This is a genomic window from Rhodococcus sp. WAY2, assembly GCF_009859915.1.
Classification (GTDB): Bacteria; Actinomycetota; Actinomycetes; order Mycobacteriales; family Mycobacteriaceae; genus Rhodococcus_F; species Rhodococcus_F oxybenzonivorans.
The window spans coordinates 458,018-686,583 of record NZ_CP046572.1; the positions used below are offsets into that span (position 1 = coordinate 458,018).

Genomic DNA, 228,566 nt, shown 5'->3' on the forward strand with positions numbered 1-228,566 from the left:
CAACGCGGTTCTCGGCCTGTCGATGGGTGGCAGTGCCGCTCTGACGCTCGCCGCGTACCACCGCGACCAATTCAAGTTCGCCGGTTCGCTCTCCGGGTACCTGAACATCTCCGCTCCCGGCATGCGTGAAGCCATCCGGGTCGCGATGCTCGACGCCGGCCGGTTCAACGTCGACGCGATGTGGGGCCCGCCGTGGAACCCGGCGTGGCTGCGCAACGACCCGTTCGTGTTCGCTCCGCGTCTGCAGGGTCTGTCGATGTACATCTCGGCCGCCAGCGGTCTGCCCGGTGAGTTCGACCACCCGCGTGCACCGATCGACTACTACAACACCGCCAACGGCATGGGACTCGAGGCGCTCGCGCTGGCCAACACCCGCGCCTTCCAGGTTCGCCTGGCCACCCTCGGTGTTCCCGCCCACTTCAGCTTCCCCGCCAACGGCACACACTCGTGGCCGTACTGGAGCTCGGAGCTGTGGAAGGCCCGCGGACAGATCCTGGACACGCTCGGCGCCTGGTGATCTGAGCTCGACATCGATGCCGTCCCACCTTCCGGGTGGGACGGCACTCGTCGTTCGGACCGGGTCTGTCAGAAGTAGTCCCGAACCGGGGGAACGGTCGGAATTCGCGTACCCGGGAGTGCGCAACGACATGTTTTGTCAGTAAGGTGATCCCGTCGAGACGCCACCCGCGCAGCGATCGCTGCGCGGGTGGCGTCTGTACGTGAGATTTTCACGAGAGTTCGAGTGGTTGCCGCGTCCGCGGCGCGCGAGGGATCAACCGAAGGGAAGACGATTTCATGCGAGTTGGGGGTTCGACGAGAACGAGCGGGTGGGCCAGACGCACCGCCGCCGCGATTGCTCTGGCAGTAGCACTGCCGCTGGGCGTGACCATGGTGGGCGGCGGCGCGACCGCATCCGCGGCCTTCGACCCTGCAGCCCAGGACTTCTGGGTCGACTCGAGCATGGGCCCGGTCAAGAGCCGCATCTGGCGTGCAGCTGACGGCAACACCAGCCGCGTGGTGTACCTGCTCGACGGCCTCCGCGCCCAGGACGACCTCAGCGGCTGGGAAATCAACACCGACGCCGGGCCGTTCCTCGCCGCGCAGAACATCAACGTCGTGCAGCCGGTCGGCGGCCAGTCCAGCTTCTACTCCGACTGGTTGTCGAACTCGACCTTCAACGGTCAGAAGACCACCTACAAGTGGGAGACCTTCCTCACGCAGGAACTCCGCAACGCGCTCGCGGACCGCCTCGGGTTCCAGTCCACCCGCAACGGTGTCATCGGCTTGTCGATGGGTGGCAGCGCCGCTCTGACCCTCGCCGCGTACCACCCGGACCAGTTCAACTACGCCGGTTCGCTATCCGGGTACCTGAACATCTCCGCTCCCGGCATGCGTGAAGCCATCCGGGTCGCGATGCTCGACGCCGGCCGGTTCAACGTCGACGCGATGTGGGGCCCGCCGTGGAACCCGGCGTGGCTGCGTAACGACCCGTTCGTCTTCGCCAACAAGCTCCGCGACAACGGCACCCGCGTCTGGGTTTCCGCCGCGAACGGCATCCCCGCCCCCGGCGGCGCCGCCCCCACCGGGGTCATGGACGTGTTCAACGCCACTACCGGCGCGAGCCTCGAGGCGTTGTCGCTGGCCAACACCCGTGCCTTCCAGGTGCGGATGGCGACCATCGGCGCCAAGAACGTCACCTACAGCTTCCCGCCCCGCGGCATCCACAGCTGGCGGTACTGGCAGCAGCAGATCCATGATCTGGCACCGGATCTCAGCAACACCATCGGCTAGCCGGAAATAGCTCGGAAGTAACAATTGCACCAGCGGTAACAGCGCGGCGCCCCCACTCGTCAGTTGATTGCGTGTAGAAAGAACCGGAACGTGAGGCAGTGTTCCGTGTTGTGGCCTCGACGCGCAGAGAGAGAGTGAACGCCATGCGAGTAGGCCTGCTCAGGGCAGAACGTCAGCGTGTGTCGGCCGGAGTGGTCCGCAGAAGGGTCCTCACCTCGCTCGCCGCTGTGCTCGTGGTGCCGGTGGCGGTCGGGTTCACCTCGACCGCCACCGCGTCCGCTGCGCCGGTTGCCGTGCATGCGGCTCCGGTGGCTACGCAGGCGCCGAGTGGCGCAACCATTCATCACGTCGACTGGCTGTCCGACCGCCGGGTCGCGCTGTGGGTCAACTCTCCGTCCATGGGTGTGCCGATTCAGGTCCAGTTGCTGCTCGCCCGCGATTGGAATTCCAAGCCGACCGAGAAGTTCCCGTCGGTCTGGATGCTCGACGGCCTGCGGGCGCAGGACAACGAGAACGGCTGGACACTCGAAACGGACGCCGAATCGTTCTTCGCGGACAAGAACATCAACGTCGTCCTTCCCGTGGGCGGTCAGTCCAGCTTCTACTCCGACTGGGTGGCGCAGGACAACGGCCAGAATTACCAGTGGGAGACGTTCCTCACCAAGGAACTGCCGCCGATCCTCCAGAGCGACTGGCGCACCACCCAGACGCGTGGAGTGGTCGGGTTGTCCATGGGCGGGACGTCGGCAATGTTCCTCGCCGCTCGAAACCAGGGATTCTTCGACTTCGCCGCGTCGCTGTCGGGCATGCTGACCACCACGGCGCTCGGAATGCCGCAGGCCGTCGCGTACGCCATGAGTGATGCCGGCGGGTTCGACGCGAACGCCATGTGGGGACCTCCGACCAGCTCGGCGTGGGAAGAGCACGACCCGTACCTCCTGGCCGACAAGCTCAAGGGTGTCAGCCTGTACATCTCCAGCGGCAGCGGAACCACCGGCCCGTACGACCAGCCGTCGGGCATTCCGGGCGTGAGTACTAATTACGCGGGCATGGGTCTGGAAATTCTTTCGCGTCTCACCTCGCAGACGTTCGCCACCAAGCTCAACAAGCTGGGCATTCCCGCGCAGGTCAATTACCGCCCGTCCGGGACGCACTCGTGGCCGTACTGGCAGTTCGAGCTGCACCAGCTGTGGCCGCAGCTCGCCGCCGCCGTGGGCATCGAGGCAGACAAGCCGGTGTGTGGCACGGGTGGCTCCATTGCCGGGGTCGCGGCGGCCAGCCCGTGGATCGGGGACTGCCTCACACCGGAGTACAGCCTCGCGGGCGGCACGGTGCAGGACTTCCGCTTCGGCAGGATCTTCGCCAAGTCCGACACGGGCACGCATCCGGTTGCCGGGGTCATCGGCGGCGCCTACCAGGCGGCGGGCGGTCCGGCAGGGCCACTCGGCTACCCGACCACACCCGAGCTGGGCACACCGGACGGTCGCGGTCGTTTCAATCACTTCGAGCACGGGTCCATCTACTGGACACCGCAAACCGGTGCGCATGCCATCCGCGGGGCCATTCTCGCGGAGTGGGCACGCCAGGGCTGGGAGGGCGGGCCGCTCGGTTACCCGGTGGCCGACGAGGTGCCCACCCCCGGCAAGGACGGTGTCGTGCAGGGCTTCGAGATCGGCGCCATGTACTACAGCCCCGTCCACGGCACGCACCGCGTGCAGGGGATGATCATGGGCAAGTACGCCGAGCTCGGGTATGAAGGCGGATGGCTCGGGTTCCCGAAGACGAGCGAGATCGCCGTCAAGGACGGCGGCCGGTTCAACGAGTTCGAGGGCGGCAACATCTACTGGAGCCCGTTGTCCGGCGCCTGGGCTATCGAGAACGGCCCGATCTTCGACGCCTGGAAGAGCGTCGGCTACGAAGCCGGCCGGATCGGCTTCCCGATCAGTGACAAATTCGTCATCCCCGGCGGTGTGCAGCAGAACTTCCAGACCGGCTACATCACCCTGATCGACGGTAAGGCCGAAGTGCACTGATGTGCGTAGTGCAGCGGGCGGGACCGGTCCAGCGGACCGGGTTCCCGCCCGATCTGCGTCTGTACCCTGTCGAGAGACAACAACTTGGAAAACTAGGACGGAAATAGATGCCGCAGCATTCACGTATCAGCACCACCTTCGCACGAGCACTGGCGACCGGCGCGATTGCAGTTGCAGCAAGCGGATTGCTCGTCGGATGCGGCAGCGACGACTCCACGGCGACGTCCACTCCGTCCGCGACCACCACCACGGCAGCGGCCACGTCCAGTGCTACCGAGAGTTCGGCGCCTGCTCCCAGTGGAAGTGCCACCTCGTCGGCGCCGGTGACGAGCCCCGGCCAGGCGGCGACCGCGCCGCCGGAGCAGCCCGAAGAAGTTCCCGGTGACTTCCCCGGGCCCAGTGAGGTTCCTGTCAGCGCGGACGGTCAGCGGTTCCTCGCCGCGCTGAAGGACAAGGGCATCGAGCCGGCGGCCGACGGCACCATGGCCGTGAGCACCGCCGACTTCATCTGCCAGTCGAAGGCAGAAGGCCAGAGCGACGCCGACACGATGGTGTTCGTCACGGCGATGGTGGGCTCCGAGGCTGCTGCGGCGGGCAAGGAGCTCAGCCAGGAGCAGGCGATAGCCGACGCGCAGACCTACGTGGACGTCGCGCACGCCACCTACTGCAAGTAAACGCCGATGACGGGGACCGGGCGCGGAACGCGGAAGAAGAAGAGCAGCCTCCTGCGCAAGCTCGTACTGCTGGCGGCCTTCCTGCTGGTGGTTCTGCTGGCATTGATCGCACTCTGGTATCTCCTTGCGGGGCGGCTCCCCGAACCCATCCCGAGCCCGCCCGGTCCCGATCGGCCCGATTCGCAATCCGCGAGCTGCCCTGACGTCCAGGTCGTCGTCGTCCCGGGAACGTGGGAGTCCAGCCCCACCGATGATCCGTACAACCCGTCCGCGAACCCGGCGTCGCTGATGCTCAACGTGTCCCGGCCGTTGCAGCAACAGTTTCCGCCGTCGCGGGCCGACGTCTACACGGTTCCGTACGTCGCCCAGTTCTCCAATCCGGTCGCGTTCCCGCCGGACGGCCAGCAGTCGTACAACAACAGCCGGGCCGCAGGGATGGCAGCCGCCAACGACATTCTCATCCGTCGCCACGCCGAATGCCCGCTGACGAGCTTCCTGCTGACCGGTTTCTCGCAGGGTGCGGTGATCGCAGGCGACATCGCGTCGAGCATCGGCGCCGGTGACGGTCCGGTCCCGGAAGACCTCGTTCTCGGTGTCGGCCTCATCGCCGACGGCCGCCGCGACCCCTCGGCCGCCACGAATATCGGTGCTCCGGTCGTCGGTGTCGGCGCCGAGTTGTCGCTCGCCGGGTTGCAGATTCCGGGCATCACGATGACCGGTCCGCGTCCCGGTGGGTTCGGGGAACTTGCCGACCGCACGGTCGAGATCTGCGCACCGTCGGACGGCATCTGCGACGCGCCCGCCCGGGCTTTGGCGCCGGGCAATTGGATCGGCAGCGCGCTGCGCCTGCTCGAGTACAACAACAACCCCGTCCACGCGCTGTACAACTCGTACGTCGTGGACGGAAACGGCACCACGGCCACCCAGTGGATGGCGCGATGGGCAGCGGAGAAGATCGCCGCGGCGCCGACACCGCCGCACAGTTGAGTTTGTGACTGGTGGGTATGCCGGGGTCCCTGATCCGGAAATCGTCCCAAACAGAGACGCACGCCTCGTACTCGCCGGTAGTGTGCGTTTCTCGGCACCGGTAGAGTGCTGCACTGTTGCGGCACCACCCGTGCCCATCCCACCGATGTTCACGTCCTGTTGCGCGGGCGTTTCACCACAGGAGAAGCGATACATGAGTTCCGAGGCCAGCCCGCCCCGTAAGTTCCGATTCGCGGCCGGCGGCGAGGGCAACGCAGACGAGGGCGGCGCGCGCCGGTTCGTCAAACTGGCCCAGAAAGCCGAAGAACTCGGGTTCGACAGCTTCATGATCCCTGATCACCTCGGCAATCAGGTGGGGCCGATCGCCGCGCTCGGTGCGCTGGCCATTGCTACCGACAAGATCCGTTTGGGCACCGCGGTGCTCGCCAACGGCTTCCGGCACCCGGCGATCCTCGCCAAGGATGCGGCCACCATCGACGTGTTGTCGGGTGGACGCCTCGAACTCGGTATCGGCGCCGGGTGGATGAAAGAAGAGTTCGACAAGGGTGGCATCGACTACGAGCGACCCGGCGTGCGCATCGCGAAGCTCGAGGAGTCGCTGCAGATTCTCGACACGCTGCTGCGCGGCCAGGAATGCAACTTCGACGGCAAGTACTACCAGATCAAGGGCCTGACCGGCAGTCCACGGCCCCGCCAGGGCCCGCGCCCGCCGATCGCCGTCGGCGGTGGCGGCCCCAAGATGCTGGCTCTTGCCGCCAAGTACGCGGACATCATCTCCGTCGCCACCCCCACCAGCAAGGAAGGCAAGTTGCTGCTGTCGGGGGTCACGCTCGAGAAGACGATGGAACGGGTCGAGCGGATCCGCGAAGCGGCCGGAGAGCGATTCGACGACATCGAGCTGAACTGGACGATCACGACCATCGTCATCACCGACGACCGGGAGCAGACGGCCGAGATGGCACTCTCGGCGCTCGATCAGGGCTTCCCACCCAACATCGAGGTGGACGCCAAGCTCTCGGTCGAGGACATCCTCAACTCGCCCTACCTGGCAATCGGCAGTTTCGACGAGATCGCCGATCAGATCCGGATGGTGCGCGAGAAGACGACAATGTCCTACGTCGGCGTGTTCCCCACACAGATGGATGCGTTCGCGCCGATCATCTCGCAACTGAAGGGCGAGTAGACGCAGCGTAGCGAGGGCGGCGATGCCAATCTGTAACATATCGATGGTTTGGAATCGATGCACTTATTCGGGTGAGTCGCGTTTCGCGTGATTCCCCACGAGTTGTACAAGATCCGATTCGGCGAAGGAAGTCTGGGGCGCAGGCATGCCGGTGGCGTGCCTGTGTGATCGCTTCGGAGGAGATGGAATGAACGCGAAGTTCGATGATTTTATCGACGAGAAGGGCCATATCCGGCTCGACTCGGACAGTACGTTGGTCGACTATGTCCAGCGTCACACGCGAGAGAACTCGGACGAGTTGGCGTACCGCTACATCGACTATTCGCGGGACCGTGACGGCGAAGCCCACGAGCTGACCTGGGAACAGTTCGGTCATCGCCTGCGTGCTGTCGCCGCCCGCCTCCAGCAGGTCACCAAGCCGGGCGACCGTGTCGCCGTCCTCGCGCCGCAGGGTCTCGACTACGTCATCTCGTTCTTCGCCGCAATCCACGCCGGCACCATTGCGGTGCCGCTGTTCGATCCCGACGAGCCCGGTCACACCGACCGCCTCCACGCCGTCCTCGGTGACTGCAAGCCCTCCGCGATCCTCACGGCCACCTCCTCCGCCGCGGGTGTTCGCCAGTTCTTCCGGTCACTTCCCGCAGCCGAACGCCCTCGCATCATCGCGGTCGACGCCATTCCCGACAGCGTCGGCGACAGCTGGGTTCGCCCCGAGATCGACCTCGACGACATCGCCTACCTGCAGTACACGTCCGGGTCCACGCGTGTTCCCGCCGGTGTCGAGATCACCCACCGTGCGGTGGGCACCAATGCCCTGCAGATGGTCGACTCCATCGAGCTCAACGAGAACTCGCGCGGCGTCACGTGGCTGCCCCTGTTCCACGACATGGGCCTGCTGACGGTCATCCTGCCTGCGCTGGGCGGCAAGTACATCACCATCATGAGTCCGCGTGCCTTCGTGCAGCGTCCGTACCGCTGGATCAAGGAGCTTGCCGCGGTTTCGGACGGCGCGGGCACCTTCGCCGCTGCCCCCAACTTCGCCTTCGAGCACGCGGCCGCCCGCGGTCTGCCGAAGAACGGCGAGAGCCTCGACCTGAGCAACGTGATCGGCCTCATCAACGGCAGCGAGCCGGTGACGACGTCGTCGATGCGCAAGTTCAACGAGGCGTTCGCGCCCTACGGTCTGCCCAAGACGGCGATCAAGCCGTCGTACGGCATGGCCGAGGCCACCTTGTTCGTGTCGGCGACCCGGCATTCGGACGAGGCCCGGGTCATCTACGTCGACCGCAACGAACTCAATGCGGGACGCGTCGTCAAGGTCGATCAGGACGCCGAGAACGCGATCCCGCAGGTGTCGTGCGGATACGTGGCGCGCAGCCAGTGGGCGGCGATCGTCGATCCGGAGACGGGCATCGAGCAGCCCGACGACCGGGTCGGGGAGATCTGGCTGCACGGTGAGAACATCGGCACCGGCTACTGGGGTCGCACCGACGAGACCGCCGAAACATTCCACAACAAGCTGATCAACCGGCTCGTCGAGGGCAGCCACGCCGAGGGCACATCCGAGGATGCCAATTGGATGCGGACCGGGGACTTCGGCGTCTACATCGACGGTGAGCTGTTCATCACGGGCCGCGTGAAGGACCTCGTGATCGTCGACGGCCGCAACCACTACCCGCAGGATCTCGAGTTCTCCGCGCAGGAGGCGAGTAACGCCCTGCGGCCGGGTTTCGTGGCCGCGTTCGCCGTCCCGGCGAACCAGTTGCCGTCGGTCGTGTTCGAAAACACACAGTCGGGCCTGTCGTTCGATCCCGACGATTCCTCGGAGCAGCTCGTCATCGTCGCCGAGCGCGCTCCCGGCGCCGGCAAGGCCGATCCGCAGCCCATCTCCGACACGGTGCGGGCAGCCATCTCGAGCAGGCACGGTGTGACCGCGCGGGACATTCTGTTGGTGCCGGCGGGATCGATTCCGCGCACGTCGAGCGGCAAGATCGCCCGCCGCGCGTGCAAGGCGAGCTACATCGAAGGGACCCTGCGTGGCGGATACACGCAGACGGCGTTCCCCGATAGCGTTTCCGACTAGTCCACTTTCTGACGGGTAGCTTGGTGAGTTGATGGCTGAATTGAATGAAGACCGGGGTAGCAGCGCGAGTGCGACCACGAGCGATGCGGACCGGGCGGCGGGGTCTGCCGGCGACATGACGGTTGCGCAGCTGCGTGAGTGGCTCCGTAACTGGGTCGCCGACGCCACCGGCCAGCCGGTCGCCCAGATCACCGACGACCGCCCGATGGAAGAGTTCGGCCTCTCGTCCCGCGATGCCGTCGCCTTGAGCGGCGAGATCGAGGAACTGGTCGGCGTGACGCTCACCGCGACGGTCGCCTATCAGCATCCGACCATTGCCTCGCTCGCCACGCGCATCATCGAGGGTGAGCCCGAGCAGATCGACGATTCGGCCGATGCTGCGTACTACGCGTCCGCGCCGACGTCGGACTCGCACGACATCGCGATCGTGGGGCTCTCGACCCGGTTCCCGGGAGCGGGGGAGACCCCCGTCGAGATGTGGGAGATGCTCGCGCAGGGCCGCGACGGCATCTCCGACCTCCCCGAGGGCCGGTGGGAGGAATTCACCGCCGACCCGCAGATCAAGGCGGCGGTCGAGAAGGCCAACACACTGGGTGGCTACCTCGATGACGTGAAGGGTTTCGACGCGGAATTCTTCGCCATGTCTCCGCTCGAGGTCGTCAACGTCGATCCGCAGCAGCGCCTCGCGATGGAGTTGACCTGGGAGGCTCTCGAGCACGCCCGCATTCCCGCGAGCGATCTCAAGGGCGAGCAGGTCGGTGTGTTCATTGGCAGCTCGGCCAACGATTATCAGATGCTGGCGGTCAGTGCCGAGGGCGGCGCCCACCCGTATGCGCTGACCGGCACGTCGACGGCGATCGTCGCGAACCGTGTCTCCTACTTCTACGACTTCCGCGGGCCTTCCGTCGCGCTCGACACGGCGTGCTCCTCCTCGCTGGTCGCCGTGCACCAGGCGGTGCGTTCGCTGCGGACCGGCGAATCCGACGTCGCGCTTGCCGGTGGCGTCAACATGCTCATCGCGCCCCCCGGGACCCTCGGGTTCGACCAGCTCGGTGTGATGGCCGCCAACGGGCGCATCAAGGCTTTCTCCGCTGACGCCGACGGCATGATCCGGGCAGAAGGCGGCGGACTCGTCGTTCTGAAGCGCCTCGAAGATGCCGAACGCGACGGTGACCGGGTTCTGGCCGTGATCGCCGGTAGCGCGGTCAACCAGGACGGCCGCTCCAATGGTCTCGCGGCACCGAACCCGGATGCTCAGGCCGATGTGCTGCGACACGCGTACCGGGACGCCGGCATCAATCCTTCGGCCGTCGACTACATCGAAGCTCACGGCACCGGCACCATCCTCGGTGATCCGATCGAGGCCGACGCGCTCGGCCGCATCGTCGGGCGTGGGCGTGCGGACGACAAGCCTGCGCTCCTCGGGTCCGCCAAGACCAACTTCGGCCATCTCGAGGCAGCGGCCGGTGCCGCCGGGCTCATCAAGGTCGTGCTGGCAATGCAGGAAGACACCCTGCCGCCCACCCTGAACTATGCGGGACCCAACCCGTACATCGCGTTCGACAAGGCACACCTGCAGGTCATCCCGGAAGGTGCGGCTTGGCCGCGCTACTCGGGCGCCGCGGTGGCCGGTGTCTCCGGATTCGGATTCGGTGGCACCAATGCTCACGTCGTCGTGCGGGAATACACCGGGCCGGTTGCGGACGAGGAAACCACCGGCGCCGACAGCGCCGACGCGACAGACGTCTCCGCGCAGGTCGATGAGACCTCGGCTGTCGATGAGACCGCGGCGGTGGAAGAGACTGCGGCTGTGGAGCAGACCGCGGCTGTGGAAGAGACTGCGGCTGTGGAGCAGACCGTCGTCCTTCCGGTGTCGGGCGCGCTGCCTTCCCGACGTCGCCGTGCCGCCGCCGATCTCGCCGACTGGTTCGAGACGGAAGCGGGCAGCACCACGCCCCTCGCCGATGTCGCTCGTGCCCTCGCGCGCCGCAATCACGGTCGTTCTCGGGCCGTGGTGCTGGCGAAGACGCGTTCCGAGGCGATCACCGGATTGCGTGCGGTCGCCGCGGGTAAGCCGGGACATGGTGTGTTCTCGGCTGATTCACCGTCGTCGAAGGGCCCGGTGTGGGTGTTGTCGGGCTTCGGTTCACAGCACCGCAAGATGGCCAAGCAGCTGTATCTCGAGAATGCTGTGTTCGCTGCGGCCATCGACGAAGTGGACGCGCTGATCGAGGACGAGGCCGGCTACTCCATGAAGGAGAAGTTCCTCGACGACAGCGTCGACTACGACGTCGAGACGTCGCAGGTGGGCATCTTCACGATCCAGATCGGCCTGGCGGCGTTGCTCCGCCATCACGGCGCCGAGCCGGAGGCCGTGGTCGGTCACTCCATGGGCGAGGCCGCGGCGGCATTCATCTCCGGTGGTTTGCCGCTGGAGGATGCAGTCCGGGTGATCTGCGCCCGATCGCGTCTGATGGGTGAGGCCGAGGCCACGCTCGAGGGCGACGACATCCGCCTGATGGCGCTGGTCGAGTACAGCGCGGCCGAGATCGAGACCGTTCTCCCGGACTTCCCGCACCTCGAGGTCTGCGTGTACGCGGCCCCGACCCACACGGTGATCGGCGGACCCGAGTCCGAGGTCAACGCAATCGTCGCGCGGGCCGAGGGTGAAGAGAAGATGGCCAGGGTCCTTCAGACGAAGGGCGCGAGCCACACCTCACAGGTGGACCCGCTGCTGGGCGAGCTGGCCGCCGAACTGGCCGGAATCGAACCCACCAAGCTGAAGTGCGGCGTGTACTCGTCGGTCGATCAAGACACCTTCTACCGCGCCGGCCATGAGCCGATCCACCGCGAGGAGTACTGGACCAAGGGTCTGCGGCACAGCGTGTACTTCACCAACGCCGTGCGCCTCGCCGTCGGAAGCGGGCACACCACGTTCGTGGAGCTCGCCCCGAACCCGGTGGCCTTGATGTCGGTGGCTGCCACGGCCTTCGACGCCGGTCTGCACGACATGCAGCTCATCCAGACGCTCAAACGCAAAGAAGACGAGTCGCTCGGTGTGCTCGCCGCACTGGCGCAGCTGTACGTCCACGGACACGCGGTCGACCTGTCGTCGTTGCTGCCCGCCGGCGATTACGCATCCGTGCCGCGCACGGCGTGGCTCCGGAAGCCGTACTGGGTGCACAGCCGCATCACGTCGAGCGGCAACAACCGAGTTCCCGGTGCGCACGTGTCGTTGCCCGACGGCCGCCACGTGTGGGAAGTCCAGGCCGATGCCGTCACCGACCTGCCCGCGTTGGTCACCGCCGCCGCTGCCCAGGTGCTGTCGGATGTTGCTCTTACTGCGTCGATTTCCCATGCCGAGGTTCCGGCGGACGGAACCCTCACCACCACGCTCACCACCCATCCCGGTGGTGCGTCCGTTCAGGTGCATGCCCGGACCGCGACCGGTTTCACGCTGCTGTTCGATGCTGCGGTCTCCTCGGGAGAGGTGCTTCCGGAGCCTGTCGCAACCGCGGCGCCGGCGGCCGAGCCTGTGGAGGAACTGCCCGAGGTCGTCGAAGACATCGGGGACAAATGGGACCCGAACGGTTCGCAGTCGCTGGACGATCGCCTGGCGCTGATCGTTGCGGAGTCGATGGGTTACTCACCCGAGGATCTGCCTGCCGAGATCCCGCTCATCGAACTGGGCCTCGACTCGCTGATGGCGGTGCGCATCAAGAACCGCGTCGAGTACGAGTTCGACATCCCGCAGCTTCAGTTGCAAGCCGTCAAGGACGCCAACCTCATGGAGGTGGGCAAGTACCTGCGATACGCGGTGGAGAACCGTGAAGAGGTGCAGGCGCTCGCCGACAAGCAGAAGGCCGAGAGGGAGGCCGCCGAGGCCGCCGAGGCCGCGGAGGCCGCCAATGATGCCGAGGCCGCCAACGTGTCCGAGGCTGTGGAGGCCGCAGAGGCCGCCAACGTTTCGGAGGCTGTGACCGAACCCGCCGCGCCGGTGTCCGAGGCGGTGACCGACCCCGCCTCGCAGGAAAGCGTTGTCGCGAACGGCAATTCGATGGACAGCAAGGAAGCGTTCGCCGATGCGACGGGTTCGGACGTCCCACCGCGTGATGCGGCCGAGCGACTGACCTTCGCGACGTGGGCCGTTGTCACCGGTGAGTCCGCGAAAGGCATCTTCAACACGTTGCCGATCGTCGGTGACGAGGTGGCGGAGAAGCTGGCCGCACGCCTGTCCGAGCGTGCGAACGGGGACATCACGTTCGACGACGTCCTCGATGCCACCACCATCGAGGAGCTGGCCAATGTGGTCCGCGGATTCCTCGAGGACTCCGGCAAGATCGACGGGTTGGTGCGCACACTGCGCGCGCGTCCCGAAGGGTCCACTGCCGTACCGGTATTCGTGTTCCATCCGGCCGGTGGTTCGACCGTCGTGTACGAGCCGCTGCTCAAGCGACTGCCCGAGGGCACGCCGATGTACGGGTTCGAGCGCACGGAAGGTCCGATCGAGAAGCGGGCCGCCGAGTACCTTCCCTTGATCCGTGAGATCCAGGGCAACGGGCCGTACGTGCTGTACGGCTGGTCGCTCGGTGGTGTGCTGGCGTACGCGGTGGCGAAGCTGCTGCGGGCCGAGGGTGCCGACGTCCGGATCGTCGGCCTGATCGACACCGTCATGGCGGGTGAAGAGGTGCCGGAGACTCCGGACGAAATCCGGAAGCGCTGGCAGCGTTACGCGGCGTTCGCGAAGAAGACCTACAACGTCGACTACCCCCTGCCGTACGACAAGCTTGCGGCGGCGGGCAGCGACGAGGAACAGGTCAAGATCCTTACCGAGCTGCTGAAGCTGAGCGGCACCAAGATTCCGGGCGGCATCATCGAGCACCAGCGCACGTCGTGGCTCGACAATCGGGCCATCCAAACTGCCGAGCTGGAGCAGTACGACGGCGAGGTGGTCCTGTACATGGCCGACCGCTATCACGACGATGTCATGCAGCTCGAGCCCGCTTTCAAGACGCGTAAGCCCGACGGCGGCTGGGGCGACGCGGTGGAGAACCTGGAGATCATCCACGTCGGTGGCGACCACCTGCAGATCGTCGACGAGCCGTACATCGCGAAGGTCGGGGCCGATCTCACCAAGAAGCTGGCGGCCATCCACGCCGTCGGAATCGGAGCACAGTAGTGACCACGACCACCGCAGAGAAGCTGGCGGAGCTGCGCGAAAAGCTTGACGTCGCCAAGGAACCGGCGGGAGAGCAGGCGATCGCCAAACGTGCGAAGAAGGGGATTCCCAGCGCACGGGACCGCATCGACATGCTCCTCGACCCCGGGAGCTTCATCGAGGTGGGCGCGCTGATGCGCCAGCCCGGTGACCCCAACGCCTTGTACAGCGACGGTGTGGTTACCGGCCACGGCACCGTCGACGGACGCCCGGTCGCAGTGTTCTCGCACGACCAGACCGTGTTCGGTGGTTCCGTCGGTGAGATGTTCGGCCGGAAGGTCGCGGCCATCATGGAATTCGCGGCCAAGATCGGCTGCCCCTGCGTGGGCATCAACGACTCCGGCGGCGCCCGAGTCCAGGACGCGGTCACCTCGCTGGCGTGGTACGCCGAGCTCGGCCGCCGGCAGGAGCCGCTGTCCGGGATGTGCCCGCAGATCTCGATGATCCTCGGTAAGTGTGCCGGTGGGGCCGTGTACGCGCCCATCAACACCGACATCCTCGTGGCCACCGAGGAGTCGTACATGTTCGTGACCGGACCCGACGTGGTGCGGAAGATCACGGGCGAGGACGTCAGCCTCGAAGAACTCGGTGGCGCCCGGAACCAGGCGCAGTACGGCAACCTGCACCATGTCGCGGCCGACGAGAAGGCCGCGTTCGAGTGGGTTCGCAAGTACCTCAGCTTCCTGCCGTCGAGCTGCATGGAGCAGCCGCCGGTGGTCAACCCGGGTCTCGAACCGGAGATCACGGACTCGGACCGCGATCTGGACACGTTCATTCCCGACGCCGACAACGCCGGCTACGACATGCACGACATCCTGCTGCGGATTTTCGACGACGGCGAGTTCCACGAGATCGGCGGGCAGGTCGCGCTCAACATCATTACCGGCTTCGCCCGCGTGGACGGACGCACGGTCGGCGTGATCGCGAACCAGCCGCTGGTCGCGGCGGGCGCCCTGGATGCCCAGGCCTCGGACAAGGCCGCGCATTTCATCCGCATCTGCGACGCCTTCGACATCCCGCTGGTGTTCGCCGTCGACACCCCGGGATTCCTTCCAGGTCTCGAGCAGGAGCGGATCGGCGTCATCAAGCGGGGCGGCCGGTTCATCTTCGCGTTCGTGACGGCGACGGTGCCGAAGGTGACCGTCGTGATCCGCAAGGCGTACGGCGGCGCGTACGCGGTCATGGGGTCCAAGCAGCTCGGTGCCGACATCAACTTTGCGTGGCCCACCGCCCGCATCGCCGTCATGGGCGCCGAGGGTGCCGTCGATCTCATCGGCCGCCGTCAGATCGAGGCCGCCGGCGAGAACGCACCCGCGGTCCGGCGTCAGCTGATCAACTTCTACAACGAGAACATCGCAACGCCGTACATCGCCGCCGAGCGCGGCTACATCGACGCGGTGATCGAGCCCTCCACGACCAGGCTCGAGATCCGTAAGGCGCTGACGATGCTGCGCGACAAGACGGTGCAGCGCAATCCGCGCAAGCACGATCTGATGCCTCTCTAGCTGATCCGCGGCGATCAAGGCCGATGTCACACAGTCCGATTCGATTGCTGTGACATCGGTTCGGCGCCGTCGCCACCGCCGAACCCTGCGGGAAGTCCCGGCGACCGCTGAGTGTGCCCGGTGACGGCGAACACCGAGGGACGCGGACGAGAAGCTGCGAGCGACCGGGCGGCGCGAAGGTCTGCCAGCACCGTCGCCGGTGCCGCCGAAATCTGCTCGGGCGAGTGACTGACCACGACGATGCCCTCCCGCTGCATGCGCGCCCGCCGAATGATGGTGGCCTCGTGCAGTTCCGGGGAGAAGTGATACCTCGGCGAGTCGAGCTCCCATGCCAGGGCCACGTCGTCGAGCCACCCCTCCGGGCGGGCGAGCCACTGCCCCGTCGCAGAGAGCACGTCGACGCCCTGCTGCAGTGGCGGAAGATCACTCGAGCCGTACAACATTCGGGCGTGAACCTCGGCGACGGAGTGCGCGTCTTCGCTGAGCTCCCGCAGTACCGCGCGCGGCACATGGCTTCCGCGGTGGCTGCCCGACGCCAGTTCGCGCGCCAGGTCGTCGACGGTGACGTCGCCGCGCTGGATTCCGTCGGCGAGCAGCGCACGACACCTGTCGGGTAGCAGGGTCCGCCGCGCCGCATCCAGGAGGCTGCGTTCGGGAGGTGCGAGCCGGAGCAGTCCACGCCGGACCGGGGTGGGCATCCGCCACGTCCGCTCGACCTTCACATACGCCCAGTCACGTCGATGGCAGACAGGCGGAACGAGCAGCAGCACATCGTTTCTCGACGCCGACCGGCTGTACCCGAGAGCGGTGAGCGCCGCGTGCCCGGACAGCATCGAGTCGGGCCCGCCGTACTCGAGCGCCGCCAGGTTCCGTTGCAGCGTCGTCGGCGGTCCGTCGTGCAGCAGGACCACGCCGGGCAGGATGCGCTGCCACGGGCCACGCTCACCGCAGCGGGCGGAGATGGTTCCCTTCGCGATGCCCAGCCGTTCCAGCTCGGCCGTCCGCACCACCGCGTCCCGGCTGATCGCGGTGATGGCAGAAAGGTCGTCGGCCCACATTCCACGTCGCATGGATCAGAGCATGCCGGACCCTGCCGGGGTCACCTCCGGGAAAGCACAGGTGGCACTTTTGCCCTGTGGATGAACCGGAAGTTGTGGATAACTCGCTACGGGCTGTCGTAGACACGCAGGGTGCCGGGCGACCACAGTCCGGACCTGGTGCTGGTGGCGGTGTCGACGGTGGCCGCGGTGGCGTCCGGGTAGTACCGGTCGAAACGCTCGAGCGAGCCCCAGTCCCGACCCCAGTCGTCCCGCATGTAGGTGGGGATGGCGGTGGCGCCTGCCAGCAGTCCGGTGAACCCGAGCGGGCCACCGTTCTCGGCGGACTGCCAGGTGTCGGTGGAGCTGACGGCGAGTGGCCGGTCGGGGAGGATGCGATAGTTCGGCATCTCCGCGACCCCGTTCTGGTGGTCGAACGGTCGCTGGCACGGGAATTGAAGCCCCACGGCCCAGTCGAGGAGAACCGGCTGCGTGCTGCCGATCGTCGAGTTGAGCGTGTCGAGCGTCGGAACCCGCGGCGGGGTGAACGCGAGCCACTGGTCGCCGGTGAGGTTGGGATCGTTCGCGATGATCCGGACCGCGTCGGTGTCGGGGGCGAGCTCGTCGATGGGGACCCGCAGGTTCCGCCACGACGGCGCGGGCCCGATGTCCTTGGGCAGGTAGGTGCCCTGGATCTGCACGGTGCCGTCGGGCTGACGCTTGCCGTACTCGACGAGGAGGGACTGCCCGTAGGTGGTGGCGCCGGTCGGGTCGACCGACCAGATACGTCCGGCGGCCGACATGACGACGAGCGGGGAGTTCTCGCTGCGCTCGGGAAGCGCGTACCAGCTGGACGACAATGTGGCCGGTTCCTGGACGCCTTCCTGGTAGCTGCCCATGACCGGGGTGGTGCTGGGGTCGAGTCCGAACGGCAGCTTGGCGGTGCTGCCGTTGACACCGGTGCGGCCGGTGCCGCCGCTGGTGCCGGCGCTGCCGCCGGTCTCGAAGCTGGGGCCGACGCTCTGGTTGTCGGTGTTGCCCATGCCCTGTTTGACCTCGACGTAATCGGCGGTGAGGTCGGCGGGCACACCGTTGGGGGAGAAGCCGGTGGGCGCGGCGCCGCCGAGTGGATCGGCGGGGTCGGCCAGCGGCGTCGTGGGGTCGGGGATGGGTGCGAGATTGCCGCCGTTGGTGTCGCCTTCGACGAGGACGTCCTCGGCGAGGCCGCACGTCTGACCGGCAACGGAGTCGAAGTTGGATCGTGCCAGCGAATACGCCGGGTATTGGGACACCGCGCCCTTGAGCAGGGAGACCACCTCGAACAGCACCATGACCCCGGCAATGACGGTGAGCGGTGCGGCGGCGAACTTCCTGATGCGCCTGCCCTTCTCGGTGTTGGGCCGGACGGGCGGCGCGGCGAAACCTTCGCGCAGGTACTGCCAGGCGGCGAGGGCCACCGCGAGTCCGAAGAGGACGAGGAAGAGGGTGTTCGACTCGCGGCCACCCAGCGACACCGTCTTGTCGAACCACGGCACCCCGAAGCTCGACACGTACCAGTACCCGTTGATGCCGGCGAAGGTCAGCGCGAGCATCAACAGCAGTCCGGCGAGGAAGATGGTGCGGTTGCGGCGCGATCGCAGCGCGGACGCCGACACCGCCACGGCGGTGAGAGCCGCGAGTGAACCGGCGATGCCCGCGTACGCCCCGAAGTGGTGGGTCCACTTGGTGGGGTTGAACATCATGAAGAAGATCGTTCCGAACACCACTCCGAGCAGGCGCCACGACGGTCCGGTGGCGGCACCGGGAATTCGCCTGCGCCGCAACAGAATGAACAGTGTGGTGAGCAGACACAGGATCATGGTGAGGAACGCGAACCGGCGAGCGACGGATCCGTCGACGGTCGGCACGAACAGGTAGTAGTAGCGCAGGAAGTCCTTGTACCACTCGAGGTTGGGGCCGATGAGAGTGCGGACCCGGGTGGCTTCGAGGACGGCGGCCAGGGTCTGATCGGCGAACACCACGACCAGGACGATGGTGCCGGCGGCGGCGATCGGCGCCAGCAACGGCAGCGTTCCCACCTGTCGGTGACGTTTGACGATGATGCGGACCAGCGGCCGGGTGCCGGCGAGGAGGGCGGCCACACACATCAGGCCGGTCGGGGCGGCCGCGAGTGTGAAGGCACCGATGAGCACGGCAACGGCTGCGGGCAGGAGCCGTCCGGTCGCGATCGCGCGCTCGATGGAGCACCAGGTGAGCAGCGCACCGAGGGCGACGATGGGCTCGGGACGCAGGCCGTTGTTGTAGGGCAGCCAGAACGCGAGGAAGACGAGGCCGCCGGTCCACAGTGCCACCTTGTTGCGGCGCACGGAGCGGCCGAGGCGGGGAGCCACCTCGCGGCTGATGACCAGCCAGCAGAGAATCCCGGCGATCAGGGCGGGCAGGCGAATGAAGGGGCTGGCCGTCGAGATCTTCGCCATCGCGGCCAGGACGTCGTAGTACCAGCCGAACGGCGCCTCGGGGACACCGAACCAGCGGAAATAGTTGGCCATGTATCCGGCGTGGTCGGACACCCGCGCCATCGTAAGTAGATATCCGTCGTCCGACGTGTTGGCACCGATGAAGTGCCAGACGACGAGGGTGCCGACGACGAGGGTGTCGAGGCCGGTGAACTTCCACCAATGCGACGGGAAGAAGTTGCGGTGCCCCCGTCCGTCCGTGCCGTCGAGTCTGCCGAGGGCGACCATGGCGATGGCCGTGGTGAGGAGGGCCACGATCATGGCGACAAGCTTGATCAGCGTGGGGCTCGACGAGAACCGTGAATCGACGTCCATCGTGAACGAGAGGCCGGCCGGGGCCGTGCCGTTCGGGAGATCACTGAAGACCCCGACCACCTGCGGCCGCAGGTCGCCGGTCAGCTGACCGGCGATGGGAACCCCGGTGGGGGTGCGGAGGCCGACGAACTCCGCCGAGGTGGTGTCGATGTCGGACGTGATGCGGATCTCCGAGCAGGCGCCCGACTGCACCTGTTCGCGCGGTGCCGTCGCGATGGTGACGTTGCGGTCGAGGACGTCGACGGACTTGTCCGACACGCGCACGAACATCGCGTTCAACGCGGCGCCGTCACCCTGCGCGGGTGCGGTCGAGAGCAGGATGCCGCCCCGCTCGGGCAGCTCCGCGACGGCGGAGCACGGGATCGTGGCCGACAGGGCGACCGGTACCTGCGACATCAGCGGTGCCTCGAGGTCGCTGACCTGGCCGTTCTCCGGCCAGTTGACCGTTGCGGTGCTCTGCTCCACGGGCATGAACGGGGTGGCCAACGCCAGCACCAACCCGATGAGGCCGGTGACGACGGCGACCAGACGAGCGGTCCGGTACTCGCCCCGTCGGTCCTGCCGGGCAGGCGGCGGGGCAGCTGCGGGTTCGGACACAGGGATTGTCACGGCGTCGGGCACGGTTGTCGATGGTATGTCAGGAACCTGAGGAGTCATATCGGCGGTTCCCTACGCCAAGCAAGAACTTACCCGTCGGTAACGAGTGTGCAAACTAGTAGCGAACGGGTCCTGCCGACCAGGTGCCGGACCTGGTGACCTCTTCCGTGTCCACCTCCGCCGGGGTCGTGGCAGCATCGCGCGGCGTGAACCGCTCGAGGGAGCCCCAGTCGCGGTCCCAGTCGTTCGACAGGTAGGTCGCGAGGGTGCTCGCCGACAGGAGCTGGTCGGTCCACCCCAGCGGGCCACCGCCGATTCTGTCCTGCCAGGCGTTCGTGGACTCGGCGCCGATGCGGTCGGGCAGAACCCGCCACTGCGGCACCTCCGCGACGCCGTACCGGTGGTCGAAGGGGCGCTGGCAGGGGAATGCGAGCCCGACCGCCCAGTCCAGCAGCACCGGATCGGTGGATCCGACCACCGTCTGCAGTGTCTGCATCTTCGGCACCCGCGGTGGAGTGACGGCGAGCCACTGGCCGGGGTCGGTATCCGGGTCCTCGGCGACGAGCCGCACAGCATTCGCGTCGGCGGGCAGCAACTCGAGCGGCACACGCAGGTTTCGCCAGGACGGCGACGGCCCGATGTCGATCGGATCGATGCTGCCCAGCGTGGCGACGGACCCGTCGGGGCCGGTGGAGCCGTACTCCACCTTCAGGATCTGCCCGGGCGTGACGACACCGTCGGCGTCGACCGACCGGATGCGTCCGGCAGCGGACAGGGTCACGATCGGTGCGTCGTCGGTGCGCTCGGGAAGGCCGTACCACCCCGTCGTCAGGGCGGCGGGCTGCTGTTCACCCGTCTGGAAGCTACCGAGGACGGGCGTGCGGGCGGGGTCGAGACCGAACGGCAGCGTGACGGTGCTCCCGTTGACGCCGGCGGTGGCCTCGGTGCCGCCGCCGGTACCGGAACTCGTGCCGGTGGTCGTCTCATCGGTGTCGGAATCGACGGTGTTGGCCCCGCCCTTGCTGATCTTCTCGGAGTCGGCGGTGAGGTCGCGGGCGATGCCGTTGGCCGTGAAGCCGTCGGCGGCGGTGGCAGCGAAGGCGCCGGCTCCGTCCGGGTCGGTGATCGGGGCCAGGGGACGCAGCAGTGCCGCGTTGGGGTCGGTCTCCACGAGTACCTCGTCGGCGAGGGCGCAGGTGCCGCCCGTCATCGACTCGATGTTCGCCTTCCCGATGGAGTAGCCGGGGTACTGGGCGACCACACCCTTCAGCAGCGACAACACCTCGAACAGGACAACGGCACCGGCGGCGATGGTCAGCGGTGACGGAGCCAGTACGCGGGCACGTTTCCCATCGGGCTCGGTGTCTTTCCTGTAGGGCTCTCGGACGTGATACCAGGCGGCGAGGAGCAACGCGAGCACGGTGAGACCGAGGAACAGGGTGGAGAAACCCTTCCCGGCCAGCATCGGCGGCTTGTCCCACCACGGAACTCCGTAGCTCGAGACGTACCACCAGCCGTTGGATCCGGTGAAGGCGACGGCGAGGATGAAGAGGATGCCCGCGGCGAACAGTGTGCGGTTGCGTTTGGAGCGGATGCTTCGGGCCCCGACGCCGACCGCGGCGAGCACGGCCACCGATCCGGCCAGCCCCGCGTACACGCCGAAGTGGTGGGTCCACTTGGTCGGCGTGAACATCATGAGCAGGAGCGATGCGAAGACGATGCCGAGAATGCGGCGTGACGGGCCGATCGCCGTGCCCGGCACCTTGCCCTTGCGCAGGATGAGCATCACGCAGAGGACGACGCAGAGCAGCATGACGAACACACCGAACCGGCGTGCGAGCGAGCCGTCGGGGGAGATGCCGAGCAACGCGTCCCAGCGCACCCGTTCGTCGAACCAGGCAACGTTGGGGCCCACGGCTGTCCGCACGCGGGTGGACTCGAGCACGGTCGCCAGTGTCTGATCGGCGAAGACGGCTACGAGCACAACGGTGCCCGCAGCGAGGACGGGCAAGATCTGCGACGCGAACCCCACGCGGTGACCCCGCGCGATGACGATGCGCAGGATGGGCCTCGCACCCGCGATCAGCGCGGCGATGCAGATCAGACCCGACGGACCCGCGGCGAGGGAGAAGGCCGCGATCAGCACGGCGACCGCGCCGGGAAGCAGTCGTCCGGTCGCGATGGCGCGTTCGATGGAACACCAGGTGAGCAGGGCGCCGAGCGCGATCACCGGTTCGGGGCGCAGGCCGTTGTCGTAGGGCAGCCAGAACGCGAGGAAGACCAGCCCGCCCGTCCAGAGGGCAGTCCTGTTGCGCCGCACCGCGACACCGAGGCGGGGAATGACTTCACGGCTGATCACCATCCAGCACAGCAGCGCCGCGAGGAGAGTGGGGAGCCGCATCCACATGCTCGCCGTGCTCACCTTGACGAGGGCCGCGAGAAGCTCGTACGACCAGCCGAACGGTGCTTCCGGCACCCCGAACCAGCGGAAGTAGTTGGCCATGTAACCCGACTGCTCGGACACCCGGGCCATCCCCAGCAGGTAACCGTCGTCGGACGTGTTGGCTCCGATCACGTGCCACAGCAGCAACGTCCCGATCACCACGGCATCGACGCCGGTGAATTTCCACCAGTGGGCAGGCAGGAAGCGGCGGGCGCGCCTGCCATCGATGCCGTCCACCCGGTGCAGCGCGTACAGCGACGACAGGGTCGCGAGGACGCACACGATCATCGCGAGAAGTTTCAGCAGAGTCGGGCTCGACGAGAACCGGGAGTCGAGGTCGACGTGCACGTTCAACCCGTCCGGGACGCTGCCGCGCAGGTCGGTGAAGATACCGACCATCTGCGGGCGGGCGTCTCCCTCGACCGACCCTGCAACGGGATCCGCGGTACCCGTCACCTCGGCGGACGTGCGCTGGTGGTCGGAGGTGACTTCGATCATGTCGCAGCCCTGCACCTCGGCGCCGGTCGCGGAGATCAGCGTGTTGCCCCGGGTGATGACCTCCACCGTGCCGTCGGCGGCCGCCCGCACCACCAGGCCGGCCGACTCGAAGTCGGGTGCGCCGTTCGGCAGCGTCGAGACCAGGGTGCCGTCGCCCTCGCCGAGCTGCGCCACAGCCGAACAGGGCACGGAGATTTGCATGTTCAGCGGCGCGTAGGACACCAGTGGGGCGTCGACGCTGCCGAGAACACCGTTCTGCGGCCAGTCGATCGAGGCGGCGTCCTGCTCGACCGGCAGCAACGGGATGGCGAGTGCCAGCACGAAACCGAGCAGGCCGGTGACGATCGCGATGAGCCGGGAAGTGCGGATGCTTCGAATGTCGGGCAGCGGCCGCCGCTCCGACGGCGAACGTGTGGGCTTCTCTGCTACTTCGGACGGCACACGACGATGGTAGGCGGTGACTCCCGGCGGGTGCTCCGTCCCCACGGCGTACCGGCCTCACGTCGTGCGGTGCACCGGAGGCCCGAGTCCGAGGCGGCCGACCGGCGTCAGGACGCGGCCATGCCTCCGGTCACCGAAGGGGTGAGGGAATCGGCCACCTCGTCGAGCGACAGGCCGAGGACCCGGGCCACTGCTGCGATGGTGAAGAATGCGGGAGTGGCGATACGTCCGGTCTCGATCTTGCGCAGCGTTTCGACCGAGATGCCCGCGTCGAGCGCGACGGTGACCATGCTTCTGTCTCCCCGGGTGGCGCGCAGCAGCTCGCCCAGTCTCTGCCCGCGTTCGAGTTCTTCGGCTGTCAACGGCACACGCACCATGTGCCATATAGTAATACCGGTATAAAAATTGCACACAGGTAAGGGTGGGTCGTGGTCGAGCTGAAGACGTCAGCCGAGGTGCAGGCGATGCGCGCGGCGGGGCAGGTGGTTGCTGCGGCACTGGCCGCGGTACGGAAGTCGGCCGCGGTCGGGGTGAGCCTGCTCGACCTCGACGCCCTTGCCACCGACCTGATCGTCGGGGCGGGAGCGGTGCCGCTGTTTCGCGACTACCACCCGAGCTGGGCGCCCTCTCCCTTCCCTGGATCTCTGTGCACGAGTGTGAATGATGCTGTCGTGCACGGCGTCCCGGGTCCATATAGACTCCGCGACGGTGATCTGATCAGCGTGGACTGCGGGGCGCGGCTGGACGGATGGTGTGGTGACGCCGCGATCAGTTTCGTCGTGGGCACGGCGGACCTGGCGGACATCGCACTGGTCGCGGCCACCGAAGCGGCACTGGCTCATGGGATTGCGGCTGCGCGTCCCGGAAACCGGTTGGGTGACATCGGTGCGGCCATCGGACTGTATGCGCGCGGCGCCGGTTACGGAATGCTCGCCGATCACGGTGGGCACGGCATCGGCAGGCGTATGCACGAGGATCCACACGTGCCCAACGAGGGTCGCGCGGGCAAGGGTCTGCTGCTGCGCCCCGGAATGGTTCTCGCGATCGAACCGATGCTCATCGCGGACGGCAGTGACGACTACCGCTGCGACGCCGACGGATGGACGCTGCGCACCGTGACGGGAGCCCGCGCCGCTCACAGCGAGCACACGGTGGCGATCGGCGAAGACGGACCGGAAGTGCTGACCCGCTAACCGCTTTCCCGTGTCAGTGCGCGGACGTCCCACACCCAGACGCCGTCCACAGGCGTCGCCGGCTCGCCGATGAGCAGGCGGACCGTCTCACGCAGAACGCGATCGTTGCGGGTATGTGGGAGCACCAGGACGTCGGCGTTCCAGAAGCGCAGATCCGCCAGCGCCTGGGTCCGCGTCTGCTCGTCGATGTCGGGCACCTTGCCGGACTTCTGCGCCGACGCCAGCAGCAGTGCGGTCGGGCGGTCGTCCGGCCCGTACTTACCCTTCGCATCACTGCCGGCGGGGCCGACGAAGTACCCCCCGGCGATGGGGAAGGCGAGGTCCTGCTCGGTCTGCCAGCGCAGCATTCGCGCATTCTCCGGTGACGGGAGTGGCACGGTCACCACCGATCCGTCGGTGACGTACTGCTTCCACGTTCCTTCGGCGAAGAAGTCGGGTGCGGTGTCCCGTTGCACGACGGCAAGGGGTGTGGGCGCCAACGGAAGCAGGGCGACGGCGAGCCAGCCGATCCACAGCAGAGTTATGGTTCGCTCCCCGGCCCGAGCGGACGCGAGGGCGCGGTCGGTGCCGAGTGCGAGGAGGAGCGCCGCAGCCGGGAGGCAGCCCATGGCGAAGCGTGACTCCAGAACGGATTCGAGGAGGGGAAGATGCGATACGTACTTCCACGGGAGTGGAATTCCCGTATCGGTTCCGCCGATGGTGAGGGTGGACCCGAGAGACAGGACGGCCATCGCCGCAACGGTCACGGTGGCTGCGCGCGCGAGCGGCATCCGCCACAACCACAATCCCGACAGCGTGAGAAGAATCAGGAGCGGCCAGCCGAAGTAGGCGTTCTCTTCGGTGGAGTTCATGCTGAACTCGGCTGTTCCCGGGGCTCCCGCCAGTGAGGAAGTGGGGAAACCGGTGAACGCCTCCGTGTCGTTGCCCACCGGACCGTGCTCGAGCGCGCGGTAACTGTCCGGCCCGAAGAACTGCCACCACAGGGGCAGGGCGGCGATGGACAGGGCGACGCCGCCTGCGATGGCGAAACCCTTGCTGCCCTTGCGTACCGACGTCACAGCGGCGCGGGGACGGGTCGCTGCGAACGCGAGTCCGAACACCGTGAAGGCCAGTGCATAGATCAGAAGTGGTTCTTCGCCCAGAAAGATCTGGTACGCGATCAGCAGGCCGAGGACGACACCGTCCCGCACCGGACGTCGTCCACTGCCGAGCCGGATCACGCCGAGTGCGATGAAAGGAAGGAGGAACAGGGCGACGAAGTTGGGGTGTCCGTTGCTGTGCGAGATGAGGGCGGGTGCGAATCCGCAGACGACGCCGCCGACGGCCGCAGCGAACCGCGAGGCGACGACGTGGCGGGAGAACAGCCAGTACCAGGCGATGGCCGTGCCGGACAGCCCCAGCGTGAGCGCGAGGGTGAACGTGACACCGGGGCCGAACAACAGGGTGACGGGCGCCAGGGGGATGCTGATGCCGAACATCGCCGTGTTGCCCATGAGGTTCACGCCGAGGGGATAGTTCTGGAGGTCGCTCGACAGTGGATTCTCCAGGTGCACCACCGAGTGCGCCGCGACGGCGAAGAACCATTCCCACATGGTCTGGTCCTGGCCACTGCGGACGAGGTAGCCGGTCCCGAGATGTTTCCACTGTCGAACCAGTACGAACACCGCCAGGCCGACGAAGAATGCCACCGCAGCGACATCGGCGGGGTGGGGGCGAATTCGAGAGCGTACGGGGCCGGGGGTCTCGGTGGGAGTGCTCAGGGACCGCTGCGGCGTTCCGACGTCGGTGAGTATCTCAGTCACGCAGGCGCGCCTCCGAATATCCGGGTCGATGTCGATCGACCGAGGGTACCGGAGGGTCTGATGGGGTATTCGGGGCGTGACGGCAGAAGTGTTGCCCATGTCACAGGAAGTTCATTTGTGAACTTCTGATCAATACGGGGATATTGTTCGCTTCCTGTGGTTACGCTCAGCTTGCTTTTTCGTATCGGTTGCAGTGCACTCTGAATGGGGTCGGCATGACGGACATCACCACATCTCGGTATGGATACAAACGGTTCACGCGCGCAGTGGCTGTTGCAGGAATTGCAGTGCTCGGCATGGTCATGGGCAATGGGACTGCCTCGGCAGGGGTCGACAATTCCAGCTCCGTCGTCGACGCCGGTGGCAATCGCATCGAAGTCCTCCAGGGAGATACCTCCTATCACACGGTTCCCCCGCTCGACGGCGTTCCGACGTCGGTCGAGTTCTTCCACGACGGCTACGCCGCGGTGAACATCACCGGGCCGAACGCCGCGGAGTTCGAAGACACGCAGCTCACTCTCGGCTATCAGATCGGCTACCCGGTGGCGCTCGCCGGTGCGACGATCGTCCTCAACACGCCCAACCTCGACTGGTTCATCGAGTCGAACAACGGAATCGATCTCTCGATACCGCTCGACGGGACATTGCCCGACGAACTCGGACTGAATGCCGGTACGGCCGCCGGTATCGGTGGCTCCATCATCCCGTCGCAGGAACTCGATATCGACCTCGAGCCGGGCGGCATCACCACCGTCCCATTCCTCGAAGGCCAGGAGTTCGACGGACCTTCCGCTCTGGTGCGGATGCAGGGTATGCACGGGTTCATCTCCGGTGCGATCGGTCCGGTCACCATCCGGCCGTACGCGATGGCCGTCACCGCGAACGGTGACTCGGTCATGACCTACGGTGTGCCGCAGAAGCTCAACTAGGCAGCACGCTCGATCGAGTGACTGTGGGAGGCCGCCGGACCGACGTCCGGCGGCCTCTGCCGTGTGGTCTGGACGACGACACCACTGGTGATCCACAACGACACCCCGATCAGTGCGAGGACGAACAGCGCCCAGTGCCCCACGTAGACACCCAGGATCGCCCCGATCGTCAATGCGAGTCCGGCGTGCACCGCAACCTCGCCACCCCCGGTGCCGAGCACATGATCTTCGGGACCGGAGAGGTCGCGCGGCGGCCTTCCTGCATCGGGCATGTCCGCTCCTCGCCGCAACCTGCATTCCCCTCGAAGGGCGGATGCTTCCGCTCCTGGACTGGGTGCGGAGTTCCCTCGCTCGAGCCGGGATAAACGCGGACCGACCGATCAGTTTCGTGTGACCACCACGAAGGGTCCGGCTTCGGACACCGTGAATCGGGGGTCGTCGAACAGTTCCTTCGGGAACGTCACCGTGTAGCGGCGAACGTTCGGATCGTTGGGGTAGACGTCCTCCGCGAGGCGCAAGGTGTACCCGTCGGGGCCCTGGCGGAAGACGAAGGCGTCGGGCGCGCGCCACGGCGATGCGTCGAGGGCCGATACCAATTGGTCGGGCGTGTCGAGTTCACTCCAGTCGGCGATGGTCTGTGCCCGACCGGCGAAGTCGGCCAACGGGTTCGAATAGTGGGACGTCAGTGCCTGGAACCCGAGATACGGGTAGAAGCTGAGGAAGGTGGTGTCGGCGGTCAGGACCACCGTGTCGTCACGTTCGCGCGGGATCTGTTCCTGCAGGAGTTGGTCCACCGCGGCGAAATGCGCGGCCGCACCGGGCGGACGTTTGTCGGCGCGCTCACCGTTGCCGTCGGTGTCGGTGTAGGCGACGGCGATGTCGGAATCGAGGTGCCGGGGAATGTTCTGGACGAAGGAGAGCCCGCCCAGCACGCCGATCACCAGAATCGCTCCACGAACTCGAGGATTGTCGCTCGTGGCCAGCAGGAGCCAGCCGGCGAACTCGACGAATCCGAACACACCTGCCGCACCGAGCAGGACGATCAACACCGGCTCGAGCCGGAAGGACAGGAGGGTGTTGCCGAGAGCGGCGAGAGCCATCGACATCATCGACCACACGTAGATGGCCACCACCCCGACCCCGAGCGCCTGCGCGCGACGCGACGTGGTTGCCCGGCCGACCAGCCAGATGGTCCCGAGTAGGCACAGGGCGCCCGTCAGCGAGAAGTGGATCATCGGCAGGGGGAGACGCGCACCCGCTTCGGGCAGGTAGTGCAGCGCAGTTCCCGACGCGGCAGGCGAGCCGTGGATCACTTCGAGGAGATACGGACCCCAGACCAGGAGGGCAATAAGCCCGGACACCACCGCCACCACGGCCAACCGGAGAAGCGGGTCGATCGCCCCCCGCCACGTCTTCTGCGATCGCACCCGGAGTGCGGCGGCGAGCACCGCGAGCAGGGTCACCGCGAAGGCGGCCAGGCCGAGGTAGAGCGTGTAGAAGGTTGCGGCGAGACCGAGGAAGAGTCCGGTGCCGATCACCGCGCCCCAGCCGCCGCGCCCGGACTCCCGGTGCAGCCCACCCCAAGCCAGAACGAGGGCGGGCCCGATCAGGAGTGCGATGATCGCCCCGTAGGGCTCGGGAGAACCGTATGCCACGACCAGCGCTGCGGTCGCGAGTGAGACGACGATCGCCAGGTCGTGCCGGATCAGGTTGCTCCACAACACGAGTGCCACCACGGCAGCCACGGCCAGCGACCCGATGGCGTAGGGCTTGAACGCTTCCCAGCCGTCCATACCGAGGAGGCCCGCGACCCGTCCACCGACCCAGAACCACCCCGCCGGGTAGTACGGCGGCAGGTCCGCGTACGTCATGTCGCGCAACGCGGGGGAGTCGGTGAGCCGTGTCAGGTACTCGGTGCGGAATTCCTGATCGACGGAGACGCCGTGGAGATACAGCCGGGTTGCGGCGAGCGGGAGGCCGAGCGTCACCGTCACGAACCCGGACAGGCTCGCCCACGACAGCAGCCTCGCGAACCGCACTGCCCGGTGGCGCCGCACGAGCAGCACCGACACGGCGATACCGGCGACGGCCAGTACCTGGCCGACGGTGGTGACAGCCTGCGTCACATTGGACGAACTGAAGGCCGGCCACTGCACTCGCGCGAACGCGACGAGTCCGACCGCCGCGACCACTGCGGCGACGACCGCCGCCGAAAACATCTCGGCGGCGGTCGACAGTGCCCGACGGGCGGGGGCTACGCGTGCTTCCGTCACGAGGGCGAAGCTTAGATGGGCAGCTTCTTGAAGATCGGTCGCGGGATGTGCCGCAGGATCATCATCACGTACCGGAAGGCGCCCGGCGCCCAGACCAGCTCCTTGCCCTTCTCCGCCGACGCGACGGCCAGCTTGGCCACGTCTTCCTTGTTCACCGTGAGCGGGGCTTCCTTCACATCCGCGGACATCCGGGTGCGGACCTGACCGGGACGGATCACGAGGACGCGGGGCCCGAACTCGCGCAGTGCCTCACCGAGGCCCAGGTAGAAGCCGTCGAGTCCGGCCTTGGTGGAGCCGTACACGAAGTTCGACCGGCGTACACGCTCGCCTGCGGCGGACGACATGGCGATGATCTGGCCGTAGCCCTGTGCTTTCATCTTCTCGCCGACCAGCACGCCCACCGACACCGCTGCCGTGTAGTTGACCTCGGCGATCTGGACGGCCTTGCGCTGGTTCTGCCACAGTTCCTCGGCGTCACCGAGCAGGCCGAACGCGACGATGGCGACGTCGACGTCCCCCTTCGCCCAGGCTTCGTCGATGACTTTCGGGTGGCTCTCGGTGTCGACGGCGTCGAAGTCGATGACGTCGACGGCGTTCGCTCCGGCAGCCGTCAATTGCGCCACTGCGGCGTCCCGGCCGGGGTCGCCGGGCAGAGCGGCGAGGATCACCCGCATCGGAGCCTTCTTCAGGTACTCCTCACAGATGGCGAGACCGATCTCGGAGGTGCCACCGAGGAGCAGGAGGGTTTGCGGGTTCCCGACGGCGTTGATCACAGTTCCAACCTTCTGGACATATCGGAGGCGAAGACATTGGTGGGGTCGTACTTGCGGCGGGTGGCGATCCACTCGTCGATCCGCGGGTACATGGAGTGGAAGGTCTCGGCGGTGGTCCGCGAATCCTTGGCGGTGTAGAGGCGTCCACCGAACTTCAGCACGCGCTTGTCGAGCTCGGTGACGAACTCGTTCAAGCCCGGTTTGATCCGGAAGTCGACGCAGATGTTCCAACCGGGGATCGGGAAACTCAGCGGCGCCTGGTTGCCCTCACCGAAGAGCTTGAACACGTTGAGGAAGGAGTGATGCCCCGACTTCTGGATGTCGCGGATAATCGCCTTGAACTCGTCGACTGCCTCCGGCGGCACCACGAACTGGTACTGCAGGAAGCCGTTGGAACCGTACGCACGGTTCCACTCCCCGAACATGTCGAGCGGGTGATAGAACTGCGTCAAGTTCTGCACCTTGCCGCGGTAGGTCCCGGACTTACGGAACCACAGCTCGCCGATCAGCGAGAAGTTGAACTTGTTGGCCAGCCCGTTCGGGAAGATATCCGGGAACGTCATCAACTGCGGTGCGTCGAACGCCAGCGGATTCTTCTGCAGCTTCTCCGGCAGCTGGTCGAGCTTGGCCAGGGAACCGCGGGAGATTGCAGCGCGGCCGAGCTTCGGCGGCGCCGCGATGGCGTCGAACCACGCGCTCGAGTACTCGTAGTTCGCCTCGCTGCCGTCGCTGTGCAGGGCGATCGTCTCGTCGAGGCTGCCCGTGACGTCGCCGTCGGCGATGAAGTACGCCGTCTCAGTGGGCGTCATCTTGATGGTCGCCCGGAGGATGATGCCCGTCAGGCCCATGCCGCCGATCGTCGCCCAGAACAGCGCGCCCTTGGGGTCGTTGCGGCCGCCCTTCGGTGTGAGCTTGCGCACCTGACCGTCGGCGGTGAGCAGATCCAGCGACACGACGTGGTTGCCGAAGCTACCCGCGCTGTGATGGTTCTTCCCGTGGATATCGGAGCCGATGGCGCCGCCGATGGTGACCTGGCGGGTGCCGGGCAGTACCGGGACCCACAGGCCGAACGGCAGGGCGGCCTTCATCAGCTGGTCCAGATTGACGCCGGCATCGACGTCCACGAGATGGGTCTCACGGTCGATGCGGTGAATGCGGTTCAGCGCATTCATGTCGATGACCAGGCCGCCGGCATTCTGCGCGGGGTCGCCGTACGAGCGGCCGAGGCCGCGGGCGATCACCCCGCGCTGCAGGTGAGAGGGCTTCGACTCGTTCTTCTCCGCGACCTGGGCGACCGCTCGAGCGATCACGTCGACATCGGGAGTGGACAGCACCTGCGCCGTGGTGGGCGCGGTGCGTCCCCAGCCGGTGAGGGTGCGGGTCTGTGTGGGGAGCGCCTGGGTGGGCGTCTCTTCTGCTGTCGTGGACATCGAGATAGAGGCTACCTGGCGGTAGGACCCACCGGCCCTGTGCGTACTTATCAACAGTGGGGGGTTAACAAGTACGCACGGGTGGTTACTCTCGTCGTCGTGTCAGAAACCCAGCCGAGTCACGAGCACGAACATCACGTTCCCCTCCCGGTCGAGATTCCCGTCACCGAGAACATCGCGGACGACGCACTGGACCTGAAGACGCAGATCGTGCGGTTCGTCCTGACCGGCGGGTTGTCGGCGATCGTCGACTTCGGCCTGTACTGGCTGCTCCTCGAAGTGGTGGGACTGCCCGTCAACGTGGCCAAGTCGATCAGCTTCATCGCCGGCACCACCACGGCGTATCTCATCAACCGCCGGTGGACGTTCAAAGCGGAACCCAGCCGGGCCCGTTTCGTCGCGGTCGTGATCCTCTATGCGGTGACCTTCGCGGTGCAGGTCGGTCTCAACTGGGTCATGTACCAGGCATTCCCCGACGAGTGGTGGCGCTTGCCGTTGGCGTTCGTCATAGCGCAGGGAACGGCAACGGTCATCAACTTCGTCGTCCAGCGCGCGGTGATCTTCAAGATCCGCTGACCGCCCGGACTCGAGACGGTGCCTGCGGTGTTTTCGTCGTGATCGAGATTGCATAACGACCCGGCGACAGCGGCTGCGCGGGTGGGATTCTCCTGCACAATCGGGCAATGCTCATCGTTCTCGATACATCGGCGGTCACGCGAGATTCGCGTTTCGAGACTTTCGTGCGCACGGCCGTGGACGGGGGTGTCCGGGTCGCGGTTCCCCGGCTCGTTCTCGTCGAGATCGCCGACCGGTACCAGCGAGAGTCGGCGGCGATGATCGAAGCGCTCACCGTCCAGGCCAGGATGTACGACCGGCTCGGACTGCGGGACGACCTGTCCCTGTTCGTCGATGTGGCACGTGCGAAGGCCGGTGGGTACGTGGTCGCCCTCGCCCGCGAATTGGAGAAGATCGGCGTCGAGGTGGTCGAGCCGGTGGGGTGCTCGCATGTGGAGATTGCCCAGCGCGCCGTCCAGCGCCGGCGCCCCTACCGGGAGAAGAAGAGGTACGACGGCTACGCGGCGACGGTGAACTGGCTGACCGTCCTCGATCTGGCCGATCGTCACCCGGACGGTGTCGTGTGGGTCAGTGCCAACGCCCGATCTTTCGGGGGCGGTGAGCCCTCGGTATGGCACGACGAGATCGCAGCCGAACTGCGGGAACGCCGACTGGACGGGCGTGTGTGGTGGGCCACCAGCCTGGCCGACGTGGACCTCCACACCGAGGACCTACCCAGCACGGAGCCCGAACCGGTCATCCTCGACAGTTCGGTGCAACCTCTGGTGCTGCCGGCGGAACAGTGGGTGCCGGCGGAACAGGAGCGCCCGGTTGTACCGAGCCCGCCGCCGGTCACCGTGCCGCGCCCACGCGCCGCACCTCAGCGCATTCCGCCGTCCGGGAAGGCAGACAACGGTGGGCGTCGCGGCCTCGGGAAGATGATCGGGGGGCGCACCCGGCGCGTGAGCATCGTCGAGGAACTCGACGACGTCGATTTCGGCTGACCCGGCTCGCTACCCGGCTGGTCACGACTCGATGCCGATGCGCCGATGTGGGACAAACGCGGCGCCCGATACTTCTACCGTGGAGAGACGCCCGTCAATGAAGACGGGCGTCGGCGACGAGGGAGCGGGCATGGATTCTGTGCCGAACGACCGCCACACACCTGCGGAACAGCGGATCGGGAAACCGACGGTGCAGTACCGGCCCGGTGCCCGACTCGCCGGGCCGAGTATGGAATCCCAGCTCCTCTACCAGGCCTGTCGCTGGTTTCTCCGCCCTGTCGTCCGAATGGCCCCGATCAACGAGTCCGCCATCCGCCGTGCGGCACTGCTCGACCTCGCCGCGGGAATGCGGCCCGCGTCCGGCATTCGCCGCCAGAAGGTTCGACTGCCCGGCTTCGACGCCGAGGTCGTGCGGGCTCCCGGAGTCTCGCCGGACCTGAGCGAGGGAGTCGTTCTCTACCTTCACGGGGGTGGATTCCTGTGTTGTGGCCTGAACACGCACCGGCCGGTGGTGGCGACCATCGCGAAACTCACCGGACTGCCGGTGATGCACGTGGGTTACCGGCAGTTGCCCGACACGAACATCAGCGGATCGGTCGACGACTGCCTGACGGCGTACAAGTGGCTGCTCGAGAACGGTGCCCGGGCGGGCGGGACGGTCTTTGCCGGTGATTCCGCTGGCGGGTTCCTGGTGTTCGCGACGGCGCTGAAAGCCCGTGAGGAGGGCGTCGATCTGCCTGCCGGACTCATCGGGTTGTCCCCGTTGCTCGATCTGGACTGCGCGGAGAAGTCGGTGCATGTGAACGCGGCCAAGGACGTGTTCGCGCCGATCGAGGCGCTCGTCACCATCGGGAAGCTCGGAGCCGAGGTCGACGGCGTGCTCGACCCCGCGTTGTCGCCGGTGAACGGCAATCTGGTGGGAATGCCGCCGTCGTTGCTGATCGCCGCGGAAGGTGAAGTGCTGCGTTCGGATTCGGAGTTGATGGCGCACCGGCTCAGCGCCGCGGGGGTGGCGACCACGTTGCAGATCTGGGACGGGCAGGTGCATGCTTTTCCGGCGCTGTGGCCGGGGCTGCCGGAAAGTCGTGCGGTGCTGCGGCGGATCGCCAGATTCGTGGCTGTCCGTGTCCGGCGTGACGACGGGATGGTGCAGGGCGCCACGGCGTGACGGTCAGCGCGGCGGGCCCTCGTCGAGGACGATGGTGGCTGCCTGCGACTGCCCGCGGTCGTCGAGCCAGAGCACCGACACCGTGTCGCCGGGGTGTTTCGCGTTCATGCGTTCGCTCAGTTCTGTCGACGAGCGGACGGGTGCTCCATCGAAATCGGTAATGATGCTGCCGATCTCGAGTCCCGCGTGGTCTGCCGGGGTCCCGGTGCCGACCCACAGTACTTCGGCGCCCCGCTCGTTGTTCGTGACGTTGATGCCGAGAAGTGCTGTGTCACCGACGTGTACGGTGGATGACGTCCTACCGGCACGGACCTGATCGACGACGGCCATCGCGGTGGTGATGGGGACGGCATACGAACGTGGCTGCGCGGGTGGAGGGGTCGACGGATCGGAGTCCGCGTTGCCCGCGGTGTTGACCCCGATCACGGTGGCGGTGGCGTCGACGAGGGGACCGCCCGAGTCGCCCGGGCGCACTGCGGCGTCCACTTCGATCAGGCCGCTCAACCGGTTCCGGGAACCGTCCGTCGCGCTTCTCGCGGTGATCGACTGGCCCACGTCGGTGACGAAGCCCCTTGCCGGCACCGGATATCCGTTGCCCTCGGCGTTGCCCACGGCTGTCACGGGGTCACCGATCCGGATGGCGGGTGACGTCGCCAGCGTTGCCGTGGGCAGCGAATCCGCGCCTTGGAGTTGGAGCACCGCGATGTCGCGCGAGCTGTCGTAGCCCAGGACGTCCACCACATATTCCGCACCGTCGGCGAGGGTGACCGCGCTGATGTCGAGTGCGCCGTCGATCACATGATGATTGGTGAGAACGACGCCGTCGGGTGTCACCACGATGCCCGTACCTGCGGTGTCGACGAGTCCCGAATCCGCGACGAGCGTGACGATGACCGGTGCGACGCGGGCCTCGATCTCCTCGGGGGTGAGGACGACCGGCAGAGGTGGGGCGGGGGCGGCGGGCTGAGCCACGCTCACCGTGGGCACGCCCGCCTCCCGAACCGGCAGCGGGTTCAGGAGGACACCGCCGGCCACCGCCACCGCCACGGCGACGACCGATGCGGTGCGGGAGCTCGGCATGCCCGGCTACCTCCGTCGAGGGGTGCGGCTCACGACTGTTTCAGAGATCCCCAACCGTGCCAGGTGTCGATGTCGATCCACGCGCTTACCCGTGCCCGGTCCCGGACCGGATACGGGTTGCCGGTGTAGTGCCGGGCGATGCGGTCGATGTCGTCGAGATTCTCGTCGTCGACCAGCTTGACTACCCGGCCCTGGACGCTGACGTGGGTGATCCAGTCCTGTGGGTCCATCGCAGTGAGGCTCACCCGCGGATCGTGGCGCAGATAGTCGAGCCGCTTGCGCCCCGAATCCATGTTGACCAGTACTTTCCCGTCCTCGTAGAGGTACCAGGTGGCCACCGACACGGGCTGCCCGTCCGGTCGGACGGCGGTGATGGTGGCGTAATTGGGCCGCGTGAACATCTCCGCGGCTTCCTGCGGGAGGGGAGGCTTCGGCATGGTGACCTCTCGTCGGGTGGTGCGCTCACGTTCCAGTGCGAAAGATACCCCGACTACCCCGCGCTCACCCGCGGACCGGGAACCGAAGTCCACCCCCCACCAGCGCCGCGCATGTGCCGCGCCTAGCGGGTGTCGCGGAACCGGGGAGTGCGGTCCTCCTTGCGGGCGGCGGTGGCTTCCTCGAAGTTGTCGGTGAGCAGCCGCACGAGGAGTTGCCCGAGACCTTCCTGGTGGATGTGGGACTCCAGCGACGCCGCGTCGAGTCCCGACCACAGGGTGCGCTTGGTCAGCTCCAGGCCCGGCCGGGAGAACGTCGCCATCCGCTCGGCCAGGTCGAAGCACGCGCCCAGTAGGTCGTCGGCAGGCACACACCGCGACACCAAGCCGATACGCTCGGCTTCCTCGGCGTGGACGTCTCGGCCCGACAGCATGATCTCGAAGGCGCGGGACGAACCGATCGCGCGAGGAAGTAGGTAGCTGAGTCCCAACTCGCTCGCGGTGAGCCCGTTGTTGATCCCGGCGGCCCGGAAATAGGCGGCGTCCGAGGCGATCCGGACGTCCGATGCGAGCGCCAGGCACAGCCCACCACCGATGGCGGCACCGTTGACTGCGCTGATCACCGGCTGGTGCATGCGGCGAAGCGCAAGTACGACGTTGTCCAGCATCTCCATCGCGCGCAGGGCGACGGTCGGCCGGGTCAGGCCGTCGATGTGCGGCGGACTGCCCGCGGACGTCTGGTCGGCGCCGGAAGAGAACCCCTTTCCGGCGCCGGTGACCACGACCGCTCGTATCGCGTTGTCGTGGCTGATCCGTTCCAGCGTTTCGCGAAACGGCACCATGACGTCGAACGCCATAGCATTCATGCGTTCCGGGCGATTGAGCGTCACCAGGGCGACGCCCGGCCGTGGATGGTCGACGAGAACGAAGCTCACAGCGTCTCCGTGGCGGGCGATACCGGTGTCCAGTCACCTTCCATACTAGAACGCGTTTCAGTTATTGGGGCTCCGCTGCGACTTTTCCCGATACGCGTTCATGGTGACGGTGAGTGGTCGACCTCCGATGTCGCTGACAGCGCCGCCACCGAGCGCATCACCGGCCGCCACACTTCCTCGAGAACGGCGGGGTCGACGATCAAGCTCAGGTGCCCACCGTTCACGAGACGCCGCGTGATGTGCTCCGGTGGGGTGGAGATGTGGCGTTCCAGCGCCCACACCTGCTCGGGTGGTGTGAACTCGTCATCGGAGCCCGCTATCAAGAAGACGGGACACGAAATAGACTCGAGCGTAACGTTTCCCGTTTTCACGCGGAGCTCGTTCGAGATCAGCCGATTCGTCAGGAACAGCTCCTCGATCATCCAGTCGCGGAATCGGTCCGGTAACTGCTGCGACCATGCGAACCACCGTCTACGCTCGAGATAGCGTTCCACGGACTCCGGTTCATCAATGTGCGCAAGCAGCGTCATGGCGTGTTCGAACTCCGCAGTAGGTCTCCCCAGAGGGACGCCGGCCGCTTCACCGAGTCGATACTGCAATCCGGCGATTGCCACGGCGCACGCCCGTAACCATGCGGCGCTCGGATCACGCAACCAGCTGCCCATCACCTCGACGACGTGCGGTCGTCCGGCGTGGAAATCGATCGGCGCACCTGCGATGACGAGTGAGTGGGCCGCGGCGGGATGAAGTGCCGCGAAAATCGTGGCAAGCCATCCACCCTGGCTGAAGCCGACCAGGTTGATCCTGCCGCCCAGGAAGTCGGTTGTCTCGGTGAGCAAGTCGAGGTAATCGTCGATCGACGCGTTGATGTTGTCGGGAGTGCGGCCGTGCCAGTCGAGGCAGTAGAGGTTGTCGATTCCGGCCTCGCGGAGCGTGTGCATCAGACTCCGTCCGTCCGCATAGTCCACGATCGAGGAGGCGCGACCCGAGTGGGGTGGGATCACCAAGGTCGGGATCTGGTCGGTGGGTCCGTCGGTGGAGTAGTTCCGGCAATCGGCCAGTCGACCCCGACGAGCAACGTCACTGTGATGCGCCCACTTCGGGCATTCGCGCGAGCTCACCGCAATCCAGAACGAAAGAACGTCGTCGGCGATGTCGAACGGATTCGCCCTTCGTCGACAGAGTCCTGCCAAGTACCCCGACCATCCCTCGACTGCCGCCGCCCCCACCTCGAGCGGGAGAAGAGCGAGGTCTCTCCAGGGCCTATTCCCTGCTCTCGTCATGCAGCTGGCTCCTGTCGGGTGCATGTGCGCGCTCTCACTGGCAGACGACGATGGCCGGGATGTGTCATCCCGGCCATCGCTGCTTTCACGTTATTTCAGCACTGAACGTGCGGCGTCGGTGAACGCCGTGCTGATCCCGTTGACGAGGGACACCTGTGCCTTCGTGAGGCTACTGATCCACTCGACGTTGCTGCTGGTGCCGATCTTCTCCTGGAATTCGAGGACACTGCCGAGGGCCTTCTCGTAGGTGTCGAGAGAGAGGTTTCCGCTCTGCTTCGCGGCGTCGACCACTTTCTCGTTGAGGGATGAGATCCGCTCGGTCGATTCGTCGAGTGCCTTGCTGAGGCCGGCAGCCGCTGCGGTGGTGGCGTCGGTGACTGTCTTCGCTGTGGTCACGTTCTTACTCCTTGGGTGGGGGTAACGTCAGTAAGCACATTAGCAGGTTAGCAAGCTGATTGCTAACACGCCTGTCGCCTGATTACTGAGAGACGTACGTCCCCGGGGCCTCGGCAAGGACGGGATGCTTGGCATTGCCCATTGCCGGCGGTGCCACCATGTCGCCCGCGCGAGAAGCTGACCACTGTGTCCAGTCCTCCCACCACGAGCCGGAATGCTTCTCGGACAAAATCTGCCAGTCCGCCGGATTTGCGGGCATGGTCCGGCGTTCGCTCGAGTCGGGTGCGCCGACGGTATGGAAGAAGCACCGGTTGTTCGGTGGATTGACCGCACCGGCGATGTGGCCCCCGTTGGTGAGGACGAAACGCACGTCTCCACCGAGTAGATGCACACTCTTATACGACGAGGTCCACGGCACGATGTGGTCGTTGACGGCACCGACGATGTAGGAATCGCACGTTACCTTCGTCAGATCCAGCCGCTGACCGTCCAATACGTATTCCCCAGAGGATAATTCGTTTCGGCCGTAGAGGGATCGCAGGTACTGGGAGTGCATCGTGGCGGGCATCCTGGTCTTGTCCTCGTTCCACGCGAGGATGTCGAACGCGGCCGGCTTTTCGCCCTTCATCCAGCGCGAGACCCAGTAGCTGAAGATCAACTCTTTGGCCTTGATCAGGTCGAAGGTGCCACTCATCTCTTCGCCGGACAGAAAGCCCTGCCGCCGCATACGCATCTCGACACGATCGAGGGTGTCTGGATCGACCAGAAGCTTCAGCTCGCCGACCTCGCTGTAATCGAGCAGCGTGTTCAACATCGTCAGTGAGTTGATGCGGTCGCCCCCGGTTGCAGCGAGACGGGCCGCTCCCATCGCGGCCATAGCGCCACCGAGGCAGATGGAGAGGATGTCGATCTTCCCCGAACCGGTGACCTCTTCGACGACGTCCATGGCGGCAGCGAACCCGCGAAGGTAGTAGTCGTCCATCGTGATGTCCATCATGGACCGGTCGGGATTGCGGTAGGAAATCGCAAAGACTGTGCGCCCGTGCGCGACCGCCCACTCGATGAGGCTGCGTTTCGGCGCGAGATCGAGTATGTAGTACTTGTTGATCCACGGTGGGGAGACAAGGATCGGGACCGCATGCACGGAGGGGGTCTGCGGTTGGTACTGGATCACTTCGATCAAGTCGTTGCGAAAAACGACTTTGCCCGGCGTGGCTGCAAGGTTGTCACCGAGAGTGAAGGCGGCCCGATCGACTTTCACCGGCTGCCCCTTCCGCTTGATGACGTCCTCGGCAGCGAAAAGGGCACCGCGAACGAGGCTCGCCCCGCCGGTGTCGAACGCGCGCGTCAGTACACCCGGATTGGTGAGCGGGAAATTGGTGGGCGACAGGGCGTCGAGCATCAAGTTCACGATTTGCCGTGCCTTGGCGTCCTGTAGTTCGTCTCCCGCGCCCGCCTCTGTGAGGTCTTCCGCGAGTTCACGAGTCGCGAGATAGCTTTGGTGCAGAGAGAAGAACGCGGGATTCTCGCGCCACGCCGCGTCTGCGAACCTCTTGTCGCTCGGGTCGACCGGGACGGGAGGTTGGGCGTCGACGTCGTTGAACACTCGAACAGCAGCCGCCGGAATGTGGGCGAGGTGAGTGGCGTAGTTCGTCGACGCGGCGACGACGGCCTGAGGATTCTTTGCTGCACGGCCGGCGACGGACGCCACCGCGGGGCCCCAGCCGATGGGGTCGATCCGCGAGGCGATCTTCTTGTGCATGTTGTCGATCACACGTTGCTCCCCAAAAATCGAATCGTCATATCCGCCACGCACGCCGGACGTTCGGAGCCGTCGACGGACATGGTCAGGGCCGACGTCACCTGATAGCCGCCCCTACAGGCTTTCACGGTGGTGACCTCAGCGGTCAAACGCAGGTGAGAACCGACGGGAACGGGCGCCGTGAACCGTGCATTGCCTATACCGCAATTGATCACCTGCTCGCTGTCGACGACATCGATCAGTTGCCAGAATAAACTGGGTGCCAACGACAATGTGAGAAATCCGTGCGCAATTGTCGTCCCGAGCGGACCTTCCTTCGCGCGCTCGGGATCGGTGTGGATCCATTGGTGATCATTCGTCGCATCGGCGAACATGTTGATCTGTTGCTGAGTGATCTGTACGGCACTCGACGTGCCGAGTTCAATACCGACGAGGGTGGGGAGGTCTTCGAGTGCGACGGCGCGCGCGGTGGTGTGTTCTGTCTGCACGGTATTCCTGTGAGGTGATCTTGCTGCGGATCCCGCAGAGGCGAAGAGTGGGACGGCGCCGGTGGCGCCTGATCACACGTTGACACAGGAACGTTTGAACTGCATATTACCGAGGGGTATACTGCACGGTCAGTTGCGTCGGCGTACTTTCATGGCTGCACGAGCCGGTCCATATGGCGTCTCTATCTGCGGGGACTCGTCGTCACACCTATGTTTACCAGTCCATGTGACATGCGGCACAGTCGTGGGTGGTCGGTGATGTGCGTGACGCACTCAGTCTTGTGGTCCGGTGCTCGGACGCTTCCGTTTGGCGATGGTGAGCTGCCGGAAGGCCTCGTACATTTCCTCGATCGCCTTACGCTGCGCATTGGTGAGGTCCGGGTCCTCCCGGATCGCCGTTATCACTGCGGAGGCGGAGTCCTTCTGGGCTCGCGACGCCTCCGACACGAGCATGTCAGCGGACAGATGAAGCTGATCGGCGATGGCCTGCAGGACACGGTCGCTCGGCTCCCGGAGGTTCCGCTCGATCTGTGACAGGTACGGATTCGAAATTCCCACCATCGCAGCCAACTGACGCATCGGGAGTTCGGCCATCTCCCGCTGGCGCCTGATCAACTCACCAAGCGTCAGTCCGCGCGGAGCCTCTCGATCCATGAGTGCATTCTAGGCCTTCGGCCCGTGCGCCTTTCTGGTAGCTGGGACTACCAGAAAGGCGCACGGGCGCGGAGCGCCTAGAGCGTGCGAGAGATGAGCTCCTTCATGACCTCGTTGGATCCGGCGTAGATGCGCTGGATCCGGGCGTCGGCGTACATCTGGGCGATGGGGTATTCGAGGATGTAGCCGTATCCCCCGAAAAGCTGTACGCAGCGGTCGATCACGGAGCACTGCTGGTCGGTGAGCCAGTATTTGGCCATTGCGGCGGTGGCGACGTCGAGCTCACCGCGGAGATGCTTGACGATGCAGTCGTCGAGGAAGGTGCGCGACACCCGGGCGATTGTGGCGCATTCGGCCAGTTCGAAGCGGGTGTTCTGCAGGTCGAACAGGGTCTTGCCGAACATCGTCCGGGACTTCGCGTACTCCACGGTGAGGGCGACCGCTCGTTCGATCGCAGCGACTGCGGCAACACCGCAGATCAATCGTTCCTGGGGAAGCTGCTGCATCAGTTGGACGAAGCCGGCACCCTCGGTCGGACCGAGGAGATTCTCGGCGGGCACTCGGACGCCGTCGAAGAACAGTTCGGTGGTGTCCTGCCCTTTCTGTCCCACCTTGTCGAAGATTCGTCCCCGCGTAAAACCCGGAGTGTTGTCGTCGACTTCGGCGACGATCAGCGACACTCCTTTCGCGCCGAGTGCGGTGTCGGTCTTGGCGGCGACGATCACCAGATCACAGTTGTAGCCGTTCGAGATGAAGGTTTTGGTACCGGTGAGGAGGTAGTCGTCGCCGTCCCGCACCGCTTTGGTCGTGATGCTCTGGAGGTCAGATCCGGTTCCGGGTTCGGTCATGGCGATCGCACCCACCCATTCGCCACTCGTGAGGCGGGGCAACCACCGCAGTTTCTGGTCTTCGGTCCCGTAGGCGTTCAGGTAGTGCGGGACAATTCCCGAATGCACGCCCAGCTGAAGCGAATGGTCACCGGCCAGAACCTGTTCATGGAACAGAACAGCGTCGTGCGCGAAAGTGCCGCCGCCACCCCCGTATTCGGCGGGAATCGACATGCCCGCCAGCCCCAGGTCACCAAGAGTGCGGTAGACCTCCCGGTCGGGAAAGCCTTGCTGTGCGAAGCGGGATTGGTGCGGAGTCACCTCCCTGGCGAAGAAGTTGCGTGCGAGTTCGGCTACGGCGCCGAGGTCCTCGTCGATCCAGGCGGAGTTCGTCAGTGTGGAAGCAGGAGAGATGGTCATCGTCTTCTTTCGAGATCGGTGGAGAGTTGCCCTCAGCCTGCGACTGCGGGCACAGAGTCCGCCCGGTGCAGCGTGGCTACCTGGACGCCCTCAGGCACGGGCTGGGCGTAAAGGTTTTCGATCTCGGGCGCGTATTTTGCGGCGATCGGCGTGCGTCGCAGCTTCATGGTGAGGGTCAATTCGTCACTGCCGGGCTCCCAGAAAGAGGGCAGAACAATGAACTTCTTGATCTGCTCTACCCGTGAGAGGCGGCTGTTTCCTGCCGCGACCGCGTCGGCAACCACGGCAATGACGGCGGGGTGTGCTGCCAGAGTCGCGGCATCCGCCTCCACGTGAAGCTGTGCCGCGTAGCCGGCTGCGCCGTCGGGGTCCAACGTGATCAGCGCGGTGTTGTACGGCCGCGCGTCACCGATGGTGGACACGTTCCCGATGAGCGAGGATTGGGCCTTGATCGCATTCTCGATCCCGGCCGGCGACATGTTCTTGCCCGATGAGTTGATGATCAACTCCTTCTTCCGGTCGATGATGGTGAGATATCCGTCGTCGTCGACGGTCACCACATCTCCCGTGGACAGCCAGCCGTCCGCGTCGACTGCCTCCGCTGTTTTCCCCGGCTCACCCCGGTAGCCCTTCATGACCAGCGGGCCTCGGACGAGGAGTTCGCCGTCGTCGGCGATCCGCATCTCCATGCCGGGGATGATTCTGCCGACCGTTCCCAGTCTGGTGGGGTCCGCCGCTGCGGCGCTCGCGATGCACGTCAGTTCCGACATGCCCCAGATTTCCGAGATGTTCAGACCGAGCGAGCCGAAGAATGCCAGGGTGTCAGCGGGGATGGGGGCCGCGCCCGATACGGCCCACCGGAGGGCGTCGAATCCGAGTTGCGCCCGCAGAGGTGCCAGCACTCGCGATTCTGCAGAAACGAATTCGGCCTCGAGTTCCTCGGGTACGGGTTGGCCGGCCCGCAGCATCGCAAACCGGCGGGCGCCCACCGCGAGGCCCCATTGCAATCCCTGGCGCCGGGTTTCCTCCGGCTCGTCGGCTACCGCCCGCTCCACTGCGACCTGGAGCTTTTCCCAGACGCGTGGGACTGCACCCCAGATGGTCGGCCGGCAATCGGGGAGGGCGGCGGCGATCTGCGAGATGTCCTCGACAACGGTGATTTCGGTGCCGAAGACCATCTGGAAGTAGAGGCAGGTCATCCGGTCGGCGATGTGCGCGGATGGCATGAACGAGGTGATCCGGTCGCCGAATTCGATCGGCAGGATGTCGCGCACTGCGCCGGCCTCGAACAGTAATGCGGCGTGGGTCGATTCGACGCCCTTGGGATTTCCGGTGGTCCCCGAGGTGTAGATGAGCGTGGCAACGTCGTCCGGTTGCACGGCTCGCCAGGCCGAGTCGAAGTCGAAGTCTGCGGGACGCAGAGTTTTCATCTGGTCCAGCGAGAGGGTTCCGGTGGGTGCGCTCCCCGAGTCGACATCGACGACGACGATCCGCGAGGGCTGCACGCCGGATTCTCTGATCCGTTCGACGTACTGCGCCTCGCACACGACCACTTTCGCTCCCGCATTACGGAGGACATGGGCGATGGCGTCCGGAGGTGAGGTGTTGTAGATCGAGAACGAGGTGGCACCGACGTGTTGGGCACCCACGTCCACCGGGTAGAAGTCGAGGCGGTTTCCCATCATGAGTGCCACGGTGTCCCCGCGTCCGACGCCGAGCCCGGCGAACCCGGCCGCCACGTCCCGTACCTGTTCCGCGTAGTCCCGCCAGGTGTGTACTTCGTTGCCGCCCACGGTCCGGAGTGCGACCGAGTCGGGGGCGATGGCTGCGACGCGTTGGAAGGCCTCGCACAGGGTGATCGGAGCTCGAGTCGGGGTCATGGCATCTTCCTGCTGGCGGTGGGTGATCCTGGAGTGGTGGAGGTGGCGGGTCGGGCGTCGAGTTCACGGATGAGTTCGTGGCAGTCGCGGTCGGCGACGAGGTAACCGTCGGCGAGGACGTTCACCAGTCCGCGTCCGAGCGCCCACGGTTGCCAGGCCGCGGGTGCCAGGGTGCGGCCGGCACGTCGGGCGATGGCGTCGGCGATGACGGTCGCGGCGTCCTCGGCGCTGATACGGCGGCGCAACGGCCGCGGCAGGCGGGCGTCGAGTTTTCGGCCGAGCTCGTCGTCGTCCAGGGTTGCGCGTGCCAGTTGGGTATCGACCATGCCGAAGTAGGCGACACCGGCGGAGGCGCCGTAACCTGCGAGTTCGAGGCGCAGGGCGCGGCCGAGTTGCTCGACGGCAGCTTTGCTGATCATGTACGACGCCCCGCCGAGGCCGGGCGCGAACGCGGCCGCGGACGACACCACGACGATGTGACCACGTCGTTCGATCACTTCGTCGACGGCCGGACGAATGGTGTTGAACACTCCGGTGAGGTTGATGTCGATGACCCGGTCGAAAGCGGCGGGGTCGATTCGGCGGAGAGTGCCCGGTGGCGGTGTCACACCGGCGTTCGCGACGACGACGTCGAGCCGCCCAGTCTGTTCGATCACGTCCTGCACGGCTGCGTTCATGCCGGCCCGGTCGCGGACGTCGGCCATGAGAGTCAGGACCCGTTCCTGTCCCAGTGCGCAGTCGGCGTCGGTGAGGGCCGCTGGATTGTTATCGATCAGTGCGACGGTTGCGCCGCGGGCGTGCAGCGCGCGCGCCGAGGCCAGTCCGATGCCGTCGCCCCCGCCGGTGATCAGGACGACCTTGCCGGCGACATCGTACTCAGCCCCCTTCCCGGGTAACGGCAGGCCCAGGTCGCGCAACGTGCGAGCGTATGCAGTTCGTTTCTCGAAGATCGCCATCGTCAGTTCCTTCCGTGAAGCACGGTGATGAGGACGCGGACGAGAGAGTCCACCAGGCGTGTACGCCGAAATGTCGTGAGCGGCAGCACGGACGGGAATCGCTGTCTGGTCATCGCCCGTGGGAAAGTGAATTCCCTCAGGCCGTCCGCGCCGTGGACCCGACCGAATCCGGAATCATCGACACCGCCCAGGGGCAGACCGGGAACGGCCGCGTAGAGAACGTAGGAATTGACGGAGACGGCGCCGGTGCGAATTCGCCGTGCGATGTCCTCGCCGTGCTTCCGGGAGAAAACGCTGACACCCAGGCCGTATCGGCTCGCGTTGGCCCGTTCCACAGCCTCGTCCATGTTTCGGACCCTCGACACGACAAAGGTGGGGCCGAAGGTTTCCTCGGTGACCGCGATGCTGTCCTCCGGCACGTCCACGAGAACGGTGGGTTGCACGAACCGGCCCTCCACGGCGTCGGGCCCGCCGAGAACCGCCCGCCCGCCCTTGTCGAGCGCATCGTCGATGTGGCGACGGATCACGTCGACCTGCGAGGGCATCGTCATCGGGCCGATGTGCGCATCCGTGTCGGAACCGGCGCGAATGCGGGAGGCGAGGGTAACGACCTGATCGACGAACTCGTCGAATACCTTGTCGTGCACGTATACCCGCTCGACCCCGAGGCAGGTTTGCCCGGCATTGGACAGCCCGCCCCACACAGCGGCGTCAGCGGCAGAATCGAGGTCTGCGTCGGCGTTGACGATCAGGGCGTCCTTGCCGCCGCATTCCATCAGGACGGGGGTGAGCGATTCGGCGCACGCGGCCATTACTTTCTTGCCGGTCGCAGTGGATCCGGTGAATCCGATCTTGTTCACCTTTGACCGGCACAGCGCGGCGCCGGTCGAACCATCTCCGGTAACGACCTGCAGCACTGGAAATTCCGGTACCGCTTCGGTGAAAGCCTCGATCAGCCACACGCCTACGCCCGGGGTGTACTCGCTGGGCTTGTAGACCACCGTGTTTCCGGCTGCGAGGGCGAACGACAGCGATCCGAGTGGAGTGAAGACGGGGTAGTTCCACGGCCCGATCACACCGACCACCCCGAGGGGAAGGTATTCGACGCTGGCCGATTGGTTGACGGTGAGCGCGCTCGAGCGTACCGAGCGACGCCCCAGTACCTTGCCGGAATTCTTCGCCGCCCACGCGAGGTGTTCCAACGCCATCGCGATCTCGAGCATCGCGTCTGCGGGTGGCTTCCCCATCTCCCGGTGGACGAGGTCTGCGAGTTCCGTTGCCCGCCGGGCGATGATGCCACGCCAGGCATCGAGCCTGCGGGCCCGTTCAGCGAATCCCAGTGATGCCCACCAGTCGGCGGCGCCACGCGCACGGGCTACGGCGTCCTCGACGTCGCGGGTCGAGCCGAGGGGGTGAACGCCTACCACCTGTCCCGTGGCCGGACTGGTCACCTCGAATGTGGCAGGTGCCGGCGTGGTAGTGGTCATCGGGTCGCGCCCTTCGGGTGGTCGAGTGCCTTGTGGGCGAGGCCGCGCGCCCATCCGCGCGTCACCCGGCGCAGCAGTGGCAGGGACAGCGCGAGGAAGGGCGTGAGCCCGGGTGCGGCCTCCATCGCGAAGGTCCAGGTGAGCCGGGTGCCGTCGGGGTGCGCGTCGAGGCTGATGTCTTCGGCGAACCGCCGGAATCCGGGCCTGGACGCGCTTTCGGCGGTGAACGTGATGCGTCTGCCCTCCTCCCAGCGGTAGAAGCGTTCTCTCAGGGCGGCGGCCCCGTGTCCGAGCGTCACGGTTCTGGTGGTGCCGATACCGAAGGGCCGATGCGAGGTCCAGTCGCTCGCCGTGATCAGCCGCGACCAGGACACCAGTGCGTCGTGGGCGGTGAGGACACTCCACACGTGCGCAGGGTCCGTCGACAGGTAGGCGACGTGCACGATGCGGAATCTGGCGGTCTGCAGGAACTCGTCGTCGGCGGCGGCGAGTGGGTACCAGCGCGTCACAGGTCGATCACCAGAGATCCACCGGCCGAGCGTGACAGGCAGATCAGCATCGAGTCCTGTCGCTCGGCGTCCGTCAGCGTGCGGTCGCGGTGCTCGACATCTCCGGCCAGAACCCGCACTCGACAGGTACCGCAGAAGCCCTGCTGGCACGAGTAGGCGACACCCGGTACTTCCCGGCGGATCGCGGCCAGCGCGGTTTCGTCGGCGCCCACCGACACAGTCGTTCCCCGCTGGGCGAGGTGTACGTCGAACTCCTGCCCGCCGACCACCGGCAGAGCCGAAAACCGTTCGGTGTGAAGGGAACCGGTGGGATTGAGCTGACCCATCACACGACGCGCGGTGCTCGTCAGCGGCGGTGGTCCACACAGGTAGACGGCTGCGCCAGGGGCTGCGGTGGTGAGGATCTCGGTGATATCGGGTTGACCGTTCTCGTCGTCGGGCCGGACCTCCACACAACCGGCATACCGCGCGAGTTCGTCGAGAAACGGCATGGTGTCGCGCGAGCGGCCCAGATAAACAAGCCGCCAGGGTCGTCCGCGCGCGTGGCACTTTTTCACCATCGGCAGGATCGGCGTGATGCCGATTCCGCCCGCGACGAACAGGTACGAGTCCGCAGCAACCAACGGAAAGGCGTTGCGCGGACCGCGTACGGTGACGACATCCCCGGCCTCGAGCGAATCGTGGACCTCCGCCGAACCGCCCAGTCCGCCGTCGATGCGGCGGACGGCGATGCGGTACGACGACAGATCGTCGGGGTCACCGCACAAGGAGTACTGACGCTGCCGGCCGGACGGTAGGAAGAGGTCGAGGTGCGCGCCCGGAATCCAGGACGGCAACGCATGTCCTTCCGGCGACGCCAAGGTCACGCCGATGACGCCCTCCGCCTCGGCTCTCACCTGCTCGATCACGAGACTCATGTCGAAACCTGTGTTGCGCACCGGCTTCGGACGCGACAGCCACGAGGCGGCGCGACTGGCCGCGAAGACGGTCCGGTAGGCGACGGTTGCCCGAGCCGCCAACCGGAGTGCGCGGGTGGGCTCGAACTCGCGGGCGGGGGAGTCCGGCCCCGATGCCCGTTCCGAGGTGGTCATCATGATGAGTGGTCTTTCTCGCTAGGAGCGGTTGGCGGCAGGGGACTGCGCGAGGTAGCGCATCGCGACGTCCATGTCGCCGATCTGCGACGGGTGGAAGCTGGGGCGCAGGTACGGCGGAATCTCCGTCACCAGGAAGGTGATGTTGGGTACCAATCCGCGTCTGATCGCGCTGATCAGCTGCAACGGCCAGAAACGGCCCTTGTCCGTCGACGGGTCGGCGCGGAACAGGTAGTTCATCGAGGTCAGGAAGAGCAGGATCAAGGTAAAACTGGCAATCAGGGCGGTGCGCACCCGCCGGGCGTAGCTGCCGTCCACGTACATGAAGGCGTCGAAGGCGACATTGCGATGCTCGACCTCTTCTGCTCCGTGCCACCGGACCATGTCCAGCATCACCGGGTGCATCCCTGCCCTCTCGAGCGCGGGGTCGGTCAGCAACCACTCACCGACGACGGCGGTGTAGTGCTCCATCGCAGCGAACAGGCCCAGGCGCTCGCACAACCATGCCCGCTTCGCCCGGCCGGACAACCCACGGTCACCCAGAATTCGATCGACGAGCCAGTCCATTTTGCGCGCCATCGGCCCGATGTCCATGCCGAGTTCCGCGAGATGCTCGCGCGCGCCCTTGTGCGAGGTGGCGTGGGTTGCCTCCTGGCCGATGAAACCCACCACTTCCTCGTGGAGTCGTTCGTCCTCGATCAGGGGCAGTGCCTCGGCAAGGGTCGCGGACATCGCCCGCTCACCTTCTGGAAGGACCAGGTGCATGAAGTTGATGACGTGCGTGGTCATCGGCTCGCCGGGAACGTAGTGCAAAGGCACTCCCTCCCAGGTGAATTCGACGTCGCGGGCGGTGATCGCGTGAGACTCGTCGGTGTACCGGCGCGCGCCCGCGGGGTCGACCACCGGTTTCCGGCCGATTCGGGGAAAAGTCATCATCCTGCTGTCCTCACGGTCGGGTGTGACGGGGTTCCTGCTCTTCGGGTGACGTATTGGGCGAGGTCCGCCCGCCGGGTGCGCGCCCGGAAGCTGTGGTTGAACCCCGGATAGAAGGTGAAGTTGCGGCCCGCACCGCTCAGGTAGTAGCTGGTACAGCCGCCGACATTCCACACCGACTTCTGCAAACGCCTGTCCACGTCGTCGACGAACGCCTGCTGCACCTCGGGGCGGATGTCGATGCTCGTCATGCCCTGCGCGTCCATCTGCCGGAGAGCGCTGAGGATGTACTCCACCTGGGCCTCGATTGTCACCACTTGCGAGGTGTATGTGACGGAATTGGGGCCGAGAAGCATGAAGAAGTTGGGGAAGCCGCTGATCGTCGTGCCGAGATATGCGCGGGCATTGCCGTTCCAGGCCTCGGCCAACGTGCGGCCGTCCCGCCCGCGGACCACGTCGAAGGCCGGGTTGTCGGTCAGCTTGAAGCCGGTGCCCATCACGATCGTGTCGAGTTCGTGCAGTGTGCCGTCGGCGGTCACGATTCCGCCCGGTCGCACTTCCCGTATTCCCGCGGTGACCACGTCGACGTTCGGTTGTGCCAGAGCGGGGTAGTAGGCGTTGGAGAATGTCGGACGTTTACACCCGAAGGCATACGTGGGAGTGAGTGCGCGTCGCAGTTCCGGGTCTCGGACCTGGCGATTCAAGTGCGCGCGACCGAGCGCAGCCAGACCTTTCAGCAGTGCGGGCCGGTAGACGAACCCCGGAACCATCGCCTCCTGCACCAGATCGAGTCCAGTCCGTGCCAGTCGCTGCGAGAGCGGTACACGTTCGAAAAGTCTTCGCGGCCAACCGGTCATCGGCTGGTCGGGATGCGGGAGTATCCAGGTCGGAGTCCGCTGGAACACCGTCATCGACCGGGCGATCGGCTGAATCCGGGGGACGATCTGCACTGCCGACGCGCCCGTTCCGACGACGGCAACTCTCTCGCCGGCCAGATCGTGCCCGTGATCCCAGGCTGCCGAGTGGAACACCGCGCCGTCGAAGCTGTCGAGTCCGGGTAGGTCCGGGACCGCCGGTTCACTGAAGGGTCCCATGGCCCCCACCAGAATGCGGGCCTCCCAGCGGCCTTGATTCGTCGCCACGTGCCAGACCTGGGCAGCATCGTCCCAGGTCGCCTCCCGTACCTCGTGGTTCAGGCGCAGGTGCGGCACTATTCCGAAGTCCTCGGCGCAGGCACGCAGGTAGTCGTGGATCTCGGGCTGCAATGGGTAGAGCCTCGTCCAGTTCGGATTCGGCGCGAACGAGAACGAGTACAGGATCGACGGGATGTCACACTGTGCGCCCGGGTAGGTGTTGACCTGCCAGGTTCCACCGATCTCGCTCGCTCGCTCGAGCACGACGAAATCGTCGATACCGGCTTGTTTCAGCTTCATCGCCGTTCCCAGGCCACCGAAGCCTGCGCCGATGACGAGTACGTGGACCTTCTCGCGAGCGTCGTCGTCGACCGGGCTGGAAATCGATTGTGCAGAGCTGACCATGTGCCGCGTCCTCCTCGTCGATGCCGCCGTGTGACCTGACAGTAGAAGTGACATCAACCAATGTCAACAGCAGCTGATGTCAACATTGTGTTCGAGCGATCCCGTCGAAAGGTTCCCGGGTGCGCGGTAATGAGACGATGGAGGCATGACCGAGACCGAGACCGCTCGCGGCGCGCCCCGGAAATGGCGGGGCCGCGAGCCCGAGGATCGCCGGGCCGCACGTCATGAGCAGCTGATCGAGGCCGGTCTGGACATCATGGGCACGGAGGGTGCTGCCGCGACGACGATGCGCGCCACCTGCCGTCGAGCCGGTCTCACCGAGAGATACTTCTACGAGAGCTTCAAGAACAGAGACGAACTGCTGGTCGCCGTCCTGGATCGGGTCGTCCTCGGGGCCCGGGACACCTTGATCGCCGCACTACGCACGTCCCCGTCGGAACCCCGGGATCTCATCAGACACGTCGTGCGGTCCTTCACCGACTACGTGGCCACCGACCGACGTCGGGGACGGATCATGTTCGTCGAGTCCCAGAGCGTTCCGGAGCTTGCGCAGCGCGGCGAGCAGCTGGTGAAGGAGTTCACCGCGCCGATCGCGGCGTCGCTGGAAACGTTGGCCGGCGGCGCCGAACACGACTCCACCACGATCGCGCTCAACTCGATCGCCATCTTCGGTGCTCTCGCGTTCCTGTATCAGCACTGGCTCACCGGAAGTTCACGAATCTCCAAGCGGCGCATAGTCGAGCACGTCTCGCGGGTGATCGAGGCGCAGATCGGCGTCGACAGCACGCCGGCAGGGCGCCCGTAATTCAGGACTCGGTGTAGGTTGCTATCGCGTCCGCGCCGGAAACGTCGTGAAAGCGCCTGAACGGTATGGCATCCTCACGGGGTGCGGCGGTGCAGAGGTGAGAGTGGGGTAGCCGGTACGCCGGCTGCGACCACGTCAGGGGTAACCCCTGGCTCGGCATTGTTCACCGGAGGCACCGTCCGACGCACGACCGCACGCTCCGCGTGCTTCGGCGCGCCGCAGACGACAGGTATCGGTCGCCTCTCACCGTCGCACGCATGACAGGGCGTCGCGCCCTGTCCCGGGCTGTGGCGCGTCGCCTGGCCGCGGTGGCGACGTCGGGTTCCTGGACGCGAGCCGGGATTGCCCAGCGGTTCGAGGAGATCGGCACCCCGGACGCCGACCGGATCGCAACACGATTGTTCGACCTTCTGCCCACTTCTCCGGTGGAGGGGGTCGACAGCGTGTACCGGTTGCTGTCGGAACTGCCGCACATCGACGAGCCGGCTCCGGTGGTAGAGCAACCTGACCACGAATGGAGGTTCGACGTTCCGAAGTGGACCCACACGGTCGCGGTAGCGCAGGCGGTCGGTCTCACCCCGGCGGAATTGGACTGGTTCGCCGATCCGGGTGAGTGGCTGCGGAACAAGGCGCCTACCCTGCAGCACTACCGCTACCGAATACGGTCGGATCACCGACTGCTCGAAGCACCCAAGGAACGGCTCCGCGAGGTGCAGCGCCGAATCCTGCGGGGTCTCCTCGATCGAGTACCTCCGCATGCCGCCGCGCACGGCTTCGTGCCCGGGCGCAGCGTTCACACGTTCGCGGCCCCGCATACGGGTCGAGATGTGGTGGTGCGGATCGATCTGCGCGCGTTCTTTCCGTCGATTTCCCAGGCTCGGGTGCGGGCGGTTTTCGACTCCCTCGGATATCCGCCACGGGTGTCGCGTGTGCTGACGGGACTCTGCACCACCTCCACTCCACCGGACGTTCTCGCGCGGCTGCCGTTCGACACGGCGAGCCGATTACGGGGGTCACACCTGCCGCAGGGGGCGCCGACGTCGCCGGCCCTCGCGAATCTCGTCGCGTATCGGCTCGATCGACGGCTGACCGGGCTGGCGCGATCGTCCCGAGCTGAATACACGCGGTACGCCGACGATCTCGCGTTTTCCGGCGTCGACCTCTCGGCGGACCGCCTGATCTCCGCCGTCGGCCGGATAGCAGCGGACGAAGGGTTCTCGGTACATCCGCGTAAGACGCGCATCATGCGAGCGCACCGACGGCAGCACCTGGCAGGACTCGTGGTCAACTCGCACGCGCAGGCCGCCCGCACGGAGTACGACCAACTGCGTGCGCTGCTCTTCAACTCCCTGCGCACCGGCCCCGATCTGCAGAACCGGGACGGGCGCTCACACTTTCGTGAATACGTCTACGGGCGCATCGCCTGGATCGGGGAATCGAACCCGAACCGCAAGCGTGTGCTGCTCGCCCTCGCCGACCGGATCGAGTGGACGGGGTGAACCGACCCTTGCGGTGACAACGCGGCAGTTGTTCGATGGAGGGAGGCGCACCATGTGTTCGGGCGTGCCGGCGAGGAGAACGCTGATGCTGTACGTCGCGCTGTTCGGATTCATCCTCTGGGTCCTCTGTTTCGCCGATGCGATCACCACCGACGAAAACGAGGTCCGGAATCTGTCGAAAGACGGCTGGCTGGTGGTGGTGTTGCTCCTGCCGATCGTCGGCTCGATCCTCTGGCTGGTGGCGGGGCGGCCCGAGAAGTACCCCGGTGAGCGCCTGCCCGAAGACCCGGAAGAGGCCGAGTTCGTCCGCCGATGCCGTGAACGTGCCGAGGAGCAACGCCGAGAGAACCGGCGGCCTCCGCAGGAGTAACCTCGCCGCCCACCGGAACTCCGGCTACAGCGGCCGGGGCAACCCGGGTGCGACGGTGCGGGCGAGGATCCCCAGAGTGGCGCGCAGAGCAGTCTCCGAAATCACCGGGAAGATTCCGGCGTCCCGCCAGACGGGGTCGATGGACGACCAGTCGTAGAACGAGGTGACCATCGTGCCCTCCTCGATCGGCTCGAGGCGGTAGCCGTACACGTGGCCGATCTGCGGGCGAATCCGGCCGAGGACCTTCCACGAGATCTCGCGGTCGGGAACGAAGGTCTCGATCGTCACGGTCACGTCGTACAGACCGAGATCCACGTCGTTCAGCGCATCACGGTCCATGTGGACGACGAAGCTGTCACCTGCCGCGGTGACGGGTTCACCCTCGGCGGACATCAACATGCCGGAACTGTCGATGGCCACGTGCCCGTTCGGGTCGCACAGCACGCTGAAGATGTCCGCCGGCTTCGCCGCGATCGCCCGCTGAACTTCCAGTCGTTCGCGTACCGGGGCGGTCTCGTTCGTGTCGCTGGTCATCCAGGCATCTTCCCACCCCTGGTCGGTGCCGCGCTGCGCCCGGCGCAGGGCCCGGTTACCCCACGTGCGCTTTGAGAGTCTCCAACACCTTCCGGGCCGCGGTCGGGCCGGTGTTGAGGTAGAAGACGTCGTCGTCCACCGGTATCGCCCGGCCCGACCGCACGGCCTCGAGCTGCGACCACAATGGTGCGTTCGTCAGGGTGGCGGCGTCGCCCTGCACCCCGTAGAACAGCCAGTCGGCGTCCGCGACGGTCAGTTCCTCCTCGCTGATGTCACGGGAGGTGTCGTCGAACTGTTGCGACTGCGGGCGGCCGAGACCGGCGTCCTCGCCGATGCTGCCGGTGAACGACGGAATGCCGAAGATCCGCAACCGGTTGCCGTTCTGGCGTGTGAAGGACACTGTCGGGGCAGTTCCGAGTGAGCGGCCGAATTCAGCTGTCTCAGCGTGATATCCGTCGAGCAGGGTCTGTGCCTGTTCTGTACGTCCGAGAGCATCGGCGGCGAGAAGGAAGTCCTGTTTCCAGTACACCCCGGTGCCCTGGGTGGCGACCGTCGGGGCGACGGCCGACAACTGGCCGTACAGCGTTTCGGCGTCCTTGCCTGCGGTGTTCATCAGGATCAGGTCGGGTTCGAGACGTGCGATGGCCTCGAAGTCGGGGGTGAACCGGGCACCGACGTCGACGACGGAGTCGAGCGCGACCCGGTGCTGTGGATAAGCCTCCTTCAGGTATTCCGGGACGAGTTCGGCGCCGTCCGCTCGCGTGGATGCCGCGGGCACGACACCCAGGGAGAGCAGGGCATCGGCCTGACCGGTGGAAATCACGACGACCCGCCGCGGTTCCGAGTCGACGGTGGTCTCCCCGGCGAAGTGGGTCACCGTCCGCGGGAATTCGCCGTCCGATGCGCCGCTGCCCATACCGTCCGGAAGGGTCCGGGGTGCGGCCACCTCACCGGCCACCTCACCGGCCTCCGCATGGCCGGTTGTGGGCGACGTCGACGGTGCTGCCGTGTCACCGCCGCCCGAACACCCCACCAGGGTGAGCGACACCGCGCCGATGATCAGTGCGCTCGCGTAGTGCTTTCCTCGACCGGCGAACATGGCAACTCCTGGAGGTAGTTAGGGAACCCTATCCTCGGGAGGGTAAACCAGTGCCGATCCGGCTGCGGACCCGACCTCAGGAGCTCACATAGACCGGCAGGACCCCGGCCTCGGCTGCCTGCGTCAGCGTCGGCGCGGCCGAGTCCTTGCCGGACAGCTGGAAGTTCAGCGGCGAGCCGTCACGTCCGACGGCGGGCCAGTCGATGGCGAGTTCGGGGTCGAACGGATGGACGTCGTGGTCGAGTTCGGGGGTGTATTCGAGGGAGCACAAGTACATCACCGTGGATGCGTCCTCGAGCGACAGAATTGCGTGGCCCAGACCTGCGGGGAGATACACGGCGCGACGGTCCACATCGTCGATCACCACGGAATCCCACTGCCCGAAGGTGGGGGAGCCCACGCGCACGTCGACGATGACGTCGAGGAACGCACCTTTGACGCAGGTGACGTATTTCGCCTGACCGGGTGGGGTGTCGGTGAAGTGGATGCCGCGCAGCACGCCGGCGGCGGACACCGAGCAGTTGGCCTGCGCGAGTTCGAGTCGGTGCCCGACAGCCGCCTCGAACTCGGAGCCCTTGAACCACTCCAGGAACACGCCGCGGTCGTCACCGAACTGTCGTGGCGTGATCTCCCACGCCCCGGGGATCGTCAGCTCCCGATATTCCACGTCACCAGTCCTTGCCGCGTTCGAGGATTTCGAGGAGGTAGTCGCCGTAGCCCGACTTGCCGAGAGTGGCTGCACGTTCGGCCAATTCGGTGTCGGTGATGAACCCGCGCCGCCAGGCGACCTCCTCGGGAACACCGATTTTCAGTCCTTGCCGGTGCTCGAGCGTGCGGACGAAGTTCGATGCCTCGAGGAGGGAGTCGACGGTGCCGGTGTCGAGCCAGGCGGTTCCGCGGGGCAGTACCTCCACCTGTAACCGCCCGGCCTGCAGGTACGCCTGGTTGACGTCGGTGATCTCGTACTCGCCGCGATCCGACGGGGTGAGGCCCCGCGCGATGGCTACGACGTCGTTGTCGTAGAAGTACAGCCCGGGAATCGAGTAGTTCGACTTCGGGGTGGCCGGTTTCTCCTCGATAGAGGTGGCACTGCCGCGCTCGTCGAACTCCACCACACCGTACGAACTGGGGTCGGAGACCCAATAGGCGAACACTGCCCCGCCGTCGATGTTCTCGAACCGGTTCAAACGGGAACCGAGACCGGGTCCGTAAAAGATATTGTCCCCGAGAATCAGGGAGACCGGCTGGTCACCGATGTGATCGGCGCCGAGGACGAAGGCTTGGGCGAGGCCGTTCGGCTCCTTCTGAACAAGGTACGAGAGGTTGACGCCGAACTGGGAGCCGTCGCCCAGAAGCCTGCGGAACTGCTCTTCGTCGTGAGGGGTGGTGATGATCAGGATGTCGCGGATGTTGGCCAGCATCAGCGTGGAGAGCGGGTAGTAGATCATCGGCTTGTCGTAGACAGGTACCAGCTGCTTACTCACCCCGAGAGTGATGGGATGCAGCCGCGACCCCGTGCCACCGGCCAGAATGATTCCGCGCATGTGCGCAGTGTTCCAGTGTTCGCCGCGGATGAAAACTCGGCGTCGCCGCTACCCTTGGTGCCCATGAGGCTTCTCGTGACCGGCGGGGCGGGGTTCATCGGCGCCAATTTCGTACATCTGACGGTGGCCGAGCGGCCCGACGTGCAGGTGACCGTGCTCGACGCCCTGACGTACGCCGGCAACCGACGCTCACTCGACCCGGTCGCCGATCGGATCGAATTCGTCCACGGTGACATCGCCGACGGTGCGCTGGTGAACAGCCTGGTCGCGGCGTCGGACGCGGTGGTCCATTTCGCGGCCGAATCACACAACGACAACTCGCTGGCCGACCCCACGCCGTTCCTGCACACCAACGTGATGGGGACGTTCAGCCTGCTCGAGGCGGTGCGTGCCCACGACGTCCGCTATCACCACATATCCACGGACGAGGTATACGGCGACCTCGAGCTCGACGACCCACAGCGGTTCACCGAATCGACGGCCTACAACCCGTCCAGCCCGTACTCCGCCACGAAGGCGTCGAGCGACATGCTGGTGCGGGCCTGGACACGATCGTTCGGCGTGCGGGCCACGCTCTCGAACTGCTCGAACAATTACGGCCCGTACCAGCACGTCGAGAAGTTCATTCCGCGGCAGATCACCAACCTCATCGACGGGGTCCGCCCGCGTCTGTACGGCAGCGGCCGCAACGTGCGCGACTGGATTCACGTCGACGACCACAACTCGGCTGTGTGGACGATCCTCGAGAAGGGCAGCATCGGCCAGACGTACCTGATCGGTGCGGACGGTGAAGTAGACAACCGGACCGTCGTCGAAACGCTGCTCGAGCTGTTCGGCCGCGATATCGACGACCTGGACTTCGTCACCGACCGCCCCGGGCACGACCTCCGCTACGCCATCGACTCGACGCGGCTCCGCACCGAGCTGGGGTGGACACCTCAATACGCCGATTTCCGCGGCGGACTCGAAGCCACCGTGCGCTGGTACCGCGACAACGAACCGTGGTGGCGGGCGCAGAAGGTATTCGCCGAGAAGGCGTACGCGGCTACGGAGTCTGTGATCGGCTGATCCTTCGTTGCGACCTCCGCACGGGCGGATCCCGGGGAACACCGCCGAAGATTCCCACCTCTGGTGATTGAGCGTCCAGCAAGTGGGGTAGACCCGAAGGGCGCACCCCTAACGCGCACGGCCCTCCGACACACAATTGCCGAAGCTGGCGTCGAGGTGCGTGTGGCTACGTGGACTAAGGGGTCGACGATGAAGGCAAAAGGTCAGGTTGCATTGGCCGTCGGCGCGGGCTACATGCTCGGCCGCACACACAAGATGAAGATGGCATTGATGCTCGCAGCCGCGGGCGCGACCGGACGCTTTCCGGGAGGGCCGCGAGTTCTGCTCGAACGCGGCACCAAGATGCTCGCCAGCTCCCCGGAAGTCGCCAAAATCGGGGAATCGGTGCGAGGGGAACTGCTCAACGCCGCGAGGGCTGCGGCGGTCACGGCGGCCAGTCAGCGGATCGATTCGCTGAACAGCCGCCTGCAATCGAGCGGTCAGGGTGTCACCGACACCGTGGGCGGCGTCGCGGACGTTGCCGGTGTGGGGGATGTCGTTCGCAAGAGGGGGCGGCGTTCCCGGAAGAACGACGTCGATGCAGCGACCGTCGACGCGGAGCTCGAGGACGAGTACGCCGACGAGGAAGCTGAGATCGAGGACGAGCAGGACGAGCAGGACGAGCCGGAGCCCGAGCCCGAGCCCGCCGTCCGCCGTCCGACAGCACGTCGCCGGGCGACAAGTGGAGCCGGCTCTCGAAACGGCGAGTCTCGTTCCGAGTCGGCCGCCGATGAGGGCGACGAGCCTGCGCCGCGCAGTCGTAAGACGAGGGCCCAGGCCCCCACAAATGCAGCGCCGGTTCGCCGTGGGCGGAGGTAAATCGATGACTACGAATCTGACTGACAAGGTGAAGGACACGGCGTCGTCCGGCGGGAAGAAAGGCGCCTCTGCGTCGTCCCCACTGCAGGATGCGGTACAGAAGCTGGTCGGCACCGTGGCGGAACGGGCGCTGACGTCCGTGTCGAGCAAGGTTCTGTCCACCTCTGGGCGGCTCAATGAGTACGCCGAAGGCGGCGGTGGCGGGCTCCTCGCGGCAGTCACAGGCTCCGAGAAACTGGCCGCAGGCGAATCCCCGGTCAAGTCTGCTGCTGCGGGCGCCACGCAGTTCGTCAAGGACAAGGCGTCCGACCTGAAGGAAGCAGTCACCGGCGGCGGAGGTGGCGGCGGCAAAGGCAAGAAGCTCAAACTCACCAACATCATAGAAGAAATCGATGTCGGTGTTCCGGTGCAGCTCGCCTACGACCAGTGGACTCGGTTCACCGACTTCCCGCAGTTCATGAAGAAGCTCGAACAAGTGGAGCAGGTATCGGACGAGAAGCTCGAGTGGAAGGCGAAAGTCTTCTGGTCGCGGCGGACGTGGGAATCGACCATCATCGAACAGGTCCCCGCTGAGCGCATCATCTGGCGCTCGAAGGGCGCCAAGGGTTACATCGACGGTGCCGTGACCTTCCACGAGCTGACGCCGGACCTCACCCGCATCCTCGTCGTTCTCGAATACCATCCCAAGGGTCTGTTCGAGAAGACCGGGAACATCTGGCGTGCACAGGGTCGGCGAGTGCGATTGGAACTCAAACACTTCCGGCGTCACGTCATGACCCAGACGGTGCTGCACCCGGATGAAGTCGAGGGCTGGCCCGGAGAGATCCGCGACAGCCAGGTGGTCGAGCCGGAGGAATCCGAGGAAGAGGAACCGGACGACACAGGGCGAGACGAGGCGGAAGCCGACGAGTTCGACTTCGACGAGGACGAGCTCGAGGCGGAAGAATCTGAACCGGACGAGCCGGAACCGGAAGAGGCGGACGCGGGCGACACCGAGCAGGACGAAGTCGAAGAAGAACCCGAACCGGAGCCCGAGGAAGAGGAGGCGCCGCCGCCGAAACGGCGAGCCCGCAGGCGCTCGACAGCCCCGGTCGGTAAGAAGCAAGGAGCGACCCGATGACCACGGCGATCCAACCGGCCGGTGGCGGCGGCGGTGGAGTGGGCGGTGGACCCAGTTCGAGCAGCCTCGCCGACGTCGTCGACACCATCCTCGACAAGGGCCTCGTGATCGATGCCTACGTCCGTGTGTCATTGGTCGGCATCGAGTTGCTGACCATCGACGCACGTGTCGTGGTCGCGAGCGTCGACACCTATTTGCGGTTCGCCGAGGCGGTCAATCGGCTCGAGATCGGTGACAACGAGCCGAAAGGCCTGCCGGACCTCGTCCAGGACGTCACGGAGGGAGGCGCCAAGTCGAAGACCCGCGGCGCTCTCGAGGCCGCCGGCGAGAAACTCGGTGATCTCCTCGGAGGTGAACAGGAACAACCGGAGCGAGTGACGCGAAAATCGAGTCGGGGAGACCGGTGATGACTACTTCGGATCAGACTACTGACGCGCCGGAACGGGAAGGCACGAAAGGTGTCTACGTGTATGGCATCGTCCCGGCAGACGTGGAGCCGGAAGCAGATGCCGTCGGTATGTGCGATGCGAAGGTCGATGTCGTGAAGCAGGGGGATATCGCGGCGCTCGTCAGCGAGGTGTCGGTGGATCGGCCGCTCGGCAAACCGGAAGATCTGCGAGTGCACGCACATATCCTCGACGGCACTTCTCGTGTGGCGCCGGTACTTCCGCTGAGGTTCGGCGCGGTCCTGACGGACGCCGACGCAGTGAAGGAGGAACTGCTCGGCGAGCACGCGGACGAGTTCGCGGCGGCGCTGCAGGAGCTCGAGGGCAAGGCGCAGTACGTCGTGAAGGGACGGTATGTCGAGAAGGCGATCCTTCGTGAGGTGATCAGCGAGAACCAGCAGGCCAGCGACCTCCGCGACACCATCCGTAATCAGCCGGAGGACGCCACCCGTGACGCCCGGATGGCTCTGGGTGAAATCGTCAACAACTCCATCGCGGCCAAACGGGAGCAGGACACCCGCACCGTGGTGGACGCACTCACGCCGCTGGCCGATTCGGTCAACGTCCGGGAACCGACGCACGAGGAAGATGCCGCGCAAGTGGCGGTGCTCGTCGAAGTCGAGAGGCAGGGTGAATTGGAAGAGGCCGTCGGAGAACTCGCCAAACAGTGGGAAGGCCGGGTCGAGATGCGCGTGCTCGGCCCGCTCGCACCGTACGACTTCGTGGTGACGCAGACACCGGAAGGCTGAGCGATGGGCCTGCTGTCGTTCGTATTCACTCTGCCACTGGCGCCGGTGCGGGGCGTGATCTCGCTGGCCGAGGTGATTCAACGTCAGGTCGAACAGGAGATGCACAACCCGGCGACGGCCCGCCGCGAACTCGAAGAGCTGGAGGAAGCCCGGGAACGTGGCGACATCACAGCCGAGGAAGAAGAACAGGCACAGCAGGCGATCCTCGATCGAATGACCTCCGGAGCCGCAACCCGCCCGGAGAACCCGCAGGAGGAGTGACCGATCATGACCGAGGATCAGCCGCCACCGTTGCCGGCGCCCGAGATCGCCCAGGTCGCTCTGCGGGATATCACGAAGCTGACCGGGAAACAGCCTCTCGGTGCCACCTCCGTCATGCCCAGCGACGACGGGTGGACCGTCGAGGTCGAGGTGGTCGAAGACCGGCGCATTCCGTCGTCCGCGGACATGCTCGCGCTGTACGAGGTGGTGTTGGATCTTGACGGACAACTGTTGTCCTACCGCCGGACTCGGCGCTACATGCGGGGCAGCACCGATAACGGGGGCGCAGCCTCATGACCGTCGCGGGGGGTGGGTCGGGGCCCATGTCGCAGGGCGGCGGCCTCGGCGGCGGCCATCAATCGACGAACCTGGGCGACATCCTCGAGCGGGTCCTCGACAAGGGTTTGGTGATCGCCGGCGACATTCAGGTGAATCTCCTCGATATCGAACTGCTGACCATCAAGGTGCGGTTGGTCATCGCGTCGCTGGAAACGGCGAAGGAGGTGGGCATCGACTGGTGGGAACACGATCCCTGGCTGACGGGCTCGAAGAGCAGCATCGAGATCGAGAACGCCCGGCTGCGTGAACGGATCGCCGAACTCGAGTCCGACCGTTCGGTGTCGCCCGCATTGGGAGGTGCCGAGTCGATCGAGGTGGAGGGGCAACGTCAGGACACCGACGATGACGCGCAGTGACGGGGTTTGGCTCTACGGCATCACTTTCGACGGCGTCGGTGATGCCCAACTGGCGGGCGTCACGGGCGTGGCCGGTGAACCGGTGCGGGCGGTCGCCTCGGAGGGGCTGGTCGCGGTGGTGGGGTCGGTCAGTCTCAGCGAGTTCGGGGAGGACTCCCTGCAACGGAATCTCGAGGACCTCGATTGGCTGGCGGCCACGGCAAGGGCACACGACCGCGTGGTGGCCGCGGTGTTGCGTTGCGGTCCCACCGTTCCGCTGCGACTGGCAACCCTGTATCTCGACGACGACCGGGTTCGTGGCCTGCTCGCTGATCGGCGGGAGGAATTCGCTGCCGCACTCGAGCGAGTGACCGGTCGCAGCGAGTGGGGCGTCAAGGCGTACGGGGACGCCGACGTGCTGGCTCAGGCGGCGACGGAGGAGCGCGTTGCGCAGGGCGCCGCCGGCAAGGGAACGGCGTATCTGCTGCGCCGGCGTGCGGAACTGGCCGCGCGGCAGAACGTCGAACGGCAGGCTGCCGAGCATGCCGCGAAAATCCATGCCGCGCTCGTCGAGAAGGCTGTCGACGGCCGGCGACAGCGGGTCACCGATCCGGCGCTGACCGGGAAGCGTGCGTGGATGATCTTCAACGGCACCTACCTCGTCGACGACGAGCGGGCGCAGGACTTCGGTGCCCTCGTCACCCGACTCGACGCCGAACATCCCGGTATCACCCTGGAGCTCACCGGCCCGTGGCCGCCGTACTCCTTCGCCACCATCGAGCAGGTGAACCCATGAGCGAAATGGTTCCTGCCGACGACACGCGGCAGATCGCCCTCGTCGACCTCCTCGATCGAGTGCTCGGCGGTGGGGTGGTGATCACCGGCGAGATCACGCTGTCGCTCGCCGACGTCGACATGGTCCGCATCTCGCTGCGCACGCTGATCGCCTCGGTGAGTGCCCTGGTACCGGAAGTTCAGGAAGCCGGCGATGAGTGACAGCCCACCCGGAAGCGACGCCCCGCAGCCTGCCGAGCTCGACGCGCTGACAGGCGAGGGGCGTCGTGTCCTGCCCCAGCGTATCGACGCCGACCCGGAGTCGGTCGAACGCGGCCTCGTCACCCTCGTGCTCACTCTCGTGGAACTGCTCCGTCAGCTGATGGAACGCCAGGCACTGCGCCGGGTGGACAACGGCGACCTGAGCGACGAGCAGATCGAGCGGATCGGCACGACGCTGATGCTCCTCGAGGAGCGGATGGCCGAACTGCGCGAGCACTTCGGCTTGACGCCCGAAGACCTCAACATCGATCTCGGGCCGCTGGGACCTCTGCTGTCCCACGAGTGACGGGACGCCCGGGCTACCGCCCGGTTCTCGCTGCGACCGCCAGGCGGGTGTCCTCTGCGATCAGATCGGCATTGAGGGCCGCCGCAGCGTTGAGTCCCGCTGCGGCGGAGGCGATTACCTGTCCCTTGAGGTCCGCCACGTTTCCGGCGACCCACACGCCCGGAATGGCCGTGGCGCCCATGGCATCCGAGGCAATGTAGGTGCCCACCACGTGTCCGCCCATCTGCTGCTCCACGGGCTCCAGCCCGAGTGTGGTCAGCACGTCGGCGCGCGCGGTGAAGACAGGCGCGACCACCACTGCGGCGCAGGCGAATTCCTCACCGGAGTGCAACCGGACACCGGTGAGGCGGTCCTCGGCCACCGTGAGGCCCGACAGCTTTCCGTCGACCACGGAGATGTCCCGGGCGGCGAGTTGCTCGTACTCCTCACCGGTCGGCTCGATCGCGTCGTTGAGGAACAGCGTCACCTTGTCGGTCCATTGCCGCCACATCAGTGCCTGGTGAATCGAGAAGGGGCTGCTCGCCAGAATGCCGATCGGCTGGTCCCGCACCTCCCACCCGTGGCAGTACGGGCAGTGGAGCACATCGCGGCCCCAACGTTCGGACACGCCGGGAATGTCGGGCAGCTCGTCCACCAACCCCGTGGTCACCAGCAGTCGCCGGGCCGAGACCGAACGTCCGTCGGCAAGGGTGACCCGGAAGCCGTCGTCCTCGGCGGTCTCGGCGGAGGTGACGGTGCCGGTCACCACCTCGCCTCCGTAGGAAACGACCTCGCCGCGGCCGATGTCGAGCAATTCGGCCGGGGGAGTGCTCTCGCGGCCCAGGTAATTGTGGATGTGCCCCGCCGGGGCGTTGCGCGGGGCGCCTGCATCGATCACCAGCACCGACCGCCGCGCCCGGGACAGGGCCAGCGCACCACTCAGTCCTGCTGCGCCACCACCGACGATCACTACGTCGTATTTGTCCTTCACTGCGTCCTCCTTCGTTCGGGCTTCGTAATCGAACTGTCCAGCACTCCGTGCAGCATTGACAAACTCTTTTGCCGGGATGGCAAGATGAGGGTATGAGCGACGACATTCCCGACCTCGGCGGTGTCCTCGACGCCGTCGGTCCACGACTGAAGGCACTCCGTCAGCAGCGCGGCGCAACGTTGGCGCAGCTGTCGGACGCCACCGGCATCTCGGTGAGCACCCTGTCCCGTCTCGAGTCCGGTCAGCGCAAACCCACGCTCGAGCTGATGCTGCTCCTCGCCCGAGCGCACCAGCTTCCACTCGACGAACTCGTCGACGCGCCCGCCACCGGTGACCCGCGGGTCCACCTGCGGCCGATCGAGCGTTTCGGCACGAAGATCATTCCCCTCACCCGCAGACCGGGCGGAATCCAGGCGTTCAAGCATGTCATCCCGGCGCGGGAGCCGTCGCCGAGCGAACCGCAGTTGCAAGTCCACGAGGGATACGAATGGCTCTACGTCCTCTCCGGGCGGCTTCGCCTACTGCTCGGAGAACACGACGTGATCCTCACCGCGGGCGAGGTGGCCGAGTTCGACACGCATGTACCGCACTGGTTCGGCAACCCTGGCCCCGAGCCGGTCGAAATCCTGAGCCTTTTCGGGCCGCAGGGGGAGCGGGCCCACGTCCGGGCCCGGCCCGCAGGTGATGCGGCGCTCTGACCGGCACGACCGCGCGCACCACCCCAGCAGGAAAGGCGGGCTGAGCCGCGGCGAAGGTCTCGATCGCGATACCCTGCCCGGGTGGATACAGCGAACGCCTCCGTTTCCGACGTCGAGCTGACCGAGCACCGGGCGGTGTCCGATCGACTCGTCGCGCAGCGAGGACCGTTCACGGGCACCTCACCGATCGTCAACGACGACCTGTACGCAGTGGTCAAGCGCGGCGGGTCCACCCGCACCCGATTCGCACTGCATCTGCACGCCGGCGCCACCGTCCACACCAACACCTTCTTCGGCCGGTTCCCGGCCAGCTACTGGCAGCGATGGACCACCGCGGCCGAGGTCACGGCCACAGCGCGGATCGACGCCGCAGACCACTGCCGGGCGCAGCTCCTGGCCTCCGACATCGGCGGGCACCGACGCATCATCGCCGCCGAGGTGATCACCGGCTCCGGCACCGTCACCCTCACCGCGAAACTCGACAAGTTCGCCGACGGCGGCGCCTTGTGGCTGCAGTTCGATGCGCTCGAGGGCGGCGTCACCGTTGCCGACATCGAATGGACGGTGGCCTCGCCCGAGACCGTCCGGCCGGTGGCCATTGCGATCTGTACCTTCAACCGGGCCGACGACTGCGCCAACACCGTGGCCGCTCTCGCGTCCGACGAGCGGGTGCTCTCTTCCCTCGACGCGGTGTACGTCGTCGACCAGGGCACCGATCCGGTGGAGACCCGCGAACTGTTCCAGCAGGTCGCCCCGAAGTTCGGCGACCGGTTGCACTACCTCCGCCAGGCCAACCTCGGTGGCGCGGGCGGGTTCAGTCGGGGACTCTACGAGGCGTCCGCCGCGGGTCCGCATGCCGATGTCCTTCTGATGGACGACGACGTTCTGTGTGAGCCGGAGAGCGTGCTGCGACTGAGCGCCTTCGCGAACATGACCACCGACCCGGCGCTGATCGGCGCCCAGATGCTGTTCCTGTACAACCCCAACTACCTCTTGGCGTCCGGGGAACGCGCCGATCTGACGACGCTGCGGCGCGGGCTACCGACCGACAAATACGGAGTCCGGAACAGCAACGTTCTGAAGAAGCTGCCCGAGCGCCGCATCGATGCCGAGTACAACGGCTGGTGGTCGTGTCTCATCCCGGCCGAAGTGGTCCGGCAGATCGGGATGCCACTGCCCGTCTTCTTCCAGTGGGACGACGTCGAATACAGCTTGCGGGCCGGCCGGGCGGGCATCCCGACGATCACCCTGCCGTCGACCGGAGTCTGGCACGCCGATTTCTATTGGAAAGATGTCGACGGCTTCGCGCATTACTTCAGTACCCGCAACGGGCTGATCACCGCTGCCCTCGACCCCGGCTTCGCGCCGACATCCCTGGCCAAGCAGCTCAGCCGGGAAATCAGTCATTCGATCGTGAGCTTGCAATACGGCCTTGCGCACACGCAGCTGCGGGCGATCGAGGGCTTCCTCGAAGGCCCGAATGCCCTCGCGGATGGTGGGCAGGCAGCTCTCGCCATGATCAACAAGGAGCGCACCCGGTTCCCGGAGACCATCACCAGACCGGTGTCCGAGTTGCCGGCGGACGTCCGGTTCCGTCGAGCCGATCCGCCTCCGAAGGAGGGCTGGGACGATCTGGTGCTCGCGAAACGGGCGGCCGCCCACCTTCGTGGACGCCTCGAGCGTGGGCCCGTCGCGATCTCCTACGAGGACGCGCGGTGGTGGCATGTCGGACGGTTCGACCACGTGTATGTCACGGACGCGTCGCAAGCCGGTGTGCGCGAACGCAAATACGACAGGGAGCTCGCTGCCGAGATGGGTGGCCGCCTCGCCGGAGTGATGAAACGATTCCGCGCGGAGGCGCCGACCGTCGCGGAGGCGTTCCGTGCCGAGATGCCCACCCTCACCAGCCGTGAAAACTGGACCCGGCTCTACGAGCAGATGAACCAGGCGTCATCGTGATATCGGTTCGGTGATGCGCACGACCACCTGCTCGTGGTTGGCCGTGTAACCGAGGTACTCGAAACCGATTCCCGTGCGGTCGACGAATTCCTTCCACGCCCGGTATTCGTGTTCCTGCCAACCCGGATAGTTGAAGAATTCGTCGAAAACGATCACCGTTCCGGCGACAAGCCGGAGGCCGATCCGGTCCAGCACCGTCTTGGTCGACGAATACAGGTCGGCGTCGAGGTGCACGAAAGCCACCGGATCCGGATGTGTGTCGAGGAAATCGGCGAGCGTGTCCTCGAAGAGTCCCGGGACCAGCTGGGCGCCGCGTACCTGGGGCATCTTCTCCTGGGCGAACTCGCCCGCCGGGAAACCGGTACGCCAGGTCTGCGGCAGTCCCGAGAACACGTCGAAACCGAAAACCTCGTGCTGGGCATCCTTGAGCTGTTCGACGATGATCCGCAGGGTGGTTCCCGACGCGACACCGAACTCGAGCGCCATTCCGGGAATCTGCACCTGGGACAGTCCGTACCGCAGCGTGTCGTGGGGATTCCAGAACACGGGAGCTTTCGGCATGTGCTCGAGCACGAACGCCGCCGACTGGTTGGTGGCTCCGACATCGAGGGCCTGCGTGATGTCGCGACGAGCCTGCTGTTCGAGTTCGCCGAGTCTTTGCTGAACGTCGGATACCTCCATCCGGGCATCCGACAGTTCCGACAGGACGCGCGAGAGTTCCTTATTGGTGGCGGACAGCTCGGCCAGCGTCTGATCGTGCTGGTTCTCGTGCAACTCGCGAGAACGCCGATCCGATTCGGCCACCACCTCATACACGGCGCGCTGAAGCTTGAGCCTGGCCTTTCGCCGAAATCCCTCGAACATGTATCCATGCTGCCAGGTCGCATCCCGGCTCAGGGCCGAACCGGGATGCGAGTTGGGCAGGTGTCAGTGACCGCGGGTTCGATACATCCGGCGATGCCCGCGGGCGATGATCTTCCACTCCCGTTCCCGCTCGGCGCGTAGCCGGGCATCGGCCCGTGACGCGATCCGACCGTTCTCGCGAATCAACTTGCGGTAGCTCACAAGTCGTCGTTCGGGAAGATCGCCGCGCTCGACCGCGGCCAGCACCGCACAACCCGGCTCCGCCTCGTGTGAACAATCCCGGAACCGGCACTGCGCGGCCCAGTCGTCGATCTCGGGGAACGCCTTGTCGATGCCGTCCGCCGCGTCCCACATGCCGACACCGCGCAGGCCCGGCGTATCGATCAGGGCGCCACCCTGCGGAAGCGGCAGCAGTTCCCGGTGCGAGGTGGTGTGCCTACCCTTGTGATCGCCCTCGCGAACACGGCCCGTGGCGAGCAGATCCGCGCCGAGCAACGCGTTGGCGAGCGTCGACTTGCCCGCACCGGACGGTCCGATCAGAGCGATGGTGCCGTCGATCATTGCGGTCAGAGCAGCGACGCCGTCGCCGGTCTCGGCGCTCACCGCCAGCACCGCCGAACCGGGCGAGACCGCAGTCACGGCGGTGACTGCGGTGGAAAGATCCTCGGCAGCATCGGCTTTGGTGAGAGCGACCACCGGCGTCGCGCCGCTCTCCCAGGCCAGTGCCAGCAGTCGTTCGATGCGGCCGAGATCGAGGTCGGTGTCGAGAGCGGAGGCGATCACCACCGTGTCGACGTTCGCGGCGAGCACGTGGCCGTCGGATCTGCCAGAGGCGGCGGACCGGACTATGGCGCTGCGCCGCGGGAGCAGGTCGGCGACAACGACGGTGTCACCGCTCGTACGGACAGTGACCCAGTCGCCGGTGCAGAGCGCATGCTCACCGTTCTCGGCACGAATGATGTCCGAAGACGTTGCGACGTCGCAACGTCCGCGGTCGACGCGGATCACGCGCCCGGGCTCGGAACCCTCGGTCGTGTAGTCGTCGAAAGCAAGGGTGTTGTTCCAGCCGTAAGCCAGGAGTTGTCCAGGGTTGAACATGATGAGTGGAATCCTCGGGTCGGTGAAGTGCCGACCGGACCACGATCAGGGTTCGGTCAGGCGAAGGAAGGGGGAGTGTGGACGCACGCGGCGTCGACCGACGAGACAATCATCGGACACTCACTCCTTCGCGACACTTTCCGGACCGTTCGGGAATCAGGATCCCACCCGACAGAACGTCGGGCAACCGATTTTACGGCCGCTCGAAACGCTCCCGGCGTCCCAGCTTCCGCAGTCGCATCCATTCGCGCAGTCCCTGCACGTCACGCCGTGTGACGAGGAAGTACCACCCGAACCGCACCCATTCCTGGGGAAGCAGCTTCCGCATTCCCGGCTGGGACAGCAGGTATCCCCGGTTGCGGTAGGTGAAGTAGCGCTTGACCTCGTTGTCCGGGTACTGCGTATGCATCCGGCCGCCGAGGATCGGTTTGAACTCCTCAGCGCCGTTCGGATGCACGTACGCCGTCTGCAGGCACGTTCCGAAGGGCAGCCCGGACCGCACCAGCCGGCGATGCACCTCCACCTCGTCGCCGCGTACGAACAGGCGCAAATCGGGAACCCCGACCGCGTCGATCGTGGACGCACGGAACAGCGCGCCGTTGAACAGGGAGGCGATGCCCGGCAGCAGATCGGCGGAGTCGTCACCGTCCTTGTGTAGTTCCGACCGAAGCCGCCGCCATTCCACCCCGCGTCTCAGCGGAAACGCCAGACGGTCGGGGTCGTCGATGTCACACACGACGGGCGACACTTCGGCCAGCCCGTGCCGGGTCGCGCAGTCGAGCAGGGTCTCGAGCACCTTGTCGCCCTCGGGACGGCCGTCGTCGTCGGCCAGCCATACCCAGTCGGCGCCCTGCGACAACGCATAGAGGATGCCGAGTGCGAAGCCTCCCGCACCACCGAGGTTGTGCCGCGACCCCAGGTAGCTGGTCGGAATACCCGCAGACTCGACGAGGGTTCGCACCTCGTCCTCGGCGGCATTGTCGACGACCACCAGATGGTCGAGCGGCCGCGTCTGCGACGCCAGCACCTTCAGCGACTGCGCGAGCAGTTCCCGGCGCTTGTGCGTGACGACGACGCCGATGATCCGCTCGGCGGGAGCGCTCACGCGGACTCCGCCTCCGTGCCGGTGCTCGTGCCCGCACTTGTCCCCGTAGGAACGGAACGTTCGCTCGGTCCAGCGCTACCAGCGTCCCGTTTGTACGAACGCGAGGGAGCAGTCAAGCCGGCCTTCTCCCGCTCGAGCTCGTAGATCACGTGCCGGACGTGGTCGGCCGCGTCGTCCCCCTCGTACGCCCGGACGACGTCCTCGATGCCACCCTGCTGGCGAATCCGGCCGTGATCGATCCACATCGCGGTGTCGCAGAGCTGGGCGAGGAACTCGTTGGAATGGCTGGCGAACACCAGAATCCCGGACCGTTCGACGAGCGCCTGCAACCGGACGCGGGCCTTCTTCATGAACTCCGCGTCGACGGCGCCGATACCCTCGTCGAGGAGAAGGATTTCGGGGTCGATGCTGGTCACCACGCCCATCGCGACACGCACGCGCATCCCGGTGGAGTAGGTGCGCAGCGGCATCGACAGGTATTCGCCCAGCTCCGTGAACTCGGCGATCTCATCCATCTTCGCGAGCATCTGCTTACGGGTCTGACCGAGGAACAGTCCGCGGATGATGATGTTCTCGTAGCCGGAGATCTCGGGGTCCATGCCGACACCGAGGTCGAAGACCGGCGCCACGCGGCCGCGGATGCTCGCGCTGCCCCTGGTGGGCTCGTAAATGCCCGACAGCAGTCGCAGCAGCGTCGACTTTCCGGCGCCGTTGTGGCCGACCAGCCCGATCCGGTCACCCTCCTTCAGCGACAACGTGATGTCGCGCAGGGCCTCGACCACCACCACGTCGGAACTGTTCCGGCCGATGGAGCCGCCGGCCTTGCCGAGGAAGGCTTTCTTCAGCGACCGCGACTTGGCGTCGAAAATGGGGAAGTCGACACAGGCATCCCGCGTCTCGATACTCACATGTTCTGTCATAGCGGAACCCCTAAACCCAGTAGGGCACGCGGGCCCGGTACTTGCGAAGCGCGAGGATGGCGGCGGCCCACCCGACAACGGTGATGGCCAGCACGATGTACCAGTGGTATGCCTGCTGGTCCTGTCCGATCATCGGTGCCCGGACGATGTCGAGATAGTGGAACAACGGGTTCAGCTCGGCGAGCTTGACCCGCTCGGCGGCCTGACCGCCCTGCGCCTCGAGGCTCTGGGTGGTCCACATGATCGGGGTCAGCACGAACAGCAGCAGCGTCAGGCTGGAGAGGATCGGCGCGATGTCCCGGTAACGGGTGGAGAAGATGCCGAACATGATCGACACCCACGCCGCGTTGAGAACGATCAGCGCCAGGGCCGGGATCGCGGCCAGCGACGTCCACGTCAAGTCGCGCCACACGCCGAATGCCACGAGCATGATCACGTAGATCAACAGGTTGTGGGCGAACAGCAGCAACTGTCGCCACACCAGCCGATACACGTGCACGCTCAACGCCGACGGCAACTGCTTGATCAGGCCCTCGTTGGCGATGAAGACCTCGGAGCCCTCGAGGATGCTGGCACTGATCAGGTTCCAGACGATCAGTCCCACCGTCACGTACGGAAGGAACTCCGGCAGCGGGATGTCCAGGAGCGCGGCGTACAGAATTCCGATGGCCGCAGCCTGCACGCCGGTGGCGATCGTGATCCAGAACGGGCCGATCACCGACCGGCGGTACCGCTGCTTGATGTCCTGCCAGCCGAGGCTCAGCCACAGCTCTCGCTGAGCGAAGCCGTCCCGGAGGTCCTTGAACGCACGACGGAAGGTCTGCGAGTCGGACACCGGGTGCGGAACGCCTGCGGCCTCGGATTCGATAGCGGATGCTGACACGGGCACCGAGCCTACCGGGAGTCGACTTCCACGCTGCGCCGCCCGTTGCTACAGGTACTGGCCGGTACCGCTCGATTGGTGTCCCTCGCCGTGGTTCTGCGGCGGGTGCGGGTTGCCGATGCTGATGCCCGGTGGGAGGGCGCCTTGACGCATCATCTCCAGCTGCGAGCGTGCGGCCATCTGCTGGGCGAAGAGCGCGGTCTGGATTCCGTGGAACAAGCCCTCCAGCCAGCCGACCAGCTGGGCCTGCGCAATGCGGAGCTCCGCGTCGGACGGGACGGTGTCGTCGGTGAAGGGCAACGTGAGGCGCTCGAGCTCGTCGCGCAACTCGGGGGCGAGCCCCTGCTCGAGCTCGCTGATCGACGACTTGTGGATGTCTTTGAGCCGGGTGCGGCTGGCGTCGTCGAGAGGTGCCGCCCGCACCTCCTCGAGGAGCTGCTTGATCATCGTCCCGATCCGCATGACCTTGGCGGGCTGCTCGACCATGTCGGCCACCGACTCCGGTTTCGCGTTGTCTTCGGCGCCGGCGTCGGCGTCGGCGGATCGCTTCGCGGCCTCTTCGACGGGTACGGCCACAGGCTGACCGTCGGGGCCGATCACGAGGACGTGTTCATTCTCCGAGTTCGTCATGACTCCATCTTGTCTGTTCACGCTCGGGCATGCGCGGGTGCGTCCGATTTCTCCACATTCAGGGTTTGTTGCACACCACAACAAGAGGCGGCTGGCTTCGACCGTATTGACTCAGGGTCTTAGAGTGTCGGGCATGGCTTACGACGTTGCCCGCGTACGGGGACTGATCCCGTCACTCGGCGACGGTTGGATCCATCTCGATCCTCAGGCCGGCATGCAGATCCCCGACGCGGTGTCGCGCACCGTTTCGACGGCGTTCCGGGCGTCCGCCTCCTCGTCGACCGGCCGTCACGTGTCCAGCCGGCGGAGCGCTGCAGTGCTCGATGCCGCCCGCGCCGCCGTCGCCGACCTGGTCGGTGGTGATCCTGCCGGGGTGGTCCTCGGGCCCGACCGCGCCGTCCTGCTCGCCTGGCTGGCCGAGTCGTTGAGCACACGACTCGGACTCGGAACCGGGCTGGTTCTCTCCCGTCTCGACGAAGAAGCGAACGTGGCGCCCTGGCTCCGCGTGGCCGGCCGCTACGGCGCCCAGGTGCGCTGGGCCGAGGTCGAGATCGAGACCTGCGAACTCCCCAGCTGGCAGTTCCAAGACCTCATCACCACCACAACGCGGCTCGTCGCCCTCACCGCGGCATCCCCGATCGTCGGCTCCGCGCCCGACGTCCGAGTCGCCGCAGATCGCGTCCACGAGGTGGGCGGCCTGATGGTCGTCGATGCCATCGGCGCCGCTCCCTACGCCCACGTCGACATCAACGAACTCGGAGCCGACGTCGTCGCTGTCGGAGCCACCTCCTGGGGTGGGCCGCAGGTCGGCGCCCTCGTCTTCCGCGACCCCACCCTCCTCGACCGCATCCCCGCCGTCTCGCTCAACCCCTATGCGCGCGGCGTCGAACGACTCGAGGTCGGGGGACACCAGTTCGCCCTGCTCGCCGGGCTCACCACCTCGATCGACTTCCTCGCCGGACTCGACGAATCCGCCACGGGATCACGCCGGGAAAAGCTCGAGACGTCCATCAGCTCGTTGCAGAACTACCAGGACACCCTCTTCGACCACCTCATGTCGTCGCTCAAGAGACTCCCGCAGATCATGGTCATCGGCCGGTCACCCAGCCGGGTACCCACCCTCAGCTTCACCGTCGCCGGAGTCTCCGCCGACAAGGTGGCGTCCCACCTCGCCGACAAACGCATCGCCACAGTCAGCGGCGTCCACGGTGGATCCCGACTCCTCGACGCCCTCGGCGTCAACGACGAAGGCGGCGCGGTCACCATCGGCCTCGCCCCGTACACCACGCGGTACGAGATCGATCAGCTCGTCGGCGAACTCGCTTCGCTGGGCTGACGTACGCCCTGCCCTTGCACCGCCCCGCCGCTGACCCGATGGGGTACTCGGTCAGCGGGAGGCGGCGCGAGGGCGTCAGTGCCGCGGAATGGTGAGAATCACTTTGCCGACGGTCTCCGGCGAGTCGAGCAGCTCGTGGCCGCGCGGCGCCTCGGTGATCGGCAGTTCGGCCGACACCACGGGTTGTATCGCGCCCTCGGTGATCAGTGGCCACAGGCGGTTTCGGACGTCGGCGACGATTTCCGCCTTGCTCTCGCGGCCGTTCTCCGGACGGCCGCGTAGTCCGGTGGCAGTGATGTTGCCGCGCTTCGCGAACAGTCGGGTGAGATCGAGCTCGCCTTTGCGTCCGCCCTGGAAGCCGATGAGGACGAGCCGTCCGTCCGACGCCAGCGCGTCGATGTTGCGGCCGAGATACGAGCCGCCCATGTTGTCGAGAATCACATCGGCGCCGTGTCCGTCCGTCGCCTTCTTCACCTCTTCGGCGAAGTCGGCTTCGCGGTAGTTGACGAGGATGTCGGCACCCAGCTCGCGGCAGCGTTCCAGTTTTGCCTCGGATCCCGCCGTGACGGCCACCCGCGCGCCCAACGCGACACCCACCTGGATGGCATGGGTGCCGATGCCGCCGCCACCGCCGTGCACCAGCAGGACGTCACCGCGCGACAACCCGGCCCGCATCACCACGTTCGACCACACCGTGCAGGCAACCTCGGGTAGGGAAGCGGCGACGAGGAGATCGACGCCCTTCGGCACCGGTAGTAGCTGGGTCGCGGGGACGGCCACCCGTTCGGCGTAACCACCGCCCGCGAGCAGGGCGCACACGTGGTCGCCGACGGACCACTCCGAGACGCCGTCGCCGACCTCAGCGACGATGCCGGAACATTCGAGGCCGAGAATGTCGCTGGCACCGGGCGGCGGCGGGTAGAACCCCTGGCGCTGGGTGAGATCTGCGCGGTTGACGGCGGTAGCCGCCACATCGATGAGAACGTGGCCGGGTAGCAGTTCGGGATCGGGCTGCTCCGCCCATCGCATGACTTCCGGACCACCCGGCTGATCGATCGTGATCGCATACATGAAGGACGACGTTAGCGAATCGAGGCGACGCACGGTCCCTGCGAGCGATCCCGCTTGTCACATCGAGGGATTGGGACCCGACGCTACTGGAAAGTAACGTCACGCTACTAGAATATGAACCTGTGACAGCAGAAACCTCCGACGCCGAAGTCGAGACCAATTGGTTGACCCCGGCCGAGATGCGCGCATGGCGCGGCTATATGGACGGCAACCAGCGGCTCATGGACGTCCTCAACAGGGATCTGCAGGAAAAGCACGATCTGTCGCTCGCCGACTACCGAATTCTCGTGCTGCTGTCCGAATCGCCCGACGGATCGCTACGGATGTCCGATCTCGCCGACGGGGTGCTGTCCTCGCGCAGTCGGCTCACGCATCAGATCCGGCGCATGGAGGCGCAAGGCATGGTCACCCGGGACACCTGCCTGGAGGACGGCCGGGGTGTTCTCGCCGTCATCACAGACGAGGGTCGGGCGCGACTGGCCGAGGCGGCACCCACCCACGTAGCCGGGGTCCGGCGCAACCTCGTCGACCAGCTCACCAAATCGCAGCTCAAAGTACTCGCCGAGGTGTTCGAGCGGGTAGACAAAGCCATCGGCGACCGCTGACCGGTTGCAACCGCCGACATCGTTACCGATAGGATCGCGCACGGAAGCGTGGCAGAGCGGCCGAATGCACTCGCCTTGAAAGCGAGCGTGGCGTTAAACCCACCGGGGGTTCAAATCCCTCCGCTTCCGCAGATGAAGCGGCCCCGGCCCGGCACCACACGTGCCGGCTCGGGGCCGCCTCTCATTCCTCTACCCGCGGGGGCGTGCAGTCTTCCGCGCTTTGGGCGCCTTCGGCGGCAGTTCCGCTACCTCCGCGAGCGCGCGTTCGAGCCACCGCCTGGCCTGATCGGGGGTGTCGCGCCAGTGGTCCGGCAGGGCGAGGTATTCGCGCATCGGCTTTTCTCCGGGTCCGAACGGGCCGACGCCGTCCGCAGACGACAGCTCGTCGTTCGCCTGCTCGCTGAGGAGCCGGACCCCGACGCTCGGTCCGAGAAGTCCCGCGAACATGTTGCCGTTGACGAAGGCGCCGAGGTTGCCGAACATCGGCTTCACTTGGACACCGGGTCGGTCGGGAATCAGTGACCGGAAGAATTCCTTGTCCGCTTCGGTTGGCTTCGGCATCTCCATGGACAGTCCTTTCGCAGCGCCCGGATCTACTGTTCCGGGCGCTCTTCGGGGGTCATGATGCTGAAGACGGCGCCCTGGGGGTCGGCGACTCCGGCCATCCGTCCGACCGTCGGAATGTCCATGGCCTCTTCGACGATCGCGCCGCCGAGTTCGACCACTTTTGCAGCGCTGGCGTCGACGTCCTTCACTGCGAAATACACGCGCCAATGGTTCGGCGTATTCGGATGGAGCGGTGCACCGGCGCCGCCGACCTGCTCGTCACCGACCTGGAACAGGGTGTAGGTGTAGTCGGGTCCCATGGACATCTGGGTGGTGGTGGTCCCGAGGATGCTGTTGTAGAAGCGGACCGCCGTGTCGACGTCGGTGGTGTTCAGTTCGTTCCAGAGGCAGGCCCCCGGGTCTCCGACGAGGCCGGCACCGATGTGCTGCTTTGCTTGCCACAGCCCGACGCTCGCCCCGGTCGGGTCGGTGACGAAGGTCATGCGGCCGGCTTCCCCCACGTCGAACGCCGGCATCGCGACCTGGCCGCCGGCGCCGGGGACCTTCGCGACCGTCTCGTCGACGTCGTCGACTGCGATGTAGGTGTTCCAATTCGCCGGCGCCCCGGCCTGGGCCGCGTCGGGTTGTAGTGGCGCAATGGCGGCGACGTTCTCACCGCGCACGGTCGCCATCGAGTAGACAGGGCCGTCGGGCATCGGCCGGTCGTCGTATTTCCAGCCGAGCAGTTCCGCGTAGAACTTCTTGGCCGCGTCCTGATCGCTGGTCTGGAGATCTACCCAGCTCGGTGTTCCCTGAGGGTATTTCGTTTTGATCGGCATGGCGGTTCCTTTCGGTGAGGAGATCAGGCCGTCGGGAGTGGGCGACCGGTGAAGGCGATCAAACGCTCGAAGGGGTCGGCGGTGTGTTCGGCAGGTACCGGGTCGGCGAATCCGACGGCACCCCGGGCTTCCGGCCGGATGATGGTGTGTGCCAGTCCGAGTACGTACTCGGACAGTGCAGGGTCGACATTGACATTCCGGTCGACGGCTGCTGCGAAATCCCAGGCGTGCACCAAGAATTCGATGGACAATATTCCTACGGCGATAGGTGCCGGGACGGTGTTTCCCCCGATGATCACGGTCCCGTCCAGTCCGCGGCGCCGCCACGCTTCCAATGCCTGTTGGGCTTCGTCGGCGATCCTGGTTTCTACCGGTTTTCCCGGTTCGTCGTCGATCTTCGGACCGGCGGCCGAGCCGATGGTCGTGATCGATCCGGCGAGGTGGTCGGCGAGCTGCGCGACGGTGAACTCGGTGCACACCGTCTGGGCGGACATGTCGTCGGCAGTGAGATCGCGTAGCGCCCGCTGCACGACCGCCAGAGTTGCCTCTGCGCTCGACAATTCGTCGAGAGGCTGCGGGAGCGCCGCCCATTCGTCGGGTCCGGCGTCGCCCACGACGGCGGCTGCGGCGAGGCGATCGAGGTAGTGGGTCCAGCCCTCGGCGTGGCGGGCTGCCTGTTCGTCGCTCAACCCTTCGTGAACCAGTCGCACCTCGGTTCCGCCTGCGGTAGGAGTGAGGGTCACGGTGACGGTCGAGGTGCCGGGCGGAAGGTCTTCGCTCTCTTCCCAACCCCACGTGAAGACAATTCGCCGACCGGGGTCAACCTCCTTGAATGTTCCCGCGGCCGAGTGTCCGGGCACGACGGTCCAGCGGTATCCGCCGCCCGTTCGGAGATCGATCCGCGCTGCGACCGTCTGCCACCTGCGTAACCGTTCGGGCTCGGTGACGAGTGCGAAGGTGGCGTCCGGGTCGAGCGGAACGACAACGGTTTTGTCGAATGGCATCAGCGGTCTCCTTTGGAAGCTGCTTCCTCGGTGGCGTCCGCGACGAGCCGGTCGAGTTCGTCGATCCAGAACGAATCGAACAGCGTGCGGAGTTGGGCAAGGCCCTGTGGATCGAGCCGGTAGTACCTGAAACGTCCGTCTTTACGTGCGGTCACCAGCCCCGCGTCCATGAGCACCCGAAGATGTTGAGAAATGGCCGACCGGCTCGCGGAAAAGTGCGCCGCAAGCGTGTTGACGGTCTGTTCCCCAGATGTCAGCAGATGCATCAAGCGTCTCCGGGTTGGCTCGGCTGCAACTTCCAACTGGTCGAGCACGTCCAATACGTTAGTCGCGGCTAACGCGTTGTGCAATGGGTCACACGGTGCAGATGTCGCCGCGAGTCGACCGGATCACCGATCGGACGCGGGCTCGTGCGCCTCGATTCCGAACTCGCCGAACAGTGCGCTGGTGGCGCCGTCGGTGGCTCCCCTGATCAGTGAGTTCGTGAGCATGCCGACGTCGAATCCGTTGCGGCCACCGGTCACGATCTGCAGTGCCTGGATTCCGCCGTCGAGCGCGACGCTCTGTGCTGCAGCGACTGCGGCTTGTTCGAGAACCGCAATGATCAGATCCCGAATGATCATGCGGATGGTGACCTGCGTTGCTGCTTCCGCCGCCATTGCACCTGCAGCGCTCACGCCGAGTGTCGGAACCGCTGCGGCGGCCATCGCCACGAGCTCCGCGAGCAATATGGCCAGTGCCGCGATGATCGACAATTTCGCGTATTCGACCTCGGTCGCCGTCGACTCGCACATCGCGGACAGGTTCTCGCACAGTGCCGCGAGGTCGTGGAGGGCGCCGGCGTCTCCGCCGTACTTCTGCCAGTGCAGCGACATGGCAGTGGCGACGTCGCCTTCGACGGCGGACAACGCGTCGCGCAGTGCGGCGTCACCGTCCGCCGTGAGGTTCTTCAGCCCCGTGGAGACTGTGCCCCAGGCGTCGGCGAGTCGGCGCAGTGACGTCTCGTCGGCCGCGGGCCAACTGGAACCGGACGCCAGCCAGGCCACCGGCTTCACGACCTCGGGAAGTTCGATGCCCATCAGAAAGCCTCGCCCAGTCGCCGGGAGAACCGCGTATCCGTTGCTTCGAAGGATTCGGCCGTCGCTCGCATCCCGTCACCGATCGCGGAGAATAGCGCGACGAGAGACAAGGCGGCGTGGACCGCTGACTCCGCCCCGGGAACGTAGTGCCGGGCGAATGCCGTCCCACCCTCGTCGGAGCCCCACGCAGTTCTTTCGGCGTCGAGCGTGCTCGTCAGCTCGGTCAGCAGGGCGTCGGCTGTGTCCGCGAGCGCATCGAATTGTGGCGCCACGGTCCGGAGATGGTGAGGGTCGACCCACAGTGCTCGACTCATCGGTCCGCTCCGCGCAGGATCGAGGCATTCCATCCGGGTTCGTCGGCGGAAGGCGGCGGGTCACCCGGGCCCGGAGCATCCGGAATCAGCTCTGAGAGGGCAGGCAGGTCGGCGCGGGCGTCGAATACGGGTGCCAGGACCTGGGCGGTTCGCTCGCGCACGTCCGCCAAGGCCAGACGTGCCGCTTCTGCCGTCGCGGACGCCAGCGCCTCGGGGCTGGTGCGCTTGAACGCGTCCGGCGACAGTTCGACCGCCGTCACGTTTCCGCCGGCATCGACGCAGACCCGGACCAGTCCGTTGCCCGAGGTACCCGAGCCCCTCATGCGCTCGACCTCGGACTTGGCACGGGCCAGGCTGTCTGCCTGCCGTCGCACGGCGTCCAGCATCGAATCGATCTGGTGACGCAATTCTTCGTTGCGGGCACGCAGTTCGTGGCGTGCGGCCTGGTCGACCATCAAGTTCCTCCCCCATGCGGTCAGCTCGGCGTCAGTGCCTGCTCACGAGGTTGGACGCAGCGATCCCGCAATCGGTTCCCCTCGCTCTCATATCGGTCTGGCCACAAGCGCACGCACCCGAATCACACAGCAATCACAAAACCTTTAAGCTCTGCTTGACCGGCCGCACTTTGTACTGTGCAATCGGGATTCACACGGTCCGGGAAGAGGGATTTCTTTATGCGTCGCCTAGCATTCGCTGCTGTCGGAGTGGCAGTGTCACTGACCCTGTCTGGGCCGGCGTTCACTGCTACGGCCGATCCGACGCCTTCTCCGGCGGCCCCCCGGGCGAGCAGTGCTGCCAGTGTCGACAAAATTGTGAAGATCACCCCTACCCGCAGTGCGATCTTCGTGAACTCGCCCGCCATGAACCGGGTGGTTCAGGTGCAGGTGCTGCATCCGGCCGGTGGCGCTGCGCGCCCGTCGCTGTATCTGCTCGACGGGGTGAGCGCAGGCGCCGAGTCCGACTTCCGGGAAAGTACCTGGACGCAGAAGACGGACGTGGTCCAGTTCTTCGCCGACAAGAAGGTGAACGTGGTCCTGCCCGTGGGCGGCACCGCGAGCTACTACACCGACTGGCATTTGCCGGACCCCACCCTCGGCGTCAACAAGTGGGAAACCTTCCTCGCCGACGAACTGCCACCGATCATCGATGCCCAGTTCAGCGGAAACGGAACCAACGCAGTTGCCGGCGTGTCCATGGGTGCCATGGGTGCGGCCAACCTCATGACCCGCCACCCGCACCTCTACCGTGGCCTCGCCGCCTACAGCGGCTGCCTCGACAACACTCAGCCCACTTCACGTGATTCGGTCCGCGGCACGGTCGCTTTCAAGGGCGGTAACCCGGCCAACATGTGGGGACCGGACTTCGACCCGGCCTGGGCGGCCCACGACCCGACGGTCAATGCCGAAGCCCTGCGCGGCAAGCAGGTCTACATCTCGACGGGTAACGGCCTTCCCGGACCGTACGAGATGGCGACGGGGGGAGACCTGGCCTCGACCATCGCGGTCGGCGGGCCCCTCGAGGCGGCGGCGAACCTCTGCACGCGGACGTTCCAGCAGCGGCTGAACGCCCTCGCCATTCCCGCCACCTTCGTCTACCGCAACTCGGGCACGCATTCGTGGCCGTACTGGCAGGACGAGCTCCGCACGTCGTGGCCGGTGCTCAGGGGCGCGCTCGGCATCTGATCAGGGCCGGCCGACCACCGCGATCCGATCGGTTCTCGGAGGTGACACGGGCGAGCCCGCGCCGAGGTAGGTGATCAAGGCGTCGAGATCGCAACCCGCGTGGACAGCCTCCGTGTGGGTGCGGAAGGCATCGAACCCGTCCCCGCCGTCGGCGAGGAACTTGTTGACCGCGACACGGTAGACACCCTCCGGCGACACCGGTTCTCCGTTCACGCGGATATCCGAGATGCGGTTGCCGACAGTCGCCGACCGATCCATCGTGTACGTCAGCGAACTCGACGGCGACAGGATTCGCTCGGTGACGCTGCCATCCCCGCGGGGCTGGAACTGTTGCTCGAGCACGCTGCGGAGGGTGGCGCCCGGAAGCGTCAGAACCTCGAGCGAGTTCCCGAAGGGCTGGACGGCATACACCTGACCATAGGTGACGGCGTCTCCGACCAGGTCTGCGCGGAGACCGCCGGGATTGGTAAGTGCAACCTGAGCGCCGAACACTGTTCCGGCGGCCAGCTGGGCATCGGCCACAGCGTTGCCCAGCGCAGACTCGCCGCTGTCCGTCGTCTCCCGGGTGAGGTCGTGCTGCAGTGACGCCACCCACGTTCGGCTGACCTCGCCCGCCCGTTCTCCCGCTCGGTCGACAAGCAACCGAGTGTCGGGGTCGGGAGGTATGTCGTGCGTGACGACCTGATTGAACGAGGACGTGCGTTCCCGCAGGAGGTCGCGGGTGGTGCGATCGATCGCCACATCGACCACCGAGACGATCCGGCCGTGCGAGGCGCCCTGCATCAGCACCCGCGGGTTTCCGGCCGGGTCGGGAAAGGTGCAGTTGTACTGCTGGTGCCCGTCGGCCGTGAAGATGACGTCCACCTTCGGGGAGGCGCGCAAGGCCACGTCGTGGGTGCGGCGGGATTCCACGTCGCACTCGTCCGGCCGATTGTCCTGGTCGACTTCGGTCTCTCGGTGCATGAGGAGGGCGACGGCCCGCACCCCGAAGAAGTCGAGTAGATCTGCCGTCCGGTTCACGGCCGCGAGCTCGTCCGTGAACCGCAGCCCGTCCGCACCGCCCGACGTCACCATGTGTGCGGTATCGGCGGGCATCGTCGCGATCACCCCTACCGGGATGCCCTCGACGTAGTTCACCGCGAAGGGCAACGTCGCGGGTGCGCCGTCCTCGAACTGCAGGTTCGCAGCCAACAGCGGGAAATCGGAGCCCTCGAACGTGTCGTCGAAACGGCAACCGTCCACGGGGTGACAGCCGCCGCGCTGGAGTCGCAGGAACTCGGCGTACCCCTCGTCGAGTTCGTGATTGCCGATGGCGGAGGCGTCGACGCCCATCCGGTTGAGCAGTTGCACCGTCGGCTCGTCGTGAAAAGCAGCTGATTCGAGAGCTGACGATCCCCAGTTGTCGCCCACCGAGTACAGCAACGAGTGCGGGGATTGACCACGGAGTTGATCGACGTATGCCGCGAGATACGCGGCACCGCCCGCGGGCACCCGTGATCCGTCCGCCTGCTTCACCTCGCTACGAACGCCGAGGGGAGGTGTGAGACTGCCGTGCAAGTCGTTGAAGGCGAGGAACCGCAACGACACCGGCGGCTCCTGCGCCTGCACGTCGGGAAGGCCGACGGTCACGGAGGTGGCGAGTGCCAACGACACCGCGGCGGCCACAACAGCACTCCGGGCCGCGACGCGATGGCGCATTGTGGGTGGCTCCCTTCGGCAAACCGCACTGAGTCTGCCAAGGGAGCATCACGGGAGCTATACCTGCACGTAACGTTTACATCTCAGGACTTACGCGCGAACACCGACCTTTGCGATCGAGCGGGCCTCTGCGCTCGTCGCAAAGGTAAGGAATGCGTCGTTCTCGTGCGGGTCGCCGATAGTGATCCGCACCCCGTCGTCGCCGTAAGGCCGAAGCAGAACACCCGCTTCTGCGCTGGCAGCGCCGAACGGTCGGGATTCGGTTCCCAGCGGAAGATAGACGAAGTTGGCCGCAGACTCCGGCACGTCGTATCCGGCGTCGAGGAGGGCGTCGCGGACGCGGTTTCGTTCGGCGACGACGCTGTCGGTGCGGGCGAGCAATTCGTCGGCGGCGGCCAACGATGCGATGGCGGCGGCCTGCGCGACGGTGTTGACGGCGAAAGCGATGTGCACCTTGCCGAGCGCGGTGACGATCGTCGGATCGGCCACGGCGTAACCCACGCGGAGACCCGCCAGCCCGTAGGCCTTCGAGAAGGTGCGCAGCACGACGACGTTGGGGCGTCCACGAAACAGCTCGATGCCGTCTGCGTCGGATCTGTTGTACTCGAAGTAGGCCTCGTCGAGTGCCACGACGACACGATCGGGTACGGCGTCGAGGAACCGTTCGAGCTCGGCCTTCGTCAGGGCGTTACCCGTCGGGTTGTTCGGGTTGCAGACGAAGATCAGGCGCGTGCGGTCTGTCACGGCGGCCGCCATGGCGTCGAGGTCGTGGCCGAAGTCGGCGGTCAGTGGAACCGTCACGGGAACGGCGCCGGCTACCTGGGTCACCACGGGGTACGCCTCGAAGGAGCGCCACGCGAAGATCACCTCGTCACCATCCTGGCAGGTGACCTGAACGAGTTCCTGGCACAGGCTGACCGAACCATTGCCTGCGGCGATGTTGTCGGTGGGGACGCCGAGGTGGCCTGCCAGCGCCTCGATCAAGGCCACGTGACCGTTGTCCGGATACCTGTTGGCGTTGCCCGCTGCTGCCGCGATGGCGTCCCGGACACTCGGCAGCGGACCGAGAGTGGTCTCGTTGCTCGCCAGCTTGATCGCACCCGGAAAGTTCTTGCCGGGTACGTAGGCCGGAATCGTGTCGAGGTCTGCCCTTGTTCGCGGAGTCACCAGGCGATTATGCGCCTCCGATCCGGTGCGTCGACGGCCAGTCCGTGCCAAGGTGGGGACATGTCGGGAATCTTCAGGGACACCGCGGTCCTGCAGGCGGTCGGCGGCGCACCGGCCGATCCGCAGGCGCGGGTTCCACTCACCGTGGCAGAGCCGGACGGCCCCGCACGTGGCGCGATTGTGGTGCTGCACGAGTCGCGTGTGTTCAGCGAGCCGCTCCTCGAGTTGATGCGCTCACTGGCCGAGGAAGGGTGGGTGGCGGCGGCCCCGCACCTCTTCCACGGTCGTCCCGCGCACAACGCAACCGAGGTCTTCGGCGAGTCGCTGTTCGCGGACTTCGACGCCACCGTGCACTGGCTGACGAGCCGCGGCGTCCTCTCCGATTGTGTCGGGGTTCTCGGTTTCGACGACGCCGGAACCGCCGCGCTGCTCGTCGCCACCAACCGGCCGATCGGAGCCGCTGTCAGCGTCTCCGCTCGCGGAATCGTCGAGCCGTTGTCCGACGATGCCCCCGCCCTGATCGACGCGGCGCCGTTGCTGCAGGCTCCGTGGCTCGGTCTGTACGGCGAGGACGATCCGTCCACCCCGCCGGAGCACGTCGAGCAGCTGCGGGATGCGACGGGAAAGGCATCGGTCGCGGCCCTCGTCGTCAGCTACGCCGGACTGGCGCACCGGGCGGACGAACCACTCCAGGTGCCTGACGAGCCGGACGACGCCCCCGGCGTCGAGAACATCGTCGACGCTCAGCGCAGAATCTTCGACTGGTTCGACAGCAACCTGAGATAGCCCGCCCGCCGCTCTGACCAGCCGTTTTGTCTTGTCGTGGAAAGGTGTGTAATCTTTCGCTCCGGCGGTCCGAAGGGATCGGAACCACCCCAGGGAGGCGTGCCAGAGCGGCCGAATGGGACTCACTGCTAATGAGTTGTCCCTTTTACGAGGGACCGGAGGTTCAAATCCTCTCGCCTCCGCCACGCCGGTGCTAGTTGGCCGGTGCAGATATAACTGAAGACTTGCGCCCGTAGCTCAACGGATAGAGCACTTGACTACGGATCAAGAGGTTAGGGGTTCGAATCCCTTCGGGCGCACAACAGAAACCCCCTCACCACAGTGGTGAGGGGGTTTCTCGTGTCTGCGGTCGGACTGGAGGCGGCGTCAGGTGGTCGGCGGCACGAACTCCGGCTGGTCGAGCAGGCGAAGCCACGACCCGTCGGGCTGGCGACGCACCACCTGGGCGCGCGCCCCCGAACCGTCCTTCGGCGGGGTGGCGGTGAGAGCGATGTCCTCGCTGACGAGCGTGGGGAGGGGAGTTTCCGGCTCGAAGTGCGGCGCATGGGCGAGGACGGATTCCCACAACTGCCGGATCGCCTCGCGGCCGACGGTCCGACTTCCGGGCGGGTAGGCCATAACAGCGTTCTCTTCGTACAGTGCCGCGACTCCGGCTGCGTCGCCGGCATTGCTCCGCTCGACGAAGAGGCGGGTCAGGTCCTCGGGTTTCATGGCCTTCTCGTACACAGCAGTCCTCTCGTTCGAATCGTTCGAGTAAACCCAGCGTCGTACCCGAAGGAGCGGAAGTCCAACAGATAGTTCTGCTCACTTCTAGAATCAGAGCTTATGGAACTGCGTCAGCTCGAGTACTTCGTCGCCGTGGCAGAAGAGGCCAACTTCACCCGGGCCGCGTTGCGTGTGCACATCAGCCAGTCGGGAATCAGCGCGCAGATTCGCCAACTCGAGCACGACCTCGGGGCCACGCTCATCGACCGCTCGACTCGGACGGCCACGTTGACGGCGGCGGGAGAGGCCGCGCTCGTTCATGCCAGGGAGGCACTGGCCGCCGCCGCCGCGGTGCGCGACGCCGTCGACGCCGTGAACCAGCTGGTCCGTGGACGCCTGGTGGTCGGCATGGTCACCGCGTGTACCGTCACCGGTCTGTTCGATGCGTTGGCGACGTTCCACGACGCGCATCCCGGCGTCGAGATCACCCTTCTCGAAGAGAGCTCCGATCAGCTCGTCGACCGAGTCCGTGGCGGCGACATCGACCTGGCACTCGTCGGCACGGCCACCGCACCGCCCGACGGGCTCGAGGCGTTTCCGATCATTCGCGAACGGTTGGTGGCGGCCGTACCGCCGAATCACCCACTCGCGGGTCGAACCAGCGTGGCACTGGCCGAACTCTGCGACCATGCGATCGTATGTATGCCCGCCGGAACAGGAATCCGGACCGTGTTCGACCAGGCGTGTGCCGCGTCGGATATCCGGCCCGGTATCGCCTTGCAGGCCAGTGCCCCGGACACGGTCGCGGATCTCGCGCTCCGCGGACTCGGGGTCGCGATCCTCAGCGAATCGATGACCGCCGCCTTCGATGGGCTGACGGCGCTCGTCCTCGACGACGTCGACATCCCGGCGGTGCTGGCACTGGTGTGGAAAAGCGCTGCGAGTCCTGCAGTTCGCGAACTGGTCAGGCACACCCGACGTGCGTTCGCTGAGGCGGAAGCGCCGCAGATTCCCGTGCCGCGGTAGCGACTGGGCTCACGAGCCCAGAAGCTTCGCCTTCGCTGCGGCGAACTCTTCGTCGGTGAGAACGCCGGCGTCCTTCAAGCGCGCGAGTTCCTGAATACGCGACACGAGGTCGTCGCCGCCCGCGGAGGTGGGGGCCGGTGGCGGTGCCTGCGCCGCCTGCTGTTCGGCGTACGCCTGCTGGGCAGCTTGGTCGGCGCGAGCCTGTTGCTCCGCATCCTTGTTGGCTGCGCGGCGGTTCATCGCGTTGGACGTCGCCCGTGCAGTGCCGGTGATCACCGCGGTCCTGGCCACCACACCGAGCAGGCCGGGCCGTCCCACACGACGTGGACCTCGAAACACCATGTGCGTACTCCGTTCTCTGGGATGTCAGGTCGCCGCGGCGATCGCGGTCTCGACCACTTCGCGGGGAATGTGCAGATGGAGCGCCACCTCGCCGCCGGCTTCACGGGAAGCGGCGGCCAGCTTGCGCGCCCACGTCTGCTCGTACACCAGGGCGACCGCCGACGTGCCCGGTTCGAGTGATTCGCGGACCACATCGAGGTCTTCGTCGCTGATGAGCTCCTTGGCTTCGATGGACAATGCGGCGAGACCGACATTGTCGAGCTCTTCGTCCACCTCCACCTGTCGCAGCGTCCCGTCGTCCGACTTGGCGAGGAAGACGAGGTCGAGGATGGTGACGGTGCCCTGCTCGACGAGCTCTCGGAACGACTCGATCACCGCGGGGTCGGCGCGGTCACCAGGGAATGTCAGGAACAGGAACGCGACCGGTCCGACGTCCGCAGCTGTATTCGTCATGTCTCTCCCTGTGCCGGGGATGTTCTGATGTCGATGTTCGCGACAGGCGGCAGGGTGCGCATCATCCACGACGGGTGATGTCGGCAGGCCCGGCCTCTGCGAAGCTCGTCGACAGCGCTGTTGGATGAAATGCCGGAAGAGACGGGGTGGTGTATGCCTTCACTCGATGCCTCAGGCACCGGACTGCCCGTGATCGTGGCCGTCACCTGGGTAGCCGTCGAATCGGGTGACATGACCGCGGCGAATGCGTCGGTGCTCGTCGCTGCGGGTGCGACCGACAGTGCAGCGACGAGCGACGACAAACGGAGGAGCTGACCGGTGACCAGAACCGCATCGACACAGGCGCCGGCCCGGGCAACGCTTATCCTGGCGACGCTGATACTCGTTGCCGCCGTAGCGAACTTGAATCTTTCGGTGGCCAATGTCGCGTTGCCCGACATCGGTCGCGCCTTCGATGCGAGTCAAACCCAGCTGAACCTGGTCGCGGTGGCGTACTCCTTGGGTCTGGCGGCCTCGGTGCTCTATCTCGGTGCGCTCGGCGATCGGTACGGGCGCAAGCAGATGCTGGTGCTGGGAATGGCGCTGTCATTGCCGGCGTCGGCGATTGCCGGGTTCGCGGGCAGTGTCGAAATACTGTTCCTCGCACGTGTTCTCGGAGGGATCTCCGCGGGCCTCGCCTTCCCCACCACGCTGGCCATCATCACTGCCCTGTGGTCGGGTCCACCGCGCACCAAGGCCATCGCGTTGTGGTCGGCTCTCGGCGGGGCGATCTCGTCGCTCGGCCCGATCGTGTCGGGTGCGCTCCTCGAGCACTTCCACTGGGGCTCGGTATTTTTCGTGACGCTGCCCCTCGCCGGTCTCGCTCTCGTCTGCGCCGCCGTCTGGGTGCCCGCCCACGTCAACGAGACCACCGACCCGGTCGACAACCTCGGCGGTGTCATTTCGGTGGTCTTCATTGCAGCACTCATCCTCGCGATCAACTTCGCGCCGGTCGACGGCGCCGGGGCGACGGCCATCGGGCTGGGCGTGATCGCCTTGGCGGCCGGTGCGGCGTTCTTCCTGCAGCAGCGCCGCGCGGCGCACCCGTTGTTCGACCTCCACGTGGCGGCGAGGCCCACATTCTGGGTCGCCGCCGTGGGCGGGGTGATCGTGTTCGGTGCGCTGATGGGGGCCATGTTCATCGGACAGCAGTTCCTGCAGAATGTGCTCGGCTACTCCACGCTGGCTGCGGGATCTGCGATCATTCCGGCGGCGGTCGCGATGGTGATCGTCGCGCCCCGTTCGGCGAAACTCGTCGAATCGCGTGGTGCGCGCTTCACTCTCCTGCTCGGATACCTGTTCGTGGTCCTCGGGTTACTCGTCGCGTTGCTGTTGTGGAACGAGAACGCTCATTACCTCGAGGTGGGGGTGGCGTACGCGTTCGTCGGAATCGGAGTCGGGTTCGCGGGCACACCGGCGTCGCGTTCGCTCACCGGATCGGTGCCGGTGTCGCGGGCGGGGATGGCGTCCGGCACCTCCGACCTTCAGCGTGACCTCGGCGGTGCGATCATGCAGTCGATCCTCGGCGCGGTACTCACCGCCGGGTACGCCAAGTCGCTGTCGTCGGCGATCGCGGAATCGCCTGAGGCGAGTCAGGTGACGCCCGAAACGCAAGCGGCGCTGACGAAGTCGTATTCCAGTGCAGAAGTGCTGGCCGAACGGTATCCCCAATACGCGGACCAGATCATCGCTGCCGCGCGCAATGCCTTTCTCGACGGGGACACCAAGGCGTACCTCGCCGCAATCCTGGTGGTGGGCGCGGGCGCTGTGGTGGTGTTCTTCTTCTATCCGCACCGGGAGGAGGAGAAGCGATTGATGGCGGAGTACGCGGAACAGCGCGGCACATAGGACGCATGTACCTTTCGGCGCGGTGGAAGCGTCGAAAGGTACATTCGCCCGGTGGCGGCGGGGTAAATTCCCGACAATCGGCACATCGACGAGGGGACCAGCACGATGACAGCTCGGGTCGTGACCAAGGTGAATCGTAAGCGAGGGCTGGTCGCGGCCGCAGCGGCTGTGCTGCTGGTCGCCACGGCAGCGTGTTCGGACGACTCCTCCACCGGATCGACCACGTCGGTGACACAGACGACGCAGGCGGGCACGTCGGCGGCCGGAGATGGCACGCAGATCGATTCCGCTGTCGCGCAGCGTCTCGACGAGGCCATCGTGAATACGATGGCGAGGGCCTCGATTCCCGGGGTGATGGTGGGAGTATGGGGCGCGGACGGCAACTACGTGAAAGCGTTCGGTGTTGCCGACAAGTCATCGGGCGCCCCGATGGAAACCGACTTCTACAGCAGGATCGGCAGCGTGACAAAGACTTTCACCGTCACCGGCGTGCTGCAGTTGGTCGACGAGGGAAAGGTCGGCCTCGACGACCCCATCGGGAAGTATATCGACGGTGTTCCCCTGGGTGATCAAATAACGATCCGCCAGCTGGCGCGGATGCAGAGCGGATTGGCCAACTACTCGGCCAACGAGGACTTCCAGAAGGCCCTGATCGCCGACCCGAAAGCGAACTTCACTCCCCAGCAGCTGCTCGGCTACGCATACGCACAGCCCGCGACCTTCCGGCCGGGGCAGGGATTCGAGTACTCCAACACCAACACGACGTTGCTGGGACTGGTCGTCGAAAAGGTCAGTGGAGTGTCGCTTGCCGACTATGTGACGCAGAAGATCATCGACCCGCTCGAGATGGCCGACACGAGCTTCCCGAACTCGAACGCCATCCCCGAACCGCATCCGCAGGGTTACACCGAGCAAACGGCGGACGGCAAGGAAACAACGGCCACCGACTGGAACCCGTCCTGGGGGTGGGCCGCGGGTGCCATGATCTCCACGCTCGAGGACCTGCACATCTGGGCCCCCGCGTTGGCCACGGGAACGCTGCTGCAACCGGCAACCCAGGAGCAGCGACTGCAGACGGTAACGGCGCCGGGTCTGTCGACCGATGTCGGATACGGCCTGGGCATCTTCGACATCGCCGGCTGGATCGGGCACAACGGCAGCATCCCCGGCTACCAGACGGTCAGCGTGTATCTGCCGGAGAAGGAAATGACGCTCGCGATCATGATCAACACCGACGTTCCCTACGAGGGCAGCGAGCCGAGTACAGCGCTGGCTACTGCCATTACGGAGATCATCTCACCCGATCACGTCTACCGGTTGCGCGCCGACGTGCAGGATCCCAGTGCCACGTCTGCGCCCTCGACTACGCCGGGGGCGCCGCAGCCGTCGACGTCCGCCCCGGCTCCCACCAGCTGATCGCAACCACGACACCGAGATCTCCGGAACCCACGTTCGCCGGCGCGTACGGTGGTGCCGTGACGATTCTGGTGACCGGGGCTACCGGGAATATCGGCAGGATGCTCGTCGATCATCTTCTCGCGCGGGGTGCGACCGATGTCCGGGCACTCACCAACCATCCAGAGAAGGCGCACCTGCCCGCGGGAGTCGAGGTCGTGCACGGCTATCTCCGTAGGCTCGACACCCTTCCGGCCGCATTCGATGGCGTCGAGTCCATGTATCTGGCACCGACGCCCGACACGGTCGAGGATGTGCTCGCCGTGGCAACGCGTGCAGGAGTCCGTCACCTCGTCGACCTGTCCGGTCCGCACGACGGACACTGGGGTGACGTGGCGCGGGCGGTCGAGGCGTCCGGCATACCGTGGACCCATCTGTGGCCCGGCGAATTCATGGAAAACGCAGGAATACTCGCGCCGCAGATCAAGGACGCCGGGGTGGTTCGCGAGCCGTTCCCGACGGCAGGCAATGCCCCCATCGCCATGGACGACATTGCCGAGGTGGCGGCGGTGACGCTGCTCGAGGACGGACACATCGGCAAGTCGTACGAGCTGACGGGGCCGGAGACGTTGCTTCGTGCGGAGCTGGTTCGCCGGCTGGGTGCGGCCCTCGGCCGCAACATCGAGTACCGGCAGGTCTCGTTCGAGGAGGGGGTCGAAGTCCTCACCCCCGCGATGGGTGAGTACGCGCGGTGGTATCTCGAAGGCATGGCGACCCTCGTCGATCATCCCCAGCAGGCCAATTCTGTATTCGAGGACATCGTCGGCCGACCGGCCACCACCTTCACCCGGTGGGCAGCGGAGCACGTCCACGAGTTCGGCGGATAAATATCTGGGATCCGAATTGGTTGTCCCATAACCTGATCAGCGCGAGGGAGTCAGAGCCACAACGGGTACGGGCGCTTCATCTTCTTTTGGCAGTCGCTGTAGCGGCGTTCATGGTGGCCCACATACGATCGTAGTCGGGATCGCCGGGCAGATAGTGCGACCTACGGTGTGCAACAACAGAGTCGGCACACCGAACAGCAGACGATGGCCGAGCCATCCGCCCCATTGACGAACAGATCGGCCATCGTTCCTCGTTCCGGGCAAGGGAGCTACGTATTGCCCCACCGTAGAGGCACGGTGGTCAGTGACGCCGGACCGCGTGCAGGACCGCGTCCTTGATGGTGACGAGGTTTCCGTCCGGGTCGATGATCTCGCGCGTCGGGGCCGCGCACACGAGAATCTCCCAGTTCTCGGGGTCGAGTACGGCGGCCACCTGTTCGGCGGTGAACATGATGTCCGGCACATCGGGCCTGCCCACCGAGGCGTGCATATCGGTGGGGTGATGACCCACGATCAGCAGGTGCCCGCCCGGCCGCACGGCCGCGGCCAGGCGACGGTGCAGCTCGCCGCGCGCCGGCTCCGGCAGTTGCATGAACTGCGCGGATACCAGATCGAACTGTTCGGTGGGCGGCTCCCACGATCGAATGTCGACCTGCTGCCAAGTGGTGTTGTCTGCGATCGCAGCGCCGGCCGCTGCTGCCCGTGCGGCGGCGCGCTCGAGCGCCACCGTCGACACGTCGACTCCGGTGGCGTCCCAGCCGTTCGAGGCCAGCCAGATGACGTCCGCCCCCTCGCCGCAGCCGACGTCCAGAGCGCGGCCCGGGGTCAGCGTCGCTGTCTGTTCCACCAGGCGCTGGTTGGGGTTCCCGCTCCACACCGCGCCGGTCGAGCTGTACCGCTCGTCCCAGAACTCTTGGCTGTAGAAGTCGCTGGGGTCGTGCTCATGTACGTGCGTCATGGCTCCACTGTGCGGGCACCCGGCGCAAGAGGAAAGTTCTGTTGCCGAACCGGCAACGTGCGGCGACTACGAGGCCTGGAATGTGAAGATGCGGCAACCGCTCATGTTCGCCGAAGAGGCGACCCCGTCGGCGCGCGCGTAGTCGCCCTTGGCCGACAGGTTGTTGGCGAGTGCTGCCTGATCGTCACAGAACGCCTGATCCGCCGGGTCGGTCACGGGATTGCTGATGTAGGTGTCGCCCGGTGCGGCCGCCGCGAACGGACCGACACCGAGCAAAGGTACGGCAGCCGCTGCGAGCGCAATGGAGGCCGCCGCGAAGAACTGGCGGATCATGATGCTCCTCCGGGAGTAAGGCGTGGGATTTTTCCGATGACCCCATCCTGCACCGAACTTTCCCGGGCAGCCATACCCCCGAGGGTGCAAAATTTCGCATCGAGCGGTTCAGGGCAGTTCGACGGTGCCCAAAGCCTCTTGCACACGGTCGGCGGCCTCGATGGGGTTCTCGTGCTCCCAGATGCGCACCACCGTCCAGCCGGACTCGATGAGGCGAGCGTCGGTATCTCGGTCGCGGGTGACATTCCCCGCGAGTTTGTCGGCCCACCACTGGGCGTTGTTCTTCGGGAAGGTGGCGTGCTTCGGGCAGCTGTGCCAGAAACAGCCGTCCACGTACACCGCCACCTTGCGGCGTGGAAACACCAGATCGGCGCGTCGCCTGATGCCCTTCATCGGGGCCCGGTCCACGAAGTATCGGACCCCGCGGCGGTGCAGCTCCCGCCGCAACCCCAATTCGGGAGCGGTATCTCGCCGCCGCTGCGCCCGCATCCGGGCGCTGGTGGCGGGATCGGTGGACGGCATGGCGAACGCCTGGTGTCCGTCAGGCCGCAGCCTGCGGAAACCCGCCCATACGGTCGAGATGACTTTCGACGTCGTCGATGAAGCCCGGAATGAAACGCAGGTTGCCCATCCGCGCCCGTTTGAGGAAACCTGCAGTCGCGCGGGCGGACAACAGCCGGGTGTCCTCGAGGAACCCGCTGAGATCCTCGTAGGGTTCTTGGACCGGCCACGTCGACATGTGCACCCGAAATGCCTGCCGGTTCATCCCCCACGCCGCAGCGGGCCACGCGTCGCCGGGATTCAGGGGAGTCTCGACGCTGCGCTCGTAGGCGTCCGGCGCCACCAGACGTCCACCCACCCACGACGCCATCCGCACGCTCACGGCGTTGCCGACGAGTTTCCACCGATGGCTGTTGCGCAGGCCGGGGACGAGCGCAGCCGGAGCGGTCCAGTCGGGATCGAATCCCTGGAGCCGTTCGGCGTCGATCAGCCCCGGAGTGACGATTTCGCCCGACGGCAACCGCACGGCCGGCGGACTGGCGATCCCGACGGAAGAGCCACCTTTGAGCGTCGGGACCGCATTGACCGCCCAGCCGAGCCCACGGGTGCCCTCGGTCCAGTAGAAGCCGCAGGGATAGTCGGCCGGATCACCCACCGGGCGTTCCCCGGCATTCTCACCGAACAGCACCGGACGAGGGTCGTCGGTCCGCGAAGCGAGCATCAGGACCCGCTGACGTCGCTGCGGAAGTCCGAAGGCCCGGGCATCGACCACCCGGTACGCCCACATGTACCCGAGGTCCTCTAGGGCGTCGGTGATATGCCTCATAGCGGCGCCCCGACCGAGCTGCAACATGAACGGCACGTTCTCGATGAGCAGCCAGCGGGGACCCTTGCGGCGTTTGACCAGTCGGAACACCTCGTCCACCAGACTCGAACGCGAGCCGGTGATCCCGGCCGTCCGCCCCGCCTGGGACAGGTCCTGGCAGGGGAAACCGGCGGCGACCAATTCGATGTCCTGGGGGAGGGACCGCAGCTTCGTGACGTCGGAATGCACCGGCACGTCCTGGAATCGGGTACGCAGAACCGCCTGGGCGCCCGGATCGATCTCACAGAGCAGTTCGGTGTTCCAGCCGTGCTCTCGGAGACCCAACTCGAGCCCGCCGATACCGGCGAACAGGCCCACCATGCTCCCGGTTGACGTCACGGCACCCTTCCTCACGAACCAGTCACCCGAGAACGTTACTCGAGATCTGCACCGACTTTGACCAACGACCCGTGAGTACTTGTTAACAGCGGGGCGTTAACAAGTACTCACGGGTGGCGGAGCCACCTAGACTTCGGGTGGGTGGGTACGCAGGGAGGCGCGATGATTCCCGGGTTTCGCGAGAGGTCGCTGTTTGTGCGCGACGCCCAGGGCAGCGGTCTCGTCGAGGCGTTCGTCATCATCGGCATCCTCACGATCCTGCTCACCCGCGCCTACCTGCACCTGACGGGCTATCCCCAGGTCGGCGGGTCTTCTCTGCACATCGCGCATGTGCTCTGGGGCGGGCTCGGCATGATCGTGGCTCTGGTGACGGTGTTCTCGTTCCTCGGCCGGAAACCGCGCGTGGTGGCCGTCGTCGTCGGCGGCATCGGTTTCGGCTTGTTCCTCGACGAGATCGGCAAGTTCGTCACCAAGACCAACGACTACTTCTACCGCCCGTCCGTCGCCATCATGTACGTGGTGATCGTGGTGTTACTGCTGCTCAATCGGTGGCTGCACGACGTGCGCCCGCCCACCGTCACAGAGGACGTCGCCAACGCTGCCGCCATCGCCCTGGGCGGCCTCGACCGCGGGCTGGACCGGGTGCGGCGAGAGCAGGCCATCGCTCAACTCCGCCGCGCGGGGGAGGCGGGAGCGGATGCGTCGACAGTCGCGTGCGTTGCCGATCTGCTCGACCGCTGTCCCGATCGGCAAGGCCGGGTGGTGCCGTCGGTGCGCGAACTCGCGCGGCGTGCCACACCCGAGTTCGCGAGGGGCCCGGGAATGCTGTGGACGGCTGCCGTCGGGCTGACCGTCTTCTCCACGCTCGGTCTGATCAGCGCCGTCACCACCCTCGACGACGACCTGCGCGGCGCAGGAGCGGACATCACCACCGTCGGTCAGCTCGTCGGTTCGGCCATCGCATTCGTGCTGTGCTGGAGCGCGACGGTGCGGCTGCGCAACGGCAAGATGTGGCCGTTGCAGTTCCTGCGGTCCGCGGCGCTGGTCACCGTGCTGCTCACGGAGGTGTTCGATTTCGTGGCCCAGGAATTCGGCGCGCTGCTCAACGTGGCCGTCGGACTGGGCGCCCTGATCGTGTTCTCCGCGCGCATCGCGGCGATGGATCGGGCCCGTGCAGCCGATCTCGGCAACTCTGCTGCAACGAAACTCGGCCCATTGCCACCCCGCGAGCCGTCGTCGATTACCGTAGACAGGTGAGCATCCAAGACTCCGGTGCCCCGTCCTGGCCTGCAGTACTGACGTGGCGGGCGGAAAACGCACCCCGTATGGAATCTGTGCGTGTCCAGCTCAGCGGTGACCGCATCAAGGCTGCCGGCCGCATCATCGGCGGCACATGTCCCGAGCACCCCGCGTTCAGCGCCTCCTACGACCTCGTCACCGACGAAAGCGGCGTCACCCGCCGGTTGTCGCTGCGCACCTCGGTCGCCGCAGGTGAGCGGCAGATGTCGATCAGCCGCGACGAGGAAGGCACGTGGATGGTGCAGCACGGTGCCCACCATCAGCGCTCCACATTCGACGGTGCCCTCGACGTGGACATGGTGCTCAGCCCCTTCTTCAACACTCTGCCGATCCGGCGGTACGGGATGCACCTCGGCTCCGAGGACATTCAGGTGCCCGTCGTCTACGTCAACCTCCTCGACCTCCGGGTCGAGGGCGCCATCCTCACCTACAGCAGCGGTCCGGACGGGATTCACGTCCTGTCTCCGGTGTCCAGCTCGTCGGTCACCGTCGACGCCGAAGGGTTCATCCTCAACTACCCGGGGCTGGCGGAACGGATTTAGGCGCTTCGCGCCCGTGCGCCTTTCTGGTAGCTCTGGCAACCAGAAAGGCTCACAGGCGGCGGAGCCGCCCCCCGCGACGGCCCGCGTCACGCATCGCCTCGATCCAGCCGTCGTCGCCGGGCACGATGCCGGTGATGTCCCAGGTCTCCTGATTGTCGTATCGGGTGCGGGCGGCATGTCCGGCGTCGACGAGCGTCGCCGTGGACGACTCCTCGGCCAGTTCGGTCCGCGCGCTCTGCAGCAGTTCCAGCGCCTCGTCGAGGGCGATGAGCAGCGCACTCCGGTTTCCCTCGCACATGGCCCGGACCAGGCCGGGTGCGCTTCCGGCGACGCGAGTGCCGTCCCGGAACGACCCCGCAGCCAGCCCCAGTGCCAGCGGCCCACCTGCCGCACCGGTCACGGCCAGGGTTTCGGCGAGCAGATGCGGGAGGTGCGAGATCCGGGCCACCGCCCGATCGTGTTCGGCGGATTCGGCGGGTACGACGACGGAACCGCAGTCCAAGGCGAGCTGCGCCACCTGCATCCAGATTCCGGGGTCGACGCCGTCGTCGGTGCCGACCACCCACACCGTCTCCCGGAACAGGTCGGCGCTGCCGACGCTCCACCCCGACGCCGACGTTCCGGCCATCGGGTGCCCGCCCACGTACCGGTCGGCGAGTCCTTGACGGGCCGCCGCGGCCGCGACTTCAGCTTTGACACTGACCACATCGGTGATCGGGCAGTTCGGGGCGTAGAGGGCGATTACGGTCAGGGTGGCTGCCACGGCGGGGACGGGTACGGCGATCACGATGAGCGCCGATTCCGCCGACGCCCTCTGGAGCACCGCGACCAGATCGGTGTCGGCGTCGAATCCGTCTGCCCGCGCAGCCTCGACGGACTGCGCGGAGCGATTGTGGCCCCACGCGTCGCGTCCCGCCCGTACTGCGGCACGGAGGAGGGATCCGCCGATCAAACCGAGGCCCAGGACACACACCGGAGGTGCGGAAGCGGTATCTGACACCTGCTCAGGTTGGCACATTCGAGTACGGACTTCATTTACCGGCACCCCGCGGGCTACCGTTGCGCTCATGGGTGCACAGCGCGCGGGAAACAACAGCGCCTCGTCGGATCGGGCTGAGGATCTGGAGGGCTTCGGTGTCGCGGTAGTACACGAGGACGGCCGATGGAAGGTCAAGGCCCTCAGCTCGGCTGCTCTGACCAGTTTGAGCGCCGCGGAGGAGGAACTACGGTCCCTCCGCAGCGCGGGCGCGTTCTTCGGTTTACTCGACGTGGACGACGAATTCTTCATCATTCTGCGGCCGGCGCCGTCGGGCACGCGACTGCTGCTGTCCGACGCGACCGCGGCCATCGATTACGACATCGCAGCGGATGTCCTGGATGCGCTGAACATCGAGGTGCCGGACATCGACCCGGACGACCTCGATGACGTCGAGCCGTGGGAGGAGGGTGATCTCTCGCTCCTCGCCGACCTCGGGCTCCCCGAACCGGTGCTGGCCGTGATCACCGCCGAAACCGACCTGTACCCGGACGAGCAGCTGGGCATGATCGCTCAGCGGCTCGGCTTCACCACGGAGCTGTCGGGGGTTCTCGACAAACTTCCGCGATAGTTCTCGTCCGGTGACACTCCAGGACGACGAGCGGATGATCCGCGTGGCGATCGAGGCTGCGCGCGCCGCCACCGACGCCGATGTACCAGTGGGCGCCGTGGTGTTCGACGCCGACGGGGTCGAGGTGTCGCGTGCGGTGAACTCACGCGAGGCGATGTCGGACCCGACAGCACACGCGGAGATCATGGCGCTCCGGGAGGCTGCCAGGGTCTACGGCGACGGGTGGCGCCTCGAGGGCACGACGCTGGCCGTAACCCTCGAACCGTGCACGATGTGCGCCGGAGCGCTGGTGCTCGCGCGGGTGTCGCGTGTCGTCTTCGGCGCGTGGGAACCGAAAACGGGAGCAGTCGGCTCCCTCTGGGACGTCGTCCGCGACCGCCGGCTCACCCATCGGCCGCAGGTCCGTGGGGGTGTTCTCGAAGACGAGTGTGCTGGAATTCTCGAGGATTTCTTCCGAGAACGGCGCTGACCGGTTTCAAACGTTTTCGTGGGGTACTCGACAGTGTGTAGCCGGGTCGGCACGATCCGTGCTTCTCTGGAGACAGGCGCCGAACGAGGCGCCGCCGGGCCCGGCACCGGGTCCGAAACGGATTCACGGAGGTATCTCATGGGAATCGCAGACAAAGCATCGAACAAGGCCGAAGACCTCAAGGGTCAGGCGAAGGAAACCACCGGCAAGGCCACTAACGACAAGGACCTGCGCGACGAGGGCAAGGCCGATCAGGCGTCGTCCGCGGTCAAGGACGCCGGCGAGAAGGTCAAGGACGCCGCGTCGAACCTCAAGGACAAGCTCACGTAAAGCGGCTCCACCTGGCGATTTCAGGCTCGGGCGTCACATCCGGTAAAGTCACCGGCGGTGGCGTGTCCGAGCGGCCTAAGGAGCACGCCTCGAAAGCGTGTGACGGGTAACCCCCGTCCGAGGGTTCAAATCCCTCCGCCACCGCCAAGGGCAAAGCCCCTGATCCGGTCCTCGAGACCGGGTCAGGGGCTTTCTCGCGTTTACGGGCCTGTTGCGGCGGGTGCGCCGGCGGAAGCAGTGTCGCTCCCTGCGGTATTTCTGCGCGGCACGGTGAAGGTGGCGACGAGGCACAGGACCGCGACGGTGAAGCAGGCGAGTGTGTACCAGAGGTTGCCCACCGGGTCGCCGTTGTCCGTGACGCCGTCGACCGCCCCGAAGTAGTCGGGCAACGCCGTGGCCCAGAGCAGCGCCATCACGCTCAGGTACACCACGCTGTAGCGCTGGACGAAGTGGTTGGTGTATGCGGGACCATCCGTGTTCTCCCCACGCAGCCGCATCCATTGACGGACGAGAATCCAGATCGCGACGACGGTGACGACGAGAAGTTCCGCTGCGTAGAGAACGGCGCGGGCGGTGGTGCTGCCCATTCCGAAGACCGTCGCCGGGAGCGGCAGGATGAACGTGCCCAGCGACGCCAGGACACCGATGACGACTGTGCGCCACACCAGTTCGGGACCGGAGAAGCGCCGGCCCTTGTCGACGTGACGGCCGACGAAGAATTGCACGCAGAACGCAAGCGACATCGGCCACAACGCAGCGAACACGACGACACTCGGCAGTGGCACGGAATCGAACAGCGGTTGATTGATCGGATTCTCGGTCGACCACTCCCACCACCGCAGTTGCGGGCCGAGATGGTCGAAGATCTCGTAGAAGGCGTGGTGGACGAAGCCCACGCAGACCGCGCCGGCGAGCACTCCGTACCGGCGGAAGACACCGAGCATTCTGACGATCTCGAAGGCCATCGTGGCCATCAGCGGGTAGATCGCGATGATGTACAGCGGGAGTCGGCCCCAGAGGAACTCCACGGTGAACACGTTGTGCGCGAACATCGTGTCCACGTGGTCCTCGATGCCGAAGGCGGCGGGGAAGTACAGCGGCGGCTCGATGATGAACAGGTAAGCGGTTGCCCCGAACCAGAGCACCAGGTTGGTGGGATCGCCCATCCGTCGCAAGCGCACGATCGCGACGACGAGCGCGAGCACAGAGCCGAGAACGATGGTGAGCTCGAGGACAGGCAGTGTCCAGTTTTCCAACGCCAGTGGGTTACGGACCTCGACGAGCCCACCGGCTTCCTCGCACGAGAAGCCGAGCGCCGATGCGAGTTGGTCGAATGTGGGTGAGCAATGATCGGCCATCAGCGCGCCTCCGAAGACGCGGCCGTGTCGGCGGAATACCAGTGCGTGACATCGTAGCCGGCCTCGTAGCGCTCGAACCACACGTCGGCGAGTGCGGGCAGCTTCTCGTGATCCGGGTTGTGCCGCGGCAGCTGGCTGCGGATGATGCCCACCAACGCGGTGAGTTGCTTGCCGAGCGGGAGATCGTCGAACGCGCGCATCATCGGGCCGTTGTCCTCGACGCGCAGCAGGGGCAACCGCTTGCGCAGGTTCTGCTGACGCCGGTACGAGGCGAACATCGACAGCGCATCGACCTTGCGATCCTCGAGCGGGACGTGCCGATTGAAGCCTTCGCAGGCGATCCGGATCACTTTCAGCACGTGCCGGAAGATCGACGGGGCCATCCGCATCCGGTACATGTCACTCCCGACGACGGAATCGAAGATGATGAGCGCAGAACTTCGGTGTTCCACTTCCTCGACGAAGTGCCAGATGAACAGGGACGCGACCCGGTCGTCTCCGGGCCGGAACAGAGTGGAATCGTTGTCGAGCATCAGCTTGAACACCGGAGTGAAGGTCGCTTCCAAGTCGGCGGTGTACGCCAGTCGATAGTTGAGCGAGGTCTGGGCGGTGAGCCGGTCGAATTCTCCGATCACCTCGTCCAGGGTCTCCTGAAGTCCCGGGTATCGATCGATCAGTGCCTTGACGTGCTGGCGGTGAGCCGTCGAGTGCTGCCCTTCCTGCCGCATGAAGGCGTCCGCCTCCTCGGCAACTGCAGAATCGGTGATGAGCGGCTTGGTTTGGAGAATCATTTTCACGATCATCTTCTCGAAGCCGATCGCCAGGAACGAGACCGCGTTGGCCATGCTCGAGAAGGCCGGATTCTCCTCGTTCCACACGAACGGCACGTCGTAATCCGCGAACGCGAAGCGCATCTTTCGGACTTGTAGATCGGTCACGGTGCGATACCTCGTCTTTCGAAACGGGCTGGATGGAAGCCTCAGTGGCGACGATCATACATACGGCGACGTATCTGTATGATTACTTTCGAAGCTCGAGTTCGAAATGGCGACGGGGGCTCTGTGGTAGCGTCGCCGTTCATCTGGATGGGCGCGCTCCCGCCGTGGGTTCTGCGCGCCCGACGGACAGAACTCGATCCGAGGAAGCGGCAGTGGCACGAAGGCGCGGCTGGGGCGGTAGTCCACCCGGTGACGATGACGAAGCGTCCCGCCGAATCGTTGCCGCCGCAGTCGAATTGATCGGACAAACGGGTTCGGCGATCAGCATCGCGGATGTGGCGGAGTCGCTCGGCGTCATCCGCCAGACGGTCTACCGATACTTTCCCAGCGCCGACGCACTGATGAGGGCGGCCGCCATCGCGTCCGTCGACGGATTTCTCGATCGCCTGACCCGGCAGGTGAAAGGCATCGAGGATCCGGTCGACGCGATGATCGAGGCAGTGGTGTACACACTGACTGAGGTGCGTCGCACACCCCACCTCGGCATACTGCTGTCGAGCTCGTACTCGAACGTCGATCCCGAGGGCATCACCTCGCACGAGGCGCGCACCTTCGGGATGACGATGATCAAGCGCTTCGACGTCGACTGGGAGGGTTGCGGGTACGACGACCCCGCTCTCGCGGATCTCGTCGAGTACGTCCTACGAACCATGCAGTCGTTCTTCGTTTCCCCGGGGAATCCGCCGAGGAGCGACGATGAGATGCGGCGATATCTCAGACGCTGGATGGGGCCTGCGATCGCCCCGCAGCAGCCCGTCGCACCGACTCGACGTGCTGCCGACAGCACTGCCCGCGGCGGCTCTCAGTTCCTGCAGTAGCAAGCGTGGCTACTTCGTGCGCGTTGCCGAGTTCGACGCCGCATGATCTCACCTTTCGCCGGTGAATTCTCAGAACGACATATTTCCCGAGATCCTGGATCAATGTGCCACTGCCTGTTTCGGGTCGATGGCGTGGGGTAACTGCAACAACACGGCCGCTTCGGACGGACCGACGCGTACATACGTTCACGCAGGAGGCAGGGCCAACACATGACTATTCCCGGTGGTAACCCCACACAAGACCAAGCGGGTGCGTGGGCCGGTCCCACGACGCACACGCCCACAACGCGCACACAGGACGAGTCGACGACGGACGTCGCGAAGCAGCAGGCGAGTGAGGTCGCGAGTGATGCGGCCGGGGCGGGTAAGCACGTCGCCGGTGTCGCAGGTGAACAAGCGCAGAATGTCGCCGGCGAGGCGACGCAGCAGGCTAAAGACCTTCTGCAGCAAACACGGAGCGAATTGACTGATCAGGCGGCTACGCAGCAGAAGCGAGTGGCGTCGGGTCTTCGGGCCCTCGGTGACGAGTTCGGATCGATGGCGAGGAACTCGGACCAGTCCGGGATGGCGACCGATCTCACGAAGCAGGTCGCCGAAAAAACACACGCCATCGCCTCGTGGCTGGACGACCGCGAACCCGGGCACGTTCTCGATGAAGTGACACGTTTCGCGCGGCGCAAACCGGGCACCTTCCTCGCTCTCGCCGCCGGCGCCGGGTTGCTCGCCGGTCGACTGGGCCGCTCGTTGATGGCGGCGAACGACGACAGCGGTGACGCCGCGCCGAACCGTGCCCGCGCAGGTCAGGGTGAACAGTGGCCGCCGGAGGTTCCGGATGCCGGAGCACTCCCTCCGGAGCCGCAGCGTCTGTACGACGCGCCGCCGCAGTACCCGCCCTCCCAATATCCACCTTCGCCACAGCCCGGCTACACCCAGCAGCCGGGGTACTCGCAGCAGCCCGGATACACGGAACCGGGGTACGCCCAACCCGGATACACCGGGCAGCCCGGCTACACCCAGCAGCCGGGGTACTCGCAGCAGCCCGGATACACGCAGGAATCCGGCTACCCCGAGACCGGGTACCCGCCGGCCGGCCCGGACGTGACGCGATGAGCGCACCCTACGGATCCCACACCGAAGGAAACGGCACAGAGCCGCCCTCCATCGGCGAGTTGCTGTCGAACGTCAGCGAAGATCTCACCGTCCTGATGCGTCAAGAAGTGGCGCTCGCGAAAGCCGAAGCGACGCAGACCGCCAATCGCGTCGGTAAGGGCGCGGGCATGCTGGCCGGCGCCGCGGTAGCCGCGCACTTTGCGGTGCTCTTCCTGTCCATTGCCGCATGGTGGAGCCTCGGCAATGCGATCGGACGCGGCTGGTCCGCGCTGGTTGTCATGCTCGTGTGGGCGATCATCGCCGCCGTTCTGGCCGTACTCGGCCGCGCGGCACTGAAGAAGGCGCGTGGCCTCCCGCAGACCACCGACACCGCCAAGAAGATTCCCGACGCGCTCACCCCTCACCCCCAGGAGTCGCCATGACCACCAGCCAGGACCCCGACCGTATCCGCGCCGACATCGAACGCACGCGCCGTAATCTCAGCGCCGACGTGGACACCCTCGCTCGGGAAGCGAACCCCACCACCATTGCGAAGAGAAAGGTGGGCAGGATGACCAGCGCGGTCGGCGGGGTGCGCGACCGCGTGATGGGGTCCGCGCAGGACGCCGGCTCCAGCCTCGCCGACGCGCAGAGTTCCGCCGCCGACGCCGCTCAGTCAGCTCCGCGCGCGGTGCGCCAGCACACGCAGGGCAACCCGTTGGCGGCCGGACTGATCGCCTTCGGTGCCGGGTTGCTGGTGGCATCGATGCTTCCCGCGAGTGAGCGCGAACAGGAGGCCGCTCTCGCGGTGAAAGAGAAGGCCGAGCCCCTTACGCAGGAACTGACCGACGTCGCGAAGGACGCGGCCCAGAACCTGAAGGAACCCGCCCAGAACGCCACCCAGGCGGTCAAAGAGACGGTGACCGAGGCCGCGGACACCGTGAAAGCGGAGGGAACGTCCGCCGCCCAGGACGTGCAGGGCCGTGCGGCCGATGCGAAGGACACGGTCCGAGAACAGCAACGCTGACCCGGAATACCGTCGCCCCGTTCGGGTTCCCACCCGAGCGGGGCACGCGTATGTCCCGGTGGGTTCGGCGATGCACCAGCGACTCCGACGCGCGAACCGAGTGACAGCCATTGAAGCTGCAACTACCCTGTCTGCATGAAGAAGCTGTGGTGGGCCATCGGCGGAGTCGTTGCCGTTCTCGTGCTCGCGGTCCTGGTCGGCCCGTGGGCATACGGTCAGTTCATCGCCGAGGACGACGCGCCGGCGGCATCGGTGTCGACCGAGGGCGCCGAGGCGGCTTCCGGGTCGGTCGACGGGCAGTGGACGGTCGCACCGGGTGAGGCACCGAACCAGACCGCCGCGGGATACACCGTCCACGAAATCCTCAACGGCGCGAGCGTGACGGTGGTCGGCTCCACAGGTGAAGTCGCCGGTTCGGCCACCGTCGAGGGCGAGAAGCTGACCGCCGGAGAGGTGAACGTGCAGGTCGCCGGCATCACCACCGATCAGTCGCGTCGGGACGATCAGTTCCGCGGCAACGTGATGGACACCGACACCCATCCGACAGCCACATTCACCGTCGACGAGCCGGTCGACCTGTCCGGGCTTCCCGAAGACGGTTCGGTGGGGACGGTGACCGCCCCGGGCACCCTGACGCTCAAGGGACAATCGCGGCCGGTCACGGTGGACATCGAGGTGCTGCGTTCCGGCGACGACCTCATCGCCTCAGGCAGCATCCCGGTCACCTGGACCGACTTCGGAGTGCAGCCACCGTCACTGGGCTTCGTGACCGTGGACGGCCGCGGCACGGTGGACTTCCTGATCAGCCTGGCGCGATCCTGACGGCGCCCATCCGGGAGGCCCGAACACGTAGCCGAGTTTGTCTCGCCACGACCGCGCGTTGCGCCAGTCCCGCCCGATCGCGGCGTACTCATTGGTCTGCAGCTTCCAGATGTTGTACGTCCCGACCGGCTTGGTGAGCTCATAAGTGGGGCAGTGGGTTTCGGCCCGGAAGGTGCCGAACATCCTGTCCCACACGACGAGGATTCCGGCGTAGTTGCGGTCGAGATACTCGGGTCGCAGCCGTGGCACGTTTGCTCCTTTTCATACTCAGGTGATAGGAATTCGGTGTGCACATCACCGCCAAGGTGGACTACGCCGTGCGGACCCTCATCGAATTGGCCGCGGCCGGGCCGTCACCGTCCAAAGCCGAGTTCCTCGCGCATGCGCAGACCATTCCGCACAAATTCCTCGAAGCCGTGCTCGCCGACCTCCGGCGCGGGGGGCTCGTGAACAGCAGGCGCGGACCCGACGGCGGCTACTGGCTGGCCCGTCCGGCGTCGGACATCTCCATCGCCGACGTGATTCGTACCGTCGAGGGGCCTCTGGCCTCGGTGCGCGGCGAGAGGCCCGAGGACGTGGAATACGGCGGGCCGGCGGCCAAGCTGCAAGACGTGTGGATCGCCGTGCGAGTGAACCTGCGTGCGGTACTCGAGAACGTGAGTGTCGCCGACATCGCGGAGCAGCGGCTCCCGGACTTCCTCACCGCACTCACCGCGGATCCCGGCGCGTGGGAGCGCCGCCCCCGTGTGGCTGCACCGGCGGCCGAGGACGCACAGCGCGGCTGATCGTGTGGGCTCAGGGCTTGCGTGCGAGGTACCCGAACATCGTCACGGACATGTGAAAGTCGCCGGTGTGGGCGCCGGACTCCAGCTGCTCGAGAAGGGCTCTCCGTTCGGCGGGGGAGATCGCACCTTCGGCCACCGCCGCATCCATCATCATCGTGACCAGTGGACCCGTGGCGTCGCCGGGTTCCTGCATCAGTGCCTGCGAACCTGTGTCCTCGACGACGAGTCCGGCCCGCGTCAACTGACCCGGCAGAAGCCGGCCCGAATACGGATTCGCGGTGTTCGTCAGCATCACGTCGGTGATGCGTGCGAGAACGTCGGGATCACCCGGGTGCAGTATCGCCGTTCCCCAGTCGCTGTCGAGGATCACGGCTCTTCCGCCCGGTTTCACGACGCGCGCCACTTCCGCTGCCGCTCGCTCCGGCTCGGTCAAATGCTGGAAGACCCGCTCGCAGCGCACGGCGTCCAGACTGCCCGTTGCAAAGGGTAGGGAATAGGCGGTGCCGACGACGAACTGCGCCGTCGACCGCGCGGCCTCCGTCCGTTCGCGCGCGAGGAGCACCATTCCGGGATTCGGGTCCAGCCCGATCGCTCGCCCCGCCGCACCGACGGCATAAGCCATTGCCCGCGTCTCCGATCCGGTTCCGGAGCCGATGTCGAGCGTGTGTTCACCCGGTTCGAGATGGAGGGCGTCGTGGGACCAGGCGCGCAGACGTCGGATTCCCGGCCGCTCGGCCTGGATGTCGAGGACGGAGGCGAGTTGTTCGAGGGCGTTTCGGTCAATTTCGTCGGACCGGAACGACAGCGGCACGGCCGAATCTGCCATGAATCCACGGTAGTTCAGCGGTGACGGCGAGCACAGCCGAACGGTCGAGTGGTCAACGTCATAGAAATTGCACTCCTCTGCAAAATTGCAGAGCTCTGCAAGTTCTGTACGGTGGATGGGGTGATTTCGGAAATGGGACTGCGAGACCGTAAGAAAGCCGCTACTCGCGCGGCTCTCAGCGGTGCCGCCGCGCGCCTGGCCCGGGCGCTGGGCATCGAATGCGTCACCGCCGACGCCATCGCGTCCGAGGCGGGTGTGTCGACTCGGACGTTTCACAACTACTTCTCCAGCAAGGAAGAGGCGGTACTGGCGCATTTCGAGGAGTCCGTTCACGACTGGGTGAACCTGCTCCGCGCTCGTCCGGAAGACGAGCCGATCTGGGATTCCCTCGAACACGTGGTGGTCCAGATCGTCACCGATCCCGCGAAACCCCTCGAAGAGACCGTCGTGATGATGGAGCTCGTCGAGACCAGCCCCGCGCTGCTCGCGAAGAAGCTCGAGGTGCATCTTCGGGTGACCCGCCTGGTCGGTGAGGTGATCGCCGAACGGACGGGCACCAATATCGACACCGACCTCTATCCCAACCTGCTGCACATGGCAGTCGGCTCGGCATGCAAGGTGTCGCTCGATCTGTGGATGAGCGGCAAATCGGGTGCGAGCGGACCCGAAGAGCTGGTCCGCGACGCCATGCGTCAACTCCGTCAGGGAATCCCGCAGCCGTAACCGGTTGCGCCCGATCCCCTCGTTCCACCGACTCAGAAGGAGCCTCCAGTGGCCACCTATCTCTATCGGATCGGCAGATTCGCCTACCGGCGAAAAGGTGCGGTCATCAGCGTCTGGTTGGTGATCCTCGTCCTCATGGGTGTCGGGGCGGCAACCCTGTCGGGTCCCACCAAGGACTCATTCTCCATTCCCGGCACCCCCGCGCAGCAGGCGCAGGACTTGATGGCCGAGCGCTTCCCCGAAGCGGCCGGCAACAACCCCATGGAAGCGGTGAGCGCCAGGTTCGTCTTCGCCGCACCCGAGGGGCAGACCCTGGAGAGTGAACAGAGCCGGCAGGCGATGGACGCCGTGCTCGCCAAGGTGCGGGGAATCGAACAGGTCCAGGATGCAGCCAAGGTCGATCCCGCAGTCGCTTCGGGAGCCGACGCCGCGCAGGCACTGGTCAACCCGGTCGAGGCGAACACGCAGCTCCTCGACATGGCGAAGTCCTCCGCCGCGGACAAGGGGATCAGCGAGGAGACGGCCGTCGCGAACGCACAGGCGCTGTCACCGCTGAACGCGGACAGGACCGTCGGCTACGTCGAGGTGCCCTTCAAGGGCGACATGGGCGACGTGGACAAGGCTCTGCGCGAACAGATCTCGTCGGCAGCCGACGCCGGCCGCAACGCCGGCCTGACCGTCGAGATCAGTGGATCGGCCGCCAACGATGCCGAACCGCCGGGCGGCGCCACCGAGCTCGTCGGAATCGGTGTGGCGGCCGTGGTTCTGGCCTTGACGTTCGGCTCGCTCGTCGCAGCCGGTCTCCCCTTGATCACCGCGATCATCGGAATCATGATCGGCAGCCTGGGAATCACCGTGGCCACCGGGTTCACCGACCTGAGTTCGATGACGCCCACCCTGGCCATCATGATCGGCCTCGCGGTCGCCATCGACTACTCACTGTTCATCGTGTCCCGTTTCCGACACGAACTCTCCCTCACCTCGGATCGCTCGGAAGCGGCAGGACGTGCGGTCGGCACCGCCGGTTCCGCCGTGGTGTTCGCCGGTCTCACGGTCATCATCGCGCTGATCGCGCTGCGCGTCGTCGGTATCCCGTTCCTCACGGACATGGGTGCGGCTGCCGCGTTCACGGTGCTCATCGCCGTCATGATCGCGCTCACACTGCTGCCTGCCATCCTCGGGTTGTTCGGGCGCAAGGCATTTGCCGGAAAGATTCCCTTTCTGCAGAGTCGTGACCTCGAAGACGACGAGGGTAAGCCGAGCTTCGCGCTGCGGTACATCAGCGCAGTGGTGCGCAGACCCGCCATTCCGTTGATCGCCGGTGTCGTGCTGCTGGGCGCACTCGCCATTCCCGCGACGGGACTCAGCCTCGCTCTTCCGAGTGAGGGCACAGGCGACCCCGCCACCAGCTCACGGCAGGCCTACGACCTGGTCGGCGAAGGATTCGGTCCCGGCAAGAACGGTCCCCTGCTTGTCGTCGTCGACGCCAAGGACCTCACCTCCGGCACACCGGCTGCCGCGTTCGACGAAGTGGTGAGCACCATCTCGGCGCAGGACGACGTGTCGAACGCTCAGATCGTGGGCGTGAACCGGGCGGGTGACACCGCGCAAATCCTGGTGACACCGACCAGTGCACCCAGTGACCCGGCAACGATGGACCTGGTCAACAACATTCGCGGTGCGGAAACCGCACTGCACGATTCGATCGGCGTCAACTACGGCGTCACCGGGCAGACCGCCCTCGAAGGTGACGTGTCCGAGACGCTGCAGGATGCGCTGATTCCGTACCTCGCCGTGGTCGTGGGTCTCGCCTTCCTCCTGCTGCTGCTGGTGTTCCGCTCGATACTGGTGCCGCTGACGGCAACGCTCGGCTTCCTGCTCAGCGTCGCCGCCACCTTCGGTGCCACGGTCGCCGTATTCCAGGAAGGCTGGGGAGGCCTCATCGCCAACCCGCAACCGATCGTGAGCTTCATGCCGATCTTCCTGATCGGAGTGGTGTTCGGGCTCGCGATGGACTACCAGGTGTTCCTGGTGACCCGGATGCGCGAGGAGTACGTCCACGGTGCGACCGCGAAGCAGGCCGTCACCGTCGGCTTCAACCACGGCGCCCGCGTCGTCAGCGCAGCGGCCGTCATCATGATGTCGGTGTTCGCCGCCTTCATCGCCGAACCCAACTCGTTCATCAAGTCGATCGGCTTCGCCCTGGCGGTGGCCGTGTTCTTCGACGCCTTCGTGGTCAGGATGGTGATCATCCCGTCGGTCATGGCGCTGCTCGGCGACAAGGCCTGGTGGCTGCCCAAGTGGCTCGACAAGATCCTGCCCAACGTCGACATCGAGGGCGAGAAGCTGCGCCAGGCGCTCCCCGAGTCGGACGACGCGCTCCAGCCCACGCGGTAGGCGCTCCGCGCCCGTGCGCCTTTCTGGTAGCCCCAACTACCAGAAAGGCGCACGAGGCCGTAGGCCCGGTAACCTTCGAAGATCATGATGACGCGTCAGGATCGCAGCCCATGCTGAACCGCTTGCTCTCCACCTACCTTCGCCCGTACAAGCGGGAACTGATGCTGGTGGTCCTGTTCCAACTGGTCGCGACGGCGGCCGCGCTCTACCTCCCCAGCCTCAATGCCGACCTCATCGACAACGGGGTCACCAAGGGCGACACCGGTTACATCCTGTGGACGGGTGGGGTGATGTTGCTCGTCACCGTCGTCCAAATTGTGTGTTCCATCGGTTCCGTGTACTTCGGTGCGCGCGCGGCCATGGGCTTCGGGCGTGACGTGCGCCGGGCGGTGATGCATCAGGTCGGTAGCTTCTCGTCCCGCGAATTCGGCCGCTTCGGTGCACCGTCGCTGATCACCCGGAACACCAACGACGTGCAGCAGGTGCAGATGCTCGTCGTGATGAGCTGCACCATTCTGGTGATGGCCCCGATCATGTGTATCGGTGGTATCGCGATGTCGATACGCGAGGACGTCGGGCTCGCCTGGATTCTCGCCGTCACCGTGCCGGTCCTCGGATTGTCCATGGGGTTCGTGATCTCGCGGATGGTGCCCGCCTTCCGTGAGATGCAGACCCGGATCGACGGTGTCAACCGAGTTCTGCGCGAGCAGATCACCGGCATCCGCGTGGTCCGGGCGTTCGTCCGTGAACGCTCCGAGATCGAACGTTTCGAGACGGCTAACGAACAACTCACCCAGACCGCCCTGCGCGTCGGCCGCCTCACCGCGATCATGTTTCCCCTGGTCATGGTGATCGCCAATATCACCAGCGTGGCCGTCATCTGGTTCGGCGGGCACGAAATCGACAGCGGCAGTATGCAGATCGGTTCGCTGACGGCGATGCTCAGCTACATCATGCAGATCCTGATGTCGGTGATGATGGCCTCGTTCATCGCGATGATGGCACCGCGGGCGACGGTGTGTGCAGAACGCATCGGTGAGGTTCTGGCCACCGAGTCGACCGTGGTCCCGCCGGCCGAACCTGTCACCCGGATCGAGCATCCGGGGGTGGTGGAGCTGCGCGACGCGCAATTCAAGTTCCCCGGCGCCGACGAACCGGTGCTCCGCGACATCAGCTTCCGGGCAGAACCGGGCAAAACCACCGCGATCATCGGCGGCACCGGATCGGGTAAGACCACGCTGCTCTCGCTGATCCCCCGCCTCATCGACGCCACGGCCGGCACCGTCACCGTCTCCGATATCGACGTCCGGCGCCTCGACCTCGACGTTCTGCGGACGGGGATCGGTTTGGTTCCGCAACGGCCGTATCTGTTCTCGGGCACCGTCGCCACCAATCTGCGGTACGGCAAACCTGACGCGAGCGACGAGGAGTTGTGGCACGCGCTGGAGATCGCGCAGGCCGCCGACTTCGTCCGGGCGATGCCGGAGGGCCTGGACACCCCCATCGCGCAGGGGGGCACCACCGTGTCGGGTGGGCAGCGACAGCGACTGGCCATCGCGCGGGCTCTGGTACGCCGCCCGTCGATCTATCTCTTCGACGATTCGTTCTCCGCTCTCGACCTCACCACCGACGCTCGCCTGCGCGCCGCACTCGAACCGGAAACGGCGGACGCCTGCGTGATCCTTGTGGCGCAACGGGTGTCGACCATCGTGGAGGCCGACCAGATCGTGGTGCTCGAGGACGGCGCCATCGTCGGAATCGGTACCCACGACCACCTGCTCGACACCTGCCCCTGTTACGTCGAAATCGTCGAATCCCAACGATCGATTCAGGAAGCCCTATGAGCGATCGCACGAGCACCGCCACCGCCGAGAAGCCGGCGGGCCCCCGGATCCCGGGGCCGGTCGCGCCGGGAGCGCCCGGCTCCAAGCCGCACGCTCTGTGGCCGTCCACCAAGAGGTTGCTGGGGCGGATGCGGCCGCATCGCATCGCCGTGAGCACCGTCATTCTGGTCGCCGGGGTGGCGGTGGTGCTCACCTCCATCGCGCCGCGCCTGCTCGGTCAGGGCACCAACATCATCTTCGACGGCATCGTCGGCAAGCAGTTGCCGGCGGGAATGTCGAAGGACCAGGCCGTCGCCGCACTGCGGGCCGACGGGCAGGGCACGTTCGCGGACATGGTGTCCGGCATGGCCGTGATACCCGGAGTCGGTATCGACTTCGGTGCACTCGGTCGTGTTCTCGCGATCGTCCTCGCGTTGTACGTCGGGTCGACCGTGTTCATGTGGCTGTCCGGGTACCTCCTCAACATCGTCGTGCAGGGAGTGGTGAAGAACCTGCGCGCCGAGGTGGAACGCAAGATCCACCGGCTTCCGCTGCGCTACTTCGATTCCCATTCCCGCGGTGACCTACTCAGTCGCGTCACCAACGACATCGACAACGTGTCGCAGTCGTTGCAGCAGACGATGAGCCAGCTGATCGTGTCGGCCATGACCGTGATCGGCATCCTGGTGATGATGATCGTGATCTCGCCGTTGCTCGCACTCATCGCCGTACTCACCGTCCCGCTGTCGGTGCTGGTGACAGCGCAGATCGCGAAACGGTCCAAGACGCATTTCGTCGCGCAGTGGAAATCGACCGGTGCGCTCAACGCCGAGGTCGAAGAGGCGTTCACCGGCCATGAACTGGTCACCGTGTTCGGCCGCAGCCGGGAGGTGGAGGCCCGGTTCGAGGAACAGAACGAAAACCTGTACCAAGCGAGTTACCGGGCGCAGTTCATCTCGGGCCTCATCATGCCCGCGATCATGTTCCTCGGAAACCTCAACTTCGTGGCCATCGCAGTCCTCGGCGGCATGCGGGTGGCGTCCGGCACGATGAGTCTGGGTGACGTGCAGGCGTTCATCCAGTACTCCCGCCAGTTCACGCAACCGCTCACCCAGATCGGCGCCATGGTCAACCTCATGCAGTCGGGTGTGGCCTCCGCCGAGCGGGTGTTCGCGATCCTCGACGAGGACGAGGAAGAGCCGGATCTGCTCGACGCCCGGACCCCCGAGCTGGCGAAGGGACACGTCGAGTTCTCGAACGTCTCCTTCAGTTACTCACCGGAGAAGCCGCTGATCGAAAACCTGTCACTGGTGGCCGAGCCGGGACAGATGGTCGCGATCGTGGGGCCGACCGGCGCGGGAAAGACCACGCTGGTCAACCTTATTCTGCGGTTCTACGACCTCGACGGCGGCAGGATCCTCCTCGACGGTGTCGACATCGCCGAGATGTCTCGGGACGACCTGCGGTGCCGGATCGGCATGGTGTTGCAGGACGCCTGGTTGTTCGGGGGCACCATCCGCGACAACATCGCCTACGGCCGACCCGACGCCACGGAGGAAGAGATTCTTGCGGCGGCACGGATCACCTACGTCGACCGGTTCGTCCACTCGCTGCCCGACGGCTACGACACCGTCATCGACGAGGAAGGTAGCAACATCAGCGCGGGTGAGAAGCAGCTGATCACGATTGCGCGCGCCTTCATCTCGCAGCCGTCGATCCTGATCCTCGACGAGGCGACGAGTTCGGTGGACACCCGTACCGAACTGCTGGTGCAGCATGCCACGGCGGTCCTGCGCAGCGACCGCACCAGCTTCGTGATCGCACACCGGCTGTCGACGATTCGCGACGCCGATCTGATCGTCGTCATGGAGGACGGACGCATCGTCGAGCAAGGCAGCCACGAAGATCTGCTGATCGCCCGCGGCGCGTACTACCGGCTGTACAACAGCCAGTTCGTGGGTGCCGACGTCTGACCGGTCTCCCTATTTGACGAGGGTGAACTGCATGACGTCGATGTGTCCGGACCGGAAATGGGCGGCGCAGCCGAGAAGATACTTCATGAACCGTTCATACATTTCCGATGAGGACAGCTCGATCGCCTCGGCGCGGCGTGCCGTCAGAGCGTCGGCCCAGTGCTCGAGCGTCCGCACGTAGTGCTTCTGCAAGGACTGAATCCGCTCGATCCGGAAGTTCGCCTTGTCGACGGCTTCTTCGATCCACTGTGGTTGGGGCAGTTGGCCACCGGGGAAGATCTGCCGCTTGATGAAGATGTGGAAGAGGGCGTTCTCGCGGGTCACCGGGATACCCATCTCCCTCAGGGCCGACAGGGGATGGCCGATGATCGTGTGCAGGAGCATCCGGCCGTCGTCCGGCAGCATGTCGTGGCAGTTGGAGAAGAAGGTGTCGTACCGTTCGCGCCGGAAGTGTTCGAAGGCGCCGATGCTGACGATGCGGTCCACCTTTTCGTGGTATTCCTCCCATCCCCGGAGATGGACTCGGCCCGTCCGGGGACCAGGATGGTCCGCCAGCAGCCTGCTCACGTGGTCGTACTGATTACGGCTGAGCGTGAGGCCTTCGACGTTGACGTCGTACTTCTCCATCGCCCGCAACATCGCCGCGCCCCAGCCGCACCCGATGTCGAGAAGGGTCATTCCGGGGTGCAGATCGCACTTGCCCAGTGACAGATCGATCTTCGCGCGCTGAGCCTCCTCCAGAGTCATGTCCTCGCGTTCGAAGTACGCGCAGCTGTACGTCATGGTCGGGTCGAGGAACAGTGCGAAAAAGTCGTCCGAAAGGTCGTAGTGCGACTGCACCTGCCGATAGAAGGGTTTCAACGCTGTGTGCGACATACCTGACCCCTTGTCTCCTCGGGCCGGCCGCCTCCCGGGCGATCCGGAGGACTCCTCGCGCCGACTCTGCCGAGGGGATACCCAAACTTTCCCGGCTGACTCACCCGCGCATACCGGAGGTGAGGAAGTACGCACGGCCGGCCGTGATTGGATACACCAGTGAATGCTGTAGTCCCCACCCCGCCCGATCCGTTCTTTACCGTCGGCACGCGACTCGAGGGCCGGCTGGGCCGGACCGGGACCATTCACACGCCGCACGGGGACATCGCGACACCCTCGTTCGTGGCCGTCGGCACCAAGGCCACGGTAAAGGCGGTGCTGCCCGAAAGCATGAAGGACCTCGGCGCGCAGTCCGTGCTCGCCAATGCCTATCACCTGTACCTGCAGCCGGGACCGGACATCGTCGACGAGGCCGGGGGGCTGGGCAAGTTCATGAACTGGGACGGCCCCACCTTCACCGACAGCGGTGGCTTCCAGGTGATGTCGCTGGGGGTGGGTTTCAAGAAAGTCCTCGCCATGGAGGCCGTCGGCGTGCGCTCCGACGACGTGATCGCGAAGGGCAAGGAACGTCTGGCCACCGTCGACGACGACGGCGTCACCTTCAAATCGCACCTGGACGGGTCGCGGCATCGGTTCACGCCCGAGGTGTCGATGCAGATCCAGCATCAGCTCGGCGCCGACATCATGTTCGCGTTCGACGAGCTCACCACCCTGCTGAACACCCGCGGATACCAGGAGAGGTCGGTGGAGCGCACCCAGGCGTGGGCGGTGCGGTGCATCGCCGAACACGAGAAGCTCACGGCCGAGCGGGCGCACCGTCCCTATCAGGCCCTCTTCGGTGTGGTTCAGGGCGCTCAGTACGAGGATCTGCGCAGGCAGGCTTGCCGCGGACTCGAGTCGATTCGCGGGGAAAGCGGACGCGGATTCGACGGGTACGGCATCGGCGGCGCTTTGGAGAAGCAGAACCTCGGCACCATCGTCCGCTGGTGCAACGAGGAACTGCCCGAGCACAAGCCCCGGCACATGCTCGGCATCAGCGAACCCGACGATTTCTTCGTGGCCATCGAGAACGGCGCCGATACCTTCGACTGCGTCAACCCGTCACGCGTGGCACGCAATGCGGCGATCTATCACCCGGACGGCCGCTTCAATATCAACACCAGCAAGAACCGTCGCGACTTCACGCCGATCGACGAGAACTGCGACTGCTACACCTGCGCCAACTACACGCGGGCGTACCTCCATCACCTGTTCAAGGCCAAGGAGATGCTGGCGTCGACCCTCTGCACCATCCACAACGAACGGTTCACCGTGCGGCTGGTCGACCAGATCCGGGGAAGCATCGAGGGCGGCTACTTCGACGAGTTCAAGGCCGACACCCTGGGCCGCTTCTACGCCGCGAGGACGTAGGTCGGTTCACGCTTCTTCACGTAGGCGATGACCCGATAGGTGATGGGCATGACCAGCACCTCCACCAAGGTCTTCCACAGGAAACCGACGATCACGTAGTTGACGAAGTCGGTCCACGTCGTGATGCCGATGGCGCCGGCTGCGATGGAGCAGAAGATCAGCGTGTCGGCGAATTCCCCGACGACGGTGGAGCCGATCAGCCGCGCCCACAGGTGCTTTTCCTTGGTGCGCTCCTTGATGAGGACCAGCGTCGCCGAGTTCAGCATCTGGCCCACCAGGTAACCGGCCAGTCCGGCGAGCAACAGTCGGGGATAGACACCGACGACGGCGCTGAGGGCGTCCTGGTTTTCGTAGAAATCGGCGGCGGGGAGCTCGATGAGGAGCCAGAAGCAGAACGCGGCGAGAATCAGGGCGCCGAATCCCAGATAGATGGCCCGACGCGTCGACTTGAACCCGTATACCTCGCTGAGGACGTCGCCGACGATGTAGGCGAGCGGGAAGAGGAAGAAGCCGCCGTCGGTGATGACGGGCAGGATCTGCAGCGGCCCGAGGGTCAGCGACGAATCACTGAAGAATGCGACCCCCTTGGTCGCGCAGATATTCGAGATCAGCAGCGTCGCGGTGAACAATGCGACGAACGTGGGGTAGTATCCGCGACTGACGTGCGCGAACGTCGCATGGTCGGCTTGCTCTACGTGCTGATCTGAGGCTGTCACGCCGCAATCCAAGCACTTGCGGGTGGAGTGGCGCGAATCAGGATCGGATGAACGTACCTTTTGTCCGATCTGAAGCGACGAAAGGTACGTTCACCCGCAGGCGCGACACCAGTGGCAGCGCTCAGCCCTGAACGACGCGAGTACCGCCGGCGAGCTCATCGTGCTTGCCCTGTTTCGTGGGGCTGCTGTTGATCGTCACACCGATGACGATGGCCGCGACCGTGCCGAGGAGTCCGAACACGAGCCCGATCAGGGGCAGACCGCCGAGCGCCGAAAGGACGTAGAAGCTGTTCCGGATCAGCGACTGCTGCTGTGTGGGCAGTCCACCGTTCGGTCCTACCACCCGAAGGCCGAAGAGCTGCTTTCCCGGGGTCTGCCCGCGCGTGGTCTCCAGCAGCACGAAGTACCCGATCACTGCGGCAGCGGTGAGAAGGGCACCGACGACGCTACCGAGAACCGAACCGAGTGCCAGCGAGATGATCGTCGTGACGATGGCGGTGGGAATCCCCACGATCAGGCCGTCGATTACGCGCGCACCCAGGCGTGGAAGCAGCTCGCCCGGGCGGGACGTGTCGAACCCGAAATCGGGCTGGGCGAACGGTGCAGTACCGAAAGCCTGCCCCGAATCGAACTGCTGCTCACTGGATTGCTGCCCGTACCGGTGCTCCCCCTGCGGCTGGGCACCGAACGGTTGGTGCCCCTGGTTCGGATCGAATCCGCCAGTAGTCATATTTCCCCCTCGAATCTCGAGTCTGTGTGTCTCGGATGACGCCGAGCACATTACGCATGGGGAGAGTGGGGTTCCTGTGACGGATAGTGAAACGGGTGAGCGCGCTTGCCGTCCGTGTGGACGGGAAGCACGCTCACCCGCGGTGAGTTCAGGCCGTCAGGCCGAGACGTAACGACCGGTGAGCACGCGGTATGCGTACGTCGAGGCGATGATCGTGAGGGGAATCGTGACGAGCAGTCCGAGTCCGCACGGAATCGCGCCGAGAATGTTGATACCGACCAAGGCGAGAGCCAGCAGGAGAAGCGGTCCCACGTTCTGGGAAATGATTCCGAAGCTGGACTTGATACCAGTGACGGCGTCCTGATTCTGGTCGATCACGAACTGCAGCGTCCACCACGTGAGGAAGACGACGATCAGACCCGGTATGACGAGCAGGATGAAACCGATGGTGGACAGCACACCGACGATCAGGCTCGCGATGATGATCGCACCGATATTCGTGAACTGAAAGAACGATCCGAAGGCAGGCTTGTTGCCGTCCACCTCGTGAAGCGCTCCCCGCACGAGGGCGGCATTGATCAGGTAACCGACCACCGTGGTGACGAGCGTTCCGATGATTCGCCACACCGTGAAGGTGTCGGAGAGGTCGGAGGACGTGCTGAAACCGCCGAAAATCAGGTTCAAGACGACCTGGATGACCGCCGCGACCAGCATGATCCCGATCCAGATGAGCGCGTTGTCCTTGAACTTGTTCCAGCCGTAGCTGATCGCGTTGCCCACCGACAGCTGTCCCGGTGTCTGGCCGGGGGCGCCGTAACCCGTTACGGGCGGAGGCGGCGGATATCCACCCGGCGGCGGACCCTGCGGAGGCGGTGGGTAATTACCCTGCGGCGGTGGGTAATTTCCGCCCTGTTGGGGTGGATAATTTCCCCCCTGCTGCGGAGGTGGGTAATTCCCGCCCTGCTGCGGAGGTGGGTAATTCCCGGGAGGCGGCGGGTAGTTTCCGCCGGGGGGCGGCGGATATCCGCCGGGAGGTGGTCCCTGCGGCGGCGGTGGGTAATTCCCGGGGGGCGGCGGATATCCGCCGGGAGGTGGTGGGGGATTGCCCTGCGGAGGGTATCCGCCCTGATCACCGCCCTCTGGTTTGTCGTTCGGGTCGTATCCACCAGTCGTCATGTGTTCCCCTCAGCAAGAATTGAGTGCTTGCGTATGACAGTGCGAATAGACACTACGTGGACGAACCTTTACTTGCCCACCTTTGGACCGCTTCTTCTCGAGGCGATTTCATGCCTTACGCTGGTAAACGTGACTAATTCTGGGGGATCGGACAACTCGAATCCGGACGGCGGCCAATACCCGCCCGGCTACGGCGAGGTACCGGGTTTGCCGCGGGACGGATACGGGGTCGACGCCTCCGGCAACCCCACGTATTCGGCGCCCACCGAGAAGTATCCCGACTATCAGCGGCCGGGCGCCTACGGAACGTCGCCGGCGCCGGAGAGCCAGGGGCAGTACGGAAGCCCCAATCCCCCTGCCACGCCGAACCAGTACGGTGGCACCGATCAGTACGGCGGTTCGCCTCAGCCGTACGGGACACCAAACCCGTACGCGGCACCTAACCAGTACGGCGGCCAGGCACAGTACGGCGGGCAGAATCAGTATGCCGCCCCGAACCAGTACGGTGCCCCGACTCCGGGGTACGGGCCCCCGAATGCGTATGGCGCGCCGTATGCGCAGCAGCCTGGAACCAACGGGCTGGCGATCGCCGCACTGGTCGTCTCGATCGTCGGCGGCTGCGTCTACGGTCTCGGCGCCATCGTCGGCATCATTCTCGGGGTCGTTGCACTCGGTCAGATCAAGCGGTCCGGGGAACAGGGTCGGGGACTCGCGATCGCCGGTATCGCCCTCGGCGCGGCGTACATCCTCGGGTGGATTCTGTTCTTCCTCGTCATGGTGATTGCGGCGGCGTCGTCGGGAGTGTGATCACCCACGGCTCGCGCGGCAGCCGAGCCGGTTCGAAGCGGTCGAGCAGCCCGGCCAGGTCCACTTCCTCGTCGGGCGCGGTGAGTCGCAACGAGGTGGCCAGCATGGCGAGTACCTGACGAGGTGTGCGCCCCAAAGCCTTTTGGTCGCCGAGCGTGACGGCACCGGCGCGCTTGGCTAGTCTCCGGCCTTCCTGGTCGAGGGCCAGGGGGACGTGGGCGTACTGGGGCGCCGTCAGTCCGAGTAGTCCGGCCAGGTAGGCCTGACGGGGCGCCGACGACAGCAGATCGTCGCCGCGCACCACCTGGTCGACGCCCTGGGCCGCGTCGTCGACCACCACCGCGAGGTTGTACGCGGGCGTGCCGTCACCGCGCCGCAGCACGAGGTCGTCGACCATCCCGGAATAGCTGCCGTGCAGCAGATCGTCGATCGTGAACGACCCGACCTCGGCGCGCAGGCGCAGGGCGGGGGGACGGCCACCGGCCCGCCGGGCGTCGCGTTCTTCTCGCGTCAGGTTTCGGCAGATGCCGGGATACGCACCGTGCGGTGCGTGGGGTGCGGACGGGGCCTTCAGTATTTCCCTTCTCGTGCAGAAGCACTCGTAGGTGAGGCCGGCCGACTCGAGTCGGGTGACCGCGTCCCGGTAGTGCTCGAGCCGGTCCGACTGCACCATGAGGTCCTCGTCCCAGTCGAGGCCGAGTTCGCGGAGATCTGCCAGTTGCTGCTCGCGGGCGCCCGGGCGGACGCGGTCGAGGTCTTCGACGCGCATCAGGAAACGACGGCCGGTCGACCGCGCGAACAGCCACGCCAACAGGGCAGTGCGGAGGTTCCCGAGGTGCAGGTCTCCTGACGGGCTGGGCGCGAATCGGCCCGCACCGACGGTGGCGTTGTTCGGCTCCGCCTGGGAGGGCGGCGTTATCGGGTGCGGCGACTGGGACATCGGCGAGGCGGTGGGGTCAGCTGGCCAGTTCGATCGACGACGTCGTCGGCACGACCTCGGCGCCTTGCAGAACCATGGCAATCTGGATGTCGAGGGCGTGCTCGAGGTACTCCGGCGGGTACAGGGCGGGGCTGCCGAGCGCGTGGAGCGCGAGGCCGTCGACGGCGGCGAGCAGCAACGCCGCGCGTGTTTCGGCCTCGTGGACGCCCATGCCGATCAACACCGCGGACAGCTTGGTACGGATGGTGAACAGGGTCGTGCGGCGAATCTCGGCGAGCGAGGCCGAGGTGGCCGCACGGACGGCGAACCCGGCCATGACGTGGGCCTCGCGGGACCTGGCCTCGTCGAGCGGAAGTAGCTGCGACAAGGCCGAGAACAGGCCGCGGGCGGGGTCGCCGCCCTGATCCACGTCCGCCAGACGGGTGAGCAATTTGTCGACGAGAGTCCTCAGGGCGAAGGCGAACATCTCGTCCTTGGTGGAGAAGTGATGCTGCACGGCGCCGATGGACACGCCGGCCCGCTTGGCCACCTCGCGAACGCTGGCACCCTCGAGGCCTGCCTGGGCCGCGACATCGAACAGGGCTGCCGCGAGGTGCTCTGGACTGGTCGAGGAGTATCGGCGTTCGCGCATGGATAGAACATTACTTGCGTATTGAATCAATACACGTGTCAGGTGCCCCTGTGTCGCAAAGTGTCGCGTGTGGCCAGTGGGTTCAGCGTTATTCGCAGGCCGGAAACGTGGGCCGCACGGTCACGCGGCAGCACATTTTCCGGTTCGCCGGCAACGATGACAAGGGTTAGTTTCTTCACGAGACTCATGCTACGGTCGCCGAGTTGCGTGAAACAACTCACATTGATGTGGAGCAGACCCTGATGGATACGACGACAACACCGCTTCTGGTCCGGCGAGGACAGCACCGGATACACGCGGAAATCACGGACGGACCGGGAGCGCCACTGGTGCTCATGCACGGCTTTCCCGACAGCATGCACCTCTACGACCGCCTCATGCCGCACCTTGCCGGTCGCCGGAGCGTGGTGCGATTCGACTTCCTCGGGTGGGGCGAATCGGACAAACCGTCCGGCTACCCGTATACCGCGACCAACCAGGTCGGCGACATCGACGCGGTGGTCAACAGCTTGCCGGACGAGCGAGTCGTGCTGGTCGCGCACGACGCGTCCGGTCCGCCGGCCATCGACTGGGCGCTGCGGAACCCCGAGCGGGTCGAGGAGCTCGTCCTGCTCAACACCTACTACGAGTGGACGATCGGCCTTCGCCGTCCACATGCCATCGTGCTGTACTCGACGCCCGGGCTCAACGCGATCGCCCGTCGGCTGTCGGCGATGCGACCCGACCTCGAGCGGCGCCTCTTCCACTACCAGGTGGGCTCATTCATCCGCGACGGCGACGCACGCGCCGAACTCGTTCCGCAGCTGTTCGAGCAGTTTCGCGCGTCACGTCCGGCGTTCTGGCGGCACACCTCCGGCATGCTCGGCCAGGTGGTTTCCCGGCGGTTCAAGGCCCGCCAGCTGCAGCATTTCCACCGTCCCGTGCGGATCATCTTCGGCGTCAGCGACCCGTTCCTCAATCCGCGGTTGGCGAAGCGATTCGCCGGGCAGTTCCCCGACAACAACCTGCATCTGATCGAAAACTCCGGGCATTACGTACAGGTCGACGAGCCCGAGCTGGTCGCCGACCTCATGACGGGCGAGTATCGTCACGCAACCTTGTCGGCGTAGAATCGGCGGATGCTCAACCGCACGTACGACGGCCAGGTGTGCTCCATCGCTCGCACGCTCGAAGTTCTCGGCGAGCGATGGACACTGCTGATAGTTCGCGACGCGATGCTCGGCCTGCGCCGCTTCGACGAGTTCCAGCACAGCCTGGGCGTCGCCCGCAACGTGCTCACCGACCGGCTCAAGCGGTTGGTGGAGGCGGGTGTGCTGGAGCGCGTCGAGTATCAGCAGCGTCCGCCTCGCTTCGAGTACCGGCTCACCGCGGTCGGCCTCGAACTCTGCACGCCGGTGGTCGGACTCATGCATTGGGGCGACCGGCACCGGTCGGGGCCGGACGGCCTACCGCGGCTGACCCGGCACCGTGAGTGCGGTGGTCAGCTGCACGCCGAGCTGGTGTGCGAGCAGTGCGGCGAGACTGTTTCCGGCACCGAGCTGGAACTGCCGCCGGGGCCCGGACTACGAACAGACCCCCTCCCTGCCGGTTAGCTCGCGCGCAAGGGGGTCGGAGAGGGACCCGGATGAGCGACGTGCGCCTCGAGTCAGACGTGCACGTCAGGTGGCTGGAATGACGGCGCGCGGCATGTCCGCCCGCAACTCCACATCGGTGACGAAATCACCGTCACCGGGCTCGTAGCGTCTTTGCGGGTCGAAATCTTCCACGCGGAAACTGTTCAACGCGGGGGAGTGCGTGGTCACCGCGAGGGTGCCGCCGTCGAGGTCGAATTGGAGCAGTCGCTGGAAGCCGGTCTCCCGACGGTTGTCGACCCGGAAGTTCTGGTAGTCGGCGAGCAATTCCACCACGGTGCGGTCGGTGTCCCCGACCTTTCTGTCGGTGACCGTCGTCTGCCCGTCGACATGTCCGGCGAGGACGAGGAACACCGTGTCGAACGGCACGACGAGCCGGTTCCAGATCTGCTGTCCGGCGCTTCCGCCGATGTCGCCGAAGCCGCTCATCCGCAGGGAGCCGTCCTCGTCGAGGTAGTAGTGGCTGCCGATCATCACATTGCGATCCGGATGCGCGGCGAGAACGTCCTCGGCCCACTGCAGTACCCGCTCGGGCGGGTTGTAGCCGATGTACAGCATCAAGAACTTCGCACCTGCGAGGTCGAGCAGGTCGTAATGAGCCGAGTTGTCGGTGTCCGTCACCGACCCACCCCAATACGGCCTGTCCCGGTATCGCCACGGGCCGAAGAACTCGTTGTAGAGGGCGTGGTTCTTCTCATGCTCGCCCGGGATCAGGCGGCCGCCGACATTCCACAGATTGTCGTGATTGCCGGGCAGGACGCCGTGCGGGATGCCGGCGTCTTCCAAAGTCGACATCGCCTTGTCCGCCACTTCGAATTCGGGGCGGGCGCGAGTGTCAGGCGCCCCCGGCCGAATCCAGCTCTGGACCAGGTCACCGGTGTGCATCGAGTACGCGATTTTCCGGTCCGCGGCATTGTCGACCGTCCAGCGGGTCATGCTGTCGAACACCGCGGGATTGTCCCGGGACACGTACTGGGTGTCGGTGATGTGCTGAATTGCGAAGTCGTAGGACGCCGGATCTGCGAATTGCTGGTCGGCCTCGGAGTTGGCATCGCGGAAGGAACGGTCGCGGCGCGGACTGTCGATGACGAGGATCTGGGCCGAATCGGCACCCTCGATGCGGGTGCTCAGCCTTACCGGACCGCCCGGAATGTCGGGTCGCGCGGTGGCCACCGGCTCACCCCAGCTGTCCGCCTGCTCATCCCAGACATGCAGTGCCACGTCGTCGAGGTTGACCGAACGGCCTTCCCAGACCACCTCGTTGGCAAGAGTGCCCGGCACGAACGTGACCTCGTATCGCATGTATGGGTACTCGTCGAAGCGGTGGGTGGTGGCCGATGTGCGGTCCGATTCGTCGCCGGGCACACGACCGGACGGCGTGAGATCGTCGGTGATGCCGGCGAACATGACCGCGGAGTGCAGTGGAGTCGAACTCAGCAGCCCGCGCGACGCCAGGCCCTGGGCGCCGCGCGGCTCCGGTTCTGCGCCGGCAACCCCGTCGCTGCTGAGCACACCGGCAACCAGCGACACGGCCATCAACGTGGCTAACCTGCCCGGCACACCCATGACCTGAGGTTACAAGTGTGGCCGGGACGGCGCCGATCGTCAGGCCTTGCGACCGAGGAAGCCCAGAAGTCGAGTCTGCTCGTCCGCGTCCGCAGGCACTTCGACGGCCGGCCCGCATACACCTGCCATGCGAATGTTGTCGCCGAGTTGCTCGGCGACGGTGCGTACCCACGCGAGGTCATCGGCGGGGATCGTCTCGTCGAGGCCGGTGGCCCGCGCGAGGTCCCATCCGTGGACCACCAGGTCGAAGCAGTAGAAGCTGCCGACCGTGTCGGCGAGGGTGGTGCGGCCGAAGTGTCCTTCGTATTCGCGGCTTCCGCGCTCGGGGTCGTCGAGGATTTCCTGCATGCCGTCGCGGGTGGCCGCCCACGCGGCGGCCGGATCCTCGTCGACGGAAGGGCCGGCGGGCAGCTCGAGGTCGACCACGGTGACGATGTACCGCTGGGTGTCGATTACGTGGCGCAGGAGGTCGCGGGCGGTCCAGCCCTCGCACGGCGACACATTGTTCCAGCGGTCGGCGGGCACGGATTCGACGCGAGCGGTGAACTTCTCGGCCAGATCTCGGTAATGGGCGGCGGGGGTGTCCGTTGTCGAAGTCATGCTGCCGATTCTTCCCCTCCGAAGCGGTCGAGGGCTTGAACATTTCCGACATCGACGACGGAGGCGCTGCCGTGCCAGCCGGGTGCCTCGCTCGCAAGCAGGTCGGAGGGGGTCAGTGAGGAGATCCGGCGGCACTCGCGGGACAGATGCGCCTGATCGCTGTACCCCGAGGTGGCGGCGAGTTCGGCCAGGCTCCTTCGCTTTCCGGACTGGGCCAGCGCCATGAACCGCTGAAGCCGCAGGATTCCGCGCAGGGTCGCTGGGCCGTATCCGAACGAGTCGTTGCACCGCCGCTGTAGTTGCCGTTCGGTGACTGACGTGGCGTCGGCGAGCGCGCCCACGTTCCAGGAGTGACGAGCCAGCGCCCGGCGCACGTGGCCGATCAGCGGATCCGCTTCGCGTCGGCTGCCGCGCAAGGATCGCACGGCGTTCTCGAACAACGTGATTCGCTCGTCGCTTCCCGCCGCGTTGTCCAGCCGGTCGGTGAGTGTTCGTTCCCAGCTCGAGCCGAGGACGTCGCCCAGCCCGACGCGGATGTTGCGTACCTCGGACGCCGGGGTTCGAAACAGTGGCGAAGCAGCGCCCGGCCGGAAACGCACGCCCACCGATTCGGTGCCCGGCGGCAGGGTGAACGACCAGGCCGATGTTTCGGGACCGCAGAGCCGGATGCCGATCCCGCGAATCCACAGAATGTCCATGCAACCGTCCGGCACCAGCAGGTGCTCGCCCTCGGTGCGCGCCGACCAACCGCACACCAGGGTGTCGGTGAGATCGGACGACGGTGAGGTCGGCGTGTACCAGCCCATGACAGGGAGCGTAGTCACGCGCACCGACATCTGCCGCTGTCGCGGCATCACGCGAAACTGCCCGCACCGGCGGACAACTCGAGGTGAACTGTAGGCACGGGTCCGTCGAGGTTCCCCGGAGGCCCGCCATACCGCCGTCACAGAGAACGAGGACTCCATGAGACGAACATGGGCGCTGGCCGCAATCGCCGCCGTCAGCCTGGCTTTCTCGAGTTGCGCGTACGACAGCACCGACTCCGGCGATACGGGCGGAAACGCACCCGTGTCACCGACTCCGACGTCGCCACCTGCGTCCCCCGGTGAACCCGTTCTGAAGATGGGCCCGACGACCATCGGTGAAGTGGTCGTCGATACCGGTGGTATGACGGTGTATGTGTACGACAACGACGAGGTCGGGTCCGGTGCGAGTTCCTGCCGTGGCCCCTGCCTCGAATCGTGGCCGCCGGTCACCAGCGTCACCGAGAATCCTGTCGTCCAGGGTTTGCAGGAGGTCGTCGTCGACACCATCCCGGCGGCGGACGGTACCCACCAGCTGACCGTCAACGGCCGGCCGGTGTACCGCTACAAGGACGACAACGAGCCCGGGGACGCGTTCGGACAAGCCGTTGGCAGTGTCTGGTGGACCCTCGACTCCTCGGGTAACCCCGTCACGACTACTGCCGGCGGCGAGTAGCGCGGTCCACCGTCCGGTGGACGAGGACGGTCAGCGCAGTGGCCGGCACCGCCGCGAACCACAGGGCGTCCAATCCGACCCAGCGGTGGGCGAGGGTGCCCGTCACCGCGCCCACCACCAGCCCGACCCACAACGCGAAGTGACGTAGCCACGCCCAGCGGGAGCCGCCGAACATGACGGCCGCGAGTCGGTGGCCCATCTTCACGAGGGCACCGGTCATGTACGTGAGTCCGACGCTCACCTCGCCGTCGCGCTGGAAGAAGGAGTTCTCGGCCCCCATCGCGAGCAGCATGGCGCCGACCGCCACCGTGCTCGCATCGAGGCTCGCGGCGACAGACCCTGCGAGGAGCAGGCCCGACACCGCCGCGAGCACGGTGCTCTTCACCGGCAGGTTCCGCCGGTCGGCGAGGTGGACGATTGTTGCACCCAGCACGGTCCCCAGGACGAACACGCCGATGACGGCTGCGGCCGTCAGCGCATGCGCCCAGGTTCCTTCGGCGAATCCGACGCTGAAGCGGGTGAGATTGCCGCTCATGAACGCGACGAAGAACCCACCGAGGGTGATGAACCCGAGAGCGTCGACGTATCCGGCCAGGACGGACAGAACGACGGCGAGGGTGAGCATCCGCCTGCTGTCGTCGATGGGCACAGCACTATCCAACACCGTGCAGAAACACCGTGGCCTGAAATCACAGTGGCCCCCGATCCGAGATCGGGGGCCACTGTGGTGGAAGGTCAGGCGAGGGGAACGCTCGGCTCAGGAGGTGCCGAGGGCGGGCGCGATCGTGCCGGCCCAGGACTCGTGCAGCCGTTCCTGCCAGTAGTTCCAGGTGTGGAGGCCTTCATCGGTGATGCGCGTCTGCACCTTGGCGCCGGCGCGCTGCGCGGCGGGGACGAAGGTCCGGCTGCTCAGGCCGGCGGCGGTCTCCAGGGGAACGGTCTGCGAGAACTTCACCGGGTCGAAGTGATCGCTGTCCGGGTCGACGGTGGGATCGCTCGCCGCGCCTGCACCGGAGGAGATGTAGACGGACTTGCCGCGCAGGGCGCCGACGTTGAGCAGCGGGTCGTTGCGAATCCACGCCGGTGACGGCCAGAAGCCCCACATGTTCGATGCGTTGCCGCCCATCTGGGCGACGGAAACCTGAATACCCTGGGCGAAGCCGGGGGAGCTAGCCGTCGGGTATCCGCTGTAGGAGGCGACCGCTTTGTAGAAGTCGGGACGATGGATGGCGAGGTTCAGCGCGGAGGTGCCGCTCATCGACAGACCGGCCACGGCGTTGTTCACCCCGTCGCTGCCGAACTGCGACGCCATCACCGGGGGCAGCTCGTTGGTGAGGAAGGTCTCCCACTTGACGCGGCCGAGCTTGGGATCGTCGCGCTGCCAATCCGAGTAGAAGGTGCCGCCGCCGCCGAACGGAATGACCACGTTGACGTGCTTGCCGGCGAAGAAGCTCTCCACGTCGGTCTCGATCAGCCAGCCGTTGTTGTTGTCCGGCGCCCGCAACCCGTCGAGCAGGTACAGGGTAGGGGCAGGACCACCGCCCGCGGCCTTCAGCACCTTCACGGGAATGTGCTTGTCCATAGAGGGTGAATACACCGAGATCAGGGCGGAGTCGGCATGGGCGATGCCGGCTCCGGTCAAAGCGGATGCGAGGCCCGACGCCAACACTGCGACGAGGCCCACGATCAACGCGCGGGTGCGACGAATCGCCATGGAATTGTCCCTTTATCTCGTACCGACACACACTGCGCCACGAACGATAACAGGAAGATAACTACTCTGCGTATTCAAGAAGGCCTGGATGTGAAGCGAAAGAACCCCTGTGAACCGCTTTTCGGCAGTTCACAGGGGTTCCTGTGGCGGAGGATAGGGGATTTGAACCCCTGAGGGCGTTAACCCAACCCGCGTTCCAGGCGAGCGCCATAGGCCACTAGGCGAATCCTCCGTGGAGGAGCATACCCAACGACCCCGCCTCGGTGTTAAACGGCCAGGTGAAAGCGCGGTTCTACGCCCAATGCAGCAGGGTCAGCGAGTGTTCGGCCAGCGGCACCGACCGGTTGCACGAGGTGTCCGGGTCCGCGACGGCGTCCAGGCCGAAAGTCGTGTCGATCAGGAGGGTGCCCGAGTCGGTAGTGAACTCGAGGATGCACTGGTACTTGCTCTCGGCGAGGGCGCGACCTTCTTTTCCGAGCACCTCGATGGTGCGCAGGGGCTTGTCGGGGGCGGCGGAATCTGTCGTGGTGACGGTCACGGTGTTCAGCGTCTCGGGCCGGCCCCACGTGCAGCTGCGACGCTCGTCGGCCTCGACCGGCGTGCCGTTGCCGACGTCGGCCGTCAGCAACGTGTCCAGCGTTGCCTCGTCGGCCAACGTGCACGGGTCCACCGCATCCCAACGCGCTGCGTCGTCCGAGGTCGGCTCGTCGTCGCCCCCTCCGCACGCCGACAGCGCCGCCACGACGCTGCCGAGTGCCACCGCCCGCGCGGCCCTTCTCCGATACATCCCTCAATCCCATCGGTCTTTCGGCCCGAGGTGGCCGAATGCGGTGGCGACCGTAGCACCGGACCCCGGTTCCGGGGTGGATCCCTGCGGCAGTTCGGGGCCGTCTACACTCTGTGGTGGATCCCGCGCGGCGCGCATCCTGTGAACTCCCCCAGGGCCGGAAGGCAGCAAGGGTCAACGGGCTCTGCCGGGTGCGCGGGGTCCCCTATCTTTCGCATACCCGACTCATCACGTCGGTGAAAGGCCGCTCCTGATGCCCAACCAGACCCAGATCGGGTTGATGAGCCATGAGGAACTACTTTCCGAGCACGAGCGTCAAACTGCGAATTATGCGCAGTTGAAGACCGAGAAGCTCACGCTCGATCTCACCCGTGGCAAACCCTCTCCCGAACAGCTGGACCTGTCGGCGGAGCTTCTGACGCTGCCGGGTGACGGCGACTTCCGGGACGGCAACGGCACCGACTGCCGCAACTACGGCGGCCTCGCCGGCCTGCCCGAACTGCGGGCCATCTTTGGCGAGTTACTCGGCATTCCCGTCGAAAATCTCCTCGCCGGAAACAACGCGAGCCTCGAGATCATGCACGACGCGGTGGTGTTCTCGCTGCTGCACGGAAATCCCGATTCCCCGCGACCGTGGTCGCAGGAGCCCAAGGTCCGGTTCCTCTGCCCGGCGCCCGGATACGATCGCCACTTCGCGATCACCGAGTCCTACGGCATCGAGATGATTCCGGTGCCGATGCGACCGGACGGCCCGGATGCGGACCTCGTCGCCAAGCTTGTGGCAGGAGACCCGCAGATCAAGGGCTTGTGGGCGGTCCCCAACTATTCCAACCCCACCGGTGTCGTGTACTCGGAGGAAGTGGCGCGGACGTTGGCCACGATGCCCACCGCGGCCCCAGATTTCCGGTTGTTCTGGGACAACGCCTATGCGGTGCATCCGTTGTTCGGGGAGACGGCGCCGTCGCTGGACATCCTGGGCATGGCCGCCGAGGCCGGCCACCCGAACCGTCCGCTGGTGTTCGCGTCGACGTCGAAGATCACGTTCGCGGGCGCCGGTGTCAGCTTCTTCGGTGCCTCTACCGAGAACCTGGCGTGGTATCAGAAGTACTTCGGCAAGAAGAGTATCGGTCCCGACAAGCTCAACCAGCTTCGTCACCTGCGATTCTTCGGCAACGCGGACGGTGTCCGGGCGCACATGGAGAAGCACCGTGAGCTGCTGGCACCTAAGTTCGCGTTGGTGCTGAAGATCCTCGAGGACCGTCTGGGGGCGTCGAAGGTGGCGTCGTGGACGGAGCCGAAGGGTGGTTACTTCGTGAGCCTCGACGTCGTGGAGGGCACGGCCAAGCGGGTGATCGCCCTGGCGAAGGAAGCGGGTATCGCGCTCACCGCCGCCGGATCCGCGTTTCCGTACGGCATCGACCCCGAGGACAAGAACATTCGGCTCGCGCCGAGCTTCCCGTCCACCGAGGAGTTGGGCAAGGCGATGAACGGCGTCGCAACCTGCGTTCTCCTCGCGGCCACCGAGGCGCGCCTCGACGGAACGCACCCCTAGTCATTGCTGTACTAGGGGTGCGCCCGGCTACATCCGGGCATTGCGCGCCATCACGAAGCTGTACACACCGTAGGCGGCGATGCCCAGTGCGGCGAGGACGAGAAGCACCTGACCGTACGGCGCCGAGCCGAGTGTTTTGACCGCGCCGTCGAGGCCGGTGGCCTTGGAAGGGTCGGACTTCAGCACGGCCACGATCACGAGGACGCCCGCACCGGCGATCACCAGCCCCTTCGCGACGTATCCGATGACGCCGAGCGGCTCCACGAGCTTCGAGGGCTGACCTTTCAGATCGTCGCAGAAATTCTTCGACGCGCCCTTGTAGATGTGATACCCGCCGATCGCGATGGCCACCAGCGCGACCACGATGAGAAGTGCCTTGCCTGCCCCGGACTCCATGAGCCGAGCGCTGAGTCCCGCATTCTGCTGACCGCTCGACTTCCCGGCGCCGCGGGCGAACTGGACCGCAGAGAAGGCGAAAGCGAAGTAGACCAAGGCCAAGCCGAACGCCTTCGCGCGGTCCATCAACGACGGACCTTCCGGATCACCCTGCGATCCCTCGGTGACATGCGGTCCGAGCACGGTCTCGGCCAGCCGCCACAGAGCCATTGCGACGAACGCCACCGCGGCTACCCACAGGACGAACCGGCCACCCGGTTTGGAAGCGAGAGTGCCCAGCGCCCCGGACTGGTCGGCGTCGCCACCGCTTCCGAACGCCAGCTGAATGATGATGTACGCAACGAGGAGATGGACGAATCCGCTCATCACGTGGCCGGCGCGGGCAACCCGTTCGAACGTGGTGCTGTCTGTCGCCCGATCGACTGCTCCACTGAATCCGCTGGCTCGGTTGGCTTCGTTCTGGGCCATCGGGTGTCCTTCGGGTCGCGCGAATGGACCGTAGTCCCTGGAACCTAGAGGTACCCGGCAACGGCCGCGCCGACACGCGGTGTGGTCAGCGGCGTGGAGGCTGCGTCCCGGATTGGGGTGCGCCGGGATCGATGGTGAGGTCGTCGGTGTCGGCGAAAACCAGGCGTCCGTCGTCGAGGGCGATGGCCCATCGATGCACAGGCGCCCATTCGTGCCCACGTTCGACGTCGGTCAACGCGGCGTAGTCCTCGATGACATGACCGGTCTGTGCCTCCTCGGACTGCCGGCGTACCAGCACCCGCACACCCACAGCGACGTTTGCGGGCGCCGGTTTCTTCTCGCTCGTGTTTTCGGGCATTGTCCTCACCCTCTCGCTCGGCGGATACCTCGGATCATATGCACATTTCCGCATGAGCGACGCTGTCTGTCGAGACGCGGGACGGTCCGGTTCACGGAAATACCCCCGCAGTCTCGAGGGTCTGCGGGGGTATCCCCATAAAGTCATACCGGGTCAGGCCATTCAGCGACCGCGCCCGGCGAGCGTTTACTCGGCGAGTTTCGCGACTGCCTGCGCCCAGAGAAAGTACTTGTTGGTACCCAGGTCGGCGACGGTCTTGATGTTGAACGCCGCCGCGAGATGTTCGGCGTCGGACTCGCTCACCCCCTCGAGCGCGGCGACCGGGGCCTGTGCGAGTTCCTCGATCGGAAGGGTTTCGTAGGCCTTGTCGAACTTCGACGCTATACCTGCCATGTGCTGACCTCCACTACTCGTTTTGGTTCCATGGTTGAGGCCGCGCACCCTTGCGTTGCGCCGACCCGTAGGCCAGTTAATCGTGCTCCCACACACGAGCGCACGGTTTTGGGCACGGCGAGTCGTCCACCGGCCCCAGTCGACGGTTGCGCGTCGGCCACCTTTCCGGCGCAGTCACGGCTCGATCAGCCCGGCGCGGATCGCGTAACGAGTCAACGCGAGTCGGTCCCGCAGTCCGAGCTTCTGCAGAATGTTCGCGCGGTGCCGGTCGACTGTCTTGGCACTGATGCTCAAGGTGTTCGCGATCTCCCGGGTGGTGTCGCCCTCCGCGATCAGTTTCAGAATTTCCTCCTCACGGGGCGTCAAAATGGTGGCCGGCAGTGATTCTCCGGTCCGGTCCCGGTGGAGGTAGTCGCGGATGAGGGCGGTCACCGCACCGGGGTAGAGGAATGGCTCCCCTCGCAGGGTGGCCCTGCAGGCCTCGAGGAGGTCGCGGTCGGCCACAGATTTGAGCACGTAACCGGACGCGCCGGCCTTGAGTGCTTCGAAGAAGTACTGCTCGTTGTCGTACATCGACAAAATGAGGATCCGAACCTGCGGGTGGGACCGGTTGATCTCTCGCGCTGCTTGCAGCCCCGTCATCCGGGGCATCGCGATGTCCAGAATCGCAAGGTCGACCAGGGTGTCGTCGAGCGCACCGATTGCCTCATAACCATTTGCGGCCTCGACCACCACCTGGAGGTCCGGCTCGGCATCGAGGATCATCCGCAGACCGCTCCGCACCATCGCATGATCGTCGGCGAGCAGTATGCGAGCACCTCGACAATTCATCGCACGCTCGATTCCACGCGCAAGGGGAGGACCAGCCGAACCTTCGTGCCCTCACCGGACGGCGAGTCGATGCCGAGCGTGGCGCCGACCAGCAGGGCACGTTCGCGCATCCCCTTGATCCCTGCCCCGTCGGCGACGACGCCGCCCTTGCCGTCGTCCACGATGCACAACGTCAGGTGATCGTCGGCGACGTGCAGGTCCAGGTGCACTTCCTGGGCCCCGGCGTGGCGGGCGATATTGGTCAAGGCCTCCTGCGCGACGCGGTAGCAGACCAGCTCGATGTTCGGATTCAGGCGGGCGAGCCTGGGGTAGATGTGTCTGACGACATCAATCCGCGTCGCCTGCGTGAACTCACTGCACAGGGCGTTGAGTGCGCTGTGCAGTCCGAGGTCCTCGAGCACGTCGGGGCGCAACCGGCTGGCGATGCCCCGGACCTCGTCGAGGCTGGCGCGCACCGCCTCCTGGGCGTGGTGAAGGTCGCCGCGCAGCTCGATCGGCGCCTTGTCGACCGCGCGTTTGAGGGCGAGTAGAGCCACGGTGAGGCTTTGGCCGATCTCATCGTGCAGCTCCCGCGCAATCCGCGCTCGCTCACCTTCCTGCGCTGCGAGTGCCGACCCGGTCGCCGAACTCCGTTCGGTTTCGAGCCGGTCCAGCATGGCGTTGAACGAGGCGATGAGATCGTGCAGATCGCCGTTCCCGCGATCGTCGAGGCGGTCGCTACGGTGTGGCGGATCCACCCGGCTCATCGAGCGGGCGAGGTTGTCCAACGGGGCGAGGCTCGAGCGCAACAGAAACGCGTTGGCAGCGAGGATCACAGCCAGCCCCACCACGAGCACCGGTATCTCGGTCAACCTGATGCGGGCCGACACCGTCGCCGGTGACAGCGCGAGCGCGAGGGTTCCGAGGGTGAAGACCAGTCCGTTGATCACGAAGAGTCGCCGGAACAGCGCCCCGGCGGGTGTCCGTGTCCGCCCCCGAAACCTGCTCACGACCGATACGCGAGGGTTCACCCCACCAGAGTGACCGCACAACGACGGCATTGTCCATACATGTCATTCACCCACAGAAATGGGTGTCGCGGCCGATTGTGGCGGGATCGGTAGTCGGAGAACACTCGAGACCATCTCCAGCAGGGAGGCGTTATGCACATCAATCGGACGACGATCGCGCATCGACTCGCCGCGGTGGAACGACAGGTCCGCGAACTGATTCGAGAACGAGGACGATGATGATGACGACCACTCCAGCCTGCACGCAACGGAACGAAGCCATGCAAGCACACGAGATCGCGGTGAGCCCACCCACCGTTCGGACGAATGATCCGGTGTCGAATGCGGTCCGGCTCATGGTCGTCAACCGGCTGCCGGGGCTGATCGTCGTCGACGACGCGGACCGTCCGATCGCCGTTCTACCGGGTACACAGGTGCTGCGGCTCGCCATTCCCGAGTCGTATCAGGACGACCCCGCGCTGGTCCGCACCATCGACGAAATGCACGCCGACCTGTTCTGGCGGGAGGCCGGCCGGCTGACCGTCGGTGACTGCCTGCCCAATCCCATTGCCAAGCCGACCAGTGTGCCTCCGGAGGCGACGCTGCTCGAGATCGCCACCGTCATGGCGAAGAAGCACAGCCCCCTGATTGCCGTGGTGGACCAGACCGGCAAGCTGGTCGGCGCGGTAACGCTGGAGCGGCTTTTGACCAGCCTGGCGGTCGCCGGGCCCGGTGACTGATCCCGAACCAGCAGACCCGGTCGCGACAACAGGTTGAGCGATGGCCCCCGTACTCGCATTGTTGATCTTCGTCGGGTCTCTCTGGTTCATCGCGACCGAGCGTGCACACAAGGTCAAAACGGTCCTCGTCGCCGCGGCGCTGATGGCCGTGCTCGGGCTGATTCCCGGCGAGCAGGTGTTCTACTCCGAGCACGAAGGGATCGCCTGGAACGTCATCTTCCTTCTACTCGGGATGATGATCATCGTCGGCGTCATCAAACAAACCGGCGTGTTCGACTACCTCGGGATCTGGGCGGCGAAACGTTCCCGCGGCAAACCCTTCCGGCTCATGGTCATGCTGATGTTGATCACGGCCATCGCATCGCCGGTCCTCGACAACGTCACCATCATCATGCTCATTGCACCGGTGACCATCGTCGTGTGCGCGCGCCTGCGCATCGCCCCGCAGCCCTATCTGATCGCCGAAGTGCTCGCCTCGAACATCGGCGGCGCCGCCACCTTGATCGGAGACCCGCCGAACATCATCATCGGAAGCCGGGCAGGCCTCACGTTCAACGACTTTCTCATTCACATGGCTCCTGCCGTGATCGTGATCTTTGCCCTGTTCGTGGTTTCCACCAGGGTGCTGTTCCGCTCCGCGCTACACACCGACGAGGTGCAGGTGGGTCAGGTGATGGCGCTGAAGGAACGACGCGCGATCAAAGACACTCGGCTGCTGATGCGGTCGCTGGCGGTGCTCGGTCTCGTCATCATCGGATTCGGGCTGCACTCGGTGCTGCATGTCGAGCCGTCGATCGTTGCTCTCGTCGGGGCCGGCGCAATGCTGGTGGTGACCGATATCGACGTGGCCGAAGTACTGCCCGAAGTGGACTGGGCGACCCTGGTCTTCTTCATCGGATTGTTCGTGATGGTCGCCGGCCTGGTGCACACCGGCATTGTCGAAGCCGTCGGCACTGCCGCCGTCTCAGCGTTCGGCGACAACTATTTTTCGGCTGCCACCTCGCTGATCTTCGGATCCGCGATCCTCGGCGCGTTCATCGACAACATCCCCTACACCGCGACAATGGCCCCCGTCGTCGAGGGCATGGCCGGTCAGGCGCCGGACGCCGAAACCGGCCGTGCGCTGTGGTGGGCCTTCGCTCTCGGCGCATGCTTCGGCGGCAACGGCACGGCAGTCGCCGCCAGTGCCAACGTCGTCGCTATCGGTATTGCGCACCGCGCAGGGCATCCCATCACCTTCTGGCATTTCACCAAGTACGGAATAATCGTCACCCTGCTGAGTACCACCCTGGCATGGGGGTACGTGTGGCTCCGCTACTTCTGACCACGGGGGCGCACGCCAGCCTGGAGTAGGGGCAACCTCAAACCCTACGCGCGAGTAATGCAGTGCTGTGGACAACTCTGTGGACAACTCTTGTATCGAACCTGTTGACTCCCGGCCGAATGGGCGTGGTGGCAGGATCGACCTCATGGCACGCACGTTGAATCTCGTCGGTGATCCGGAGGCGGACGCTCTTCTGGCGAGTGACCCCCTTGCCCTGCTGATCGGAATGCTGCTCGATCAGCAGGTTCCGATGGAGACGGCGTTCGCGGGCCCGAAGAAGCTTGCGGATCGTCTCGGCGGGCTCGAGGTGCATCGCATCGCGGAGATGGATCCGGAAGAATTCGCCGCTGTCTGTGCACAGACTCCCGCGGTGCATCGGTTCCCCGGTTCCATGGCCACGCGCATCCAGTCGCTGTGCGCATTTCTCGTCGAGAACTACGACGGCAGCGTCGAAGCGCTGTGGACCGACGGCGATCCGGACGGCAAAGAGGTTCTGAAACGGTTGAAGGCGCTGCCCGGCTACGGCGACCAGAAGGCGCGGATCTTCCTGGCACTGCTCGGCAAGCAGATCGGGGTGGAACCCCAGGGCTGGCGGGAAGCCGCCGGTGACTACGGTACGGACGGTTCCCGCCGGTCGATCGCAGACGTCGTCGACGAGAAGAGCCTGCACGAGGTCCGGGAGTTCAAGAAGGCCGCCAAGGCCGAGGCGAAGAAGGAAGCCGCCGCGAAGAAGAAGTAGCCGCTACTCGGAATCCTTCCGTTCCTCGTCCAGGTGGCGACGGCGTTCGCTCTCGTGCATCCACGGGAACACACTGTTGCCCTGACCGCCGCCGACAGCTCCGTGGCCGAGGACGCCGTGCTCGTACGCCGATTCGGCGTGCAGGGCCAGGTCGATTCCCGAGGATTCGTCCTCCGCACTCACCCGGAACCCGAAGGCGCGGTCGATGAGCTTGCCCAGCGCGTAGGTGACACCGAAGGCGTAGAGGGTGACGACGACCACGGCTACTACCTGCTTGCCGAGTTGCGCGAACCCGCCGCCGTACAAGAGGCCCTCCGCACCGCCCGTCATCACTTCGGTGGCGAGCAGGCCGATCAGGATCGTGCCGACGATGCCGCCGACCAAGTGGACGCCCACCACGTCGAGGGAGTCGTCGTAGCCGAGGCGGAACTTCCAGCCGACGGCGAACGAACAGACCACACCGGCGACCGCCCCGACGACGGACGCGCCGAGCATGCTCACCGTTCCGCACGAGGGCGTGATCGCGACCAGGCCGGCGACGACACCGGACGCGGCGCCGAATGTGGTGGGGTGTCCGTCTCGCTTCTGTTCCACGACGAGCCAGCCGAGCAGGCCGGTGCAGCCGGCGACGAGGGTGTTGAGGAAGATTGCGGCCGCGGTGCCGTCGGCGGCGAGGGCGGAGCCTGCGTTGAAGCCGAACCAGCCGAACCACAGCAGCCCAACACCCAGCAGCACCAGGGGCAGGTTGTGCGGGCGCATCGATTCCGAGCGGAAGCCGAGGCGCGGGCCCAGAACCAGGGCCAACGCGAGGCCGGACGCGCCGGAGACGATCTCGACGACCAGCCCGCCCGCGTAGTCGAGGGCGCCGAACTGCGCGATCCAGCCCTCCGGGTTCCACACCCAGTGGGCGACGGGCGCATACACGAGAAGGGCCCAGATCGGGACGAAAACCATCCATGCCGAGAACTTGGCGCGGTCGGCGATCGCTCCGCTGATCAGCGCGGCGGTGATGATGGCGAACGTCAGCTGGAACGTCGCGAACAGGATCTCGGGAACCTGCCCGTGAACCGTGGTGGGGTCGATGCCCACCATCCCCAGATGCTCGAAGCCGCCGATCAGGCCGCCGCCGATGTCGTCACCGAAGATCAGGGAGTACCCCGCCACCAGCCATGCCACGGTGACCAGGGCGATCGACACGAAACTCATCATGATCATGTTCAGGACACCGGTGGATCTCACCATCCCGCCGTAGAACAGGGCGAGACCCGGGGTCATCAACAGGACCAGCGCGGTACTGATCAGCAGCCAGGCGGTTGCTCCGGCGTCGATTGCAGGCACGACATTCTCCTCACACGCTCGGACGGAACCGTGCGCGGAAAGTCACGATGACCGTGACCCGTTTCGGGTGTGCTGCCGATGCGTTGCGAACGTGTTACGCAATTCACTCATTCGACGAGTCTCGGGTGTGAAGTGACGGGTGTGACGACGACCGATCGGGCATGGCTGTGGACCCGACCACCCGCACCTGACCTGTCGGGGTCCGCCGGTAGTCTTTCCGCGTGGCCCTGTACCGGAAGTACCGACCCGCATCCTTCGCCGAGGTGGTGGGGCAGGAGCATGTCACCGAACCGCTGAGCACCGCCCTCGATGCCGGACGGATCAACCACGCCTATCTGTTCTCCGGTCCTCGTGGCTGCGGCAAGACGTCCTCTGCCCGCATCCTCGCGCGCTCGCTCAACTGCGTCGAAGGCCCGACGTCCACCCCGTGTGGTCAGTGCCCCTCCTGTGTGGCTCTGGGACCGGGCGGTTCCGGCAACCTCGACGTCACCGAACTCGACGCCGCCAGCCACGGTGGTGTCGACGACACGCGTGAGCTGCGCGACCGCGCGTTCTACGCACCCGCGGAGTCGCGGTACCGGGTGTTCATCGTGGACGAGGCCCACATGGTCACGACGGCCGGATTCAATGCCCTCCTCAAGATCGTCGAGGAACCGCCGGAGCACCTCATCTTCATCTTCGCCACCACCGAGCCGGACAAGGTGCTGCCGACCATTCGTTCGCGTACTCACCACTATCCGTTCCGGCTACTGGCGCCGTCGACCATGCGTGGACTGCTCGAGAAGATTTGCCGGCAGGAAAACGTTCCGGTGGCGGATCCCGTATATCCGCTGGTCATCCGTGCGGGCGGCGGTTCCCCGCGAGACTCGCTGAGCATCCTCGACCAGTTGCTGGCCGGTGCGGGCGACGACGGGGTGACCTACCCGCGTGCGCTTGCGCTCCTCGGTGTCACCGACGTGGCACTCATCGACGACGCAGTCGACGCACTGGCCACCGGTGACGGCGCTGCACTGTTCGGAACCGTGGATCGTGTCATCGACGCCGGCCACGATCCGCGGCGGTTCGCCGTCGACCTGCTCGAGCGTCTGCGTGACCTGATCCTCATGCAGGCGGTGCCGGACGCCGCCGAGCGCGGCCTGGTCGACGCACCCGGCGATGTGCTCGAGCACATGCGCGCACAGGTGAAGCGGATCGGACCGGCAACGCTCACCCGATACGCGGAGGTGATCCACGCCGGACTCGGCGAAATGCGCGGCGCCACTGCACCGCGTCTGTTGCTCGAAGTGATGTGCGCCCGCATGCTTCTGCCGTCGGCGTCCGACGCGGAGTCCGCGGTATTGCAGCGGCTCGAGCGAGTCGAACGGGGACTGCCCCCGGCCGGTGCGGCACCGGCGACTGCGGCGGCCGGACATCCGGCCCAGGCGCCCGCGGCGCCGAACACTTCCACGGCAGATCCTGCGGCGCAAGCCAATTCGTCCCCGCAGCCCGAACTCAAGTTCCAGCGGCCCTCGATGATGACGGCCGAGACAGTGCCTGCGCCATCCGAACCCGAACCGGCGCCACACCCGGTTCCGAAGCCCGAGCCGGCGCCCGAGCCTGCCCCCGTGCCGGAGCCGACACCTGAGCCCGCCCCGGTTCCGGCGCCCGAGCCTGCTCCCGTGCCGGAGCCGACGCCGGAGCCCGCCCCGGTTCCGGCGCCCGAGCCTGCTCCCGTGCCGGAGCCGACACCCGAGCCCGCCCCGGTTCCGGCGCCCGAACCGGCTCCCGTCCCCGAGCCGGAACCGACGCCGCAACCGGTAACCGAACCTGATGCGGCCCCGGCTCGCGAGGTCGCGGCGCAACCGGACGCGTCCGGCGGCCCCGACGTCGCTGCGTTGCGAGAGGCATGGAACAGCCTGCGCGAGAAGGTGAGCCAGCGGAACAAGATTCTTCCGGCGATGCTGTCGGCGGCGACGGTGCACGACGTGCAGGGCAATCGCTTGATCCTCGCGCATCCCGTTCCCAATCTGGGCGCACGCATCGCCTCACCCCACAACGCGCAGGTCATCGCGGAGGTGCTCGCCGAGATATTCGGCGGCGACTGGGAAGTGGAGTATCAGGCGGGCGCCCCGGCACCCCCGCCGCCGCCGGTCACGAAGGTCACCTCGGCACCTACCCGGCCGGCCGGCACACCGCGATTCTCGCGGCCCAGCCAGGACAAGACCGCGCAGCGTGCAACTTCACCATCGTCGGAGCCGCGAGCTGCAGGCGCAGAAACCGCCCGGCCGCAGCCTCGTTCGTCGTCCGTACCGGACGACGACATTCCGCCGCCGGAGGCACCCGACTATCCCGACGATCCTGCACCCCCGATCGACTACGAATCCGCGACCCCTCCTGTCACCACCCCGGAAGACGAAGAGGAGATGTTCGCCGAGGCGGCGGAACCCGCTGATCCGTCCACACGTCGTGACCCGGAAGTCGTGGCGTTCGAATTGCTCAAGGACATGCTCGGGGCGAAGAAACTCGAGGGCTGATCGTCCCGCCGGTTCGGGACTCCGGCCCCTGGTGCCCGGGACGCAGGGTAACCGATTCTCTTTCCATGAGCACAGTGAATGTTCCTGAAGGCGTGCAGAACGAGGTCCCGGCGGCTGCACGACGTGGCCGGTGGTGGGCGTATGTCGGAATTCTCGCGGGGGCGGCCGGCATTCTCGGCATCCAGGCGAGCATGTCGATCGACGCGGTCTATGCGGAGTCGTCGGCAGGCGACGCGGTAGCGATCATGAACCACCTCGCCGGACAGCGAACCAGCATCCTCGTGATGCACGTGTCCATCATGACCACGGCGCTGCTCCTGCTCGTCTTCGCAGCCGGGTTGGCTCAACGGCTGCGGGCGGCGCTACCCACGGACAGCATTCTCCCGTCGGTTGCGGCGTTCGGGCTGGTCCTGACGTCGGCGGCGTGCCTGCTGGGGACCGGCCTGACGACGGAGCTGGTGTTCGGCCTCGGTGAGACGGATCAGCTGGTGCCGGAGTTCGCGGTGATCGGAGCCCACTGGATGGGCACGATCCCGTGGTTGTGGGCGGGCGCGGGCGTCAGCGCGCTGGCGGTGGCTGCCGCGCTGCTACGCGGACACGCCGGGCCCCGGTGGATCGGCTGGGTCAGTCTGGTCCTCGGTCTGGTGACTGCCCTCATCGGCGTGTCACCCCTGCAGTACATGGCCGGGTTCACCGGACCGCTGTGGGTGTTGGTCAGTGCGGTGGGATTCGCGTTCGCACCCTCCCCGCGTGAGTGATACTCGTTCGCACGATGAGCGAGACGAGGGCATGTCGAATGATCGAGGGGTCGGCGGGTACCGGCGGTGCGCCGGTACCCGCCGCAGTCATGGCGGTGTCGTCGTGGGTGCTGGTCGTTCTGTCCGTTGTGGCGTTCGTCGGCGCAGACCCGGGCATCGATTCGAACCAGCTGTTCTTCTTGGTAGATGTCGTCGGCGCTGCGGTGTACGGGACCGTGGGCGGGGTCGTCCTCGCTCGGCGTGTGCACCCGGTACCGATCCTCCTCGGCCTCACCGCGATCGGAGTGGGCGTCGCCGCGCTGAGCTACAGCTACTCGCAGCTCGCGCTGGTCCGTCCCGGGCTTCCGGGAGTCGTTGTGCTGGAACCGCTGCAGAACACGGCGTGGATTCCGGGCACACTCAGCCTCTTCCTTATCGTCCCGTGGCTGATCCGCGACCATCCGCTGGGGCCGAGCGCGAAGGCAGGAGTCGTGGCGGGTGTCGGCGCGACCGCGTGGTACTTCTGGTCGCGGACCTTCACCGACATTGCACCGATCTGGGTGCTTCTTCCCGTCCTCGTCGTCGGGGCGCTTGCGTCGGCGGATTGTGGTTGGCGGTGGCGACACGGTCCGCAGGCCGAGCGGGTAGGTCTCGGATGGATGTGTCTGGGCACCGGTCTGATGACGGCCGCGTACATTCCTCTCGCGCTGCCGGCGTCGCTACCCGGGCTGTGGGTGCTCAATCCATTGGTGCACCTCGCCGTGCAGGCGTTCTACCCGGTCGCGATTCTGGTGTGCGTTCTGCGGCAGCACATGTGGGGGATGAACCTGGCGGTCAGCCGTGCGACGGTGGCCGGGACGCTCACCGTCCTACTGCTGGTGTTGTACGTCGTGGTGGCGACGCTCGTGTCGGCGCTGCTCCCCGCGGGTGAATCGGTGGGTGCGCAGGTGGTGGCGGCGGGAGTCGTCGCTGTCGCTGTGCAGCCCGCGCGGTTGTGGCTCCAGCGGCGCGTGCACCACCTGGTGTACGGCGAGGGCGCAGATCCGGCCCGAGCGGTCCGCGCACTGGGGCGGCGATTCGGCAGTGCCGAGTCACCAGAGGAACTACTCGCGGAACTCGCCGCCGGTGTGGGTGTCGCGTTGCGACTCGAATCGGTATCCATTCGCCGTGGCAGCGGTGTTGCCGCAGTGTGGGGTCACGCGACGGGACCCGCAGAGTCGGTGGAGCTGGTACATCGTGGAGCGGTGTTCGGCACGATGATCGTCACCGCCCCTCCCGGGGAGACGCTCGGTTCACGGACGCGCAGATCGCTCACCGAGTTGTCTGCAGTGGTCACGGCGGGCCTCGTGGTCATGCAGTCGGCCGACGACCTGCGGGAGGCCCGGCGGCAGCTGGCGTCGGTTCGCCTCGAGGAGCGCCAGATGATCCGCCGTGAATTGCACGACGGCCTGGGGCCGTCGCTGGCAGGCATCCGACTCGGCCTGCAAGGGGCCCGGAATCTGCTCACCAGCGATCCCGATTCGGCAGCGGTCCTGATCGATTCGCTGCAGGCGGAACTCGACCACCAGGTCGAGGGTGTCCGGCAGCTGTCCCGCAGCATGTTTCCGCCGGTGCTCGACGAACTCGGCCTTCTCCCTGCCCTGCAAGAATTGGCGGAAACACACTCCCGTAGTGGTTTCACGCTGCACATTCGAGCTGACCCGCCGGCCGGCATCGGTACGCAGATCAGCTCCGCTGCGTACGGAATCATCGTCGAGGCCGTGACCAACGCACGACGGCACAGTGGCGCCGAGGGTTGCCGTGTCGACGCCACACTCGGTCAGGATCCGGAAGCCGGCGACGTCCTCGAAGTGATGATCCGGGACGACGGCTGTGGGTTCGATCCCACGGGAGGTGCCGGGGTGGGGACCCGGTCGATGCGTGAGCGCGCCCGCGAACTCGGCGGCACCCTCGACATCGAATCGGGGAGTCCGACAGGCACAGTGGTCACCGCCCGGCTACCGTTGTCACCACTATGAGCGCGAGTATTGCCAGTCCTTCACCCTCGCCCATCCGGGTCGTCGTCGTCGACGATCACCCGGTGTTCCGGCTCGGAATGGTGGCGCTGCTCTCGACACTCGACGGCATGGAGGTGGCTGCTCAGGCCAGCTCCGTCGCCGAAGCGCTCGACGTCGTCGACGCCGAAGTCGATGTGGTGCTCATGGACCTCGAACTCGGTGACGGGTCGGGCGTGGACGCCACCCGCCGGTTGGTCCAGGCGTATCCGGCGCTGCGGGTGCTCGTGGTCACGATGCACGAGGACGACGAGTCGCTCGTCGCTTCGGTGCGTGCCGGGGCGAGGGGTTATCTCGTCAAGGGCGCCGACCCCGCCGAAGTGGAACGTGCCGTGCGAGCCGTCGCGAACGGCGAAATGATCCTGGGCGCCGCAGTCGCCGCCCGGGCGATGACCTTCATGGCGGCCTCACACCGGGTGCGCCCGACGGTGTTTCCCGAGTTGACCGACCGGGAACGTGAGGTTTTGGACCTCGTGGCTCGCGGGCACGACAACGCGAGCATCTCCCGGCGACTGGTGCTGAGTCCGAAGACCGTGCGCAACCATGTGTCCAACGTGCTTGCCAAGCTCGGTGTGCCGGACCGTTCCGCCGCCATCGTGCGCGCGCGGGACGCCGGGCTCGGACTCGATGCGTGAGTGTGGCAGCTAGACGGCCGCGGTGGACGTCGTCGGCACGAATCTGAACCCGGGGCCGGAGTCGTCCGTGTTCGTGGGACTCGGGCCGGGCCCGGGGCGGGAGGCGCGGACGTCGGGAATCCGGCGGGGAGACGAGACGAGTGGCGGGGTGTCGCGCCACACCGGGTCCGCTTCCTGCAGTTCGAGTGCCGTCGAGATCAGCGACTCCTCGGCCCACGGGAGACTCCCGAGTTGCACGCCGAACGGAATGCCGGTGGCGGTGGACCTGCCGGCGGGAACGCAGATCACGGGTGCCCCGGTGTAATTGGCCCAGAAATAGTTTTCCCTGGCGCCGGCGAACACGCTCGTATCAGCCAGTGTGTCGCGCCGGATTCCGTCCGTCAGTGCCCCGGGTCGCAGAACCACGTCCAAGGCGTGCTCGGCAAACATGCGGTTGTACTCGTGCTGGTAACGCCGTCGCTCGCGTTCGAGCGAAAAGTAGTCTGCCACCGGCACGCCGAGACTCGCAACAGCCGCAGCCGCGGCAACAGCCGATTCCGGCCTGTACGACGGGAGCCGATCGACGAACTGCTGGTGGTACAAACCGAATTCGGCCAGGTCACCGGTGAGAAGTCCGGTGGGAACCGTCGGCATCCGGACGTCGACGATCACCCCGCCGAGACGACGGATCAGGTCGAGAAATGCCGAGAACAACACTCCCACAGACTCGGGCAGCTCCTCGGTTGCCGTGCTCGGCAGGCCGAAGCGTATGCCGGACAACGGCTGTGGGCCGCCCACGGCGGAGAGTGGGTACCCGTTCGCGGGTACGTCGGGTCCCACCGACGTGCTGGGGTCGTCGACGTCGACGCCCGCCATGTAACTGAGCAGAAGGGACGCGTCGGCGACACTGCGCCCCATCGGTCCGGTGTGATCACGCGTCCACGTCAGCGGGATCACCCCGCTGGTGCTGCACCGGCCGAACGTCGGCTTGATGGCGGTGATCCCGCACGCGCTCGCGGGGATGCGCAATGATCCGCCGGTGTCCGTCCCGACAGCGCACGGAGTGAACCGGGCGGCGAGTGCGGCGGCACTGCCGCCCGAGGAACCGCCCGGTGAGTACTCGGTGCCCCAGGGGTTGCCGACCTGGGGTGTGGCGGTCCCGATAGCGAACTCATGCGTGTGCAGGTGTCCCATGAGGACCATTCCCGCATCGCGGAGCCGCCGCCATACGCCCGAATCGCCGGCGGCGATGTTGCCGGCGAGGGCGCCGCTCGACGCCGTCAGGGGTAACCCGGCCACGGCGAAGACATCTTTCATGCCGATCGGCAATCCGCAGACGAGTGGTGCCGATCCGGTAGCCAGTCGCTGCGCTGCCAGGTCAGCCGCGGCGTATGCCTGCTCCGAGTAGATCCGGATCCACGCCTCGACCGAGCCGTCGTGTTCCGCGCTGCGAGCGAGGCACGCGTCGAGCAGATCCCGCGGGTGCAGGGCACGCGACTGCAGAAGAGTCGCCGCCTCGATCGCACTCAGCAGAGCGGGGTCGGTCTCCGTGACGGACGTCGGCGGCGGAAGACGCCGACGGGCCGAGGCGGATCGGCCGCCGAACCCGGCTGCAGTCACGGCGCCCACCGCCGCGGCCCCGAAGAGACGTCGCCGGGACAGCGGGGTCGGCACGAGGGGTCTCTTCTCTTGTCGCGGGACTGTGGGCGCGCGTCATTACAGCACGAAATTGTTGCCTCGGCGCGATGAGAGAAGGGAGCCGTGATCGCCTGGGTCACGATCCTGGATCGCTTCGGTCCTTCCTCCGGTTTTGCAACAGGTTCTAAGGTGAAGTTGACGGGGTATGCCCCGCGCAGAGCGCCGTGTGCACTGTCGGCGTCGACGCAGATAAGGAAGGAACACCCGAAGTGACCACAGAGGCATTCATTTATGAAGCCATCCGCACCCCGCGTGGCCGCGGAAAGAAGACCGGTTCGCTCCATTCGGTCAAGCCGATCTCGCTGGTCACCGGCCTGATCGACGAGCTCCGCGTCCGCTTCCCCGACCTCGACGAGGACCGCATCTCGGATCTGATCCTCGGTGTCGTCACCCCGGTGGGCGACCAGGGCATGGACATTGCACGCATCGCCGTCAACGACGCCGGGCTGCCCGACACCGTTGGTGGTGTCCAGCTCAACCGGTTCTGCGCGTCGGGCCTCGAGGCCGTCAACACCGCCGCCCAGAAGGTGCGGTCGGGCTGGGACGAACTGGTGATCGCCGGTGGCGTCGAATCGATGTCCCGCGTGCCGATGGGCTCCGACGGCGGACCGTGGGCACTCGACCCGGCCACCAACTACGACAACTACTTCGTGCCGCAGGGTGTGGGCGCCGACCTGATCGCCACCATCGAGGGCTTCTCCCGCGAAGACGTCGACGCGTACGCCGTCCGCTCGCAGGATCTCGCCGCGAAGGCGTGGGCGGGCGGGTACTTCACCAAGTCCGTCGTCCCGGTGAAGGACATCAACGGCATCACCGTCCTCGACCACGACGAGCACATGCGTCCCGGCACCACCGTGGAGAATCTCGCCGGCCTCAACCCGTCGTTCGCCGGTGTCGGTGAGATGGGCGGCTTCGACGCGGTGTCGCTGCAGAAGTACCACTGGGTCGAGAAGATCAACCACGTCCACCACGGGGGTAACAGCTCCGGCATCGTCGACGGCGCCGCGCTGGTGCTCGTCGGGTCGGAGCAGGCCGGCAAGGACATGGGTCTGCGGCCGCGTGCCCGCGTCGTCGCCACCGCCACCTCCGGCGCCGACTCCACGATCATGCTCACCGGTCCGACCCCGGCGTCCAAGAAGGTCCTCGCCGCAGCCGGACTGACCGTCGACGACATCGACCTGTTCGAGATCAACGAGGCGTTCGCATCGGTGGTGCTGAAGTTCCAGAAGGACCTGAAGATTCCCGACGAGAAGCTCAACGTCAACGGTGGTGCCATCGCGATGGGTCACCCGCTGGGTGCTACGGGGGCCATGATCACCGGCACCATGCTCGACGAACTCGAGCGGCGGAACGCCCGGTACGCCCTCATCACCTTGTGCATCGGCGGCGGTATGGGTGTCGCCACCATCATCGAGCGCGTCTGACGCCCGGATCAACAGGAGACTTGAAGCAGTGAGCGAGCAGAACATCATCAACTGGGAGCAGGACGCCGACGGCATCGTCGTGCTCACCATCGACGACCCCAACCAGGGTGCTAACACCATGAACGACGCCTACATCTCCTCGATGAAGGCGACCGTCGACCGCCTCGTCGACGAGAAGGACTCCATCACGGGTGTCATCATCACGTCCGGCAAGAAGACCTTCTTCGCCGGCGGCGACCTGAAGAACATGATCAAGGTCGGGCCCGAGAACGCCCAGGAAATCTACGACCACAGCGTCGCGATCAAGTCGGACCTGCGTCGCCTCGAAACCCTCGGCAAGCCCGTCGTCGCCGCAATCAACGGTGCCGCACTCGGCGGCGGACTCGAGATCGCCCTCGCCACCCACCACCGCATCGCCGCGGACGTGAAGGGCGTCAAGATCGGCCTCCCCGAGGTGACCCTCGGCCTGCTGCCCGGTGGTGGCGGAGTCGTGCGCACGGTCCGGATGCTCGGTCTGCAGAACGCGCTCATGCAGGTACTGCTGCAGGGTCAGCAGCGTGGGCCGGTCCAGGCCAAGGAGGTCGGACTGATCGACGAGGTCGTGTCGTCCGTCGAGGAACTGGTACCCGCTGCGAAGGCGTGGATCAAGGCCAACCCAGAGGGCGGCGTGCAGCCGTGGGACAAGAAGGGCTACCGGATTCCGGGCGGAACCCCGTCCACCCCCGCGTTCGCCGCCAACCTGCCCGCCTTCCCCGCGAACCTGCGCAAGCAGCTCAAGGGCGCCCCCATGCCCGCGCCCCGCGCGATCATGGCAGCCGCTGTCGAGGGCTCGCAGGTCGACATCGACAACGCGCTGCTCATCGAGGCGCGGTACTTCACGTCGCTGGTCACCGGCCAGGTCGCGAAGAACATGATCCAGGCCTTCTTCTTCGACCTGCAGGCCATCAACTCCGGGGCCTCCCGCCCCGAAGGCATCGAGAAGACCCCGATCACCAAGGTCGGTGTGCTCGGCGCCGGAATGATGGGCGCTGGCATCGCCTACGTGTCCGCGAAGGCCGGCTTCGACGTCGTCCTGAAGGACGTCAGCATCGAGGCCGCGAACAAGGGCAAGGCGTACTCCGAGGGCATCGAGGCCAAGGCGCTGTCGCGTGGCAAGACCACCGAGGAGAAGTCGAAGGCGTTGCTCGACCGGATCAAGCCGACCGCCGACCCGGCCGACTTCGCCGGTGTCGACTTCGTCGTCGAGGCCGTGTTCGAGAGCCAGGAACTCAAGCACAAGGTGTTCCAGGAGATCGAAGACATCGTCGACCCGAATGCGCTGCTCGGCTCCAACACTTCGACCCTGCCGATTACCGGCTTGGCCACGGGTGTGAAGCGGCAGGAAGACTTCATCGGCATCCACTTCTTCTCACCCGTCGACAAGATGCCGCTCGTGGAGATCATCCGCGGCGAGAAGACGTCCGACGAGGCCCTCGCCCGAGTCTTCGACTACGTGCAGGCCATCCGCAAGACACCGATCGTCGTCAACGACTCGCGCGGCTTCTTCACCTCACGCGTCATCGGCACGTTCATCAACGAGGCCATCGCCATGCTCGCCGAGGGCATCGAACCGGCCACCATCGAGCAGGCAGGTCTGCAGGCCGGCTACCCCGCCGCGCCGCTCCAGCTGTCGGACGAGCTGAACCTCACGCTGATGCAGAAGATCCGCAAGGAAACCGCGGAAGCTGCAAAGGCCGAAGGCAAGGAACTGCCCGCCGACCCGGCAGGCGACGTCATCAACACGATGGTCGACAAATTCGACCGCAAGGGCAAGCTCGGCGGCGCCGGCTTCTACGACTACACCGACGGCAAGCGCACCGGCCTGTGGCCCGGCCTGCGGGAGAACTTCGGTTCCAAGGAGCTCGACGTCCCGTTCCAGGATCTCATCGAACGCATGCTGTTCATCGAGGCCATCGAAACCCAGAAGTGCTTCGACGAGGGTGTTCTCACGACCACCGCCGACGCCAACATCGGCTCCATCATGGGTATCGGTTTTCCCGCCTGGACCGGCGGTGTGTCGCAGTACATCCAGGGCTACACAGGTGGCCAGGCCGGCTTCGTCAAGCGCGCTGAAGAACTCGCCGCCAAGTACGGTGAGCGGTTCACCCCGCCGGCGTCGCTGAAGTAGGCGGCTCCGCCGCCCGTGCGCCTTTTTGGTAGCTGGGACTACCAAAAAGGGGCTCTACTGACTCATTCGTGGGTGGATTCGGCCGGGTAATTGTGGGCGGGCGCCCCCGAGGCTGAGCATCGCGAGTGCGATGACGGCCTCGGGGGTGTGGAACCCGAATCCGCGGCGGGTGATGAGGCGAATCTTGGTATTGACCGATTCGATCCGACCGTTCGAGAGCCCGTGCTCGATGGCGGCGAGGATCGCGGGTCTGTGGACGAGGATGCTTTTCTGCAACGCGACGAACGCCGGGATCCGGCACCGCCGGGCCCAGTCGATCCAGCGGTCGAGTTCGGCAGCGGCCTGCTCGACCGGGAGCTGGAAGATCAACCGCAAACTCTCCTTGAGCCGGTAGCCGCGGTGCAGGACCGGATCGTGGAGTTCGATCCACCGCAGCACCGCCTGCTGCTGCGCGGTGAGGGCGTCCGGGTTCTTCAGCAACGCCCACCGGCTGCGTTTGACCGACCGAGCCGGGCCGGCCTTCGGGCGACGCCGCGGTTTCCACCCACCGCCGCGGGAGGCGTTCTCGGTGGACCGTGCCCGGTTCCACGCCGCCCGCCGCACCGTGTCGAGGGCCTCGGTGGCCCAGGCGACCACATGGAACGGATCCGCGCAGCGCACCGCATCCGGGCAGAACCGGGTCACCACCGACCCGATCCATCCGGCCGCGTCCGAGGTGACGTGGGTGATCTTCGCGCACCGTTCGGGCCCGAGCAGGTCGAAGAACCCGGACAGGGTCGCCGCGTCACGGCCCGGGGCCGCCCACACCAGCCGGCCGGAGTCGTGGTCGACGACGACCGTCAGATACTTGTGGCCCTTCTTGTACGAGATCTCGTCGATCCCGATCCGCCGCAGCCCCGCCAGCGGGTCCCGGGCGGGTGTGGTGTCGGCCCACACCCGGTCCACGATCGTCCCGACCGTGCGCCACGCGGTGCGCATCAACTCACACGTCGCGGCCTTCGAGGTATGGGTGGCGAGCCACGCCACCGTCTGGTCGAACGCGTAGGTGTGCCCGGCCCGGTGCCGGGCCCAGGGCACCGCGGCCACCGTGACTCCGTGTTCGCGGCAGCACACCCGCGGTGCGTCGGCCTCGACGAAGGTGCGGACCAGGCCGCAGTCCGGGCCGCGCCACCGCCGCCGACCGGTGCCACCGTCGTAACCGGGGCTCCGACGACCACACACCCCGCACCGGGACCGGGCCCGGGCCTGCGGCCGGACCGCGACGATCACCGCCCCGGCCGTGTCGTCGAAATCGACGCCCTCGATCACCGTCTTTTCGACACCCAACACCTGACGCCATATCCTGGCTTCGCGCACGCCGTTCCCCACATATGTAGCCGACTGACCCTAGACAAGCCAGAACGCTACTGGGACAACGGCGTGCGCCCTCACCCGCACCGAACTCCACCCACGATCACAGCAGTAGAGCCCAAAAAGGCGCACGGGGCGGGTTATCCACAACCGGGCGGTTATCCACAGGCGACGTGGATAACCGCGTTTTTGTCGGGTCGGCGTCGTATACCCGGCACACGATGTGCCGCATGACCGACATCGATCTCACCGATTTTCAGCGACTTGTCGACACCCAGTTCGGGATTGTCACGCGACCCCAGCTCGAGCCGTTCGGCTTCTCTCGCGGCCGTGTTCGCCATCTTCTCGACTCCGGGCAGTGGCGCCGTGTTCTGCAAGGCGTCTACGCCATCACTAACGGCCCACTCACCCGAGACATGCTCCTGTCCGCCGCAGTGCTCTACGGAGGTGGCCACTCGATGCTCAGTCATGCGACGGCAGCCGAGGAGTGGGGGATGGCTCTTCCCTGCGACGGCGAGCCGATCCACATCACGGTGCCGTACGGCAAATCGTCGCGGTGCCAAAGCCACACGGGCATGCGGCCCTCGAGGAAGCCCGGCAATCCGATCGCTCTGTCCTCAACGCTGCATCCGGGCGTCGTCGTCCATAGGTCCCGCGCGCACGATTACATCGCGGTCGACACCGACCCGCCTCGGACAAGTCGCGCCGACACTGCGCTGGACCTTGCGATCGCCGAACCCACGGCACGGGACGCCTACACCCGGCTCATCGCTCTCGTGACCAATGGCCGGATCCCTCTGCGCGACATCCGACGACGTATGGAGGAGCGACGGCCACGCCGATACCGCAAGGCACTCGCGGACGCGGTGCGACTCCTGGCCGACGGCGTCCAGTCGATCCTCGAGTACCGCTACGCCACCGACGTCGAGGATGCGCACGGTTTGCCGCGCGCCCGACGGCAGTCGCCGGTGGTTGTGGACGGACGCACCCTGTTCGAGGACTGTGATTACTCCGATCACGGTGTGCCGCTCATCGTGCGACTCGACGGTCGCCGTGCACACGCCATGGCGGAGGTCGCCTTCCGGGATCGTCGACGCGACAACGCAGCAGAACTGCAGGGAAGGCCGCGGCTTGTCTACGGGTTCGACGAGGTGACGAAGAGTGCGTGCGTGGTGGCCCGCGAAGTGGAGACCGTCCTGGTGCGTGAGGGGTGGGTGAGGTCCGGCGAGAGGCCCTGCCGGGCTTGTGCGCCTTTCTGGTTGCTCTAGCTACCAAAAAGGCGCACGGGCGGCGGAGCCGCCTAGGACCACCACGGGCGGAGCGGGACATGCGCTTCACCCTTCGGCCCGAGCTTGACGGCGAGGACCTGGTGCAGCTGCACGACGTTGCGTTCGAACCCGAGACGCGACCCGGCCATGTAGAGGCCCCATACGCGTGCGGTTCCTTCACCCACGTCGGCGACGCAGGCGTCCCAGTTGTCGACGAGGTTCTGACACCACCCGGCGAGGGTGAGTGCGTAGTGTTCGCGCAGGTTCTCCTCGTGCCGGACTTCGAGGCCCACGTTCTGGATCTCGGAGATGATGCGTCCGGAGCCGGTGAGTTCGCCGTCGGGGAAGACGTACCGGTCGATGAAGCCACCGGCGCGCGCCTGACTGCGATTGTCGGGACGGGTGATGCAGTGGTTGAGAAGCCGCCCGCCCTCACGCAGTTTGTCTTTCAGCAGGGTGAAGTAGGCAGGATAGTTGCCGACGCCGATGTGCTCGGTGAGGCCGATCGACGAGATGGCGTCGAAGCCGGTTTCGGGCACGTCGCGGTAGTCGGAGAACCGGACTTCGGCAAGGTCGGACAGGCCCTCTTCGGCGATGGCTTTCTGCGCCCACTCGGCTTGCTCGCGCGACAGGGTGGCGCCGATGACTTTGACGCCGCGCCGGGCCGCATATCGAACCATCGAACCCCAGCCGCACCCGATGTCGAGCAGCCGGTCACCGGGCTGGAGGCCGAGCTTCTCGAACACCAGCCGGTACTTGTTGTCCTGCGCTTCTTCCAGGGTCTGCTCGGTGTTCTCGTAGCACGCGCACGTGTACGTCATGGAGGGACCGAGGACGTACTCGTAGAAGGTGTTCGAGACGTCGTAATGGTGGTGGATCACTTCAGCGTCGCGCGCCTTGGAGTGCCGCAGGCCTTCGGCGACGCGACGCCACCGCGGGAGATGCTCCTGCGGGGGAGGGGCGATGGGCCGTAGGAGGTCCCAACCGAGCGAACGGGTGATGGCCGCGAGCGTCAGCGCCGACGGACGACGGAAATGCAGTTCGTCACCCATGACCCGGAGAATTTCGTAGGGGTCGCCGGGGTGGACGCCGCGTGCTTCGAGGTCGCCGGACACGTAGGCCCGGGCCATCCCGAGATCACCGGGTGCGGTTGCAAGGTAGGTGGTTCCGCGGGTGGACTTGAGGTGCAGGCCGTAGGGCGCATCCTCGGGTCCGGCGGCACTGCCGTCGTATGCGGTGAACCGCAACGGGAGCATGCCGTCGGAGAGAGTCTCGAGAATCTCCGCGATGGTCAGCTTCCGGTCTTGTGTGCGGGGAGCTTTCAGAGTTGTCATCGACGTTGCACCGCCTTGGAGAAGAGGTCCAGTAACCGGGAATCGGGATCGTAGTGCTTTTTCAGTTCGGTGTATCGATCGCCGCCGTAGTAGAGGCGCTCGAAATCCGCTCGTGAGTAATAGGAATCAGAGTAGAGGGACTTGTGTCCGTCGAAGTCACTGACCTTGTCCTCGATGAGCCGGTTGGCCGCCCCCTCGGGCTCTCCGGGCCGAATGGGCACCGACGACCAGAAGCCGATGTTTACATAGGTGCGTTTCGGTTCGAGAGGATAGAGAGGCCACGGTCGCTGCGACGACGCTCCGGCGGGCGCAGGTTCACGCAAGCGCAACGGGCACAACCACAACGGTTCGATGGGGATCTCGTCGAGAAACCATCGAACGAAGTCGGCGGTGCGCTCGATGGGTACTTCCACGTCCTGCACGACCCGCTCACGTGGGGGATTGCCCTTCCGCTTCTCGAGACGGTCACCGATGTCGTACTTGTGGTCGAGCGCGATGAGCTTCCAGTAGAAGCTGCTACGGAGAAGCTTTTTCGGCCACAACCTGCGGATCGTCGGGTTCTGGGCGCCGAACGCACGCGAGCACCAGAACCAGTCGGTATCCCACCGCCACAAGTAATCTCGGGTGGTCAATTTGTCCGTTTTGGGATGGTTCACCGAAGCGTGCTGAATGGACCGGTAGAAGATGTTGCGACCGGTGTAATCGCTGACCGCACCGCCCTCGTCGGTCTGGTTGCCCAGCGTCAGATAGCTTTCGGATGCGGTGAACACCACGCCGTCCACGTAGTCGACGGGAATTCCGTCGTAGGTCCGGTCGCCGACGATCCGGTCCATCGTCGACTGCAGCTCGTCGAGTGAGTCGAAACGCAGGTGTCGCAGTGCCACATACCGTTTGACGGGCTCGAGCTGGATCCGCAGGCGGGTCGAATATCCCAGTGTGCCGTACGAATTGGGGAAACCCCAGAACAGATCGGAGTGCCGGCCCTCCGGCGTGGCGGTGATGATGTCGCCGCTGCCGGTCAGAACATCGATCTCGAGCACGGACTCGTGGGGCAGACCGTTGCGGAACGACGTCGACTCGATCCCGAGTCCGGTTACCGCGCCCCCCAGTGTGATTGTCTTGAGCTGCGGAACCACCAGCGGTGCCAGCCCGTACGGCAGGGTGGCGTCCACGAGATCCTCGTACGTGCACATCCCCGCGACATCTGCTGTCTGCGCCTGCGGATCGACGGAGATGACCCCACCGAGGCCGGAGACATCGAGTCCTGGGGCGGTGGTGTGTGCGCGGGCCCGAAACAGATTGGACGTCTTCTTGGCGAGTCGTACGTCGGCGTCCGAAGGGATCGCGCGATACGACGCGAGTAACCGTTCGACACCGGCGCGGTGAGCGTCGATCCCGGTCAGGGGCGATGTGCGATGCGCACGGGAGGGGCGTCCACCCTCCCGCATGCTTTTCAGTAGTTCAACCGAAGAGGCAGCCACACCCTGACGCTATCCCTCTCCGGGGATTGAAGCCACGCATATCGCCGCGGCGGGCCGAAGATTCACACAAATGTCTCACCAACGCGCGGGTCGTGACAGCGATCCGGTGACCTAGCTCACAATCGATTGCTGCGCCGTCACCGATGTCCGCATTCGAGAGGCAGGATGGTGAGGGAAGATGCCGTACGAACCGTACTAGAGGAGTCAAACAGTGGGCCAGGTCAGCGCGAGCAGTTCGATTACCGTCGCAGCCACGCCGGAAAAGGTGCTTGCGGCCTTGTCGGACTACGAGACGGTGCGTCCCCGCATCCTGTCGGAGCACTACCGGGACTACCGCGTTCTCGAAGGCGGGCAGGGCACCGGCACCGTGGCGCAGTGGACGTTGAAGGCCACCGAGAAGCGGTCGCGTGACATCAAGGCGACCGTCACCGTGGCAGGCGACACGATCACGGAGACGGATGCCAATTCCTCGCTCGTCACCACCTGGGTGGTCGCACCGAGCGGGTCCGGCTCGACCGTCACGACCACCACGCAATGGAAGGGTGCGGGCGGCATCGGCGGCTTCTTCGAGAAGACCTTCGCCCCGCTGGGCCTGAAGAAGATCCAGGCAACGGTACTCGCCAACCTGGAGCGTGAACTCGCCTGACCGTCCCTTCCTGCCCGGCGCCTGCCGGGCAGGGGGATGAGGCCGCCGTGCGCGCTGTCTGGTTCGTCGGCGTGGCGCCACGCCGATGGCGACCGTCTACGCTGGCAGGGTAACCGCAGAAAGGACCACGTCAGTGCAACCAGGTGGACAGCCCGACATGTCGCAGCTTCTGGCGCAGGCACAGCAGATGCAGCAGCAGCTGATGGCCGCGCAACAGGAGATGGCCGAAGCCGAGGTCACCGGGCAGGCCGGTGGTGGACTCGTCACTGCGACCGTCAAAGGCACGGGTGAAGTAGTCGGTCTGAGGATCGACCCCAAGGTCGTCGATCCCGACGACGTCGAAACGTTGCAGGACCTGGTGATCGGCGCCATCGAGGACGCGTCGAACAAGGCGCAGCAGATCGCGGCGGAGAAGCTCGGTCCGCTGGCAGGTGGATTGGGTGGAGGCCTGCCCGGTCTTCCCGGCTTCTAGAGGTCCGGCGTGTACGAGGGGCCGGTCCAGGACCTGATCGACGAACTCGGCAAGCTGCCCGGTGTCGGGCCGAAGAGTGCCCAACGCATCGCGTTTCACCTGCTCAGCGTCGAACCTTCCGAGATTCAGCGGCTCGAGAACGCCTTGGAGCGGGTCCGTGACGGCGTTCAGTTCTGCGTGGTGTGCGGCACCGTTTCCGACAAGGAGTACTGCCGGATCTGCGCCGACCCCCGCCGGGACCGCACGGTGATCTGTGTGGTGGAGGAACCGAAGGACGTGCAGGCGGTGGAGCGGACCCGTGAGTTCAAGGGTCGCTATCACGTGCTCGGGGGTGCCCTCGACCCGCTGTCGGGTATCGGCCCCGACCAGCTCCGTATTCGAGAGTTGCTGGGGCGCATCGCGAATCAGGAGGACGGGGTCGACGTCTCCGAGGTCATCATCGCCACCGATCCCAACACCGAGGGTGAGGCCACCGCCACGTATTTGGTGCGCATGCTTCGGGACTTTCCGGGGCTGACGGTCAGCCGGCTCGCATCGGGGCTGCCGATGGGCGGCGACCTCGAGTTCGCCGACGAACTGACCCTGGGCCGAGCGTTGTCCGGAAGACGCACACTGTGACGTCCGAGCCGACCGCGATGCCCGAACGCGCTGCGACCGCACCTGCGAAACGCACAGCCGAGCAGTCGAGGTCGCTCATCGTCGATGCGGCGGGGCGGGCATTCGCCACCAGGCCCTATCGGGAGATTACACTCAAGGACATTGCCGACGATGCGGGGGTCAGCGCCCCGCTCATCATCAAATACTTCGGGTCCAAAGAGCAGTTGTTCGACACCCTCGTCGATTTCCGGGGGGCCGCCGACATGATATTCAATGGCCCACTGCATGGGCTGGGCGAGCGAATGGTGTCGATGTTCGCGCGTCCGATGGAATCGTACAAACCGCTGTCGTTGAACATTCTGTTCATGAGCGGGGCCAGCGAGGAGAGGGGCCGCAAGCTGCGCGCCAACTACTCGTCGCAGATGATCGATGCGCTGGCGACACGCTTGACCGGTCCGGATGCGCGGCTGCGCGCGGAACTGGTGATGTCGATGTTGACCGGTCTCGCGGTTATGCGCCGCAAGATGATGCAGGAGTATGCCTCCGGTTCGCCGGAGGAGGTGGTGGCGCACTACGCCCCCCTGGTGCAGCAGCTGCTCGACCCCTGAGAGTTCAGCTTGCGTGGTAAATGACTGTTCACCTAAAGTGGTGAACAGCCATTTACCAACTGTACGGGGGTGACGCGTGACGATTTCGTTGCCACGGCCACTGTCTTCCTTGCCGCGGGCGTCGTCGGCACGCACTGCGGCCGAGCCGCAGTCCCCTCCACTCCCGGTTGGATCGAGGTTCCTTCTCCCCATTCTTGCCTTCGCCGGGGTGTTTCAAGCTGTACTGCAGACGGTGATGGTGCCGCTGCTCCCCAGCATGCCGGCGTTCACCGGCGCCGGGACGACGTCGGTGTCCTGGCTGATCACGGCGACGCTGCTCGTCGGCGCGGTGGTCACTCCCATTTTCGGGCGCCTCGCGGACATGTATGGAAAGAAGCGAATGCTGATGGTGGCGTTCGTCATCATGACGCTGGGCGCAGTGCTGTGCGCGGTGACCTCCGAAATCGGTCTGCTGATCTTCGCGCGCGGACTGCAGGGCGTCGGCGGCGCGGTTATCCCGATCGGTATTTCGATCCTCCGCGACGAACTGCCGCCGGCGAAGGTGCACCGCGCAATCGCGATGATGAGTTCGACCCTCGGCATCGGCACGGCCCTGGGCTTGCCGTTCGCGGCTGCCATCGCCGAATACTCCCATTGGCACGTTCTCTTCTGGGTGATCGCAGCGATCGGGTTGGCCGTCACCACGGCGGCGGCGTTGTTCATCCGCGAATCGACGGTGCGCTCCGGCGGACGCTTCGACGGGGTCGGCGCGGTCGGGCTGACGGCCGCACTGGTCAGCTTGCTGGTACCGATCACACAGGGCAGTTCGTGGGGCTGGTCGAGTCTCGCGGTGCTGGGCATGTTCGCGTCTTCGGTGTTTCTGTTCGCGTTGTGGGGCTACCAGCAGTTGCGTAACCGGAATCCGCTGATAGACCTGCGAGTCTCTGCGCGCCGGTCGGTTCTCCTGCCGCACGGAACCGCACTTCTCGTCGGGTTCGCCTTCTATGGCAACGCGCTCATCACGACACAGTTGCTACAGGCGCCGCGGAGTGGAGCCGGATACGGACTGACGATCCTGCAGGCTGCGGTGTGCCAGCTGCCGACCAGTCTGTCGATGATCGTCTTCGCCCAGGTCGGGGCGAGTGTGACCGCGCGGTTCGGGTCGAAGGTGACGATCCTCGCCGGCGCCGTGTGTCTCGTCGCCGGTTACTCGCTGCATGCTGTGCCGGGTAAGGAGTTGTGGTTGGTGATCACGGCGTTGGGTGTCGCGGCCATCGGCACGGCACTGGTCTACAGCACACTGCCGATGCTGATCGTGCGCGCCGCGCCCGCGACTCAGATGGCCGCGGCCAATGGTGTGAACGTCTTGCTGCGGACGATGGGCACCACCATGTGCAGCGCAGTGGTCGCGTCGATTCTCGCGGCTGGCGTGGTGGGCGGGTCCGCCACTTCAGGGTCGTTCTCGCTGGCGTACGGGGTGTGTGCGGTGTTGGCCGTCTTGGTGTTCGCCGTCTCGCTCGCGTTGCCGGGTCATGACCGGTCGCAAAAAATGTGATGGAACCTCTTGTGACGTAGATCACTCAGGGGTATCGTAAGTAGTGCGGATCGAGGAAATGTACCTGTGAGCAGAGAAAACTCGTGAAGCAGAGATCCGGCCGAGAATGCAGAAGCATTCCCGGCCGAACCCCTGTCTGGGGTCCTTACATCGATTCTGCGATGTTCTTGATAGCTGCCAGCCGTCGGTCCCACTCGGCACCGATTCGCTCCAACGTCCGGGCCGTCTTGCCGAGTTCGGCGCCGAGCGCCCGATAGCGAACCTCCCGACCCACCTTCACCGATTCGACCAACCCACACGCCTGCAGGGCGGTGAGATGCTTGGCGATCGCCTGTCTCGACACCGGCAGTCGGGTGGCGAGGGACGACGCGGAATGATCTGCCCGTCCGAGCTCGGTCAGGATCTCCCAGCGGGTTTCGTCGGACAGGGCCGCGAACACCGAAGCGAGTTCGGTATAGGTGCCCACGGTCATGCCTTCACGCCATGCAGGTAGGCGACCAGTTCGTCGAGTTCGGCGTGCCAACCCTGGATGTTGCCTTCGCGCTGCTGGTTCCGTGCGTCCGCGTCGCGGTCGAGGGTGTCGAATCCAGTCTCGGTCACCGTCAGCTCGGTTCCCGACTCGTGCTCGGTGAGGGTGAACCGGACCAGTGTCGAATTGCCTTCTACGGGATCGGTGTCCCTGTCGGCCGCCCAGCGGAAACCGAAGCTGTTCGGCTCGTCGACCTCGGTCACGATCGCACGGGACGTTCCGTGCCCGTCCCAGGTGAACTCTGCTCTGCCGCCCACGGCGAGGTCGATCTCGGCCTGCTGTCCGAACCATTGGGCGACCTTGTCGGCGTCGGTGATGGCAGCCCAGACTGTCGATCGCGGGGCGCTGATCACAACGCTTCGGGTGATGCTCGTCGAATCCATGTCGATTACCTTCCTTCGCGCGGCTTCTGCAACTCAATGGTTGCACGCACACCCGACTTCTGCAACCCTGCGGTTGCATCAAGTGACATCACGGACGGTTATCCCCAGCCTGTGGAGAGGCTGTGTGTGATTTCTGCCGCCCGAGCGCGCCCGAGCGCGCCGTAGATCGGCGGGATCGTCGCAGTGCGGAATGGCGAAGGGACGGCATTGTCGGCACAGGGAACCGCCCTCGGACCCGTCCCGGGGCAGAGGGTTCGATCGGCGCAGCATGGGACTACTCCCGCTGGACTACACGCGCAGGCGTTCCCGGCGCAGCTGTTCGACTTCGGGGAGGTCGAGGGTGGGGAGTTCGTCGACTCCGAGGGCTCGCTTCAAGATGAGGTCGGCGAGTTCGGGATTGCGGGCCAGCGCCGGTCCGTGCATGTACGTGCCGATCACGGAACCTTGGACGACGCCCTCTTGTCCATCGCCGACCCCGTTGCCGACGCCGTGGGTCACGCGGGCGAGGCCGCGCGCGTCGGCGCCGAGAGTCGTTCCGCCGCGGTGATTTTCGAATCCTGTGAGCGGCAGAGTCAGGCCGTCGAGGTGGGGCTTGGTGATCACCTCGCCGATGGACCGGGTGGCCTGCGGAGAGGTGGTGACGTCGAGCATCGACACACCGTCGACGCGTTCACCGCTCGACGTCTCGTACCAGTTGCCCAGTACCTGGATGGCGGCGCAGATCGCGAGCACGGGGGCACCGCGTTCGGCGGCCTTCTGGAGTCCGGGATATTTGGTGAGGTGGCGGGTCGCGAGCCGCTGGGCCGAGTCCTCGGCGCCGCCGAGGGTGTAGGCGTCGAGCGATTCGGGGACCGGGTCGTTCAGGGTGATGTCGACGATCTCGGCGTCGTATCCGCGCATGCGCAGTCGCTGCCGCAGGATGAGAGCATTGCCGCCGTCGCCGTAGGTGCCCATGACGTCGGGGAGTACCAGTCCGATGCGCACCGTGGAGTCAGACATTGCGCGCCTCCTTCGCGATGGCGTTGTTCAGGTCGCGGAATGCGGTGTAGTTGGCGAGCACCTCGACACGTCCCGGCGGGCAGGAAGCGATGGCGCGCAGGGGATTCGGTTCGAGGGTGTGGTCGACGCCCGCGTAGGTGAGGCGCACGGCGAGGTCGGTACCGCGTTCGCCGGCGGCCACCACCTTGACGCCTTCGAAGTGCTCGAAACGCACGTCCCACAACCACGAGAGGTCTTCACCGTCGGGCACCTGACCGTTGACCGCGATCACCAGTCCGTCGACGGTGGGGTCGATCATCGACAGCGCCTCTTGCCAGCCGGCCGGGTTCTTGGCGAGCAGCATGTGGACCGAATGGGGCCCGACTTCGACGGTGCTGTAGCGGCCGGCCACTTCTTGCACGGTGGCTGCGGCGGCGACCGCGTCCTCCGCTTTCGCGCCCATTGCGACTGCGGCGGCCACTGCCTGGGCCGCGTTGCCTCGGTTCGCGCGGCCGGGTAATGCCAGCGTCATGGGAATCTTCAGGCCCTCCGGCCCGTAGAGGTTCTCCTCGTCCAGCCACCAGTCGGGGGTGGGGCGCGCGAAGTCGGAACCGGTACTGCGCCAGTGCGGTCCTTCCCAGACGATCGGCTCACCGGTGCGCGGACAGCTGGCGGCGTCGCTGGCCCAGCCGCCGCCCGCGGCCACCCAGACGACGTTCTTCGCGTCGTAGGCCACCGACGTGACGAGAACGTCGTCGCAGTTGGCGATGACGGTGGCCTCGGGATGCGCGGCGACGCAGGCGCGGAGTTTGCGCTCGATCATGTTGATCTCGCCGACGCGATCGAGCTGGTCGCGGCTCAGATTGAGGAACACCAGGACCTCGGGATCGACCGCGTCACTGACATGAGGGACGTGCAGTTCGTCGACCTCGAGTGCGGCGAGGGGTGCGTGCACCCGGTTGCTCAGGGCCGCGACGATCCCGGCGTCCATGTTGGCGCCGTCGGCCTGGCTGGCCACCTCGCCGAGGGTGGAGAGCGCGGCAGCCGTCATCCGGGTGGTGGTCGACTTGCCGTTGGTGCCGGTGATCACCGCAGTGCGGCGGCTACGACCGAGCTGTTCCATCAGCGTGGGGTCGATCTTCAGGGCGATCAATCCGCCGATCATCGAGCCCTTGCCGCGTCCCGCCTTCTGCGATGCCCAGGAGGCGGCCGCTGCTGCCCGGAGGGCGACCTTGCCGCGTGTCGTGATCCCAGTTCCAGTACTCACTCCGCGAGTTTTGCACAGGGTCCGGTCAGACGCCGACTCGCGCCGGTGGACGGACGTGCGGAGATGGGTCCTGGCGTGCCTTGCCGCTCACCTGGGTGGCTGCCGCACCGGCGATGACCACCGCTCCACCGATCAGCGACACGACGCTCGGTTCTTCGTGCAGTACCAGCCACGCTGCCCCGATGCCGACAACGGGAACGAGGAGGGACAACGGCGCGACGGTGCCCGCCGGATAGCGGCTGAGCAGAGCCGTCCAGAGGCCGGAGCCGACGATGGTGCCGAGGATCACGATGTAGGCGAGTCCGGCGAGCGCCAGCGGGCCGTTGCCGTGAAGCGAAGACGTCAGCGCGTTCCAGCCGGACGAGGGTCCTTCGACCGCGAACGAGAGTGCGAGCATGGGCAGCGGGGGAATGACGCACATCCACAGCATCAGCCGCATCGGCTGGCCGGAGGCCGCCTTCCGGTTTCCGAGGTTGCCCAGCGCCCACGACAGGCCGGCGAGCAACGTCAGAACCACGGGGAGGAGGGCGGCGTGCTGGGACCGGTCCCAGCCGATGAGCACCATCCCCGACATCGCCACGAGGAGCCCGCCCACCTGCACCGGCCGAAGTCGCTCGCGGAGCAGGATTGCGCCCAGTACGACGGTGAACGGCGCCGACGACTGCAAGACCAGTGACGCCAGCCCGGTGGGCATGTCGAGGTGCATGGCCCAGAACAGGAACGTGAACTGCCCGACTCCGAAGCCGGTGCCGTAGAGCAGCAGCCACGTGATGGGGACCTGCGGCCGCGGAACGAACAAGACCACCGGGATCGCGATGAGAAGAAAGCGCACTGCCGCGAAGAAGAACGGCGGGAAGTGATCGAGACCGGCGCGAATGGCGAGAAAGTTCAGACCCCACAACACGACGACGGTAAGTCCGAGGAGCCGATCGCGGGTGGTCATGTGCTCCATCGTGAGCCTGCCAAACCATCAGGACAAGCACTTTATAGTGCATTGTCCATGTAGTTTTACTTCATGGATGCGACCCGCCTGCGAGTCCTGCGTGAGCTGGCGGACCGAGGGACGGTGGCCGCCACTGCCGCGGCATTGTCGATGACCCCGTCCGCCGTATCGCAGCAATTGAAGATCCTGGGGCGGGAAGCAGGCGTGACCCTGCTCGAACCCGACGGCCGGCGCCTGCGGCTCACCGACGCCGGACAGGCCCTCGTGGTGCGGGCCGACGACGTCCTGGCCGCCCTGGACAGGGCAGCAGCGGAGATGGACGCCTACCGAGGGTCGCCGCGAGGCCGCGTCCGGGTGGCGCTGTTTCCCTCCGGCGCCGCGTTGCTGCTGCCCCGGCTGCTCGACGTCCTCGCCGGAAGCGGCGTGGACGTGCAGCCGCGGGACGAGGATCTGCCCTCGTCGGCAGTGCCGACGCTGCTTGCCGACTACGACGTGGTTCTCACTCACCGGGACGAGCGTGCCGCCGACACGTCGTCACCGCGGGTGACCGCCGAACCGCTCATGCGTGAGCCGATCGATCTGATCCTGCCGCCCGGGCATCGCTTCGCGGGGCAGAAGTCGGTGCGACCGGAACAGTTGGCCGACGAGAGCTGGATCAGCGTGCGCGGCGGATTCCCCGTCGATGACGTTCTGCTGTCGGTGGCCGCGGCAACCGGAGTGCAGCCGCGGGTGGTGATGCGTATCAACGATTTCCGGGTCATCGAGGAACTTGTGGCCGGCGGGCACGGCGTCGCGCTGCTGGCCCGCCATGCCGTGACCCACCCGTCGGTGGTCCGGTTGCCCCTCGCCGGTGTCCGGGCGGCGCGCATGTACGAACTGGCTCGTCGCCCGGCGGCCGATGCCATTCCTGCCGTCGCATCGGTGCTTCAGGCGTTCCGGGACGTCGCGGCGGAGCTCACGGACTGACACGGCACAGGGACCCGCCCGAAAGCGGGTCCCCTCGGGAAGTGGGCCAGTGGTCAGCCCAACGCCTTCGCCTTCAACGTCTCGTACTCCTGTTGATTGATGGTTCCGGCATCGAGCAGGCCTTTCGCGTCCGCGATCTGCTCCGCCGACGACTTGCCCGCGACCTCGCGAATGTAGCTGTCCTGGGCCTGTTTGACCTGCTGAGCCGCGGCCATCGACCGCTGAGCCATGCCGTCGCTCCTGACGATCAGGTACACCAGCGCGGTCAGGAAGGGGACGATGAACAGGAAGATGATCCAGATGGCCTTGACCCAGCCCGACGACTTATGGTCGCGGAACAGGTCGGTGATGATGGAGAACAGCAGGATCAGGTAGGCCACGAAGGCGAACGTGGTGATGATTACCCAGAGGAAGTCCCAGAACGAGTCCATTGCAGCGCTCCATTTCACACAGTCGAAGGAAGTCTGCGCCGACTATCGCAGCTTCCGGCACCGCCCGCGTCATCCGAAACAGGTGAAATGGGTATGGCCCAGTACACGAAACGGCCGCGACACCCGAAGGTGCCGCGGCCGTGTCGCGTCGTTCTAGCTCGCTGATTCCACCGCTCGTCGCATACCGCGCTCGACGGCACCGATGATGTAGGGGCGGAGTTCGACGGCGGGGATGACCGCGTCGACGGAGCCGACCTGCTGCGCGCGCTGGATGTTGTGCACGGCCTCGAACTCGGCGGCGACTTCACCGAGCTTCTCGTTGCGGACCGCAGCCTGCTGGGCGGCCAGCTCGACGCGCAGGTGAGCCTGCTGGGCGTCGGTCTGGGCGCCGGCCAGGTTGGCCTCGAGTTCCCGGATCGTCGGGTCGGCGGCCACCCGCGAGTTGACCTCGCGTGTGAACACCACGGCCGCGGCGGGCGCGCCACCGAGCACCGACGCGAAGGAACCCTCGACCGCGAGAACTTCCATGTTGTCGTTGAGCGCCCCGGAGAACACGACGAACGCGCCGCCGTGGTAGCGGGAGATGACGCAGAACACGATCGGGCCGTCGAAATTGACGATGGCGCGGCCGATTTCGGCGCCGTACTCGAGCTGGATGTGCCGCAGCGAGTCGGGGGACCCGTCGAAGCCGGACAGGTTGGCCAGCACGACGAGGGGACGGCTTCCGCTGGCGGCGTTGATTGCCCGCGCCGTCTTCTTCGACGACTGCGGGAACAACGTTCCGGCGGTCCACTGGTCGGGGCCGTTGGCCGGCGACCATCCCTTACGAGCGATGGCCCGCGACTCGATGCCGATGACACTCACCGGGTAACCGCCCAGGTGCGCATCCATGACGACGGACGTGTCCGCGTCCGCCATGTCGGCCCACCGCTCCAGCACCTGGTGGTCCTGGTCGACGAGCGCCCGCATCACGGTGCGAATGTCGAACGGCTTCTTGCGTTCCGGGTTCGTCTCTGCCGAGAAGATGTCACCGACCGTGGTGAAGTCGCTCGACGGGTGGACGTGCGGGAAGGTGCGCACGTCGCGGCCGATGGGGTCGGCGGTGTGGGCCCGACGCGGGAACCGTTCCCCGGCAACCACATACGCATGGTCGTAGTGGGCGAACAGGATCTGGCAGGCCGCGGGCAGGTTGGGAGCCCAGTACTGCGCCTCGCCATTGGGTCCCATGACGCGGTCGTAGCCACCGATACCGAAGTTGTCCTCGGCCGAGACACCACCCGAGTAGTCGAGCGAGTTCTTACCGGTGAGCACCATGGCGCTGTCGGGCGTCATCACGAGGATGCCCTTGGTGTGCATCAGCATCGTGGCTTCGGCGTTCCAGTAGGGCTGCGCGCCGACGTTGATACCGGCCACGATCACGTTGACCTCGCCACCGTTCTGCGTGAACGTGATGATGCGACGCAAGCCGCGGGACACCCAGTCCATGTTCTCGGTGCCGCTGTCCATGGAGATCGTCGCCCCGGACGACAACGCGAACCACTCGACCGGCACACCCAGCTCCTCGGCCAGGTCGACGCCCGCCACGAGACGCGCGCACTCGGCTTCGGCGACGGTGCCCAGCGCCTTGGTCGGATCGCCGAAGAGCGCGACCCGGGTCATGCCCTCAGGGTGCCGTTCGGTGCGGGCGGTGACCAGACCGACGATGAGGCCCGCGCGGTTCTGTCCGTACGGACGGTCCACCGGAACCAGTCGGCCCGACTCGTCCAGGTCGTGCTCGACGAAGGTTCCGTCGCGACCGGTGAGCAGGGGAATCAGCTCGTACGGGTAGACGGTGCCGCGGGCGCGGGAACTGCGGACCTTCTGGGTGTACGCGTCGAGCGGCTGCAGCGGCTCGGTCGGCGGATCGGTGACCTTGACGACGACGCCGCTGCCGGTGCGGTAGGAGAATCGCAGTGCCTTCTCCTGCGACTCCGTTCCGGCCGGGCCCTGGAGCCGGGCGATCACGGTGATCTCCTCGAGTCCGGCGCCCGCGGTGAGTGGGGCCGCGACCCGCGCGAATTCCTGCAGGTCTTCCACCGGAGCGTCGATCTTCGGCCACACGTACAGCACGACGCGGTTGGCGTCGAGCTTGCGCTTGCTGCCACGGGCCGCCTGAGCTCGCCGGATGCCGTCGAGGCAGGACTGGAGCACGCGCTCGGCAGCGGGAACGCCGATCACCTGGCCGTCCTCGTTGCGGACGGGGGTGATGTCGCGGATTTCGGCGAGTGCGATGAGGCGCTCGTCGGTGGGGTTCTCGGGCGACACCAGGTGGAACAGGAACGTGTCCGCCGCCGCGGGCAGGCGGGTGCCTTCGAAGTTCTTCAGGCGCCACAGATCGAAACGCTGACCGGTGAGCGGGTGCATGTCCCGGATCAGTGTCTCTTCCGCGAGCACACCCGCGTCCGGCCGGTAGGTGAACTTGCGGACGTCGATGCCGACGCCACCGAAGACGGACACCGTGACACGGCGGCAGGAGGCGATCAGGGGCAGCGTCGCCAGCGTCTTGCGCAGGTCCTCCGACATCGTGTCGGGATCAGCCGGCGGCTCGGACCACGACAGGTACAGGTCGAGGACGAGATTGTCGGGGGTCTCCGAGGCGACGTCACCGATTTCGGTGAGCGCACCGGGCAGTTCGGCGTAGTCGGCGACGGCCGACACGAGGTGCAGACGCTCCCCGAGCAGGTCGAAGTTGCCGGTGACGAAGTGCCGTCCGCCACGATCGAACGCTGCGACGTCTTCGAGCGTGCGGATGTCGTAGTAGCGGCGGGTGACCACCTCGAGCAGCGGGCCCACGGTGGCGCTCTTGCGGGCGATGCGCTGTCCGAGCAGCTCGGTCAGCGACTGCGGGGTGGCGACGAGTGCTTCGAGACGTTCCTGGTAGTCGTCGGCTCCGGGATGCTCGGCGAGGTACTCGAGGCTGCCGCGGACACCGTCGTACACCTGTTCGCGGGCCTTGCGGATCTGCGGCTCGTCGAAGAAGCGGAAGCGGACGTTGCGGGCGACGTTGCCGATCACCGGGTAGCGGACCTGGGTGGCGACGATCAACCGGTCCAGCACCTCACCGAGTCCGCTCGGGGCGCGGCCGGGTGCGTTGCCGTCGTTGAGCCAGCGGTCGAGCAGTGCGGCGATGACGGGAACCTGATTGTCCATCCGCTGCTGCGCGAGGAAGAGGCGGTAGACCGCTTCCTCGAGCTCGGCGGTGCGCTCGAGATCGGTGACGTCGTAGTGGCGCAGAGCGCGCGACAACCGGGTCTGGAAGGACTCCGGAAGCCCCTCGAGCTCGACGTCCAGGGTGTGGAGATAGGTGTGGAAATGCTCGCGCGGGCTGTGCACCCGCTCGTCACCGTCTTCCTCGGCCACCGTCGGACGGTTACGGCCGATCTCGCAGATGTCGGCGAACGTGGTGAGCAGCGCCAGCTCGGCCTGCACGAGGTCGGGATCGCCGGCGATCTGTGCCCGCAGCTTCTCGTACTGGGCGAGCAGCACGCCGGCCCGCTTCGCGCTGACGTCGTACCCGGTGAGCAACGCGCCGAGCGCATCGATCTGCGCAAGGGCATCGAGGCGTGCGTCACCGTGGGGTGCCGGGGCGCCGAGATCGAATTCGACGCGGGGCGACTGCTGCGCCGTGGACTCGTCGGAGCTTTCCTCCACCCGCAGCAGCGCCGTTCCGGCGTCCACCTGCGAGTTGACCATGGCCAGCACTTCCCGGACACGGCCGGCGACGGGCGCGCGGACCGCGGTTTCCATCTTCATGCTCTCGAGGACGACCAAGGTGGCGCCGACCTCGACCTCGTCACCGACGGACACCGGCACCGCGACCACGACCGCCGGGGCGGGGGCGCGCACGACGCCGGCCTCGTCCTGGCTGATCTGGTGGCTGATGCCGTCGACCTCGACGAGGTACTGGGCGCGTCCCGCGACGGAGACGACGTGGTGGCGGCGGTCGCCGATCACCAGGCGGCTCTCGAACTCGCTGAGCCGGTCCACCTCGACCTCGGTCTCGGGGGCGTCCCCGTCGACGCGGTAGCGGTGGGCGCCGACCTGAGTGACGGTGAGTCCGTATGCCTGACCCTGGTAGCTGAGCTCGACCTTGCGGCCGATGGCGTGGCCGGCGCGGGGCCGCCCACCGCGGGCAGACGAGAGGAATGCCTGACGCTCGAGCTTCTCCTCGGCGTCGTAGACGTCGATGGCGGCGGCGATCAGCGCGACATCAGCGGTGCGGGACGGCACGTTGGACGTGCCCGCGTCGGTGCGGTCCAGCCAGCCGGTGTCGGCGGACGCCGTGATGACCTCTTCGCGGTCGAGCAGATCGAGCAGGAAGGACTTGGTGGTGGTGCCGCCGCGCAGCACGACCGTGGTCTCCCGCAGCGCCGTGCGCAGCCGGGCCAGTGCCTCGGAGCGGTCGCGGCCCCAGGCGATGACCTTGGCGACCATGGAGTCGTAGTCGGGTGGGATGACGTCGCCCTGCGCGATGCCGGTGTCGACGCGCAGGCCGCTGCCGAGCGGGAACTTGAGCAGTTGCACCGCGCCGGGGGCGGGTGCGAATCCGTTGGCGGCGTCTTCGGCGTTGAGTCGGGCTTCGACGGCGTGGCCGAACTCGGGCGGGCAGTCACCCACGAGGGGTTCGCCGCTGGCCACGAGGATCTGCAACTTCACCAGGTCGATTCCCGTGGTGGCCTCGGTGATGGGGTGCTCCACCTGCAACCGGGTGTTCACCTCGAGGAAGGTGAAGGTCTTCTGCTCCGGCTGGTAGAGGTACTCCACAGTGCCTGCGCCGCGGTATCCGGCTGCACGCACGAGTTCGCTCGACACGGTGCGGAGGTGATTCGACTGCTCTGCGGTGAGGAGCGGCGAGCTGGACTCCTCGATGACCTTCTGGTTCTTGCGCTGGATGGAGCAGTCACGCACACCAGGAGCCCAGACGTTGCCGAAGTTGTCGGCAATGACCTGTACCTCGACGTGGCGCGCATCGGTGACCAGCCGTTCGATGAAGACGACGGGGTCGCCGAACGACCGCTGGGCCTCACCCTGGGTGCGCTCGAGCGCGAGTTCGAGTTCGTCCTCGGACCACACCTTGCGGATGCCGCGGCCACCGCCACCACTGCGGGCTTTGATGATGAGCGGGTAGCCGATCGCCTGGGCGTGGCGACGTGCGTCGGCGCGGGTGGCGACGGGTCCGCCACTCCACGGTGCGACCGGAACGTCGACCTTCTCCGCGAGGAGCTTGGCCTCCACCTTGTCACCGAGCAGACGCATCGCTTCAGCGGGCGGACCGATGAAGGTGATACCCAGCTGTTCGCACACCTCGACGAAAGCGGGATCCTCGGCCACGAAGCCCCAGCCCACCCACACGGCGTCGGCCTTGCTCTCGCGCAGGGCGCGGGCCAGCTCGGCGTGGTCGAGGTAGGCCGTTCCGCTCTTGACTGTGCGCAAGCACACACCTTCGTCGGCCTGGCGCACGAACATCGCGCGGCGCTCCGCCTCGGTGTGCAGTGCAACTGTCGTGATGCCGTAGTTGTGCTCGGCATTCAGTTCACGCACGGCTCGAATCAGGCGGACCGCAGCCTCGCCGCGATTGACAATCGCTATTCGCTTGAACATCAGTTAGCGCTCCGTTTCCGTAAAACTCATTGATCCGCAGAGTGTTTCGATGGCCAAGGCCATATCCGCCGTGGACTGGGTGCCGCCTTCGCGAACACACGCACCCCTGCACAACCCACTTGTCCCCTCCAGAGGTGCCCCGAATGCGATCATCGGGTCCTGCCACTCTGCAGGACCCGATGCCCGGGAACTGGAGCATAACGTCGATTTTTTGTACCCGCGCGTAACTTCAGCGCGGGTCACGTTCGGTTTGTCAAGTGTTCAAGAAGTTACCTGTAACGCATTGTCACGTCGTGAGTTTCGGGGCGAACAACGAAAACGCCACGCCGCAGCGCACTTTCACGTCAAGTTACCGAGCGGTTCGGTCCGCCGGCGCAGAGGCCCGGAAAAACGCGAACGCCGCGAGCGCGCACGGGGCGCACTCGCGGCGATACGGACGAATCGGTCAGTGAGCGCGATTGACTGCCGAGACGACGGCGCGCAGCGACGCCGTGGTGATCGACGTGGCGATACCGACACCCCACACCACCGTGCTCCGGCCGTCGGGCGCAGTAACGGCGCACTCGACGTACGCAGCGGCCTGGGCGTCGTCACCCGCCGACATCGCGTGCTCGGAGTAGTCGAGCACCCGGACATCGAAGTCGATGGTGGCGAGCGCGTCGACGAACGCGGCGAGCGGGCCGTTGCCCGAACCCGAGATCTCCTGTTCCTTGCCGTTCACCTTGACCGTTGCGGTGATGGAGTCGGTACCGCCGTCCTCTTCGGACGCGGTGACCTTCTGCTTCATCCGCTCGAGGGGGGTGATCGGAGCGAGGTACTCCTCGTGGAAGACGTCCCACATTTCCTTCGGGGACACCTCGCCGCCCTCGCCGTCAGTGATCCGCTGGACCGCCTGGGAGAACTCGATCTGCAGCCGGCGCGGCAGCACCAGCCCGTGGTCGGCCTTCATGATGTAGGCGACGCCACCCTTGCCCGACTGCGAGTTGACGCGGATGACCGCCTCGTAGGTGCGGCCCACATCCTTGGGATCGATCGGCAGGTAGGGAACCGCCCACTGAATGTCGTCGACGTCGGCATCTTGGGAGTCGGCGTCGATCTTCATGGCGTCGAGGCCCTTGTTGATGGCGTCCTGGTGGCTGCCGGAGAAGGCGGTGTACACGAGGTCGCCGCCGTACGGGTGGCGTTCGTGGACAGGCAGCTGGTTGCAGTACTCCACCGTGCGGCGGATCTCGTCGATGTTCGAGAAATCGATCTGCGGGTCGACCCCGCGGGTGAACAGGTTCAGACCCAGCGTGACCAGGCAGACGTTGCCGGTGCGCTCGCCGTTGCCGAACAGGCATCCCTCGATGCGGTCGGCGCCCGCCTGATAGCCCAGTTCCGCAGCCGCGACACCCGTGCCGCGGTCGTTGTGGGGGTGGAGCGAGAGGATGACGGAGTCGCGGCGGGCCAGGTTGCGGTGCATCCACTCGATCGAGTCGGCGTACACGTTGGGCGTGGCCATCTCGACGGTGGCCGGCAGGTTCAGGATGACCGGGTTCTCGGGGGTGGGCTGCAAGACCTCGGTGACGGCGTCGCACACCTCCTTGGCGTACTCGAGTTCCGTGCCGGTGTACGACTCGGGCGAGTACTCCCAGCGCCACTGCGTGTCCGGGTACTTCTTCGCCTCTTCCAGGGCCAGAGCGGCCGCATCGGTGGCGATCTTCTTGATGACGTCGCGCTCGGCCTTGAACACCACTCGGCGCTGCAGGATGGAGGTGGAGTTGTAGAAGTGCACGATCACCTTCTCGGCACCCTCGCACGCCTCGAATGTGCGCTTGATCAGCTCGGGGCGCGACTGCGTGAGCACCTGGATGGTGACGTCAGCCGGAATGGCGCCGTCTTCGATGATCTCGCGGACGAAGTCGAAGTCCGTCTGGCTGGCCGACGGGAATCCGACCTCGATCTCCTTGTACCCCATCCGCACGAGCAATTCGAACATGCGCCGCTTGCGGGCCGGGCTCATGGGATCGATCAGAGCCTGGTTGCCGTCGCGGAGATCGACCGCACACCATTGCGGGGCGCGGTCGATGGTCTTGTCGGGCCAGGTGCGGTCCGGCAGCGACACCGGTTCCACTTCTTCGGCGAACGAGCGATACCGGAACGTCGGCATCGACGAGTTCCTCTGGGTGTTCCACGCCGGCTGGTCGGCGGGAGCAGGCTTGGAAGGCGGCGTGATGGTGCGCGTTCCGGTGGTGAAAGCGTCAGCGGGGGACATGGGATTGATCTCCAGATTCGTTGCGGACTTTGTGAGCCCAACGGCTGTGTCGACCGGCGCACGAGAACCCCGCGACGGGAAGCCAGTCTGGATCAGACCCCGTCGCGGCAACCAAGGAGAAGTGCGCGATGCATAACGAGCACTCTACTCCTGAGCCTATTCTCCGTGTGTAGGGGTTCGGCACGTTTCCGGATGTGCCGCCGTTCGACACGTCGAGCGAGGGAGGTGCAGTGCGTCACATCTCGCGGGTCACTCCGATGGTTCTCGCCATCGTTTTCGCAGCGTGTGCCCTGTCCTGCGGGGTGAACGTGGACGGCTCGCCGCGTGTCGTCGGGGTGGGTGCACCGGTCTACGGCCGGCCTGTCAGCGACTTCGTCCGTGCAGAGCTCGCGGTGGCTGCGGCGGCCAGAGCCGTCGAACCGTGCGGACTGCTCGATGCAGCCGGCGTGGCGTCGTTCGGCGTCCTCACCGCATACGGTCCGGCAGGCGACCTGTCGACGTGCCATGCCGAGGTGATCCCGCCCGGCGGTACACCGGTCGATCCGTCCTGGATCGAGGTCGTGGTGGGGGAGCGTGAACCGTCCGAGGGAGTCGGCCGCGGCCCCGCCGCCGGTGGCATCGAGGTGCGCCCGGCGCTGTCGCCGCTACCCGGTACGTGCACGCTCTACTTCTCGCTGCCACCGGTCCCGGGAGGCGCCGCGCCGGAGCGCTGGGGTCACGTCTCCTATCTCGACGGAACTGCCGGTGTGGTGAGGCCGGATGCCGGTGACGACTGCGCGGAGGCGAGAGCCGTCCTCGGGGCGGTGACGGCCAGGCTGCATTCGGCTCCGCGGGGTACGACGAATATCCCACTGGCGCAGCAAGACCCGTGCCGGGTGGTCGAAAAGGTGACCGAATCCGAGATCGCGACGTTCGCCCCGGGCAGTCGGCCGTACGAGTGCCGCCTGACCCTCGGACGCGGCGACGAGGCGTCCGTGCGGTTCGCCCTGTCCACCCCACCGCCGCGGACCGGGGGACCGGAGGTGGTCGAGATCGACGGAGAGTCGTTCGCCTTCTTCGAGGACGGGCTCGAATGCCATTACTACTTTTATCCCGGAGAAATTGTCGACACCAACGTGCCGCACAGCCCGATGAGCGAAATTGCCCGACGCGGCAACAGACTGACCGCCTCGGTGGCGGCAACGGCGCGTGATTGCGAAGACGCGCAAATGCTGGTGCTCGCCGCGGCAGAAATGTTCGACTACTGACATGAACACTCAGGTCGAGGTGGCCCAGGCGTACCTGGATGCGTTGGTCAGTCACGATGGGAACGCGGTACCCTTCGATCCCCGGGCCGTCCGCTACGAGGCGGGAATCAAGACGGCGTTCTCCGGAAACCATCTGCGCCGCAGCCTGTCCCGAGGTCCGCAGTTCCGTCTGATCCGCGCCGTTCGTGAGGTGGCGTGGTCGGTGGCCGGGGACGACGTCACAGCCGACTATCTCCTGGACGCCGGACTGTTCGGCCGAACCCTCGTGACCGTGCGGGTGATCGAGACCTTCCACGTCCCGCAGAACGATCTCCGAATCCGCCGCATCGACGCGAAGATCCGGCGTCCCTGAAGACGTGGTGAACACCGCAGTCCGGCGTTCACCTGCCTGGATCGCCGCGACGGGCCGGAACTAGCCCAGTGTCTCGTGTGCCGCGGGGATGGATCCCAGGCGACCGGCCTGGAAGTCCTCGAACGCCTGCATTACCTCGGCCTTCGTGTTCATCACGAACGGTCCGGCCATAGCCACCGGCTCGCGGATCGGCTTGCCGCCGAGGATGAAAACCTCCAGCGAGGAGGTACGCGAGTCCTGGGTGTCTGCCGCGGCGATGGTCAGGGTGTCGCCGCGTCCGAAGACGGCGGTCTGCCCCATCCGGAACGGCCTGCGCTCCGAACCGACCAGACCCTCACCGGCGAGGACGTACGCCAGGGCGTTGAATTCCGGATTCCACGGCAGCGTCAGGCTCGCTCCGGGGGCAACGGTCGCGTGAACCAGGCTGATCGGGGTGTATGTCGAGCCCGGGCCGGAGTGTCCGTCCACCTCGCCCGCGATGACCCGCACCAGGGCGCCGCCGTCGGGGGAGGAAAGCAGGGCCACCTTCTGCCCGGTGATGTCCTGATAGCGGGGTGCGGCCATCTTGTTGTCGCGGGGCAGGTTCACCCACAATTGGACGCCGTGGAATAGCCCACCACTCATGACCAGGTGCTCGGGCGGGGTCTCGATGTGGAGGATGCCACCACCGGCCGTCATCCATTGCGTGTCGCCTCCGCCGATGGTGCCGCCGCCGCCGTTGGAGTCCTGGTGCTCCATGATTCCGTCGATCATGTAGGTCACGGTCTCGAACCCGCGATGCGGGTGCCACGGCGTTCCCTTGGGCTCGCCGGGCGCGTAGTTCACCTCACCCATCTGGTCCATGTGGATGAACGGGTCGAGCGCGGCCAGATCGATGCCGGCGAAGGCGCGGCGAACAGGGAAGCCCTCGCCCTCGTACCCGACCGGAGCCGTGGTCAGAGAGCGGACCGGCCGGTCGACGGCGCTTGGGGCGGAGGCGTCGATACGCGGCAGGGCAAGGATGTTGTCGACAGTCACGGCAGGCATCGGGTATCTCCTCGAACTCGTGTAATTGATTCTTCAACTACCTTACGAGGTGTAACACCGGAGCTGTCCAGGTATTCCCGCTTAGGCGGCTCCGCCGCCCGTGCGCCTTTCTGGTAGCTGGAGCAACCAGAAAGGCGCACGGGCGCGAAGCGCCCTCAGTTGAGGACGCCCTCGTGGTCGGGGCAGTACCGGGTGATCGCACCGATGATGTAGTAGTAGACACCGTCGGCGGAGAGCATGGGCGTCCACTCCTCGCGCACCCGGTCGAGGGGTTTGCCGGCGTCGAGGGCGGTGCAGATTTCGCCGGCCTGGTGCACCGCGGTCTCGTCGTTGGTGACGTTCTGATTCATCGACCTCAGGTAGGTCAGGTAATCGGCGGCGGCGGCGGGGTCGTCGGCGACTGCGAAGATGCGCTTCCCCGGTGCGGAGGCGGCGGTGGTCCTGGCAGCGGCGGAGGTCGTGCTCGACTCCGGTGCCGCGGAATCGGCGCTGTCCCCACCGCAGGCGGCCAGGAATGTCGCGGAGCAGAGGGTGAGGGCGGTCAGAGCAAGAGTGCGGCGCATGTGGTGACGGAGTCCTTTCGAGGCTGGTGCGGCGACGATCGTATCGCCCGTGCGGCGAGAGCACGCGGTGTGTGTTCGCGGCGTTCGCCTGTTCGCCCGGGTGCCCGGCAGGTAGTGTTGCCCTCTCCAGTTGGAGTGGTTCGAGGAGGTGAGACCCGTGTTCGTCAGTTCAGTCCGGGTGCTCTCACCCCGCGACCGCGCGGTGGTGCCGACCTAAGGTGGCCGAGAGAGCGCCCATCGGCAATCCGAAAGGCACTCTCATGTCAGTTTCCGTCGAAGATGCTCTCGTTCATCAATTGCGCTCTGCCGGCTGCGTTTTCGCCGAAGATGAAGCACGGTTGATCCTCGCGGCCGCGAGTGATCGGACGAACCTCGAGTCGATGGTCCAGCGGCGCGTTTCCGGTGTGCCACTGGAACACGTGCTCGGCTGGGCAGAGTTCTGCGGTCTGCGAATAGCGGTCGACGCCGAGGTTTTCGTGCCTCGCCGGCGTACCGAATTCCTCGTCGACCGGGCGGCGGCTTTGATGCGTGAAGGCGCTGTCGTGGTCGACCTGTGCTGTGGGTCGGGAGCGGTCGGGGTTGCGCTCGCCGCCCTTGTCGACTCCCCCGAGTTGTTTGCGGTCGATATCGACCCTGCCGCGGTCCGCTGCGCTCGTCGTAACATGCCCGCGGAGCGCGTATTCGAGGGCGACCTCTACGACCCGTTGCCTGCTTCCTTGCGCGGACAGGTCCATGTTCTGGTGGCCAACGCCCCATATGTGCCGACCGAGGCGATTCGGTTGATGCCCCCCGAGGCGCGACTGCACGAGCCGCGTGTGTCACTCGACGGTGGTGCCGACGGCCTGCACATTCAGCGGCGAGTGGCGGCCGGGGCGCAGCACTGGCTCGCCCCCGGCGGTCACCTCCTGATCGAAACAAGTAAGAGCCAGGCGACGCGGACAGTCCAGGCCTTCACCGACGCGGGGTTGAGCGCGCGAGTCGAGTCCTACGCCGAGCTCGGCGCCACCGTCGTCGTCGGAACGCGGGCGTGAGCGCCTCGACACAATGCTGGACCGACCTCGCGGGGCGCAGCTGCGTTCTGCTCTCCCGAGGCCCGAGTTTTCGTTAGGGTCTCGAGATGGGTCGTGGCACAGGAGTCGGCATCGGAATCCGGGCAACGCTGGCGGCAGCACTCTGCGCCGGAATGGTGGCGGCGTGTTCGTCGGACGAGGCGCCATCGAGCGACCCCGCGGCCACCTGTGCCGATGTTCCCAACGGCACGACGGCCGCAGCGCCGCCCGCCGGGCAAGCTCCGCCGCCGGCAGGCACGCCGCCGACCACTCAGAACCTCGCGACCAATCCGGAGATCGCGACGGTCTACCGCTCCGGGATGGTGCCCGTCGACACCGCGTCGTATGCGGTGTCGACCGCCAACCCGATTTCGACACAAGCGGCTTGCGACGTTCTGCGCGAAGGGGGAACCGCGGCCGACGCGTTGATCGTCGCGCAAACGGTGCTCGGCATCGTCGAACCGCAGTCGTCGGGTATCGGTGGTGGTGCTTTCCTCCTCTACTACGACGCGGAGAAGAACAGTGTCGAGGCGTACGACGGACGCGAGGTCGCACCGATGGCGGCGACGGAGAATTATCTCCGCTGGATCAGCGACACGGACCGCACCGAACCGAAGCCCGACGCGCGTGCGAGTGGACGGTCGATCGGAGTGCCCGGCGTCGTCCGGATGCTCGAGCTGGCACATCGCGAACATGGCAGAAATGAGTGGCGGGAATTGTTCGATCCCGCAGTCTTCCTCTCGGATCAGGGTTTCGAGATCAGCCCCCGCATGGCCGGGCAGATCGCCGCGTCGGCTCCCGACCTGGCAATCGACGAGGCGTCGAAGGCGTACTTTCTGAACCCGGACGGCAGCCCCAAGGCGGCGGGCACCAAGCTGACCAATCCCGCGATGGCCAAAACGCTCGGGGCCATCGCTTCGGGCGGAGCCGATGCCTTCTACACCGGCGCGATCGCCCAGAGCATCGTCGACTCCACGGCGACGACCTCGGGAGGACGGACCCCGGGGCAGATCACGCTCGACGACCTCGCGAACTACCAGGCGAAGAAGCGCACGGCCCTGTGTACGCAGTACCGTGACCACGAGGTCTGCGGTATGCCGAACCCGTCGTCCGGGGGGACGGCGGTGGCGGCGACCCTCGGCATTCTGGAGAACTTCGACCTGTCCGCCGTGGGGCCGACGAACCTCGACGCCAATGGTGGAAAACCGACCGCGGAGGCCGTGCATCTCATCGCCGAGGCGGAGCGGTTGGCGTATGCGGACCGGGACAAGTACGTGGCCGACTCGGATTTTGTTCCGCTGCCCGGTAATTCGGTGGACACCCTGCTGAACGACGACTACCTGAAGCAACGTGCCGACCTCATCGATCCCGGCAAGAGCATGGGTACCGCGAAGCCGGGTGACTTCGGTCCGGTGCCGCTCGGGGTGCAGCCGCAGGACAAGGAGCACGGAACCAGTCATATTTCGATCGCCGACAAGTACGGCAACGTCGCGTCGATGACCACGACGGTCGAGTCGGCGTTCGGGTCTTTCCACATGACCGAAGGTTTCGTGCTCAACAACCAGCTCACCGATTTCTCGGCGCAGCCCGTCGGACCGGATGGTGCGCCGCTGGCCAACCGGGTGGAGCCGGGGAAGCGGCCCCGCAGTTCGATGGCCCCGACACTGGTCTTCGGTCTCGGCGACGACGGCGCGCGAGGTGACCTCGAATTCGTGACGGGCTCACCCGGTGGCTCGGTCATCATCCAGTTCGTCGTGAAAACACTGGTGGGCATGCTCGATTGGGGCATGAACCCGCAGCAGGCCGTCTCGGGCGTCGACTTCGGCGCCGCCAACACCCCGGTGACCGGGGTGGGCGGTGAACATCCGAACATCAATGCTGCCCGGGACGGCGCCGATGACCCCCTGATCGCCCAGTTGCGGGCGATGGGCCACCAGGTCTCGGTTGCTCCGCAGTCGAGCGGGCTCAGTGCACTGCAACGCGTCGACTCCGGGTGGGTCGGCGGCGCCGATCCCCGACGCGAGGGTGCAGTGATGGGTGACGGTACCGGCTAGCTCACGTCACGCCTGTTCGACGAGTGGCGCAACTTTGGTGCCGAGGAGTTCGATGGCGCGCATCACCTTGTCGTGCGGCAACGGCCCGACGCTGGGGTGCAGCATGAACCGCTCGATGCCGAGGGTCTCGCGCATGTCGACGATCTTCTCCGCCACCTGCTCGGGGTTCCCGAGGACCAGTGAGCCGCCGGGGCCCTGCATGGCGTCGAAGGACTGGCGATCCATCGGCGCCCACCCGCGTTCGCGACCGAGTCCGGTCATGGCCGCGGCATAGGACGGGTAGAAGTCGTCGGCGGCTTGCTCGGCCGTGTCGGCGACATAACCGTGGGCGTGGACGGCGATCGGCTGCGGTTCGTGACCGCCCTCCGAGACCGCACGCCTGTGGAGGTCGGCGAGCGGGGCAAAGCGTGCCGGGCGGCCTCCGATGATCGCGAGCGCCATCGGGAGACCGAGCAGCCCGGCACGGACCACGGACTCCGGGTTGCCGCCGACTCCGACCCACACAGGCAGGGGACGCTCGGGCCTGGGGTACACCGGCTGATCGGTCAAGGCCGGCCGGAATCGTCCTGACCACGACACCGATTCGGAGTCGCGGAGTGCGAGGAGCAGCCCGAGCTTCTCGACGAACAGGTCGTCGTAGTCGGCGAGGTCGTACCCGAACAAGGGGAACGATTCGGTGAAGGATCCGCGACCGGCCATTACCTCGGCGCGACCGTCGGAGATGAGGTCGAGGGTGGCGAACTCCTCGAACACCCGCACCGGGTCATCGGAGCTGAGCACGGTGACCGCGCTGGTCAACGCGATGTGGGAAGTCTTCGCTGCTGCGGCGGCGAGCACGACGGCGGGCGCGGACGCGGCGAAGTCGGCTCGGTGGTGCTCCCCGACGCCGTAGACGTCGAGACCGACCTGCTCGGCGAGCACGACCTCCTCGAGCAGGTTCTTCAGGCGCTGCCGTGGTGAGACGGTTCCGGTCTCACCGGGGCCGACCTCGGCGAATGTCGTCAACCCGAGTTCCATGGCTGCACTCCTTCTAGATAGTTGAACTATCAATCAGTGTGGTAACCGTGGAAGCCTGCTGGATATTCCGACGTTGGTTCGGATCGGCGCGCTCGGGGAATACCGACACCATGGCGACTTATCGAGTAATCGACCCCAAAGGTGACGTGGTAGAGACCCGAGAAATCGACGCAGCCGACGACGCGCACGCGTGGTTCGTCGATGTCCGGGCCGACAACAGCGAACTCGGGTGGCGGATGGAAGTCGAGCACGACGGCGAATGGTCGTTCTTCGATGACACCGAGGGCGTATCGAAGCAGTAGAGACCCCACCGTGCTCGCCAGCAGCCCAAGGAAATTGGGCGTCGAGGAAGAATTTCACCTCATCGACTTGAAGACCCGGCGCCTGACGACCCGTGCGCCGGAACTGCTGGCGCGACTGCCCGACGACGCCTACGTCGACGAGCTGCAGCGGTGTGTGGTGGAGGTCAACAGTGGTGTGTTCACCGACCTCGCCGACCTCAGGTCCGACCTGGCCTGGCACCGCTCGCTGCTCGTCGACGCGGCCGAGGGGCTCGGTGTCGGGGTGGCGGCCGCCGGATCGATGCCACTCGCCCTTCCGACGGAGATGCAGGTGACAGGGTCACTGCGCTACCAGCGCATGCTGGCCGACTATCAGATGCTCGCCCGCGAACAACTGATTTGCGGCACCCAGGTGCATGTCGATGTGCCCGACCGGGACGAGGCCGTCCAGGTGGCCAACCGCATCGCTCCCTACCTGCCGGTTTTCCTGGCGCTCAGTGTAAGTTCCCCGTTCCGGGCCGACGGTTCGGACACCGGTTACGCGAGCGCGCGGACCCTGCTGTGGTTGCGGTGGCCGAGTACCGGTCCGGCGGCGCCCGTCTCCTCGGCCGCCGAGTACGACACCCTGATCGACGACCTGGTGTCGAGCGGCGTGATCAGCGACCCCGGCATGGCGTACTTCGACATCCGTCCCTCGGCCAAGCTTCCGACGCTGGAACTGCGGGTGTGTGACAGCTGCCCGCGACTCGACACAGTCATCCTTGTTGCGGCCCTCTTCCGCGCCCTCGTCGAACGGGAGGTCCAAGGTCTGCGGGCCGGCGACAAGGGTCTGAAGATCGTCTCGACGATGACTCGGGCGGCGCTCTGGCGGGCTGCGCGTTCCGGTCTGGAAGCGGACTTGGTAGACGTCACGGTTCCACGCTCGCGGCCCGCTGCGGACATCGTCGAGGACTTCGTGCGCTCCTTGAGGCCCCAGCTCGAGGAGACAGGTGACTGGGACACCGTCCTCGAACTGTCTACCGCCGCCCTCGCGACGGGAAGCTCGGCTGCGCGTCAGCGTCAAGCATTCCAACGACGGAATCGGTTGACCGACGTCGTCGACCAGCTTCTCGCCGAGACGGCCGACCGGGTGTCACCGCTTCCCGAGGGCGAAACCCTGGTGCCGAGCGTGCACGCGGGACGCTCGCACTCGAGCGTGGCGACCCGCCCGCGGAGGCACTGGGCCGCGCGATTCGCCCGGCGTGACAGCGAATCCGAGCTGACCTGGACCGGGTCGGGAGAACTCGACGAACAGCAGCTGCTCGCGTGGCGTAGAGATCTCCACGCCCATCCCGAGCTGTCGTTCGAGGAGCGACGAACCACTCGGGTCGTGCGCGATCACCTCGAGAGTCTCGGTGTGGAGCCCGTCCTCATGCCCGGTGGAACCGGACTGTGGTGCGATATCGGACCCGAGACGGAACACTGCATCGCCCTGCGCGCCGATCTGGATGCCTTGCCGATCACCGAGGCGACCGGTCTCGAATTCCAATCCACGGTGCCCGGGGTTTCACACGCCTGCGGCCACGACGCGCACACCGCAATGCTGATGGGCGCCGCCGCCGTCCTCGTCAAGTACCCACCGACGTGCCGTGTGCGATTGATCTTCCAGCCGGGGGAGGAAACCACACCAGGCGGTTCGGTCGACACGATCGCCGCCGGCGCACTGGAGGGTGTCTCCAAGATCTACGCCCTGCACTGCGACCCCAACCTCGAAGTCGGGAAGCTCGCCACCCGGAGCGGTCCCATCACCTCGTCGAACGCATCGGTGACCGTGCGCCTCTGGTCGCAGGGTGGACACACCGCGCGCCCGCACCTGACGGGCGATCTGATCCATGCCGGTGCGGTACTCATCACCGGGCTGGCCTCTGTGCTCGACCGCCGCATCGACGCCCGTACGGCGACGGTCCTCACCTGGGGGAAGGTGTCCGCCGGTCAGGTGGGCAATTCCGTGCCGGAGTCGGGGGAACTCGTCGGGACCCTCCGCAGTGCGTCCCACGAAACCTGGGCCAACCTCGAGCCCCTGGTCACCGAGACGATCGGAGAACTACTCGCCCCCTACCACGTGCGCTACGAGCTCTCCTACCTGCAAGGCGTGCCACCCGTGGTCAACGACCCCGACTGCACGGCGGATCTACGGGAAGCGATCGAGTCCGTGGTCGGGTTCGATCACCTCGCGGAAGCCGAGCAGTCGAGCGGCGGGGAGGACTTCGCGTGGTACCTCGAGCAGGTTCCCGGTGCGATGGCCCGCCTCGGCGTCTGGGACGGCGTCGGCGAACGTCATGAACTGCACCAGCCCGGTTTCCGGCTCGACGAACGCGCGATGATTCACGGTTTGCGCACGCTGGTGGCGCTCACACGGCTCGGCGATCAGACCGAGTGAGACCTACATCTGCGGCGGGTACGGCGGCATCGGGTCGGGTGGCTGGGGTCCGGGTGGTTGGGGTCCTGGCGGTTGCGGTCCGGGTCCGGGTTCGGGTGGCCGCTCGGGTTCGGGCGGACGTTCCGGTCCGGGCTCCGGCGGGAACGGATGAGGCGGCGTCGGAGTGGGCGGTATCGGCGGCTGCGGTTCCGGCTCGGGAGGTTCGGGCCCCGGTGGCACCGGTCCCGGGTCGCGGTTCAGGGGCTCGTCACGGTGGCTCGTCATCGCCTCGATCACTTTCCTGTCGGCTGATTGAGGAGTACCCCGATCGGGCATACCACAAGCGGCATGACATAGACCGGTGGTTGGGGAACAAAATCGGGAGCCGGTGCGTTGTCTAGCAACCATGCCCCGCAAGCGCGGGAATGTCCGGCAGGGGAGACCCGAGCCGAAGGGAGGAAGTCATGGCAACCGACTACGACGCACCACGGGTTACCGTCGACGACGAACTCGCGGAGGACTCGCTCGAAGAACTGAAGACGAGAAGGAACGAGTCGCAATCTTCCGTCGTCGACGTGGAAGAGGCCGACACCGCGGAGTCCTTCGAACTGCCCGGCGCAGACTTGTCCGGCGAGGAACTCACGGTACGGGTCGTTCCGAAACGGGCCGACGAATTCACCTGTAGTAGCTGCTTCCTGGTGCACCATCGTTCCCGACTCGCCTCGGACGAGGGTGGCCAGCTGATCTGCCGCGACTGCGCGTGAGACAGGTGAGTGCCGAAGTGCCGTACTTCGGCACTCACGTCCGTCGTTCGCGCGGGCACAGCGCCTACGGCTGATCGAACTGTCGCCGCTTGTGGTCACCGAACGGTTCGTCCCGTTCCCTAACAGCCTCGCGGAATCCCGCGGTGGCCGAACGCAACTGAAACGCGTATCCCTCACGGGTGTGCCGGGAGACGCCGTCGAACACGGTGCTGATCATGCCCGAATTGGCCACCCCCTGGGCGAGGAGAGCGCTGTTCAAGGCGAGCTTGACCATCATCAGCTGATTGATCGGCATCTGAGCGATCCGGCCGATGAGGTCCTCGGTGCGCTGGTCCAATTCCTCGGCGGGCGCAGACTCCACCGCCAGCCCCCACTCGGCTGCCTGCTTTCCGCTCAGGCAATCACCGGTCAGCAGTAATCGCTTGGCCCGTTGATCGCCGAGGCGGTGCGCCCACATCCCGGCGGCAGGCACCCCCCACACCCTGGTCGGGGGGTAGCCGATCTTCGTGTCGTCGGCCGCGATGATCTGGTCGCAGTAGAGGGCGATGTCGGTGCCGCCCGCCACGCAGAAGCCGTGCAATTTCGCGACGGTCGGTTTGTTCGAATGCAGCAGACTCGCGAACCCACGATTGAAACGGCTCATCATCGCGTAATCCGCCATCGGATCCCAGTGGCCGAACGGATTGTGATTGCGCGCCTGCACCATCGGATCGAGCACCGTGCCGGTGGTCCTGTCCGGTCCGTCTCCCGGATTGCCGCCGCTCTCGGCGAACACTCCGAGGTCGTATCCGCCGCAGAACCCCTTCCCTCGTCCAGACAGCAGGATGACGTGGACGCGGGGATCGAGGTCGGCCCGTTCGACGGTAGCGGCGAGCTCGAGCGGGGTGTCCGCGGTGATGGCATTGCCGTGCTCCGGCCGGTTGAAGGTGATCCGCGCAATCCGCCCGGTCACCTCGTAGGTGAGTGTGCGGTACTCGGTGTGGTCCTCGGCCTGTTCCCGGTCCGCGAACAGCGAATCGGCTCCCTCGTCCCAGCCTTCCCGCCACGCGCCGGGACGCATGCCGGCGTGGTTCTCGTAGTCGGTCACGACCCCACCTTGGGGGTGGCGCGGTCGATGATCGCCGCGGTGTCGATGCCCGTCGGGAGTGTCCCGAACACGGTGCCCCAGTCTCCGGACAACCTGCTGACGCAGAAGGCGTCGGCCACCGCCGGATGTCCGTGGCGGACGAGGAGTGAACCCTGCAGGGCGAGTGCCATGTCGCCGACGACCCGGCGGGCGCGGTGCTCGAGGCTGTCGAGGTCGCCGAAGCTCGACTTCAACTCGGCGACCGCGGTATCGAGCCGGGAATCGACTCCGGCAGTGGAGTCGAGTTCGTCGAAGAACACCTGCAGCGACTCCGGTTGTTTCGCCATCGCCCGTAGGGTGTCGAGGGCGGCGACGTTGCCGGAGCCCTCCCACACCGACAACAGGGGCGCCTCCCGATAGAGCCGCGGCATCCGCGACTCCTCGACGTAACCGTTGCCGCCGAGGCATTCCAGGGCTTCCGCCGCATGGATCGGCCCGCGTTTGCAGACGAAGTATTTGCTCACCGACAGGGAAATCCGGCGCAGCATCGTCGCCTGTTCGTCACCGGCCGTCGCGCGGTCGGTGAGTGCGGCCAGCCACAGTGCGACCGTGGTGGACGCCTCCGACTCCACCGCCAGGTCGGCGAGCACATTTCGCATCAGGGGCTGATCGACCAGGTGGGCGCCGAACGCGCTGCGGTGCACGGCGTGGTGCGCTGCCTGCGCTGTGCCGACCCGCATGCCGGTGGCAGTCCCGATCGTGCAGTCGAGGCGGGTCATGTTGACCATCTCGATGATGGTTCGGACACCGCGGCCTTCCTCACCGACGAGCCACGCCACGGCCTCGTCGTACTCCACCTCACTGCTCGCGTTCGAGTGGTTGCCGAGCTTGTCCTTGAGGCGCTGCAGGTGCATTCGGTTCCGGCCACCGTCCGGGAGGACGCGGGGAAGCAGGAAACACGACAGTCCGCCCGGGGCCTGCGCGAGGACCAGGAACAGGTCCGACATCGGCGCGGAGGTGAACCACTTGTGCCCGGTCAGCAGGTAGCTGCCGTCGGACTGTGGCACCGCGCGGGTGGTGCCCGCGCGGACGTCGGAGCCGCCCTGCTTCTCCGTCATCGACATTCCGGCGATCAGCCCGGCCTTGGTGAGGGGCGGACGCAACACCGGGTCGTAGACGCGGGAGGTGAGCAGGGGTTCGTATCGTGCGGCGAGTTCGGGGTTGTGACGCAACGCGGGAACGACGGCGTAGGTCATGGAGATCGGGCAGCCGTGCCCGGCGTCGACCTGTCCCCACACCGCCATCTTCGCCGCTCTGATCAGGTGAGCATGCGGATTCGGATCCGCCCACGGACTGCCGTGTAACCCCATCTCGACTGCGGTGGTCATCAGCCGGTGATACGACGGGTCGTACTCCACCTCGTCGATGCGGTGACCGTAACGATCGTGCGTCCGCAGCACGGGTGGGTGCGCTTCGGCGAGGTCGCCCCACCGCTGGGCTTCCTCGCTGCCCGCCAGCCGCCCGAGGTCGTGCAGTTCCTCGAGCGCGTCGTGTGCGCCCTCCCGTTGCAGCGCTTCGAGTATCGGCGGGTAGTAGGCCGCGTCGAAGTTGGTGAGGGGTGGCACCTGATTGAAAACCTCGTGCGTGGCGGTCATGTCGGGCTCCCGAGAGATCGAAGGGTGAAGGTGAGCAGGGCGGGGATGATGGCGGAGTCGCCGGCTCCGCGGGCCAGCGGCAGGATCAAGGCCTCACCGATGGCCCCGACGATGCAGGCTGCGGTCACCGACGCATCCTGATCCGGGATTTCCCCGGCCTCGACGGCGGCGGCGATGGCGACTGCCAGCGCATCGCGGAACGATTCACGGAACAGCAGTCGCTCCGTGTCCACCTGGGGGTCGACGGGTTCGACGAGGAGTGCGTAGGCGAGTGTCGGTGCGCGCAGGGCGCGTTCGGCGAAGGTGTGCACAGAGGCCGACACGGCTGCGACATAGCGCCCTTCGGTGGATTGCGCGGAGTTGCCGGCCTGGACCGCAGCGCTCACCTCGCGGCTGCACACGATTCGGAAGACCTCGGCGAACAGTTCGCCCTTGTTCGCGAAGTGGCGGTAGACGGTGCCGGTGCCCACTCCTGCCTCGGCTGCGACGGCCGAGATGGAGCACCCTGCGTAGCCGTGCCGGGCGATCAACCCGAGTGCGGAGTCGATCAGGGTGGTACGGAGGGCGTCCAGTCTTTCCTGAACGGCAGGAGTGCGCCGATAGGCCATATCAAAGAAGTGAACACCCGTTCCGTTCTTCCGTCAAGGGTGCTAACGTCGGCCGGACCAGCGAGGAAAGGCGCATCCGATGGCTTCCGACGTGGTACTCGTCCGACGGGACGGCCCGGTCACGACGATCAGTCTCAATCGGCCGGAAGTGCGCAACGCGGTAGACAGGCCCACCGCCGAGGCGCTCGCCGACGCCTTCCGCGAGTTCGACCGCGACGAAGACGCCTCCGTCGCAGTTCTGCACGGTGAGGGCGGGACGTTCTGCGCAGGGGCAGACCTGAAGGCGATCAGCGCAGGCCGGGGTAACCGGGTAGCCCCGGACGGTGACGCCCCGATGGGCGTGTCCCGCATGAGGCTGTCCAAGCCTGTCGTCGCCGCGGTCGAGGGTCATGCCGTGGCCGGTGGACTCGAATTGGCACTGTGGGCCGACCTGCGGGTCGCCGACGAGAACGCGATCTTCGGGGTCTACTGCCGTCGTTGGGGTGTCCCCCTGATCGACGGGGGAACGGTTCGCCTCCCGCGACTCATCGGTGAGAGTCGCGCGATGGATCTGATTCTCACCGGCCGTTCCGTCGACGCCGACGAAGCCCTCCTGATCGGGCTGATCAACCGGAAGGTCCCGGCCGGTGACGCGCTTTCGGCGGCGCAGCAACTCGCCGCCGACATCGCTGCCTTCCCGCAGGTGTGCATGCGGCAAGACCGGCTGTCGGTCCTCGAACAGCACGGCCTTTCCGAGGAGATCGCGCTCCTGGCGGAACTACGCCACGGCGCAACCTCGTTGGCGAACGGAACAGTCGAGGGTGCGTCGCGGTTCGCCGCCGGCGCGGGGCGGCACGGATCGTTCGACACGCCCGAGGCGGATCGCTCCTGACCGAGCCCGGTGACGATGACAGGTGCGTAGCATCGATTAACCGGGCTCGAAGGTGGGGTGCACGTGAACGACTGGGTAAAGGAGCAGTTCTTCCGGGCCGCACCGACCGAGGCCGTGGAAACGTCGCGGCGCCGGATCCGACTGCGGCAGGTGGTGTGGTTCTCGTACCTGTCGGCGCTGGTGCTGGTGATCTGGTTCGTCGGATTGCCCACCGATCGTCTCTATCAGGCCGCCTGGATCATCGCCGGGCTGATTGCCTTCACCATCGACCGCAGCTGGCGTGAACACCTGAAGGTACTGACGGATTGGCTCCCGCTCATCGCCGCGCTGGTGGTGTACGACCTCAGCCGGGGGGTCGCCGACGAACTCGGAATGCCCATCCGCGTCACGGAACTGGTCACCGCGGAGAGCTGGCTGTTCGGCGGCGCGATCCCGACGGTCTGGTTGCAGGACCAGCTGCTCGGGCCGCACGGTGTGCCACCGTGGTGGACTCTGCTCACCGGCATCGTCTACACCAGTCATTTCCTCGTGCCGTGGCTGGTCGCGGCGGTCTTCTACGCGTACTCCCGGCCGATCTGGGCGAAATACATGAGGCGGGTGCTGGTGCTCTCGTACCTCGGGTTGACCACCTACATCCTGCTGCCGGCCGCGCCGCCGTGGTTTGCGGCCGAGGTGGGCGCGATCGATGATCCCGTGGGCCGGGTCGCCGGCTTCGGATTCGGCATCGTCCCGCTGGACGTGAGCACGCGGTGGCTGGAGGCACAGGGCAATCCGGTGGCGGCAATGCCCTCGCTGCACGCCGGTTTCGCTTTCCTGGTCGCGATCGCGTTGTGGCCGCTGACCACCAGGTGGTGGCTGCGTATTCCACTCGTGCTGTACCCACTGGCGATGGCGTTCGCGCTCGTCTACGGCGGCGAACACTATGTGGTGGATGTGCTCGCCGGCTGGGCCTGCGTCGGACTCGCCATCGTCCTGTGCAGGATGTGGGAGGGGCGGGCCGGACTGCGCGGGGAAGGGGAACGCACGGACGTCTCCCTCGCTGCGTGACCACCGTAGGAAACCGGCACGCGTACCGTCGGAAGAGATGCAACAGTACGTCCCTCGCCCCCCGTCCACCGTCGGCGACTGGAGTGATGCCCGACGGAAAATGCAGTTGCGCCGATCCCGCCCGGGACACTCGTGGCGCCGCTTCGGCCGCACTCGCCGAATGCTGATGTGGCTCGGACTGTCGATGGTGCCCGTGCTCATCGTCGGTGGGCAATATTGGGTCCAGGACGTGCAACCCGAGAGGGAGCGGCTGGCCCAGACCCTGCCCGCCGTCCACGACGTCTACGAGGCGAAAGATCCGGCCGATCAGAAAACAGCAGTGGTCGACATGGTCGGGCTCGGCAACGTCGACGCCACGGATACGGCACGGTCGCTCGGGGCCTATACCGACCTCGGGCAGGTGTGGGCGGTGGAATATGACAACAGCGGTATCGACACCAAGGTGATCAGCGACCTGATCGTCGACCATGCCGCCGCCACGGGAACCGACAACATCATCCTGTCGGGGCACAGCATGGGTGGGGTGGTCGCGCTGGAGGTGGCTCAGCACATCTACGAGGACACCGACACCGTGCTGGCAGGGGTCGTTCTCGACTGCACGCCCGTCGATCTGCACGCCGTGCGGGGAGATGCGCGCGACGCCGGGGAGGACATGCTGCGGTGGATCGGCTGGTTGCCGGGCGCGCGGGAGAGCAGGAGCCTTCGCGTGCTCGTCGAAACAGCCGCCCGCAAGGACCGCTTCCTCGACAGCAACTCGTGGTACCCGCGCGTCGATCTGTCCGCTCTCGGCAGCGTCGTCGAGGAGGTCCTGCACGACAAGGTGTTCTCGGATGATGCCGCCAGTAACGGGTTGATCGAGTCCCAGTTCAAGGTAATTGTCGCCTCCGGTGCCATCGACAATTTGAAGTCGCTTGCCGTGGAGCGGGATGGGAAACCCCTGCCGGCAGTCGTTTTCGTTCGCCCGCGGGACGGTCGATTCGATCCCGTGGTCGATGTCGACTACACCCAACGCATACTCGTCGAGCAGTCCGGCGGCGTGGACGGCACGCTGCTCGTCGCGAAGCTGGATGGGATCGGGCACGCCAATCCCATCCAGCAACCGGCCGCCTACAACGCGGCTATCGAGAACCGAATCGCACCGTTCCTCCGGCCGCTCCTCCCGTCCCCACCCGTGCGTACTTATTAACCGCGGAGGGGCTGTTGCGAAATGTGTGACCGCGCTGGCGGGTGAGGGGGTGCCGCGGTGGGGGATCCCGCACCTTTGCGGCTCTCGGTCAGGTGGTGGCCGGGAGGGTGGTTCCGCCGGTGAGGTGGGTGAGGATCTTGCCGAGATTGTGGACGGCGGCGTGGAACGCCCATTCGCTGCGGGCCCGGTCGAGGCCGCGGCTGGTGAACCGGCGGAAGCCGAGGTTGTGTTTGGCGTGTCCGAACACGGTTTCGGCGATCGGTGAGCGCTTGCGGTAGGTGGCGATGCCGTCCTCGGTGCGTAGCCGATCGGCCATCGCCCGGATTGGATCCGGGTGCGGGTGCGGTGGTGCGGATCCAGCAATCGGATCGTCGGCCGCGGCGGCCTCGAGGTCCCGGCTCTTGCCGGTCGCGATCAACCGGTCCGGGCCGGGCGAGGTCAGGTTGCTCCGCGAGCAGTACCCGGCGTCGAAGAGCATCACCCCGATCAACTCCTCCGGTGTCGGGTCGGCGGGGTCCGGGCCGGTAGGGGGCGGGTCGGTGGGAAGTGTTCGGCCGCGACGGGTGGCGTCGATCAGTTGCGCGGCCTTGCCGACCTTGTCGACCAGGTCAGGGAAGTAGTCATAGTCCGCGGGGCTGGTCCCGACCCCGGTGGCCAGGATCACCCCGTCCTCGCTGGTGAACGCCTGACAGTTGTATCCCTGTAGCCACCCGCCGCCGCGCAGCGGCTGCAACCGCGAGTCCGGGTCGGTGATGTTGCGGCGCCGCTGCCCGGCGGCGGCGATGCGCTCGCGGTGTTTACACAGGGCGGTTTCGAGTTCGGTGCGCCGCCGCCGCACCAGATGATGCTCGTCGACCGGTTTCGGCACGAACCGGCCCCGACCGGCGGCGGGAGCATCCCGGAACCGGTCGAGCACACCCTGCTGCGCGGCGACCGCCTGCGCCAGCCGCCGCTCGGCGGCGGCGACCTCGGCCCCCACCGGCACCCGCCCCATCACCGTCTGACCCGCATCGAGCCTGCTCAGATAATCGTGGGCCTTACGGTCCCGGTCGGCATCCTGGTCCTGCTTTTCCGTCTCGAGCTGGGCCAACGCCTCCGCGATCCGCGCTGAGCGGGTCGCCGGATCGGCCAACTCCGCCGGCACCTGCCCCGGTCCCGGACCGTCGTTGCCGTAGAGGTCGTCCTCGGCGTCGTCGCACGCCGCGTGCGCGGCCGCCGCCGCCGCGGCGATCCGCGCGGCCTCCGCCTCGGCCGCTCGGCGGAGCCCGTCCTCGGTGCGGTTGGCGTCCTTCGAGGCGTTCGAGGCGATCTTCACCCCGTCCAACGCGATCGTTTCGAGTCGGCCCAGTCCCATCCGCGCGGCCAGGATCAGGACCTGCGTGAACAACTCCTCGCAGGCGGTGTGGTTGTCCTTGCGGAACCGCGAGATCGTCGCGTGATCGGGGGCGTCTCCGGCGCAGATCACCCGGTAGGACACCACCTCCGAGCAGGCCCGCTCGATCTGCCGGGACGAGCACACTCCCCGCGACCACGCCCAGATCAGCAAGGTCACCAGCATGTCCGGGTCGTAGCCGGCCCGCCCCGCACCGCCGGTGCGGCGGCCGTGATGGAACGCCCGGGTATCGAGATGGGTGCCGACGATCTCGATCACCGTCCACACCGGATGGGTGGCCGGTAACCACTCCCGCATGTCCGGCGGCAACAGGAACTGCTGATCACGATCTACCGGTCGATATCCCTTGGCCACCAACACATTATCCAGGAAACCGCAGGTCACAGCATGTAGACACGCGGGCACCCCGACCCTCAATTTCGCAACAGCCCCCGGAATGTTAATAAGTACTCACAGGTGCGGAAGCGGCTTCCCAGTGCACACTGCGCCGCGACTGGTCCGAGATCGGCGGCGTGATCGACGTCGCGCAAGGTCGGTAGCAGGCGCACCGACGCGCCCGCGGCGATCAGCGCCTCGTAGGTCTTCCGACCGGTTTCGGAACTGGACGTCGGCACCGGGAGGATCGCCTCCGCGACCCCGGGGTCGGGTACGCCCAGAGCCCACCAGCCGCCGTCCTCGGCAGGCCCGAGCACACACGTCGGTGCCTCGTCGGCAAGTAGTGCGGCCGCATCGCCGAGCAGATGCGCGGTGACCTGCGGCGTGTCCATCCCGATCTGCAGAACCGGTGATTTGGTCATCGTGAAGGTGTCGGCGTGGGCATTGACCAGGCGTTCCGCAAAATTGCCGCCGCGCTGTTCGAGGACGGTGACGCCCTTCAGTGCTGCCGTGATCTCTCTGCTCCGCGTCGCCCGCGCGAGATCACCGGTCAGGGCCACGACACGATGGGCAACTCCGGTCGAGGTGACCGCGTCGAGAGTGTCCAGCAGTGACGCCGCCGCCAGATCTGCGGCCGCGCCGTTCCCGATCTCCCGGGCGAGGCGAGTCTTCGCGAACCCCGGCACCGGAACCTTCGCGACCACGAGAACGGCCACGCCGATGCTCACCGCATCACCCTCCAGAAGTCGTGGACGGCGCGCAGCGTCCCCTTGACCGACCCCGACACCTTCGACGACCCCGCGGTGCGCGGTCGGTAGGTGATGTCACATTCGGTGATCCGCCAGTGCGCGCGGCCGGCGAGAATGAGGAGCTGCAGTGGGTAACCCGAACGCCGGTCGCCGACACCGAGGTCGAGAAGGGCCTGCCGCCGAACCACTCTCATCGCACCGAGGTCGTGGACGGGGATACGGTAGCGGCGTCGAAGGCGGGCAGCGACGACGGCGTTGCCGATCCGGCTGTGCAGGGGCCAGGTGCTGCGTTCGACCGGGCGGCGGCGGCCGACGGCGAGATCCGCACCGAATTCCACGGCAGCGACGAGTGCGGGGAGCTCGCGGGGGTCCATCGAACCGTCGCCGTCGAGCACACACACCACCGGCGTCCGTGCGGCCTCCACGCCCGCGTGGACGGCGCTGCCGTACCCGGGCCTGGCCTCTGCCACGACGGACGCACCGTGCGTCCGGGCGACGTCAGCGGTGCCGTCGGTGGAATTGTTGTCCACCACCAGCACTCGGTAGCCCGGCGGGATCCCGGCGAGTACACCCGGCAACGATCTCGCCTCGTTCATGCAGGGAATCACCACGGTGACGTCCGCGGGAGAGATGGTGACGCCCTCAGACATGAGGAGAACCCATCGAGCGGGCGTTGCGCAGCGGTGCGTGGGCAAAGGCGGTGAGTCCGTCGTGCGGCCGGATCCGGGCCCGGAATTCCAGGAACTGTTCGGCTCTTCGTGGATCGGCAACGATGTGCCGGACGTCGCCGGGGCGATATTTCCCGGTGACGACAGGCTCGGGCCCGCCGCAGGAACGTGCCAGTGTCGTGGCCACCTCACCGATCGTGATCGGCTGGCCCGAACACACGTTGAACGCCGCAAATTCCGGTAACTCCGCGTCGAGTGCGGCAATGTTCGCCGCCGCGACATCCCGGACATGGACGAAGTCCCGTGTCTGCCGTCCGTCCTCGAACACCCGAGGTGGGTCGCCGTCGTCGAGAGACGACCGGAACATCGCCGCGACACCGGAATACGGCGTGTTGCGAGGCATCCCGTCGCCGTACACGTTGTGGTAGCGCAGCGCGGTGACGGATCCGCCCGTGGCCAGCGACCAGGCGAGTGCGTAATTCTCCTGGGCCACCTTGCCGGCGGCATAGAAGCTACGCGGACGCAGCGGCGCATCCTCGTCCACGAGGGCCCACTCGAGCGGCTCCCCGGTGTCGGGATCGATGTGGTCGAACACTCCCGCGTCGAGATCGGTCCTACGGCGTGGTGCCGGTTCGACGTCATCGCCGCGCCGGTTGCGATAGCGCCCGACGCCGTACACCACCATCGACGACGCCAGTAGCATTCGGGTGCACTTGGTTTCGTACATCGCGGCCAGGAGTACTGCCGTTCCGAAGTCGTTGTGACTGGCGTATGCGGGGGCGTCGCTCGCGTCCACTCCTGCCCCCACGACAGCGGCCTGGTGGCACACCACGTCGATGCCGTTCAGCAGTCGGGTGATGGCTTCCTGGTCGCGGACATCGATGTGCCGAACACCGTCCGGAATGTCCGCGTCGGCGCCGTGCGCGCACGGCAGCAGTGCGTCCACCGCCACGACCTCGTGTCCCGCATCCTGCAGAGCCGTGAAGACGTGGCTACCGATGAAGCCTGTTGCGCCCGTGAGCAGCACTCGTCGAGAAGTCATGGCAGTTCGATCGGCAAGGTCGCGCCCTCGTGCACGCGACAGGTGTCGCACGGACCTTCCGGCGCCGCGGCGATCGCCTTGTGAACCAATGATGTCAGGGAACCGAGGTTGCGTTCGAACTCCGCGAACACATCCACGGCGCGCACACCGTCCCCTGCATCGATCCCGGCGTCGAGGTCGGTGACCAGAGCGATGGTGGCGTAACACATCTCGAGCTCCCGGGCCAGAACGGCCTCAGGGTGTCCGGTCATGTTCACCAGTGACCAGCCCTGCCGTGCGAACCACTGGCTTTCCGCCCGGGTCGAGAAGCGTGGGCCCTCGACCACCACCAGCGCCCCGCCGTCGACCGTGCCGGTCCGCAGGGCCGCCTTGCGCAGGTCGGCGCAGTACGGATCGGCGAACTGCACGTGAATGCCGCCGCCATCGAAGTACGTCTGGGTGCGGCCACTGGTGCGGTCGACCAGCTGGTCCGGGATCACCAGCGTTCCGGGACCCCAGTCGGTGACGAGGCTCCCGGCGGCGCACGGTGCGAACACCCGCTGCACACCCAGTGTGCGCAGCGCCCACAGATTGGCGCGATACGGGATCGTGTGGGGAGCGAACTCGTGACGCCGACCGTGCCGCGGCAGGAAGGCAACCCGCCTGCCGTCCACTTCGCCTACCGTGATGGGGGCGCTCGGGCTGCCATAGGGGGTGACGAGCTCGACCTCCGCTGCTCCTTCGTCGAAAAAGGAATAGAAGCCACTCCCGCCGATGACGGCAACCTCCGCACGCGGGCGTTCGGTGGAACTCATTGCGGTCATAGAGACATCCTCCGTCGTTATGCTGGGCGCGAGTGCGACTTTCGCCGAAGGAGATGACGTCATCGGACCCGAGCAGCGAGCAGCGGGACGGCGCTTCGCGTACCGGGATCTGACGGCTGCCGGGCTCGCGCTGCTTCTCGTCGCCGCGGCGTTCGTCGTCCCACGCCTGGGCAACGAGACGATGACAGCGATTGTTCACCGGGCGGCGGAGAGCGTGCGAGACTTCGCGGATGCCGCTCCGCTGTTCGGGTTCCGCGACGTGCACGTCGGCTGGGGGACCCCGGTCGCGATCGTGCTCGCGGTGGCGGTCACGGTGTGGGGTCCCGGCCTAGCCTCGCGGCTGTCGTGGCGGCACCTCACGCTGGGAGCGTGGCTCGTCTCCGCCGCATGGGCGATGTCGCTGGCGATGGTGGACGGCTGGCAGCGCGGGTTCGTTCGCAGATTGACGTCCGAGGACGAGTATCTGCACGAGGTTCCCCGGATCACCGACATCCCGACGACGCTGCGCGGCTTCACCGAACGAATTTTGGACAACCAACCCGAATCGTGGACCACCCACGTGTCGGGGCATCCGCCGGGTGCGCTCCTGACGTTCGTCTGGCTCGACCGGATCGGCCTCGGCGGCGGCACCTGGGCCTCGGCATTGTGTGTCGTGGTCGGGGCGAGCGCGGCCGCTGCCGTGATCGTCACCATCCGGGCGCTGGGCGACGAGTCGATGGCGCGGCGCGCGGCCCCGTTCCTCGTGCTCGCGCCCACCGCGATCTGGGTGGCGGTGTCCGCGGACGCCTTGTTCGCGGGAGTGGTGGCGTGGGGGATCGTCTTGCTCGCCCTGTCCGCCCGTCGCGCGGTCCGGTGTCCGACCACAGCCGCGGTCAGTGGTGGCGTGCTGCTCGGATTCGGGATCTATCTCAGCTATGGCCTGGTTCTGATGGCATTGCCCGCGGTGGCCGTCCTGGTGATCGCCCGCACGGCGAGGCCGCTGGCCGGCGCCATGGTCGGTGCCCTTGCGGTGGCGGCAGTGTTCACTGCGTACGGCTTCTGGTGGTTCGACGGCTATGTGTTGGTGCAGGAACGCTACTACCAGGGCATCGCGTCGGATCGGCCGTTCCGGTTCTGGGCATGGGCGAACTTCGCCTCCCTCGTGTGCGCCGTCGGAGTGGCGGTACCTGCCGCGCTCCCTCGGGTGTTCACGTGGCCGCGGCTGAAGGAGCTGTCCCCGGTCAACGTGCTGGTGGTCGCCGCCCTGCTTGCCGTGGTGATCGCGGACCTCAGCGCGCTGAGCAAAGCCGAAACCGAACGCATCTGGCTGCCGTTCGCGGTGTGGCTGCTCGCCGCTCCCGCGCTGTTGCCGCGGCCAAGTCACCGGTTCTGGCTTGCACTACAGGCTTTCGGCGCACTGGCCGTCAATCATCTGTTCTTCACGAACTGGTGACAGCCCGTGCGTACATATCCACCGCGGAGTGTTAACAAGTGCTCACGGGTGGGCGTGACGAATCTGGTCGCGGGGCTCGTCGTAGCGGATCGTTTCGAAACCTATCAGCGCGAGGAGGACCGCAGTGAGAATCCCCAGCGTCGCGAGGGCGGGAACGTGCCAGACGAGCGGGATCAGTGCGAGCAGGATGACCGCCGCCACCACCCGGGGCACCGTCACGGACCCGGTGGCGTACGCCTTGAACCACACCAGTGCGAGCAGATAGAGCCCGGCGCCACCGAACAGTGCGATCAGCGGCCAGCCGTACAGAGGATCTGTCAGCCGGTGATCGTTACCGTCGCCGACATACGACAGGATCTTCTTCAGTCCCAGCGACAGCATCACGACACCGATCACCATCGGAAGATGCAGGAAGCTGTAGCAGTTGCGGGCGATCCGGATCTGACGGGCACCTGTGGCTCGTTCGAACGCGTGCTCCACGGCCAGGGACGTCACGTCGAAATACGACCACCACAGCAGCCCCGACACCGCGAGGCCGAGCAGCGACGCCACGATGATGGCCCAGGAGATCGGGAGGTCCGCGACGCCGATGCCGATGGACACGATCGACTCACCCAGGGCGACGATGATGATGAGTCCGTGCCGCTCCGCGAAATGGGTGACCGATCGCAGCCGCCACCCGGTCCCCCCGATGAGGGTGCCGATGTAGTCACCGGCGAGGGCCAGGAACCACATCACGGTCTGTGCGTTTCCAGTGAGCTGGGAGGCGATCAAGAGGAAGGTCGTGCCGATCAACATGCTCGGCGTGAACCGGAGAACCTGGCCGCGCAGCTGCGGATCGTCGCGGCTGATCACCCAGAACATCAGCAGATGTAGGGACCGCACCACGAAGTAGCCGAGGGCGAAGACAACTGGGCCGTCCAGCCCACCGGCTAGATCGTCGAATGCTTCGGGGATGGTCAGCGCGGTGATGAAGACGCCACCCATCGCACCGAACATCACCACCCGCACGACTCCTTCGTCGGCGCGCACGAGGTTGCAGATCCACGCGTATCCCACCCAGCTCCACCACAGAACGGCGATCACCAGCGAGCCACGCAGCAGATTGACGCCCGTGGGGTCGTCCGCCATGAAACCGGTGACGCCCGTGATCGCAAAGACGAACACGAGGTCGAAGAACAGCTCGAGCGTCGAAACCGACTCGCGCTCCTGGACGAGGCGCGGACGCAGACGATGGGCGAAGGTCACGGATGAATGGTGCCACCTCGTAGCACACCGCGGAAGTCGGGCCAGAGCGGCTTTGTTCGTAAAAAGGCGGAAGTATGTATTGATGTCGGTCTTAAGTTCCTCTACTGTCAGCGTGACACCGCTCACTCGTATGGAGGACAGAAACCATGGCTCTGACGATCGGTATCGACGTGGGTGGCACCAAAATCGCGGCCGGAGTCGTGGACGGCGACGGAGTCATCCACCGGATGGAGCGTCGGCACACCCCGTCCCACGATGCGCGGGAGGTCGAGAACGCCATCGCCGAGCTCGTGCGTGAACTGGCTGCTGCGTATCCCGTGCAGGCGGTCGGTATCGGCGCAGCCGGTTTCGTGGCCGCCGACCTCAGCACCGTGCTCTTCGCCCCGAACCTCGCCTGGCGCAACGAGCCTCTGGGTGAAGTCGTCCAGGCCTCCTGCGGACTGCCGACCATCGTCGAGAACGACGCCAACGCCGCAGCCTGGGGCGAGGCGCGATTCGGGGCCGGACGCACCGGTCGAACCGTTGTCGTGCTCACGGTCGGAACCGGAATCGGCGGTGGCATCGTCGTGGACGGCGTTCTGCACCGCGGACGCTTCGGAGTGGCTGCGGAATTCGGTCACCTCAATGTCGAACCGCACGGCCGCCGCTGCGGTTGCGGGAACAACGGATGTTGGGAGCGCTACGCCAGCGGACGCGCGCTCGTGCGGGAGGCGCAGGACCTCGCGGTGGTCTCGCCCGCATTCGCCGCGGAACTCCTGGCCCGCGCAGGTGGACGCGCCGAGGCCATCACCGGACACCACGTGACCGCCGCAGCACAGCACGGCGACGCAGCGGCGCTCGAGTGTTTTGGGGAGATCGGTTCCTGGCTCGGACACGGCATGGCGGACATCGCCGCGTTCTTCGATCCCGACCTCTTCATCATCGGCGGAGGGGTGTGTGAAGCGGGCGAACTGCTTCGGGCCCCTGCCGCCGCCGCGTTCGAGAACCGCCTCACCGGACGCGCACACCGGCCGGTCGCCGAAGTCCGGCTGGCCGAACTCGGCGCGAACGTCGGCATCGTCGGCGCCGCCGACCTAGCTCGCGAGCACCTGCTCGGGCTCGCTCATGACGGCTCACAAGTATCTGGAGGAGTGCAATGTCCAATCGGCTGAGTCTTCCCGTTCCGGTCGCCGAAGTGTGGGACTGGCAACGAGACGCCGCGTGCCGCGGCTACGAATCGTCACACTTCTTCCACCCCGACCGCGAACGCGGCCGGGCACGCGAACTGCGGGACTTCCGCGCCAAACAGACCTGCCGAGGCTGTCCCGTGCTGGTCGAGTGCCGCGAGCATGCACTCAGGGTGGGCGAACCGTATGGAATCTGGGGTGGGCTCGCCGCGCACGAACGCGAAGAACTCCTCGCCAACCACCAGGGCCGGGTGGACGACGCCGTCGCAGAATCGTTCGGCCTCGATCTGGCACGCCACGCCTGACGCCGTTCGATCTAAAGCGCCACGCCTGACGCCGTTCGATCTGCAGCGCCACGCCTGACGCTGTTCGGCCTCAGTTACCGGCCGGAAGCATGAGCACCCGGCCGTTGTCGGTATCCGCGACATAGACGTCGCCACGGTTCGACACGGCGATGCCCTCGGGTTCACTGAGTCCGGTGAACGGCAGAACTTCCTGTTCGTCCGAGCCGGCCTGAAGTCGCAGCACGCGGTGATGGTTCTGGTCGATGGCGTACACCGTCCCGTTGTCGTCGACGGCCACTCCGCCCACGCTCTGCAGGTCGGTGAGGGGCAGAAAGCTCTGCGCGCGGGTGGCCGCGTTCCACGCCAGAACCTTGTTCGGGGTGCCTACATAGAGGTCGCCCTGCTTGTCGACGGCCACGGTGAACGGGCCGATCACCGTGAGCGGTACGTCGGCGGGGCTCGCCGTGACGTCGTGCAGGGACACCACCCGGTTGTTCAGCGTGTCGGCGACATACACGGTTCCGTCCGGCCCCACCGCGACGCCGAACGGCTGGTTCAGACCGGTGAACGGCAGCGGCAACGCGGTGTCGTCGTGCAGCAGTGTCACCGTGTTGGTCACCAGATCGGAGACGTACACGTCACCGGAAGCACTGACGGCGACGCCCTGCGGCACCGCGAGTCCGGTGAACGGCAGGACGGTCTTCTGTCCGGAGCCGGCGTGCACGCGCACAACCTGCTTGGCCGAGCTGTCCGCGATGTAGAGGTCCCCGGCGTCGCTGACCGCGAGTCCCGCAGGACTCGCCAGGCCGGTAATCGGAAGGACCACCTGCGGGCTCGTTGACTGTTCGTCCGGCCATGCGAAGAAGGCGACACCGGCCAGGATCATCGCGCCGGCCAGGGCCGCGGTCACCGTCACCGGCTTGCGCCACCACGGCCGGCGCCTCGGCGCCGGGACGGTCTCGGTGAGAGTCCCGCCGCTGACATGTGTGGTTGCCGCGGGATCGACGGGCCGGGACTGGCCGGGGGCGAGGGCGGGTGCGCTGCGTGATGCGGCGTCGATCGCGTCGCTGAACTCACGGCAACTCGAATACCGGTCGTCACGGTCCTTGGCCATCGCCCGCGCGACGACATCGTCGAATCCGGCGGGCAGATCCGGCCGCACCCTGCTCGGCTTCGGGATCGGACCGTTCAGATGACCGTGCATCACCGCGGAGGCCGTGGTGCCCGGATACGGCGGTTCGTTGGTCAGAAGGTGGAAGAATGTGCATCCCAGCGCGTAGATGTCGACCCGGTGATCGAGTGTCGCACCCTCGATCTGCTCGGGTGCGGCGTAATGCAACGTCGCGACGAGCATCCCCGTCCGGGTCAGTTGATGTGTTTCGTCCAGCGCCTTCGCGGTGCCGAAATCGGCCAGCAGGATCCGTTCGGGATCACCCTCGGCAAGCAGGATGTTGGCGGGCTTCACATCGCGATGCAAAATCCCGGCCCTGTGTGCATGGTCGAGGGCGTTCCCGGTCTCGGACACGATGTGCATCGCCCGCGCGACATCCAGTCCGCCGGACGCGAGGGCTTTCCGCGCGTCGACGCCGGGAACGTACTGCATCGCGATCCACAACCGGCCACGCTCGCGGCCGCGGTCGTGGATCGTCACGATGTTCGGGTGTTCGAGTTTCGCGGCGTGGTCGGCCTCCGACTCGAAGCGTGAGCGGACGTACTCGTCGCTCGCCCACACCGAGTCCAGCAATTTGAGGGCGACCTTGCGTGGCAGGTTCGGATGCTGAGCGAGGTACACGGTGCCCATGCCGCCTCGTCCCAGAACCCGTTCGATCACGTAGCCGGCAAACACCGTGCCCGGTTCGAACTCGCCACTCACACCGGCTTCACCGCCTCCCGGGTCCCTCCACCCATTGAACCCCGACCCCGGGTCAGTCCGGTAGCCGCCGCATCTCGATGACGGTCAATCCCAGCGCGTCGAAACGGGCCAGCATCCCCCGCAGGTCCGTCGGGCTGTCGACCCGGCCGTACAGCGTGGTGTCACCGGTTGTCACACCCGACACGTCCAACTCGGGGAAAGCCGCAATGACCCGCTCGGACAAGGTGCCGCTGATCAGGAAGGCGTACCTGACATTGTCGGGCCAGGTCGATTGCTCCACGGCGGCTCCTTCATTCGCGGATGGGCAGTCCTTCGACAAGCGGTCAGCCAATGAATCAAGGGTGACTCGAAAGACGGCGGCGCGCCTCACCCGCAAGTGGTGAATCGCGCTCAGAGCAAGCCGGCCTGTTGCGCCGCCGCGATGGCGTCACGTCGGGAGGTGACCCCGAATTTGCGGTAGATCCCGCGCAGGTGCGTCTTCACGGTGTTCACGGACACGCACAGGTCGGTAGCGATCTGCTCCGCCGTGCGCCACGACGGAAGCTCCACGAGCAGTTCCAGTTCGCGGGGAGTCAGCATGTCGGATGCCGCGGTTCCGGACCGTGGAAACGACGCGCGTAGCCGCTCCGCGAAAGTCTCGAGCACCCCGAACCGGCCGGTGCTCCGGATCAATAGTTCTCGGATCTGTGGTCCGCAGTCGTGGAACGGACGCAGCACCGAATCGGGCTCGGCCAGGCGGAGCGCCTCGGTGAGGGCACTGTGCGCCCGCGAATCATGTTTACGGGCAAGCGCTATGGCCGTGTCGACCAGCCACGCCGCAATCAGATTGGTGCCCGCCGCGCACACTACTGTGCCGTCCAGCACGGGTTGCAGGGTTTTGCGGGCCTGATCGAGACGGTGGGCGTGGACGGAAACGATGGCGTCGAGGACCGCCGTGTCACCGGTCGATCCGATCAGGGTCCGCGCGTCCGCCGCGAGTTCGTGCGCCCACCCGACCTCGCCGGCGGTGAGGTACGCGTACTGGATCGCCGGCAGCAACACCGCCCGGATACCCGGCGGCACGGGAATCGACGACGAGACAGGGCTGTGCGCATGGAGCGTGGTCACCGCACTGTGCCGATGGTCCGACCCGTCCAGTCCGAACAACACCGCTGCGCCGTCCGCGAATCTTGCGGTCCCGGCGTTCTCACGGTGCAGAACTACGGCCGATTCGGCGGCGATCCGCGCGGCACCATCGTCGAGACGGACGTACCGGCACCACGAATCGACCAATCGGACCAGGTGAAACGTCGGATTGTCCGTGGCGGACTGCTCCGTTCCGATTCTGAGCGACTCGCTCACGAGGGCGGCGGCACGAACTACTTCACCTCTCGACATGGCGAGGGCCGCGAGAGAGCCGAGGCAGTACATGACGGTGAGCGACGCATGGGCGAGGCGGGCGTGAGCCAGCGCCTTCCCGAGTACGTGCTCCGACTCCTCGGTTCGGCCGAGGAACAGTAGCGCCCTGCCTTCCTGAAGAAGTACGAACGCGTCCAGTTCGGATTCGCCGGTCGATTCCGGTCCCACCGACCGCAGCCGGGTCAGCGCGCCGTCGATGTCGCCGGTCTGAACGGCGGTCTGCACGCGGAGCGACTCCCGAAGCAGCAGGTGCCGTCGCGGATCCATTTCGTCGATCGCGGTCTCTGTCCGTGTGCGGTCGAGAACGTCGAGCGTAGACCGCGCCACGGGAACGTTGCCCGCGGCCAGCGCCGCCGCCGCGCGGATCAAGCGCGCCGACGGATGCTCCTGGGTGGTTCGCGGCGCCCGGGTGAGGAGACGATCGACCGCCTCACCGTGACCCCCGACGATCAACGACAGCGACGTCCGGGAGAGCAGCGCGACGATCGCATCGTGGTCGCCCGAGTTGACCGCATGTTCGAGCGCCACCAGCGCATCCCCGAATTCCGCGTGCCAGTGCGCGGCGGTGAGTTCGAGATGCTCCACCTCGACGTGCCCGACGCGGCTGATCTCCGCCCGCAGATAGCTACGCAGCAGCGGGTGGTACCGGTACTCCGTCGGGGAGCCGTCGATTCGGTTGATCAGAAAATTGTGGTGTTCGAGCCAATCCACCTTGTCGTGCGCGTCGGTGCAGCCAGTGAGGATCTCCGCGAAGTGGGTTGTGAACGACGCGGGCACGGAGGTGCGGAGAAGGAAGTCGCGCATCTCGTCGGTCTGGCCGGCGAGAACTTCCTCGATGAGATAGTCGGCGACCGCTCGGCGATTACCGGAGAACTCGGCGATCAACCGACTGGGATCGGGATGGCCTTCCAAAGACATTCCTGCCAAACGGATTCCGGCTGCCCAACCCTCGGTGCGCTCCATCAGGGCGTCGAGGTCGCCGGAATCGAGCCGCACATCGTGCTCGGTGAGCATCGCGGCAGCCTCCTCGGCGGTGAAGGCGAGATCGCGGGCCATGACGGTGAACAGCTTGCCCTCCAGCCGAAGTCGCTGCAGCGCCAGTGGCGGCTCGAATCGTCCGCAGATAATTGTCCGGAGCATCGGCGGTTGCCAGCGCATGAACGACTCGAGGTCGTTCAGTATGTCGGTGTCGAGGAGCAGATGAGCGTCGTCGATCACCATCCAAAGGTTCTCCCCGAGTTCACCCAGATCCGCGGACATGTGCGCACCGAGGTCGGGGGAATCGGGGTCGAGGCGGTCACACAACGCACGCAGCCGAGGATTTCCGGTTTCGTTCAGTGCCCGCAGAATGGCGCGGTGTATGACGCCGATGTCGTTGTAGCGTTCTTCGATCGTGATCCATGCGATGGTCGGTGAATCCGCGCCCGCCAGAACTTCGGATGCCCAGTCGGCGGCCAGTCGGGTCTTGCCCGACCCGGCGGGCGCGCACACGAGGACGACAGGATAGGGGTGATCTTCGCTGGTCAGGGCATCGGTAAGGAGGGTGTGCAATCTGGTGCGGGTCACCGTTCGGCCCACCGCATCCGAAGGTATTCGGATACTCGAATGAAACTCGCCGAAATGTACTGCCGTCACGCCGACCCCCAATTCTCGCTGCACCGAGAAACGATCTTCGACAAACGCCAATCTCCGACGCCGTGGGCCGGTGCGGTGATTTTAGCGAGAAAGCGCTGTTCGTGTCGGTGAACGGCAGGGCGCTCCGCGCCTCCGTGCGCCTTTCTGGTTGCCCCAGCTACCAGAAAGGCGCACGAGCCCGAAGGGCCTATGCGGCCGGTTCTGGGGGCGGGGGAGCGTCGCTGAGAATTGTGTTCACCCACCTCGTGGACGGGTCGATATCGATTAGCAGCGCCTTCGCCATCAGTGTCAACGGAATCGCGAGAATCGCGCCGAGGGGACCGAGTATCCACGTCCAGAAGACCAGCGACAGGAAGGTGAAGGTCACGGACAGGCCGACGGCGTCGCCGACGAACTTCGGTTGGATCACCGACTGGATGATGACGTTGATGACGCTGTACACGACGATGACCGTCAGCATCAGTCCCGGACCGCCCTCGAGCAACGCGAGCAGAGCCGGTGGAACGAGCCCGAGGACGAAGCCGACGTTCGGAACGTAATTGGTGATGAACGACAGCAGTCCCCACAGGATCGGCAGCGGAATCCCCAACGCCCACAGCGCCGCGGTGTCGATGACCGCGACGATCAATCCGAACACCGTGGACACGATCAGATACTTGCGCGTACCGGCCGAGAAGGCGGTGAGGGCGGTAGCGATGTCGGGGCGCATCTGCGTGACGATGGACATCCGCGAACCGTAGGAGCTGCCGTCGACGGCCATGAACAGCAGGAGTGCGAGGACGAACAGCAGGTTCGAGAAGACACCCAGCATCGCCTGCAGAATTCCCTCGACCAGTCCGAAGACCTTGCCGTAATCCACCTGGGACAGCAGCGTCTGGGCGTCGGTGGAGTTCACCCCGTTGCTGTTCAGGAAACTCTGGGCGTCATCGATCAGGCCGGTGAAGTCGTCCGCGTATTCCGGTAGGAGCGTGGCGAGTCGCGCGACGGACAAGGCCAACGACAGCACGAGGACGAGAAGAATGCTGTTGACCACCACGATCGCCGCGATTGTCGCGAGCCAACCCGGGACACCCTTTCTGTAGAGCCATACGGGCAGCGGGTGGACTGCGACGGTCAGCATGAGAGCGAGGAAGATGGGGCCGACGATCGACGCAGCCACCTGGATCCCCGCCACGGTGACGACGAGCGCGGCCAGCCCGAGAATGACGATCAGACCACGCGGCATCGACCATTGGGTGTCTGCCGGTTTACCGGACCGGTCCTGAGGTTCCGTCATCTCGTGTCCCCTTCGCAAAGGTCGGCCGCATCGACTCTCGCATTCGGTGCGCCGACGCACATCATCCGTTGCAGATGAGGATCACCCGGCGCGGATGATGTCCACGACCGAACGAGGCCGGACCATTCACTTGTTCGCAAACACACTTTCGAGAAGGGCATGGACATGACGACCAATCCCGAGTCCAGAACGAACAGCCCTGTAAAGCAGGGTTTTGCAGCAGGAACGTCTCTGGCAGCGGCGATTCTGCTGCTGACAGTCGGCGTGATTTCGTTCTTCCAGGGAATTGCCGCAGTCGCTTCCGACGACCTGCTGGTCATCGGCGTCGAATACACCTATCAGTTCGACACCACCACGTGGGGGTGGATTCACATCGTTCTGGGCCTCGTCCTGATCGCCAGTGCCGTAGGTCTGATGACGGGCGCCACCTGGGCGCGAATCGTGGCCGTCTGTATTGCCGCACTGTCCATCCTCGCGAACTTCCTGTGGCTTCCCTACTACCCGCTGTGGTCGATTCTCATCATCGCCCTCGACGTGGTCGTGATCTGGGCAGTCACCACTTGGGACACCAGCAAGTACGACACCGCCACGTACTAGGACGAGGGAGTGGTGAGTCCCCGGGCGGGCGCTTGGCCGGTTTTCGGCTCACTGCGGGAGTATCGAAAGGGATGGGTCAGGCCCGATGTGCTCGCGGGCCTGACCGTCTGGGCTGTTCTGGTCCCCGAGGCCCTGGCCTACGCGACCATCGCGGGTGTGCCGCCCGTCGTCGGCCTGTATGCGGCGGTCCCCGCGCTGATTCTCTATGCGGCGGCGGGTAGTTCGCGGCACCTGGTGGTGGGGCCGATGTCTGCGACAGCCGCGCTGTCTGCGGCCATCGTCGCACCCGTCGCCGCCAGCGACGGCGGGAAATATGCAGCACTGTCGGCGGTCCTGGCGATCGCGACCGGAGTCGCGGGACTGCTCGCCGCCCTGCTCCGTCTCGGCTTCATCGCGTCATTCATCTCCGAACCCGTGCTCAAAGGCTTCATAGTCGGTCTCGCCCTCACCATCATCATCGGGCAGGTGCCGGCGATCTTCGGGATCGAGAAGACGACGGGCAACTTCTTCGAACAGACCTGGGGGGTGATCGCTCACCTCGGGGACACGGACTGGGGCACCCTCGTCGTCGGCGGGCTCAGTCTCGCCGTGGTGCTGGGGCTCAGGCGCTGGGTGCCGGTCGTCCCCGGCTCGCTACTCGTCGTCCTTCTCGGAATCGCCGCGGTCTCGCTGTTCGACCTGGATGGCAAGGGCGTCGACATCGTCGGACCCATTGATTCCGGTCTGCCGACGCTCGGGTTACCGGAAGGCGTCGGATTCGACGACTTCCTCGATCTGATGGGCCCGGCTGTGGGTGTGTTGCTGATCGGGTTCGCGGAAGGACTGGGCGCCGCGAAGACATATGCGACGAAAGAGGGCTACGAGGTCGACCCGAATCGAGAGTTGTTCGGTCTCGGCGCCGCGAATCTCGGCTCCGGTCTCTGCTCGGGAATGGTGGTCAACGGCAGCTTGTCCAAGACCGCCGTGAATGGTGGGGCAGGGGCGAAATCGCAGGTGAGCGGCCTGGTAGTGGCCGCGTTGACCATCGTCACGCTGCTGTTCCTCACCGGACTCTTCGAGAAGCTGCCGGAGGCGACGTTGTCGGCGGTGGTGATCGCGGCCGTCATCGAGCTCGTCGACATTCGAGCGCTGCGCCGGCTCTACGGCGTGTGGACCGAAAGGCTCGGCAACATCTACGGATACGCCGCGCGTGCCGATTTCGCGGCCGCGCTCGCCGCGATGGTCGGGGTGCTCCTGTTCGACACTCTTCCCGGACTCGTCATAGGAATCGGCGTGTCCATGCTGCTGCTTCTCTACCGAGCGTCGCGTCCCCACGTCGCAGCGCTGGCGAAGGAAGGATCGCTGTGGGTGGACGCGGAGCGTCACCCCGGCCTTCCGACCGCACCGCACGTGGTGGTGGTGCGCGTGGAGGCGGGACTGTTCTTCGCCAATGCCGAGCACGTCAAGGACCGCATCGAGGACCTGTGCGCCGACGACACACGGGTGGTGGTTCTCGACGCCGAGACGTCACCTTTTGTCGACGTCACTGCGGCGCAGATGCTCGGACAATTGCGGAGTGTGCTCGCACGCAGGGGAATCGAACTCCGAGTCGCGCACGACATCGGACAGTTCCGGGACACGCTCCGGCTGTCCGGCTCTGATGCGACACCCGTCAACCTGTACGCCACCGTGCAGGACGCGCTCGACGCAGGCGCTTCGCGCCCGTGAGTGGTTGACGAGTGCAGGGACTCCTCAACCACTCACGGGTGGCGGAGCCGCCGGTAGTGTTCGGGCGGATTCGAGGGGGGTCGAGTGAAGAGAATTGCCGGGGCGCTCCTGTGCGCCGTCATCACGTCCGGGTGTGCGCACAACGTGTCGGGGACTGCGGGGGCTTCTCCGCTGGACGAGTCGAGTCCAGGGCAGCAACGTCACATCGACGTCGAGGACGCCCTACGCGCCGCCGATCCGTGCGGACTTCTGGACGAGGCTGTGGTGCGGCAGTTCGGGACGGTTCAGCAATTCGGATCCGCTGTGCAGTTGCCGGTGTGTTCGGCGCTGATTGCAAGGCCCGGCGGCGCGAAGACCTATGTGGACGTGTCTCTGCTGCCATCGATGCTGTCGGACGCAGCGCTGACCCGGCCGGACACGGTCGACGGGGTCACTGTCTACCGCGGCCCGGGCGCGGACCTCGCGCGCGGGACGTGTGAACGCGTCTTCCAGCTGAACCTCGGAACGCTGGAGGAACGCGCGAACCCCCAGTTCGCGACCGTCCGCGTCGGAACCGTCGCCGGGGAGGACGCCTGCCCGCTGGCCGACGCGGTGCTGGACTCCGCGATCGACAGCATGCGGCCGGGACTGCCCGCCCGTGACGCCGCGGCCCGGAATCAGGTGGCACTCGCGGTCCACGACCCGTGCGAAGTCCTCGACGTGCTGGGCAACGCCGGCGGACGCGTCGTCGATCCGGACGCACCGCCGACACCGTTCGACTGCGTCCTGTTTCCGGACCCGTATCGGGCGCCCGGAAGTGAGGTGACCGTGTCGTTCACCGTGTCGCCGGTCAAGGAAAACCGACCAACCGTTCCCACCGGACCGGAGACGATCGGCGACCGGTGCCGCTGGACGAGCCCGATGGGTGAGCCGATCGACATCACGCGACCCGGAGCCGAGGTCAACCAGTTCACCCGCAGGCTCGGTTCCGCTGGTGCAGTCGTCACTGTTCACGGGCCGAACTGCACCGCAGTCGCGAGGGTCGTGGAGGCCGCGACCACGGTGTTCGGATAGGCGGCCCGACGGACTCACCCGGGATCACATTGGACTGCGCCGGTAAGCTCGACAGCTGGACCAGTACAGATTCTTCGACCTGGAGGTAGAAACGCGTGGCTCTCGTCGTCCAGAAGTACGGCGGATCCTCGGTGGCAACCGCCGAGCGAATCCGACGAGTGGCTGAACGGATCGTCGAGACCAAGAAGGCCGGCAACGATGTCGTCGTCGTGGTTTCAGCGATGGGGGACACCACCGATGAGCTGCTCGATCTGGCTCAGCAGGTGTGCCCAGCCCCACCCGCCCGCGAAATGGACATGCTGCTGACCTCCGGTGAGCGCATCTCCAACTCTCTCGTCGCGATGGCGATCCATTCGCTCGGTGCCGAAGCCCGTTCGTTCACGGGCTCGCAGGCAGGTGTCATCACCACCGGTGCGCACGGTAACGCCAAAATCATCGACGTCACACCCGGTCGCGTTCGCGACGCGCTCGACGAGGGTTCGATCGTCCTCGTCGCCGGATTCCAGGGCGTCAGCCAGGACAGCAAGGATGTGACGACGCTCGGGCGCGGCGGTTCCGACACCACCGCTGTGGCTCTCGCGGCTGCCTTGAAAGCGGACGTCTGCGAGATCTACACCGACGTCGACGGCATCTTCAGCGCGGACCCGCGCATCGTTCCCGACGCGCAGCGTCTCGAGACGGTGTCGTTCGAGGAGATGCTCGAACTCGCGGCGTGCGGCGCAAAGGTGCTGATGCTGCGCTGCGTCGAGTACGCCCGCCGTTACAACGTGCCTGTGCACGTCCGCTCGTCATACACGACCAAGCCGGGCACCATCGTGTCCGGATCGATGGAGGACATCCCCGTGGAAGAAGCAATTCTCACCGGAGTCGCGCACGACCGCAGCGAGTCCAAGGTCACCGTCGTCGGCCTCCCCGATACCCCGGGTTACGCCGCGCAGATCTTCCGGGCGGTCGCCGACGCGGAGATCAACATCGACATGGTGCTGCAGAACATTTCCAAGGTCGAGACCGGGAAGACGGACATCACGTTCACCCTGCCGACGGCCGACGGGCCGCGCGCCGTCGAGAAGCTGTCCAAGCTGCAGGGCGAGATCGGTTTCACCCAGATCGTCTTCGACGATCACATCGGCAAGGTGTCGCTCGTCGGAGCCGGCATGAAGAGCCACCCCGGCGTCACCGCCACCTTCTGTGAGGCGCTCGCCGAGGCCGGGATCAATATCGACCTCATCTCCACGTCCGAAATTCGCATCTCGGTGCTCGTCAAGGACACCGATCTGGACAAGGCTGTGAAGGCGATCCACGACGCATTCGAACTCGGCGGCGACGAAGAAGCTGTCGTGCACGCAGGAACGGGACGGTAAATCATGACCACCATCGCTGTCGTCGGTGCCACCGGTCAGGTCGGCATCGTCATGCGTACTCTCCTCGAGGAACGAAACTTTCCGGCGGACACGGTGCGGTTCTTCGCGTCGGCGCGGTCGGCGGGCAAGAAGCTGCCGTTCCGTGGTGAGGAAATCGTCGTCGAAGATGCGTCCGCCACCTCCGACGAGGACTTGAAGGGCATCGACATCGCCCTCTTCTCGGCCGGTGCGACGCTCTCTCGCGAGCAGGCCCCACGGTTCGCCGCTGCCGGCGCCGTCGTGGTCGACAACTCGTCCGCGTTCCGGAAGGACCCCGACGTTCCCCTGGTCGTCAGCGAGGTCAACCCGGAGCAGGCGAAGAACCCGCCGAAGGGCATCATCGCCAACCCCAACTGCACCACGATGGCCGCGATGCCGGTCCTGAAGGTGCTGCACGACGAGGCCGGACTGCAGCGACTCATCGTGTCCAGTTACCAGGCGGTGTCGGGCAGCGGTATCGCCGGCGTCGAGGAACTGGTGAGCCAGGCGCGCGCCGTCATCGACAATGCGGAGAAGCTGGTCCACGACGGCAGCGCCGTCGACTTCCCCGCCCCGAACAAGTACGTCGCGCCCATCGCGTTCAACGTGCTCCCGCTCGCCGGCTCTCTCGTCGACGACGGCAGCGGTGAGACGGACGAGGATCAGAAGCTCCGCAACGAGAGCCGCAAAATCCTCGGCCTGCCCGACCTCCTGGTGTCGGGTACGTGTGTCCGCGTCCCCGTCGTCACCGGGCATTCGCTGTCGATCAACGCCGAGTTCGAGCGTCCGCTGTCGGTGAAACGCGCGCAGGAGATCCTGTCGAAGGCTCCCGGGGTGCAGCTCGTCGACGTGCCCACCCCGCTGCAGGCCGCGGGCAGCGATCCGTCACTGGTCGGGCGCATCCGCCAGGATCCGGGTGTCCCCGAGGGCCGCGGTCTGGCGCTGTTCGTGTCGGGCGACAACCTGCGTAAGGGTGCCGCGCTCAACACCATTCAGATCGCCGAACTGCTGGTGTGATCTCCCCACGTGAGTGGCAGGGCACGCTCTGCCCCTCACGTGCGATTCACCCGGCACGTGCGAGGCGCACACGAGTTCACCGACCCTAGGGTCCGGACATGGGCTCAGTTCTCGGAGAAATGCTCCCGCTCGCAGTCGGTGTCGCCATTTCACCGATCCCGATCATCGCGGTCATCCTGATGTTGTTGTCGAAGCGCGCCGGCGGTGCGAGTGCGGGCTTCGGTGTGGGGTGGCTCGCCGGAATCCTTGTGGCTACCGGCATCGTCGTGCTCTTCGCCGGCGGTATCGACACCACCGACTCCGACGGTCCGTCGGCGACCACGTCATGGATCAAGATCGTCCTCGGCGTGCTCCTGCTCGTGCTCGCCGGACGGCAGTGGAGAAGTCGCAATGCCGACGCGGAACAACCGAAGTGGATGCGGGCAATCGATGACCTGAACATCGTCAAGTCGATCGGACTCGGATTCGTCCTGGCGGCAATCAATCCGAAGAACCTTCTGCTGTGTGTCTCCGCGGGCGTGGTGATCGGCTCGTCCGGTGTGAGTGGCGGTGAGCAGGCGATCGCGCTGGCGGTGTTCACCGTGCTGGCCGGGTCGACGGTGATCGTTCCCGTGGTCGCCTACGCAGTCGCCGCCGACAAGATGCGCGGCGCCCTCGACAACCTGAAGGTCTGGCTGCAGGCCAACAACGCCGCGGTGATGAGCGTGCTGCTACTGGTGATGGGTGCCGTCGTTCTCGGGAAGGGACTCGGCGGAGCGTTCTGACGCGACCGCGTCCGGCCCGCGGAGGTACCGACCGATGTAGGCCTCGTCCAGCGCAACCGCCTTGGTGATCACCGCTGCCCCCACGATGACGACGGACATCACGAAGAGCCAGCTGATCGCGGTGAACACCAGGCCGAGTGGCCCGAACTGGTGCTGTGCCGAGGCGGTGATCCGGGGGAGAAGGATACGTCCGCCGACGTGGAGAGTGGTCAGTGCTGCGGCGGTCAACGCCCCGGTGGCCCAGAGCACGCGGCCCTCGAGGGTGCCCATCGTCAGCAGGTACGGGCTGAGAGTCCAGACGGCCATCCACACCGCGAACTCCCCGGCGACTGCGAGCGGTGGCCCGATGAACCGGACGCTCGTGAGCTCACTCGCCAGGCCGATCGCTGTACTCGACAACGCAACGGCGAACAGGACCACCAGCCACCGCCAGGCGTCCCGGAGGTTGATCGACGGGACGTTCCAGATCTTCCCGTAGATCCGGGCGAGGGCCCGGGCAAACGACGTGCCGCTGATCGCGATCATCAGCAGGCCGACCACCCCGAAGGCCGCGAACGACGGGTCCGTGGTGTCCACGGTGCCGGACGTGGAGGACAACTCCGCGGGGTCGAAACCGAACTGGGTCTTGATGGTGCGGGCGGTCAGGTGCCAACTGCTCAACGTCGAGGCCGCAATCATCACGGGGAGCACCGACGTGAAGATCCGCGCGGCAAGTGTCATCGACCGGTCGACGAGTTCGATCTCGATCAGCCCGTCTATGACCCGTCGAACCGTGCGGCCCGGAGGAGTGCCCTGCATCCAGCCGTTGGCCGATTCGGTCCGCGCCGCGAGAGCTTCCCGAGCCAGCATCACTGACAACTTGGTCGACCGCACCTTACTTACTCAACCGCAGTGAACGCGGTCTGTCTTCATCCCCGTCAGGTGAGTCCGGCCCGCGTTCACTCGCGGACGACGCATCGGAAACCGATGTGGCAGGTCGACGTCTCTTCGGTGTCGCCTTGCCGAGCCGACGGCCGGTAACGGAGGCAGTAATTCGGTGCGCAGAGGTGTGAACCCCCCTTGATCACTCGCCGCGCATAGGGTTCGCAGGGGTTCTCGGCGCGCGCGGTGTCGACGCGCGGGTTGGTCGGAATGCAGCAGGAACTGGTCGGCGCGACATTTTTCCCGCTCGCGGAATGATCAGCGGTGAAGTGGTCGGTGGTCCACTCCCACACGTTGCCGGCCATGTCGCTGAGCTCGTATCCGTTGGGCCGGAAGTGACCCACCGGCGACGTGCGGGCGAAGCCGTCCGCGAGCAGGTTCTCCCAGGGGAACCGGCCCTGCCAGACATTTCCGCCGGGCCTGCCACCCGGCTCGTGCTCGTCACCCCACACGAACGGTTGCCGGTCCAGTCCGCCCCGCGCCGCGAATTCCCACTCCGCTTCCGTCGGCAGATCTTTGCCTGCCCACTCCGCGTACGCGCGGGCATCGAACCACGACACATGGGTGACGGGATGGCGTTCACGTCCGCCGACGTTGCTGCCCGGACCCTCCGGATGACGCCAGTCCGCTCCCGGCGTGAACGACCACCAGCGGGTGTAGTCGTCGAGCGGCACCGGTCCCGGTGTCGGGGTGAACACGAGGGAGCCGGGGACCAGCAACGACGGGTCCGCGTCCGGGTACTGCGTGGGGTCGGGCGCGACCTCGGCGGTGGTGACGTGACCGGTGTCTTTCACGAACCGCCGGAACTCGGCGACGGTTACCGGGTGCGAGTCCATCCAGAACCCGTCGACCGTCACCTGGTGGACCGGGCGCTCCTCGGGATAGAAGTCCTCCGATCCCATCCAGAACGTGCCACCCGGAATCCATGCCATGTTCTTCGGTACCGCTCGAGTCATGAGGCCAGCGTGGCATGGTCGGCGCGCGGGTGCGACAGGATCCCCGGTGCCGAAACCGGGCTGAGGGGTACCCCACTCGAGGTACCGTCGGCTTTCCGAGTCGCAACAGGATATTCATCGTGCAGGGGGCGCCGGCGAATGGATGGACGAATTCCGCGCAGGTCGTTCGTTCGTGGACTGGCACTGACGGCCGGGCTTGGCGCCGTAGGGGTCGGCTCGGCAAGCGCCTTCCCCTTCGGTATCGACCCACTGCGGCCCTTCGTTTTCCGGTCACCGCCACTCGAACCGTTTCGGGACCCACTTCCCCTGCTGCCGACACTCGGTGGCACTTCCGTCGAGGTGCACGCGAGCAGCACGATGCACACGTTCCACTCCGACCTTCCCGCCTCCCCGGCGCTCGCGTACGGCGGTGTCGACTACCTGGGACCGACGATCGAGGCCCGGGTCGGCGAACGGACATCGCTCGTCTACCACAACGACATCGCGAGTAATCCCCTCGCCGCCGATGTGGACACCAGACTGCACGGCGTGACCGAAGCGGACCGCACCGACGTGGCGACCGCGCTGCACCTGCACGGGGGGTCCAATCCGCCCGAGTTCGACGGGCACCCCGAGCACACGCTGCGGCGCGGGCAAGGGCTGGTGTACGAGTTCCCGAATCAGCAGGATGCGTGCACACTCTGGTATCACGACCACGCGATGGGGGTCACCCGGCTCAACATTTTCGCTGGACTGGCCGGTCTGTACCTGCTCCGCGACGAGTTCGACACCGGTGCAGCGGGCAATCCGCTCAGGCTGCCCGCCGACGAGTTCGAGGTTCCGCTGATTCTGCAGGACAAGAATTTCACGGATGACGGCAGGCAGAGCGTTCGCTCCAACCCGCTGAACCCGCAGGGCAGCTGGGAAGCGGCGACCCCCGGCGACACCGGCGTGGTGAACGGCAAGGTGTGGCCGGAGATGGCCGTGGCGCGCGGGCTGTACCGCCTGCGCATGGTGAACGCCGCCTCGTTCAGCGTGTGGAACCTCTTCTTCGACAATCGAATGCGGTTCTGGGTCATCGGCGCCGAAGGCGGATTGTTCGACGCCCCGGTCCCCGTCGACCATGTTCGCCTCGGACCGGGTGAGCGCGCCGACCTGCTCGTCGACTTCGGTGCTCTGGCGCCCGGCACGACCGTCGAGCTGCGCAACGACGAAGCGATTCCCGACCAGGTGGCGCAGCGCGGGGTCCTACCCATGCCGCGTTTCTGCCGTTTCCGCGTGGGAGCTGCGGCGGGGTTCACCGGCCCGGTGCCGCAGACCCTGCGCGGCGGCCGCCGGCAACCGCCGCTGCTGGCGCCGGTCGCGCAACCTCAGATTGTCCGCAACGTCTCGGTACTGCAGATCGGCCAGGGCCTCGGGCAACCGTCACCGCTGATGTCGCTCAACAACCTGCGCTACACCACCGACGACATCGAAATGCCGCGCCAGGGCGCGGTCGAACAGTGGAACATCGTCAATGCCACCCCGGAGCCGCACCCGATCCATCTGCATCTGGTGAGGTTCCGCGTACTCGGGCGGCAGGCGGTCGATACGGCCGCATTGATGTCGGCGTCGCCGCTCCCCGCGGTCGGGACACGGTGGACGCCGTCTCCGGATCCGTTCACCCGGGGACCGGTGCTGTCGCCGCAGCCTTGGGAGTCCGGTTTCAAGGACACCGTGATCGCCGACGCCAATTCCGTCACCCGTGTGGTCGTGCGGTTTCCGACAGCCGAGGAACTGGGTTTCGATCCCGACGCGACCTTCGGCATGTCGGCCCATGCCACGGATCACTCGGGTGGACACACCGGGCAGGCACCCCAACCTCTGCGGGGCTACGTCTGGCACTGCCACATGCTCGATCACGAGGACCACGACATGATGCTGAAGTACCGCCTCGTCCCGTGAGTACTTCTTAACCTCCCGTTGTTGACAAGCACTCACAGGCGCTTGCGCAATTTAAAAGCAGTTTGGACTGTTTTGATTTTTCGGCCTACAGTGCAGATGTGACCAGTGCAGATGTGACCTCCGACATAGCAGTCGCCAAACCGACCCGCACCCAGGCCGAGCGCACCGCCGCGATGCGCACACGATTGCTCGAGGCCGCGGTCGACTCGCTGGTCGAGCTCGGCTACGCGGGCACCACCACCCAGGGCATCGCCCGCCGGGCGGGTGTGTCGCGGGGAGCCCAGCTACACCATTTCCCAACCAAGGAGTCGCTGGTGGTGGCGGCAGTGGAGTACCTCGTCGACAAGCGGATGGCGGAGATTCTCGCCGCCGAGGTGGACACCGACCGTGGCATCGACGTGCTGGCCGACGCCTTCTCCGGCCCGTTGTTCTATGCGGCACTCGAGTTGTGGGTGGCCGCCCGCACCGACTCCGCGTTGTTCGAGGCGATGGTTCCGCTGGAGCGGAAGGTCACCGAGGCCCTGCGACACGGGTCTGCGGAGGTGTTCGGCGATCGGTACGACGCCGACACCATCGAGCTCGGTATCGAATTGGTTCGCGGTCTCGCGGTGTCGGCATTGTTCCGGACACCCGAGGCTGATCGCTCACTACGCGCGCGGCTGCTGCCGGCGTGGGAATCGAAGGTGAAGAAGTCGTGAGTCTTCCGCAACATGTACACACGCTGGTCGTGGGAGCCGGTTTCGCAGGAATGGGTCTCGCGGCGCGGATCCTGCGGTCCCGTCCGGAGGCCGACGTCCTGATCATCGAGCGCGGCCACGATGTCGGTGGGACCTGGCGCGACAACACCTACCCGGGGTGTGCGTGCGATGTCCCGACGTCGCTGTACTCGTTCTCCTTCGCGCCCAGCGCCGACTGGAGTCACACCTTCGCCCGGCAACCGGAGATCTACCGGTACCTGAAGAAGGTCGCGGCCGACACCGGCATCCTGTCCCGGGTCGTGACCGACTGCGCCTTGGAGCAGGCAGACTGGGACGACGACAAGGCGGTGTGGCATGTGCGCACGAGCCGTGGTTCGTTGACCGCCGATGTGGTGGTGGCGGCCACCGGTGCCCTGTCGACCCCGAGCATCCCGGATATGCCGGGACTCGACACGTTCGGCGGCACCACCTTTCACTCCGCGACGTGGAATCACGATCACGACCTCACCGGTGAGCGGGTGGCCGTCATCGGCACGGGTGCCTCGGCGGTGCAGTTCGTTCCGGAAATCGCGCCCCGCGCGAAGCATGTGACGGTCTTTCAGCGCACGCCGGCGTGGGTCATCCCGCGGCTCGACCGAGTGCTCTCCGATCCCGAAAAGCGTCTGTATCGGCGAATGCCTCTGGTGCAGAAGGCTGTCCGTGGTTCTGTCTACAGTTTCCGGGAAGCGCTCGGCGGAGTCCTGGCCCATGCCACCGGACTGCTGCCGTTGTTCGAAATGGTGGCCAAGGCACATCTGCGTCGGCAGGTGCGCGACCCGGAACTGCGACGGAAGCTCACCCCCGATTTCACTATCGGCTGCAAGCGGATGCTGTTGTCGAACGACTGGTTGCGGACGCTCGACCGGCCGGACGTCACGCTCGTCGACGCAGGCCTGGCGGGTATCACCGAGGATGGTGTGGTCGACGCGGTCGGCAACGAACGCAAGGTCGACACCATCATCTTCGCCACCGGTTTCACTCCTACGGAACCTCCTGTCGCGCATGCGCTCCGGGGCACCGACGGGCACACGCTGGCCGAGCACTGGAAGGGCAGTCCGCACGCCTACAAGGGGACCACGGTCGCCGGATTCCCCAACCTCTTCCTGATGTACGGACCCAACACCAACCTTGGGCACAGCTCCATCGTCTACATGCTCGAATCGCAGTCTGCGTACATCACCGATGCGCTCGATGCCATGCGCAACAACGACATCGCGGCATTCGAGGTCGCAGAGGAGGCGCAGCGACGGTACAACACGCGGATTCAATCGGGCTTGCAGAGCACCGTCTGGAACAAGGGTGGTTGTTCGAGCTGGTACTACGATGCGGAGGGCCGTAACTCGGTGCAGTGGCCGACGTTCACCTTCAGATTCCGCTCGCAACTTCAGCGCTTCGACAGGGAGAATTACGTGGCGCGCCGGAAGTCGGAGAAGGAGGCCGTCGCGTGACCCACTACGACGTGGTGGTGGTCGGCTCAGGTTTCGGCGGCAGTGTGGCTGCGCTGCGGCTCACCGAGAAGGGCTACAAGGTCGGAGTGCTGGAGGCGGGACGGCGTTTCGCCGACGACGAAATGCCCGAGACCAGCTGGAGATTGCGACGCTATCTGTGGGCTCCGTGGATGGGTTGCTATGGCATGCAACGTATCCATCTACTTCCCGATGTGCTCGTGATGGCGGGTGCCGGTGTCGGCGGTGGATCGCTCAATTACGCCAACACCTTGTATCAGCCGCCCCGGCGCTTCTTCGAGGACAAGCAGTGGGCGCACATCACCGACTGGCAGTCGGAGTTGGCGCCGTATTACGAGCAGGCCAAGAGGATGCTGGGCGTGCGGACCAACCCGCTGTTCACCCCGGCCGACGCGATCATGCGCGAGGTGGCGGAAGAGATGGGGGTCGGTGAGACGTTCACATCCACGCCGGTCGGTGTCTTCTTCGGCGAGCCCGGAGTCGCGGTCGCGGACCCGTACTTCGGTGGCAAGGGGCCTGATCGGGCCGGCTGCACCGAGTGCGGTGGCTGCATGACCGGGTGCCGCGTGGGCGCCAAGAACACGCTGGTCAAAAACTACCTGTACCTGGCGGAACAGGCCGGTGCGCAGATCCATCCGCTCACCACGGTGAAGGAACTACGTCCACGTCAGGGCGGCGGATACGAGGTGCGAACTCGTCGAACGAACGGTATCCGTAAGCGGGAGAGCACCTTCACCGCAGACCAGGTGGTCGTGGCTGCCGGCACGTACGGAACCGCCCGGCTGCTACTCGCGATGAAGGAGGCCGGAACCTTGGCGCGGTTGTCGCCGCGGCTCGGAACGGTCGTCCGGACCAATTCGGAGGCCGTACTCGCGGCCACCGCGAAGAACCGGAGCACGGACTTCACGCGCGGCATCGCCATCACGTCCTCGTTCCATCCCGACGACCACACCCACATCGAACCTGTCCGATACGGCAAGGGCAGCAATGCGATCGGGCTGCTGCAGACGGTCCTCAGTGATGGCGGCGGCCGGACACCTCGACTTCTGAAGACCGTCGGTGTCGCACTCCGCCGACCCGACGCATTCCTGCGCAGTCTGTCGGTGCGGCACTGGTCCGAGCGGACGGTCATTGCGCTGGTGATGCAGACCGACGACAATTCGTTGGAACTCACCAAGGGGCGGGGACGCTTCGGGCGTGCGGTCACCAGTCGGCCCGGTCCCGGCGCTCCGCCGCCGGAGTGGATACCTCAGGGGCATACGGCCATCCGCAAGGTCGCCGACAAGATCGACGGTGACCCCGGTGGCTCGCTGGGCGACGTGGTGAACATCCCGATGACCGCCCATTTCCTGGGTGGCTGCGCGATCGGCGACTCGCCCGACACCGGAGTTGTCGACCCGTACCTGCGGGCCTACGGGCACGCCGGACTCCACGTGGCGGACGGATCCGTGGTCAGCGCGAACCTGGGCGTCAATCCGTCGCTCACCATCACGGCGCAAGCGGAGCGGGCATTCGCGTTGTGGCCGAACAAGGGAGAGCTGGACCCCAGACCTGATCCGGGCGAGCCATACGTACGTATCGACCCGACGCCGCCGCGCTTCCCGGTGGTACCGGCCGACGCGCCGGGAGCCCTACGACTTCCCCTCACTGTGACGACCCGAAAGGAGGCCGTCGATGTGGAGCGTGCCTGAATCGACCACCGACCGCACCGAATGGCCCGAGAGTGCGCCGCCGCCGTGGCCTGCCGGGGTGCGTGCAACGCTGTGGTGGCATCGCGCGACCGCCGCCGCCCGTGAACTCGGACCCGAGGGTGCGGTGCTGCCGGTGACCCTCGCCATGATGGTCGACTACCTCGACTCGCCCGTCGGGCCGTATCGCGAGATCCTGGCCAGCCCGGTGCTGCGGGCGCCCGGGCGTCGCAGCGGTCCCTTGCCGCGCATGGCCGTGCCGTTCATCGCGGTCGACTCGGAACCGTCCGTCCACGGCGGACGCGTGCACTGGAGCCTGCCCAAGGTCCTCGCCGCGTTCGACGGCGACGTCCACGGTTTGTTCGAGGCGTCAGCCGGGCCGTCCGCGTCGTCATCGGAAGGCCAGTGGCGTGTGTCGACCACGGCGCACCCGCGCGGTCCGCGGCTGCCGATCGCGGGCGCCTTGGGGTTCGCCCAGCCCGCAGAGTCGGGCGGACGCCTGGTGGCGGCGTCGGCCCGGCTGCGCGGGCACTTCCGGTATGCCCGTGTGAGCGTTCGGGCAGAGGGTCCCACTCTGGCCGACTGGCTGGTGGCCGGAACTCATCATGGTGTCGTGATCACAGATGGCCGTATGACCACCGGGCCTGCAGAGCTGCGCTGAGCAATCGCTTTTCTTGACTAATTCCAAAAAAGGGCCATACTGGAACACATGCGACACGACCACGATCCCCGAGCGCAATTGCGTGACGTGGGCCTCCGTGTCACTGCACCCCGGGTGGCGGTGTTGAATGCGGTTGCCGCGCAGCCGCATTCCGACGTCGACGACATCGCTGCCGTGGTGCGCGACCAGCTGGGTTCGGTGTCCACGCAAGCCGTGTACGACGTGCTGAAAGCGTGTACGGCCGCCGGTCTCCTTCGCCGTATCGAACCCGCGGGGTCACCCGCACGGTTCGAGACACGAACCGGAGACAATCACCACCACCTCGTGTGTCGATCGTGCGGCACCGTTGCAGACGTCGATTGCGCCGTCGGTGAGGCGCCGTGCCTTGAGCCGTCGCAGTCGCACGGTTTCCAGATCGACGAGGCCGAAGTCGTCTTCTGGGGTCTGTGCGAACAGTGCCGGCCCGGGCCGACGGCATCCCAGTCCTGACCCGTCTTCATCTACCACCCTCACAATGAAGCACTCTGGAGGCTTTGCCATGCCTGAAACACAGCGCGCTACCACCACCAACGCCGGAATTCCTGTCGTCAGCGACAACGAATCGCTCACCGCGGGACCGCAGGGCCCCATCCTTCTGCACGACCACTACCTCGTCGAAAAGCTCGCCCAGTTCAACCGCGAGCGTGTCCCGGAGCGGGTGGTCCATGCCAAGGGCGGCGGTGCCTTCGGTGAGCTGGTCGTCACGCACGACGTGAGTCGGTACGCAAAGGCCAAGCTCTTCCAGCCGGGAGCGAAGACCGAGTCGCTCGTGCGCTTCTCCACGGTGGCGGGCGAGCAGGGCAGTCCCGACACGTGGCGTGACCCCCGCGGATTCGCGGTGAAGTTCTACACCGAGGACGGCAACTACGATCTCGTCGGCAACAACACGCCGGTCTTCTTCATCAAGGACCCCATCAAGTTCCCCGACTTCATCCACTCGCAGAAGCGCCTGCCGGGTTCCGGCCTGCGCGACCACAACATGCAGTGGGACTTCTGGACCCTGCGGCCCGAGTCGGCACACCAGGTCACCTGGCTGATGGGTGATCGCGGGATTCCGAAGACGTGGCGTCACATGGACGGATTCGGCTCCCACACCTATCAGTGGGTGAACGCCGAGGGTGAGCGGTTCTGGGTGAAGTACCACTTCAAGACCGACCAGGGCATCGAATTCCTCACCCAAGCGGAGGCCGACGAGCTGGCCGGCACGTCGCCCGACCACCACCGCGCCGACCTGTACGACTCGATCACCCGCGGCGAGTTCCCCAGCTGGACGCTGAAAGTGCAGGTCATGCCGGTCGCCGAGGCGGAGGGTTACCGATTCAACCCGTTCGATCTCACCAAGGTGTGGTCCCAGAAGGACTACCCGCTGATCGAGGTCGGCAAGTGGACTCTGAACCGCAACCCCGACAACTTCTTCGCGCAGATCGAGCAGGCCTCGTTCGAGCCGTCGAATGTGGTTCCGGGGATCGGCTTCTCGCCCGACAAGATGCTGCTCGGGCGTGTCTTCTCCTACGCCGACGCACACAGGTACCGGATCGGCGCGAACTACGCCCAATTGCCGGTCAACGCACCGAAGAACCAGGTCAACTCCTACTCGCAGGACGGGGCGATGCGGTACGCGACCAACTCGCCGGAAACGCCGGTGTACGCGCCCAACTCGTACGGCGGTCCCCACGCGGACGCGTCCCTCGCCGGGGACGAGGGCCTGTGGGCCTTCGACGGAGAGTCGGTGCGCGCCGGCTACATCCAGCACTCCGAGGACGGCGACTTCACCCAGGCCGGCACGCTCGTACGTGAGGTTCTCAGCGACGACGAACGCGAGCGCTTGGTGAACAACATCGTCGGGCACGCGCTCGATGGCGTCAGCGAGCCGGTTCTGCTGCGCGTCTTCGAGTACTGGAAGAATGTCGACGCCGACCTCGGCAAGCGCGTGGAAATCGGTGTCCGCGAAGGACAGAACAAGGCCTGAGGCGCACCACCGGCGTCGGTGTCGATGCGCCCGCAACGAAACACGACCACTGAGGAAATACATCATGACTAATCCCATTACCAGCACGTTGGATCCCGCTCAGCAGAAGACCGCCGGCGACGCACTACAGGCCACCGTCGTGGATCTGATCGACCTCACCCTCATCGCCAAACAGGCGCACTGGAATGTGATCGGCCAGAACTTCCGATCGGTGCATCTCGCGCTCGACGAGCTCGTGAGCGCGGCCCGCGACTTCACCGACGAGGCGGCGGAACGCGCGACCGCGATCGGCGTCAGTCCCGACGGCCGCGCAGCCACGGTCGCACGGGATTCCGGGGCCAAGGGCATCGGCGAAGGGTGGACCAAGGATGCGGAGATCACCGCGTCGATCGTCGGTAACCTCGCCGCCCTGATCGACCGACTCCGTGAGCGTATCGCGGCCACCGAAACGGCCGACCCGGTGACGCAGGACCTGCTGATCTCCATCACCGCGCGGCTCGAGCAGTTGCATTGGATGTGGCAGGCGCAGGGCGTCTGAGCACTTCGGGTCCGGACGTACTTCGTCGCCGCCGACGGTGCCGGAGTACGTCCGGCGTGTGACTGGAGTGTCGGATGGTGTTGCTAGGTTGAGCGGTGTCAGGACACCGGCTCGGATGACCGTGTCCCGGGTCGGGTTCGAAAGGTGCGTTCTTCCATGGTGATGGGTCCCACCCACGCAATGTCCGGTGCTGCCGTCGGTTTGGCGACGGCAGATCTGCTCCCGCTGGAATGGGGTGGGCCTACCTCGACGGCCGAGACGTTCACGTTCGCGGCCGTATGCGCAGGCGCGGCGTTGCTACCCGACCTCGATACCAGCCAGTCGACCGTTTCGCGGTCCTTCGGCCCCGTGAGCAGCATTGCTGCCAAGGGCGTCGACGCGGTGTCGCTCGGCTTCTACACGGTGACCAAGGGCAAACGAGACGGTAAGCGCCGCGGCGGGCACCGCACGCTCACGCACACAGCATTGTTCGCCGCCGGGCTCGGAGCAGGCGTGTCGGCGCTCGTAGTGCAGTTCGGCAAGCCGGCCATCATCGCCACGCTGTTTCTCTGTCTGGGGCTGGCACTCCGCGGCCTCGCCGGTGAGTTCGCCAAAGAAAAAGGCTGGCTCGCCGTTTCGGCCGTGGCCGCGGTGCTGTCGGCGCTCACCTGGCAGTCATATCCCACGGAGGCCGGTTCCACCGGGCTCGGAGTCGCGGTGGCGCTCGGCTGCGCCACCCACTGCCTCGGCGATGCCATCACCAAGGAAGGCGTGCCCTTCCTCGCCCCGTTCCTGCCGCTGGGCAGAGAGCGGTGGTGGGAGTTCCGCCTGCCGTCCTTCCTCTCCATCCGGGCGGGCGGGCCCTTCGAGAAACTCGTTCTCGGGCCCGCCCTCACCATCGCCGTCGGGCTGATGATGATCTGGGCAGTCGACGGTGCACCGGAGGCGATCTACGACGCGTTTATGCCCGTAACCCAGTAGGACGCGTCAGGCGGCGAGCATCTTCTCGAGGTCGTCGAGTACCAGCATGGCACCGGTGGGACCGAGGGCCAGGAACCAAGTTTCGTCGCTGACGTGCACGGCGTGGCCGTCCTTGACCGCCTGAAGCTGGTTCCACAGCGGTCCACCGACCACAGCGGACTCGTCGGTCGTCTCGGGTGCGCCATAGCTGGAGTAGAAGATTCGGTCACCATCGGCCTGCGAGATGGTCTCCTGGCTGACCTCGACCGCGAGTTCGTCGACGTCCTGCACCTGCGGGCGGGGCAGCCCCACATCCTCGAGAATGACGCCGATGAATGACAGGTTGCCGTACAGCCGGATCTTGCCGGACATGAAGCGCACCAACGAAATCGTGGGCTCGCCGGTGATCGCGTCCCGGACCTCCCCGGCCCGGGTCTGATATGCGTTGAGCACCTCTTCGGCCTTCGCTTCCTCACCGAGCGCGTCGGCGGCCAGGAGGAAGTTCTCCTTCCACGGGAAGCCGGGACGGATGCTGAACACGGTCGGTGCAATCGAGGAGAGCTGCGGGTAGAGCTTGTCGGCCCGCAGCTTGCTGCCGAGGATCAGATCGGGCTGCAATGCGGTGATCGCTTCGATGTTCAGGTTGTTGGTCGTTCCCACGTCGGGCACACCCGCCAGCTTGTCGGCAAGATACGACGGCTGACCCGCCGCGCTCTCCGGACTCGCCAATCCCACGGGCGTGATTCCCAGCGACAGGACGTCGTCGAGTTCGCCGCCGTCGAGGACGACGACCCGTTCCGGCTTCTTCTCGATGACCGTCTCGCCCAATGCGTGCGTGACGGTGCGCGGGAAAGCGCCGGGTTCGGCATCACTGCCCAGTTTGGCGGTCTCCTCGTCGGCGGTGGCGAACAGCCGTCCGCCCGTCGCGACGTCGGTGTTGCCGGAACTGGACCCGGCGTCGGTGGTGCCGCAGGCGGCGAGAAAGACGGTGGCCAGGGCGACGAGCCCGGCCTTCAGGGGAGACCTCGTAGACATGAGGGCAGGCTAGCCTACCGACCTGGCGGCGGGCGTCCGGGAGTCGTTGGGCCCGGGTGCGGGGAAAGAGAAAGACCCCCTCCGCCTGAGCGGAAGGGGTCTCACATCAATCCCACACTGTCGGGGTGGCGGGATTTGAACCCACGACCTCTTCGTCCCGAACGAAGCGCGCTACCAAGCTGCGCCACACCCCGTGTCGAACCTCGGCTAGCTTACAGCACAGAGTCAGCCGCGATTAAATCCGCAGTTCAGCGGCGTATAACCGAGCTTTCCGACGGCTGCGTCCGACCTTCGCCCGCACCGCTGTCCGAGCCACCACGCTTGGCTGGTACCAACGTCAGCAGCGTCGCCTCGGGGCGGCAGCAGAAGCGTGCCGGAGCCCACGGCGACGTGCCGATTCCAGCGGACACGTGCAATCGGGTGTGGGCACCCCACTTCGACGGACCCTTGACCCGAGAACGGTCGATCTGGCAATTGGTGACCAGTGCCCCGTAGAACGGCAGGCACAGCTGACCGCCGTGGGTGTGGCCCGCCAGCACTAGGTCGTACCCGTCGTCCGCGAACCGGTCGAGCACCCGCGGTTCGGGGGAGTGGGTGAGGCCCAGACGTAGATCCGCTAACGGATTCGGCGGCCCGGCGATGGTGTCGTAACGGTCGCGTTGCAAGTGGGGATCGTCCACCCCGGCCGACGCGATCCGGACCCCCGACACCTCGAGGTCGCGGCGCACATGTGTGACGTCGAACCAGCCCCGCTCGGTGAAGGCAGCGCGGAGATCACCCCACGGCAAGGGGTCACCCAGGACGCGCTTGTGCTCCCTGCTGAAGTACTTCAGCGGGTTCTTCGGCTTGGGCGCGAAGTAGTCGTTGCTGCCGAACACGAACAGGCCCGGGCGCGCGAGCAGATTCCCCAGCGCCTGGACCACTGCGGGGACGGCCCGCTGATGGGACAGATTGTCGCCGGTGTTCACCACCAGGTCGGGTTCGAGGTTGTCCAGCTCACGCAGCCAGTTCTGCTTCAGGCGCTGTCCGGGCATCATGTGCAGGTCGCTGATGTGCAGCACCCGCAGCGTGGACGACCCGGGCGCCAGCACCGGCATCGTGACCTCACGGAGCGCAAACGCATTGCGTTCGATGAGGGAGGCGTAGCCGACACCGAGGGCGGCGGCGCCCGCTGTACCCAGCGCGGCACGGGTCAGGGTGGTGCGGAACTCGTTGGACACCCTTTCAGGATACGGGTGCGCGCGATCGAGGTGCAGGGTACAAATTGATGCTCCGCATTCCCGTGCGTGGGACGCGGCATTCCCGTGCGTGCGAGCGCGTAGCGTTTCGGCCATGCCAGATTCACTGAAAGCAAGACTGCGCTCCGACATGACGGCCGCCATGAAGGCGAAGGACTCGCTGCGCACCGCCACTATTCGCATGCTCATGGCCGCCGTGCAGACCGAGGAGGTCTCCGGCAAGGAAGCCCGTGAACTCACCGACGACGAGGTGCTGAAGGTCCTTGCGAAGGAGTCGAAGAAGCGCGGAGAGTCCGCCGAGATCTACACCGAGAACGGCCGCGGGGAACTGGCGGCGCAAGAACGCGCCGAAGCCCAGATCATCGACGAATATCTGCCGACCCCGCTCAACGATGCGGAACTCGTGGACGTCGTGGACACGGCCATCGCTCAGGTGGCGGAGGAGATCGGGGAGCGCCCCGGCATGCGCCAGATGGGTCAGGTCATGAAGGCGGCCACCGCACTCGCCGGCGGCAAGGCCGATGGCTCGAGGTTGTCCCACGCCGTCAAGTCCCGCCTCTGAATCGACGTGCGTGGGAAGTGTGTGTGCGCACTTCCCCCGCACGGATGGTCAGCGCGGTATGGGCGGCAGCTGGATCGGCGGCAGACCGGGCAACTGGATGGGCGGTAGGGGGATGCCCTGGCCGGGTACCTGCTGCGGCGCCGCCCGCACCGATCCGTCGCTGACGTAGATCGTGATGGTCGAACCGGGGATGGCCGATCCGGAGGGCGAGGCGCCCGTCACCGTTCCCTTGGCCGCCTGAGCCTGCGTGGTCACTGCGTTGACGGTGAAGCCTGCTGCCTGCAGCCGCGAGGTGGCGGCCGACTGGCTGAGTCCGACGACATCCGGAACCTGGCCGTTCTGGGATCCCCGCACATATTTCTGGTCGATCGGCGGCAGGGTCGTCGGGCCGAAGTTGTTGACGATCGGGTTGATCGCCGCGTACCACGTGCGGGCCGGTTCGTTACCACCGAAGAGGTTGCCGTCACCGCAGGGGCGTAGCGGGCTCGAGCAGATCTCGCCCGGTGTGGGGGAGTCACCGAACACGTATACGGCTGCCGCGAGGTTGTTCGTGAACCCGAGGAAGCCCGAGGACATGTGCGACTCGGTGGTGCCGGTCTTGCCGGCCATGGGGAGCGTCCAGCCGACGCTGCCCGCCGCGGCCGCCGAGGTGCCACCGGGCTTGTCGTCCTTGCTCATCGCGTTGGTGAGGGTATCGGCCAGTCCTGGCTCGACAACTTGCTCACAGGCCTGCTGGGTCACCGAAACGGGCTTGCCTTCGCGGTCGAACACCGAGTCGATCGGGGTGGGCGGGCACCACTTGCCGTGCGAGGCCAGCGTGGCGGCGACATTCGACAGTTCGAGGGGGTTGATCCAGGTGGGCCCGAGTGTGAACGACCCGAGATTCTGATCCTTCTGGAAATCGGCCATGCTGCGCTCGTCGAAGCCCGAAGTGCCGGGCTGGGCGTAGGAGCGCAGTCCCAGACGCACCGCCATGTCGACGGTCGGGGCAACGCCGGTGGCCTGGATCAACTTCACGAACGCCGTGTTCGGCGACTGCGCCAGCGCATCGGTCACCGACAGTGCCGCCGGATACCGGCCCGCATTCTCGACGCAGTAGGTGGCCGCAGGGCATCCTCGCGCGCCACCGCTACCCATGCCGCGGGCCTCGAATCGACCGGGAACGTCCAGGACGGCACTCGTGCCGAGGCCCTTCTCCATGGCGGCGGCCGTCGTGAAGATCTTGAAGATCGATCCGGCGCCGTGACCGGCCAGTGAGTACGGCTGCGCCTGGACGGTCTCACTGGCGTTGGCGTCGAGTCCGTAGGTGCGGCTACTGCCCATCGCCAGGATCCGATGCGAGTCCTGTCCGGGCTGGACGACGTTCATCACGTTGGCGATGCCGTCGAGATTCGGCCTGGCATTCGCGGTGAGCGCTGCCTTGGTCGACGCCTGCACGGCCGGGTCGAGCGTGGTCTTGATCAGGTAGCCGCCCTTGTCGATCTGCTCGCGACTGATTCCGGCATTGGCCAGATACTGCAGGGCGTAATCGCAGAAGAAGCCGCGATCACCCGCGGCGATGCACCCCCGCGGCAACCGGTTGGGCTCGGGCAGCACCCCGAGCGGAGTCTCCTTGAGGGCCCGGAACTCCGAGGCGCGGTCGGGGATGTTGGCGATCATCGTGTCGAGGACGACGTTGCGGCGCTCGAGCACGCCCTCCGGATTGGTGTACGGGTTGAGCGCCGAGCTCGACTGCACCATGCCCGCGAGCATCGCGGCTTGGCCGGCGTTCAGTTCGGACGCGTCGATGCCGAAGTACGTCTGCGCGGCGTCCTGAATGCCGAACGAGGCGTTGCCGAAGGGGACCAGGTTGAGATACCGGGTGAGGATCTCGTCCTTGGTGAGCTCCTTGTCGAGCGTGAGCGCCATCCGGATCTCCCGGATCTTGCGCGCCGGAGTGGTCTCGATCGCCGCGCGGCGTTCGGCGTCGGTCTTCGCGACGACGAGCAGCTGGTAGTTCTTCACATACTGCTGGTCGAGCGTGGACGCGCCCTGCTGCACCTCACCACTGGTCGTGTTGGTGAGGAACGCGCGCATGGTGCCCTGCCAGTCGACGCCCTTGTGCTCGGGGAATCGGCGGTCCTCGACCGAGACGATCGCGAGTTTCATCTCGTTGGAGATCTTCTCGCTCGGGACTTCGAACCGTCGCTGCTCGTACAGCCAGGCGATGGGGTTGCCCGCGGAGTCGACCATCGTCGAGACGGCCGGCACGGTGCCCTCGACCAATTCGGCGGAGACGTTGTCGACGGTGTCAGCCGCTCGGTTGGACATGAAACCGAAGCCGCCGGCGAGCGGAAACATCACGCCGGCGAGCAGTACACCTGCCAGGGCGGAGGATCCGGCGAGCTTCCCCACTGTTTTTGCAATCGACACGATCTACAGACTACGTGGGCTCCGCGGGTGCCCTGGTTGGGCGCGGATTTCGACGAAGAAACTGCCCTGAGCACGGGGTATGGACGGGCGTACCAAAAAAGCGTCTTCCCCGTCTTGCGCGTTGCGGTTTCTTTACTTAAGTTGTTGGAACAGTGTGATGGAGGTAACACTCTATTGCGAATGTGGTGCAGCTCTTCCGTGATAAGTGCTGGGCTGCGCAGACTCGAAAAGGGGAAACGAATGCATATGACCACCCCAACCAGCCGTCTGGACGTCGAGCAAGCAGAAGCCCGAATCGCCTGGGTTACGCAGGCCCGTTGCCGGGAAGTCGATCCCGATCAACTTTTTGTACGTGGCGCAGCGCAGCGCAAGGCTGCGACGATTTGCCGGCATTGCCCGGTGTTGATGCAGTGTGGAGCCGATGCTCTCGACAATCGGGTCGAGTTCGGGGTGTGGGGCGGCATGACGGAACGTCAGCGTCGGGCGTTGCTCAAGCAGCATCCCGAGGTCGAGTCGTGGTCCGACTTCTTCGAAGCGCAGCGGCAGCACCAGTCCGCCGTCTGACCTCCCGCTTCGGGTGGGCTGACGGAAGAATTTCGCTAGGTGGGTGAGCCGTTTCTCCGGCGGGGCTGATCAGCTCCTGCGGGTGAGCTGATCACCCACCGCTCTCAGCGCCTCGAGATCCGACACCTCGAACGGCAATGAGGGAACGCCGACGATCGGCACCCGAGGGTGGGCGGCCGTGAACCGGCTCAGTAGTTGTACCTCTCGCTTCGCTATCACTGCTCGGTGGGCATGAATCCGCAGGACAGCGGAGGTGAGGGGATCCTGTTCCCCCAGTTGATCGGCGGCTGTGGCCGCGTGATCGGCGGGCAGGGAACTGAGGGTGGGATGCGTCCGATTCAAGACCAGGCCCGCGAGCGGCATGCCGTCGCTCGCGAGCCGGTCCACGAAGAACGCCGCCTCCCGCAGGGCATCCGGCTCGGCCGCTGCGATCACCAGAAAACTGGTGCCGGGCTGTCGGAGCAACTCGTAAGTA

Annotated in this window: 215 protein-coding genes, 6 tRNA genes, 1 other RNA gene and 1 pseudogene (2 of these 223 running past the window's edge); 111 read left to right on the plus strand and 112 right to left on the minus strand. The window is 66.2% G+C overall.

The annotated features are described in order from the left end of the window. From GFS60_RS02170 to GFS60_RS02210, 9 genes are all read left to right on the plus strand, one after another. Positions 1 to 517: the 3' portion of an alpha/beta hydrolase gene (locus tag GFS60_RS02170; protein WP_159918802.1), read on the plus strand. Its footprint begins 494 nt before the window's first position; only the last 517 of its 1,011 coding nucleotides appear in the window; the start codon falls outside the window, past its left edge; the stop codon is at positions 515 to 517. 278 nt (positions 518 to 795) lie between these two features. Next, positions 796 to 1,791 carry an alpha/beta hydrolase gene (locus GFS60_RS02175; protein ID WP_159918803.1) on the plus strand — a complete coding sequence of 332 codons (996 nt, stop codon included), beginning with the start codon at positions 796 to 798 and terminating at the stop codon, positions 1,789 to 1,791. 143 nt (positions 1,792 to 1,934) lie between these two features. After that, positions 1,935 to 3,824: an alpha/beta hydrolase-fold protein gene (locus tag GFS60_RS02180; protein ID WP_159918804.1), complete on the plus strand. Its 1,890-nt coding sequence runs from the start codon at positions 1,935 to 1,937 to the stop codon at positions 3,822 to 3,824. 107 nt (positions 3,825 to 3,931) lie between these two features. Then, complete coding sequence (locus GFS60_RS02185; RefSeq protein WP_159918805.1) at positions 3,932 to 4,498, plus strand: DUF732 domain-containing protein; 567 nt, start codon at positions 3,932 to 3,934, stop codon at positions 4,496 to 4,498. A 6-nt stretch (positions 4,499 to 4,504) separates the two neighbouring features. Beyond that, entirely contained in the window at positions 4,505 to 5,485 is a 981-nt protein-coding gene (locus tag GFS60_RS02190; protein WP_159918806.1) for a cutinase family protein, read from the plus strand. 193 nt (positions 5,486 to 5,678) lie between these two features. Beyond that, a complete protein-coding gene (locus GFS60_RS02195; protein WP_109326047.1) occupies positions 5,679 to 6,668 on the plus strand; it encodes an LLM class F420-dependent oxidoreductase in 990 nt (329 codons plus the stop codon). 187 nt (positions 6,669 to 6,855) lie between these two features. Continuing rightward, a complete protein-coding gene (fadD32, locus tag GFS60_RS02200) occupies positions 6,856 to 8,751 on the plus strand; it encodes a long-chain-fatty-acid--AMP ligase FadD32 (protein ID WP_159918807.1) in 1,896 nt (631 codons plus the stop codon). Positions 8,752 to 8,866: 115 nt separating this feature from the next. After that, a complete protein-coding gene (gene pks13 / locus GFS60_RS02205) occupies positions 8,867 to 13,930 on the plus strand; it encodes a polyketide synthase Pks13 (protein ID WP_159926787.1) in 5,064 nt (1,687 codons plus the stop codon). Then, positions 13,930 to 15,474 (plus strand): acyl-CoA carboxylase subunit beta, encoded by a 1,545-nt coding sequence (locus GFS60_RS02210; protein ID WP_109326052.1) that lies wholly within the window; start codon positions 13,930 to 13,932, stop codon positions 15,472 to 15,474. Before pks13 ends, GFS60_RS02210 begins: the two co-directional genes overlap by 1 nt. Positions 15,475 to 15,500: 26 nt before the next feature. Here GFS60_RS02210 and GFS60_RS02215 read toward each other — a convergent pair whose 3' ends face one another. The 4 genes from GFS60_RS02215 to GFS60_RS02230 all read right to left on the minus strand — a co-directional run bounded on the left by GFS60_RS02215 (position 15,501) and on the right by GFS60_RS02230 (position 23,698). Beyond that, the gene (locus tag GFS60_RS02215) at positions 15,501 to 16,544 is read right to left on the minus strand and encodes a hypothetical protein (RefSeq protein ID WP_236603349.1); all 1,044 of its coding nucleotides are present in this window, start codon (positions 16,542 to 16,544) and stop codon (positions 15,501 to 15,503) included. A 95-nt stretch (positions 16,545 to 16,639) separates the two neighbouring features. Beyond that, a complete protein-coding gene (locus GFS60_RS02220) occupies positions 16,640 to 19,963 on the minus strand; it encodes an arabinosyltransferase domain-containing protein (protein ID WP_159918808.1) in 3,324 nt (1,107 codons plus the stop codon). A 91-nt stretch (positions 19,964 to 20,054) separates the two neighbouring features. Next, positions 20,055 to 23,321: an arabinosyltransferase domain-containing protein gene (locus tag GFS60_RS02225; RefSeq protein ID WP_442972178.1), complete on the minus strand. Its 3,267-nt coding sequence runs from the start codon at positions 23,319 to 23,321 to the stop codon at positions 20,055 to 20,057. Between the two features lie 107 nt (positions 23,322 to 23,428). Further along, complete coding sequence (locus GFS60_RS02230) at positions 23,429 to 23,698, minus strand: helix-turn-helix domain-containing protein (RefSeq protein ID WP_109326056.1); 270 nt, start codon at positions 23,696 to 23,698, stop codon at positions 23,429 to 23,431. Between the two features lie 51 nt (positions 23,699 to 23,749). On the opposite strand from GFS60_RS02230, the gene map reads away from it, so the two are divergent. Next, positions 23,750 to 24,514 (plus strand): type I methionyl aminopeptidase, encoded by a 765-nt coding sequence (map, locus tag GFS60_RS02235; RefSeq protein ID WP_159918809.1) that lies wholly within the window; start codon positions 23,750 to 23,752, stop codon positions 24,512 to 24,514. Here map and GFS60_RS02240 read toward each other — a convergent pair. Beyond that, positions 24,511 to 26,316 (minus strand): glycosyl transferase, encoded by a 1,806-nt coding sequence (locus GFS60_RS02240; protein WP_159918810.1) that lies wholly within the window; start codon positions 26,314 to 26,316, stop codon positions 24,511 to 24,513. The two genes, map and GFS60_RS02240, sit on opposite strands and share 4 nt — an antisense overlap. Positions 26,317 to 26,531: 215 nt before the next feature. Here GFS60_RS02240 and GFS60_RS02245 point away from each other — a divergent pair, with 215 nt between their 5' ends. Further along, positions 26,532 to 27,245, plus strand: a complete 714-nt coding sequence (locus tag GFS60_RS02245) for an MspA family porin (RefSeq protein WP_159918811.1) — start codon at positions 26,532 to 26,534, stop codon at positions 27,243 to 27,245. Here GFS60_RS02245 and GFS60_RS02250 read toward each other — a convergent pair. From GFS60_RS02250 to GFS60_RS02265, 4 genes are all read right to left on the minus strand, one after another. Next, complete coding sequence (locus tag GFS60_RS02250; RefSeq protein WP_159918812.1) at positions 27,242 to 27,517, minus strand: hypothetical protein; 276 nt, start codon at positions 27,515 to 27,517, stop codon at positions 27,242 to 27,244. The two genes, GFS60_RS02245 and GFS60_RS02250, sit on opposite strands and share 4 nt — an antisense overlap. A 108-nt stretch (positions 27,518 to 27,625) precedes the next feature. Next, positions 27,626 to 29,464, minus strand: coding sequence for a galactan 5-O-arabinofuranosyltransferase (locus GFS60_RS02255; RefSeq protein ID WP_159926791.1), 1,839 nt, complete (start codon positions 29,462 to 29,464; stop codon positions 27,626 to 27,628). A gap of 65 nt (positions 29,465 to 29,529) precedes the next feature. Continuing rightward, positions 29,530 to 30,291 (minus strand): decaprenylphospho-beta-D-erythro-pentofuranosid-2-ulose 2-reductase, encoded by a 762-nt coding sequence (locus GFS60_RS02260; protein ID WP_159918813.1) that lies wholly within the window; start codon positions 30,289 to 30,291, stop codon positions 29,530 to 29,532. Then, positions 30,288 to 31,721 (minus strand): FAD-binding oxidoreductase, encoded by a 1,434-nt coding sequence (locus GFS60_RS02265; RefSeq protein ID WP_109326061.1) that lies wholly within the window; start codon positions 31,719 to 31,721, stop codon positions 30,288 to 30,290. Before GFS60_RS02265 ends, GFS60_RS02260 begins: the two co-directional genes overlap by 4 nt. Before the next feature lie 99 nt (positions 31,722 to 31,820). Between GFS60_RS02265 and GFS60_RS02270 the strand changes: the two genes are divergently transcribed. The 3 genes from GFS60_RS02270 (at position 31,821) to GFS60_RS02280 (ending at position 34,448) form a co-directional block, all read left to right on the plus strand. Beyond that, positions 31,821 to 32,297 (plus strand): GtrA family protein, encoded by a 477-nt coding sequence (locus GFS60_RS02270; RefSeq protein WP_159918814.1) that lies wholly within the window; start codon positions 31,821 to 31,823, stop codon positions 32,295 to 32,297. A gap of 107 nt (positions 32,298 to 32,404) precedes the next feature. Further along, complete coding sequence (locus tag GFS60_RS02275) at positions 32,405 to 33,280, plus strand: PIN domain-containing protein (protein WP_159918815.1); 876 nt, start codon at positions 32,405 to 32,407, stop codon at positions 33,278 to 33,280. Between the two features lie 130 nt (positions 33,281 to 33,410). Beyond that, a complete protein-coding gene (locus GFS60_RS02280) occupies positions 33,411 to 34,448 on the plus strand; it encodes an alpha/beta hydrolase (protein WP_159918816.1) in 1,038 nt (345 codons plus the stop codon). Positions 34,449 to 34,451: 3 nt separating this feature from the next. On the opposite strand, the gene GFS60_RS02285 is transcribed toward GFS60_RS02280, so the two are convergent. The 16 genes from GFS60_RS02285 to GFS60_RS02360 all read right to left on the minus strand — a co-directional run bounded on the left by GFS60_RS02285 (position 34,452) and on the right by GFS60_RS02360 (position 51,121). Then, a complete protein-coding gene (locus GFS60_RS02285; protein ID WP_159918817.1) occupies positions 34,452 to 35,528 on the minus strand; it encodes a S1C family serine protease in 1,077 nt (358 codons plus the stop codon). Positions 35,529 to 35,557: 29 nt separating this feature from the next. Then, positions 35,558 to 35,965 (minus strand): TIGR03618 family F420-dependent PPOX class oxidoreductase, encoded by a 408-nt coding sequence (locus tag GFS60_RS02290; RefSeq protein WP_159918818.1) that lies wholly within the window; start codon positions 35,963 to 35,965, stop codon positions 35,558 to 35,560. Between the two features lie 122 nt (positions 35,966 to 36,087). Beyond that, on the minus strand, positions 36,088 to 36,897 hold the full coding sequence (locus GFS60_RS02295; protein ID WP_109326073.1) for an enoyl-CoA hydratase: 810 nt from the start codon (positions 36,895 to 36,897) through the stop codon (positions 36,088 to 36,090). Between the two features lie 98 nt (positions 36,898 to 36,995). Then, complete coding sequence (locus GFS60_RS02300) at positions 36,996 to 38,180, minus strand: alpha/beta fold hydrolase (RefSeq protein ID WP_159918819.1); 1,185 nt, start codon at positions 38,178 to 38,180, stop codon at positions 36,996 to 36,998. A gap of 90 nt (positions 38,181 to 38,270) precedes the next feature. After that, complete coding sequence (locus tag GFS60_RS02305) at positions 38,271 to 38,576, minus strand: hypothetical protein (RefSeq protein ID WP_109326075.1); 306 nt, start codon at positions 38,574 to 38,576, stop codon at positions 38,271 to 38,273. An 82-nt stretch (positions 38,577 to 38,658) separates the two neighbouring features. Next, the gene (locus GFS60_RS02310; RefSeq protein ID WP_159918820.1) at positions 38,659 to 40,350 is read right to left on the minus strand and encodes a PHA/PHB synthase family protein; all 1,692 of its coding nucleotides are present in this window, start codon (positions 40,348 to 40,350) and stop codon (positions 38,659 to 38,661) included. Then, entirely contained in the window at positions 40,347 to 40,826 is a 480-nt protein-coding gene (locus GFS60_RS02315; RefSeq protein WP_159918821.1) for a MaoC family dehydratase, read from the minus strand. The genes GFS60_RS02310 and GFS60_RS02315 overlap by 4 nt, the downstream gene beginning before the upstream one ends. Positions 40,827 to 41,099: 273 nt before the next feature. After that, entirely contained in the window at positions 41,100 to 41,480 is a 381-nt protein-coding gene (locus GFS60_RS02320) for a helix-turn-helix domain-containing protein (RefSeq protein WP_159918822.1), read from the minus strand. A gap of 77 nt (positions 41,481 to 41,557) precedes the next feature. Then, on the minus strand, positions 41,558 to 42,727 hold the full coding sequence (locus GFS60_RS02325; RefSeq protein WP_159918823.1) for an acyl-CoA dehydrogenase family protein: 1,170 nt from the start codon (positions 42,725 to 42,727) through the stop codon (positions 41,558 to 41,560). 32 nt (positions 42,728 to 42,759) lie between these two features. After that, entirely contained in the window at positions 42,760 to 44,607 is a 1,848-nt protein-coding gene (fadD11, locus tag GFS60_RS02330; RefSeq protein ID WP_159918824.1) for a fatty acid--CoA ligase FadD11, read from the minus strand. Continuing rightward, positions 44,604 to 45,563: an SDR family oxidoreductase gene (locus GFS60_RS02335; RefSeq protein ID WP_159918825.1), complete on the minus strand. Its 960-nt coding sequence runs from the start codon at positions 45,561 to 45,563 to the stop codon at positions 44,604 to 44,606. Before GFS60_RS02335 ends, fadD11 begins: the two co-directional genes overlap by 4 nt. Before the next feature lie 2 nt (positions 45,564 to 45,565). Next, positions 45,566 to 47,050, minus strand: coding sequence for an aldehyde dehydrogenase family protein (locus GFS60_RS02340; RefSeq protein ID WP_159918826.1), 1,485 nt, complete (start codon positions 47,048 to 47,050; stop codon positions 45,566 to 45,568). Next, a complete protein-coding gene (locus tag GFS60_RS02345; RefSeq protein ID WP_159918827.1) occupies positions 47,047 to 47,559 on the minus strand; it encodes an SRPBCC family protein in 513 nt (170 codons plus the stop codon). The genes GFS60_RS02340 and GFS60_RS02345 overlap by 4 nt, the downstream gene beginning before the upstream one ends. After that, on the minus strand, positions 47,556 to 48,650 hold the full coding sequence (locus GFS60_RS02350; RefSeq protein ID WP_201453586.1) for a PDR/VanB family oxidoreductase: 1,095 nt from the start codon (positions 48,648 to 48,650) through the stop codon (positions 47,556 to 47,558). Before GFS60_RS02350 ends, GFS60_RS02345 begins: the two co-directional genes overlap by 4 nt. Positions 48,651 to 48,671: 21 nt before the next feature. Next, positions 48,672 to 49,586 (minus strand): metal-dependent hydrolase, encoded by a 915-nt coding sequence (locus tag GFS60_RS02355; RefSeq protein ID WP_159918828.1) that lies wholly within the window; start codon positions 49,584 to 49,586, stop codon positions 48,672 to 48,674. Then, positions 49,583 to 51,121, minus strand: coding sequence for a flavin-containing monooxygenase (locus GFS60_RS02360; protein ID WP_159918829.1), 1,539 nt, complete (start codon positions 51,119 to 51,121; stop codon positions 49,583 to 49,585). Before GFS60_RS02360 ends, GFS60_RS02355 begins: the two co-directional genes overlap by 4 nt. A gap of 145 nt (positions 51,122 to 51,266) precedes the next feature. Here GFS60_RS02360 and GFS60_RS02365 point away from each other — a divergent pair, with 145 nt between their 5' ends. The 3 genes from GFS60_RS02365 to GFS60_RS02375 all read left to right on the plus strand — a co-directional run bounded on the left by GFS60_RS02365 (position 51,267) and on the right by GFS60_RS02375 (position 53,795). Further along, positions 51,267 to 51,926: a TetR/AcrR family transcriptional regulator gene (locus GFS60_RS02365; protein ID WP_159918830.1), complete on the plus strand. Its 660-nt coding sequence runs from the start codon at positions 51,267 to 51,269 to the stop codon at positions 51,924 to 51,926. A 257-nt stretch (positions 51,927 to 52,183) separates the two neighbouring features. Beyond that, positions 52,184 to 53,425, plus strand: a complete 1,242-nt coding sequence (locus GFS60_RS02370) for a reverse transcriptase family protein (protein WP_159918831.1) — start codon at positions 52,184 to 52,186, stop codon at positions 53,423 to 53,425. A gap of 85 nt (positions 53,426 to 53,510) precedes the next feature. Then, positions 53,511 to 53,795 (plus strand): PLDc N-terminal domain-containing protein, encoded by a 285-nt coding sequence (locus GFS60_RS02375; RefSeq protein WP_159918832.1) that lies wholly within the window; start codon positions 53,511 to 53,513, stop codon positions 53,793 to 53,795. A 24-nt stretch (positions 53,796 to 53,819) separates the two neighbouring features. Here GFS60_RS02375 and GFS60_RS02380 read toward each other — a convergent pair whose 3' ends face one another. The 4 genes from GFS60_RS02380 to rfbA form a co-directional block, all read right to left on the minus strand. Then, positions 53,820 to 54,329: a polyketide cyclase gene (locus GFS60_RS02380; RefSeq protein WP_159918833.1), complete on the minus strand. Its 510-nt coding sequence runs from the start codon at positions 54,327 to 54,329 to the stop codon at positions 53,820 to 53,822. Between the two features lie 55 nt (positions 54,330 to 54,384). Continuing rightward, on the minus strand, positions 54,385 to 55,428 hold the full coding sequence (locus GFS60_RS02385) for an ABC transporter substrate-binding protein (RefSeq protein WP_159918834.1): 1,044 nt from the start codon (positions 55,426 to 55,428) through the stop codon (positions 54,385 to 54,387). 76 nt (positions 55,429 to 55,504) lie between these two features. Further along, on the minus strand, positions 55,505 to 56,095 hold the full coding sequence (locus GFS60_RS02390; protein ID WP_159918835.1) for a dTDP-4-dehydrorhamnose 3,5-epimerase family protein: 591 nt from the start codon (positions 56,093 to 56,095) through the stop codon (positions 55,505 to 55,507). Between the two features lies 1 nt (position 56,096). Continuing rightward, the gene (gene rfbA, locus GFS60_RS02395; protein ID WP_159918836.1) at positions 56,097 to 56,972 is read right to left on the minus strand and encodes a glucose-1-phosphate thymidylyltransferase RfbA; all 876 of its coding nucleotides are present in this window, start codon (positions 56,970 to 56,972) and stop codon (positions 56,097 to 56,099) included. A gap of 63 nt (positions 56,973 to 57,035) precedes the next feature. On the opposite strand from rfbA, the gene rfbB reads away from it, so the two are divergent. The 11 genes from rfbB (at position 57,036) to GFS60_RS02450 (ending at position 63,490) form a co-directional block, all read left to right on the plus strand. After that, positions 57,036 to 58,040: a dTDP-glucose 4,6-dehydratase gene (rfbB, locus tag GFS60_RS02400; protein ID WP_159918837.1), complete on the plus strand. Its 1,005-nt coding sequence runs from the start codon at positions 57,036 to 57,038 to the stop codon at positions 58,038 to 58,040. A 189-nt stretch (positions 58,041 to 58,229) separates the two neighbouring features. Further along, positions 58,230 to 58,898: a hypothetical protein gene (locus GFS60_RS02405; RefSeq protein ID WP_159918838.1), complete on the plus strand. Its 669-nt coding sequence runs from the start codon at positions 58,230 to 58,232 to the stop codon at positions 58,896 to 58,898. 4 nt (positions 58,899 to 58,902) lie between these two features. Beyond that, on the plus strand, positions 58,903 to 60,018 hold the full coding sequence (locus GFS60_RS02410; protein WP_159918839.1) for an SRPBCC family protein: 1,116 nt from the start codon (positions 58,903 to 58,905) through the stop codon (positions 60,016 to 60,018). After that, the gene (gene gvpJ / locus GFS60_RS02415; RefSeq protein WP_159918840.1) at positions 60,015 to 60,425 is read left to right on the plus strand and encodes a gas vesicle protein GvpJ; all 411 of its coding nucleotides are present in this window, start codon (positions 60,015 to 60,017) and stop codon (positions 60,423 to 60,425) included. The genes GFS60_RS02410 and gvpJ overlap by 4 nt, the downstream gene beginning before the upstream one ends. Continuing rightward, positions 60,425 to 61,213 carry a GvpL/GvpF family gas vesicle protein gene (locus GFS60_RS02420; protein WP_159918841.1) on the plus strand — a complete coding sequence of 263 codons (789 nt, stop codon included), beginning with the start codon at positions 60,425 to 60,427 and terminating at the stop codon, positions 61,211 to 61,213. The genes gvpJ and GFS60_RS02420 overlap by 1 nt, the downstream gene beginning before the upstream one ends. A 3-nt stretch (positions 61,214 to 61,216) precedes the next feature. Next, complete coding sequence (locus tag GFS60_RS02425; RefSeq protein WP_159918842.1) at positions 61,217 to 61,474, plus strand: gas vesicle protein GvpG; 258 nt, start codon at positions 61,217 to 61,219, stop codon at positions 61,472 to 61,474. A 6-nt stretch (positions 61,475 to 61,480) separates the two neighbouring features. Continuing rightward, a complete protein-coding gene (locus GFS60_RS02430) occupies positions 61,481 to 61,771 on the plus strand; it encodes a gas vesicle protein GvpO (protein ID WP_159918843.1) in 291 nt (96 codons plus the stop codon). Continuing rightward, positions 61,768 to 62,169 carry a gas vesicle protein gene (locus GFS60_RS02435; RefSeq protein WP_159918844.1) on the plus strand — a complete coding sequence of 134 codons (402 nt, stop codon included), beginning with the start codon at positions 61,768 to 61,770 and terminating at the stop codon, positions 62,167 to 62,169. Before GFS60_RS02430 ends, GFS60_RS02435 begins: the two co-directional genes overlap by 4 nt. Then, positions 62,156 to 62,944 (plus strand): GvpL/GvpF family gas vesicle protein, encoded by a 789-nt coding sequence (locus tag GFS60_RS02440; RefSeq protein ID WP_159918845.1) that lies wholly within the window; start codon positions 62,156 to 62,158, stop codon positions 62,942 to 62,944. The genes GFS60_RS02435 and GFS60_RS02440 overlap by 14 nt, the downstream gene beginning before the upstream one ends. After that, positions 62,941 to 63,144: a gas vesicle protein gene (locus GFS60_RS02445; RefSeq protein WP_159918846.1), complete on the plus strand. Its 204-nt coding sequence runs from the start codon at positions 62,941 to 62,943 to the stop codon at positions 63,142 to 63,144. The genes GFS60_RS02440 and GFS60_RS02445 overlap by 4 nt, the downstream gene beginning before the upstream one ends. After that, positions 63,137 to 63,490, plus strand: a complete 354-nt coding sequence (locus GFS60_RS02450; RefSeq protein ID WP_236603351.1) for a gas vesicle protein K — start codon at positions 63,137 to 63,139, stop codon at positions 63,488 to 63,490. Before GFS60_RS02445 ends, GFS60_RS02450 begins: the two co-directional genes overlap by 8 nt. Before the next feature lie 13 nt (positions 63,491 to 63,503). On the opposite strand, the gene GFS60_RS02455 is transcribed toward GFS60_RS02450, so the two are convergent. Further along, a complete protein-coding gene (locus GFS60_RS02455) occupies positions 63,504 to 64,460 on the minus strand; it encodes an NAD(P)/FAD-dependent oxidoreductase (RefSeq protein ID WP_159918847.1) in 957 nt (318 codons plus the stop codon). Between the two features lie 92 nt (positions 64,461 to 64,552). Between GFS60_RS02455 and GFS60_RS02460 the strand changes: the two genes are divergently transcribed. Both GFS60_RS02460 and GFS60_RS02465 read left to right on the plus strand, forming a co-directional pair. Next, positions 64,553 to 65,158 (plus strand): helix-turn-helix domain-containing protein, encoded by a 606-nt coding sequence (locus GFS60_RS02460; protein ID WP_109326108.1) that lies wholly within the window; start codon positions 64,553 to 64,555, stop codon positions 65,156 to 65,158. Positions 65,159 to 65,239: 81 nt separating this feature from the next. Then, positions 65,240 to 67,117, plus strand: coding sequence for a glycosyltransferase (locus GFS60_RS02465; RefSeq protein WP_159918848.1), 1,878 nt, complete (start codon positions 65,240 to 65,242; stop codon positions 67,115 to 67,117). On the opposite strand, the gene GFS60_RS02470 is transcribed toward GFS60_RS02465, so the two are convergent. The 6 genes from GFS60_RS02470 to GFS60_RS02495 form a co-directional block, all read right to left on the minus strand. Further along, positions 67,109 to 67,981 carry a TylF/MycF/NovP-related O-methyltransferase gene (locus GFS60_RS02470; RefSeq protein WP_159918849.1) on the minus strand — a complete coding sequence of 291 codons (873 nt, stop codon included), beginning with the start codon at positions 67,979 to 67,981 and terminating at the stop codon, positions 67,109 to 67,111. The genes GFS60_RS02465 and GFS60_RS02470 overlap by 9 nt on opposite strands. 63 nt (positions 67,982 to 68,044) lie before the next feature. After that, positions 68,045 to 69,079, minus strand: coding sequence for a ribosome small subunit-dependent GTPase A (gene rsgA / locus GFS60_RS02475; protein WP_159918850.1), 1,035 nt, complete (start codon positions 69,077 to 69,079; stop codon positions 68,045 to 68,047). Between the two features lie 193 nt (positions 69,080 to 69,272). Beyond that, positions 69,273 to 70,184 carry a galactofuranosyltransferase GlfT1 gene (gene glfT1 / locus GFS60_RS02480; protein WP_159918851.1) on the minus strand — a complete coding sequence of 304 codons (912 nt, stop codon included), beginning with the start codon at positions 70,182 to 70,184 and terminating at the stop codon, positions 69,273 to 69,275. Beyond that, entirely contained in the window at positions 70,181 to 71,104 is a 924-nt protein-coding gene (gene wzt, locus GFS60_RS02485; RefSeq protein WP_236603352.1) for a galactan export ABC transporter ATP-binding subunit Wzt/RfbE, read from the minus strand. The genes glfT1 and wzt overlap by 4 nt, the downstream gene beginning before the upstream one ends. A gap of 10 nt (positions 71,105 to 71,114) precedes the next feature. After that, positions 71,115 to 71,987: a galactan export ABC transporter permease subunit Wzm/RfbD gene (gene wzm, locus GFS60_RS02490; protein ID WP_159918852.1), complete on the minus strand. Its 873-nt coding sequence runs from the start codon at positions 71,985 to 71,987 to the stop codon at positions 71,115 to 71,117. 48 nt (positions 71,988 to 72,035) lie between these two features. Beyond that, entirely contained in the window at positions 72,036 to 72,617 is a 582-nt protein-coding gene (locus GFS60_RS02495; RefSeq protein WP_159918853.1) for a bacterial proteasome activator family protein, read from the minus strand. A gap of 133 nt (positions 72,618 to 72,750) precedes the next feature. Between GFS60_RS02495 and GFS60_RS02500 the strand changes: the two genes are divergently transcribed. Next, on the plus strand, positions 72,751 to 73,953 hold the full coding sequence (locus tag GFS60_RS02500) for a cysteine desulfurase-like protein (protein WP_109326121.1): 1,203 nt from the start codon (positions 72,751 to 72,753) through the stop codon (positions 73,951 to 73,953). 75 nt (positions 73,954 to 74,028) lie between these two features. Here GFS60_RS02500 and GFS60_RS02505 read toward each other — a convergent pair whose 3' ends face one another. Further along, complete coding sequence (locus GFS60_RS02505) at positions 74,029 to 75,024, minus strand: NAD(P)H-quinone oxidoreductase (protein WP_159918854.1); 996 nt, start codon at positions 75,022 to 75,024, stop codon at positions 74,029 to 74,031. Positions 75,025 to 75,146: 122 nt separating this feature from the next. Here GFS60_RS02505 and GFS60_RS02510 point away from each other — a divergent pair, with 122 nt between their 5' ends. Continuing rightward, positions 75,147 to 75,629, plus strand: coding sequence for a MarR family winged helix-turn-helix transcriptional regulator (locus GFS60_RS02510; RefSeq protein WP_109326123.1), 483 nt, complete (start codon positions 75,147 to 75,149; stop codon positions 75,627 to 75,629). Positions 75,630 to 75,671: 42 nt separating this feature from the next. Next, positions 75,672 to 75,758 (plus strand) — tRNA-Ser (locus tag GFS60_RS02515). A gap of 60 nt (positions 75,759 to 75,818) precedes the next feature. Here GFS60_RS02515 and GFS60_RS02520 read toward each other — a convergent pair. The 7 genes from GFS60_RS02520 to GFS60_RS02550 all read right to left on the minus strand — a co-directional run bounded on the left by GFS60_RS02520 (position 75,819) and on the right by GFS60_RS02550 (position 79,866). Then, positions 75,819 to 76,196 carry a TfoX/Sxy family protein gene (locus tag GFS60_RS02520; RefSeq protein WP_159918855.1) on the minus strand — a complete coding sequence of 126 codons (378 nt, stop codon included), beginning with the start codon at positions 76,194 to 76,196 and terminating at the stop codon, positions 75,819 to 75,821. A gap of 26 nt (positions 76,197 to 76,222) precedes the next feature. After that, complete coding sequence (locus GFS60_RS02525) at positions 76,223 to 77,014, minus strand: VOC family protein (protein WP_159918856.1); 792 nt, start codon at positions 77,012 to 77,014, stop codon at positions 76,223 to 76,225. A 23-nt stretch (positions 77,015 to 77,037) separates the two neighbouring features. Further along, the gene (locus GFS60_RS02530) at positions 77,038 to 78,018 is read right to left on the minus strand and encodes a TIGR03086 family metal-binding protein (RefSeq protein WP_159918857.1); all 981 of its coding nucleotides are present in this window, start codon (positions 78,016 to 78,018) and stop codon (positions 77,038 to 77,040) included. Continuing rightward, a complete protein-coding gene (locus GFS60_RS40285; protein WP_236603354.1) occupies positions 78,018 to 78,332 on the minus strand; it encodes an ArsR/SmtB family transcription factor in 315 nt (104 codons plus the stop codon). Before GFS60_RS40285 ends, GFS60_RS02530 begins: the two co-directional genes overlap by 1 nt. 75 nt (positions 78,333 to 78,407) lie before the next feature. Beyond that, a complete protein-coding gene (locus GFS60_RS02540; RefSeq protein WP_159918859.1) occupies positions 78,408 to 79,097 on the minus strand; it encodes a WXG100-like domain-containing protein in 690 nt (229 codons plus the stop codon). Continuing rightward, the gene (locus GFS60_RS02545) at positions 79,097 to 79,411 is read right to left on the minus strand and encodes a WXG100 family type VII secretion target (RefSeq protein ID WP_159918860.1); all 315 of its coding nucleotides are present in this window, start codon (positions 79,409 to 79,411) and stop codon (positions 79,097 to 79,099) included. Before GFS60_RS02545 ends, GFS60_RS02540 begins: the two co-directional genes overlap by 1 nt. Further along, on the minus strand, positions 79,408 to 79,866 hold the full coding sequence (locus GFS60_RS02550) for a YbaB/EbfC family nucleoid-associated protein (protein WP_159918861.1): 459 nt from the start codon (positions 79,864 to 79,866) through the stop codon (positions 79,408 to 79,410). Before GFS60_RS02550 ends, GFS60_RS02545 begins: the two co-directional genes overlap by 4 nt. Before the next feature lie 219 nt (positions 79,867 to 80,085). Between GFS60_RS02550 and GFS60_RS02555 the strand changes: the two genes are divergently transcribed. Further along, positions 80,086 to 81,093, plus strand: coding sequence for an alpha/beta hydrolase (locus GFS60_RS02555; protein WP_159918862.1), 1,008 nt, complete (start codon positions 80,086 to 80,088; stop codon positions 81,091 to 81,093). Here GFS60_RS02555 and GFS60_RS02560 read toward each other — a convergent pair whose 3' ends face one another. Both GFS60_RS02560 and hisC read right to left on the minus strand, forming a co-directional pair. Next, positions 81,094 to 82,791, minus strand: a complete 1,698-nt coding sequence (locus GFS60_RS02560) for a bifunctional metallophosphatase/5'-nucleotidase (RefSeq protein WP_159918863.1) — start codon at positions 82,789 to 82,791, stop codon at positions 81,094 to 81,096. Positions 82,792 to 82,881: 90 nt separating this feature from the next. Then, positions 82,882 to 83,958, minus strand: coding sequence for a histidinol-phosphate transaminase (gene hisC / locus GFS60_RS02565; RefSeq protein WP_159918864.1), 1,077 nt, complete (start codon positions 83,956 to 83,958; stop codon positions 82,882 to 82,884). 60 nt (positions 83,959 to 84,018) lie between these two features. Here hisC and GFS60_RS02570 point away from each other — a divergent pair, with 60 nt between their 5' ends. The 3 genes from GFS60_RS02570 (at position 84,019) to GFS60_RS02580 (ending at position 85,043) form a co-directional block, all read left to right on the plus strand. Next, positions 84,019 to 84,744, plus strand: a complete 726-nt coding sequence (locus tag GFS60_RS02570; RefSeq protein WP_159918865.1) for a dienelactone hydrolase family protein — start codon at positions 84,019 to 84,021, stop codon at positions 84,742 to 84,744. Between the two features lie 93 nt (positions 84,745 to 84,837). Next, positions 84,838 to 84,929: transfer RNA gene (locus GFS60_RS02575), tRNA-Ser, on the plus strand. A 41-nt stretch (positions 84,930 to 84,970) separates the two neighbouring features. Further along, positions 84,971 to 85,043, plus strand: a tRNA-Arg gene (locus GFS60_RS02580). Between the two features lie 67 nt (positions 85,044 to 85,110). Here the strand turns inward: GFS60_RS02580 and GFS60_RS02585 are convergent. After that, positions 85,111 to 85,455: a YybH family protein gene (locus GFS60_RS02585; RefSeq protein WP_159918866.1), complete on the minus strand. Its 345-nt coding sequence runs from the start codon at positions 85,453 to 85,455 to the stop codon at positions 85,111 to 85,113. Between the two features lie 114 nt (positions 85,456 to 85,569). Between GFS60_RS02585 and GFS60_RS02590 the strand changes: the two genes are divergently transcribed. Beyond that, positions 85,570 to 86,475, plus strand: coding sequence for a LysR family transcriptional regulator (locus GFS60_RS02590; RefSeq protein WP_159918867.1), 906 nt, complete (start codon positions 85,570 to 85,572; stop codon positions 86,473 to 86,475). 9 nt (positions 86,476 to 86,484) lie between these two features. On the opposite strand, the gene GFS60_RS02595 is transcribed toward GFS60_RS02590, so the two are convergent. Together GFS60_RS02595 and GFS60_RS02600 are read right to left on the minus strand one after the other, a co-directional pair. Next, entirely contained in the window at positions 86,485 to 86,817 is a 333-nt protein-coding gene (locus GFS60_RS02595; RefSeq protein ID WP_159918868.1) for an SHOCT domain-containing protein, read from the minus strand. 24 nt (positions 86,818 to 86,841) lie between these two features. After that, a complete protein-coding gene (locus GFS60_RS02600; protein WP_159918869.1) occupies positions 86,842 to 87,270 on the minus strand; it encodes a DUF6325 family protein in 429 nt (142 codons plus the stop codon). Between the two features lie 153 nt (positions 87,271 to 87,423). Here GFS60_RS02600 and GFS60_RS02605 point away from each other — a divergent pair, with 153 nt between their 5' ends. The 4 genes from GFS60_RS02605 (at position 87,424) to GFS60_RS02620 (ending at position 91,439) form a co-directional block, all read left to right on the plus strand. Then, positions 87,424 to 87,585, plus strand: a complete 162-nt coding sequence (locus GFS60_RS02605) for a hypothetical protein (RefSeq protein ID WP_159918870.1) — start codon at positions 87,424 to 87,426, stop codon at positions 87,583 to 87,585. Positions 87,586 to 87,588: 3 nt separating this feature from the next. After that, on the plus strand, positions 87,589 to 89,157 hold the full coding sequence (locus GFS60_RS02610) for an MFS transporter (protein WP_159918871.1): 1,569 nt from the start codon (positions 87,589 to 87,591) through the stop codon (positions 89,155 to 89,157). 105 nt (positions 89,158 to 89,262) lie between these two features. Next, entirely contained in the window at positions 89,263 to 90,573 is a 1,311-nt protein-coding gene (locus tag GFS60_RS02615; RefSeq protein WP_159918872.1) for a serine hydrolase domain-containing protein, read from the plus strand. 59 nt (positions 90,574 to 90,632) lie between these two features. After that, a complete protein-coding gene (locus tag GFS60_RS02620; RefSeq protein ID WP_159918873.1) occupies positions 90,633 to 91,439 on the plus strand; it encodes an NmrA family NAD(P)-binding protein in 807 nt (268 codons plus the stop codon). Positions 91,440 to 91,740: 301 nt separating this feature from the next. Here GFS60_RS02620 and GFS60_RS02625 read toward each other — a convergent pair whose 3' ends face one another. From GFS60_RS02625 to GFS60_RS02640, 4 genes are all read right to left on the minus strand, one after another. After that, positions 91,741 to 92,397, minus strand: coding sequence for a class I SAM-dependent methyltransferase (locus GFS60_RS02625; protein ID WP_159918874.1), 657 nt, complete (start codon positions 92,395 to 92,397; stop codon positions 91,741 to 91,743). A gap of 66 nt (positions 92,398 to 92,463) precedes the next feature. Beyond that, positions 92,464 to 92,730 (minus strand): hypothetical protein, encoded by a 267-nt coding sequence (locus GFS60_RS02630; protein WP_236603355.1) that lies wholly within the window; start codon positions 92,728 to 92,730, stop codon positions 92,464 to 92,466. Between the two features lie 108 nt (positions 92,731 to 92,838). Beyond that, positions 92,839 to 93,252 (minus strand): very short patch repair endonuclease, encoded by a 414-nt coding sequence (locus GFS60_RS02635; RefSeq protein ID WP_159918875.1) that lies wholly within the window; start codon positions 93,250 to 93,252, stop codon positions 92,839 to 92,841. 19 nt (positions 93,253 to 93,271) lie between these two features. Further along, positions 93,272 to 94,417, minus strand: a complete 1,146-nt coding sequence (locus GFS60_RS02640) for a DNA cytosine methyltransferase (RefSeq protein ID WP_159926799.1) — start codon at positions 94,415 to 94,417, stop codon at positions 93,272 to 93,274. Between the two features lie 180 nt (positions 94,418 to 94,597). On the opposite strand from GFS60_RS02640, the gene GFS60_RS02645 reads away from it, so the two are divergent. Both GFS60_RS02645 and GFS60_RS02650 read left to right on the plus strand, forming a co-directional pair. Beyond that, the gene (locus GFS60_RS02645) at positions 94,598 to 95,692 is read left to right on the plus strand and encodes a hypothetical protein (RefSeq protein ID WP_159926801.1); all 1,095 of its coding nucleotides are present in this window, start codon (positions 94,598 to 94,600) and stop codon (positions 95,690 to 95,692) included. Continuing rightward, entirely contained in the window at positions 95,689 to 96,276 is a 588-nt protein-coding gene (locus tag GFS60_RS02650; protein ID WP_159918876.1) for a putative glycolipid-binding domain-containing protein, read from the plus strand. The genes GFS60_RS02645 and GFS60_RS02650 overlap by 4 nt, the downstream gene beginning before the upstream one ends. A gap of 49 nt (positions 96,277 to 96,325) precedes the next feature. On the opposite strand, the gene GFS60_RS02655 is transcribed toward GFS60_RS02650, so the two are convergent. Further along, complete coding sequence (locus GFS60_RS02655; protein ID WP_159926803.1) at positions 96,326 to 97,294, minus strand: prephenate dehydrogenase; 969 nt, start codon at positions 97,292 to 97,294, stop codon at positions 96,326 to 96,328. Positions 97,295 to 97,343: 49 nt separating this feature from the next. Here GFS60_RS02655 and GFS60_RS02660 point away from each other — a divergent pair, with 49 nt between their 5' ends. The 4 genes from GFS60_RS02660 (at position 97,344) to GFS60_RS02675 (ending at position 98,829) form a co-directional block, all read left to right on the plus strand. Further along, complete coding sequence (locus tag GFS60_RS02660; protein WP_159918877.1) at positions 97,344 to 97,883, plus strand: tRNA adenosine deaminase-associated protein; 540 nt, start codon at positions 97,344 to 97,346, stop codon at positions 97,881 to 97,883. Positions 97,884 to 97,893: 10 nt separating this feature from the next. Beyond that, positions 97,894 to 98,352 (plus strand): nucleoside deaminase, encoded by a 459-nt coding sequence (locus tag GFS60_RS02665; RefSeq protein WP_109326169.1) that lies wholly within the window; start codon positions 97,894 to 97,896, stop codon positions 98,350 to 98,352. A gap of 138 nt (positions 98,353 to 98,490) precedes the next feature. Next, complete coding sequence (locus GFS60_RS02670; protein WP_159918878.1) at positions 98,491 to 98,682, plus strand: CsbD family protein; 192 nt, start codon at positions 98,491 to 98,493, stop codon at positions 98,680 to 98,682. 56 nt (positions 98,683 to 98,738) lie between these two features. Beyond that, positions 98,739 to 98,829: transfer RNA gene (locus GFS60_RS02675), tRNA-Ser, on the plus strand. A 53-nt stretch (positions 98,830 to 98,882) separates the two neighbouring features. On the opposite strand, the gene GFS60_RS02680 is transcribed toward GFS60_RS02675, so the two are convergent. Beyond that, positions 98,883 to 100,040, minus strand: coding sequence for a hypothetical protein (locus GFS60_RS02680; protein WP_159918879.1), 1,158 nt, complete (start codon positions 100,038 to 100,040; stop codon positions 98,883 to 98,885). Then, on the minus strand, positions 100,040 to 100,978 hold the full coding sequence (locus GFS60_RS02685; RefSeq protein WP_159918880.1) for a metal-dependent hydrolase: 939 nt from the start codon (positions 100,976 to 100,978) through the stop codon (positions 100,040 to 100,042). Before GFS60_RS02685 ends, GFS60_RS02680 begins: the two co-directional genes overlap by 1 nt. 212 nt (positions 100,979 to 101,190) lie before the next feature. On the opposite strand from GFS60_RS02685, the gene GFS60_RS02690 reads away from it, so the two are divergent. The 5 genes from GFS60_RS02690 to GFS60_RS02710 all read left to right on the plus strand — a co-directional run bounded on the left by GFS60_RS02690 (position 101,191) and on the right by GFS60_RS02710 (position 104,794). Continuing rightward, positions 101,191 to 101,856, plus strand: coding sequence for a TetR/AcrR family transcriptional regulator (locus GFS60_RS02690; protein ID WP_159918881.1), 666 nt, complete (start codon positions 101,191 to 101,193; stop codon positions 101,854 to 101,856). Positions 101,857 to 102,066: 210 nt separating this feature from the next. Next, positions 102,067 to 102,966 carry a hypothetical protein gene (locus tag GFS60_RS02695; protein ID WP_201453495.1) on the plus strand — a complete coding sequence of 300 codons (900 nt, stop codon included), beginning with the start codon at positions 102,067 to 102,069 and terminating at the stop codon, positions 102,964 to 102,966. Next, a complete protein-coding gene (locus tag GFS60_RS02700) occupies positions 102,963 to 103,388 on the plus strand; it encodes a phage holin family protein (RefSeq protein WP_159918882.1) in 426 nt (141 codons plus the stop codon). The genes GFS60_RS02695 and GFS60_RS02700 overlap by 4 nt, the downstream gene beginning before the upstream one ends. Then, the gene (locus tag GFS60_RS02705) at positions 103,385 to 103,972 is read left to right on the plus strand and encodes a DUF3618 domain-containing protein (protein WP_159918883.1); all 588 of its coding nucleotides are present in this window, start codon (positions 103,385 to 103,387) and stop codon (positions 103,970 to 103,972) included. The genes GFS60_RS02700 and GFS60_RS02705 overlap by 4 nt, the downstream gene beginning before the upstream one ends. Before the next feature lie 135 nt (positions 103,973 to 104,107). Then, a complete protein-coding gene (locus tag GFS60_RS02710; RefSeq protein WP_159918884.1) occupies positions 104,108 to 104,794 on the plus strand; it encodes a YceI family protein in 687 nt (228 codons plus the stop codon). On the opposite strand, the pseudogene GFS60_RS02715 reads toward GFS60_RS02710, so the two are convergent. Continuing rightward, positions 104,726 to 105,042: pseudogene (locus GFS60_RS02715) on the minus strand (sterol desaturase family protein); the annotation flags it as partial. The gene GFS60_RS02710 and the pseudogene GFS60_RS02715 sit on opposite strands and share 69 nt — an antisense overlap. A 39-nt stretch (positions 105,043 to 105,081) precedes the next feature. Here GFS60_RS02715 and GFS60_RS02720 point away from each other — a divergent pair. After that, a complete protein-coding gene (locus GFS60_RS02720) occupies positions 105,082 to 105,579 on the plus strand; it encodes an RrF2 family transcriptional regulator (RefSeq protein WP_159918885.1) in 498 nt (165 codons plus the stop codon). 10 nt (positions 105,580 to 105,589) lie between these two features. Here the strand turns inward: GFS60_RS02720 and GFS60_RS02725 are convergent, their stop codons facing one another. Next, the gene (locus tag GFS60_RS02725; RefSeq protein WP_159918886.1) at positions 105,590 to 106,405 is read right to left on the minus strand and encodes a class I SAM-dependent methyltransferase; all 816 of its coding nucleotides are present in this window, start codon (positions 106,403 to 106,405) and stop codon (positions 105,590 to 105,592) included. Positions 106,406 to 106,525: 120 nt separating this feature from the next. Here GFS60_RS02725 and GFS60_RS02730 point away from each other — a divergent pair, with 120 nt between their 5' ends. From GFS60_RS02730 to GFS60_RS02745, 4 genes are all read left to right on the plus strand, one after another. Beyond that, complete coding sequence (locus GFS60_RS02730; RefSeq protein ID WP_109326193.1) at positions 106,526 to 107,128, plus strand: TetR/AcrR family transcriptional regulator; 603 nt, start codon at positions 106,526 to 106,528, stop codon at positions 107,126 to 107,128. 48 nt (positions 107,129 to 107,176) lie between these two features. After that, positions 107,177 to 109,525 carry an MMPL family transporter gene (locus tag GFS60_RS02735; RefSeq protein WP_159918887.1) on the plus strand — a complete coding sequence of 783 codons (2,349 nt, stop codon included), beginning with the start codon at positions 107,177 to 107,179 and terminating at the stop codon, positions 109,523 to 109,525. Between the two features lie 110 nt (positions 109,526 to 109,635). Continuing rightward, positions 109,636 to 111,369, plus strand: coding sequence for an ABC transporter ATP-binding protein (locus GFS60_RS02740; protein WP_159918888.1), 1,734 nt, complete (start codon positions 109,636 to 109,638; stop codon positions 111,367 to 111,369). Beyond that, complete coding sequence (locus GFS60_RS02745) at positions 111,366 to 113,321, plus strand: ABC transporter ATP-binding protein (protein ID WP_159918889.1); 1,956 nt, start codon at positions 111,366 to 111,368, stop codon at positions 113,319 to 113,321. Before GFS60_RS02740 ends, GFS60_RS02745 begins: the two co-directional genes overlap by 4 nt. Positions 113,322 to 113,330: 9 nt before the next feature. Here GFS60_RS02745 and GFS60_RS02750 read toward each other — a convergent pair whose 3' ends face one another. Further along, entirely contained in the window at positions 113,331 to 114,197 is an 867-nt protein-coding gene (locus GFS60_RS02750; RefSeq protein ID WP_159918890.1) for a cyclopropane mycolic acid synthase family methyltransferase, read from the minus strand. Positions 114,198 to 114,356: 159 nt separating this feature from the next. Here GFS60_RS02750 and tgt point away from each other — a divergent pair, with 159 nt between their 5' ends. After that, a complete protein-coding gene (gene tgt / locus GFS60_RS02755; protein ID WP_159918891.1) occupies positions 114,357 to 115,607 on the plus strand; it encodes a tRNA guanosine(34) transglycosylase Tgt in 1,251 nt (416 codons plus the stop codon). Here tgt and GFS60_RS02760 read toward each other — a convergent pair. The 3 genes from GFS60_RS02760 to GFS60_RS38535 form a co-directional block, all read right to left on the minus strand. Continuing rightward, positions 115,589 to 116,323 (minus strand): queuosine precursor transporter, encoded by a 735-nt coding sequence (locus tag GFS60_RS02760; protein ID WP_159918892.1) that lies wholly within the window; start codon positions 116,321 to 116,323, stop codon positions 115,589 to 115,591. The two genes, tgt and GFS60_RS02760, sit on opposite strands and share 19 nt — an antisense overlap. A gap of 121 nt (positions 116,324 to 116,444) precedes the next feature. Beyond that, positions 116,445 to 117,053, minus strand: coding sequence for an RDD family protein (locus tag GFS60_RS02765; protein ID WP_159918893.1), 609 nt, complete (start codon positions 117,051 to 117,053; stop codon positions 116,445 to 116,447). Between the two features lie 156 nt (positions 117,054 to 117,209). Further along, on the minus strand, positions 117,210 to 118,229 hold the full coding sequence (locus tag GFS60_RS38535) for a hypothetical protein (protein WP_201453496.1): 1,020 nt from the start codon (positions 118,227 to 118,229) through the stop codon (positions 117,210 to 117,212). 207 nt (positions 118,230 to 118,436) lie between these two features. On the opposite strand from GFS60_RS38535, the gene GFS60_RS02775 reads away from it, so the two are divergent. Then, positions 118,437 to 119,036, plus strand: a complete 600-nt coding sequence (locus GFS60_RS02775; protein WP_159926809.1) for a DUF4190 domain-containing protein — start codon at positions 118,437 to 118,439, stop codon at positions 119,034 to 119,036. Here the strand turns inward: GFS60_RS02775 and gluQRS are convergent. Together gluQRS and GFS60_RS02785 are read right to left on the minus strand one after the other, a co-directional pair. Further along, a complete protein-coding gene (gene gluQRS / locus GFS60_RS02780) occupies positions 119,002 to 119,976 on the minus strand; it encodes a tRNA glutamyl-Q(34) synthetase GluQRS (RefSeq protein ID WP_284707345.1) in 975 nt (324 codons plus the stop codon). The genes GFS60_RS02775 and gluQRS overlap by 35 nt on opposite strands. 16 nt (positions 119,977 to 119,992) lie before the next feature. After that, the gene (locus GFS60_RS02785; RefSeq protein WP_159918894.1) at positions 119,993 to 120,607 is read right to left on the minus strand and encodes a TetR/AcrR family transcriptional regulator; all 615 of its coding nucleotides are present in this window, start codon (positions 120,605 to 120,607) and stop codon (positions 119,993 to 119,995) included. 242 nt (positions 120,608 to 120,849) lie between these two features. On the opposite strand from GFS60_RS02785, the gene GFS60_RS02790 reads away from it, so the two are divergent. Both GFS60_RS02790 and GFS60_RS02795 read left to right on the plus strand, forming a co-directional pair. Beyond that, positions 120,850 to 121,716 (plus strand): alpha/beta fold hydrolase, encoded by an 867-nt coding sequence (locus GFS60_RS02790; protein ID WP_236603357.1) that lies wholly within the window; start codon positions 120,850 to 120,852, stop codon positions 121,714 to 121,716. A 9-nt stretch (positions 121,717 to 121,725) separates the two neighbouring features. Next, a complete protein-coding gene (locus tag GFS60_RS02795) occupies positions 121,726 to 122,199 on the plus strand; it encodes a winged helix-turn-helix transcriptional regulator (protein WP_159918895.1) in 474 nt (157 codons plus the stop codon). A gap of 66 nt (positions 122,200 to 122,265) precedes the next feature. Here GFS60_RS02795 and GFS60_RS02800 read toward each other — a convergent pair whose 3' ends face one another. Genes GFS60_RS02800 through GFS60_RS02810 form a run of 3 tightly spaced genes read right to left on the minus strand, consistent with a single transcriptional unit; the run spans position 122,266 to position 125,210 of the window. Further along, positions 122,266 to 123,804, minus strand: a complete 1,539-nt coding sequence (locus GFS60_RS02800) for a metallophosphoesterase (RefSeq protein WP_159918896.1) — start codon at positions 123,802 to 123,804, stop codon at positions 122,266 to 122,268. A 39-nt stretch (positions 123,805 to 123,843) separates the two neighbouring features. Next, positions 123,844 to 124,404, minus strand: coding sequence for a TIGR03086 family metal-binding protein (locus tag GFS60_RS02805; protein ID WP_159918897.1), 561 nt, complete (start codon positions 124,402 to 124,404; stop codon positions 123,844 to 123,846). Further along, entirely contained in the window at positions 124,401 to 125,210 is an 810-nt protein-coding gene (locus tag GFS60_RS02810) for a helix-turn-helix domain-containing protein (RefSeq protein ID WP_159918898.1), read from the minus strand. Before GFS60_RS02810 ends, GFS60_RS02805 begins: the two co-directional genes overlap by 4 nt. Positions 125,211 to 125,367: 157 nt before the next feature. Between GFS60_RS02810 and GFS60_RS02815 the strand changes: the two genes are divergently transcribed. After that, complete coding sequence (locus tag GFS60_RS02815) at positions 125,368 to 125,883, plus strand: COG4315 family predicted lipoprotein (protein ID WP_159918899.1); 516 nt, start codon at positions 125,368 to 125,370, stop codon at positions 125,881 to 125,883. Here the strand turns inward: GFS60_RS02815 and GFS60_RS02820 are convergent. From GFS60_RS02820 to GFS60_RS02835, 4 genes are all read right to left on the minus strand, one after another. Further along, positions 125,864 to 126,508 (minus strand): YoaK family protein, encoded by a 645-nt coding sequence (locus GFS60_RS02820; protein WP_159926813.1) that lies wholly within the window; start codon positions 126,506 to 126,508, stop codon positions 125,864 to 125,866. The genes GFS60_RS02815 and GFS60_RS02820 overlap by 20 nt on opposite strands. A gap of 132 nt (positions 126,509 to 126,640) precedes the next feature. Then, positions 126,641 to 127,597 (minus strand): alpha/beta hydrolase, encoded by a 957-nt coding sequence (locus tag GFS60_RS02825; protein WP_159918900.1) that lies wholly within the window; start codon positions 127,595 to 127,597, stop codon positions 126,641 to 126,643. Positions 127,598 to 127,741: 144 nt separating this feature from the next. Then, a tRNA-Ser gene (locus tag GFS60_RS02830) sits at positions 127,742 to 127,829 on the minus strand. A gap of 60 nt (positions 127,830 to 127,889) precedes the next feature. Then, a complete protein-coding gene (locus GFS60_RS02835) occupies positions 127,890 to 128,384 on the minus strand; it encodes a hypothetical protein (protein ID WP_159918901.1) in 495 nt (164 codons plus the stop codon). A 115-nt stretch (positions 128,385 to 128,499) separates the two neighbouring features. On the opposite strand from GFS60_RS02835, the gene ffs reads away from it, so the two are divergent. Next, an RNA gene (ffs, locus tag GFS60_RS02840) (signal recognition particle sRNA small type) lies at positions 128,500 to 128,594 on the plus strand. Between the two features lie 43 nt (positions 128,595 to 128,637). After that, positions 128,638 to 129,936 (plus strand): aminotransferase class I/II-fold pyridoxal phosphate-dependent enzyme, encoded by a 1,299-nt coding sequence (locus GFS60_RS02845; protein ID WP_159918902.1) that lies wholly within the window; start codon positions 128,638 to 128,640, stop codon positions 129,934 to 129,936. 27 nt (positions 129,937 to 129,963) lie between these two features. On the opposite strand, the gene GFS60_RS02850 is transcribed toward GFS60_RS02845, so the two are convergent. The 5 genes from GFS60_RS02850 to GFS60_RS02870 form a co-directional block, all read right to left on the minus strand. Continuing rightward, complete coding sequence (locus GFS60_RS02850) at positions 129,964 to 130,800, minus strand: DUF1206 domain-containing protein (RefSeq protein WP_159918903.1); 837 nt, start codon at positions 130,798 to 130,800, stop codon at positions 129,964 to 129,966. Positions 130,801 to 130,885: 85 nt separating this feature from the next. Further along, positions 130,886 to 131,158: a hypothetical protein gene (locus tag GFS60_RS02855; RefSeq protein WP_159918904.1), complete on the minus strand. Its 273-nt coding sequence runs from the start codon at positions 131,156 to 131,158 to the stop codon at positions 130,886 to 130,888. A 186-nt stretch (positions 131,159 to 131,344) separates the two neighbouring features. Further along, positions 131,345 to 131,551 carry a hypothetical protein gene (locus GFS60_RS02860; protein WP_159918905.1) on the minus strand — a complete coding sequence of 69 codons (207 nt, stop codon included), beginning with the start codon at positions 131,549 to 131,551 and terminating at the stop codon, positions 131,345 to 131,347. Between the two features lie 174 nt (positions 131,552 to 131,725). After that, positions 131,726 to 132,382, minus strand: coding sequence for a response regulator (locus tag GFS60_RS02865; RefSeq protein WP_159918906.1), 657 nt, complete (start codon positions 132,380 to 132,382; stop codon positions 131,726 to 131,728). Continuing rightward, positions 132,379 to 133,422, minus strand: a complete 1,044-nt coding sequence (locus tag GFS60_RS02870) for a HAMP domain-containing sensor histidine kinase (protein WP_159918907.1) — start codon at positions 133,420 to 133,422, stop codon at positions 132,379 to 132,381. The genes GFS60_RS02865 and GFS60_RS02870 overlap by 4 nt, the downstream gene beginning before the upstream one ends. A 191-nt stretch (positions 133,423 to 133,613) precedes the next feature. Between GFS60_RS02870 and GFS60_RS02875 the strand changes: the two genes are divergently transcribed. The 3 genes from GFS60_RS02875 (at position 133,614) to GFS60_RS02885 (ending at position 136,174) form a co-directional block, all read left to right on the plus strand. After that, the gene (locus GFS60_RS02875) at positions 133,614 to 134,111 is read left to right on the plus strand and encodes a CBS domain-containing protein (RefSeq protein ID WP_236603359.1); all 498 of its coding nucleotides are present in this window, start codon (positions 133,614 to 133,616) and stop codon (positions 134,109 to 134,111) included. Positions 134,112 to 134,151: 40 nt separating this feature from the next. Further along, positions 134,152 to 135,435 (plus strand): SLC13 family permease, encoded by a 1,284-nt coding sequence (locus GFS60_RS02880; RefSeq protein WP_159918908.1) that lies wholly within the window; start codon positions 134,152 to 134,154, stop codon positions 135,433 to 135,435. Positions 135,436 to 135,580: 145 nt separating this feature from the next. Further along, the gene (locus tag GFS60_RS02885; protein WP_159918909.1) at positions 135,581 to 136,174 is read left to right on the plus strand and encodes an HhH-GPD-type base excision DNA repair protein; all 594 of its coding nucleotides are present in this window, start codon (positions 135,581 to 135,583) and stop codon (positions 136,172 to 136,174) included. Positions 136,175 to 136,177: 3 nt separating this feature from the next. On the opposite strand, the gene GFS60_RS02890 is transcribed toward GFS60_RS02885, so the two are convergent. Next, entirely contained in the window at positions 136,178 to 137,512 is a 1,335-nt protein-coding gene (locus tag GFS60_RS02890; RefSeq protein WP_159918910.1) for an ammonium transporter, read from the minus strand. A gap of 221 nt (positions 137,513 to 137,733) precedes the next feature. On the opposite strand from GFS60_RS02890, the gene GFS60_RS02895 reads away from it, so the two are divergent. From GFS60_RS02895 to GFS60_RS02910, 4 genes are all read left to right on the plus strand, one after another. Further along, complete coding sequence (locus tag GFS60_RS02895) at positions 137,734 to 140,025, plus strand: DNA polymerase III subunit gamma and tau (protein ID WP_159918911.1); 2,292 nt, start codon at positions 137,734 to 137,736, stop codon at positions 140,023 to 140,025. Between the two features lie 65 nt (positions 140,026 to 140,090). Further along, entirely contained in the window at positions 140,091 to 140,783 is a 693-nt protein-coding gene (locus tag GFS60_RS02900; RefSeq protein ID WP_159918912.1) for a hypothetical protein, read from the plus strand. Between the two features lie 38 nt (positions 140,784 to 140,821). Then, on the plus strand, positions 140,822 to 142,780 hold the full coding sequence (locus GFS60_RS02905) for a sensor histidine kinase (protein WP_159926817.1): 1,959 nt from the start codon (positions 140,822 to 140,824) through the stop codon (positions 142,778 to 142,780). Then, on the plus strand, positions 142,777 to 143,451 hold the full coding sequence (locus GFS60_RS02910) for a response regulator (RefSeq protein WP_159918913.1): 675 nt from the start codon (positions 142,777 to 142,779) through the stop codon (positions 143,449 to 143,451). Before GFS60_RS02905 ends, GFS60_RS02910 begins: the two co-directional genes overlap by 4 nt. A 9-nt stretch (positions 143,452 to 143,460) precedes the next feature. Here the strand turns inward: GFS60_RS02910 and GFS60_RS02915 are convergent, their stop codons facing one another. Continuing rightward, the gene (locus GFS60_RS02915) at positions 143,461 to 145,104 is read right to left on the minus strand and encodes an amidase (protein ID WP_159918914.1); all 1,644 of its coding nucleotides are present in this window, start codon (positions 145,102 to 145,104) and stop codon (positions 143,461 to 143,463) included. Between the two features lie 233 nt (positions 145,105 to 145,337). Between GFS60_RS02915 and GFS60_RS02920 the strand changes: the two genes are divergently transcribed. Next, positions 145,338 to 146,552, plus strand: a complete 1,215-nt coding sequence (locus GFS60_RS02920; RefSeq protein ID WP_159918915.1) for an acetyl-CoA C-acetyltransferase — start codon at positions 145,338 to 145,340, stop codon at positions 146,550 to 146,552. Positions 146,553 to 146,580: 28 nt separating this feature from the next. Then, positions 146,581 to 148,719 carry a 3-hydroxyacyl-CoA dehydrogenase NAD-binding domain-containing protein gene (locus tag GFS60_RS02925; protein WP_159918916.1) on the plus strand — a complete coding sequence of 713 codons (2,139 nt, stop codon included), beginning with the start codon at positions 146,581 to 146,583 and terminating at the stop codon, positions 148,717 to 148,719. A gap of 54 nt (positions 148,720 to 148,773) precedes the next feature. Here GFS60_RS02925 and GFS60_RS02930 read toward each other — a convergent pair whose 3' ends face one another. After that, on the minus strand, positions 148,774 to 150,075 hold the full coding sequence (locus tag GFS60_RS02930; RefSeq protein ID WP_159918917.1) for an ISL3 family transposase: 1,302 nt from the start codon (positions 150,073 to 150,075) through the stop codon (positions 148,774 to 148,776). A gap of 224 nt (positions 150,076 to 150,299) precedes the next feature. Between GFS60_RS02930 and GFS60_RS02935 the strand changes: the two genes are divergently transcribed. After that, on the plus strand, positions 150,300 to 151,337 hold the full coding sequence (locus tag GFS60_RS02935) for a type IV toxin-antitoxin system AbiEi family antitoxin domain-containing protein (protein WP_159918918.1): 1,038 nt from the start codon (positions 150,300 to 150,302) through the stop codon (positions 151,335 to 151,337). Positions 151,338 to 151,369: 32 nt separating this feature from the next. Here the strand turns inward: GFS60_RS02935 and GFS60_RS02940 are convergent, their stop codons facing one another. Both GFS60_RS02940 and GFS60_RS02945 read right to left on the minus strand, forming a co-directional pair. Then, positions 151,370 to 152,671 (minus strand): class I SAM-dependent methyltransferase, encoded by a 1,302-nt coding sequence (locus tag GFS60_RS02940; protein WP_109326246.1) that lies wholly within the window; start codon positions 152,669 to 152,671, stop codon positions 151,370 to 151,372. Beyond that, complete coding sequence (locus GFS60_RS02945; protein ID WP_159926819.1) at positions 152,668 to 154,119, minus strand: FAD-binding oxidoreductase; 1,452 nt, start codon at positions 154,117 to 154,119, stop codon at positions 152,668 to 152,670. Before GFS60_RS02945 ends, GFS60_RS02940 begins: the two co-directional genes overlap by 4 nt. A 244-nt stretch (positions 154,120 to 154,363) precedes the next feature. Here GFS60_RS02945 and GFS60_RS02950 point away from each other — a divergent pair, with 244 nt between their 5' ends. From GFS60_RS02950 to GFS60_RS02970, 5 genes are all read left to right on the plus strand, one after another. Next, positions 154,364 to 154,798 carry an SRPBCC family protein gene (locus tag GFS60_RS02950; RefSeq protein ID WP_159918919.1) on the plus strand — a complete coding sequence of 145 codons (435 nt, stop codon included), beginning with the start codon at positions 154,364 to 154,366 and terminating at the stop codon, positions 154,796 to 154,798. A gap of 133 nt (positions 154,799 to 154,931) precedes the next feature. Beyond that, a complete protein-coding gene (locus GFS60_RS02955) occupies positions 154,932 to 155,270 on the plus strand; it encodes a YbaB/EbfC family nucleoid-associated protein (RefSeq protein ID WP_159918920.1) in 339 nt (112 codons plus the stop codon). 9 nt (positions 155,271 to 155,279) lie between these two features. Continuing rightward, positions 155,280 to 155,888: a recombination mediator RecR gene (gene recR, locus GFS60_RS02960; protein WP_109326261.1), complete on the plus strand. Its 609-nt coding sequence runs from the start codon at positions 155,280 to 155,282 to the stop codon at positions 155,886 to 155,888. A 17-nt stretch (positions 155,889 to 155,905) separates the two neighbouring features. Continuing rightward, positions 155,906 to 156,475, plus strand: coding sequence for a TetR/AcrR family transcriptional regulator (locus tag GFS60_RS02965; protein ID WP_159926821.1), 570 nt, complete (start codon positions 155,906 to 155,908; stop codon positions 156,473 to 156,475). Positions 156,476 to 156,575: 100 nt separating this feature from the next. Beyond that, entirely contained in the window at positions 156,576 to 158,009 is a 1,434-nt protein-coding gene (locus GFS60_RS02970) for an MFS transporter (RefSeq protein ID WP_442972193.1), read from the plus strand. Positions 158,010 to 158,154: 145 nt separating this feature from the next. Here GFS60_RS02970 and GFS60_RS02975 read toward each other — a convergent pair whose 3' ends face one another. The 5 genes from GFS60_RS02975 to GFS60_RS02995 form a co-directional block, all read right to left on the minus strand. Further along, positions 158,155 to 158,481 carry an ArsR/SmtB family transcription factor gene (locus GFS60_RS02975; protein ID WP_159918921.1) on the minus strand — a complete coding sequence of 109 codons (327 nt, stop codon included), beginning with the start codon at positions 158,479 to 158,481 and terminating at the stop codon, positions 158,155 to 158,157. Beyond that, positions 158,478 to 158,921: an SRPBCC family protein gene (locus GFS60_RS02980; protein WP_159918922.1), complete on the minus strand. Its 444-nt coding sequence runs from the start codon at positions 158,919 to 158,921 to the stop codon at positions 158,478 to 158,480. Before GFS60_RS02980 ends, GFS60_RS02975 begins: the two co-directional genes overlap by 4 nt. 288 nt (positions 158,922 to 159,209) lie before the next feature. Continuing rightward, positions 159,210 to 159,920, minus strand: coding sequence for a type 1 glutamine amidotransferase (locus tag GFS60_RS02985; protein WP_159918923.1), 711 nt, complete (start codon positions 159,918 to 159,920; stop codon positions 159,210 to 159,212). Further along, the gene (locus GFS60_RS02990) at positions 159,913 to 161,166 is read right to left on the minus strand and encodes a Mur ligase family protein (protein WP_109326273.1); all 1,254 of its coding nucleotides are present in this window, start codon (positions 161,164 to 161,166) and stop codon (positions 159,913 to 159,915) included. Before GFS60_RS02990 ends, GFS60_RS02985 begins: the two co-directional genes overlap by 8 nt. A gap of 25 nt (positions 161,167 to 161,191) precedes the next feature. Further along, positions 161,192 to 162,109 carry an EamA family transporter gene (locus GFS60_RS02995; RefSeq protein ID WP_159918924.1) on the minus strand — a complete coding sequence of 306 codons (918 nt, stop codon included), beginning with the start codon at positions 162,107 to 162,109 and terminating at the stop codon, positions 161,192 to 161,194. Positions 162,110 to 162,181: 72 nt separating this feature from the next. Between GFS60_RS02995 and GFS60_RS03000 the strand changes: the two genes are divergently transcribed. Beyond that, on the plus strand, positions 162,182 to 163,075 hold the full coding sequence (locus GFS60_RS03000; protein WP_159918925.1) for a LysR family transcriptional regulator: 894 nt from the start codon (positions 162,182 to 162,184) through the stop codon (positions 163,073 to 163,075). 53 nt (positions 163,076 to 163,128) lie between these two features. Here GFS60_RS03000 and GFS60_RS03005 read toward each other — a convergent pair whose 3' ends face one another. The 3 genes from GFS60_RS03005 to leuA all read right to left on the minus strand — a co-directional run bounded on the left by GFS60_RS03005 (position 163,129) and on the right by leuA (position 171,400). Next, on the minus strand, positions 163,129 to 163,506 hold the full coding sequence (locus tag GFS60_RS03005; RefSeq protein ID WP_159918926.1) for an SHOCT domain-containing protein: 378 nt from the start codon (positions 163,504 to 163,506) through the stop codon (positions 163,129 to 163,131). A gap of 153 nt (positions 163,507 to 163,659) precedes the next feature. Further along, positions 163,660 to 169,146 carry an ATP-binding protein gene (locus tag GFS60_RS03010; protein WP_159918927.1) on the minus strand — a complete coding sequence of 1,829 codons (5,487 nt, stop codon included), beginning with the start codon at positions 169,144 to 169,146 and terminating at the stop codon, positions 163,660 to 163,662. A gap of 445 nt (positions 169,147 to 169,591) precedes the next feature. Continuing rightward, positions 169,592 to 171,400: a 2-isopropylmalate synthase gene (gene leuA, locus GFS60_RS03015; protein WP_159918928.1), complete on the minus strand. Its 1,809-nt coding sequence runs from the start codon at positions 171,398 to 171,400 to the stop codon at positions 169,592 to 169,594. A gap of 230 nt (positions 171,401 to 171,630) precedes the next feature. Between leuA and GFS60_RS03020 the strand changes: the two genes are divergently transcribed. Both GFS60_RS03020 and GFS60_RS03025 read left to right on the plus strand, forming a co-directional pair. Continuing rightward, positions 171,631 to 172,647 (plus strand): hypothetical protein, encoded by a 1,017-nt coding sequence (locus GFS60_RS03020; RefSeq protein WP_236603362.1) that lies wholly within the window; start codon positions 171,631 to 171,633, stop codon positions 172,645 to 172,647. 1 nt (position 172,648) lies between these two features. Then, positions 172,649 to 172,999 carry a hypothetical protein gene (locus GFS60_RS03025; protein ID WP_159918929.1) on the plus strand — a complete coding sequence of 117 codons (351 nt, stop codon included), beginning with the start codon at positions 172,649 to 172,651 and terminating at the stop codon, positions 172,997 to 172,999. A gap of 60 nt (positions 173,000 to 173,059) precedes the next feature. Here GFS60_RS03025 and GFS60_RS03030 read toward each other — a convergent pair whose 3' ends face one another. Beyond that, positions 173,060 to 174,025, minus strand: a complete 966-nt coding sequence (locus GFS60_RS03030; RefSeq protein WP_159918930.1) for a pirin family protein — start codon at positions 174,023 to 174,025, stop codon at positions 173,060 to 173,062. 155 nt (positions 174,026 to 174,180) lie between these two features. Further along, a complete protein-coding gene (locus GFS60_RS03035) occupies positions 174,181 to 174,588 on the minus strand; it encodes a DUF732 domain-containing protein (RefSeq protein ID WP_159918931.1) in 408 nt (135 codons plus the stop codon). A 260-nt stretch (positions 174,589 to 174,848) separates the two neighbouring features. Between GFS60_RS03035 and GFS60_RS03040 the strand changes: the two genes are divergently transcribed. Both GFS60_RS03040 and ggt read left to right on the plus strand, forming a co-directional pair. Next, entirely contained in the window at positions 174,849 to 175,619 is a 771-nt protein-coding gene (locus tag GFS60_RS03040; protein WP_159918932.1) for a putative protein N(5)-glutamine methyltransferase, read from the plus strand. 86 nt (positions 175,620 to 175,705) lie between these two features. Next, on the plus strand, positions 175,706 to 177,691 hold the full coding sequence (gene ggt / locus GFS60_RS03045) for a gamma-glutamyltransferase (protein ID WP_159918933.1): 1,986 nt from the start codon (positions 175,706 to 175,708) through the stop codon (positions 177,689 to 177,691). A gap of 6 nt (positions 177,692 to 177,697) precedes the next feature. Here the strand turns inward: ggt and GFS60_RS03050 are convergent, their stop codons facing one another. Further along, positions 177,698 to 178,708 carry an LLM class flavin-dependent oxidoreductase gene (locus GFS60_RS03050; protein ID WP_159918934.1) on the minus strand — a complete coding sequence of 337 codons (1,011 nt, stop codon included), beginning with the start codon at positions 178,706 to 178,708 and terminating at the stop codon, positions 177,698 to 177,700. 110 nt (positions 178,709 to 178,818) lie between these two features. Between GFS60_RS03050 and GFS60_RS03055 the strand changes: the two genes are divergently transcribed. From GFS60_RS03055 to GFS60_RS03065, 3 genes are all read left to right on the plus strand, one after another. Continuing rightward, on the plus strand, positions 178,819 to 179,010 hold the full coding sequence (locus tag GFS60_RS03055; protein ID WP_109326290.1) for a hypothetical protein: 192 nt from the start codon (positions 178,819 to 178,821) through the stop codon (positions 179,008 to 179,010). A 10-nt stretch (positions 179,011 to 179,020) separates the two neighbouring features. Continuing rightward, on the plus strand, positions 179,021 to 181,408 hold the full coding sequence (locus GFS60_RS03060) for a glutamate--cysteine ligase (RefSeq protein ID WP_159918935.1): 2,388 nt from the start codon (positions 179,021 to 179,023) through the stop codon (positions 181,406 to 181,408). A 443-nt stretch (positions 181,409 to 181,851) separates the two neighbouring features. Then, positions 181,852 to 182,151 (plus strand): DUF4193 domain-containing protein, encoded by a 300-nt coding sequence (locus tag GFS60_RS03065; protein WP_109326292.1) that lies wholly within the window; start codon positions 181,852 to 181,854, stop codon positions 182,149 to 182,151. Positions 182,152 to 182,215: 64 nt separating this feature from the next. Here GFS60_RS03065 and GFS60_RS03070 read toward each other — a convergent pair whose 3' ends face one another. The 3 genes from GFS60_RS03070 to GFS60_RS03080 are packed head-to-tail and all read right to left on the minus strand — an operon-like array spanning position 182,216 to position 185,480. Further along, positions 182,216 to 183,211, minus strand: a complete 996-nt coding sequence (locus GFS60_RS03070) for a crotonase/enoyl-CoA hydratase family protein (RefSeq protein WP_284707379.1) — start codon at positions 183,209 to 183,211, stop codon at positions 182,216 to 182,218. A gap of 23 nt (positions 183,212 to 183,234) precedes the next feature. Next, positions 183,235 to 184,872: an acyl-CoA dehydrogenase family protein gene (locus GFS60_RS03075; protein ID WP_159918937.1), complete on the minus strand. Its 1,638-nt coding sequence runs from the start codon at positions 184,870 to 184,872 to the stop codon at positions 183,235 to 183,237. Then, positions 184,869 to 185,480, minus strand: a complete 612-nt coding sequence (locus GFS60_RS03080; RefSeq protein ID WP_159918938.1) for a TetR/AcrR family transcriptional regulator — start codon at positions 185,478 to 185,480, stop codon at positions 184,869 to 184,871. The genes GFS60_RS03075 and GFS60_RS03080 overlap by 4 nt, the downstream gene beginning before the upstream one ends. 79 nt (positions 185,481 to 185,559) lie before the next feature. On the opposite strand from GFS60_RS03080, the gene GFS60_RS03085 reads away from it, so the two are divergent. From GFS60_RS03085 to GFS60_RS03095, 3 genes are all read left to right on the plus strand, one after another. Further along, positions 185,560 to 186,351 (plus strand): crotonase/enoyl-CoA hydratase family protein, encoded by a 792-nt coding sequence (locus GFS60_RS03085; protein WP_159918939.1) that lies wholly within the window; start codon positions 185,560 to 185,562, stop codon positions 186,349 to 186,351. Between the two features lie 153 nt (positions 186,352 to 186,504). Continuing rightward, positions 186,505 to 187,398 carry a phosphatase PAP2 family protein gene (locus GFS60_RS03090; protein WP_159926827.1) on the plus strand — a complete coding sequence of 298 codons (894 nt, stop codon included), beginning with the start codon at positions 186,505 to 186,507 and terminating at the stop codon, positions 187,396 to 187,398. Between the two features lie 37 nt (positions 187,399 to 187,435). Continuing rightward, positions 187,436 to 188,584, plus strand: coding sequence for an alpha/beta fold hydrolase (locus GFS60_RS03095; protein WP_159918940.1), 1,149 nt, complete (start codon positions 187,436 to 187,438; stop codon positions 188,582 to 188,584). 88 nt (positions 188,585 to 188,672) lie between these two features. On the opposite strand, the gene GFS60_RS03100 is transcribed toward GFS60_RS03095, so the two are convergent. The 5 genes from GFS60_RS03100 to GFS60_RS03120 are packed head-to-tail and all read right to left on the minus strand — an operon-like array spanning position 188,673 to position 193,614. Continuing rightward, positions 188,673 to 190,337 carry a transposase gene (locus GFS60_RS03100; protein ID WP_201453397.1) on the minus strand — a complete coding sequence of 555 codons (1,665 nt, stop codon included), beginning with the start codon at positions 190,335 to 190,337 and terminating at the stop codon, positions 188,673 to 188,675. Between the two features lie 53 nt (positions 190,338 to 190,390). Next, positions 190,391 to 191,080, minus strand: coding sequence for a TIGR04282 family arsenosugar biosynthesis glycosyltransferase (locus GFS60_RS03105; RefSeq protein ID WP_159918941.1), 690 nt, complete (start codon positions 191,078 to 191,080; stop codon positions 190,391 to 190,393). After that, positions 191,077 to 191,751, minus strand: a complete 675-nt coding sequence (locus GFS60_RS03110) for a glycosyltransferase family 2 protein (protein ID WP_159918942.1) — start codon at positions 191,749 to 191,751, stop codon at positions 191,077 to 191,079. Before GFS60_RS03110 ends, GFS60_RS03105 begins: the two co-directional genes overlap by 4 nt. Beyond that, entirely contained in the window at positions 191,744 to 192,811 is a 1,068-nt protein-coding gene (locus GFS60_RS03115) for an NAD-dependent epimerase/dehydratase family protein (RefSeq protein ID WP_159918943.1), read from the minus strand. Before GFS60_RS03115 ends, GFS60_RS03110 begins: the two co-directional genes overlap by 8 nt. After that, positions 192,808 to 193,614: an S-methyl-5'-thioadenosine phosphorylase gene (locus GFS60_RS03120; RefSeq protein WP_159918944.1), complete on the minus strand. Its 807-nt coding sequence runs from the start codon at positions 193,612 to 193,614 to the stop codon at positions 192,808 to 192,810. The genes GFS60_RS03115 and GFS60_RS03120 overlap by 4 nt, the downstream gene beginning before the upstream one ends. Positions 193,615 to 193,633: 19 nt before the next feature. Between GFS60_RS03120 and GFS60_RS03125 the strand changes: the two genes are divergently transcribed. Beyond that, positions 193,634 to 195,046, plus strand: coding sequence for a hypothetical protein (locus tag GFS60_RS03125; RefSeq protein WP_159918945.1), 1,413 nt, complete (start codon positions 193,634 to 193,636; stop codon positions 195,044 to 195,046). Between the two features lie 42 nt (positions 195,047 to 195,088). On the opposite strand, the gene GFS60_RS03130 is transcribed toward GFS60_RS03125, so the two are convergent. Further along, positions 195,089 to 196,294, minus strand: a complete 1,206-nt coding sequence (locus GFS60_RS03130) for a low temperature requirement protein A (protein WP_159918946.1) — start codon at positions 196,292 to 196,294, stop codon at positions 195,089 to 195,091. Positions 196,295 to 196,440: 146 nt separating this feature from the next. On the opposite strand from GFS60_RS03130, the gene GFS60_RS03135 reads away from it, so the two are divergent. Together GFS60_RS03135 and GFS60_RS03140 are read left to right on the plus strand one after the other, a co-directional pair. Then, positions 196,441 to 197,445 (plus strand): ROK family glucokinase, encoded by a 1,005-nt coding sequence (locus GFS60_RS03135; RefSeq protein WP_159918947.1) that lies wholly within the window; start codon positions 196,441 to 196,443, stop codon positions 197,443 to 197,445. Then, positions 197,430 to 197,765: a WhiB family transcriptional regulator gene (locus tag GFS60_RS03140; protein ID WP_109326306.1), complete on the plus strand. Its 336-nt coding sequence runs from the start codon at positions 197,430 to 197,432 to the stop codon at positions 197,763 to 197,765. The genes GFS60_RS03135 and GFS60_RS03140 overlap by 16 nt, the downstream gene beginning before the upstream one ends. 70 nt (positions 197,766 to 197,835) lie before the next feature. Here GFS60_RS03140 and GFS60_RS03145 read toward each other — a convergent pair whose 3' ends face one another. The 4 genes from GFS60_RS03145 to GFS60_RS03160 all read right to left on the minus strand — a co-directional run bounded on the left by GFS60_RS03145 (position 197,836) and on the right by GFS60_RS03160 (position 203,926). Beyond that, positions 197,836 to 199,617, minus strand: a complete 1,782-nt coding sequence (locus GFS60_RS03145) for a serine/threonine-protein kinase PknD (protein ID WP_159918948.1) — start codon at positions 199,615 to 199,617, stop codon at positions 197,836 to 197,838. Between the two features lie 52 nt (positions 199,618 to 199,669). Then, complete coding sequence (locus tag GFS60_RS03150; RefSeq protein ID WP_109326312.1) at positions 199,670 to 199,897, minus strand: hypothetical protein; 228 nt, start codon at positions 199,895 to 199,897, stop codon at positions 199,670 to 199,672. A gap of 110 nt (positions 199,898 to 200,007) precedes the next feature. Beyond that, positions 200,008 to 202,581, minus strand: coding sequence for a LuxR C-terminal-related transcriptional regulator (locus tag GFS60_RS03155; protein WP_236603363.1), 2,574 nt, complete (start codon positions 202,579 to 202,581; stop codon positions 200,008 to 200,010). A 256-nt stretch (positions 202,582 to 202,837) separates the two neighbouring features. Further along, entirely contained in the window at positions 202,838 to 203,926 is a 1,089-nt protein-coding gene (locus tag GFS60_RS03160; protein WP_159918949.1) for an AI-2E family transporter, read from the minus strand. A gap of 159 nt (positions 203,927 to 204,085) precedes the next feature. Here GFS60_RS03160 and GFS60_RS03165 point away from each other — a divergent pair, with 159 nt between their 5' ends. From GFS60_RS03165 to GFS60_RS03190, 6 genes are all read left to right on the plus strand, one after another. After that, positions 204,086 to 204,523 carry a DUF7144 family membrane protein gene (locus GFS60_RS03165; protein WP_159918950.1) on the plus strand — a complete coding sequence of 146 codons (438 nt, stop codon included), beginning with the start codon at positions 204,086 to 204,088 and terminating at the stop codon, positions 204,521 to 204,523. Between the two features lie 9 nt (positions 204,524 to 204,532). Continuing rightward, complete coding sequence (locus GFS60_RS03170) at positions 204,533 to 206,230, plus strand: SulP family inorganic anion transporter (protein ID WP_159918951.1); 1,698 nt, start codon at positions 204,533 to 204,535, stop codon at positions 206,228 to 206,230. Between the two features lie 84 nt (positions 206,231 to 206,314). Continuing rightward, positions 206,315 to 207,283, plus strand: a complete 969-nt coding sequence (locus tag GFS60_RS03175; protein WP_159918952.1) for a hypothetical protein — start codon at positions 206,315 to 206,317, stop codon at positions 207,281 to 207,283. A gap of 95 nt (positions 207,284 to 207,378) precedes the next feature. Beyond that, entirely contained in the window at positions 207,379 to 208,644 is a 1,266-nt protein-coding gene (locus GFS60_RS03180) for an aspartate kinase (RefSeq protein WP_159918953.1), read from the plus strand. Positions 208,645 to 208,647: 3 nt separating this feature from the next. Further along, positions 208,648 to 209,679 carry an aspartate-semialdehyde dehydrogenase gene (locus tag GFS60_RS03185; protein ID WP_159918954.1) on the plus strand — a complete coding sequence of 344 codons (1,032 nt, stop codon included), beginning with the start codon at positions 208,648 to 208,650 and terminating at the stop codon, positions 209,677 to 209,679. 98 nt (positions 209,680 to 209,777) lie between these two features. After that, entirely contained in the window at positions 209,778 to 210,443 is a 666-nt protein-coding gene (locus tag GFS60_RS03190) for a GAP family protein (RefSeq protein WP_159918955.1), read from the plus strand. Here GFS60_RS03190 and GFS60_RS03195 read toward each other — a convergent pair. Together GFS60_RS03195 and GFS60_RS03200 are read right to left on the minus strand one after the other, a co-directional pair. Further along, positions 210,390 to 211,295, minus strand: a complete 906-nt coding sequence (locus GFS60_RS03195) for a hypothetical protein (RefSeq protein WP_159926833.1) — start codon at positions 211,293 to 211,295, stop codon at positions 210,390 to 210,392. The genes GFS60_RS03190 and GFS60_RS03195 overlap by 54 nt on opposite strands. 86 nt (positions 211,296 to 211,381) lie before the next feature. Beyond that, positions 211,382 to 212,320, minus strand: a complete 939-nt coding sequence (locus tag GFS60_RS03200) for a formylglycine-generating enzyme family protein (protein WP_159918956.1) — start codon at positions 212,318 to 212,320, stop codon at positions 211,382 to 211,384. Positions 212,321 to 212,458: 138 nt separating this feature from the next. Between GFS60_RS03200 and GFS60_RS03205 the strand changes: the two genes are divergently transcribed. The 9 genes from GFS60_RS03205 to GFS60_RS03245 all read left to right on the plus strand — a co-directional run bounded on the left by GFS60_RS03205 (position 212,459) and on the right by GFS60_RS03245 (position 222,301). Next, a complete protein-coding gene (locus GFS60_RS03205; RefSeq protein ID WP_159918957.1) occupies positions 212,459 to 214,243 on the plus strand; it encodes a multicopper oxidase family protein in 1,785 nt (594 codons plus the stop codon). Between the two features lie 173 nt (positions 214,244 to 214,416). Beyond that, positions 214,417 to 214,941, plus strand: a complete 525-nt coding sequence (locus tag GFS60_RS03210; RefSeq protein WP_159926835.1) for a TetR/AcrR family transcriptional regulator — start codon at positions 214,417 to 214,419, stop codon at positions 214,939 to 214,941. Then, entirely contained in the window at positions 214,938 to 216,428 is a 1,491-nt protein-coding gene (locus GFS60_RS03215; RefSeq protein ID WP_159918958.1) for a flavin-containing monooxygenase, read from the plus strand. Before GFS60_RS03210 ends, GFS60_RS03215 begins: the two co-directional genes overlap by 4 nt. Further along, positions 216,425 to 218,137 carry a GMC family oxidoreductase gene (locus tag GFS60_RS03220; protein WP_159918959.1) on the plus strand — a complete coding sequence of 571 codons (1,713 nt, stop codon included), beginning with the start codon at positions 216,425 to 216,427 and terminating at the stop codon, positions 218,135 to 218,137. Before GFS60_RS03215 ends, GFS60_RS03220 begins: the two co-directional genes overlap by 4 nt. Beyond that, entirely contained in the window at positions 218,121 to 218,795 is a 675-nt protein-coding gene (locus GFS60_RS03225) for a hypothetical protein (protein ID WP_159918960.1), read from the plus strand. Before GFS60_RS03220 ends, GFS60_RS03225 begins: the two co-directional genes overlap by 17 nt. Positions 218,796 to 218,843: 48 nt before the next feature. Continuing rightward, complete coding sequence (locus tag GFS60_RS03230) at positions 218,844 to 219,284, plus strand: Fur family transcriptional regulator (RefSeq protein WP_159918961.1); 441 nt, start codon at positions 218,844 to 218,846, stop codon at positions 219,282 to 219,284. A 49-nt stretch (positions 219,285 to 219,333) separates the two neighbouring features. After that, on the plus strand, positions 219,334 to 220,803 hold the full coding sequence (locus GFS60_RS03235; RefSeq protein ID WP_159918962.1) for a catalase: 1,470 nt from the start codon (positions 219,334 to 219,336) through the stop codon (positions 220,801 to 220,803). Between the two features lie 64 nt (positions 220,804 to 220,867). Continuing rightward, positions 220,868 to 221,341 carry a Dps family protein gene (locus GFS60_RS03240; RefSeq protein ID WP_159918963.1) on the plus strand — a complete coding sequence of 158 codons (474 nt, stop codon included), beginning with the start codon at positions 220,868 to 220,870 and terminating at the stop codon, positions 221,339 to 221,341. 156 nt (positions 221,342 to 221,497) lie between these two features. Next, positions 221,498 to 222,301, plus strand: coding sequence for a metal-dependent hydrolase (locus tag GFS60_RS03245; RefSeq protein ID WP_109326338.1), 804 nt, complete (start codon positions 221,498 to 221,500; stop codon positions 222,299 to 222,301). Positions 222,302 to 222,307: 6 nt separating this feature from the next. On the opposite strand, the gene GFS60_RS03250 is transcribed toward GFS60_RS03245, so the two are convergent. The 3 genes from GFS60_RS03250 to GFS60_RS03260 all read right to left on the minus strand — a co-directional run bounded on the left by GFS60_RS03250 (position 222,308) and on the right by GFS60_RS03260 (position 224,535). Beyond that, on the minus strand, positions 222,308 to 223,315 hold the full coding sequence (locus tag GFS60_RS03250; protein WP_159918964.1) for an ABC transporter substrate-binding protein: 1,008 nt from the start codon (positions 223,313 to 223,315) through the stop codon (positions 222,308 to 222,310). Positions 223,316 to 223,435: 120 nt separating this feature from the next. Then, positions 223,436 to 223,509, minus strand: a tRNA-Pro gene (locus tag GFS60_RS03255). Positions 223,510 to 223,563: 54 nt separating this feature from the next. Continuing rightward, entirely contained in the window at positions 223,564 to 224,535 is a 972-nt protein-coding gene (locus GFS60_RS03260; RefSeq protein WP_159918965.1) for a metallophosphoesterase, read from the minus strand. Positions 224,536 to 224,647: 112 nt separating this feature from the next. Here GFS60_RS03260 and GFS60_RS03265 point away from each other — a divergent pair, with 112 nt between their 5' ends. Then, entirely contained in the window at positions 224,648 to 225,115 is a 468-nt protein-coding gene (locus tag GFS60_RS03265) for a GatB/YqeY domain-containing protein (protein ID WP_159918966.1), read from the plus strand. Positions 225,116 to 225,163: 48 nt separating this feature from the next. On the opposite strand, the gene GFS60_RS03270 is transcribed toward GFS60_RS03265, so the two are convergent. Beyond that, entirely contained in the window at positions 225,164 to 227,509 is a 2,346-nt protein-coding gene (locus GFS60_RS03270) for a penicillin-binding protein (RefSeq protein ID WP_159926837.1), read from the minus strand. Between the two features lie 258 nt (positions 227,510 to 227,767). On the opposite strand from GFS60_RS03270, the gene GFS60_RS03275 reads away from it, so the two are divergent. Next, positions 227,768 to 228,091 carry a WhiB family transcriptional regulator gene (locus GFS60_RS03275; RefSeq protein WP_005248496.1) on the plus strand — a complete coding sequence of 108 codons (324 nt, stop codon included), beginning with the start codon at positions 227,768 to 227,770 and terminating at the stop codon, positions 228,089 to 228,091. 69 nt (positions 228,092 to 228,160) lie between these two features. On the opposite strand, the gene GFS60_RS03280 is transcribed toward GFS60_RS03275, so the two are convergent. Then, a protein-coding gene (locus tag GFS60_RS03280) for an ArsA family ATPase (protein WP_159918967.1) crosses the window boundary here: on the minus strand, positions 228,161 to 228,566 show its 3' portion. It continues 734 nt past the right edge of the window; only the last 406 of its 1,140 coding nucleotides appear in the window; its start codon lies beyond the right edge, outside the window — the gene reads right to left on this strand; its stop codon occupies positions 228,161 to 228,163.

Coding starts and splice junctions, on each gene's coding strand:
- GFS60_RS02175 (WP_159918803.1), top strand. CDS start 796: ATGCGAGTTGGGGGTTCGACGAGAACGAGCGGGTGGGCCAGACGCACC.
- GFS60_RS02180 (WP_159918804.1), top strand. CDS start 1,935: ATGCGAGTAGGCCTGCTCAGGGCAGAACGTCAGCGTGTGTCGGCCGGA.
- GFS60_RS02185 (WP_159918805.1), top strand. CDS start 3,932: ATGCCGCAGCATTCACGTATCAGCACCACCTTCGCACGAGCACTGGCG.
- GFS60_RS02190 (WP_159918806.1), top strand. CDS start 4,505: ATGACGGGGACCGGGCGCGGAACGCGGAAGAAGAAGAGCAGCCTCCTG.
- GFS60_RS02195 (WP_109326047.1), top strand. CDS start 5,679: ATGAGTTCCGAGGCCAGCCCGCCCCGTAAGTTCCGATTCGCGGCCGGC.
- fadD32 (WP_159918807.1), top strand. CDS start 6,856: ATGAACGCGAAGTTCGATGATTTTATCGACGAGAAGGGCCATATCCGG.
- pks13 (WP_159926787.1), top strand. CDS start 8,867: ATGACGGTTGCGCAGCTGCGTGAGTGGCTCCGTAACTGGGTCGCCGAC.
- GFS60_RS02215 (WP_236603349.1), bottom strand. CDS start 16,544: ATGCGACGTGGAATGTGGGCCGACGACCTTTCTGCCATCACCGCGATC.
- GFS60_RS02230 (WP_109326056.1), bottom strand. CDS start 23,698: ATGGTGCGTGTGCCGTTGACAGCCGAAGAACTCGAACGCGGGCAGAGA.
- GFS60_RS02245 (WP_159918811.1), top strand. CDS start 26,532: ATGACGGACATCACCACATCTCGGTATGGATACAAACGGTTCACGCGC.
- GFS60_RS02250 (WP_159918812.1), bottom strand. CDS start 27,517: ATGCCCGATGCAGGAAGGCCGCCGCGCGACCTCTCCGGTCCCGAAGAT.
- GFS60_RS02255 (WP_159926791.1), bottom strand. CDS start 29,464: ATGTTTTCGGCGGCGGTCGTCGCCGCAGTGGTCGCGGCGGTCGGACTC.
- GFS60_RS02265 (WP_109326061.1), bottom strand. CDS start 31,721: ATGTCCACGACAGCAGAAGAGACGCCCACCCAGGCGCTCCCCACACAG.
- GFS60_RS02275 (WP_159918815.1), top strand. CDS start 32,405: ATGCTCATCGTTCTCGATACATCGGCGGTCACGCGAGATTCGCGTTTC.
- GFS60_RS02280 (WP_159918816.1), top strand. CDS start 33,411: ATGGATTCTGTGCCGAACGACCGCCACACACCTGCGGAACAGCGGATC.
- GFS60_RS02285 (WP_159918817.1), bottom strand. CDS start 35,528: ATGCCGAGCTCCCGCACCGCATCGGTCGTCGCCGTGGCGGTGGCGGTG.
- GFS60_RS02290 (WP_159918818.1), bottom strand. CDS start 35,965: ATGCCGAAGCCTCCCCTCCCGCAGGAAGCCGCGGAGATGTTCACGCGG.
- GFS60_RS02300 (WP_159918819.1), bottom strand. CDS start 38,180: ATGACGAGAGCAGGGAATAGGCCCTGGAGAGACCTCGCTCTTCTCCCG.
- GFS60_RS02320 (WP_159918822.1), bottom strand. CDS start 41,480: ATGGATCGAGAGGCTCCGCGCGGACTGACGCTTGGTGAGTTGATCAGG.
- GFS60_RS02325 (WP_159918823.1), bottom strand. CDS start 42,727: ATGACCATCTCTCCTGCTTCCACACTGACGAACTCCGCCTGGATCGAC.
- fadD11 (WP_159918824.1), bottom strand. CDS start 44,607: ATGACCCCGACTCGAGCTCCGATCACCCTGTGCGAGGCCTTCCAACGC.
- GFS60_RS02335 (WP_159918825.1), bottom strand. CDS start 45,563: ATGGCGATCTTCGAGAAACGAACTGCATACGCTCGCACGTTGCGCGAC.
- GFS60_RS02340 (WP_159918826.1), bottom strand. CDS start 47,050: ATGACCACTACCACGCCGGCACCTGCCACATTCGAGGTGACCAGTCCG.
- GFS60_RS02350 (WP_201453586.1), bottom strand. CDS start 48,650: ATGACCACCTCGGAACGGGCATCGGGGCCGGACTCCCCCGCCCGCGAG.
- GFS60_RS02355 (WP_159918828.1), bottom strand. CDS start 49,586: ATGATGACTTTTCCCCGAATCGGCCGGAAACCGGTGGTCGACCCCGCG.
- GFS60_RS02360 (WP_159918829.1), bottom strand. CDS start 51,121: ATGGTCAGCTCTGCACAATCGATTTCCAGCCCGGTCGACGACGACGCT.
- GFS60_RS02365 (WP_159918830.1), top strand. CDS start 51,267: ATGACCGAGACCGAGACCGCTCGCGGCGCGCCCCGGAAATGGCGGGGC.
- GFS60_RS02370 (WP_159918831.1), top strand. CDS start 52,184: ATGACAGGGCGTCGCGCCCTGTCCCGGGCTGTGGCGCGTCGCCTGGCC.
- GFS60_RS02375 (WP_159918832.1), top strand. CDS start 53,511: ATGCTGTACGTCGCGCTGTTCGGATTCATCCTCTGGGTCCTCTGTTTC.
- GFS60_RS02380 (WP_159918833.1), bottom strand. CDS start 54,329: ATGACCAGCGACACGAACGAGACCGCCCCGGTACGCGAACGACTGGAA.
- GFS60_RS02385 (WP_159918834.1), bottom strand. CDS start 55,428: ATGTTCGCCGGTCGAGGAAAGCACTACGCGAGCGCACTGATCATCGGC.
- rfbA (WP_159918836.1), bottom strand. CDS start 56,972: ATGCGCGGAATCATTCTGGCCGGTGGCACGGGGTCGCGGCTGCATCCC.
- rfbB (WP_159918837.1), top strand. CDS start 57,036: ATGAGGCTTCTCGTGACCGGCGGGGCGGGGTTCATCGGCGCCAATTTC.
- GFS60_RS02405 (WP_159918838.1), top strand. CDS start 58,230: ATGAAGGCAAAAGGTCAGGTTGCATTGGCCGTCGGCGCGGGCTACATG.
- GFS60_RS02410 (WP_159918839.1), top strand. CDS start 58,903: ATGACTACGAATCTGACTGACAAGGTGAAGGACACGGCGTCGTCCGGC.
- gvpJ (WP_159918840.1), top strand. CDS start 60,015: ATGACCACGGCGATCCAACCGGCCGGTGGCGGCGGCGGTGGAGTGGGC.
- GFS60_RS02420 (WP_159918841.1), top strand. CDS start 60,425: ATGACTACTTCGGATCAGACTACTGACGCGCCGGAACGGGAAGGCACG.
- GFS60_RS02425 (WP_159918842.1), top strand. CDS start 61,217: ATGGGCCTGCTGTCGTTCGTATTCACTCTGCCACTGGCGCCGGTGCGG.
- GFS60_RS02430 (WP_159918843.1), top strand. CDS start 61,481: ATGACCGAGGATCAGCCGCCACCGTTGCCGGCGCCCGAGATCGCCCAG.
- GFS60_RS02435 (WP_159918844.1), top strand. CDS start 61,768: ATGACCGTCGCGGGGGGTGGGTCGGGGCCCATGTCGCAGGGCGGCGGC.
- GFS60_RS02440 (WP_159918845.1), top strand. CDS start 62,156: ATGACGCGCAGTGACGGGGTTTGGCTCTACGGCATCACTTTCGACGGC.
- GFS60_RS02445 (WP_159918846.1), top strand. CDS start 62,941: ATGAGCGAAATGGTTCCTGCCGACGACACGCGGCAGATCGCCCTCGTC.
- GFS60_RS02450 (WP_236603351.1), top strand. CDS start 63,137: ATGAGTGACAGCCCACCCGGAAGCGACGCCCCGCAGCCTGCCGAGCTC.
- GFS60_RS02460 (WP_109326108.1), top strand. CDS start 64,553: ATGAGCGACGACATTCCCGACCTCGGCGGTGTCCTCGACGCCGTCGGT.
- GFS60_RS02470 (WP_159918849.1), bottom strand. CDS start 67,981: ATGTTCGAGGGATTTCGGCGAAAGGCCAGGCTCAAGCTTCAGCGCGCC.
- rsgA (WP_159918850.1), bottom strand. CDS start 69,079: ATGTTCAACCCTGGACAACTCCTGGCTTACGGCTGGAACAACACCCTT.
- wzt (WP_236603352.1), bottom strand. CDS start 71,104: ATGACAGAACATGTGAGTATCGAGACGCGGGATGCCTGTGTCGACTTC.
- GFS60_RS02495 (WP_159918853.1), bottom strand. CDS start 72,617: ATGACGAACTCGGAGAATGAACACGTCCTCGTGATCGGCCCCGACGGT.
- GFS60_RS02500 (WP_109326121.1), top strand. CDS start 72,751: ATGGCTTACGACGTTGCCCGCGTACGGGGACTGATCCCGTCACTCGGC.
- GFS60_RS02505 (WP_159918854.1), bottom strand. CDS start 75,024: ATGTATGCGATCACGATCGATCAGCCGGGTGGTCCGGAAGTCATGCGA.
- GFS60_RS02520 (WP_159918855.1), bottom strand. CDS start 76,196: ATGGAGATGCCGAAGCCAACCGAAGCGGACAAGGAATTCTTCCGGTCA.
- GFS60_RS02525 (WP_159918856.1), bottom strand. CDS start 77,014: ATGCCGATCAAAACGAAATACCCTCAGGGAACACCGAGCTGGGTAGAT.
- GFS60_RS02530 (WP_159918857.1), bottom strand. CDS start 78,018: ATGCCATTCGACAAAACCGTTGTCGTTCCGCTCGACCCGGACGCCACC.
- GFS60_RS02540 (WP_159918859.1), bottom strand. CDS start 79,097: ATGGGCATCGAACTTCCCGAGGTCGTGAAGCCGGTGGCCTGGCTGGCG.
- GFS60_RS02545 (WP_159918860.1), bottom strand. CDS start 79,411: ATGAGTCGAGCACTGTGGGTCGACCCTCACCATCTCCGGACCGTGGCG.
- GFS60_RS02550 (WP_159918861.1), bottom strand. CDS start 79,866: ATGGTCGACCAGGCCGCACGCCACGAACTGCGTGCCCGCAACGAAGAA.
- GFS60_RS02555 (WP_159918862.1), top strand. CDS start 80,086: ATGCGTCGCCTAGCATTCGCTGCTGTCGGAGTGGCAGTGTCACTGACC.
- GFS60_RS02560 (WP_159918863.1), bottom strand. CDS start 82,791: ATGCGCCATCGCGTCGCGGCCCGGAGTGCTGTTGTGGCCGCCGCGGTG.
- GFS60_RS02570 (WP_159918865.1), top strand. CDS start 84,019: ATGTCGGGAATCTTCAGGGACACCGCGGTCCTGCAGGCGGTCGGCGGC.
- GFS60_RS02585 (WP_159918866.1), bottom strand. CDS start 85,455: ATGAAACCCGAGGACCTGACCCGCCTCTTCGTCGAGCGGAGCAATGCC.
- GFS60_RS02590 (WP_159918867.1), top strand. CDS start 85,570: ATGGAACTGCGTCAGCTCGAGTACTTCGTCGCCGTGGCAGAAGAGGCC.
- GFS60_RS02595 (WP_159918868.1), bottom strand. CDS start 86,817: ATGGTGTTTCGAGGTCCACGTCGTGTGGGACGGCCCGGCCTGCTCGGT.
- GFS60_RS02600 (WP_159918869.1), bottom strand. CDS start 87,270: ATGACGAATACAGCTGCGGACGTCGGACCGGTCGCGTTCCTGTTCCTG.
- GFS60_RS02605 (WP_159918870.1), top strand. CDS start 87,424: ATGCCTTCACTCGATGCCTCAGGCACCGGACTGCCCGTGATCGTGGCC.
- GFS60_RS02615 (WP_159918872.1), top strand. CDS start 89,263: ATGACAGCTCGGGTCGTGACCAAGGTGAATCGTAAGCGAGGGCTGGTC.
- GFS60_RS02625 (WP_159918874.1), bottom strand. CDS start 92,397: ATGACGCACGTACATGAGCACGACCCCAGCGACTTCTACAGCCAAGAG.
- GFS60_RS02630 (WP_236603355.1), bottom strand. CDS start 92,730: ATGATCCGCCAGTTCTTCGCGGCGGCCTCCATTGCGCTCGCAGCGGCT.
- GFS60_RS02635 (WP_159918875.1), bottom strand. CDS start 93,252: ATGCCGTCCACCGATCCCGCCACCAGCGCCCGGATGCGGGCGCAGCGG.
- GFS60_RS02640 (WP_159926799.1), bottom strand. CDS start 94,417: ATGGTGGGCCTGTTCGCCGGTATCGGCGGGCTCGAGTTGGGTCTCCGA.
- GFS60_RS02645 (WP_159926801.1), top strand. CDS start 94,598: ATGATTCCCGGGTTTCGCGAGAGGTCGCTGTTTGTGCGCGACGCCCAG.
- GFS60_RS02655 (WP_159926803.1), bottom strand. CDS start 97,294: ATGTGCCAACCTGAGCAGGTGTCAGATACCGCTTCCGCACCTCCGGTG.
- GFS60_RS02660 (WP_159918877.1), top strand. CDS start 97,344: ATGGGTGCACAGCGCGCGGGAAACAACAGCGCCTCGTCGGATCGGGCT.
- GFS60_RS02670 (WP_159918878.1), top strand. CDS start 98,491: ATGGGAATCGCAGACAAAGCATCGAACAAGGCCGAAGACCTCAAGGGT.
- GFS60_RS02680 (WP_159918879.1), bottom strand. CDS start 100,040: ATGGCCGATCATTGCTCACCCACATTCGACCAACTCGCATCGGCGCTC.
- GFS60_RS02695 (WP_201453495.1), top strand. CDS start 102,067: ATGACTATTCCCGGTGGTAACCCCACACAAGACCAAGCGGGTGCGTGG.
- GFS60_RS02700 (WP_159918882.1), top strand. CDS start 102,963: ATGAGCGCACCCTACGGATCCCACACCGAAGGAAACGGCACAGAGCCG.
- GFS60_RS02705 (WP_159918883.1), top strand. CDS start 103,385: ATGACCACCAGCCAGGACCCCGACCGTATCCGCGCCGACATCGAACGC.
- GFS60_RS02710 (WP_159918884.1), top strand. CDS start 104,108: ATGAAGAAGCTGTGGTGGGCCATCGGCGGAGTCGTTGCCGTTCTCGTG.
- GFS60_RS02725 (WP_159918886.1), bottom strand. CDS start 106,405: ATGGCAGATTCGGCCGTGCCGCTGTCGTTCCGGTCCGACGAAATTGAC.
- GFS60_RS02740 (WP_159918888.1), top strand. CDS start 109,636: ATGCTGAACCGCTTGCTCTCCACCTACCTTCGCCCGTACAAGCGGGAA.
- GFS60_RS02745 (WP_159918889.1), top strand. CDS start 111,366: ATGAGCGATCGCACGAGCACCGCCACCGCCGAGAAGCCGGCGGGCCCC.
- GFS60_RS02750 (WP_159918890.1), bottom strand. CDS start 114,197: ATGTCGCACACAGCGTTGAAACCCTTCTATCGGCAGGTGCAGTCGCAC.
- GFS60_RS02765 (WP_159918893.1), bottom strand. CDS start 117,053: ATGACTACTGGCGGATTCGATCCGAACCAGGGGCACCAACCGTTCGGT.
- GFS60_RS38535 (WP_201453496.1), bottom strand. CDS start 118,229: ATGACGACTGGTGGATACGACCCGAACGACAAACCAGAGGGCGGTGAT.
- gluQRS (WP_284707345.1), bottom strand. CDS start 119,976: ATGTCCCAGTCGCCGCACCCGATAACGCCGCCCTCCCAGGCGGAGCCG.
- GFS60_RS02785 (WP_159918894.1), bottom strand. CDS start 120,607: ATGCGCGAACGCCGATACTCCTCGACCAGTCCAGAGCACCTCGCGGCA.
- GFS60_RS02790 (WP_236603357.1), top strand. CDS start 120,850: ATGGATACGACGACAACACCGCTTCTGGTCCGGCGAGGACAGCACCGG.
- GFS60_RS02795 (WP_159918895.1), top strand. CDS start 121,726: ATGCTCAACCGCACGTACGACGGCCAGGTGTGCTCCATCGCTCGCACG.
- GFS60_RS02800 (WP_159918896.1), bottom strand. CDS start 123,804: ATGGGTGTGCCGGGCAGGTTAGCCACGTTGATGGCCGTGTCGCTGGTT.
- GFS60_RS02805 (WP_159918897.1), bottom strand. CDS start 124,404: ATGACTTCGACAACGGACACCCCCGCCGCCCATTACCGAGATCTGGCC.
- GFS60_RS02810 (WP_159918898.1), bottom strand. CDS start 125,210: ATGGGCTGGTACACGCCGACCTCACCGTCGTCCGATCTCACCGACACC.
- GFS60_RS02815 (WP_159918899.1), top strand. CDS start 125,368: ATGAGACGAACATGGGCGCTGGCCGCAATCGCCGCCGTCAGCCTGGCT.
- GFS60_RS02820 (WP_159926813.1), bottom strand. CDS start 126,508: ATGCTCACCCTCGCCGTCGTTCTGTCCGTCCTGGCCGGATACGTCGAC.
- GFS60_RS02825 (WP_159918900.1), bottom strand. CDS start 127,597: ATGGCGATTCGTCGCACCCGCGCGTTGATCGTGGGCCTCGTCGCAGTG.
- GFS60_RS02835 (WP_159918901.1), bottom strand. CDS start 128,384: ATGTATCGGAGAAGGGCCGCGCGGGCGGTGGCACTCGGCAGCGTCGTG.
- GFS60_RS02845 (WP_159918902.1), top strand. CDS start 128,638: ATGCCCAACCAGACCCAGATCGGGTTGATGAGCCATGAGGAACTACTT.
- GFS60_RS02850 (WP_159918903.1), bottom strand. CDS start 130,800: ATGGCCCAGAACGAAGCCAACCGAGCCAGCGGATTCAGTGGAGCAGTC.
- GFS60_RS02855 (WP_159918904.1), bottom strand. CDS start 131,158: ATGCCCGAAAACACGAGCGAGAAGAAACCGGCGCCCGCAAACGTCGCT.
- GFS60_RS02860 (WP_159918905.1), bottom strand. CDS start 131,551: ATGGCAGGTATAGCGTCGAAGTTCGACAAGGCCTACGAAACCCTTCCG.
- GFS60_RS02865 (WP_159918906.1), bottom strand. CDS start 132,382: ATGAATTGTCGAGGTGCTCGCATACTGCTCGCCGACGATCATGCGATG.
- GFS60_RS02870 (WP_159918907.1), bottom strand. CDS start 133,422: ATGCCGTCGTTGTGCGGTCACTCTGGTGGGGTGAACCCTCGCGTATCG.
- GFS60_RS02875 (WP_236603359.1), top strand. CDS start 133,614: ATGACGACCACTCCAGCCTGCACGCAACGGAACGAAGCCATGCAAGCA.
- GFS60_RS02880 (WP_159918908.1), top strand. CDS start 134,152: ATGGCCCCCGTACTCGCATTGTTGATCTTCGTCGGGTCTCTCTGGTTC.
- GFS60_RS02885 (WP_159918909.1), top strand. CDS start 135,581: ATGGCACGCACGTTGAATCTCGTCGGTGATCCGGAGGCGGACGCTCTT.
- GFS60_RS02900 (WP_159918912.1), top strand. CDS start 140,091: ATGAGCACAGTGAATGTTCCTGAAGGCGTGCAGAACGAGGTCCCGGCG.
- GFS60_RS02905 (WP_159926817.1), top strand. CDS start 140,822: ATGATCGAGGGGTCGGCGGGTACCGGCGGTGCGCCGGTACCCGCCGCA.
- GFS60_RS02910 (WP_159918913.1), top strand. CDS start 142,777: ATGAGCGCGAGTATTGCCAGTCCTTCACCCTCGCCCATCCGGGTCGTC.
- GFS60_RS02935 (WP_159918918.1), top strand. CDS start 150,300: ATGACCGACATCGATCTCACCGATTTTCAGCGACTTGTCGACACCCAG.
- GFS60_RS02940 (WP_109326246.1), bottom strand. CDS start 152,671: ATGACAACTCTGAAAGCTCCCCGCACACAAGACCGGAAGCTGACCATC.
- GFS60_RS02945 (WP_159926819.1), bottom strand. CDS start 154,119: ATGCGGGAGGGTGGACGCCCCTCCCGTGCGCATCGCACATCGCCCCTG.
- GFS60_RS02965 (WP_159926821.1), top strand. CDS start 155,906: ATGCCCGAACGCGCTGCGACCGCACCTGCGAAACGCACAGCCGAGCAG.
- GFS60_RS02975 (WP_159918921.1), bottom strand. CDS start 158,481: ATGACCGTGGGCACCTATACCGAACTCGCTTCGGTGTTCGCGGCCCTG.
- GFS60_RS02980 (WP_159918922.1), bottom strand. CDS start 158,921: ATGGATTCGACGAGCATCACCCGAAGCGTTGTGATCAGCGCCCCGCGA.
- GFS60_RS02985 (WP_159918923.1), bottom strand. CDS start 159,920: ATGTCTGACTCCACGGTGCGCATCGGACTGGTACTCCCCGACGTCATG.
- GFS60_RS02995 (WP_159918924.1), bottom strand. CDS start 162,109: ATGACCACCCGCGATCGGCTCCTCGGACTTACCGTCGTCGTGTTGTGG.
- GFS60_RS03000 (WP_159918925.1), top strand. CDS start 162,182: ATGGATGCGACCCGCCTGCGAGTCCTGCGTGAGCTGGCGGACCGAGGG.
- GFS60_RS03005 (WP_159918926.1), bottom strand. CDS start 163,506: ATGGACTCGTTCTGGGACTTCCTCTGGGTAATCATCACCACGTTCGCC.
- GFS60_RS03010 (WP_159918927.1), bottom strand. CDS start 169,146: ATGTTCAAGCGAATAGCGATTGTCAATCGCGGCGAGGCTGCGGTCCGC.
- leuA (WP_159918928.1), bottom strand. CDS start 171,400: ATGTCCCCCGCTGACGCTTTCACCACCGGAACGCGCACCATCACGCCG.
- GFS60_RS03025 (WP_159918929.1), top strand. CDS start 172,649: ATGAACACTCAGGTCGAGGTGGCCCAGGCGTACCTGGATGCGTTGGTC.
- GFS60_RS03030 (WP_159918930.1), bottom strand. CDS start 174,025: ATGCCTGCCGTGACTGTCGACAACATCCTTGCCCTGCCGCGTATCGAC.
- GFS60_RS03035 (WP_159918931.1), bottom strand. CDS start 174,588: ATGCGCCGCACTCTTGCTCTGACCGCCCTCACCCTCTGCTCCGCGACA.
- GFS60_RS03040 (WP_159918932.1), top strand. CDS start 174,849: ATGTCAGTTTCCGTCGAAGATGCTCTCGTTCATCAATTGCGCTCTGCC.
- ggt (WP_159918933.1), top strand. CDS start 175,706: ATGGGTCGTGGCACAGGAGTCGGCATCGGAATCCGGGCAACGCTGGCG.
- GFS60_RS03050 (WP_159918934.1), bottom strand. CDS start 178,708: ATGGAACTCGGGTTGACGACATTCGCCGAGGTCGGCCCCGGTGAGACC.
- GFS60_RS03055 (WP_109326290.1), top strand. CDS start 178,819: ATGGCGACTTATCGAGTAATCGACCCCAAAGGTGACGTGGTAGAGACC.
- GFS60_RS03065 (WP_109326292.1), top strand. CDS start 181,852: ATGGCAACCGACTACGACGCACCACGGGTTACCGTCGACGACGAACTC.
- GFS60_RS03070 (WP_284707379.1), bottom strand. CDS start 183,211: ATGCGTCCCGGCGCGTGGCGGGAAGGCTGGGACGAGGGAGCCGATTCG.
- GFS60_RS03075 (WP_159918937.1), bottom strand. CDS start 184,872: ATGACCGCCACGCACGAGGTTTTCAATCAGGTGCCACCCCTCACCAAC.
- GFS60_RS03080 (WP_159918938.1), bottom strand. CDS start 185,480: ATGGCCTATCGGCGCACTCCTGCCGTTCAGGAAAGACTGGACGCCCTC.
- GFS60_RS03085 (WP_159918939.1), top strand. CDS start 185,560: ATGGCTTCCGACGTGGTACTCGTCCGACGGGACGGCCCGGTCACGACG.
- GFS60_RS03095 (WP_159918940.1), top strand. CDS start 187,436: ATGCAACAGTACGTCCCTCGCCCCCCGTCCACCGTCGGCGACTGGAGT.
- GFS60_RS03110 (WP_159918942.1), bottom strand. CDS start 191,751: ATGTCTGAGGGCGTCACCATCTCTCCCGCGGACGTCACCGTGGTGATT.
- GFS60_RS03115 (WP_159918943.1), bottom strand. CDS start 192,811: ATGACTTCTCGACGAGTGCTGCTCACGGGCGCAACAGGCTTCATCGGT.
- GFS60_RS03120 (WP_159918944.1), bottom strand. CDS start 193,614: ATGACCGCAATGAGTTCCACCGAACGCCCGCGTGCGGAGGTTGCCGTC.
- GFS60_RS03125 (WP_159918945.1), top strand. CDS start 193,634: ATGCTGGGCGCGAGTGCGACTTTCGCCGAAGGAGATGACGTCATCGGA.
- GFS60_RS03135 (WP_159918947.1), top strand. CDS start 196,441: ATGGCTCTGACGATCGGTATCGACGTGGGTGGCACCAAAATCGCGGCC.
- GFS60_RS03140 (WP_109326306.1), top strand. CDS start 197,430: ATGTCCAATCGGCTGAGTCTTCCCGTTCCGGTCGCCGAAGTGTGGGAC.
- GFS60_RS03160 (WP_159918949.1), bottom strand. CDS start 203,926: ATGACGGAACCTCAGGACCGGTCCGGTAAACCGGCAGACACCCAATGG.
- GFS60_RS03165 (WP_159918950.1), top strand. CDS start 204,086: ATGGACATGACGACCAATCCCGAGTCCAGAACGAACAGCCCTGTAAAG.
- GFS60_RS03185 (WP_159918954.1), top strand. CDS start 208,648: ATGACCACCATCGCTGTCGTCGGTGCCACCGGTCAGGTCGGCATCGTC.
- GFS60_RS03190 (WP_159918955.1), top strand. CDS start 209,778: ATGGGCTCAGTTCTCGGAGAAATGCTCCCGCTCGCAGTCGGTGTCGCC.
- GFS60_RS03200 (WP_159918956.1), bottom strand. CDS start 212,320: ATGACTCGAGCGGTACCGAAGAACATGGCATGGATTCCGGGTGGCACG.
- GFS60_RS03205 (WP_159918957.1), top strand. CDS start 212,459: ATGGATGGACGAATTCCGCGCAGGTCGTTCGTTCGTGGACTGGCACTG.
- GFS60_RS03210 (WP_159926835.1), top strand. CDS start 214,417: ATGCGCACACGATTGCTCGAGGCCGCGGTCGACTCGCTGGTCGAGCTC.
- GFS60_RS03225 (WP_159918960.1), top strand. CDS start 218,121: ATGTGGAGCGTGCCTGAATCGACCACCGACCGCACCGAATGGCCCGAG.
- GFS60_RS03230 (WP_159918961.1), top strand. CDS start 218,844: ATGCGACACGACCACGATCCCCGAGCGCAATTGCGTGACGTGGGCCTC.
- GFS60_RS03235 (WP_159918962.1), top strand. CDS start 219,334: ATGCCTGAAACACAGCGCGCTACCACCACCAACGCCGGAATTCCTGTC.
- GFS60_RS03240 (WP_159918963.1), top strand. CDS start 220,868: ATGACTAATCCCATTACCAGCACGTTGGATCCCGCTCAGCAGAAGACC.
- GFS60_RS03245 (WP_109326338.1), top strand. CDS start 221,498: ATGGTGATGGGTCCCACCCACGCAATGTCCGGTGCTGCCGTCGGTTTG.
- GFS60_RS03250 (WP_159918964.1), bottom strand. CDS start 223,315: ATGTCTACGAGGTCTCCCCTGAAGGCCGGGCTCGTCGCCCTGGCCACC.
- GFS60_RS03265 (WP_159918966.1), top strand. CDS start 224,648: ATGCCAGATTCACTGAAAGCAAGACTGCGCTCCGACATGACGGCCGCC.
- GFS60_RS03275 (WP_005248496.1), top strand. CDS start 227,768: ATGCATATGACCACCCCAACCAGCCGTCTGGACGTCGAGCAAGCAGAA.